This is a genomic window from Novosphingobium sp. ST904 (assembly GCF_001298105.1).
Taxonomy (GTDB): domain Bacteria; phylum Pseudomonadota; class Alphaproteobacteria; order Sphingomonadales; family Sphingomonadaceae; genus Novosphingobium.
The window spans coordinates 1-162,576 of sequence record NZ_LGJH01000160.1 but is presented as its reverse complement, the minus strand read 5'-3'; the positions used below and the strand labels follow the sequence as shown (position 1 = coordinate 162,576).

General features: G+C 64.8%; 136 protein-coding genes, 2 tRNA genes, 1 other RNA gene and 19 pseudogenes. 93 read left to right on the top strand and 65 right to left on the bottom strand.

Features of this window, described 5'->3' with window-relative positions:
* Positions 1-103 precede the first annotated feature (103 nt).
* Positions 104-1,342: pseudogene (locus ADT71_RS23055) on the bottom strand (dihydroorotase family protein).
* On the bottom strand, positions 1,339-2,319 hold the full coding sequence (locus ADT71_RS23050) for an aspartate carbamoyltransferase catalytic subunit (RefSeq protein WP_054440661.1): 981 nt from the start codon (positions 2,317-2,319) through the stop codon (positions 1,339-1,341). Before ADT71_RS23050 ends, ADT71_RS23055 begins: the two are co-directional and overlap by 4 nt.
* Here ADT71_RS23050 and ADT71_RS35970 point away from each other — a divergent pair.
* Both ADT71_RS35970 and sppA read left to right on the top strand, forming a co-directional pair.
* A pseudogene (locus ADT71_RS35970) lies at positions 2,233-3,210 on the top strand (S49 family peptidase); the annotation flags it as partial. The gene ADT71_RS23050 and the pseudogene ADT71_RS35970 overlap by 87 nt on opposite strands.
* Positions 3,211-3,383: 173 nt before the next feature.
* A complete protein-coding gene (sppA, locus tag ADT71_RS34335; RefSeq protein ID WP_231636126.1) occupies positions 3,384-4,412 on the top strand; it encodes a signal peptide peptidase SppA in 1,029 nt (342 codons plus the stop codon).
* A 3-nt stretch (positions 4,413-4,415) separates the two neighbouring features.
* Here sppA and ADT71_RS32390 read toward each other — a convergent pair whose 3' ends face one another.
* The gene (locus tag ADT71_RS32390; RefSeq protein WP_165913258.1) at positions 4,416-4,577 is read right to left on the bottom strand and encodes a hypothetical protein; all 162 of its coding nucleotides are present in this window, start codon (positions 4,575-4,577) and stop codon (positions 4,416-4,418) included.
* 202 nt (positions 4,578-4,779) lie between these two features.
* Between ADT71_RS32390 and ADT71_RS23040 the strand changes: the two genes are divergently transcribed.
* From ADT71_RS23040 to clpX, 4 genes are all read left to right on the top strand, one after another.
* A tRNA-Leu gene (locus ADT71_RS23040) sits at positions 4,780-4,863 on the top strand.
* Positions 4,864-4,939: 76 nt separating this feature from the next.
* A complete protein-coding gene (gene tig / locus ADT71_RS23035) occupies positions 4,940-6,496 on the top strand; it encodes a trigger factor (RefSeq protein WP_054440658.1) in 1,557 nt (518 codons plus the stop codon).
* Positions 6,497-6,698: 202 nt separating this feature from the next.
* Entirely contained in the window at positions 6,699-7,367 is a 669-nt protein-coding gene (gene clpP, locus ADT71_RS23030; protein ID WP_054440656.1) for an ATP-dependent Clp endopeptidase proteolytic subunit ClpP, read from the top strand.
* 147 nt (positions 7,368-7,514) lie between these two features.
* The gene (gene clpX / locus ADT71_RS23025; RefSeq protein ID WP_054440653.1) at positions 7,515-8,777 is read left to right on the top strand and encodes an ATP-dependent Clp protease ATP-binding subunit ClpX; all 1,263 of its coding nucleotides are present in this window, start codon (positions 7,515-7,517) and stop codon (positions 8,775-8,777) included.
* A gap of 131 nt (positions 8,778-8,908) precedes the next feature.
* On the opposite strand, the gene ADT71_RS23020 is transcribed toward clpX, so the two are convergent.
* Entirely contained in the window at positions 8,909-9,475 is a 567-nt protein-coding gene (locus ADT71_RS23020; RefSeq protein WP_054440651.1) for a nuclear transport factor 2 family protein, read from the bottom strand.
* A gap of 161 nt (positions 9,476-9,636) precedes the next feature.
* Between ADT71_RS23020 and ADT71_RS23015 the strand changes: the two genes are divergently transcribed.
* Positions 9,637-10,491 (top strand): VOC family protein, encoded by an 855-nt coding sequence (locus tag ADT71_RS23015; protein ID WP_054440706.1) that lies wholly within the window; start codon positions 9,637-9,639, stop codon positions 10,489-10,491.
* Here ADT71_RS23015 and ADT71_RS23010 read toward each other — a convergent pair.
* On the bottom strand, positions 10,488-11,471 hold the full coding sequence (locus ADT71_RS23010; protein ID WP_054440648.1) for a cation diffusion facilitator family transporter: 984 nt from the start codon (positions 11,469-11,471) through the stop codon (positions 10,488-10,490). The two genes, ADT71_RS23015 and ADT71_RS23010, sit on opposite strands and share 4 nt — an antisense overlap.
* Before the next feature lie 356 nt (positions 11,472-11,827).
* Here ADT71_RS23010 and ADT71_RS23005 point away from each other — a divergent pair, with 356 nt between their 5' ends.
* Positions 11,828-14,317: a TonB-dependent receptor gene (locus tag ADT71_RS23005; RefSeq protein ID WP_054440646.1), complete on the top strand. Its 2,490-nt coding sequence runs from the start codon at positions 11,828-11,830 to the stop codon at positions 14,315-14,317.
* A 350-nt stretch (positions 14,318-14,667) separates the two neighbouring features.
* Here ADT71_RS23005 and mtgA read toward each other — a convergent pair whose 3' ends face one another.
* The gene (gene mtgA, locus ADT71_RS23000) at positions 14,668-15,333 is read right to left on the bottom strand and encodes a monofunctional biosynthetic peptidoglycan transglycosylase (protein WP_054440704.1); all 666 of its coding nucleotides are present in this window, start codon (positions 15,331-15,333) and stop codon (positions 14,668-14,670) included.
* A 103-nt stretch (positions 15,334-15,436) separates the two neighbouring features.
* On the bottom strand, positions 15,437-15,817 hold the full coding sequence (locus tag ADT71_RS22995) for a helix-turn-helix domain-containing protein (protein ID WP_054440643.1): 381 nt from the start codon (positions 15,815-15,817) through the stop codon (positions 15,437-15,439).
* 102 nt (positions 15,818-15,919) lie between these two features.
* On the opposite strand from ADT71_RS22995, the gene ADT71_RS22990 reads away from it, so the two are divergent.
* Both ADT71_RS22990 and ADT71_RS30670 read left to right on the top strand, forming a co-directional pair.
* Entirely contained in the window at positions 15,920-16,669 is a 750-nt protein-coding gene (locus ADT71_RS22990; RefSeq protein WP_054440640.1) for an SDR family oxidoreductase, read from the top strand.
* Between the two features lie 110 nt (positions 16,670-16,779).
* Positions 16,780-17,814: a patatin-like phospholipase family protein gene (locus tag ADT71_RS30670; protein ID WP_082370512.1), complete on the top strand. Its 1,035-nt coding sequence runs from the start codon at positions 16,780-16,782 to the stop codon at positions 17,812-17,814.
* A 98-nt stretch (positions 17,815-17,912) separates the two neighbouring features.
* Here the strand turns inward: ADT71_RS30670 and rpoH are convergent.
* Together rpoH and ADT71_RS22975 are read right to left on the bottom strand one after the other, a co-directional pair.
* Positions 17,913-18,809, bottom strand: a pseudogene (gene rpoH, locus ADT71_RS22980) (RNA polymerase sigma factor RpoH); the annotation flags it as partial.
* A gap of 94 nt (positions 18,810-18,903) precedes the next feature.
* Entirely contained in the window at positions 18,904-19,848 is a 945-nt protein-coding gene (locus tag ADT71_RS22975) for an RluA family pseudouridine synthase (protein ID WP_054440636.1), read from the bottom strand.
* Positions 19,849-19,866: 18 nt separating this feature from the next.
* On the opposite strand from ADT71_RS22975, the gene ADT71_RS30665 reads away from it, so the two are divergent.
* From ADT71_RS30665 to rnpB, 4 genes are all read left to right on the top strand, one after another.
* Positions 19,867-20,259 carry a Mov34/MPN/PAD-1 family protein gene (locus ADT71_RS30665; RefSeq protein ID WP_082370511.1) on the top strand — a complete coding sequence of 131 codons (393 nt, stop codon included), beginning with the start codon at positions 19,867-19,869 and terminating at the stop codon, positions 20,257-20,259.
* A gap of 55 nt (positions 20,260-20,314) precedes the next feature.
* On the top strand, positions 20,315-20,956 hold the full coding sequence (locus ADT71_RS31640; RefSeq protein ID WP_054440630.1) for a histidine phosphotransferase family protein: 642 nt from the start codon (positions 20,315-20,317) through the stop codon (positions 20,954-20,956).
* Positions 20,957-20,974: 18 nt separating this feature from the next.
* Entirely contained in the window at positions 20,975-21,679 is a 705-nt protein-coding gene (locus ADT71_RS31635; RefSeq protein WP_054440627.1) for an N-acetylmuramoyl-L-alanine amidase, read from the top strand.
* 9 nt (positions 21,680-21,688) lie between these two features.
* Positions 21,689-22,147: RNase P RNA component class A (gene rnpB / locus ADT71_RS23060), an RNA gene on the top strand.
* Positions 22,148-22,168: 21 nt separating this feature from the next.
* Here rnpB and ADT71_RS22955 read toward each other — a convergent pair.
* Complete coding sequence (locus tag ADT71_RS22955; protein ID WP_347812940.1) at positions 22,169-22,879, bottom strand: metallophosphoesterase; 711 nt, start codon at positions 22,877-22,879, stop codon at positions 22,169-22,171.
* A gap of 378 nt (positions 22,880-23,257) precedes the next feature.
* On the opposite strand from ADT71_RS22955, the gene ADT71_RS22950 reads away from it, so the two are divergent.
* Positions 23,258-24,070 carry a TorF family putative porin gene (locus ADT71_RS22950; protein WP_054440702.1) on the top strand — a complete coding sequence of 271 codons (813 nt, stop codon included), beginning with the start codon at positions 23,258-23,260 and terminating at the stop codon, positions 24,068-24,070.
* An 84-nt stretch (positions 24,071-24,154) separates the two neighbouring features.
* Here ADT71_RS22950 and ADT71_RS22945 read toward each other — a convergent pair whose 3' ends face one another.
* Complete coding sequence (locus tag ADT71_RS22945) at positions 24,155-24,913, bottom strand: SIMPL domain-containing protein (RefSeq protein ID WP_054440623.1); 759 nt, start codon at positions 24,911-24,913, stop codon at positions 24,155-24,157.
* 94 nt (positions 24,914-25,007) lie between these two features.
* Here ADT71_RS22945 and ADT71_RS22940 point away from each other — a divergent pair, with 94 nt between their 5' ends.
* The gene (locus ADT71_RS22940; protein ID WP_054440621.1) at positions 25,008-25,436 is read left to right on the top strand and encodes a VOC family protein; all 429 of its coding nucleotides are present in this window, start codon (positions 25,008-25,010) and stop codon (positions 25,434-25,436) included.
* 39 nt (positions 25,437-25,475) lie between these two features.
* Here the strand turns inward: ADT71_RS22940 and nhaA are convergent.
* Positions 25,476-26,662: pseudogene (gene nhaA / locus ADT71_RS22935) on the bottom strand (Na+/H+ antiporter NhaA).
* A 92-nt stretch (positions 26,663-26,754) separates the two neighbouring features.
* Between nhaA and ADT71_RS35965 the strand changes: the two are divergent.
* From ADT71_RS35965 to ADT71_RS22910, 6 genes and pseudogenes are all read left to right on the top strand, one after another.
* Entirely contained in the window at positions 26,755-27,183 is a 429-nt protein-coding gene (locus tag ADT71_RS35965; protein ID WP_369818328.1) for a hypothetical protein, read from the top strand.
* Entirely contained in the window at positions 27,102-28,202 is a 1,101-nt protein-coding gene (locus tag ADT71_RS22930; RefSeq protein ID WP_369818327.1) for a glycosyl transferase family protein, read from the top strand. The genes ADT71_RS35965 and ADT71_RS22930 overlap by 82 nt, the downstream gene beginning before the upstream one ends.
* The gene (locus tag ADT71_RS22925; protein ID WP_082370510.1) at positions 28,199-29,458 is read left to right on the top strand and encodes a hypothetical protein; all 1,260 of its coding nucleotides are present in this window, start codon (positions 28,199-28,201) and stop codon (positions 29,456-29,458) included. Before ADT71_RS22930 ends, ADT71_RS22925 begins: the two co-directional genes overlap by 4 nt.
* A gap of 47 nt (positions 29,459-29,505) precedes the next feature.
* Positions 29,506-30,420, top strand: a complete 915-nt coding sequence (locus ADT71_RS22920) for a sulfite exporter TauE/SafE family protein (RefSeq protein WP_054440619.1) — start codon at positions 29,506-29,508, stop codon at positions 30,418-30,420.
* Between the two features lie 44 nt (positions 30,421-30,464).
* Positions 30,465-31,183 (top strand): annotated as a pseudogene (locus ADT71_RS22915) (TIGR02186 family protein).
* Between the two features lie 90 nt (positions 31,184-31,273).
* Positions 31,274-32,945, top strand: a pseudogene (locus ADT71_RS22910) (ATP-binding protein).
* A gap of 3 nt (positions 32,946-32,948) precedes the next feature.
* Here the strand turns inward: ADT71_RS22910 and ADT71_RS22905 are convergent.
* The 3 genes from ADT71_RS22905 to ADT71_RS22895 all read right to left on the bottom strand — a co-directional run bounded on the left by ADT71_RS22905 (position 32,949) and on the right by ADT71_RS22895 (position 38,205).
* Entirely contained in the window at positions 32,949-34,379 is a 1,431-nt protein-coding gene (locus ADT71_RS22905; protein ID WP_082370509.1) for an MATE family efflux transporter, read from the bottom strand.
* A gap of 7 nt (positions 34,380-34,386) precedes the next feature.
* Positions 34,387-35,133 (bottom strand): 7-carboxy-7-deazaguanine synthase QueE, encoded by a 747-nt coding sequence (locus ADT71_RS22900; RefSeq protein WP_054440617.1) that lies wholly within the window; start codon positions 35,131-35,133, stop codon positions 34,387-34,389.
* 390 nt (positions 35,134-35,523) lie between these two features.
* Positions 35,524-38,205 carry a valine--tRNA ligase gene (locus ADT71_RS22895; RefSeq protein ID WP_054440613.1) on the bottom strand — a complete coding sequence of 894 codons (2,682 nt, stop codon included), beginning with the start codon at positions 38,203-38,205 and terminating at the stop codon, positions 35,524-35,526.
* 173 nt (positions 38,206-38,378) lie between these two features.
* On the opposite strand from ADT71_RS22895, the pseudogene ADT71_RS22890 reads away from it, so the two are divergent.
* The 5 genes and pseudogenes from ADT71_RS22890 (at position 38,379) to ADT71_RS22870 (ending at position 42,964) form a co-directional block, all read left to right on the top strand.
* A pseudogene (locus ADT71_RS22890) lies at positions 38,379-39,493 on the top strand (MlaE family lipid ABC transporter permease subunit).
* Positions 39,490-40,404 (top strand): ABC transporter ATP-binding protein, encoded by a 915-nt coding sequence (locus ADT71_RS22885; protein WP_082370508.1) that lies wholly within the window; start codon positions 39,490-39,492, stop codon positions 40,402-40,404. Before ADT71_RS22890 ends, ADT71_RS22885 begins: the two are co-directional and overlap by 4 nt.
* 10 nt (positions 40,405-40,414) lie before the next feature.
* On the top strand, positions 40,415-41,353 hold the full coding sequence (locus ADT71_RS22880) for an MlaD family protein (protein ID WP_054440612.1): 939 nt from the start codon (positions 40,415-40,417) through the stop codon (positions 41,351-41,353).
* A 56-nt stretch (positions 41,354-41,409) separates the two neighbouring features.
* Positions 41,410-42,033 (top strand): ABC-type transport auxiliary lipoprotein family protein, encoded by a 624-nt coding sequence (locus ADT71_RS22875; RefSeq protein ID WP_054440694.1) that lies wholly within the window; start codon positions 41,410-41,412, stop codon positions 42,031-42,033.
* 373 nt (positions 42,034-42,406) lie between these two features.
* Positions 42,407-42,964 carry an outer membrane protein gene (locus ADT71_RS22870; RefSeq protein WP_054440609.1) on the top strand — a complete coding sequence of 186 codons (558 nt, stop codon included), beginning with the start codon at positions 42,407-42,409 and terminating at the stop codon, positions 42,962-42,964.
* A gap of 142 nt (positions 42,965-43,106) precedes the next feature.
* On the opposite strand, the gene ADT71_RS22865 is transcribed toward ADT71_RS22870, so the two are convergent.
* The 5 genes from ADT71_RS22865 to crcB are packed head-to-tail and all read right to left on the bottom strand — an operon-like array spanning position 43,107 to position 46,384.
* A complete protein-coding gene (locus tag ADT71_RS22865; RefSeq protein ID WP_054440692.1) occupies positions 43,107-43,805 on the bottom strand; it encodes an ATP12 family chaperone protein in 699 nt (232 codons plus the stop codon).
* Positions 43,802-44,011, bottom strand: coding sequence for a hypothetical protein (locus ADT71_RS22860; protein ID WP_054440606.1), 210 nt, complete (start codon positions 44,009-44,011; stop codon positions 43,802-43,804). The genes ADT71_RS22865 and ADT71_RS22860 overlap by 4 nt, the downstream gene beginning before the upstream one ends.
* Positions 44,008-44,670 (bottom strand): HAD-IA family hydrolase, encoded by a 663-nt coding sequence (locus ADT71_RS22855; RefSeq protein WP_054440602.1) that lies wholly within the window; start codon positions 44,668-44,670, stop codon positions 44,008-44,010. Before ADT71_RS22855 ends, ADT71_RS22860 begins: the two co-directional genes overlap by 4 nt.
* Entirely contained in the window at positions 44,667-45,977 is a 1,311-nt protein-coding gene (locus ADT71_RS22850; protein WP_054440599.1) for an RluA family pseudouridine synthase, read from the bottom strand. Before ADT71_RS22850 ends, ADT71_RS22855 begins: the two co-directional genes overlap by 4 nt.
* Complete coding sequence (crcB, locus tag ADT71_RS22845; RefSeq protein ID WP_054440596.1) at positions 45,974-46,384, bottom strand: fluoride efflux transporter CrcB; 411 nt, start codon at positions 46,382-46,384, stop codon at positions 45,974-45,976. The genes ADT71_RS22850 and crcB overlap by 4 nt, the downstream gene beginning before the upstream one ends.
* Positions 46,385-46,496: 112 nt before the next feature.
* Here crcB and ADT71_RS31630 point away from each other — a divergent pair, with 112 nt between their 5' ends.
* The 7 genes from ADT71_RS31630 (at position 46,497) to gatB (ending at position 52,339) form a co-directional block, all read left to right on the top strand.
* Positions 46,497-47,147 carry a hypothetical protein gene (locus tag ADT71_RS31630; protein ID WP_054440593.1) on the top strand — a complete coding sequence of 217 codons (651 nt, stop codon included), beginning with the start codon at positions 46,497-46,499 and terminating at the stop codon, positions 47,145-47,147.
* A gap of 234 nt (positions 47,148-47,381) precedes the next feature.
* Positions 47,382-47,588, top strand: coding sequence for a 30S ribosomal protein S21 (gene rpsU / locus ADT71_RS22835; protein WP_054440590.1), 207 nt, complete (start codon positions 47,382-47,384; stop codon positions 47,586-47,588).
* Between the two features lie 266 nt (positions 47,589-47,854).
* A complete protein-coding gene (locus ADT71_RS22830) occupies positions 47,855-48,427 on the top strand; it encodes an FKBP-type peptidyl-prolyl cis-trans isomerase (protein ID WP_054440587.1) in 573 nt (190 codons plus the stop codon).
* An 8-nt stretch (positions 48,428-48,435) separates the two neighbouring features.
* The gene (locus ADT71_RS22825; RefSeq protein ID WP_054440584.1) at positions 48,436-48,933 is read left to right on the top strand and encodes an FKBP-type peptidyl-prolyl cis-trans isomerase; all 498 of its coding nucleotides are present in this window, start codon (positions 48,436-48,438) and stop codon (positions 48,931-48,933) included.
* 118 nt (positions 48,934-49,051) lie between these two features.
* Entirely contained in the window at positions 49,052-49,354 is a 303-nt protein-coding gene (gene gatC, locus ADT71_RS22820; protein ID WP_054440581.1) for an Asp-tRNA(Asn)/Glu-tRNA(Gln) amidotransferase subunit GatC, read from the top strand.
* Positions 49,354-50,841 carry an Asp-tRNA(Asn)/Glu-tRNA(Gln) amidotransferase subunit GatA gene (gatA, locus tag ADT71_RS22815; protein ID WP_054440578.1) on the top strand — a complete coding sequence of 496 codons (1,488 nt, stop codon included), beginning with the start codon at positions 49,354-49,356 and terminating at the stop codon, positions 50,839-50,841. The genes gatC and gatA overlap by 1 nt, the downstream gene beginning before the upstream one ends.
* 1 nt (position 50,842) lies before the next feature.
* Positions 50,843-52,339 carry an Asp-tRNA(Asn)/Glu-tRNA(Gln) amidotransferase subunit GatB gene (gene gatB, locus ADT71_RS22810; RefSeq protein WP_054440574.1) on the top strand — a complete coding sequence of 499 codons (1,497 nt, stop codon included), beginning with the start codon at positions 50,843-50,845 and terminating at the stop codon, positions 52,337-52,339.
* A 72-nt stretch (positions 52,340-52,411) separates the two neighbouring features.
* On the opposite strand, the gene ADT71_RS22805 is transcribed toward gatB, so the two are convergent.
* The 5 genes and pseudogenes from ADT71_RS22805 to ADT71_RS30650 all read right to left on the bottom strand — a co-directional run.
* Positions 52,412-52,948 carry a hypothetical protein gene (locus ADT71_RS22805; RefSeq protein ID WP_054440571.1) on the bottom strand — a complete coding sequence of 179 codons (537 nt, stop codon included), beginning with the start codon at positions 52,946-52,948 and terminating at the stop codon, positions 52,412-52,414.
* Between the two features lie 192 nt (positions 52,949-53,140).
* Positions 53,141-53,755: a hypothetical protein gene (locus ADT71_RS22800; protein ID WP_156336766.1), complete on the bottom strand. Its 615-nt coding sequence runs from the start codon at positions 53,753-53,755 to the stop codon at positions 53,141-53,143.
* A gap of 278 nt (positions 53,756-54,033) precedes the next feature.
* Positions 54,034-54,336 (bottom strand): hypothetical protein, encoded by a 303-nt coding sequence (locus ADT71_RS22795; RefSeq protein WP_054440567.1) that lies wholly within the window; start codon positions 54,334-54,336, stop codon positions 54,034-54,036.
* A gap of 11 nt (positions 54,337-54,347) precedes the next feature.
* Positions 54,348-57,247 (bottom strand): annotated as a pseudogene (locus tag ADT71_RS22790) (M16 family metallopeptidase).
* A gap of 222 nt (positions 57,248-57,469) precedes the next feature.
* A pseudogene (locus ADT71_RS30650) lies at positions 57,470-57,796 on the bottom strand (hypothetical protein); the annotation flags it as partial.
* A gap of 331 nt (positions 57,797-58,127) precedes the next feature.
* On the opposite strand from ADT71_RS30650, the gene clpB reads away from it, so the two are divergent.
* Positions 58,128-60,707 carry an ATP-dependent chaperone ClpB gene (gene clpB, locus ADT71_RS22785; protein ID WP_054440566.1) on the top strand — a complete coding sequence of 860 codons (2,580 nt, stop codon included), beginning with the start codon at positions 58,128-58,130 and terminating at the stop codon, positions 60,705-60,707.
* A gap of 59 nt (positions 60,708-60,766) precedes the next feature.
* Here clpB and ADT71_RS31625 read toward each other — a convergent pair whose 3' ends face one another.
* From ADT71_RS31625 to ADT71_RS22775, 3 genes are all read right to left on the bottom strand, one after another.
* The gene (locus tag ADT71_RS31625; RefSeq protein WP_156336763.1) at positions 60,767-60,922 is read right to left on the bottom strand and encodes a hypothetical protein; all 156 of its coding nucleotides are present in this window, start codon (positions 60,920-60,922) and stop codon (positions 60,767-60,769) included.
* A gap of 512 nt (positions 60,923-61,434) precedes the next feature.
* Positions 61,435-61,734: a hypothetical protein gene (locus ADT71_RS22780; RefSeq protein ID WP_132469321.1), complete on the bottom strand. Its 300-nt coding sequence runs from the start codon at positions 61,732-61,734 to the stop codon at positions 61,435-61,437.
* Positions 61,735-61,819: 85 nt separating this feature from the next.
* A complete protein-coding gene (locus ADT71_RS22775) occupies positions 61,820-63,019 on the bottom strand; it encodes an aspartyl/asparaginyl beta-hydroxylase domain-containing protein (RefSeq protein WP_054440563.1) in 1,200 nt (399 codons plus the stop codon).
* 70 nt (positions 63,020-63,089) lie between these two features.
* Between ADT71_RS22775 and ADT71_RS22770 the strand changes: the two genes are divergently transcribed.
* Entirely contained in the window at positions 63,090-64,112 is a 1,023-nt protein-coding gene (locus tag ADT71_RS22770; protein WP_231636125.1) for a hypothetical protein, read from the top strand.
* Positions 64,113-64,266: 154 nt separating this feature from the next.
* On the opposite strand, the gene ADT71_RS22765 is transcribed toward ADT71_RS22770, so the two are convergent.
* The gene (locus tag ADT71_RS22765) at positions 64,267-66,570 is read right to left on the bottom strand and encodes a TonB-dependent receptor domain-containing protein (RefSeq protein ID WP_369818326.1); all 2,304 of its coding nucleotides are present in this window, start codon (positions 66,568-66,570) and stop codon (positions 64,267-64,269) included.
* Positions 66,571-66,765: 195 nt separating this feature from the next.
* Positions 66,766-66,858: pseudogene (locus ADT71_RS35960) on the bottom strand (hypothetical protein); the annotation flags it as partial.
* An 822-nt stretch (positions 66,859-67,680) separates the two neighbouring features.
* Between ADT71_RS35960 and ADT71_RS22760 the strand changes: the two are divergent.
* From ADT71_RS22760 to ADT71_RS22750, 3 genes are read left to right on the top strand one after another with little or no spacing between them, the layout of a single operon-like run.
* On the top strand, positions 67,681-68,466 hold the full coding sequence (locus tag ADT71_RS22760; protein WP_054440562.1) for an SDR family oxidoreductase: 786 nt from the start codon (positions 67,681-67,683) through the stop codon (positions 68,464-68,466).
* 23 nt (positions 68,467-68,489) lie between these two features.
* Entirely contained in the window at positions 68,490-69,131 is a 642-nt protein-coding gene (locus ADT71_RS22755; protein ID WP_054440557.1) for a TetR family transcriptional regulator, read from the top strand.
* Positions 69,121-70,011 carry a 5'-methylthioadenosine phosphorylase gene (locus ADT71_RS22750; RefSeq protein ID WP_082370506.1) on the top strand — a complete coding sequence of 297 codons (891 nt, stop codon included), beginning with the start codon at positions 69,121-69,123 and terminating at the stop codon, positions 70,009-70,011. Before ADT71_RS22755 ends, ADT71_RS22750 begins: the two co-directional genes overlap by 11 nt.
* An 18-nt stretch (positions 70,012-70,029) precedes the next feature.
* On the opposite strand, the gene ADT71_RS22745 is transcribed toward ADT71_RS22750, so the two are convergent.
* The 7 genes and pseudogenes from ADT71_RS22745 to ADT71_RS22715 all read right to left on the bottom strand — a co-directional run bounded on the left by ADT71_RS22745 (position 70,030) and on the right by ADT71_RS22715 (position 77,440).
* Positions 70,030-71,049: a type II secretion system F family protein gene (locus ADT71_RS22745; protein WP_054440556.1), complete on the bottom strand. Its 1,020-nt coding sequence runs from the start codon at positions 71,047-71,049 to the stop codon at positions 70,030-70,032.
* 19 nt (positions 71,050-71,068) lie between these two features.
* Positions 71,069-72,040 carry a type II secretion system F family protein gene (locus ADT71_RS22740; RefSeq protein ID WP_054440555.1) on the bottom strand — a complete coding sequence of 324 codons (972 nt, stop codon included), beginning with the start codon at positions 72,038-72,040 and terminating at the stop codon, positions 71,069-71,071.
* Between the two features lie 29 nt (positions 72,041-72,069).
* Positions 72,070-73,376 (bottom strand): annotated as a pseudogene (locus ADT71_RS22735) (CpaE family protein).
* Positions 73,377-73,379: 3 nt separating this feature from the next.
* Positions 73,380-74,048 (bottom strand): CpaD family pilus assembly protein, encoded by a 669-nt coding sequence (locus tag ADT71_RS22730; RefSeq protein WP_185996992.1) that lies wholly within the window; start codon positions 74,046-74,048, stop codon positions 73,380-73,382.
* A gap of 14 nt (positions 74,049-74,062) precedes the next feature.
* Entirely contained in the window at positions 74,063-75,583 is a 1,521-nt protein-coding gene (locus ADT71_RS22725; protein WP_132469318.1) for a type II and III secretion system protein family protein, read from the bottom strand.
* Between the two features lie 50 nt (positions 75,584-75,633).
* A complete protein-coding gene (gene cpaB, locus ADT71_RS22720) occupies positions 75,634-76,656 on the bottom strand; it encodes a Flp pilus assembly protein CpaB (RefSeq protein ID WP_054440549.1) in 1,023 nt (340 codons plus the stop codon).
* 85 nt (positions 76,657-76,741) lie between these two features.
* Positions 76,742-77,440, bottom strand: coding sequence for a prepilin peptidase (locus tag ADT71_RS22715; protein ID WP_054440548.1), 699 nt, complete (start codon positions 77,438-77,440; stop codon positions 76,742-76,744).
* A 91-nt stretch (positions 77,441-77,531) separates the two neighbouring features.
* Between ADT71_RS22715 and ADT71_RS22710 the strand changes: the two are divergent.
* The 3 genes and pseudogenes from ADT71_RS22710 (at position 77,532) to ADT71_RS22700 (ending at position 79,889) form a co-directional block, all read left to right on the top strand.
* Positions 77,532-78,523: pseudogene (locus ADT71_RS22710) on the top strand (alpha/beta fold hydrolase).
* Between the two features lie 7 nt (positions 78,524-78,530).
* Positions 78,531-79,623: pseudogene (locus ADT71_RS22705) on the top strand (NAD(P)/FAD-dependent oxidoreductase).
* An 83-nt stretch (positions 79,624-79,706) separates the two neighbouring features.
* The gene (locus tag ADT71_RS22700) at positions 79,707-79,889 is read left to right on the top strand and encodes a DUF1508 domain-containing protein (protein ID WP_054440545.1); all 183 of its coding nucleotides are present in this window, start codon (positions 79,707-79,709) and stop codon (positions 79,887-79,889) included.
* 3 nt (positions 79,890-79,892) lie between these two features.
* Here the strand turns inward: ADT71_RS22700 and ADT71_RS22695 are convergent, their stop codons facing one another.
* The 6 genes and pseudogenes from ADT71_RS22695 to ispH all read right to left on the bottom strand — a co-directional run bounded on the left by ADT71_RS22695 (position 79,893) and on the right by ispH (position 85,009).
* Positions 79,893-81,029, bottom strand: a complete 1,137-nt coding sequence (locus tag ADT71_RS22695; RefSeq protein ID WP_231636123.1) for an FUSC family protein — start codon at positions 81,027-81,029, stop codon at positions 79,893-79,895.
* A gap of 52 nt (positions 81,030-81,081) precedes the next feature.
* Positions 81,082-81,639: a hypothetical protein gene (locus ADT71_RS22690; protein ID WP_054440542.1), complete on the bottom strand. Its 558-nt coding sequence runs from the start codon at positions 81,637-81,639 to the stop codon at positions 81,082-81,084.
* A complete protein-coding gene (locus ADT71_RS22685) occupies positions 81,636-82,418 on the bottom strand; it encodes a hypothetical protein (RefSeq protein WP_054440541.1) in 783 nt (260 codons plus the stop codon). Before ADT71_RS22685 ends, ADT71_RS22690 begins: the two co-directional genes overlap by 4 nt.
* A 169-nt stretch (positions 82,419-82,587) precedes the next feature.
* Positions 82,588-83,025: a ribonuclease HI gene (gene rnhA / locus ADT71_RS22680; protein WP_054440540.1), complete on the bottom strand. Its 438-nt coding sequence runs from the start codon at positions 83,023-83,025 to the stop codon at positions 82,588-82,590.
* A complete protein-coding gene (gene thrB, locus ADT71_RS22675) occupies positions 83,022-84,011 on the bottom strand; it encodes a homoserine kinase (RefSeq protein ID WP_054440539.1) in 990 nt (329 codons plus the stop codon). Before thrB ends, rnhA begins: the two co-directional genes overlap by 4 nt.
* A 13-nt stretch (positions 84,012-84,024) precedes the next feature.
* Positions 84,025-85,009 (bottom strand): annotated as a pseudogene (gene ispH / locus ADT71_RS22670) (4-hydroxy-3-methylbut-2-enyl diphosphate reductase).
* 67 nt (positions 85,010-85,076) lie between these two features.
* Between ispH and ADT71_RS22665 the strand changes: the two are divergent.
* Positions 85,077-85,739, top strand: a complete 663-nt coding sequence (locus ADT71_RS22665; RefSeq protein WP_054440537.1) for a hypothetical protein — start codon at positions 85,077-85,079, stop codon at positions 85,737-85,739.
* 89 nt (positions 85,740-85,828) lie between these two features.
* Here the strand turns inward: ADT71_RS22665 and ADT71_RS22660 are convergent, their stop codons facing one another.
* The 6 genes from ADT71_RS22660 to ADT71_RS22635 all read right to left on the bottom strand — a co-directional run bounded on the left by ADT71_RS22660 (position 85,829) and on the right by ADT71_RS22635 (position 89,492).
* Positions 85,829-86,548 (bottom strand): 1-acyl-sn-glycerol-3-phosphate acyltransferase, encoded by a 720-nt coding sequence (locus ADT71_RS22660; protein ID WP_231636122.1) that lies wholly within the window; start codon positions 86,546-86,548, stop codon positions 85,829-85,831.
* Positions 86,549-86,609: 61 nt separating this feature from the next.
* Positions 86,610-87,047: a Fur family transcriptional regulator gene (locus ADT71_RS22655; protein ID WP_054440532.1), complete on the bottom strand. Its 438-nt coding sequence runs from the start codon at positions 87,045-87,047 to the stop codon at positions 86,610-86,612.
* A gap of 108 nt (positions 87,048-87,155) precedes the next feature.
* Positions 87,156-87,599, bottom strand: a complete 444-nt coding sequence (locus tag ADT71_RS22650) for a MucR family transcriptional regulator (protein WP_054440529.1) — start codon at positions 87,597-87,599, stop codon at positions 87,156-87,158.
* A 162-nt stretch (positions 87,600-87,761) separates the two neighbouring features.
* Entirely contained in the window at positions 87,762-88,220 is a 459-nt protein-coding gene (locus tag ADT71_RS22645) for a GNAT family N-acetyltransferase (RefSeq protein ID WP_054440526.1), read from the bottom strand.
* A 6-nt stretch (positions 88,221-88,226) separates the two neighbouring features.
* Positions 88,227-88,892, bottom strand: coding sequence for a tRNA (adenosine(37)-N6)-threonylcarbamoyltransferase complex dimerization subunit type 1 TsaB (tsaB, locus tag ADT71_RS22640; RefSeq protein ID WP_054440523.1), 666 nt, complete (start codon positions 88,890-88,892; stop codon positions 88,227-88,229).
* Positions 88,893-88,913: 21 nt separating this feature from the next.
* Positions 88,914-89,492: a NifU family protein gene (locus ADT71_RS22635; RefSeq protein WP_054440521.1), complete on the bottom strand. Its 579-nt coding sequence runs from the start codon at positions 89,490-89,492 to the stop codon at positions 88,914-88,916.
* A gap of 187 nt (positions 89,493-89,679) precedes the next feature.
* Between ADT71_RS22635 and ADT71_RS22630 the strand changes: the two are divergent.
* Both ADT71_RS22630 and ADT71_RS22625 read left to right on the top strand, forming a co-directional pair.
* Positions 89,680-92,609: pseudogene (locus ADT71_RS22630) on the top strand (M16 family metallopeptidase).
* A 232-nt stretch (positions 92,610-92,841) separates the two neighbouring features.
* The gene (locus ADT71_RS22625; protein WP_054440681.1) at positions 92,842-94,215 is read left to right on the top strand and encodes a class II 3-deoxy-7-phosphoheptulonate synthase; all 1,374 of its coding nucleotides are present in this window, start codon (positions 92,842-92,844) and stop codon (positions 94,213-94,215) included.
* A 74-nt stretch (positions 94,216-94,289) separates the two neighbouring features.
* Here the strand turns inward: ADT71_RS22625 and ADT71_RS22620 are convergent, their stop codons facing one another.
* A complete protein-coding gene (locus ADT71_RS22620) occupies positions 94,290-96,350 on the bottom strand; it encodes a DUF3857 domain-containing protein (RefSeq protein WP_231636119.1) in 2,061 nt (686 codons plus the stop codon).
* A gap of 261 nt (positions 96,351-96,611) precedes the next feature.
* On the opposite strand from ADT71_RS22620, the gene ADT71_RS22615 reads away from it, so the two are divergent.
* The gene (locus tag ADT71_RS22615; protein ID WP_054440518.1) at positions 96,612-98,531 is read left to right on the top strand and encodes a CocE/NonD family hydrolase; all 1,920 of its coding nucleotides are present in this window, start codon (positions 96,612-96,614) and stop codon (positions 98,529-98,531) included.
* Between the two features lie 48 nt (positions 98,532-98,579).
* On the opposite strand, the gene ADT71_RS22610 is transcribed toward ADT71_RS22615, so the two are convergent.
* The 3 genes from ADT71_RS22610 to ADT71_RS22600 all read right to left on the bottom strand — a co-directional run bounded on the left by ADT71_RS22610 (position 98,580) and on the right by ADT71_RS22600 (position 101,873).
* Positions 98,580-100,334 carry a chloride channel protein gene (locus ADT71_RS22610; protein ID WP_054440515.1) on the bottom strand — a complete coding sequence of 585 codons (1,755 nt, stop codon included), beginning with the start codon at positions 100,332-100,334 and terminating at the stop codon, positions 98,580-98,582.
* A gap of 94 nt (positions 100,335-100,428) precedes the next feature.
* Complete coding sequence (locus ADT71_RS22605; protein ID WP_054440512.1) at positions 100,429-101,007, bottom strand: HD family hydrolase; 579 nt, start codon at positions 101,005-101,007, stop codon at positions 100,429-100,431.
* Between the two features lie 71 nt (positions 101,008-101,078).
* Positions 101,079-101,873, bottom strand: coding sequence for an SDR family oxidoreductase (locus tag ADT71_RS22600; RefSeq protein ID WP_054440509.1), 795 nt, complete (start codon positions 101,871-101,873; stop codon positions 101,079-101,081).
* Positions 101,874-102,134: 261 nt separating this feature from the next.
* Here ADT71_RS22600 and ADT71_RS22595 point away from each other — a divergent pair, with 261 nt between their 5' ends.
* The 9 genes and pseudogenes from ADT71_RS22595 to ADT71_RS22555 all read left to right on the top strand — a co-directional run bounded on the left by ADT71_RS22595 (position 102,135) and on the right by ADT71_RS22555 (position 110,876).
* The gene (locus ADT71_RS22595; RefSeq protein WP_054440506.1) at positions 102,135-103,313 is read left to right on the top strand and encodes a MaoC family dehydratase N-terminal domain-containing protein; all 1,179 of its coding nucleotides are present in this window, start codon (positions 102,135-102,137) and stop codon (positions 103,311-103,313) included.
* Positions 103,314-103,327: 14 nt separating this feature from the next.
* Positions 103,328-103,828, top strand: coding sequence for a nuclear transport factor 2 family protein (locus ADT71_RS22590; RefSeq protein ID WP_054440502.1), 501 nt, complete (start codon positions 103,328-103,330; stop codon positions 103,826-103,828).
* A gap of 529 nt (positions 103,829-104,357) precedes the next feature.
* Positions 104,358-105,578: an MFS transporter gene (locus ADT71_RS22585; protein ID WP_054440500.1), complete on the top strand. Its 1,221-nt coding sequence runs from the start codon at positions 104,358-104,360 to the stop codon at positions 105,576-105,578.
* Positions 105,575-106,801: a CaiB/BaiF CoA-transferase family protein gene (locus ADT71_RS22580; RefSeq protein ID WP_132469312.1), complete on the top strand. Its 1,227-nt coding sequence runs from the start codon at positions 105,575-105,577 to the stop codon at positions 106,799-106,801. The genes ADT71_RS22585 and ADT71_RS22580 overlap by 4 nt, the downstream gene beginning before the upstream one ends.
* Before the next feature lie 38 nt (positions 106,802-106,839).
* Positions 106,840-107,880 (top strand): AraC family transcriptional regulator, encoded by a 1,041-nt coding sequence (locus tag ADT71_RS22575; RefSeq protein WP_054440495.1) that lies wholly within the window; start codon positions 106,840-106,842, stop codon positions 107,878-107,880.
* A gap of 243 nt (positions 107,881-108,123) precedes the next feature.
* Positions 108,124-108,927 carry a TonB-dependent siderophore receptor gene (locus ADT71_RS22570; protein ID WP_054440493.1) on the top strand — a complete coding sequence of 268 codons (804 nt, stop codon included), beginning with the start codon at positions 108,124-108,126 and terminating at the stop codon, positions 108,925-108,927.
* A gap of 18 nt (positions 108,928-108,945) precedes the next feature.
* Positions 108,946-109,458 carry a hypothetical protein gene (locus ADT71_RS32385; protein ID WP_054440490.1) on the top strand — a complete coding sequence of 171 codons (513 nt, stop codon included), beginning with the start codon at positions 108,946-108,948 and terminating at the stop codon, positions 109,456-109,458.
* Positions 109,352-110,325 (top strand): annotated as a pseudogene (locus ADT71_RS35955) (TonB-dependent receptor domain-containing protein); the annotation flags it as partial. The gene ADT71_RS32385 and the pseudogene ADT71_RS35955, both read left to right, overlap by 107 nt.
* A gap of 20 nt (positions 110,326-110,345) precedes the next feature.
* Entirely contained in the window at positions 110,346-110,876 is a 531-nt protein-coding gene (locus tag ADT71_RS22555; protein ID WP_054440486.1) for a TonB-dependent receptor, read from the top strand.
* Between the two features lie 66 nt (positions 110,877-110,942).
* Here the strand turns inward: ADT71_RS22555 and ADT71_RS22550 are convergent, their stop codons facing one another.
* Positions 110,943-111,989 (bottom strand): endonuclease/exonuclease/phosphatase family protein, encoded by a 1,047-nt coding sequence (locus tag ADT71_RS22550; protein ID WP_054440483.1) that lies wholly within the window; start codon positions 111,987-111,989, stop codon positions 110,943-110,945.
* 156 nt (positions 111,990-112,145) lie between these two features.
* Here ADT71_RS22550 and ADT71_RS22545 point away from each other — a divergent pair, with 156 nt between their 5' ends.
* From ADT71_RS22545 to ADT71_RS22500, 13 genes are all read left to right on the top strand, one after another.
* A complete protein-coding gene (locus ADT71_RS22545; protein WP_054440481.1) occupies positions 112,146-112,841 on the top strand; it encodes a hypothetical protein in 696 nt (231 codons plus the stop codon).
* An 85-nt stretch (positions 112,842-112,926) separates the two neighbouring features.
* Positions 112,927-113,511 (top strand): RNA polymerase sigma factor, encoded by a 585-nt coding sequence (locus tag ADT71_RS22540; RefSeq protein ID WP_082370505.1) that lies wholly within the window; start codon positions 112,927-112,929, stop codon positions 113,509-113,511.
* Positions 113,495-114,457 carry a FecR domain-containing protein gene (locus tag ADT71_RS22535; protein WP_054440672.1) on the top strand — a complete coding sequence of 321 codons (963 nt, stop codon included), beginning with the start codon at positions 113,495-113,497 and terminating at the stop codon, positions 114,455-114,457. Before ADT71_RS22540 ends, ADT71_RS22535 begins: the two co-directional genes overlap by 17 nt.
* A complete protein-coding gene (locus tag ADT71_RS22530) occupies positions 114,435-116,828 on the top strand; it encodes a TonB-dependent receptor (RefSeq protein ID WP_054440476.1) in 2,394 nt (797 codons plus the stop codon). Before ADT71_RS22535 ends, ADT71_RS22530 begins: the two co-directional genes overlap by 23 nt.
* On the top strand, positions 116,815-117,582 hold the full coding sequence (locus ADT71_RS22525) for a DUF2334 domain-containing protein (protein ID WP_054440475.1): 768 nt from the start codon (positions 116,815-116,817) through the stop codon (positions 117,580-117,582). Before ADT71_RS22530 ends, ADT71_RS22525 begins: the two co-directional genes overlap by 14 nt.
* A 54-nt stretch (positions 117,583-117,636) precedes the next feature.
* Complete coding sequence (locus tag ADT71_RS22520) at positions 117,637-118,800, top strand: glycosyltransferase (protein ID WP_054440471.1); 1,164 nt, start codon at positions 117,637-117,639, stop codon at positions 118,798-118,800.
* Positions 118,801-118,923: 123 nt separating this feature from the next.
* Positions 118,924-119,226: a hypothetical protein gene (locus ADT71_RS34320; RefSeq protein ID WP_231636118.1), complete on the top strand. Its 303-nt coding sequence runs from the start codon at positions 118,924-118,926 to the stop codon at positions 119,224-119,226.
* On the top strand, positions 119,202-119,795 hold the full coding sequence (locus ADT71_RS34315; RefSeq protein WP_231636117.1) for a hypothetical protein: 594 nt from the start codon (positions 119,202-119,204) through the stop codon (positions 119,793-119,795). The genes ADT71_RS34320 and ADT71_RS34315 overlap by 25 nt, the downstream gene beginning before the upstream one ends.
* Positions 119,796-119,847: 52 nt before the next feature.
* Complete coding sequence (locus ADT71_RS22510) at positions 119,848-121,041, top strand: hypothetical protein (RefSeq protein ID WP_054440469.1); 1,194 nt, start codon at positions 119,848-119,850, stop codon at positions 121,039-121,041.
* Positions 121,038-121,856, top strand: a complete 819-nt coding sequence (locus ADT71_RS34310; RefSeq protein WP_231636116.1) for a lipopolysaccharide biosynthesis protein — start codon at positions 121,038-121,040, stop codon at positions 121,854-121,856. Before ADT71_RS22510 ends, ADT71_RS34310 begins: the two co-directional genes overlap by 4 nt.
* Positions 121,853-122,071, top strand: a complete 219-nt coding sequence (locus tag ADT71_RS34305) for a hypothetical protein (protein ID WP_231636115.1) — start codon at positions 121,853-121,855, stop codon at positions 122,069-122,071. The genes ADT71_RS34310 and ADT71_RS34305 overlap by 4 nt, the downstream gene beginning before the upstream one ends.
* Entirely contained in the window at positions 122,068-122,430 is a 363-nt protein-coding gene (locus ADT71_RS34300) for a hypothetical protein (protein ID WP_231636114.1), read from the top strand. Before ADT71_RS34305 ends, ADT71_RS34300 begins: the two co-directional genes overlap by 4 nt.
* A 4-nt stretch (positions 122,431-122,434) precedes the next feature.
* Positions 122,435-123,523, top strand: a complete 1,089-nt coding sequence (locus ADT71_RS22500) for a glycosyltransferase family 4 protein (RefSeq protein ID WP_054440467.1) — start codon at positions 122,435-122,437, stop codon at positions 123,521-123,523.
* Here the strand turns inward: ADT71_RS22500 and ADT71_RS22495 are convergent.
* From ADT71_RS22495 to ADT71_RS22485, 3 genes and pseudogenes are all read right to left on the bottom strand, one after another.
* Positions 123,489-124,385, bottom strand: a complete 897-nt coding sequence (locus ADT71_RS22495; RefSeq protein WP_054440465.1) for a formyl transferase — start codon at positions 124,383-124,385, stop codon at positions 123,489-123,491. The genes ADT71_RS22500 and ADT71_RS22495 overlap by 35 nt on opposite strands.
* Positions 124,386-124,391: 6 nt before the next feature.
* The gene (locus ADT71_RS22490; RefSeq protein ID WP_054440463.1) at positions 124,392-125,825 is read right to left on the bottom strand and encodes an ATP-binding protein; all 1,434 of its coding nucleotides are present in this window, start codon (positions 125,823-125,825) and stop codon (positions 124,392-124,394) included.
* A pseudogene (locus ADT71_RS22485) lies at positions 125,818-126,490 on the bottom strand (winged helix-turn-helix domain-containing protein). Before ADT71_RS22485 ends, ADT71_RS22490 begins: the two are co-directional and overlap by 8 nt.
* 272 nt (positions 126,491-126,762) lie before the next feature.
* Between ADT71_RS22485 and ADT71_RS22480 the strand changes: the two are divergent.
* The 10 genes and pseudogenes from ADT71_RS22480 to ADT71_RS22445 all read left to right on the top strand — a co-directional run bounded on the left by ADT71_RS22480 (position 126,763) and on the right by ADT71_RS22445 (position 139,737).
* Complete coding sequence (locus ADT71_RS22480; protein ID WP_054440669.1) at positions 126,763-128,094, top strand: TolC family protein; 1,332 nt, start codon at positions 126,763-126,765, stop codon at positions 128,092-128,094.
* Between the two features lie 5 nt (positions 128,095-128,099).
* Positions 128,100-129,119, top strand: coding sequence for an efflux RND transporter periplasmic adaptor subunit (locus tag ADT71_RS22475; RefSeq protein WP_054440460.1), 1,020 nt, complete (start codon positions 128,100-128,102; stop codon positions 129,117-129,119).
* Positions 129,119-132,189 (top strand): annotated as a pseudogene (locus tag ADT71_RS22470) (efflux RND transporter permease subunit). The gene ADT71_RS22475 and the pseudogene ADT71_RS22470 overlap by 1 nt, the downstream one beginning before the upstream one ends.
* Positions 132,190-132,232: 43 nt before the next feature.
* Positions 132,233-133,213 (top strand): efflux RND transporter periplasmic adaptor subunit, encoded by a 981-nt coding sequence (locus ADT71_RS22465; RefSeq protein ID WP_054440458.1) that lies wholly within the window; start codon positions 132,233-132,235, stop codon positions 133,211-133,213.
* Positions 133,213-135,534: an efflux RND transporter permease subunit gene (locus ADT71_RS22460; protein ID WP_255351682.1), complete on the top strand. Its 2,322-nt coding sequence runs from the start codon at positions 133,213-133,215 to the stop codon at positions 135,532-135,534. The genes ADT71_RS22465 and ADT71_RS22460 overlap by 1 nt, the downstream gene beginning before the upstream one ends.
* On the top strand, positions 135,534-136,313 hold the full coding sequence (locus ADT71_RS35130; RefSeq protein ID WP_255351681.1) for an efflux RND transporter permease subunit: 780 nt from the start codon (positions 135,534-135,536) through the stop codon (positions 136,311-136,313). The genes ADT71_RS22460 and ADT71_RS35130 overlap by 1 nt, the downstream gene beginning before the upstream one ends.
* Positions 136,310-137,308 (top strand): TolC family protein, encoded by a 999-nt coding sequence (locus tag ADT71_RS22455; RefSeq protein ID WP_231636113.1) that lies wholly within the window; start codon positions 136,310-136,312, stop codon positions 137,306-137,308. Before ADT71_RS35130 ends, ADT71_RS22455 begins: the two co-directional genes overlap by 4 nt.
* Positions 137,218-137,694, top strand: a complete 477-nt coding sequence (locus ADT71_RS34295; RefSeq protein WP_231636112.1) for a TolC family protein — start codon at positions 137,218-137,220, stop codon at positions 137,692-137,694. Before ADT71_RS22455 ends, ADT71_RS34295 begins: the two co-directional genes overlap by 91 nt.
* 9 nt (positions 137,695-137,703) lie before the next feature.
* The gene (locus tag ADT71_RS22450) at positions 137,704-138,378 is read left to right on the top strand and encodes a response regulator transcription factor (protein ID WP_054440456.1); all 675 of its coding nucleotides are present in this window, start codon (positions 137,704-137,706) and stop codon (positions 138,376-138,378) included.
* Entirely contained in the window at positions 138,379-139,737 is a 1,359-nt protein-coding gene (locus ADT71_RS22445; RefSeq protein ID WP_054440453.1) for a HAMP domain-containing sensor histidine kinase, read from the top strand.
* Between the two features lie 81 nt (positions 139,738-139,818).
* On the opposite strand, the gene ADT71_RS22440 is transcribed toward ADT71_RS22445, so the two are convergent.
* The 3 genes and pseudogenes from ADT71_RS22440 to yghU form a co-directional block, all read right to left on the bottom strand.
* Positions 139,819-141,894, bottom strand: a complete 2,076-nt coding sequence (locus ADT71_RS22440) for a TonB-dependent siderophore receptor (protein WP_054440450.1) — start codon at positions 141,892-141,894, stop codon at positions 139,819-139,821.
* Positions 141,895-142,272: 378 nt separating this feature from the next.
* Positions 142,273-142,347, bottom strand: a tRNA-Gln gene (locus ADT71_RS22435).
* A gap of 84 nt (positions 142,348-142,431) precedes the next feature.
* Positions 142,432-143,279, bottom strand: a pseudogene (yghU, locus tag ADT71_RS22430) (glutathione-dependent disulfide-bond oxidoreductase).
* Between the two features lie 207 nt (positions 143,280-143,486).
* Between yghU and ADT71_RS22425 the strand changes: the two are divergent.
* The 3 genes from ADT71_RS22425 to ADT71_RS22415 are packed head-to-tail and all read left to right on the top strand — an operon-like array spanning position 143,487 to position 145,719.
* Positions 143,487-144,131 carry a TetR/AcrR family transcriptional regulator gene (locus ADT71_RS22425; RefSeq protein WP_054440443.1) on the top strand — a complete coding sequence of 215 codons (645 nt, stop codon included), beginning with the start codon at positions 143,487-143,489 and terminating at the stop codon, positions 144,129-144,131.
* A 53-nt stretch (positions 144,132-144,184) separates the two neighbouring features.
* Entirely contained in the window at positions 144,185-145,384 is a 1,200-nt protein-coding gene (locus tag ADT71_RS22420; RefSeq protein ID WP_054440441.1) for an aromatic ring-hydroxylating dioxygenase subunit alpha, read from the top strand.
* Positions 145,381-145,719 carry a hypothetical protein gene (locus tag ADT71_RS22415; RefSeq protein WP_054440439.1) on the top strand — a complete coding sequence of 113 codons (339 nt, stop codon included), beginning with the start codon at positions 145,381-145,383 and terminating at the stop codon, positions 145,717-145,719. Before ADT71_RS22420 ends, ADT71_RS22415 begins: the two co-directional genes overlap by 4 nt.
* Positions 145,720-145,833: 114 nt before the next feature.
* Here ADT71_RS22415 and ADT71_RS22410 read toward each other — a convergent pair whose 3' ends face one another.
* Positions 145,834-146,934, bottom strand: a complete 1,101-nt coding sequence (locus ADT71_RS22410) for a branched-chain amino acid aminotransferase (protein WP_054440437.1) — start codon at positions 146,932-146,934, stop codon at positions 145,834-145,836.
* 817 nt (positions 146,935-147,751) lie between these two features.
* Positions 147,752-148,321 (bottom strand): hypothetical protein, encoded by a 570-nt coding sequence (locus ADT71_RS22405; RefSeq protein ID WP_054440435.1) that lies wholly within the window; start codon positions 148,319-148,321, stop codon positions 147,752-147,754.
* 17 nt (positions 148,322-148,338) lie between these two features.
* Between ADT71_RS22405 and ADT71_RS22400 the strand changes: the two genes are divergently transcribed.
* The 7 genes from ADT71_RS22400 (at position 148,339) to ADT71_RS22370 (ending at position 153,732) form a co-directional block, all read left to right on the top strand.
* Complete coding sequence (locus ADT71_RS22400; RefSeq protein ID WP_054440433.1) at positions 148,339-149,133, top strand: TlyA family RNA methyltransferase; 795 nt, start codon at positions 148,339-148,341, stop codon at positions 149,131-149,133.
* A gap of 105 nt (positions 149,134-149,238) precedes the next feature.
* Positions 149,239-149,793, top strand: coding sequence for a TspO/MBR family protein (locus ADT71_RS22395; protein ID WP_054440431.1), 555 nt, complete (start codon positions 149,239-149,241; stop codon positions 149,791-149,793).
* Between the two features lie 47 nt (positions 149,794-149,840).
* Positions 149,841-150,089, top strand: coding sequence for an accessory factor UbiK family protein (locus ADT71_RS22390; protein ID WP_054440429.1), 249 nt, complete (start codon positions 149,841-149,843; stop codon positions 150,087-150,089).
* Between the two features lie 94 nt (positions 150,090-150,183).
* The gene (locus ADT71_RS22385) at positions 150,184-150,789 is read left to right on the top strand and encodes a DNA repair protein RecO (protein WP_054440427.1); all 606 of its coding nucleotides are present in this window, start codon (positions 150,184-150,186) and stop codon (positions 150,787-150,789) included.
* A gap of 18 nt (positions 150,790-150,807) precedes the next feature.
* A complete protein-coding gene (gene leuB, locus ADT71_RS22380) occupies positions 150,808-151,851 on the top strand; it encodes a 3-isopropylmalate dehydrogenase (RefSeq protein ID WP_054440425.1) in 1,044 nt (347 codons plus the stop codon).
* Between the two features lie 61 nt (positions 151,852-151,912).
* Positions 151,913-153,088, top strand: a complete 1,176-nt coding sequence (locus tag ADT71_RS22375) for a glycosyltransferase family 2 protein (protein ID WP_054440423.1) — start codon at positions 151,913-151,915, stop codon at positions 153,086-153,088.
* Positions 153,089-153,096: 8 nt separating this feature from the next.
* Entirely contained in the window at positions 153,097-153,732 is a 636-nt protein-coding gene (locus ADT71_RS22370) for a DUF2238 domain-containing protein (protein WP_054440421.1), read from the top strand.
* A 3-nt stretch (positions 153,733-153,735) separates the two neighbouring features.
* Here the strand turns inward: ADT71_RS22370 and ADT71_RS22365 are convergent, their stop codons facing one another.
* Complete coding sequence (locus tag ADT71_RS22365) at positions 153,736-155,019, bottom strand: phospholipid carrier-dependent glycosyltransferase (RefSeq protein ID WP_054440418.1); 1,284 nt, start codon at positions 155,017-155,019, stop codon at positions 153,736-153,738.
* A gap of 109 nt (positions 155,020-155,128) precedes the next feature.
* On the opposite strand from ADT71_RS22365, the gene ADT71_RS22360 reads away from it, so the two are divergent.
* The 3 genes from ADT71_RS22360 to ADT71_RS22350 all read left to right on the top strand — a co-directional run bounded on the left by ADT71_RS22360 (position 155,129) and on the right by ADT71_RS22350 (position 157,841).
* Complete coding sequence (locus tag ADT71_RS22360) at positions 155,129-156,337, top strand: PLP-dependent aspartate aminotransferase family protein (protein ID WP_054440416.1); 1,209 nt, start codon at positions 155,129-155,131, stop codon at positions 156,335-156,337.
* 168 nt (positions 156,338-156,505) lie between these two features.
* A complete protein-coding gene (apaG, locus tag ADT71_RS22355; RefSeq protein WP_054440414.1) occupies positions 156,506-156,904 on the top strand; it encodes a Co2+/Mg2+ efflux protein ApaG in 399 nt (132 codons plus the stop codon).
* Between the two features lie 121 nt (positions 156,905-157,025).
* The gene (locus tag ADT71_RS22350; RefSeq protein ID WP_054440412.1) at positions 157,026-157,841 is read left to right on the top strand and encodes a LysR family transcriptional regulator; all 816 of its coding nucleotides are present in this window, start codon (positions 157,026-157,028) and stop codon (positions 157,839-157,841) included.
* 103 nt (positions 157,842-157,944) lie between these two features.
* On the opposite strand, the gene ADT71_RS22345 is transcribed toward ADT71_RS22350, so the two are convergent.
* Both ADT71_RS22345 and htpX read right to left on the bottom strand, forming a co-directional pair.
* Complete coding sequence (locus ADT71_RS22345; RefSeq protein ID WP_231636111.1) at positions 157,945-159,360, bottom strand: SRPBCC family protein; 1,416 nt, start codon at positions 159,358-159,360, stop codon at positions 157,945-157,947.
* A 190-nt stretch (positions 159,361-159,550) separates the two neighbouring features.
* A complete protein-coding gene (gene htpX, locus ADT71_RS22340; protein WP_132469303.1) occupies positions 159,551-160,444 on the bottom strand; it encodes a zinc metalloprotease HtpX in 894 nt (297 codons plus the stop codon).
* 181 nt (positions 160,445-160,625) lie between these two features.
* On the opposite strand from htpX, the gene ADT71_RS22335 reads away from it, so the two are divergent.
* Entirely contained in the window at positions 160,626-161,606 is a 981-nt protein-coding gene (locus ADT71_RS22335) for a nitronate monooxygenase family protein (RefSeq protein WP_054440411.1), read from the top strand.
* Between the two features lie 21 nt (positions 161,607-161,627).
* Positions 161,628-162,419: an enoyl-CoA hydratase-related protein gene (locus ADT71_RS22330; RefSeq protein ID WP_231636110.1), complete on the top strand. Its 792-nt coding sequence runs from the start codon at positions 161,628-161,630 to the stop codon at positions 162,417-162,419.
* Positions 162,420-162,576 lie beyond the last annotated feature (157 nt).

Genomic DNA, 162,576 nt, shown 5'->3' with positions numbered 1-162,576 from the left:
ATGTGAACTAAACGCTCCTGTCTTCGGACAGGAGCCGTCTTTTTTTGGTTTCAGGGGAATTGGGGGCAGGGGCCAAAGCAGATACTTGGGGCCCGCCTATCCCTTACTTCGCCTTCACGGCAACGCCGCCCTTGAACAGCGCCAGTACGCGGCCCTGCACGGGTTGCTTGTCGAACGGGGTGTTTCCGGCAGCGGCCGCCATCTTGTCCGAATCGACGATCCACGGCCGGTCTGCATCGACGATCGCAATATCCGCTTCGGCCCCGATTTCCAGCTTGCCCGCATTGACGCCGAGGAGCCTTGCCGGATTGGTCGCGATCAGTTCGAAGGCGCGCGAGAGCGAGATCACACCGTCGCGCACGAGATTCATCGTCAGCGGCAGCAGGGTTTCGGCGCGGCCATGCCGGGGGCGGAATCCGCGAAGGGCAGGCGCTTGTCCTCGGGGCCGCGGGGGTCGTGGCCGGAGGCGATCACGTCGATCGTACCGTCGCCGATCGCGGCGATCACGGCCTTGCGGTCGTCTTCCGAGCGCAGCGGGGGCGAGAGGTGCGCGAAAGTCCGGAAGCCCGCCAGCGCGAGTCGGAGAGCATGAAGTAGGCGGGCGTGACACCCGCCGTGACCCTGAGCCCGCGATCCTTCGCACGGCGCACGAGGTCGAGGCCCCGGGCGGTCGTGACCTTGCGGAAGTGGATCGCGGCGCCCGCCAGTTCGGCAAGGGCGATATCGCGCGAAATGGCGATGGCTTCGGCTTCGGCAGGCGCGGAGGGCAGGCCGAGGCGGGTTGCCATCTCGCCCGAGGTGGCAACGGCTTTGCCCGTGATCCCGGCATCTTCCGGGTGCGAGAGCACGACCATGCCAAGCATGCCGGTGTACTGGAGCAGACGGAGCATCGTGCCCGAATCGCCGATCCATTGGCGGCCGGTGGTCACGGCCTTCGCACCGGCGTCACGCATCAGGGCGATTTCGGCAAGCGCCTTGCCTTCAAGATTCTGCGTCGCGGCGGCGAGCGGGTGGACCCAGAGGTCGGCTTGCCCGACTGGGCCGCGAAGCGAACACGCGCCGGCACGTCGAGCGGCGGGTTCTGGTCCGGCATCAGTGCGGCGCGGGTGATCCCGCCGAAATGGAAGGCGGGCTTGTCGATGGCAAAGACGCCGATATCGACGAGGCCGGGAGCGATCAACTTGCCGCGGGCGTCGTGAACTTCGTCGCCGGGTTGCGGGGCTACGTTGGCGCCGAGGGCGGTGATGAAGCCGCCTTCGCTGCGCAGCGCGCCGGCGGTTACGGTGCCATCGGGCAGGATCAGCTTGCCGCCGGTCACGGTCAGGGGCGCGTTGTTGCTCATGCCCAGCCCTCCACACCGCGTGCCCGTCTGGTCAGAACTTCCAGGCAGGCCATGCGCATGGCGACGCCCATTTCCACCTGGGTGGTGATCTGCGAGCGGCCGACGAGGTCGGCGACATTGCTGTCGATCTCGATGCCGCGGTTCATCGGGCCGGGGTGCATGACGAGGGCATTGCCTTCCGCTTTGGCAAGACGATCGAGCGAGAGGCCGTAGAGGTGGCGATATTCGCGGGGCGAGGGGATGAACTGGCCTTCCATGCGTTCGAGCTGGAGGCGCAGCATCATCACCACGTCGGCACCTTTCAGCGCCGCGTCGAAATCGTGGAAGACCTTGACGTTCATTCGCTCGATATCGGCGGGCAGCAGGGCGGGCGGCGCGCAGACGCGCACCTCGGCACCCAGTGAATTGAGCGAGAGGATGTTGGAACGGGCAACGCGGCTGTGCAGGATGTCGCCGCAGATCGTTACGCGCAGGCCGTTGAAGGCGCGCTTGGCCTGGCGGATCGTCAGCGCGTCGAGCAGGGCCTGGGTGGGATGCTCGTGCTGGCCGTCTCCAGCGTTGAGCACGGGGCAATCCATGAGATCCGAGATGAGATGCACCGCGCCCGAGCTGGCGTGGCGGATGACGATGGCATCGGCGCGCATGGAGTTGAGGGTCATCGCCGTGTCGATCAGGGTTTCGCCCTTCTTCACGCTGGACGTGGCGACCGCCATGTTTACGACATCGGCGCCCAGGCGCTTTCCGGCGATCTCGAAGCTCAGCAGCGTACGCGTCGAGTTTTCGAAGAAGGCGTTGATGATCGTCAGGCCGGAAAGCAGGTCACGGCGCTTCTGCGTGCCCCGATTGAGATCGACCCATTGCTGGGCCTCGTCCAGCAGGAACATGATCTCATGCGGGGCGAGCCCGCCGATGCCCACGAGGCTGCGATGCGGGAAGGCTGCGGAGCCTTCCGGGTAAATGAATTCTGGTGCTGTCATCGAAGACAAGGCCTTAGGCTCGGGTGGGGGTGGGCTCAAGGTGTATTTTGGGTCGGCGGCCTATCTCTTGGGTGCAAGGGCTTTGCTTGCGGGTTTCGCACGGACGGGAACTTGGGCGGTATCGGTTCCTTCCCTTTCGCTTGCTCTGGCCGCGCCGCCGTTCGGGCGTTATGGCATGGGGATCGAAAGGCTGGTGAATTCATGACGTTCGCGCGCAAGATCTGGAAACTGCTGGTGGGCGTGAAGGATGCCCTGGCGTTGATTTTCCTGCTGTTGTTCTTCGCGCTGCTCTATGCCGCGCTCACCGCACGGCCTTCGGCGGGCAAGATCGAGAACGGCGCGCTGCTCCTCGAACTCGACGGGAACATCGTCGAGGAGAAGAGCAACATCGATTCGCTCAAGCTGCTGATGAGCACCGAGGCACCTGCCGGAGAGTATCAGGCGCGCGATATCGAACGGGCGTTGGCGCTGGCGGCAACGGATTCGCGGATCAAGGTGGTCGTGCTCGATCTGTCGCGCTTCCTCGGGGGCGGCATGGTGCACATCGAGGAGATCGGAAAGTCGCTCGACGCGGTGCGAAAGGCCGGCAAGCCGGTGCTCGCATTCGCCAATGCCTATGCCGATGACGGCGTCCAGCTGGCGGCCCATGCCAGCGAGGTCTGGGTCGATCCGATGGGCGGTGCCTTCGTCGCCGGGCCGGGTGGGAACCACCTCTACTTCAAGGGCCTGATCGACCGCTTCAAGGTCAACGCCCATGTCTACCGCGCCGGCACCTACAAGAGCTTCGTCGAGCCCTATATCCGCAGCGACATGTCGCCCGCCGCGCGTGAGGCCTATCAGGATATCTACGGTGCGCTGTGGAGCGGCTACAAGGCCGACATCGCGCGCGCCCGCCCGCAGGCCCGGCTTGACCAGATGACCGGCGATCCGATCGCCTGGGCCAAGGCTCGGGCGGCGATTTCGCACAGGGCGCCAAGGCTTCGGGTCTGGTCGACCGTATCGGCGACCGTACCGAGTTCGAGAACCGCGTCGCCGAAATCGCGGGCAAGGACGAAAACGGCGACTTGCCTTACAAGGCAACCCGCCTTCAGCCGTGGCTCGCCGCGAATCCCGAGAAGGGAGAGGGCGCCAAAATCGGTGTCGTTACCATCGCGGGCGAGATCGTCGATGGCGATGCCGGACCGGGACAGGCCGGGGGTGACCGTATCGCCGACCTGCTGGACGACAATATCGACGAGGGCTTCAAGGCGCTCGTTGTCAGGGTCGATTCGCCGGGCGGCTCGGCCATGGCGGCTGAGCGGATTCGCCGCGCGATCGAGCGCTACAAGGCGCGCAAGATCCCGATCGTCGTATCGATGGGCAACATGGCGGCCAGCGGCGGCTACTGGGTCGCGACGCCCGGCCAGCAGATTTTCGCGCAGCCCGAAACGATCACGGGCTCCATTGGCGTCTTCGCGGTCGTGACCAGCTTCGAGAAGACGCTGGCGGACTACGGCGTGACGAGCGACGGGGTGACGACCACGCCGCTTTCCGGCCAGCCTGATGTTTTCGCGGGCTTCACGCCCGAGGTCGAAGGGATGTTGCAGGCCTCGATCGAGAGCACTTATCGCAAGTTCGTCGGCCTTTCCGCCGCCGCCCGCAAGACGACGCCGGAAAAACTTGACGCGATCGCGCAGGGGCGGGTCTGGCCGGGCGAGGAGGCGCGCCGCATCGGTCTGGTCGACAAGATCGGCAATCTCGATGCGGCCCTTGCAGAGGCAGCGCGCCTTGGCGGTGTCGGCAACGGCAAGTTCCAGGCCGTCTACCTCAAGGGCGAGGAGGATTCGATCACCCGCTTCGTCAATGGCCTGACCTCGAAGCCGCAGCAGGCGCGGCTGGGCGGAATGGGCGCCTACGATTTCGCCAGCCTGGTTTCCCTGCGCCGGGACCAGCAGGCGGACCGGGCCATGCAGCAACTGACCGCGATGCTCTCTACCCGGGGCGCGCAGGCCTATTGCCTGGAATGCCCGGTGGTGACGGGCTCGGCACAGCCGCGGGGCGCGAAAGCTATCTCCCTTCTGGAGACGTTCTCGCGCCTTGCCGGGCGCGACTGAGGTTCAGTCCGGAGGAGGCATTTCGATCGGCCCGGTTTCGGGCCGGTCGAAATCCGGACCGGTTTCGGGGATCTCGGTGGGTGCGTCCGGCTCGCCGGGGTCGGCCGGGGGCACAGGCGTTTCCGGCGGGGTGTCACCGGGATTGTCGGCTGGTTGCGTGGCCATCGATTACCTCTCATTTCTGCACTGTTCCATCCAAGGTGGGCAGCGTGCAGGGCAGGGGCAAGACGGCGGAAGACGGGGTGGCGGCAATCCATCCCGCAGCGGGAACGCCGCAACGGACTTGCACATAGCGCGACTCGCGGCGCTTGCCCTTTTCCGCGTGTCCTTATAAGGGCACGTCCCTTGAGTTTCAGGCTTGATCTTTGCGGGCGTGGCGGAATGGTAGACGCGCTGGTTTTAGGTACCAGTATCGAAAGATGTGGGGGTTCGAGTCCCTTCGCCCGCACCATTACGCCGCCCTTGGGGAGATAAGTCGCGAGAATTGGCCCGTAAGGCCCGTTGAATTGCACAGGAAGGCATTTGAAATGCAGATCGTCGAAACCACCAACGAAGGCCTGAAGCGCGCCTACACGGTGACCATTCCCGCCACGACCATCACGGCCCGTGTCGAAGGCGAAATCAAGAAGATCGCCCCGCAGGTGAAGATGCCCGGCTTCCGCGCCGGCAAGGTCCCCGCCAATCTCGTCAAGAAGATGCACGGCGAAGCGATCCACCAGGACGCGCTGAACGCGGCTATCCGCGAAGCCATGGACAAGCTGGTCGCCGATCACGCCCTGCGCCCCGCGATGAACCCCGACGTCGCCCTCGGCGAGGGTTACGAGCAGGGCAAGGACGCCGAGCTGACCGTCAGCCTCGAAATCCTCCCCACGATCGCAGCCCCCTCGCTTGACGGCCTCAAGCTCGAGAAGCTGGTCGTGCCCGTCGCTGAAGACGCCGTGACCGAAGCGGTCGAGCGCATTGCCTCGCAGCAGCAGCGTTTCGAAACCAAGGACGGCGCGGCTGAAGACGGCGATCAGGTCATCATCGACTTCACCGGCAAGCTCGACGGCGTCGAGTTCGAAGGCGGCAAGGCCGAGAAGGCTCCGCTGGTCATCGGCGCCGGTCGTTTCATCCCCGGCTTCGAAGAGCAGCTCGCAGGCATCAAGGCCGGCGAAGAGCGCGTCATCACCGTGACCTTCCCCGAGGACTACCAGGCTCCGAACCTTGCCGGCAAGGAAACCACCTTCGACATCGTGGCGCACGAAGTGAAGGCTCCTGCCGAAAGCAAGATCGACGACGATTTCGCCAAGGAACTGGGTCTTGAGAGCCTTGAGCAGCTCCAGGGCCTGCTCAAGGGCCAGCTCGAGCAGGAAACTGCCGGCCTGACCCGCACCGCGATGAAGCGCCAGCTTCTCGACCAGCTTGCCGCCGGCCACGACTTCGACGTGCCGCCGACCATGGTCGAAGCCGAATTCGCGCAGATCTGGCAGCAGCTCACGCACGAAGCCAGCCACGAGGAAGACCCGGAAGCCGCTCTCGCCGAGATCGAGGCCGAGAAGGACGACTACCGCAAGATCGCCGAGCGCCGCGTGCGTCTTGGCCTGCTCCTGTCGGAAATCGGCCAGTCCAACGGGGTTGAAGTGACCGCGCAGGAAATGCAGATGCTCGTCGGCCAGGCTGCCCAGCAGTATCGCCCGGAAGATCGTCAGCGCTTCTTCGAATATGTCCAGCAGGACCCGATGATGGCCGCCCAGCTGCGCGCGCCGCTTTACGAAGACAAGGTCGTCGATTTCCTGATCGAAAAGGCCGAAGTCACCGAGCGTGAAGTGACCCGCGACGAGCTCCAGGCCGCCATCGAGGCCGACACCGACGGCGAAAAGACGGTCGAAGCCAAGAAGCCGGCCAAGAAGGCTCCGGCGAAGAAGGCTGCTGCCAAGAAGGAAGAAGCCGCCGAGGAAGCTCCTGCTGCCGAGGAAAAGCCGAAGAAGGCTCCCGCCAAGAAGGCCGCTGCCAAGAAGGATGAGGCTGCCGAAGCCGATGCCGAGGCAAAGCCGGCCAAGAAGGCTCCGGCCAAGAAGAAGGCTGCCGCCAAGGAGGATTGATCTCCTTTCGGCTTGATTTCGTGAAGCGCCCGCGCAGGAGATGCGCCGGGCCGTTTTTCGTATGGCCGATGCCTTCCCATCCCGCCCGCCTGCCTGCCGCGTGAGGACGTTATCCCACATCCATCCGCGTTAGATCGTTAAAGCCCTTGAACATCGGCGATGGGCACGCGACATAGGCGGTCCAAACCAGAAGAGGACTCCCATGCTCGACCTGTTTGGCGCCACGGGCGCCCAAGGAAAGTTCACTACCGATCCCGTGACCGGCGCGCTGGTGCCGATGGTCGTCGAGCAGACCAGCCGCGGTGAGCGCAGCTTCGACATCTACTCGCGCCTCCTGCGCGAACGCATCGTCTTCATCACCGGCCAGGTCGAAGACCACATGGCGTCGCTGATCGTCGCGCAGCTCCTGTTCCTCGAGTCGGAAAATCCCTCGAAGGACATCTCGATGTACATCAACTCGCCGGGCGGCGTCGTTACGGCGGGCATGGCGATTCACGACACGATGCAGTACATCAAGCCGCGCGTGTCGACCGTGTGCATCGGCCAGGCCGCCTCGATGGGCAGCTTCCTGCTGGCCGCCGGCGAGCCCGGCATGCGTATCGCGCTGCCGAATGCCCGCATCATGGTGCACCAGCCCTCGGGCGGCGCGCAGGGCATGGCTTCGGATATCGAGATCCAGGCGCGCGAAATCCTGCGGATGCGCAAGCGCCTGAACGATCTCTACGTGAAGTACACCGGCAAGTCGCTCGACGAGATCGAGAAGGCGATGGACCGCGACACCTTCCTCGAAGCCGAGGAAGCGCTGGCGTTCGGCCTCGTCGACAAGGTCTTCGAAACGCGCCCTGATGGCGACAAGCCGGCCGACGCCTGAGCATGACCGGAAGGGTGGGGTCTTCGAACCCCGCCCTTCAGTCCTCTTGAAGGATTACGGGGGCAAGGGAATCGGCCTAGGATTGCAAAACCGGTCCGGAGCAGGGTAGACTGGACGAGTCGCCTCGAACGGGCCTAAAGACGGAAAATGACGAAATTGAGCGGATCTGACGCGAAAAGCACCCTCTACTGCAGCTTCTGCGGCAAGTCGCAGCACGAAGTGCGCAAGCTGATCGCGGGACCCACGGTCTTCATCTGCGACGAATGCGTCGAGCTTTGCAACGACATCATTCGCGAAGAGACCAAGGCCGGGATCGCGGGCAAGAAGGACGGCGGCGTGCCGTCTCCCCGCGAAATCTGCGAGACGCTGAACGACTACGTGATCGGGCAGGAACGTGCCAAGCGCGTTCTGTCGGTAGCGGTGCACAACCACTACAAGCGGCTGAAGCACAGCGGCAAGCAGGGCGACGTGGAACTTTCCAAGTCGAACATCCTGCTCGTCGGGCCGACCGGTTCGGGCAAGACGCTGCTCGCGCAGACGCTCGCCAAGACGTTCGACGTGCCCTTCACCATGGCCGACGCCACCACGCTGACCGAAGCCGGTTACGTGGGCGAGGACGTGGAGAACATCATCCTCAAGCTGCTCCAGGCTTCCGACTACAACGTCGAGAAGGCGCAGCACGGCATCGTCTACATCGACGAAATCGACAAGATCAGCCGCAAGGCCGAGAATCCGTCGATCACGCGCGACGTTTCGGGCGAAGGCGTGCAGCAGGCACTGCTCAAGCTGATGGAAGGCACCACCGCTTCGGTTCCGCCGCAGGGCGGCCGCAAGCACCCGCAGCAGGAATTCCTGCAGGTGGACACGACCAACATCCTGTTCATCTGCGGCGGCGCCTTTGCGGGTCTTGAAAAGATCATCGCCGACCGCCTCCAGAAGCGTTCGATCGGTTTCGGCGCGCATGTCGCCGATCCGGACAAGCGCCGCGTGGGCGAACTGCTCCAGAAGGCGGAGCCGGAAGATCTGCTCAAGTTCGGCCTGATTCCCGAGTTCGTCGGCCGTCTCCCGGTCATCGCGACCCTCAACGACCTCGACATCGAGGCGCTGGTCAAGATCCTGAAGGAACCGCGCAACGCTCTCATCAAGCAGTACGCGAAACTGTTCGACCTCGAAGAAGTCGAACTGACCTTCACGGACGAAGCGCTTGAAGCGATTGCCCAGAAGGCCATCGATCGCAAGACCGGCGCACGCGGCCTGCGCTCGATCGTGGAAGGGCTGCTGCTCGACACCATGTTCGACCTGCCGACCGAAGGCGACATCGCCGAAGTCGTTGTGGACAAGGACGTGGTCGAAGGCCGCAAGGAACCCGTTCGTGTGCTCAAGGGCGACAAGACCGAAGCGGCTGCCTGAGGCAGTCGCGATGGCCTGAACTCTTCAAGTTCAGCCCTCATGAAAAAAGCCCCGTCCGGTTATTCCGGGCGGGGCCTTTTCATTGGAAAAGAACCGCTGCCGTCCTTTCGGAGGGGCAGCGGGGCTGCAGATCAGCGGCTTCCCGGGGCTGGGGTCGGTGGGCCCATGCTGCCGCGGCGGCCCTGGGCCATCGCCTCGCCCTTGTTGATCGTGCGCATGACGGTACCGTCACGGGAAATCGTCATCGATTGGGTCTCTGTCGTCCGGAGCAGCCAACCCTTTTCGCTCTTCACCCAGGTATCGTGGGAGATCGAAGTCATCCCGAACGTATGCGTTTGCCCGTCGCGCCCTTCACGGGTGTCGCTGGCGACCTGCTGCTGATCGACTTCGGCAACATCGCCCTTGAGCGTGACCGACTGCACGGTAGTGGCTGATTTGCGGTCCGGGTCCACCGGAACCATCGTCAGCCCTTCGATCATCTGTTCGGCAGACATCTTGTTGCCGCCAAGATCGGTGCGGACGAAGTCGGCGGCGAGCAATGGCTTGATCTGCGCAGGCTCCCGGGAATCCATGGCGACGCGAAGTTGCTCATAGCGCGCCTCGATGTCGCCTTTGGTATCCGCCAGGGCGATGCCCGGCACGAGCGCACAGCCCAGCGCGGCGGCCAGCAGAATTCGGGAATTGGAAAGTCGGGTCATCCTGATCGTGTCCCATGTCGCGGAAGTCTATCGTCTGGAGGGACAACTCCTAATCGCCGGCCGCGTTGCCGCAATCACGATATTGTACCCGATTGTCGCGGCCCGGCTTGGCATGGGCGGCGCACCCGCGCACCCTGCCGCAAAACGAAGAGGAGGGGCCATTGACCGGGCGTATCGCCGTTTCGCGGATCATTCACACGATCCATGCGACCACCGACATCTATACATGCCGATTGCTCTACCAGGATGCACTGGGCGGGCTGGTCTTCGCGGAAAACTACTTCCCTGCCGAAGACCGCGATGCGGTGCTGCTTTACGTGACAGATCACATGGTGGAGCCGATGGCGCCGCGCAATCCGGAAGACCTGACCAAGCCCTATGCCCGGCAGGCCGCGCGGATCGGGCAGGCGTTCCATTCGTTCGAGATCAAGGTGGCGGACGGCAAGGCAGCCAGCACGGCCTTCCGCGAGGCCGGGTGCACCGTCGCCAGCGACTATGGCGTGTTCTTCTTCGTCCGTCCCGAATCGACCGGCGGCGTGCTTCTGGAAGTCTGCGAACTGCCGATGCCGAACGATCCGTGGGATCGCGGCAACTGGGACCCGCGCGTCGGGGCAGGGCACCACTGCACGGTGACCGGCCTCGACCACATCGCTTGCGTAACGAGAGACATGGCCTCGGCCCTGCATTTCTTCACCGAAATCGTCGACGGCGAAGTTCTGGAAGACATGCGGACCGCGATGCCGCAGCCGGCGCGGCGCGTGCTGCTGCGCGTCGGTGACACGAGGGTCGCGTTCATCGCGCCTGACGACACGGAGGCAGGGCCGCTCGGCGCGTTTCTGGCGAAGGAGCAGAACGGCATCTACGCGCTGGTCTGGAAGATCGCCGATGAAGCGCGGGCCCGGTCGCATTTCTCCGAAAAACTCAAGCTGCGCCTGACGCATTCCGGCTGCGTTTCATCCGGCTTCGCGATCGACCCAGACGATTTCCTCGGGGCGCGGCATGAATTCGTGAGCTAGACGACCGCCTCGCTCGCCAGTGCGCACGGGGAATCGAGGTCGGTTTCGATCTGGACGGTCGGGTGGCCGATGCCGAAGCGATGCTCAAGGTCGTGGCTGAGGGCATGGAGGAAGCCGTCGCCTCGCTCGGCCCCCGGCATGACGAGATGCGCGGTGAGTGCGGTTTCGGTTGTGCTCATCGGCCAGACGTGAAGATCGTGGACGCGCGTCACGCCGGGCTGGCTTTCCAGGAACGTGCGGACGGCGGCGATGTCGATGCTTTCGGGCACGCCCATCATTCCCATTCGCAGCGATTCGCGCAGGAGGCCCCAGCTCGACCAGGCAATGACGGCGGTGATGATGAGCGAGGCCAGCGGGTCGACGAGCTGCCAGCCGGTGAACATGATGACGATGCCGGCGATGACCACGCCAGCCGATACGGCGGCATCGGCCATCAGGTGGACGAATGCCGCGCGCAAGTTCAGGTCGGACTTGCTGCCCTTGGCGAAGAGGAGCGCCGACAGCGCATTTACCGCGATGCCGATCGCGGCAACCACGATCATCGTCGTGCCGCCAACAGGAGCCGGTTCCGCGAAGCGCCGCACCGTTTCGACCAGGATCGCACCGATCGCCACCCACAGCAGCGCGGCGTTGGCAATTGCCGCCAGTATGGATGAACTCTTGAGGCCGTAAGTGAACCGTTCCGATGGCGGACGGGCCGCCAGCACACTTGCCGCCCAGGCGAGCAGGAGCGAGAGGACGTCGGACAGGTTGTGCCCGGCGTCTGCAAGCAGTGCCATTGAGCCGCTGATGAGCCCGGCCGCACCTTCGGCGATCACGAAGCCGACGTTCAACGCTACCGCAATTGCGAAGGCCTTCCCGGCATCCCCCGGGGCCGGGGGGGCATGGTGGTGATGTCCATGCGAATGGCCGTGACCATGCGCATGGCCATGTCCGTGGCCATGATCGTCGTGAGCGTGGTGATTATGCGCGGTTCCCATGGCGATGGCTTCGCATGCTCAGGGCCTTATCAGCAAGCTATGACGTATCATTACACGGATCGCTCAACTCGTCCCGCTTTCGCAGCACGGACCGGGATCTGCTGTGACGTGACATTTATGCCGCACCGCAAATCGTCATATTGGCATTTAAGATATTGAATATATATGATAAAATGCTGTCTGTGACAAATTAACTCTCATCACGTCAGAAAATTGCGCGTTGCGGATCAGAAATGAATCCCGTGCGTCAGAAGATTGTCATATTGCCCTGCTCTTAGCAGCCGCAGCAATCCTGCGGCGGGGCAACCTCTCCGCATTTTCGCGCAAACCCATTCTGAAAAGCTCAGGGGGCTAAAATGAAGTTCCAATCGATTCTCTCCACCGCGACCAGCACGCTTGCCGTTGGCGTCGCATTCCTGGCGGCTCCCGCCTTCGCCCAGTCGACCGGTTCGCAGGACTTCGATAACGAGATCGTCGTTTCCGGCAGCACCGACCGTGGCGTCGCCGGTATCGAGATCCCCGATTCTCCGAAGGCGAAGCAGGTCCTGACGCAGGAACTGATCTCGCGTGGCACCCCCGGGCAGACGATCAACGAAACGATCAACCTGATCCCCGGCGTCAACTTCCAGAACTATGACGGTTTCGGCTCTTCGGGCGGTAACCTGATGATCCGCGGTTTCGACGACACGCGCATCTCGCAGACCTTCGACGGCCTGCCGCTGAACGATACGGGCGGCTACGCGCTCTATTCGAACCAGCAGCTTGACCCCGAACTGATCGAGCAGGTCAACGTCAACCTCGGCACCACCGACGTCGACTCGCCGACCGCAGCCGCTTCGGGTTCGACGGTGAACTACCGCTCGATCAACCCTTCGGAAGACTTCGGCGCCCGCATGGTCGGCACCGTGGGCGACCAGAACAAGATGCGCGTGTTCGGCCTGATCAACACCGGCAACCTGAACTCTTCGGGTACGCGCGCCTGGTTCTCGGCTTCGAAGGACACCTACGACGCGCTCTATGGTAACTTCGGCAAGATCGACAAGACGCAGTTCAACGCGAAGATCTACCAGCCGCTCGGCAGCAACGGCGATTTCATCTCGCTGGCCGGCCACTACAACTACAACCGCAACAACATGACGTCCGACTGGACCATGACCACGGCAACCCCCTTCTCGGCCGGCGGCATTCCGCTGAACAAGAAGCAGCGCGATGCCTATGAAGTCGCGCGTTGCACCATTCCTGCAGGCGTGGCCGGCGTTACCGATACGGCCTCCAGCTGCGGTTCGGCCTGGGAATACCGTTACAACCCCTCGAAGACCGCGAACGTTCGCCTGAACTCGCGCTTCACGTTGAGCGACAAGCTGACGCTGAGCGTCGACGGTTCCTACCAGTACACCTCGGCCAACGGTGGCGGCACCGTGATCGGCTATGAAGGCACCACCACTGCTGGCCTTTCGGGCTACATCGGCGGTTCGCCCTACTTCGGCGGCGTTGACCTCAACGGCGACGGCGACATCGGTGGCGGTGACGACGTGCGTGGCGACGCAGTGCGTCTTTCCGCTCCGAGCCAGACCGAAACCAACCGTATCGGTGCCGTCGCCTCGCTGCGCTACGACATCGACGACAACAACCGCGTTCGCGTAGCCTACACCTACGACCGTGGCCGCCATCAGCAGACCGGCGAAGTCGGCTTCCTGAAGGCCAACGGCGAGGCCGTGCACTACTTCAACTCGAAGGGTGGCCTGACCGACGTGGACGGCAACATCCTTCAGAAGCGTGACCGCCTTTCCTATGCGATCCTGCATCAGGTTTCGGGCGAATACTCGGGTGACTACGTGGACAACCGTCTGCATGTCGCCGTTGGCGTGCGCGTTCCGTTCTTCCGTCGTAACCTGACGCAGAACTGCCTCACCACCAGCGTGAGCGGCAACGTGAACTGCTTCACCACCAACACGACCGACCAGCAGGGGAATCTGGACGCAAACACCAGCTTCGCTGGCCCGGACAACCGCGTGTTCAACTACAACCGCGTGCTGCCGCAGGCAGGCTTCACCTTCGACGTCGCGCCGAACGCAAGCCTGTACTTCAACTACTCGAAGGGCCTTCAGGTCCCGGGTACGGACAACCTCTATAACTCCTTCTTCTTCGACGAAGGCGTTGTTAAGCCGAAGCCCGAAACCTCGGACAACTTCGACGGCGGCGTGCGTTATCGCAGCGGCATGATCCAGGCCTCGCTCGGCGGCTGGTACACGAAGTTCTCGAACCGCCTGTCGTCGGCTTATGATCCGTCGGTTGACCGCACGACCTACACCAACCTGGGCACCGTGGACCGCTACGGCATCGACGGCACCTTCGCCGTCGCTCCGAGCACCCACTTCAAGGCCTATGTCTTCGGTTCGTACCTCTGGTCGAACATTCGCGACGACGTGGCGACCGGTGCAACCTCGGTCGCCGAGACCGGCGGCAAGATGGAAGGCGGCGTGCCGTCCTACAGCTTCGGTGGCCGTCTCGAAGGCAACTATGGTCCGCTTTCGGTCGGTACCGAGCTGAAGCGTACCGGTTCGCGCTACTACAACAGCCTGAACACCGCCGTCGTGAACAGCGCCGGCGACCAGATCTGGACTGCAAAGATCCCCGGTTACACCATTGTGAACCTCGATGCGCGTCTGGACCTCGGCTTCCTGGGCATGGGCAAGGACACCTATCTCCAGGCGAACGTGACGAACCTGTTCGACAAGTACTACATCGGTTCGTTCGACGATGCTGGCGTCGTCGCAACCAACACGACCTTCGCATACCTCGGTGCGCCGCGCACCTTCTCGGCCTCGATCAACTTCCAGTTCTGATCGAAACCACCGGGTTTGAAAACGACGGGGGAGGAAGCGCAAGCTTCCTCCCCTTTCGTTTGTGCGGGTGCCGGGCCGCATGGTCCTGAAAAGCGCCGGTGATCGGCGCGGTGCGCGTACGCTTTCCTACATCCCTTCAGGGGCGCTATGCCTGAGCGGATGACAAAGCGCCCACTTGCTCAACTTTCGATGATGGTGGCTGGGAGAGGCTGGTGCCTTGCGTCGCATCAGCGCGCGGGAATGGCGCCTGAATCCGGCAGGCACGGGTCGTCAGGCTGCCTCACGGCGGCAGGAGAGTTTTTTATCCCAGGACTGTGTCAACCGTGTCAACCTGCGCCCTGGCCAAGGGCTTACTCGTAGACGCAGGAATCGAAGCCTTCGCGCTTCACGGTACCGATCCGTGCGGCGATGGTGTTGCCGTAGCGGCGGGTGAAGCCCGAGGGGCTTTTCACGCTGCGGGTCTTGGGGCTGGGCAGGGCGGCGGCCATGCGGCCGGCCTCGGTCGTCGTCAGGTTGGAGGCGGACTTGCCCCAATACCGCTGGGCGCCGGCCTCTACGCCGTAAGTGCCGATTCCGGTCTCCGCGACGTTAAGATAGACCTCCATGATCCGCCGCTTGTCCCAGAGGTTCTCGATCAGGAAGGTGAACCAGACCTCGAGGCCCTTGCGCAAGTAGCGCGTCCAGCCGTCACCCTGCCAGAGGAACACGTTCTTGGCGGTCTGCTGGCTGATGGTCGAGCCGCCGCGCAGGCGCCCGCCGGTGGCGTTGCGCTCGAAAGCCTTCTCGATCGCGGCGGTGTCGAACCCGTTGTGCGTGCAGAACTTGCCGTCCTCGGCAGCGATCGCGGCGGCGACCATGTTGCGGTCTATCCGGCTGAGCGGCTGCCAGTCCTTGGTGATGCCATTGCCATCGACCAGCATCGTCACCGTCACCGGAGGGGGCACGAAGCGATAGAGTACGGTCAGCCCCACGCTGATCGCGACGAACCAGAAGACGGTCTTGGCAAGAATGCGCAGCAAAGGAAGGAAGCCCCACGTTCCGATTGTCCGGCGCGCGGGAGTGCCGCCGTCCGGGCCCTGACTAGCGAGGTTGCGCGGTGCGGGAAAGATGCCTGCGCGTTCAATCCCTCGCGTCGAATGCGGCGCGCGCGGAAGAGACCGTTTCGAGGTTGGCCTCCGCCCAGAGCCAGACACCGCAGAACGCCTCGCCCAGACTGTGCCCCAAAGGCGTGAGGCGATAATCGACGCGGGGCGGAATGACGGGGTGAACCGTGCGGTGGACGAAGCCGTCGCGCTCCATCTGGCGAAGCGTTTGCGTGAGCATCTTCTGACTGATGCCCGGCACGATGCGGGCGAGGGCGGTAAAGCGCGATTCGCCTTGTTCCTCAAGCGCTTCAAGAACCAGCAGGGTCCACTTGTCGGCGACGCGCCCGATCAATTCGTTTACGAGTGCATCGACGCCTGGTGTCGAGGAATAGCTTGTGACAGGCGGATTTTCCATTTCTTACTTTCAGGTGAGTACGGCACATTCCGGTGCCTACTTTCCAAAAGAGAGTATTGGGCTACATCGCTTTTCGCAATCTCTCGTCACAGGAGCTTTCCCATGAAGATCAGCGGCAACACCATTCTTCTCAGCGGCGGCGGCACCGGCATCGGTCGTGAACTGGCCCAGCGCTGGCATGACGCGGGCAATGTCGTGATCGTGACCGGACGCACGCTGGCCAGCCTTGAGGAAACGGCAAAGGGGCGGGAGAATATCCATCCGGTGGTGCTGGATGTCGCCGATCCGGAAGCGATCAGGTCGTTTGCGGCAGGCTTGCTGGCGAAATTCCCGGCGCTCAACGTGCTCGTCAACAATGCGGGCGTCATGCCGCTGGAGGATACCTCGGTCCCCCGTGATCTTTCGCGCGCCGAAGCCTGTGTCGTGACCAATCTGCTGGGCCCGATCCGCATGACCGATGCCTTCATCGGCCATCTTCGCGAACAGGCGGATGCGGCGATCGTCAATGTGAGTTCGGGTCTGGCCTTCGTTCCACTGGCTAGCGCCGCAGTTTACTCTGCGACCAAGGCGGCCATCCATTCATGGACCGATTCGCTTCGCTTTGCGCTGTCCGGGAAGGTCGAGGTGATCGAACTCGCCCCGCCTGCAGTGCAGACGGAACTGACGCCGGGGCAGTCAGACCGTGAGGGTTACATGCCGCTGGGTGCATTCATTGATGAAGTGATGGGCCTTTTCGCAAAAGTGCCAACGCCGGAGTTGATCGGTGTCGAGCGTCTCGCGTTCTTGCGAAACGCCGAAGCGGAAGGGCGCTATGCCGATACGTTCGCCGCGCTCAATTCGTCGCCGGCGTAATAATGGCCCCGCCGCCCGACTCCATCCGGGCGGCGCTACTTTGCTGGCCAGCAACCCGGACCGATGCTATGAATGGCCATGTTGCGATGCAGCATGGGTGAGAACATCTAATGCCGGTTCACTCTCTCGACCTTGCGCTGCAAGGGGGCGGCGCCCACGGTGCCTTTACCTGGGGCGTCCTGGACGCACTGCTCCAGGATGAACGTCTTCAGTTCGGTGCGGTCAGCGGTGCCAGTGCCGGTGCCATGAATGCGGCAGTGCTCGTTTCGGGTCTCGTTTCCGGCGGGCCGGAAGGAGCACGCGAACGGCTGCGTTCTTTCTGGAAGGACCTTAACCGGACAGGCCGCGAGGCAGGGCCGCTGATCCCCATGATCGAGGCCTTTCCGCAGACTTCACGCGCGATGTCTTCATGGTGGAGTACGGTTTTCGGTGATCTCGGCATGGCGCATGCCTCGCCGGAACTGGGCCGTGAAATGCAGGAGATCCTCCGAAAGGTCATCGAGGATCATGTCGATTTCGCTGCGATATCGAAGGAAGAGGCTCCGCGGATCTTCGTTTCGGCAACCCATGCCGAGAGCGGCGCGGTGCGGATCTTCCGCAATGAGGAGCTGACGGCGGACGCCTTGCTCGCTTCCGCATGTCTGCCGCTGTATTTTCCGCCGGTGACGATCGAGGGCAAGGATTACTGGGACGGTGGCTACAGCGCCAACCCGCCGCTCGTCCCGCTCGTGCGGGAAAGCCCGAACGACGACCTCCTGCTGATTACCGTCAATCCCCAGCTTCGCGACCACACTCCGCGCAATGCCGCCGCGATCGTGGACCGCATAACCGAGATCGGCTTCAACCAGTCGATGCGCAAGGAGTTGCAGGGGCTGTTCCTGCTCAAGTCGTCGATCGGGCATTACCGGGCCGGCGAGGGACTCATCGCGCAAGTGGAGCGGTTGCGCCTACATGAAATTCATGACGAGCCGACACTGGCGGCGATGCCGGCGCAGACCAAACTGCTGCCGGTGCGGCATCTTCTGCTCAAGCTGCGCGATGCGGGGGAAGCGGCGGCCAAACGCTGGTGCGAGACGTCGATCAAGCATCTCGGCAAGCAGAGCACGGTCGATCTGGCGGGGCGTTTCCGTTTCGGTCTGACCTGATCTGACCTTGCATCCGGGATCGAGCGGCGCCGGCACAAGCAAAACCGGGCCGTCCTGCGGACGACCCGGTCATGCATTTCCGTCAAATGGCGATCAGCCGCGGGCAGCAGCTTCCGATCGCTGGCGATCCGGTTCATCGCCTTTTGCAGCTTTTCGAAAGCGCGCACTTCGATCTGGCGGACGCGCTCGCGGCTGACATGATAGACCTGGCTCAGCTCTTCGAGCGTCTTGGGGTCCTCGGTCAGGCGGCGTTCCATCAGAATGTCACGCTCACGCTCATTGAGGCCGTCCATCGCCTCGACCAGCATGGCGTGGCGAACGGTCGCTTCCTCGGCGTCGGCAACGGTTTCGTCCTGCAACGGGCGATCGTCCGCAAGGATATCCTGCCACTGGCCTTCGCCTTCCTCGCGCAGGGAGACGTTCAGCGAAGCATCGCCGCCCATCATCATGCGCCGGTTCATGTTGACCACTTCCTGCTCGGAGACGCCGAGCGTGGTTGCGATCTTGGCGACGTCGTCGGGATGAAGGTCGGAATCCTCGTAGGCGTCGAGATTCTTCTTCATCCGGCGCAAGTTGAAGAACAGCTTCTTCTGCGCGGCGGTGGTGCCCATCTTCACGAGAGACCACGAACGCAGGATGTACTCTTGAATCGAAGCCTTGATCCACCACATCGCATAAGTGGCGAGACGGAAGCCCCGATCAGGTTCGAACTTCTTCACGCCCTGCATCAGGCCGATGTTGCCTTCGGAAATGAGTTCCGAAACCGGCAGGCCATAGCCGCGGTAACCCATCGCGATCTTCGCGACGAGGCGAAGATGGCTGGTCACGAGCTGGCCCGCTGCGGCGGGGTCCTCATGCTCCTTGTAGCGCTTGGCGAGCATGTATTCCTGCTCGGGCGCGAGAAGCGGGAACTTGCGGATCTCGGACAGGTAACGGTTGAGGCTCTGCTCACCGCCCAGTGCCGGCACCGCCGGGAGATTTCGTTCCTTGCTCACAATATCCGTCCTTTCCGGTCGGCCCGCCGTCGAAGACCCTTGCGAGGCGTCTTAGCTTGGGGCCACCTTTTCAAGATAGCACATTTATCCGATTTCAGTGTCGCAGTTCATCGATCAGTGTCCGCATGTCGTCGGGAAGCGGGCTGACGAGATGAACGTTCTCTCCAGTAACGGGATGGACGAAGCCAAGTTCCGCGGCATGAAGTGCCTGACGGGAGAAACCGAGTCGCTGGAGAATCGGACGAATCGCTGGAGGTGTACGACCATATACAGGGTCCCCCACTAGCGAATGTCCGATTGACGACATGTGAACGCGGACCTGATGCGTGCGTCCTGTCTCCAGGCGGCATTCCACCAAACTCGCGGTCTTCAGCGATGCTATGGTTCTGTAATGCGTGACCGCATGCTTGCCGCGACCATCCTCCACCAGCGCCATCTTCTTGCGGTTGGAACTGGACCGGCCGATTGCGCCCGTTACCGTGCCCGCCAGCGGAATCGGCCTGCCGGACACGACGGCCCGATAGGCACGTGCGATCGAATGATCGGCGAATTGCGCGGCCAGCCCCTCATGCGCCTTGTCGGTCTTGGCGACGACGAGCAGGCCGGACGTGTCCTTGTCGATCCTATGGACGATTCCCGGACGGGCCACGCCGCCGATCCCGGAAAGCTGGCCCCGGCAGTGATGCAGCAGCGCATTCACCAGCGTGCCGTCGAGATTGCCTGCGGCAGGATGCACGACCAGCCCCGCCGGCTTGTCGACCACGATAAGGTATTCGTCCTCGAACACGACGCTCAGCGGAATGTCCTGCGCCACCGCCTCGGCGGCGGCGGCTTCCGGGACATCGATGGCGAAGGCTGTGCCTCCGGCCACCTTGAGCGAGCCCTGCGAAACCGGTTTACCGGCAAGCGAGACCCGGCCTTCGGCCATAAGCGCCTTGATGCGCTCGCGTGAAAGTCCGCTCGCCTCGGCCAGCGCCTTGTCCAGCCGGCCGCCATCGTTGCCGATCGAACCCTGGATGATGTTTTCGTAAGCCCCCATTGCCTGTAGGATTTGGGGATGAATGTCGAAGTGACAAGTGACGTGATCGCAAGACTGCGTGAAGAATCGTTACGTGCCCATCCGGAGGAGTGCTGCGGCCTGCTCCTGGGCGAGGGTGTGCGGGTCGACCGGGCGATTCCGGCGGCGAATGTCGCCGCTGAACCCACCCGTCATTTCGAGATTGATCCCTCGGTTCTGCTCGCCGCCCATCGCGGAGCAAGGCAGGGCGGTCCGCAGGTGCTGGGCTATTATCATTCCCATCCCGTCGGCCATCCCGTGCCATCGGCCACTGATTGCGAACATTCCACCGGGGATTCGCGCGTTTGGGCGATCATCGCGGGCGGGCAGGTTGCTTTCTGGCGCGATACCGGGAATGGATTTGCGTCGATACCATGCCGTATTGTCGGATGAACGTTCGGCAACGGCCTGAACTTGAATGATTACTGCAAAGGGAAGTCCTCGATCCATGACGACGAGCTCGCTCGAACTTGCCAGCCTGCTGTGTTCGCGACTGTGCCATGACATGCTCAGTCCGGTGGGCGCGCTGACCAACGGGTTGGAGCTGCTGGCGGATGAGAAGGACCCGGAGATGCGCCAGCGCTGCTTCGAGCTGCTCGACCAGAGCGCCCGGATTTCGGCGGACAAGCTGAAGTTTTTCCGCCTCGCCTTCGGCGCTGCAGGTGGCTTTGGCGACATGGTTCCCGTCAGTGAGGCCCGCGCGCTGATCGATGCGCTCGTTGCCAACAATGCCCGCATCGTGCTGAATTGGGCGCTCGCAAGCGAAATGCTGCCCAAGCCTGCGGTCAAGACGCTGCTGAATTTCGGCCTGATCGGCATCGAGGCGCTGCCGCGCGGCGGTACGCTGGAACTGGCCGCCGAATTTCGCGACGGCGTCAGCGAGATCGTGGTGCGCGCCGTCGGGCCGCGCATCGCTTTCGACCGCGATATCGGCCGCGCCCTTGAAGGGGCGCTGCCCGAGGGCGATCTTTCGAGCCGGACGGCGCCTGCCGCGATGATCCAGCAACTGGCGCACAGTCAGGGTGGTCGCCTGCAATATGCCCTGGCGGAAGATGCTCTCGTGCTTGGCGCCGTGTTGCCGGGGGCCTGATCGGAAGGAGGCAGGACGATGAACCGATGGTTGGTCAATCGCATCGTCAGGTCGCCGAACTGCAACGAGCGCAAGCTGCCGATCTCGATGGTCGTGCTGCACTATACCGGCATGAAGTCGGCCGAAGAAGCGCTTGAGCGGATGTGCGATCCCGAGGCCGAAGTCTCCGCGCATTACATGATCGACGAGGAGGGCACGGTCACTTCCCTCGTCCCGGAGGATCGCCGTGCATGGCATGCCGGGCGATCATACTGGCGCGGGGTGACTGATGTGAATTCCGCTTCGATCGGCATCGAACTGGTGAATCCGGGGCATGAATGGGGATATCGCCCATTTCCCGAGCCGCAGATGGACGCTCTCCTGCCGCTTCTGGCGGACATCATGGACCGTCACGACGTTCCTCGCGCCAATGTGGTCGGCCACTCCGATATCGCGCCTGCCCGCAAGCAGGACCCCGGCGAGTACTTCGACTGGGCGAGGCTGGGCGAACTCGGGCTCGCGCTGGAGATCCCGGCGGCGAAGATGAACCTCTTCTACGACAATCCCGGCGCTTTCTATCTCGCCCTCGAACGTTTCGGTTATGACATCACCGATGGCCGCGCGGCGGTTACGGCGTTTCAGCGGCGTTGGCGTCCGGAATTGATCGATGGCGAGATCGATGGAGAAATCGGCGCAATTCTGTTGGAACTCCTGTTGGAGCGTGACACCGGCCGTGCTAGGTGACCGCTCGCACCGGGGAGCCGGGCAGCCGCGGGCGTCTTCTTGACGCGCGAGGAAAGTCCGGGCTCCACGAAACAAGGGTGGCGGGTAATGCCCGCCGGGCGAGTCGGGTTTTCAGGCCCGGCGAAGCTTAGGGAAAGTGCCACAGAGAGCAGACCGCCTCGCCTCGCAGGGTTCGCCCCTGAATGGCAGGTAAGGGTGAAAGGGTGCGGTAAGAGCGCACCGCGCTTCCGGTAACGGAAAGCGGCATGGCAAACCCCACTCGGAGCAAGACCGAATAGGGGCTGCGCGCTGTCCGCGCTACGAAAGTAGAGCGGCGGCGGGTCTGTTTCGGACCCAGGCAGCCCGGGTTGGTCGCTTGAGCGGCGCAGCAATGCGTCGCCTAGAGGAATGGCTGCCGCCGCGGCGTAAGGTCCCTCCTTGGGGAGACCACGCCAGGAACAGAACCCGGCTTACAGGCTCCCCGGTGCGTTTCTCCCCTTGCAGGGCGGGTCAGGCCGCGACTTGGACGGAGATTCCGCTCTCGTTTTCGCACGCCTGGATGAACCAGCGCTCGCTGCCTTGAAGTCCGATAGCCGTGAGCCGCCCATGCACATAGGCGCCCGTGTCGATGCCCACGCGATTGGCCCGCATTTCCGGTTCCTCGGTGATGGTGTGGCCGTGGACGATGAAGGCCCCGAACTCGCCATTGTGGCTGAGGAAGGGCTCGCGAATCCAGCGGCAGTCGTGACCCAGCTGGTGCTCCAGCGGAGTATCCGGGCGAATCCCGGCATGGACGAACAGATAGTCGCCAAGCCGCACCATCTTCTGGAAGCTGTCGATGAAGTCGAAATCGTCCTGCGGGATGGCCTCGATCATGGCGCGTTGAAGATCTTCCAGTTCGGCCTCCATGACGAAGGCCGGGTCGAGGCCGTAGGAAAGGATCGTCTCGCGGCCGCCGAACTTCAGGAAACTGCGGAAGGCATCGAGCTTGCGCGCCGCCACCAGAAGCATTTCCTCGTGATTGCCCTGGATGAATTCGACGCGGCGCTTGCTGGCCCATTGCCGGGCTCGCGCAATGACGCCGGCGCTCGCCGGGCCACGGTCGATCAGGTCGCCCAGCAGAACCACGATGCTTTGTGAACTGTCGCGGCCGGCGTTGTCGCGCTCGATCGCGTCGATCAACTGTTCGAACAGGTCGAGTCGGCCGTGGATATCGCCCACGGCATAAGCACGTTGTCCCGGAGGGATGTGAGGAAGCCGCACTTCGGCGGGCCGGCTCAGGAGATTTCTGATTTTCGCAAGCATTAGATACCCGCTCTATTACGAAGACGAACATTAACAAACAAGGAACAGGCGGCAGGGAGGATTCCGCATGGGCCGGACCGTGCCTGATGCGGTCGCAATCATGACCGCCAAGCGGGCAGTGGCAAAAAGTCCACACAACATTGCCTGAATGTTGCTAATCTGAAATTTTTCTTGTGCCATTGGTTGGTGCGGTGCAGCAATATTGTGCTGCCGCAATCGGGCCCGGGAAGAGGATCGAGGCGGCGGAGCAGGCTGGGACGAGACACCAAAGAAGAATTTAGTGAGGGAATGACCATGCTTATGTCCGTCCGTGGCGCTATCGCCGCCTCTCTTCTTGCGGGTACTGCACTCGCAGCAACACCGGCTTTCGCAGACGAGGCGGACGCCCCCTCGGAAATCACCGTTACCGGCAACGTCGCGCTGACCAGCGACTATCGTTTCCGCGGCGTTTCGCTCTCGGGTGGCGATCTTGCGGTCCAGGGCGGCATTACGGTTTCGCATCAGAGCGGCTTCTATGCCGGTATCTGGTCGTCGTCGCTTCACAGCAGCGAAGTGGACGTCAACGGTGACGGCATCGGCGACGGTTCGGTCTATGGAGACCAGGAACTCGACCTCATGGCTGGCTGGACTGGCGAAGTGACCTCGGGCCTCACGCTCGATGCCGGCCTCCTTTACTACGTCTATCCGAGCGGCAAGATCGGCGATGCCAACTACTGGGAGCCCTACGTCTCGGTGAGCGGCCAGGCCGGACCGGCGAAGCTCAAGGTGGGCGTGGCCTATGACTGGAAGCAGAAGGGCCTGCTCGACAACAATGGCGACAAGTCGGACAACTTCTACGTTTACGGTAACGTCGACGTGGCCATTCCCAATACCCCGGTGACCGTTTCGGGCCATATCGGCTACACCGACGGCGTGCTGTCGCCCTGCTACTACTGCACCGGCACGGGCACGTTCAACGACAAAACCGGCATCGATTATTCAATCGGCGCCTCGATGACGCTGTTCGGCCCGCTTTCCGCCAGCCTCAGCTACGTCGGCGTGAGCGGCGCGGCGATTGACAGCTACACGGATGATACCGTCGTCGCGACGCTGACCGCGTCCTTCTGAACCATCGCATAGGTTAACGCGTTTCGCAGGAGGACCCGCCCGGAGCTTTCCGGGCGGGTTTTTCGTGCCTCTGTGAGAAGGCGGTCAGCGGAGATAGAAATCCACCGTCGTGACAACGCGGACTTTCTTGTAGGGCGTGTCCGAAACACCCCAGCCGCCGCCGGAATCGCCATCCCGCGCCTCTACGGTGAAGTATCCCTGAGTGGCGCCCTTGATGGAGCCGACTTCCGCCCCGCTGTCATTGGCAAACTGCTCCGCGGCGGACCGTGCGTCCTTGGTGGCAGCAGCGACCATGGGCGGCTTGATGTCGTTGAGCTTGGTGAATGTATAGGCCATCCCCGAACCTTCTTCGAGAATGACGCCGCGCCGAACGAGTTCGAACTGACGTCTTACCGCGTCCTGCGCACGTTTGATGTCCTGACTGCGCAAGGTCATCCGCTGACGGATGGTGAAGCTCGCGATGCCGTTGTTGTCCTTGGATTGCGAGACATTGGCGCCCGTCGGCTGGATGGCATCTGCGGGAAAGCCGAGTTCCTTGAAGAAGGCGCGGATTTGCGCCGTATCATTCTCGACGCTCGCCTGCGCTCCGGCAAGGTCGTTGGCGGTGGCGGAGTAGGCGATCGTCCAGGTGGCGAGGTCGGCGGTGACGTCCCGCTCCGCCAGGCCCCGCACGGTAACGGAGCGGTCTGCCCGGTGCGCGCGCTTCAGGCCGTCTCCCAGCAGATAGCCGCCAGCGACCAGGCCGATGGCCAGGATGGTCGAGGCGAGAAGCCATCGTCTGGTAGCGGATTCGGACAAGAAGGTGGTGGAGTGATGAGGGCTCTCTGGGCTATCGTCGGTCATCGCAGCTTCTCCCTGAAGTCCCTCGGAACTTGCCGTCAGACGGCTGTATCGTCCATGAACCGTTCTCTACATGCGATGAATTGAAGGAATACCCGTGACCAAATATCTCCACACCATGATCCGCGTAAGCGATCCGGAAGCCACGATCCGCTTCTTCGAACTGATCGGCCTTCAGGAAACCCGGCGTTTCTCAAGCGAGCAGGGGCGCTTCACGCTGATCTATCTTGCAGTTCCGGGCGAGGAATCCGAGGTCGAGCTGACGTATAACTGGCCGGCCGAGGATGGTTCCGCCGAGGAGTATTCGGGCGGGCGCAACTTCGGGCATCTCGCGTTCCAGGTCGACGATATCTACGCCACCTGCCAGACCTTGGCCGACGCAGGCGTGGTCATCAATCGTCCGCCTCGCGACGGTCACATGGCGTTCGTGCGCACGCCGGACGGCATTTCCGTCGAACTGTTGCAGGATGGCCGGCTGGATCCCGCCGAGCCATGGGCGTCGATGCCGAACGTCGGCGTCTGGTAATTGGGACGAATCCCTGCTCGTCAGGTGGGCGGGCAGGGTTCAGGCCGACGGCGCTTTCGCGAATCGCAGGATCACGAAGCCCAGAAGGGAAGAGGCCAGCGATCCTGCCAGCACACCCAGCTTGGCTTCTTCCACGAGCAGAGGCGTAGTCGGGAAGGCGAGGGCGCCGATGAACAGGCTCATGGTGAACCCGATGCCGCACAATACTGCCGTCCCCCAGAGTTGCAGCCAGCTTGCACCGGCGGGGCGCGGGGCGATGCCCAGGCGGTCCGCCAGATAGATCGCCGCGAATACGCCCGCTTGCTTGCCGATGAAAAGGCCCAGGCCAATGCCCAGGGGCACCGGGGCGAACAGTCCTGCCATGCCGATTCCGGCCAGTGCCACGCCGGCATTGGCAAACCCGAACACGGGCACCACGAGATAGCCGATCCATGGCGCCAGCGCGTGTTCGAGGCGCAGCAGCATGCTGTCTCCGTGCTGTGTTCGCAGCGGGATCGTGAAGGCGAAGAGAACCCCGGCGATCGTCGCGTGAATGCCGGAGTTGAGCACGCAGAACCACAGGCCCAGTCCGAGCGCCAGATAGAGGCTGATGAACTGGATGCGTGCGCGATTGACTGCGAGAAGCGCTGCGAACAGGCCGATCGCGGCCAGCGCCCAACCCAGTTCGATCTGCGCGGTATAGAACAGCGCAATGATGATGACTGCGCCCAGATCGTCGACGATCGCGACCGTCAGCAAGAACAGCCTCAGCGAGGATGGTACCCGCCGGCCAAGCAGTCCCAGTACTCCTACGGCAAAGGCGATGTCCGTGGCGGCAGGGATGGCCCAGCCCCTCTGTTCGGGTTGTTGGGTTCCGGCGGTAATGAGGTAGATCAGCGCGGGCATCGCCATGCCTGCCGCGCGGCGAGTACCGGCAGGCGGCGCTTTTCGGGGCTCGACAGTTCACCGCCGAGAACCTCGCGCTTTATTTCCAATCCGACCACAAAGAAGAACAAGGCCATCAGTGCGTCGTTGATCCATGCATGAACAGAAGTGAGCTTGGAGATTGGAGTCCAGGGAAGCTCATGATGGAAAAGGGCGTGATAGCCATCACTCAGAGGTGAGTTCGCGGCGGACATCGCCAGTACGGCCATGATGATCAGCAGGATGCCTGAACCTGCTTCACCGCCCATTAACTTTATGAAACGGCGCGCCAATTCATTGGCGTAATGTCTATCCATTCTCATAAACCATGTCGCGAGTGAGTTCCAGGCATCGCCGGGAGGCATGGACCTGCCTGAGAAGAGGTCCGGTAATTCTGATTCCAAGGAGGGGCACCGTGGAACCGGCGGGCATGTTTCAGCAAGGAATTTATTGCCTGCATCTGGTTGAGCAGGAGCTTTTGTTGTTCGCTGCCTTCTGGGTTCTGGTCGGTACGGTCGATGAAATGGCCGTGGATTGCTGCTGGGCCTGGTTCAGACTGTCCGGCCGGGCGAGTACGGGCCGGATTTCCCTCGAGGTCAGCCGGGCGCCGTTGAAGGGACATGCTGCGGTTCTTATCGCTTGCTGGCAGGAAGAACAGGTCATCGCCCATACTATCCGCCATGCCCTTTCCGCGTGGCGGCAAACCGGTTTCACGCTCTACATCGGTTGTTATGGCAACGATTCCGCGACAGTCGCGCCGCGATGTCGGGGGCGGGGGGTGACAACCGCGTCAGGGTCATCATTCATGACCGCGAAGGCCCGACTACCAAGGCGGATTGCCTGAACCGGCTCTATCATGCGCTGTGCGAGGATGAGCGACGTCGCGGATGCCGCTACCGCAGCGTGCTGCTCCACGATTCCGAGGACATGGTGCATCCCGCGGAGTTGGCCGTTGTCGACGGGGCGCTCGCCAAGGCTGATTTCATTCAATTGCCGGTCCGGCCCGAGCCGCAGGTCAGGTCGCGATGGGTCGGCGGCCATTATCTGGACGAATTCACCGAGGCTCATGCGAAATCACTGGTGGTCCGGGATGTGCTGGGCGCGGCGGTGCCGGCAGCCGGCGTCGGCTGCGGCTTTGCTCGGGATATCCTGGAGCGGATCACGCGTCGGCGCCGGGCTGAAGGCAGCGCCGGACCTTTCGCTGCCGAGTGCCTGACCGAGGATTATGAACTGGGTGTTCTCGTCTGGCGGGAAGGCGGCCGTGCCCGGTTCCTGCGTGTCCGGGATGAGAAGGGGCAACTCGTCGCCACGAGGGCTTATTTCCCCGCGACTTTCGAGGATTCGATCCGGCAGAAGATGCGCTGGGTCCACGGAATTGCCTTTCAGGGGTGGGATCGCCTTGGCTGGAGCCGTCTCGCATGGCGCCGTCCGGGGCGCGTGGGCAAGCTTGCCGATGCCTGGATGGCGATGCGTGATCGCCGCGGCCCGCTGACGGCAATCGTGCTCGCCAGCAGCTATGCGCTGCTCATTGTCGAACTGCTGCTCGGGATCGTGCGCGTGGCGGGATTGGCGGATGAGATACCCGTCCCGAAGTCGCTGAACCCGGTACTGACCATCTGCCTGGCCAGTTTCGTCTGGCGTTGCGGCGTGCGTGCAGGCTTTACCGCGCGCGAGTATGGTGCGTGGGAAGGTGTCTGCGCGATACTGCGCATTCCCGTGGCGAACCTGATCGCCATCTTCGCCGGGCAAAGGGCCCTGGCATCCTACATACGCACGCTGAATGGCGGAATGATCGTCTGGGACAAGACCCGGCACGATGCGCACCCGGCCGCGATGTCGGTAGCCGGAGGGCCGGTTCTGTGAGCACCTCGACGCGCGTTCGCGGGCAGCCGCTGGTGGCTCTGCTCGCGGTTCTTGCAGGGTGGGCCGGAGGCCGGATCTCGACATGGGAAGCGCCCTTGCACCTTGCATCGCCTGCGGCCCAGCAGGCAGAGGCCGCCGTACCAGGACCGCAGACGGAAGGGGGCTTCTTCCTCGACCAGAAAGCCGGACCGCAGAGCCCGCCACTGAGTGATCAGGAATACTATTCGGGCAATGGATACGGGCCGGACGCGTTCGGCTATATGCCTGCGGGCATGGTTCAGCCGAGTAACGGGTACTTTCAGGCATTATGGCCGGCTTCGCGCCGCCGACCGAGATCGTCAGCAATCGACCCTCGCGGTGCATGGTACGGTCCTAACGGGAACTCGGCCGAACCCGGCGGTTGGTATGGCATTGACCGCCTGACCGATCGTTACCCGGCGGGGCAGCAGTTCCCAGCGGATCATGGCGAGGGCGGACTGACGTTCGATCGGCGAGAAGGACTTCCTGCCGGATTTTCCTCGCTTTCGAGCTTCGCCGCCCAGCCCTATCCGTCCGGTTCGGTTGCGACAGGGCCGATCGCAAGCCAGCTCAAGCCCCGGCGCTGGTCGGCCGACAGTTGGGCGCTCATGCGCAAAGGGGGCTCGGGGCCGCTGGTGATCGGCGCCATGCCCGCGACTTACGGGGCAAGTCAGGCGGGCGCCGTGCTGCGCTACAGACTCGCCATGCGCGCACGCTACAATCCGGTCATCTATATGCGAACGACGTCAACGCTGGGACAGCAGATGCGGGAAACCGCTGCCGCAGTCGGATTTTCCGCGCGGCCTTTTCCGTCAATTCCTGTGATCGGCGCAGTCGAGGGAAGGCTGACGGAGCAGGCCGGGCGGCGGCGACTTCAGCCCGTGGTAATGGCGGTAACCGAATTTCCGACCTTCAGGATGCCTGCCGATTTTCGCGGAGAGGCCTACCTGCAGGCAGGCTATGTCGCGGGGAAGTTCGCCACGCCCTTTGCTGACGGGCAAGTCCGTGTGGATCGCCGTCTGCTGCAGCTCGGGCCGGTTGAGACGAGAGTCGGTGCCGGTCTGTGGGGCGGCGCGCAGAGAGGGGCCGGGCGGCTTGATGCAGGGCCATCGGCTGCGATTGCATTCCCGCTTGGCAGAGGGACTTTCGGCCGCCTGGCCGTCGATTGGCGGTTTCGTGTCATCGGAGATGCGCAGCCGGGTTCGGGGCCTGCGCTGACTCTATCCGCAGGTTTCTGATTCCCGGCTTTCCTCGGACTTGATGCTGCGGTAGCGAGAGGGGTGGAATGGATGTCTATCTCCCCATAGCCAATCTCTCGGTCAACGGGATCATCATCGTTGGACTAGGAGCGATCACTGGCCTGCTTTCGGGCATGTTCGGCGTGGGCGGCGGGTTTCTCACCACGCCGCTGATGATCTTCTACGGCATCCCGCCCACGGTGGCGGCCGCCTCGGCTGCCAGTCAGGTGACGGGGGCAAGCGTTTCGGGCGTCTTCGCCCATACCCGGCGCGGCGGGGTGGATTATCACATGGGCACGGTCATGGTTGCCGGGGGCATCATCGGCACCGGTATCGGCGCCCTGCTGTTCAGCCTGCTGCAGCGGCTCGGCCAGATCGATACGGTCATCAATATCCTCTACGTATTGATGCTCGGCTCCATCGGCGGGCTGATGGCCAAGGAGAGCATCCAGACCATCCGGGCCGAGCGTTCCGGCATTCCCATCGCGGCAAGAAAGCGGCGGCACCATCCGATGGTTGCAAGCTTGCCGATGCGTTGGCGGTTCTATCGCTCGGGTCTCTACATCTCGCCTTTGGCACCGCTCCTGCTGGGAATCGGCACAGGCATCCTGACAATGCTGATGGGGGTCGGCGGCGGCTTCATTCTCGTGCCGGCGATGCTCTATATCCTGGGCATGAGTGCCAACGTCGTCGTGGGCACTTCGCTGTTCCAGATCCTGTTCGTCACTATGGCCACCACGATGATGCATTCCATGACCACACATGCGGTGGACATCGTGCTGGCCTCCCTGTTGCTGCTGGGCTCGGTGACGGGCGCGCAACTTGGCGCGCAGTTCGCCCAGAAAGCCAGTCCGGTGAAGCTGCGCCTGGTGCTTGCCATCATCGTGCTGCTGGTTGCCGGGCGGATGGCCATCGGGCTGGGCTACCGGCCGGATGAGATCTACACGGTTGCCCCCCTGTGAAGGCCCGGCTTGTTTCGGCAGGTTTCGCACTGGCCGCATTGGTCATGCTGGGAGGCGCCCGGGACCCTATCCTCGTACCTGAAATATCGCAGCACGAAGTAGACCTGCAACAGGGGTTCACCGGAACAGAACTGCTGCTGTTCGGTGCGATCCTGACGCCGGAAGGGTCGCGCGCGGCGCAGGACTACGACATCGTCATAGTGCTGAAGGGGCCGACACAGTCGATCGTCCTGCGTGAGAAGCAGAAGGTCGCCGGCATCTGGATCAATGCCGACAGCACGGAGCTTCGCTCGGCACCTTCCTATTATGCGTTCGCTTCTACCCGGCCGATCAAGGATATCGTCGACGACAAGACGGCGGCGATTTACGAACTCGGCCTGAAGTGGCTGCAACTTTCGCCGATCGCGCCATCGATCCCGCTGAGCAGACCCGCTTTTCCGATGGGCTCGTCGATCTCAATCGCCGCAATGGCCTGTATCGCGAAGAGGAGGGCGGGGTGAAGGTGAGTGAGCAGGTGCTCTATCAGGCGCGCATCGGCCTCCCCTCGCGAGTACCGACCGGGACTTATACGGCCGAGACGTTCGCGATTTCAAAGGGGCGTGTCGTTGCTTCGGCCAGCAGCCAGGTGCAGGTCCGCAAGCAGGGTTTCGAACTGGCCATCGCCGACTTCTCCGAAAATTACGGCTTTGCCTATGGCTTGCTGGCGGTCCTGGTGTCCGTGGGCATGGGCTGGCTCGCCGGACGCCTGTTCGCCTTGCGTTGAGTTTGAGCGAAGCAAGGGCTTAGCCGGAAATTAACTGTGCCGGACTAGCCATGCCCGACGAATTTTCTGGTCGGGGGCTTGATGAATCAGATGCGAGTGGAAGGCTTCGATCCCGCGTGGACGTCGCAGGGAGAGCAGCTTGCGCCGAATGCGGCGCGAATCGATACCGGTCGGGAGCCGATCGGTGTGGTGCTCGAGATTTCCGCGCCGGACCGCATCGCCTTCGACCTCAACCGCCTGGCCGAAACGGCGCAGGATAACGATCCCTGCGTCGCGACTTCGGGGCAGGTGGGGAACCAGATCAAGATCCGCGTCGGTCGCGGCTGGTTGCTTGCCAGCGTGCGGAACCAGAAAAGCGACAACGCCATTCCCGGAGGTATCGTCGCCGAGGCGGACTTTCTGGGCGAGGGCCTGGAAGAGCGTCTGACCGGGCGGATCCATGGTTTCAGGCGCGGTGTCACCCGCTATCCCACTCCGGGAGCATTGGTCTATCCCGCGAGCACTGACGATTTGCGGCAGATCTACGCCAGTGACGGGCGCAAAGCGATCCAGATCGGCAATGTCTATCCGACCAACGACATTCGTGCCGGGCTCTATGTCGACGCTCTGCTGGGCAAGCACTTCGCGCTGTTGGGATCGACCGGTACGGGCAAGTCCACTGGTGCGTCGCTGATTCTGCACCGTATCTGCGAGCAGGCGCCGGAAGGCCATGTCATCATGATCGACCCGCATGGCGAATATGCGGCGGCCTTCCGCAATACCGGCGTGATCCTCGATGTATCGAACCTGCACATGCCCTACTGGCTGATGAACTTCGAGGAGCACTGCGAGATATTCGTCACCTCGCATGGTGATGACCGGCAACTCGATTGCGAAATTCTCGGCCGCTGCCTGATGGAAGCGCGTTTGCGAAACCGGCTGGCCGAGCAGGTAGGCAAGATCACCGTGGATTCGCCGATCCCCTATCTGCTTTCCGACCTGTCGGTCATTCTCGGCAATCACATGGGCAAGCTCGACAAAGGACATTCCAGTGCCCCTTACTTGCGGCTCAAGAACAAGCTCGACGAACTGAAGGGCGATCCGCGCTACCAGTTCATGTTCTCGGGCATGCTGGTGGGCGATACGATGGCGGAGTTCGTCTCCAAACTGTTCCGGCTGCCTTCGCGCGGCGCCGATCTCGATCATCGACGTTTCCGGCGTGCCTTCGGACATCACCAGCACCGTGGTCGCCGTGATAAGTCGCCTGGTGTTCGACTTTGCAGTCTGGGCGCGGGAGGAGAAGACGAGGCCGATCCTGCTCGTTTGCGAGGAAGCGCATCGCTACGTTCCCAGCGAAAAGAACGCCGACGGTTCATCTGTCGGCCGCATTCTCTCCCGCATTGCCAAGGAAGGCCGCAAGTACGGCATCTCGCTGGGCCTGATCACCCAGCGTCCGTCCGACCTTGCCGAGGGTGTGCTTTCGCAGTGCGGGACGATCATCTCGATGCGTCTCAATAACGAGCGTGACCAGGCCTTCGTCCGGGCGGCCATGCCGGAAGGCGCGCGCGGGTTCCTCGATTCGATTCCGGCACTGCGCAACCGCGAATGCATTATCTGCGGCGAGGGCGTGACGATCCCGATCCGCGCCTCGTTCGATGAACTCGAGGAATTCAAGCGCCCGGCCTCGGCCGATCCCTCCTTCACCGAGCTGTGGAGCAGTTCGGGTGGGGAGGAGGAGATGGTCCTGCGCACGGTACAGCGGTGGCGCGCGCAGGGGCGGTGACGGCTACACCGTGAAGTCGGCGCGCCACTTGCCCCAGCGGTAATAGCCGACGGTGAAGGCCACCGTCAGCACCGAACCGACCGGATAGGCCCACCACACCGCCTCGCTGCCGATGAATGGGCGGGCAAGGTAGTAGAAGCCGAGGCGGCCGGGATAGAGGCCCAGGAACATGATGACGAGCGGGGCCACCACCGCGCCATAGGCGCGCATGGTCCCGGTCAGGATCATCGTGATCGAGACGATCACGAAGCTGGCCGTGCAGACGAGCTGGATGTGCTCGGCAATGGGCATGGCCGGACTGTCGCCGCCAAGGAACAGGGCGAGCAGGGGCCGGTCGAACGCCACGATCAGTGCCGCCACCAGCGTGGAGAAGGCGAGATTCGCGACGAGGCCCACCTCTGTCACCTTGCCCACGCGCTTGTGGTCGCCCGCACCCAATGACTGTGCCACCATGGCGCTGACCGCTGAGCCGATAGCGAAGGCGGGCATCTGGAGGTAGTTCCACAATTGCAGCGAGGCGCCGTAGGCGGCCGCCGCATCCAGGCCTTCGCGATTGACGAGGCTGACCATGATGAGGCCGGCGGAAGAGACCAGCAGCATCTGCGCGCCCATCGGCAGGCCTTTGAGGATGACATAGGCCAGTTCAGCGCCGCGCGGGGCAAGGTAGCCCAGTTCCGGGCCGCGCAGGCGCATCGGCAGGTCCTGCCGGTAAATGCGCCAGAGCTGGTAGATGAGCCCGGCAAAGTTCGCGAAAGCCGTCGCCATGGCGGAGCCGGCGATGCCGAGCGCGGGGATCGGGCCGGGCCCGATGATGAGCAGCGGATTCAGCACGATATCGAGCGCAACTGTCAGGATCATCGCGTAGAGCGGGGTCTTGGAATCGCCCGCGCCGCGCATGCCCATCGAGACCATCATCGACATCGAGCCGAGCGGGATGGTCACGAAGATAACGCGCAGGTAGGCGAGCGCCTCGATCCGGCTGGCGTCCGGCGTGCCCAGCGAATGGAGCAGGGCGTCCGCGCCAAGCCAGCCGCCGAGGCCGCAGAGCCCCGACAGCAGGAAGCAGAAGCCCAGGCCCGATCCGAAAGTCTTGCGCGCCGCGTCGATATCGCGCGCGCCGAAGTGCTGGCCCACGCGTACCGTCGTGGCCATGCCGAAGCCGAAGACCAGTGCGAACAGCAGGAACATGATGACATTGGCATTGGCCGTTGCCGCCAGCGCCGCTTCGCCCAGCAGCCGACCCACCCAGATCGCGTTGACCGATCCGTTCAGGGTCTGGAGAACGTTGGAAATCAGCATGGGGATCGAGAAGAGCATCAGCGTCTTCAGGATCGGCCCTTGCGTGAGGTCGCCTTTCATCCGCGCCATTTGCGCCGGGGTAGGTGCTTCCTCGGGTTCTGTTTCCCCGGTCGGGATCGGCGATGCCTCGTTCATTTGCCCCTCAAGTTCCCCGCGTATCGCCCCAGATATGAATGTGCAGGCGGTCGGTGAAGCGATAGCCTTCCTGCGTGCAGATATCCGAGAGCCAGCCTGACCGCTGCCGGATAACATCGCTGGAGCGACCCTCGGGCATCAGGAATATCCGCTCTGCGGGAATGGCGTAGCGCTGCTGGAGCGCGCGGACCTCGTCCACGTCGGCAGGTTCGGCCACCACGAACTTGAACCATGCACGCGGTTCGGCCGCCCAGGCTGCCAGTCGTTCCGGCACCAGCGCGAGCTCGGCCGGATTGCCGCTGTGCGAAAGTTTCGGGCTGACGTTGTACTGCTGCACCCGCGCATCGAGCGCCGCATGCGGGGCCACAGATCCGTTGGTTTCGATTTCGACATGCATCCCCGGCCGCGCGTCGTCCAGCGCGACCAGCATCCGCGCCAGTTGCGGGCCCTGAAGCAGCGGCTCGCCCCCGGTTACGACAAGGCGATCTGGCGGCAGGTCGGCCACCATGCGCGCCACGTCGGCCTCTTCGGCCATGACCTGATTGGCCTTGCGTTCGAAAGCCAGATCGTCGCGGTGGAAGCGATTGTCGCCCGTGAAGCGCCATGTGTACGCGGTGTCGCACCACTGGCAGGCGAGATTGCAGCGCGACAGCCGGACGAAGGTGCTCGGCCGCCCCATGCTGGCGCCTTCGCCCTGAAGCGAAGCGAACACTTCGGGTTTGCCGGGAGTGGTGGTGGCAAGGGCAAGGGTCACGGGAAATCTCGAATGCAAGGTTACGGTTTTAAGGGTGAGGTTGACACAGTTTACACGGTCCAGAGGGAAAAGTGTCACCTTGCGTCGAGGGTGTCACCTTGTGGCTGGTTTCGTGGAGAAAGGGTAGGGCGTTCACGCGCGCGAAAGTGTCAGATGCGTGAGGTGTAGGAAAACGAAAAAGAGAGAAGTCCTGGGGGATGATCCCCCAGGCCCTCGTAATGTCTGCCGGAATGTCTGCGTCGTGACCGGCCTCGCCGTTGCGCGCTCATTGAGAGCCGGGAGACAAAATAGCCTGCGGCAGCAAGGGGCACACAATGAGGCTGCGCGCGTGCCCTGGACGGTATTGGGGGGGGCAGGGGGTCTAGACCCCCTGCCTTAACCCTTACTTCTTCAACCCAGTCGCGCCAGCGCCGCGGCCAGACGCTCGGCCTCTGCGGAGTGATGGGCATGGTCGGCGCGGGCCTTGTCGATCGCCTCGGGCTTGGCCTTCTCGACGAAGGCCGGGTTGCCCAGACGCTTGTCGAGCGAGTCCCGTTCCTTGACCGAAGCGGCCATGGCTTTTTCCAGACGGGCCTTCTCCGTGGCGATGTCGATCACGCCTTCCAGCGGGATCGCCAGCGTCGCATCGCCCGCGCCCACCTGCATGGCGGCACCGGCCGGAGCCGCTTCGAACACGATTGCATCCAGACGTGCCAGACGGTCGATAACCGTGCCGTTACGCCCGATCACCGCGCGGGTCGCGTCCGAGGGATTGGCGACATAGGCGGTAAGGCGCGCGCCCGGCGCGATGCCGAGTTCGGACTTGGCACCGCGCAGGTTGCCGATCAGCGCGATCAGCCATTCGACTTCGGCCTTGGCCTCGGCGTCCACCGAGGCTTCCGGCGCGGGCCATGCGGCGACGATCAGGTCCTGTTCGCGCGCGCCCATCTTGCTCCACAGCTCTTCGGTGACGAAGGGCATGAAGGGGTGGAGCATGACGAGGATCTGGTCGAGCACCCAGCCTGCGACGGCCTTGGTCTCTTCGTCGAAGTTGCCCTTGATCAGTTCGATGTACCAGTCGCAGAACTGGTTCCACACGAAGTGGTAGATCGCATTGGCAGCCGCGTCGAAGCGCAGGTCGGCCATGGCCTTGTCCAGCGCGGCAACGGTTTCGACGACTTCGCCGATGATCCACTTGTTGACGGCGGAAGTGGCTTCGGGCGCCTTGATCGAGGTGCTGGCGACGATGCCGTTGGACTGGCAGAAACGCGCGGCGTTCCAAAGCTTCGTGGCGAAGTTGCGGTAACCCTCCACGCGCTTTTCATCCATCTTCACGTCGCGGCCCTGGCTTTCCATGGCGGCCATGAAGAAGCGCAGCGCGTCGGCGCCGTACTTGTCGATCAGGCCCAGCGGATCGACCACGTTGCCCTTGGACTTCGACATCTTCTGGCCGTCGGCAGCACGCACCAGCCCATGGAGGTAGAGCCGCTTCCACGGCACTTCCTTCATGAAGTGAATGCCCTGCATGGCCATGCGCGCATCCCAGAAGAACAGGATGTCGAAGCCGGAAACCAGCAGGTCGTTCGGGTAATGCTTCTTCAGCAGCGGGGCGTCTTCATCGGGCCAGCCGAGCGTGGCGAAAGGCCAGAGCGCGGAGGAGAACCAGGTGTCGAGGACGTCCTCGTCGCGGGTCAGCTTCTTGTTGCCGGCCTGTGCCTGTGCTTCTTCTTCGGTTTCGGCGACGAAGATCTCGCCGTCCTCGCTGAACCACGCCGGAATGCGGTGGCCCCACCAGAGCTGACGCGAGACGCACCAGGGCTGGATGTTTTCCATCCAGTTGAAGAAGGTCTTTTCCCAGCTTTTCGGGACGATCTCGATCGCGCCGGAGCGGACGGCTTCCAGCGGCGGGCCGGCCAGCGTCTGCGCATCGACGTACCACTGATCGGTCAGCCAGGGTTCGATCACCACGCCGCTGCGGTCGCCGAACGGGGTCTGGATCACGCGGTCCTCGACCTTTTCGAGCAGGCCGTCGTCTTCGAGGAACTGGACGATCGCCTTGCGCGCCTCGAAGCGGTCCATGCCGATGAACTGCGAAGGCACGAGGCCGTCCTGCGTCTGGCAGACCTTGGCATCGGCATCGAGCATGTTGAGCATGTCACCGGCCTTGAAGCCCGCGCGCTTGCCCACCTCGAAGTCGTTGAAGTCATGACCCGGGGTGATCTTCACCGCGCCCGAGCCCAGTTCGGGATCGGCGTGCTCGTCCGCGACGATGGGAATCTCGCGGCCGGTGAGCGGCAGGGTGACGGTGGCGCCGCGCGCCAGCAGTTCCTTGTAGCGCTCGTCCTCGGGATTAACCGCCACGGCCATGTCGGCCAGCATCGTTTCCGGGCGGGTGGTGGCGACGTGGATGTGGCCCGAACCGTCCGAAAGCGGATACTTGATGTGCCAGAAGTGGCCGTTGGTCTCGCGCGTTTCGACCTCAAGGTCGGAAATGGCGGTGCGGAACTTCGGGTCCCAGTTCACCAGGCGCTTGTCGCGATAGATCAGGCCCTGCTTGTGCAGGTCCACGAAGACCTTGACCACGGCCTTGGTGAAGTGCGGATCCATCGTGAACTGCTCGCGGCTCCAGTCCATCGAGCAGCCGAGGCGGCGCAGCTGACCGGTGATGGTGCCGCCGGATTCGGCCTTCCACTCCCAGACCTTCTCGATGAACTGTTCACGCGTGTAATTCGCGCGCTTGTCCTGTTTCGCCTCCATCTGGCGCTCGACCACCATCTGGGTGGCGATGCCGGCATGGTCGGTGCCGACCACCCAGAGAGCGTCCTTGCCCTTCAGGCGCTCGTGACGGATCACGATGTCCTGCAGCGTATTGTCCAGCGCGTGGCCGATGTGGAGCGAGCCGGTAACGTTCGGCGGCGGGTTCACGATGGTGAACGGCTGCGCGTCGGCGCGCTCGGGGCGGAACAGCCCTTCGCTTTCCCAATGCTGGTACCACTTCGCCTCGATCTGGGCGGGGTCGAAGGTCTTGGCCAGCCCAGATTCGGGCCCAGCTTCGAGGGTGCCTTCGGGTGCGGTTTCTGGAGTGTCGGTCATGGCGCGGCGCTTTGCCAGTGCGGCGCTTCGCGCGCAAGTCTCCGTAAGTTCACCCGCGCAGATGCGCGCGCGAGGCAGATTGCTCCACTACGGTTGCAATTGCGAAATGAACAATCTGCCGCACCGGGGGAACCCCTTGCCGGTACAGGCATTTTCCCCCAATACGAGCGCACATGCGGGAATGGGCTGAATTCACTCTGTCGGAAAGCGACCAGGATGGCGTCCAGACCGTGGCGCTGAAGGGGCCCTTGCGCGTTCATTCGCTGGGTAACCTCGGGGCCAAGCTGGCCGCGCTGCACGGGCCGTTCGCCCGTGTGGACATGTCCGGCGTAACCGATATCGACACGACCGGCGCCTGGCTCGTCTGCCGCTATGCCAGCGAGCATGACCTCGAAGTGATCGGCCAGAGCGAGCAGGCGAAACGCCTGTTCGCCGCCATCGGCAAAGTGCCGGAGGAAGAGGCGGACATCGAACCGGAGCAGCCGCTGCTGCTGCGCACGGTGGGCGAACTCGGCGATCTCGTGGTCGGCTGGGGGCACGGGCTGATCCGCTCGGTGGGTTTCCTCGGCGAACTGATCTCGGCGCTGGGCACCGCCATCCGCCATCCCTCGCGGCTGCGCGGCACGGCGCTGGTGCATCACATGCAGCATGTGGGCATCAACTCGCTGTGGATCATCGGGTTGATGAGCTTCCTGATCGGCATCGTCATCGCCCAGCAGGGCGCGGTGCAGCTCGCGCAGTTCGGTGCGGAAATCTACACCATCAACCTCACCGGCCGCCTTGCGATGCGCGAACTGGGCATTCTGATGACCGCAATCATGGTCGCGGGGCGATCCGGGTCGGCCTTCGCCGCGCAGATCGGCACGATGAAGCTGACCGAGGAAGTGGACGCCATGCGCACCATCGGCGTTTCGCCGATGCAGGCGCTGGTTGTTCCGCGGGTGCTGGCGGCGATGCTGATGATGCCGCTGCTGGGATTCTATTCCACCGTTCTTGCGATCATCGGCGGCGCCTTCATCGCCAATTTCGCGCTCGACATTCCGTTCTGGACCTTCCTTCAGCGCACCCAGGAAGTGGTGCCGATCACCGATGTGTGGGTCGGGCTGATCAAGCGCCGGTCTTTGCGCTGATCGTCGCGCTCGCCGGTTGCTATCAGGGCATGCAGGTGACCTCCAACGCAGAGGAAGTCGGCGCGCGCACTACCCAGGCGGTGGTCACGGCGATCTTCACGGTGATCGTGCTCGACGCCTTCTTCGCCATCTTCTTCACCAAGATCGGCTGGCAATGAGCGAAACCGCAAGCCTCGAGGCCGAACGGCCCATGCCGGGCGACAATCCCGCCGACGAATTTCCCATCGTCGTCGAGGGGCTGCGCAACGTCTTTGGCGAGCATGTCATTCACGACGATCTCTCGCTCAAGGTCCGCAGGGGCGAAATTCTCGGCGTCGTCGGTGGTTCGGGCACCGGCAAATCGGTGCTGATGCGCTCGATCATCGGCCTGCAGCAGCCTGCCGAGGGCGAGATCACCGTGCTCGGCCACCGCATGGGCGATTCCACCGACGAGGAAGGGATCGACTTGCGCTCGCGCTGGGGCGTGCTGTTCCAGGGAGGGGCCCTGTTTTCGACCCTGACCGTGGGCGAGAACGTGGAAGTGCCGCTCAAGCAGTTCTATCCCGAGATCGACGATACCCTGCGCAGCGAGATCGCCCGTTTCAAGGTGCGCCTCGCCGGGTTGGCCGAGGAATCGGCCTTCAAGTATCCGAACGAGCTTTCGGGCGGCATGAAGAAGCGCGCCGGCCTCGCGCGGGCGCTGGCGCTCGACCCTGAACTGCTGTTCCTCGACGAGCCGACCGCGGGCCTGGATCCGATCGGTGCGGCCGCTTTCGACGGTCTGACGCGCGAACTGGCCGACACGCTCGGCCTGACGGTGTTCCTCATCACGCACGATCTCGACACGCTTCACGCCATCTGCGACCGCGTGGCGGTGCTGGCGGACAAGCAGGTGATCGCCGTGGGTACGATCCCCGAACTTCTCGCGCTCGATCACCCGTGGATACAGGAATACTTCAACGGCCCGCGCGGCCGTGCCGCGCTCGGCGCGAAGGACGAGATTTCGATGCAGCATGACGCGCCGGTCGCGCAGGACGGTCCCGCCCCCGAGGCGCCGACCCTGAATACTACCAACGAAAGCGGGGCATAGGGCACACAGCATGGAAACACGGGCCAATCACATATGGGTCGGAGCCGTCACGCTGGTGCTGCTGGCGACGCTGGCGGCGTTCATCATCTGGATCGCGCGGATCAACGACACCGCGCGAAACGAGTATGACATCTTCTTCAAGCAGTCGGTCGACGGGCTCGCCAAGGGTTCCGGCGTCGATTACGCGGGCGTGCCGGTCGGGCAGATCAAGGAGATCGAACTCTGGCCGCAGGACCCCAGCTTCATTCGCGTGCGCGTGAAGGTGGACAAGAAGGTGCCCGTCACCGTCGGCACCACTGCCACGATCCAGGGCAGCTTCACCGGCGTTGCCGACATCCAGCTCGAAGGCGCCGTGAAGGGCGCGCCGCTGCTGACCGAGCCCGGCCCGGAAGGCGTGCCCGTGATCCCGACCAAGCGCGGCGGCCTGGGTGAAATCCTCTCCAACGCGCCGCTGCTGCTCGAACGGCTGGCGACGCTGACAGAGAACCTCAACCTGCTGATGTCCGAAGAGAACCGCCGTTCCATCACCGGCATTCTCAAGAATACCGACAAGATGACGAAGGATCTCTCGGCCGCGACGCCGCAGATGAAGCAGACGCTGGCGGAACTTCAGGGAACGCTGAACCAGGCCACCAGAACGCTGGTCGCGTTCGAGGGCGTGGCAGGCAAGGCGGACAGCCTGCTGGGCGATCAGGGTAATTCGCTGGCGGCCCAGCTTCGCGAGACGCTGGGCGCTGCGCAGAAGTCGATGGAGACCCTCGACCAGACGCTCCAGCATGCGCAGCCTGCCTTCGACCAGGTATCGCAGCAGACGCTTCCTGCCGCCGAAGCCGCGATCCGCGATCTGCGCGCCACCAGCAAGGCGCTGCGCAGTGTGACCGAGAAGATCGACGAGCAGGGCGCGGGCGCCCTCATCAAGGGGCAGAAGCTGCCCACCTACAAGCCATGAGTGCGCCAGTCGTGAACGGGCGTGCTTCGGCCGGGAAGAAGAAAACGGGAAAGACGATGGGAACCGCGATGAAGCTCCGGCACAAGACCCCGATTTTCGGCGGCGCGCTAGCGGCCGTGGCGGCACTGGCGCTTTCCGGTTGCATCAGCCTCGCGCCCAAGCCGCCCGAGCTGCTGTTCCGTCTCACTCCGCAGGACAAGGCTCCCGCGGGGTCGCAGGCCACGGGGCGGATTACCGATGCCATCGTCGTGCTGGACCCTGAGGCGGATCGCAGCCTCGATGTGCTGCGGGTTCCGGTAAGGATAGATGCGTCGAGCATGTCCTATCTCAAGGATGCCTGGTGGATCGAGAAGCCGAGCCGCCAGTTCCGCTCGCTGTTGGCTGAAACGCTGCGTGCCGATACCGGGCAGCTCGTGGTCGAAGGCGGCGATTTCGAGGTCACCGGCAAGACCCTGATCGGCGGGCGCCTGCTCGACATGGGCTACGACGTCGCCACTTCCTCGGTCGTCGTGCGCTTCGATGCAATCCGTACCGAACGCAACGGGCCGATCGTGACCAAGCGGTTCGAATCGGTGGTGCCGGGCATCAAGCCGGAAGCCGCCCTCATCGGGCCGGCTATCAATCAGGCTGCCAACGTCGTGGCAAAGGACGTTGCTGCATGGGTGAAATCCGGCGCCTGAAGACGCCGGTTTCAAGGATTGCGCACGAAGAGTTCGTCCTGAAAACGCGGGACTCTGCGCGGAATCTTTCCGAAAATGACAATATCTGTAAGGTATTGTGCATCTTGGGATCGTCCGTGCGCGTTTTAAAGGGCTATTGAAGATTTAATTTTCTGTCGCGGTTTCCGATTTTACAATAGTGCGTGCAAAAGGCGGATTTCCGTTACTTTACCTTGTTTTTCGAGTTTCTGGTTGTGGCTGTCATGTCACAATGACAGTTTTATGACGATGCTGTGCAAGCATCTGTATTGAACCGGTTTCCCGGCCCTGTATTCGGCCCCCCGATCCCGCCGCCACGAATGCCGCGGGGCAAACAGAATGCAGGAGCATACGCATGAACAAGATCGCCCTTCTCGGCGCTGCCGCCGCCCTTTTCGCCGTTCCGGCCGCCGCCAATGCGCAGGCCTACGTTCAGGCACAGACCGGCCTCGACAGCGTTTCGATCGACGGCGGTTCGTCGGAAGGCCTCACTTACGGCGTTGCTGCCGGTTACGACTTCCCGGTTCGTGAAGCGCTGTTCTTCGGTATCCAGGCGAGCGTATCGGACAGCACGACCAAGGAATGCGCACGCGACGTCATCGCTCTGGGTGACAAGCTCTGCGTCCGCGCCGGGCGCGACCTTGCCGCTGTTGCCCGCATCGGCACCAACGTTGGCGAAACCAGCAAGCTCTACGTCCTCGGCGGCTACACCAATGCCCGCCTGCGCGTGATCTATACCGATGGCACCAACAAGGACAGCGACGGCACGAACCTTGACGGTTTCCGTCTCGGTGCCGGCTTCGAGCACAACTTCGGCGGCAACCTGTTCGGCAAGGTCGAGTACAACTATTCGAACTACGAACAGGGCTTCAGCCGTCATTACGGCCTCGCCGGTCTCGGCGTGAAGTTCTGATCTCAAGAAGAACGGGACCGCGCGGAGGCAACGCCGTGCACCGTTCGGAAGACCCGCTCCGGTTAGTCCGGGGCGGTCTTTTCTTTGGAATAGCAGCGAAGGGGGCGCCATGAAGCCCGGGGCAGGCCCCGGCGTCCTGTGCCTACCTCGAAAGTTCTGCCAGTCGCATGGCCAGCTTGAACGCCTCGAAGCGCGCGGCGCGGTGCTCGGCGGCTTCCCAGTCTTCGCCCCAGAGCTCGACTTGCCAGTCTTCTTCCAGGTTGGCGGCTTTCCACAGCGCTTCCGCATCGGCGCCCGGCCGGATCGCAGCCATGGCGATCACCAGCGAGGCGGCGAGGCTGGAGAGCATCTTGAGCGCGGCCAGCGAGAAGTCGCTCTCGGCGGCTAGGGCGAGTTCGATGCGGGCCAGCGTCTCGGCCGGCTGTGGCTTGGGAATGATTCCGGAGACCCGCGTGAAGTGCACGTCGTAGCGGGTTTCCGCTTCGGCGAGCAGGGGCTCCCACACGGCCAACTGGCGCTCGTGAAATGCCTCGCCCGGCTCGGCGCGGTAGCAGAGCGTGTCCGTCTCGGCATAAGGCAGGAGATCGCGGATCGTCTGCTCGCGGTCGTCCGAAACAGCATCCACGGCAAAGTCGGCCAGATCGCGCAAATGGAAGGTCCGCGCGTCGATCTGTTCGCCTTGCGCCGCCCACTCGGCGGCAAGCGCATCCGCGAGCGCCCTTGTCGGCACGACCTGGGGGCGGCCGCCGGCGGTCTTGATCGGTCGGCCATCCAGCAGCACGCGCCACGCCTGCCCACCTTCGGTCTCGCCGGTCGAGGCCTCCTTGTAGAAGCGCTTCATTTCGGGCTCCGCCACTTGCGCGCCAGCACCTTGGGGATGACGAACACGTCGATCAGTCCATTGGCGATCAGGAGGTATCCAAGCCAGAGCGGCGCGGCGAGCTTTTCGGCGCCGATCGCCATGCCCGCGATCACGCAGGCGACGCCGAAGATACGCACGAGCTGGATGGTGGCGAAGCGGGCCCTCGCCGGGTCTTGTTCGGTCATGCCAGGAGGTACTCCGCAAGTTCGCCCGGCGCTGCGACGACCTTCTCGGCGCCGGCCTCGGTCAGTTCGCGCGGGTGGTGATAGCCCCAGTCCACGCCGACGGCGCGGGTTCCGGCGGCTTTCGCCATCTTCATGTCATAGGCGGTGTCACCGATCATCACCGTTTCGCCGGGCAGGGCGCCCGCATCGAACAGTGCTTCCTCCAGCATCGCGGGATGCGGCTTGGAGGGGTGGCGATCTGCCGTCTGGAGCGTGACGAAGAGGTCGGAAATGCCGTTGGCCGCAAGGCAGTGGCCCAGGCCCCGGTCCGACATGCCGGTGGCCACGCCAAGCGTCCATCCGCGCGCGTGAAGAGTGCGCAGGCAGTCCTCGATGCCGGGAAACAGCGGTTGCGAGACGCGCCCTTCCTCTCGTGCCTGTCGGAATGCGACCTTGTAGGCTTCCGCCATCGCATTTTGCTGCTCTTCGCCGCTATCGGGCAGGAGCTGCCGGATCGCCTGCGGCAACGACAGGCCCACCGCGCGGCGGATCAGGCCGCGCGAGGGAGCGGGCAGGCCGAAGCGGGCGAAACTCGCTTCCATCGCCTCGCAGATCGGTGCCTGCCCGTCGACCAGGGTACCGTCGCAGTCGAAGACGGCGAACTTTACCGCCGCGGTCACCGCTTTCCTCGCGGACCGGAAGGCCGTCCGCCGGAAGGTGCCGAGCCGCCGGGTTTACGCGAGGCGGGGCGGGCAGGCGCCGATCGGGCTGCGCCGGGGCCAGTCTTGCTGCCGGGACCGGTCTTGCCGGGTTTTCCGCCGGGCTTGCCTGCGGACTTTGCGCCCGGGCGCGATGCGGTCTTGCCCGAGGGCTTGCCGCGTGAGGGACGGTCGGAGGGGGTGTCGCGGCGCGAGCGGCGCTCACCCCGGCGTTCCTTGCGATACTGCTTGGCGTGAGCCTTGGCGGCGCGCTTCTCGTCGTCCTTGGTGAACTCCGGCGCGGATTCGGGCAGTTCCGCGCCGTCCGCCTCGTCGAAACCGAGCGAGGCCAGCGAATTGGCGAAATGCTCGGGCAGGGGGGCGGTCACGTCCAGCGGGGTGCCGTCCGGGTGCTCGATGATGAGCCGGCGGGCGTGGAGGTGCATTTTGCGGCTGATCGTGCCCGAAAGAAACGCTTCCTGCCCGCCATATTTGCCGTCACCCACGATCGGGTGGCCGATTGCCGCCATATGGACGCGCAACTGGTGCGTACGGCCCGTCAGCGGGTGCAGTTCGACCCAGGCGGCGCGGTTGCCGGCACGGTCCAGCACACGGTAACGGGTGCGGGCGGACTGGCCGCCTTCCTCATCCACATGCATCTTCTCGCCGCCGGTGCCCGGCTGCTTGGCGAGCGGCAGCTCGATCATGCCGTCGTTGATGCTCGGCACGCCGACCACCAGCGCCCAGTAGATCTTCTTGGCGGTGCGCCCGGAAAAGCGCTTGGAGAAGAACGCCGCGCTTCCGGGCGTGCGGGCGATCAGCAGGACGCCGGAAGTGTCCTTGTCCAGCCGGTGGACGAGGCGAGGGCGCGGGCCCTTCTCCGCATAGGCGTCAAGCAGGCCGTCCACGTGCTCCTTCATGCCCGATCCGCCCTGCGTGGCGAGGCCCGGCGGCTTGTTGAGCACGATCGCCGAGCGGTCCTGCGTGAGGACCATCGAATCGGCGAGTTCGATCTCTGCTTCGGTCAGTTCGCGGCGCGGGCGCGAGCCACCGAGGCCGGGCTTGGCCTCGCCGCCCGGCGGCACGCGCAGGACCTGGCCCGCGACGAGCCGGGTGTCGACATCGGCGCGCTTGCCGTCGACACGGATCTGCCCGGTGCGCGCCCAGCGCGACACCATCGCGAAGCCGACTTCGGGCAGGTGGCGCTTGAACCAGCGGTCGAGACGGATGTCTTCGTCGTCGCGGCCGACGGTGAACTGGCGGACGGAATCTGAATTGTCGCGGCTCATGCGGCGACTCCCTTCGTGATGGAAAAGCCGGCAAACAGCGCGGCGAAGCCCGCGATCAGCGAGATCGCGACATAGAAAGCCGCAAGACCGAGCTGCCCGCGCATGGCAAGGGCAATGGTGTCGAGGCTGAACGAGGAAAAGGTGGTGAAGCCGCCCAGCACGCCGACACCGATGAGCAGGCGGGCAGTCTCGCCCTCTGCGGTGTGGCGCAGGAGCCAGCCTGCCAGCAGGCCCATGGCAAGGCTGCCAAGGACATTGACGGTAAGGGTGCCATAGGGAAACGCACCGGCTCTTGCCGGGCCGATCACGGTGCTCCAGCCGAGGCCGGTGAGAAAGCGCAGCCATGAGCCGACGCCGCCGCCCAGCGCCACAAAGAGCGAGGAGGCTAGAAAGGAAGGTTGGGACATTGGGCCGCCTTAGCCGTGAATGCGCGGATTTCCAATCGTTCCATCCGACCGGACGGCACGCGGCCCTTCTATAAGTGTCATTGGGTGCGACCCCACTCCGCAAGGAGACATAATGATGCAGATATCATCTTCCACAAGCGCGCTGAGCACGCTGTTCAATCCGAGTCAGGACATGGAGGACAAGCTGGCCTCCGCCGTGAGCAACGGTTCGGTCAGCGACAGCGATGCCGCGGCGCTCGAATCGGCGCTCGATTCGATCGACGACGCGCTCGGCACGGCGTCTTCGGGCAGCAAACTCGACCCTTCCCAGATGAAGGATCGGATCGATTCGCTGATTTCCGACCAGGTGGAAAACGGCACCCTGACCGAAGAGCAGGCCTCCACCCTGCAATCCCTGTTCGCGCAGGGCGCATCGCAGGATGGCGGTGAGGCCGGCGGAGCGGGCGGCCCCGGTGGACCCGGCGGCGCGGGTGGTCCCGGCGGTCCTCGCGGTGCCGGCGGTCCGCCGCCCGGCGGTTCGTCCGTCGAGGAAACCGACGAGACGGAAGAGACCGAGGAAACGGACGAAACCGATGAGACGGACGACACCGATTCCACCGATGACGCGGAAGAAACCGATGAGGCCGATGCCACGCTGGCCGCGGTCCAGGCCTTCATCGAGAACCTGAAGGCCCAGCAGGCCGAAGGCGCGACCTACACGGCCTCGGCGGCGACTTCCGCCACCGTTTCGGCAGCAGGTCTGATCGTCGATCAACTGGCCTGACGCGCGGGATTGGTGTATGAGTACCCTCCATCGGGGAGTCCCACCCTCGGTGGAGGGCGCATTTTGGCCGATCTTTCGCCAAGATTGCTTGCCTTCCGGCCCCGGCGATGCTAGCGGCCCCCAACTTCGAGCCGACCCCGACAGGGATTCGGTGCAATTACGTTTTTTCTTTCAAGGTGCCTTCCGCGTCGGAATGCGGAATTCGTGCCTTCGATTTGTGAGGTGTGTCGGTTTATGCAGATTCTCGTCCGCGACAATAACGTCGATCAGGCTCTTCGGGCTCTCAAGAAGAAGCTGCAGCGTGAAGGCGTCTACCGCGAGATGAAGCTGCGTCGTCACTTCGAGAAGCCCTCGGAAAAGCGCGCTCGCGAAAAGGCCGCTGCTGTGCGCCGCGCCCGTAAGCTGGAGCGCAAGCGCATGGAGCGTGACGGCGTCAAGTAAGATTGATGTCGGCCCCGTCTCCGGGCGGGGTTTGCGGCATCCGTTTTCTCGTTTCCGAGCGAGGAGCGGGGAAATGCCGCGCTACAGTCAGGATCGTATGATTACGATTGTGATTGGCACATCTTAAATTGCTCGGCTTGCGGCTTGAACCCCGCTCCGGCTTGAGCCATGAGGGCGCGGAAATTCCATCCGCGCCCTTTGTGCATCTGCCGTGCAGTTACCGCGCAGCTGTACCCGCCGGGCGAACCCGAACGAGGCCCTAGACCATGACTGAGATCACCCGCGTTCCGCTGCAGCCGATTGCCAAGGGCTCGCTGACCAAGATCTGGCTCGGCGTTGCCGCAGTCGCGCTGGCCGCCGGCGGCGTCGCCTATGCTGCCCTGCCGCCGCAGGTCCACGTCAAGACGCTGACCGCCGGTTCGGGCGAATCGCCGACGATCGCTGACGTCGTGCTCATCAACTACAAGGGCACGCTGCCGGACGGAAACGTCTTCGATCAGGCGCAGCAGGTTCCGATGGCCCTCAATGAGGTGATCCCCGGCTTCACCAAGGCGCTCGTCAAGATGCAGCGCGGCGGCAAGTACGAGGTCGAGATCCCGGCCAAGCTGGCTTACGGCGACAAGGCGGTCGGCAAGATTCCGGCCAATACCGACCTGAACTTCGAAATCGAGCTGCTCGACTTCAAGAGCCGCGCCGAGATCGAGCAGCAGCAGCGCCTGATGCAGCAGCTCCAGCAGATGCAGGGCGGCGCACCGGGCGGTGCCGTTCCCGGCGGTGCGATTCCGGGTGGCGCGATTCCCGACGGTGCCGTTCCGGGCGCCGAAGGTCCGGCACACTGATCGCCGCCATGATCCGCACGTTCCGTCCGGCGCTCCTGGCGCTGGCCGTCGTCCTGCCTGTTGCGGCTTCGGCCGCGGCACCGGGCCAGACTGCACCTTCTCCGGCTCCTGCGCCCGCAACCTCACCCGCGCGCCAGGTCGTGGTCACCACGCTGACAGCGGGGCAGGGCGCCAAGCCTACCCGCGAAGACTACGTGCTGGTGAACTACAAGGGAATGCTCAAGGACGGCACCGTGTTCGACCAGAACGAACAGATGCCGATGGCCTTGGGCGAAGTCGTTCCCGGCTTCGCCGACGGGCTCGTGCAGATGCAGCGCGGCGGCAGCTACCGCATCCTGATCCCGGCGGAACTGGCTTACGGCGCGGAAGGCGGCGGGCCGATCCCGCCCAATTCCGACCTCGTCTTCGAAGTGACCCTGCTCGACTTCAAGACCCGCGCGGAACTCGACGCGATGATCGCCGCGCAGCAAGGGCAGGCGCAACCGGCCCAACCCGGCTCGCAATGAGCCGGGCCGGACGCACTCCCGGAGGCGTCCATGCTTGAAGCAATTTCGGACGGGTGCTAGCTGCCCGATCCTGATCTCCCGGCGCGTGCAGAGCCGCGCGTCAAACTGAAGGAACGCCATGTCGGTCGATACCGCAACCGTTGCGAAGATCGCCAGCCTCGCCCGCATCAAGGTGAGCGAGGCCGAAATCGAGGCGATGGTCCCCGAACTCAACGGCATTCTCGCCTGGGTCGAGCAACTCGGCGAAGTCGATACTTCGAACGTCGAGCCGATGACCGCCGTCATCCCCAACACGCTGCGCCTGCGCGACGACGTGATCGACGCCGATCCGCTGACCGGCGGCGACAAGCGCGATGCCGTTCTGGCCAATGCTCCCGCCGCCGAACACGGCTTCTTCGGCGTGCCCAAGGTGATCGAATAATGACTGATCTTACGGAACTCGGCGTTGCGCAGATCCGCGACGGTGTGGCCGGCGGCGATTTCTCCGCCGTCGAAGTGGCGGAAGCTTTCAACGCCAATGTCGCCGCCGCGCAGGAAGCGCTGAACGCCTTCATCATCGCCACGCCTGAAAAGGCCATCGAAGCGGCAGCTGCCACCGACGCCAAGCGTGCGCGCGGCGAGGCTCTCGGCAAGATGGGCGGCGTGCCGATCGGCATGAAGGACCTGTTCGCCACCTTCGACGTGCAGACGACGGCCGCCAGCCACATGCTGGAAGGCTTCAAGCCGCAGTACGAATCGACCGTCTCGCAGAAGCTGTGGGATGCCGGCGCAGGCATGCTGGGCAAGCTGAACCTCGACCAGTTCGCCATGGGCTCGTCGAACGAGACCAGCTATTTCGGCAATGTGATCTCGCCGTGGAAGCGCAACGATGGCGGCAACGCCGCGTTGGCGCCGGGCGGTTCCTCGGGCGGTTCGTCGTCGGCTCTCGCCGCGCGCCTCTGCCCGGCGGCGACCGGCACCGACACCGGCGGCTCGATCCGCCAGCCCGCCGCATTCACCGGCACCACCGGCATCAAGCCGACTTACGGCCGCTGCTCGCGCTGGGGCGTGGTTGCTTTCGCCAGCTCGCTCGACCAGGCGGGCCCGATGGCCCGCTCGGTGCAGGACTGCGCGATCATGCTCGAAGCCATGGCCGGTTTCGACGCCAAGGATTCGACCAGCCTCGACATGCCGGTGCCGAACTGGGAAGCCGCGCTCTCGGGCGACATGAAAGGCAAGAAGGTCGGCATTCCGAAGGAATACCGCGTCGATGGCCTGGACGACGATGTCGCAAAGTCGTGGGACGACGGCATTGCCTGGCTGAAGGATGCGGGCGCTCAGATCGTCGAGATCTCGCTGCCGCACACCAAGTACGCGCTGCCGACTTACTACATCATCGCGCCTGCCGAAGCCTCGTCGAACCTCGCCCGCTATGACGGCGTGCGGTACGGCCTGCGCGATCTGCCGGACGGTGCCAACCTTCAGGACATGTACGCCGCGACCCGCGCCGCCGGTTTCGGCCCCGAGGTGAAGCGCCGCATCCTGATCGGCACTTACGTGCTCTCGGCCGGTTTCTACGACGCCTACTACACGCAGGCCCAGAAGGTCCGCGCGCTGATCGCGCAGGACTTCGCCAAGGCCTTCGAAGAGTGCGACGTGATCCTTGCGCCGACCGCGCCTTCGGCCGCCTTCGGCCTTGGCGAGAACGTCGACGATCCGCTGAAGATGTACCTGAACGACGTCTTCGCGGTGCCCGCCTCGCTCGCGGGTCTTCCGGCGATGTCGGTCCCGGCCGGCCTCAACCGCGAAGGTCTGCCGCTGGGCCTTCAGGTCATCGGCAAGGCTTTCGACGAACAGGGCGTGCTGAACGCCGGTCTCGCCATCGAGGCCCGCGCCCAGTTCGCGGCCAAGCCGGAAAAGTGGTGGTAATATGAGCACTTATCGCATCCAGGGCGCCACCGGTGACTGGGAGGTCGTGATCGGCCTCGAAGTCCACGCGCAGGTCACCTCGAACTCCAAGCTGTTCTCCGGATCGGCGACGGCATTCGGCGCAGAGCCTAACAGCCAGGTCTCGCTGATCGACGCGGCGATGCCGGGCATGCTGCCGGTTCCGAACCGCGAATGCATCCGTCAGGCCGTGCGTACCGGCATGGCGATCGACGCGCAGATCAACAAGTGGTCCCGCTTCGACCGCAAGAACTACTTCTACGCCGATCTTCCGCAGGGCTACCAGATCAGCCAGCTCTACCACCCGATCGTGGGCGAAGGCTCGCTGACCATCGAGGCGGACGAGAAGGCGGGCATCCCGGCCGACAAGGTGATCGGCATCGAGCGCATCCACGTCGAGCAGGACGCGGGCAAGCTGATGCACGACCAGCATCCGACGATGTCCTATGTCGACCTTAACCGCTCCGGCGTGGCGCTGATGGAAATCGTCAGCCGCCCGGACATGGCTTCGCCTGCGGAAGCAGGGGCTTACCTGTCGAAGCTGCGGACGATCCTGCGCTATGTCGGCTCGTGCGACGGTAACATGGACCAGGGCTCGATGCGCGCGGACGTCAACGTCTCGGTGCGCAAGCCCGGTGACGAACTCGGCACCCGTACCGAGACCAAGAACGTCAACTCCGTGCGCTTCGTCATGCAGGCGATCGAGCACGAGGCAAACCGTCAGGTGGACGTGCTGGAAGGCGGCGGCAAGATCGTGCAGGAAACGCGCCTGTTCGATCCCACCACCGGCTCGACGCGTTCGATGCGTTCGAAGGAAGACGCGCACGACTATCGCTACTTCCCCGATCCGGACCTGCTGCCGCTCGAACTCGACGATGCCTTCCTTGAGGCCTGCCGCGCGAGCCTGCCCGAACTGCCGGACGCCAAGCGCGCCCGCTACGAAGGCGAACTGGGCCTTTCGGCCTACAACGCTGCCGTGCTGACCGCCGATGTCGATACTTTCGCATGGTTCGAGGCGCTGCTGGCCGAAACCGCTTCGGCACAGGGCAAGCAGCCCGCCGAAGTCGCCAAGCAGGCCGCCAACTGGCTGATCTCCGAATTCTTCGGCGCGCTCAACAAGCAGGGCAAGAGCCTTGAAGACTCGCCGATCAGCCATGAGCAGGCGGCGGAGCTTCTGGCGCTGGTGGGCAAGGGCACGATCTCGGGCTCGATCGCAAAGCAGGTTCTCGAAACGATGTTCGAGACTGGTGACAATGCCGGCGTCATCGTCGAGCGTGAAGGGCTGAAGCAGGAATCGGACACCGGCGCCATCGAGGCCAAGGTGGACGAAATCCTCGCCGCCAATGCCGACAAGGTCGCCCAGTACCGCGAAGGCAAGGTTGCGCTGTTCGGCTTCTTCGTCGGCCAGACGATGAAGGCGATGGCCGGCAAGGGCAACCCGCAGGTGGTGAACGAGATCCTGAAGGCCAAGCTCGGCTGACGCAGGGTATCATAGACATAAAGAAGGGCCGGAAAGCGCTGTGCTTTCCGGCCCTTCTTCGTTTGAAGCGGCTTACTTCGCGGCTACCTTCTTGGGAGCGGCGGTAATGGCGTTGTGTGCATATTCGACGAAGTTCTTCTGGTAGACGGTACCCAGCTCGCCAAGTGCCGCAACGGCGTCCTCACCTTCTTTCGGCGGGAACAGCGACAGGCCATTACCGCCCCATGCCTTGTATTCCCAGGTGATCTTCTGGGCGGCATCGAACCGGCGATACATGAACAGCGTGCGCAGCGAGCGGCCATAGATTGCCGCCTTCATGTAGAACACATCGGCGACGATGAGTTCGGAGTAGCATGCGGCGGCCGAATCCGAGCGTCGTGTCTTGATCTTGTTCATCGTCTTGCGTTCGAGCGGCTGCTCGTGACGAATGATGGTGGTGCCCGGTGTCAGCGGCAACAGGGTGCGCAGATCCATCGCCACGAGTGCGTCGAGCTGCGAGGGACTGTCGAGTGCGCTTGCCATCAGCGACTGATTGCTCGAATCCCGGTCGGCATGCAGCGCTGCATCGAGCAGGCCGCCGCCAAGCAGGCCTGTGGTCTGGGATCGCATGCGTTCGGCCGGCCATAGATGCAGTTCGCAACCGTCCGCAGCTGCGGCAGGCTGCAGTCCGGGTACAGGAGCTGTTGCTGCCGCAGGGGCTGCTGCGTCCTGCGCGTGAGCGGCAGGCGCAAAGACCAGTGCCGCGAGCAGACATGCACGCGAGATCATTTTCATTACAGTCGCACTCCGTGGTTGAATGGGTCAGCGTTTCTTTTTCGGCGGCGCCGCCAGCGCCTTGCCGAAATCGTGGATGCTGATGGAATAGGCGGACGCCAGTTCGGACACGATCGCATCGGATGACCTGTCGATAGCCTTGTCGGCAATGCGAACCGGCACCTGGATATAGGTGCCGAAGCTGCGGCCGGACACGTCACCATCGAATTGGCGGAAGCGGTAAAGGATGTTGAGCGCTTGCGTGCCGGTGAAATTCTTCTGCAGGACGAGGTCGTCGATCATCAATTCGGCGTAGCAGCGCGGCGTATCCAGTGCGTGGCGGGCAAGGCCGGTGCGGATTTCGCGGCTGGACAGCGGCGTTTCGTGGATGACCGTGCGATATCCGGCGAGGCTGAGCGTGGCGGCAAGATCTGCCGAGCCGAGTATCTTGACCTGTTCTCCCGCCGAAAGCGGTTCATGCGGTACATTCTCGTATCCGTCGCGTCCCTTGGCTGCTCCGTCCACGGTGCCGCCGTGTGCCCAGCCGTAATAGACCGAATGGAAATCGTGGCCCGGCCAGACATGCAGTTCGCAAGCAGCAGAAGCGGCAGCAGGCGCGGCCAGCGTTTCAGGCATCTGGGCCTGCGCGCTCGCCGTCGCCACGAAAGGCTGCACGCAACAGGCGGCCGCGAAAATCGCGTGCCGAATAGTGGAACTCATCAAGTTTAAACCCCCGGCAAGGTAGCGGCCGATGTTCCCCAACGTCGGTCTTTCCTGCGCGATCAGCCAATATTGGGCCTGGTGCAAACTGGCAAGAGACTTGATGTTAAAGAATAGAATTCAGCTCTGCCGCGCGGGGCGATCATGTGAGAATGGCAGCGGCCATGAAAAAAGGGCGGCCATCGCTGGCCGCCCTTTTTCTTGTCTGCGGGTTCGCCGGTTCAGGCGATTTTGTTGCCTTCCAGCTTCATCGTACCGAAGAAGCCGGCCTTGATCGTGCCGGTGAGGTCGGTGCCGTCGACCGTGGCCTTGCAGTCGAGATCGATCGGCATCGGTGAGGTCATCTTCATCTTCCAGCTCAGCGTGTTGCCGCTGATCTTGCCGTCCCGCAATTCCATCGTGCCGAGGTCGCCGGTGATCTGGCCGGTGAAGGTGTCACCTGCCGGAACGATGGTAAGCGTGCCCTTCTGATGCCCCATCGGGGTCTTGGTCGAACATTCGTAAGTTCCGCCGAGCAGCGACATTCCTGGTCTCCTTATTCCTGGCCTTCAGGCGCTGCAGGTACCGCGCGCACTTCGACGGGCAGGCCGAGGCCCTTGAGTTGCGGTTCAACCACCTTGCGATCGCCCACGATCACGAATGTCAGGCCCTTGGGCTGGAGATATTGCGTGGCGGCAGCGCCGATCGCCTTGGCGTCTATCGTGCGATACCTGGCGGCAAGGCCGACGTAATAATCTTCCGGGCGGCCGAGACGGTCGTTCTTGCGGATCGCTGCCTGCACGGCGGCGTCGGTTTCGAACAGGTTGGGAAGCTGCCGGATCGCGCCTTCGGTAACGCGCTGGAGTTCCTCCGCGGTTACCGGCTTGCCTGTCGGAAGCGCGCCCATGTCGGCGATGATGGCCTTGATCGCCTCGCCGGTCTTGTCGGACTGGACCGGGGCCGCGACCTGGACCGAGCGTGGGCCGACGGGCTGAGCCACGCCGCTATGGACGCCGTAGCTCCAGCCCTTGTCCTCGCGCAGGTCCTTGTTGAGGCGCGAGAGGAAGCCGCCGCCGAGCACGTCGTTAGCCAGTTGCAGGGGTTCCGCGTCCGGGGTCTTGCCGGTCATCGGCAGGACGCGGCCCGCCACGATCACGGATTGCGGCGAATTCGGCCGGTCGATCAGGACGATCCGGCTGCCGGTGGCGGCGGGCACGGCGGTGTCGAGCGGCTTTACGGGTTTTGGCACGGCCGGGGCCTGCCACTGGCCGAAGGCGCGTTCCAACATCGGCTTCAGTTCGGCCATCGTCACATCTCCCACCACGGTGATCCGGGCGAGATCGGGGCGCAGCCACTTGTCATGCGCGGCCTTGAGCTGGGCAGGGGTGAGTGCGGCGAGCGAGGCGGCATTGCCGAGGCCGTCCGAGGGCTGGGCGTAAGGGTGGTTCCCGAAGAGTTCGCTGCCGAGCGAGCGGGCGGCGAGATCGTCCGGCGTTGACAGCGCCTGCGCCAGTTCGGCTTCCGACTGGGACTTCACGCGCTCCACTTCGGACGGGCTGAAGGCGGGATCGCGCACGATCTGGGCCATGAGGTCCAGCGATGGCGAGAGATTGGCCGAGAGCGCCGAGAGCGTCACGCTGCTGGTATCCAGCGAGCCGTCGATCGAAATGCTGGCGCCGAGGCGTTCCTGCGCCTCGGCGATGCGGGTTGCGTCGAGCTTCGAGGTGCCCTGGTCGAGCATGGCCAGCATCAGCCCCTGCGTGCCCGGCGTATCGAGCGCATCGGCGGCATAGCCGGCGTCGAAATCGAGCGAGAGCACCAGCTTGGGAACCGCGGTACGGCGCGCAAGCGCACCGGGATGCCGTTGGAAAGCGTCGTGCGCTCGATCGCCGGGAAAGTCAGTGCGCCGATCTGGCCGAGTTGCGGGAATTCGCGCTTGGGTCCGGCGGCGAGGGCAGGCGCCTTGGCCTTGGGATCCGGGCGGGGTGCGGGCTGTTTCGCCTCGTCGCCCCAGCCGCCCATGGCATCGCCGCTTTCGGTGCGGGCGCCGGGAACGACGTCGAGGGCATAGACCGGGCGCGAGAGCCATTTGTTCATTGCCGCCTTGACTTCCGCCGGGGTGAGCGCGGCCATGCGGGCAAGGTCCTGCTTGTACTTGGCGGGATCGTCCGAATAGACCTGACCCTCGGCCAGGGTGGCTCCCTTGCCGCTGAAGCCGCCGACGCGTTCAAGGCCGCCGATCTCGCCGGAAAGGGTGCTGACGACGGCACGGCGCACTTCATCCTCGGTCGGCCCGTCGCGCAAGTAGTCGGCGAGGACCTTGTCGAAGGCGGCGTTGGCCTTGGCGCGGTCCACGCCGGGCTTCACGTCCATGGCCATGGTGAGCATGCTGAGCTGCTGGAACACCTGCGAATAGGCGGTCACGGCCACCGCAAGCTGCTGTCCGCGTACCAGTTCATTGTCGAGCCGCGAACTGGCAAGGCCGCCGAGCACCCGCATGCCGATCTGGAGCGCGGGGGTATCGGCATCGTTCAGGCCGGGAGCGGTCCAGTTGCGGGTAAGGCGCAGGACCGGCACCTGGTCGACGATCTCGCGCTTCACCGGCGCCGAAAGCGTCACGGGTTCGGCAGTGACGGGCTTGATCTCGGGGCCGCGCGGAATGTCGCCGAACCATTTCTCCACCTTGGGGCGGGCGGTGGCGGCGTCGATGTCGCCCGAGAGCACGAGCACGACGTTGTTCGGGCCGTAGTGGTCGGTAAACCACTTGCGAACGTCCGTGAGGGTGGCGGCGTCGAGGTCGGCCATCGAGCCGATGGTGGAGTGGCGGTAGGGGTGGCCCACCGGCAGCAGGCCTTCGGCCTGGGCATATTCGAAGAGGCCGTAGGGCTGGTTGTCACCCTGGCGCTTCTCGTTCTGGACGACGCCCCGTTGCTTGTCGAGTTTGTCCTGGGTGACTGCGGGCAGCAGGTGGCCCATGCGGTCGCTTTCCATGAACAGCGCAAGGTCCAGCGCGCCCGTGGGCACGGTTTCCACGTAATTGGTGCGGTCGTACCAGGTGGAGCCGTTGGTGGGCGTGGAGCCGGCGCCTTCCAGCGGCACGTCGAAGTCCGGCACGTTGGCCGATCCGCCGAAGAACAGGTGCTCGTAAAGATGCGCGAAGCCGGTCTTTCCGCGCGGCTCGTTCTTGGAGCCGACCTTGTAGTACGCCGTCACCCCGACGATAGGGGCCTTGCGATCGGTGTGGATGATCGTGGTGAGCCCATTGGCGAGCACGAACTTCTCGTAAGGGATGTCCACCCTGGCGACGAGTTCGGCCGGGGAGGCCGGTGCCGGGGCGGCATTCTCCGACGGTGCCGGCGGTGGCGAGGCGACACTGGCCGTGGGGGCGCTGGCGCAGGCGGAGAGAGCGAGGGCGGCGGCGAGCGCAATGGCGCTGGAACGGGGAGCAAGTCGCATGGCCGAAGGTCTAGCACGTTGTTCGGCAAGGACCAGCGACAAAGGCGATGGGATGCAAGAGGGGCGGCGGGAAGAGAGAGGTCGTCCCGGATCGGGTGCGGAGACGGACAATTCCCCCCGCCGTTGATTACCCCCGCTTGAAGATCTGGCCGGAATCGAAGCGGTGATGCGCCATTCCCCGTCGCTGTCGCGGCGGCATTCCATCTTCACGTCGGCGACTGCCAGCGGATCGCAGTATTTCTCGAACGGCGCCTCGCCCACGGCGGCGAAGAACACCAGGAGATAGCCGACTTTCGCATGGTCGGCATCGTCGAAGGAAACCCGCAGCGAAGTGATGATATGGCGCATGGTCATCAGGCCCGCGCCTGCCCGCAGCGCTTCGGCGCGGCCTTTGTAGAAGGTCTCGACCGCGGCCAGCCCCTCGCGCCATTCGCCGCCGACGTTATAGGCCACATCCTCGGACAGAACGTCGGCGCTGCGCATTTCGAGGCCGTTGTGAATGTCCAGTTCGTCGCCCCATTCGTAGACGACCTGCTTGATGGCAAGCACATCCGCTGCCTGCTGGGGAGTGAATTTCGCCACGTCTGATGCCTCTTCCCATTGGTTTTCGGGTCTTGTCGGGAGAGGCTAGGCAAGGGCAACCTTCGCGCCAAGCGAATGCGCAACGGCAGGCACGTTCAACGCCACGGCGACGTTTTCGAGGGGGTGGCATTCCGCGCGGCGCTTCCCATCTTGTGACAAGCCGGTTCCGGCTCTTGAGAATCAACGCTTTCTTCCCATCTGCGCGCCATCAGAATGTGCCGCGCGAAAAATGTCATGGCACACCTTGTGTTGCAAATGTGCAACACTATATGGTCGAGATCAGGAGGCAATTCATACCATGAATCTCGAAAAGTTCACTGACCGGGCCAAGGGTTTCCTTCAGGCGGCGCAGACTGTTGCGATCCGCATGAATCATCAGCGCATCAGCTCCGACCACATCCTCAAGGCCCTTCTTGAGGATAGCGAGGGCATGGCTTCCGGCCTCATCCAGCGCGCGGGCGGCAATCCGGCCTTCGCGGTGCAGGAAATCGACAAGGCGCTCGGCAGGATTCCCACGGTTTCGGGCAGCGGTGCCCAGGGCGCTCCGGGGCTGGACAACGATGCCGTGCGCGTGCTCGACCAGGCCGAGCAACTCGCCGCCAAGTCGGGCGACAGCTTCGTCACCGTGGAGCGCATGCTGCTCGCGCTGGCGCTGGCCACCACGACTTCGGCGGGGCAGGCGCTCAAGGCCGCCAACCTCACGCCCCAGGCGCTGGAGGCGGCGATTTCCGAACTGCGCGGCGGCCGCAATGCCGACAGCGCTTCGGCCGAAAACGCCTATGACGCGATGAAGAAGTATGCCCGCGACCTCACGCAGGCCGCGCGCGACGGCAAGCTCGACCCGGTGATCGGCCGTGACGAGGAAATCCGCCGCACCGTCCAGATCCTCGCCCGCCGCACCAAGAACAACCCCGTGCTCATCGGCGACCCCGGCGTTGGCAAGACCGCCATCGCCGAGGGCCTGGCGCTGCGCATCGCCAATGGCGACGTGCCCGACAGCCTCAAGGACCGCAGCCTCATGGCGCTCGACATGGGCTCGCTGATCGCGGGCGCCAAGTATCGCGGCGAGTTCGAGGAACGCCTGAAGGCCGTGCTCGACGAAGTGAAGGGCGCGGACGGCCAGATCATCCTGTTCATCGACGAGATGCACACGCTGATCGGCGCGGGCGCTTCCGAAGGTTCGATGGATGCGGGCAACCTGCTGAAGCCCGCCCTCGCGCGCGGCGAACTGCACTGCATCGGCGCGACCACCCTCGATGAATACCAGAAGTACGTCGAGAAGGACGCGGCCTTGCAGCGCCGGTTCCAGCCGGTCTTCGTGGGCGAGCCGACGGTGGAGGACACGATCTCGATCCTGCGCGGGCTCAAGGAGAAGTACGAGCTGCATCACGGCGTGCGGATCACCGACGGCGCCATCGTGGCGGCGGCGACGCTCTCCAACCGCTACATCACCAACCGCTTCCTGCCGGACAAGGCGATCGACCTCATGGACGAGGCCGCCAGCCGCATCCGCATGGAAGTGGAGAGCAAGCCCGAGGAGATCGAGAAGCTCGACCGCCGTATCATCCAGCTCAAGATCGAGGAAATGGCCCTCGGCAAGGAGACCGACGAGGCATCGAAGGACCGCCTTGCCTCTCTGCGCGAGGAACTGGCCAATCTCGAACAGCAGTCGAGCGAACTGACCACGCGCTGGCAGAACGAGCGCGACAAGATCGCCGCGGAAGGCAGGATCAAGGAGCAGCTCGATGCCGCGCGCGTCGAGCTCGATCAGGCCCAGCGGACAGGCGACCTCGCCAAGGCGGGCGAGCTTGCCTATGGCACGATCCCCTCGCTGGAGCGCAAGCTGTCCGAGGCGCAGGCCCAGGCCGGAAACGCGCTCCTGCGTGAAGAGGTGACCGAGGACGACATCGCCGGCGTCGTCAGCCGCTGGACCGGGGTTCCGGTGGACAAGATGCTGGAAGGCGAGCGCGAGAAGCTCCTCAAGATGGAGGACGTGATCGGCGCGCGCGTGATCGGCCAGAAGGATGCGGTCTCGGCCGTTTCCAAGGCGGTGCGGCGCGCCCGCGCCGGGCTTCAGGATCCGAACCGGCCGCTGGGCTCGTTCCTGTTCCTCGGCCCGACGGGTGTCGGCAAGACCGAGCTGACCAAGGCGCTCGCGGGCTTCCTGTTCGACGACGACAGCGCGATGGTCCGCATCGACATGAGCGAGTTCATGGAGAAGCACGCGGTGTCCCGCCTGATCGGCGCGCCTCCGGGCTATGTCGGCTACGACGAGGGCGGCGTTCTGACAGAGGCGGTGCGGCGCCGGCCTTATCAGGTCGTGCTGTTCGACGAGGTCGAGAAGGCGCACCCGGACGTGTTCAACGTGCTGCTGCAAGTGCTCGACGATGGACGCCTGACCGATGGGCAGGGCAGGGTGGTGGACTTCACCAACACCCTGATCATCCTGACCAGCAACCTCGGCAGCCAGTACCTGACCCAGCTTGACGAAGGGCAGGACGTGGACACCGTCGAGCCGCAAGTGATGGAAGTGGTGCGCGGGCATTTCCGGCCCGAGTTCCTCAACCGTCTCGACGAGATCGTGCTGTTCCACCGGCTCGGCCAGGAGCACATGGGTCCGATCGTCGATATCCAGGTGGCGCGTGTCCAGAAGCTGCTCAAGGACCGCAAGATCGTGCTGGACCTGACCGACGCGGCCAAGCGCTGGCTCGGCCGGGTGGGCTACGATCCGGTCTACGGCGCCAGGCCCTTGAAGCGGGCGGTCCAGCGCTACGTCCAGGACCCGCTGGCAGAGAAGCTGCTGGCTGGCGAAGTGCCGGACGGTTCGCACGTCCACATCGACGACGGCGACGGCGCGCTGGCGATCAGCGTGGAGTGAAACGAAAAGAGGGTGCGAGATTGATCTCGCACCCTTTTCCTTACAATCGTTGCGGCAGGTCAGTTGACCCGATGTGCTTTCAGCGCTCGGCCGCCCTTGAAGCGGACCCAGTAGGACCCGAGAGCGGCGGCTTCCAGTTCAACGTCGTCGCCTACCTTGGGCATGCGAACCGTGCCCAGTGCTTCGTTGGTCTGCCACTGTGCTCCGTCTGCCAACGTGAAGAGCAGCTTTCCGCTGGCCGCTCCCCGGACCGAGGAAAGCGTGGTCTTGATGAGCTTGACCTCTTCCTCGCCGCTTCTTTCCCCGCCCCCGAAAAGATCGACGCGAGAAGGGTGAAGCCGAAGAGCGAGCGGCGGACTTCACGAATGCCTTCCTTGTCCACGACCTTCACACTGCCGGTTTCGATCGCTCCCAGCAATATTCCGCTTTCGCGATCGAAGCAGGCGAGGCGTTCGCCGGAATCGGCGATTGCTCGACACGCCGCAAGCTTGGCCACATCCGGAGGAAGCGCTCTGTCGGAATCCTTGGCCTGCGCTGGACATGCGGCGAAAGTCGCGAGAAGTCCCACCGCGCCAATGGCCGCGCTGGGCAGAAATCGGTGTGCCATGCTGGAAACAGTCCCCTCGGAATTCTTCACCCGACCCTAGCGGGCGACCGCCGGTTTGCAAGCGCGGCTCGGCCGGATGCGCTTGCCTGGGTCGGGCGACCAGGTGTTTCAGCGCTGGCCTTACTGGCCGCCGGGGCGACTGCGGCTGTAATCGACGATGTCCCTTGCCGCTTCGCTGCCGCGTTCGCGCAGGCGGCGCCATTCACCGACGGGCTTGCAGACACGTTCTCCGGCGAGGCGGCTGCCGGTAACCTTGATCATGCGGCACTTGATGACGTCATCGGGGTCGGTCAGCGCATTCGGTGCGGCTGCCACCGGTGTTGTTGTTGCGGCGGCTGGTTCGGCGGCCTGCGCAGCCGCGCTGACACCGAGGCAGCCGAGCAAGGGAAGTGTGGCAGTAGCTAGAACGATTCGGAACATGTGGAGATCCTGATTTTCATCTAAAGGCAAAGTACCGCGAGCAGCGTTGCGGCGCAAATGAACTGTCGCGGCGTTCCAGGCGGACTTAGCGGCCGATATCGTGTTCCTGGGGAGAAAGTCCCAGTGAGTCCGCTACATCGCAGAACTCGATGATCGCGTCCTGTTCAACCTGCGAAAGGTGAGGGTTCCAGGCATCGAAGATCAACAGGATTCTATCCTCTTCTCCGTGGTTCCATGCTTCGTGGTCGATCGTGTCGGAGAAAGCGAAAGGCTTTCCCTCGATCCATTCCCGTTCTTCGCCGCCCACGCGAAAGCCGCATTTCGGGGGTACTACGAGCGGCAGGTGGATGATCGCCCGGGTGTTGGTTACGCCTGTGTGTGGCGGGATGACTTTGCCGGGTTTCAGGACGGAGAAGAACGCGGTTGGCGCGCGATTGGGAATGCGGGCCATCGGAACCGCGTCAAGCGCCGCGAAGGTGGCAGGGCAATGCTCTGCAAGTGCCTCGTTGCGGGTGCCGTATTCCCAGAGGAAGCAGGCGCTCCAGTCAAGCTTCCCGTCGAGCACGGCCCATGGGCCAGCATGGCCGCCCTTGGGCATCTGGACATACGGCCTGAAGAGATGCCGGCAGTTCGCAAGCACATGAACCGCTTCTGCGCGAATCTTGTCAGCCTGGGCGGCGAGCTGGTCGAACCATGGGAACAGATCGTCATCGAAGAACTCGTCCGCTGGCAGAAATGGGTAATGCAGCCCCGAACAGCGATCGTTGAAGATCTGGCGCTTGCCGGTCGCTGCGTCGAGAAAGGCGCGGGCACGGCGCGCATCGCGGCCCTGAAGCATTTCCAGCCTGCTGGAGACGCGGGTTTCCATGCCCTGTGTCAGCTTCGCCTGAATGCCGGCGATTACCCGCTGGCCTTGCGCCACTTCCTCTGCGAGCAGGGGCGGCAGTTCTCCGATCGCCTGGCTCATTTGAATGACGGCGTGCCACGCGGAGAGGGCTTGCGATTCCTCACCGCGTCGTGTCCGCAATTGGGCGGTGCGCAGCCAGGCAATGAAATCGCGCGCGTCCAGCGCGATCGCGGCCTTCAGCGCCGCAATTTCGCCTTCGTCGTCTCCCGCCGCCCTGCAGGCCGTCGCCAGGTTCCGTTGCAGCGCGCCTGATTCCGGGTCGGCCTCTGCTGCGACCCGATGACAATCGATTGCGGTGGCAAAGTCGCCACTTCGTAACGCTGCAAGGCCTCGCGCGTTGGCGCTTGCCGCGAGTTCGTTGACTTGGGAATCCCCCATTGATGCCCCCTGAATTTACCCCTTGCCCTCGATCTTGCCATTGCCTCTCGGACGTAGCAAGAAGGCCGTCATGACGCTGTCAACAGATATGCAAGTTCCCGAGGCGGCCTGGCTCGCCCACCGTTACGATCCCGCTCAGGACAGCTACCAGTTCCGCCGGATCGAGCGGTCAGGGCGCCAGCAGGTCCCGTTCCTGACTGACGAACATCTGGGGGTGGAGACAAGCCCGGTCGTCATCCGCCGGCAGGCACTTGCCGACTGGGATCGGGCAGCGGGATGCCAGCCGCATTTCATCTTCCATTCGGCATTCTGCGCCTCGACCATGTTGGTCCAGGCGCTGGACCTGCCCGGCATCGCGGCGGGGCTTTCGGAGCCGGTTCTTCTCAACGACCTGATCGGATGGCGTCGCAGAGGCGCAGACCCGAGACAGATGGGGGAAGTGGCGGCGGATATGCTGGCGCTCATGGCCCGCCCGTTCGTGAAGGGAGAGCGGACGGTGATCAAGCCGTCCAACATCGTGAATCCGATCATTCCGGCGCTGATGAACCTTGCCCCTGATTCAAGGGCGGTTCTTCTCTATGCTCCGCTTGAGCCGTTCCTGCTTTCGGTCGTGAGAAAGGGATTGTGGTGCAGGATCTGGTGCCGGCAGCTTGCGAAGGGATATCTCGTAGATCGTTACCTGGATTTCGGTTTCAGTCCCGAGGAACTGTTCCTGCAAACCGACCTGCAGATCGCCGCATTGGGCTGGCTCGCGCAGCAGCGTCATTTCGCGCAAATCGCGGCTCAGATGCCTGACCGGGTCGCCACCCTGGATAGCGAGGCCTTGACGCGTCGCCCCGTGGATTCGGTGGCGGCGGTCTTGCGCCATTATCGCCTTCCGGTGCCTGACCGGGACGTGCTGGCCGGTCAGCCTGCCTTGCACCGCGACAGCAAGAGCGGGGACGCATTCTCGGCCGGGCAGCGCCAGCGCGATCAGGATACCGCGCGCATGGCTCACCGCGATGAAATCGGGACAGTCCTGGAATGGGCGTCCACGATTGCCGCGGCTCAGAATATTCCGCTGGAACTTCCAAACGCCCTGAATTTCGGCTGATTGCCGATGGCGCGGCGGCCGCCGCCTGCACGTCCAGGGCTATAGCCTTGGCGTAGGCCGCGGTGCGCACCTGAATTCTCGCGCTTTCATGTGCCGCAAAGAAAAAGGGGCGGACGTTGCCGTCCACCCCTCAATCTCAAATCGTCGGTAACGATTAGAAGCGCAGCTTTGCAGCCACGGCAAAGCGACGGCCCAGAGCGTCGTAGGTCGACGGGTAGGTGTTGCCGCTGTTGTATGCGGTCGAACCGATGTTCGAGCCGACGATCGGCGGCTTCTTGTCGAACAGGTTCTGGATCGTGACCGTGAACGTGACGTTGTCGGTCGCGTTGAAGCGGGTCGTCAGGTCGAAGTAATCGAACGCCTTGATCCGGTTGAAGTCGACGTTCTTGCCGGCAAGCGCGCCGACGTCGTCGCCAAGGGTGCCCTGGAACGCTTCGCCGAAGTCTTCGTACTTGAAGCTGTCGATGTGGCGCCACAGCAGCGAGACGTCGATGTTCTCGAATGCCAGGGTCGTACGGGTCGACCACTGCCACTTCGGCTGAAGCGAAGCGCAGTTTTCGGAGTAGAGGCCGACGCAGTCACGTGCAACGCCAGTCGGCGAGGACTGGAACACGCTCTTGTCGGTCCAGTTGCCGTTCAGCGCCAGGATCAGGTCCGCGAAACCGATGTTACGGCGATAGTTGGCCGTGAAATCGATACCGGCGGTCGACAGCTTGCCCTGGTTGCTGAGGTTGAGGGCAAGGCCCGGCGTGGTGGCCGGATCGCCGCTCAGGCCGCCGTCGAGCGGGTTACGCTGGATGGCAAGGCAGGCAGGGTTGGTGACGCTGAGGTTGTCGAAGCAGGCCGACATGGCGTCGCCCGGCGTCGGCGTGGTGATCGCGTCCTTGATCTTGATGTTGTAGTAGTCGACCGTGAGCGACAGACCGGGAACGACGCTGGGCTGGAAGACGACACCAAGGGTCCAGGAGTCCGACTTTTCGGGCTTCAGGTTGATGTTGCCGCCGCCCGTGTAGTTGGCCTGGCCGGCTGCCGGCTGGAAGATGTTTCCAACGTTGGCGGCAGTCGCACCCTGAGCGATACAGACGTCACGAAGAACGCCGGTCGGAGCCGAGCGGCCCGGGATCGCGCCGCCGGTGTCTGTGAAGGTGGCGCAGGGATCGTCCGACAGGTTGGTGAGGGCGGTGGTGACCGGGTAGAACAGCTCGTAGATGTTCGGGGCGCGAACGGCACGGCTGTAGTTACCGCGCAGCTTGATGTCCGAAACCGGACCCCAGACGCCGCCGACGGTCCAGGTCGTGGTATTGTACTTCGGGCTGCTTGCAGCGTCGACTTCGTAGTGCGACTGGCGGACGCCGGCGTTCAGCGAGAGTTCCTCGAAGAACGGCTTGTCCTGAACCAGCGGAACCTGAAGTTCGCCGAAGACTTCGTAGACCTTGTAGCCGCCCTTGATGTTCGGGGCCGCACCGCCGGCACCGCCGAGGTCGCCGGTCTGGGCAAGCGTGTCAGAAGCCTGGCTGGCGTTGTATTCGCGGAATTCGACACCGGCCGCGAATGAGATCGGGTCGGAGGCGAACGGCGAACTGACGCCGATGTTGCCGCTCAGTTCCGCAGTGGCCTGGGCCAGAGAGAAGCGGTTGATGACAGTCGATTCCTCGGTGAGGAAGTCGATCTGCTCAGCCGTGAGCGTGGTGGCATCCGGGGTGAACCAGTTGACCGGGATACAGCCATCGGTCGTGCCTTCGAGGCAGGTGGAGCTGTTGGTCGCCAGCAGCGAGTCGCGAATGCGGCTGTTGAGCGTGTAGCCCTTGATGGTCTGGATGTTTTCGGATTCGCCATAAGCGCCCGAAACGTCGAACTGGATGTTGCTGGTTACGTCACCGCGAATACCGGCACGATAGTCGAACATCGTGGTCTGGTAGTCGGAGATACGCGGACCGACTTCGACGGCACGACGGTACATCGAGGTCGTGGCGGTGCGGTAGTTCGGATCGTTGGGATCGGTTGCGGCGGCTGCGAGGGCGCAGGACGCAGCGTCGAGGCCGGCGATCGAGCAGAACGAGCTGCGCAGGCCGTCGTTCAGGAACGGGTTCGAGATCGGAATGTCGACCGAGATGCCGAATGCGCCCGAGGGGGCGATGACCGTCGAGACGGTCTGCTTCGAGAACATGCCGCGGCTGTAGATCTCGATGTTGTCGGCAACTTCATACTTCGCGGAGCTGAAGATGTTGAAGCGTTCGAACGGCGTGCTGAAGATGTTCGACGGGTTGAAGTTGTAGGGCTGGTAGTAGGGAACCAGGCTCTGGCCGTCAGGCGCGATCTGCTGGGCGCCGAAGCGGGTCGGAAGGGTCGTGCCCGAACCCGAGGCTTCGCCCGAGAAGCTGTCGACGTTGTAGACCGAGTAGCCGCGCTGGCCCTGGTAGACAGGGTCTGCCTGCTGATAGCCGATGCCCAGGATCACGTGACCGCGGCCATCGTCGAACGAGGCGCCGGTCGACAGGTCGGTACGGAAGGTGGCGCCGTCGCCCTGTTCGGTGATCTGGTAGCTGCTGTTCAGCTCCAGGCCTTCGAATTCGTTGTTGATGACGAAGTTGACGACGCCCGAGATGGCGTCGGCACCGTAGGTGGCCGATGCACCGCCGGTCAGGACGTCAACGCGCTCGACGAGGGCGAGCGGGATGTTGTTGAGGTCGACACGGCCGACCAGTTCGGCGGGGACGATGCGCTGGCCGTCCAGCAGGACGATGTTGCGGTTCGAACCGAGGCCGCGAAGGTCGACGTAGCTTGCGCCGCCGTTGCCGTTGTTGACGCGGAACCGATCGACGGGACGATGCCCGGAATTTCGCGCAGGACTTCTTCGGCAACGTTGTTCTGGGCCAGCTGGATCGTGTCTGCGGTCGTGACGTTGACCGGGGCAGCTTGCGTCAGGTTCGGGTTGTTGATGCGCGAACCGGTGACGACGATGGCTTCGCTCGCGGGTGCTTCTTCAGTCGCCGCGTCCTGCGCGTAGGCGCCGGTTGCGGTGAACGTGAAGGCGGCAACGCACGTTGCGCTCCGGAGAGCGGCCTTCTTCAGAGATGTTTTCACTTTTGTGTCCCTTGTTGCTTTCGTCCGCCTGTCAGGTGCGTGACCAATCCTGATGGGCGAGCCGGATGCCAGCAGTGGGTGTGTATGCACATGCCCCTGCCATGTCGGAGGTTGTCGCGGCAGGCGATCCGGCTTTCAATCCCCTTCGCCGCGTTGCGCAAATTGTCTCGGAGGCTGTGATCTTGCTGCAACAGTGCTACGGTATTGCACGCAGTTTGCAGTCTTGCCCGGAAGAATTCAGGTGTTTGCCGAAGGAAATGCAATGTTGCATTTCGGCATGTCGGGTGCCGCAAAATTGCTCTGCGTATCGCTGCGGTGAAATCGTGTTGCGTGCGGGTGCTGCGCCGCATCGAATGGATTGACCGCATGAGCACCGGCTTTTAACCGGGTGCTTAAATCGGCCGGATGGCCGCCGCCGGGCTATTGTGACGCGGAATTAAGCATTTGGTGCCTGGAAAGTAGGCACGGGCGAAAGGGATTGTGGATGAAACTGGATAGCAGCATGGCCGCGGTCGTTACCGGCGCGGCGTCCGGGCTGGGTGCCGCCACTGCGCGGGCGCTTGCGGCGCAGGGTGTCAAGGTTGCGGTGTTCGACCTCAACGTGGAGGCAGGGGAAGCTGTCGCCGCGGAGATCGGCGGCGTGTTCTGCGAGGTCAACGTCACGGACGATGCCAGCGTCGACGCAGGCTTCGCCAAGGCTCGCGCCGCGCATGGACAGGAACGTATCCTCGTCAACTGCGCGGGCATCGCGCCGGCCGCCAAGACGGTGGGCAAGAACCGCGAGACGGGCGAACCGCGCGCACATGACATGGCGCTGTTCGAGAAGGCCATCGCCATCAACCTCGTCGGTACGTTCCGTTGCATCAGCAAGTCGGCGGCGGGCATGGTGACACTCGATCCCCTGGACGAGGCCGGTTCGCGCGGAGCCATCGTCAACACCGCGTCGGTCGCGGCTCAGGACGGGCAGATCGGGCAGGCGGCCTATGCGGCATCCAAGGGCGGCGTCCTTGCCATGACCCTGCCGGTCGCGCGCGATCTCATGGGCGAGGGTATTCGCGTCAACACGATCCTGCCGGGCATCTTCGAGACGCCGATGATGGCGGGCATGCCGCAGCAGGTGCAGGATGCGCTCGCGGCGATGGTTCCCTTCCCCAAGCGACTGGGCAAGCCCGCCGAATATGCCAAGCTGGCGCTCTTCATGCTGGAGCACGACTATATGAACGGCGAATCCGTCCGCCTCGACGGCGCGATCCGACTGGGGCCGAGGTAAAGGCCGCAAGGGCGCGCGGGCCGATGGCGCAGGGCACTTCCTCCACCGAATCCGGCACGCCGCCTCCCGGCGCGCGGGCGCAGCTGCTGGAAACGGCCAGCGCGATCATGCGCGATGGCGACGTGATCGACATCTCGCTGTCCGAACTGTCGCTGCGCTCGGGGCTCAATTCCGCGCTGGTGAAATATTACTTCGGCAACAAGGCCGGGCTGCTCAAGGCGCTGCTCGACCGTGACTGGCAGGCCATCGTCACCAGCGTGGACGCGCTGCTGGCGAAGGACGGCTGGTCGCCCGAGGCCAAGTTGCGGCGCCATCTCTGGAAGGTCGTCGATACCTTCTACGAAGTGCCTTATCTCAACCGCCTGACGATGCGGATGGTGCGCGAAAGCGACGATGCCGAGGCGCGCCGCATCGCCGACTGCTATCTCTCGCCGATCTACCGCGCCTATGAACAGCTCATCGGCGACGGGGTGCGGGCGGGTGTCTTCCGTGAAATCGATCCGCAACTGTTCTACTTTACGGTGACCGGGGCGGTGGATCGGTTCTTCTCGGCGCGGCTGGTGCTGAAGCATTGCTTCGACCAGGACACATTGACCGAGGAACTGCGCGACCGCTACCGCGAGCACACGATCGACATCATCATGGCAGGTATCCTTGCGCGCTGAGAAAAGCAGCTTCTGGCACATCGGCATCATCGGCGGCTCCGGCCTGGCTGCCGGCATCGAACTGGAGGATGCGCAGGAGATCGCCGTCTCCAGCCCCTTCGGCCAGGCGTCCGGCCCGGTTACGATCGGGCGGCTGGGCGAGGTGCGCTTCACGTTCATCGCCCGCCACGGCGCCGGCCATGCGATACCGCCGTCGGCCGTGAACTACCGCGCGAATATCGACGTGCTCAAGCGTTGCGGCGTGACGGACGTTCTGGCGCTCTCGGCGATCGGTTCGCTGCGCGAGGAGATGGCGCCGGGCCATATCGTCATGGTGGACCAGTTCATCGACCGCACGGCGGGCCGTGCCGGCAGCTTTTTCGGCACCGGCCTTGTCGCGCATGTCAGCCTTGCAGATCCGACCTGTCCGCGGCTTTCGGCCATGGCCGGGGCGGCGGCGGAGCTGGCAGGCGCGCACGTGCATCCGGGCGGATGCTACCTTGCCATGGAAGGGCCGCAATTCTCGACCCGCGCGGAAAGCCGCATGTATCGCGGCTGGGGTGCGGACGTCATCGGCATGACCGCCATGCCCGAGGCGCGACTCGCCCGTGAGGCGGAACTGCCTTACGCCGTGCTGGGCATGGTTACCGACTACGATTCATGGCGCGAGGAAGAGGCCGGCGTCGAAGTGAGCCATGTCCTGGAGGTCATGCATGCCAATGCCCGCCTGGCGCGTCACGCGCTGAGGGCGCTGGCTGCCAGCCTGCCTGCGCGGCGGGAGCCGAGCCCGATCGACACCGCGCTCGAACATGCGCTCATAACCGCTCCGGAAGCCCGTGATCCGGCGCTCGTCGCCCGGCTGGACGCAGTGGCCTGCCGCCTGTTCGGCGAGCGGGACTGACGCCGCTCGGCACCGCCATCAGTGCGACGGCGGCGGGTGCGGGTCTCCGCCGGAGAATGCGTCCGCGATCGAGCAGGCCGCCGGGCCGAGGATGACCACGAAGAGCGTGGGCAGGATGAACAGGATCAGCGGAACGGTCATGATCGCGGGCAGGCGCGCGGCCTTCTCCTCGGCGCGCATCATGCGTTCGTTGCGGAATTCGGCGGAGAGCACGCGCAGCGCCGAGGCGAGCGGGGTGCCATAGCGCTCGGTCTGGATCATGGTGGTGACGACGCCGCGCATCGCGTCGAGATCGACGCGGTAAGCGAGGTTCTCGAACGCCTGCCGACGCTCGGTGAGGAACGAGAGCTCGATCGAGGCGAGCGAGAACTCCTCGCCCAGTTCGGGGTAGGCGCGGCCCAGTTCGCGGGCGACACGGTCGAAGGCGGCGTCGACGGTGAGGCCGGCCTCCGCGCAGATCACCAGCAGGTCGAGCGCGTCGGGCAGGCCCTTGCGGATCGCGTCGGTCCGCTTGGTGATCATGTTCTTGATGAAGACGTCCGGGCCCTTGTAGCCGGCGATCAGCATCGCGGCGAAGCCCATGAACTTCTTGAAGCTGCTCCATTCGGGAAAATAGTCGATCGCGTAGATGACCAGCGCGGCGGTGCCGCCCATCACGATCGGCGCGACGAGGCGGGCGAAGACGACCGCGACGGCCCATTCCTTGTTGCGGATGCCCGCTTGCGCCAGCTTCTGCTCGATGTCGCGAAGCTGGCTGTCCTGAAGCACCTTGAGCGAGCCAAGGAAGGCGCCCATGCGGTCGGTCGTATCGTTGCGGCGGACCACGCTCTGGCGCTTGCGCGGGGCGGTGGCGATCCCGGCCTTGAGCGCTTCGCGGCGCTGGTTCAGCGCTTTCACGCGCTTGGCCATGGGATCGCGCACGGTCACCGCGGCATAGATCGCCAGCAGCACCGAGGCGGCGGCAACGATGGCGAGCAGCGTGCCGACGAAGATCACGTCGAAGCCGAGGAGCGTCGGACCGGCGGGTTGGTTTGGCATCTTGCCTGCTATCCTTCGCTCAGATCTCGAAGCTGACCATCTTGGCCATGATGAAGGCGCCGATCCCCATCCACACCGCGCCGCCCATGCCGGCGACCATCAGGCGCTCGTCGATGAAGAACTTGCCGATGTAGCCGGGGTTGATCCACCATATCATGCCGAAGACGATGAAGGGCAGGGCGCCGACGATATAGGCCGAAGCCTTCGATTCCGAGCTCATCGCGCGGATCTTGAGCTTCATCTGGGCGCGCTTGCGCAGTACGTCGGCAAGGTTCGCAAGGGTTTCGGCGAGGTTGCCGCCGGTTTCCCGCTGGATCGCCAGCGTGATGCAGAAGAAGTTGAATTCTGGGATTTCGAGCCGATCGGCAGTTTCCTGGAGGGCGTCCTCCATGGTCTTGCCGATCTTGATGCGCTCGGTCACGAGCTTGAATTCCTGGCCCACCGGGCCGGGTATTTCCTTGGCGACCACGCCCAGCGTCTCGGTGACGGGCAGGCCGGAGCGCAGGCCGCGCACGAGCAGTTCGATGGCGTCCGCGAACTTGACGATGAAGCCGTTGGTGCGGCGCGCAATCAGCTTGTTCAGCACGAAGTGCGGCACGCCGCCGCCGATGAACAGGCCCACTGCCAGCGCCAGCAGCGGGGCGCCGGACTTCAGAAAGACGAGCGCGGCGACGACCAGGCCCACTCCGGCCGAAACCGAGATGTACTGCTTCAGCGTCCAGCTCCTGCCGGAGCGGTGCAGGCGCAGGGCCAGCGCGTCGATCCGAGAGCCCGAGCCCGCCGTGCGGTGGACCTTGGGCTTGCGGGCCGCCACGGCCTTGCGCATCTGCGCTTCCATCCGGTCCGTCGCGCTCTGCGAATGGCGATAGCGGACGGCCTTCAGCCGGCGTGACGATTCCTTGGCCGGAGACGGGCCGGAGAATGCCGCCAGGATGAGCCCGATCATGTTCAGCAGGCCAACCGCCACCAGCAGAAGCTGCATCATGTTCATCTACGCCCGCCTTCCGTGAACCGCGCGCCTCAGCGGGCGGCGGTTTCCTTCCGGGCGGCCTTGCCCATGAAGGACTTGAGATCGAACTTGCCGAGCAGCGACGTCTTGCCGGCGGTGCTCTTGCCGGGCTGCGCCTTTCCGGCAGAAGCCAGTTCCGCCGCCTCGCCGCCTACCTCGATGATGAGCGCGACAGGTCGCGCATCGCCGCACCCGCCCGGTTCGAGCGGTTGGCGTCGGCAAAAGTCTGGCCGAGCTTGGCTGCCATCGAGGCGGCCTTGAGGTCATAGGGGATCGAAAGCTGGATCGGCGCCTCGATCGAGGCTTCGAAATCGGCGCGGGTGATTTCCGCAAGGCTCGGCTGGACCTTGTTGGCCACCAGGATCACGCGGGCCTGCGGCGCATTCGCCTTGAGCCAGGACAGGATGCGGATCGTGTCGCGCGCCGAGGCGAGGCTGAGTTCGACCACCAGCACCACCACGTTCACATTGGCGACGAGCTGGGGGAAGTTGATCAGCATGTTGCGCGGCATGTCGATCACGGTCATCTCGAAGGCCTGCCGGAACTCTTCCTCAAGCTGGAGGAAGGCGGCGCCGTCGGTCATCAGCGGGGTGCTGATCGGCGCTTCGGCCGAAAGCAGCGCGAGATTGTCGTTGGCCCGGATCATGGCGCGTTCGATGAACAGGCCGTCGATGCGGCTGGGGTTCTCGATCGCGTCGGTCAGGCCGCGGCCCGGTTCGAGATCGAGGCAGAGCGCGCCGGTGCCGAAATGGATGTCGAGGTCGAGCAGGGCGGTCGGCAGCTTGTTGTCGGCGCTGAACAGCCATGCGATCGAAGTGGCCAGCGTGGATGCGCCGACACCGCCGCGCGTGCCGATCACGGCGGTGGAAACATGGCTTCCGGCGGACCCGGCCTCCGACGGGCGCGGTGCGGAGAACACGGCCTGCGCATGGGCCAGCGCATCGCGTACCTGCCCGGGCGAGAGGGGCTTGAGCAGGTAGTCGTGAATGCCGCTGGCGAGCAGGTCGCGGTAGAGGCGCACGTCGTTGACCTGGCCGATGGCGATCACCACCGTGCCCGGCTCGCAGACTTCGGCCAGCGCGTTGATGTCGTTCAGCGGATCGCCGCTTTCCGACAGGTCCACCATCAGGATGTTCGGGCTCGCCGTGATCGACAGGGACTGGACCGCGTTGCGCAGCCCCCCCTTGTTGCACTTCTCCGGCTGCCAGCCCATTTCGAGGGCAATCGGGCGCAGCACGTCGAGCGAGGCCTCGTCGCAGAGATAGGCGGCGAAGGGGTCGCGTCCGCTCGGGCCACCGGATTTCCAGGGTGCGTTCATGACTCAGTTGTCCTTGCTGGAAGTCGCCTTGACGGTGGCCCCGCCGGTGGGCGCCGCGTTACGATAGGCGTCGATCGCCTTGGATGCGCTCATCACCGTGGTCTGGCCGGTCGTCTGCGCGCCGTGGAGCAGGTCCTCCGGGTTGGCGATCATCGCGGCGAGATTGGAATTGGTGGCGCAGCCGTAATTGCTGGTCAGGCCGTTGTTCGGATTGAAGTCGCTCTTGGCAGACCAGTCGGGGCAGCCGGGCACCGACGCCCGGGTACGGGCCACCACGATGCGTGCGCTGCCGGCGGTGACATATCCCTCGGTAACGGGGGTGCCCTCGGCCAGGGTCAGGCCGTAGCGTCCGGCCACGGCTTCCACCGCGCTGCGCACGGCGGGATTGCCCGAGGGATCGTCGATGAAGACGCGGTCGCCGTACTTGAGTCCCATCGCGTCGAACCAGCCGGCAAGACGGCTCTGCTCGCCCTGCGCCAGCCCACTGTCGCCCGCTCCATTGCCGTTCGTGGCGAGGTCGAGCGTGTAGTTCACTTTCTCGACGACCGGCTGGTGCACGCTGTTCATCGAACGGTTGGTGGCCATGCCGCCGCAACCGGCTACGAGCAGGCCGAGCGAGAGGGCGATCGAGCCGGCAACGAGGCGCCCGGACCGCGCAATCTGGATGGACATCGGGTTCATCTTTCTCACTTCAGGCTGAAGCCGGGCTGGGGGGCGGTGCCAGTGGCGGCGGAGCGCTTCGACTTGCCCTGTGCGGGAGCGGACCCGTCGGCATCGCCGATCCCGGGCGCGGCGGCGGCGGGGGCGGGCTGGCCGCCCTTGCCCTTGCTCACCCCATCGCTCTCCATGTTGCCGAGGAGGCGTTGCAGGTCGTTCGGCGCGTTGAAGCCGTCTGTCGGCAGCACGATCTGCGAGGCGTCCACCGGGTTGACGAGGTAGGGCGTGACGATGATGACCAGTTCGGTCTCGCCGCGTTTGTAGCTGGTCGAGCGGAACAGCGAGCCGAGGATCGGCAGGTCGCCCGCGCCCGGCAGCTTCTGGATGGTGTTCTGCGAATTGTTGCTCAGCAGGCCCGCGATCATGAAGCTCTGGCCCGAGCCGAGTTCCACGGTCGTCTCGGTGCGGCGCACGGTGAGTGCCGGCACTTCGTACCCGTTGAAATTGACCGCGCCCTGGCTCGAAAGCTCGGAGACCTCTGGGCGCACGCGCATCGAGATACGGCCGTTGGCCAGCACCGTGGGCGAATAGCTTAGGCTGACACCGTACTTCTTGTATTCGATCGAGGTGGTGCCGAGGGCCTGGCTGATCGGGATCGGATATTCACCGCCCGCCAGGAACTCCGCCGTCTCGCCTGAAAGGGCGGTGAGGTTGGGCTGGGCGAGCGTGGTGACGAGGCCGATGGTCTCGCCCGCGTCGAGCGAACCGAGGATGTTGACCCCGAACAGCTTGCCCGCTGCGGCAAGAGTGGAACCGGTGGTGATCGGATTGACGCCGGAAGCGCCGTCGGGCGGAGTGGCCGTGCCGAGAGATCCGCCGGGGACATGCTGCTCGAACCATCCGCTGCGGCCCTGGCCGACGCCGAACTTGAACCCGCCCGTGCTGTCCACGGTGGTCAGGTTGGTCTGGAGCGACTTCACCAGCGAGCGGCTGACTTCGGCGATGCGGACCTGGAGGTTGACCTGAAGCGGGGTCGCCATGCGCAGGCGGCTGATGACGTTCGAATCCTTGCCCGCGTAGGCCTGGACGAGACGCTCGGCCTCGGCCGCGTCTTCCGGGGTCTTGATCGTTCCCGTAAGCAGGAAGGTGTTCGAGCCCATCGTGGAAACGCCGATCTTCGCCTCGGGCATGGCGAGCCGCAGCATGGCGTCCACGCTGTCGAGGTTGGAGCCGACCCGGACGGTTGCCGACCAGATCACCGCGCCCGCCGAATTGCTGGCGTAGACGGTGGTGGTGCCGCCCGCCTTGCCGAAGACGTAGAGCTGGCGGGCGGATTTGACCTGCACGTCGGCCACCGCGTCATTGGCGACGAAGACGTCGGCCATGGCGCCCGGCACGTTGACGAGTTGGCCGTTGCCGATCGAGAGCGTGAGATCCTGCGCGGGCTGGACGACGGACTGGGCGCTGGCGGGCGTTGCCGCGATCGGCGAGGCCAGCGGCGCAATCGCGCAGGCGGCGACCAGCATGGACTTGAGAAGGCGCGTCTGCATCGTGTGATCCTTCGTCGGATGGATGCGGCCAATGGCGGTGAGGACAGGCATCAGCGGCTGCTCACGGGGACTTCGACGGTTTCCTTGCCGCGCGTGACGCGGACGACGGGCCCCGTGCGGACCGGCGCAGCCGAGGACGGGCCCTGCGGCGCGCTGGCGACAGTGACCGTGCGCGCGGCTACTTCCGTGCTCGTCGCCGGGCGGCTGGAGCGCTGGAAGCGGGAAACGTCGCCGCCGGTCATGTAAGTGGAGATCCCTTCGAGCGGGCGCTCCATGGCCTGCTTCATGATCTTCTCTTCCTGCTCGCGGGTGGCGCCTTCGGGCACCTTGATGTCGCCGCTGGCGAGGATGCGCTCGAACTCTCCCTGGTTGTCGGCGATGGCGCGCAGCGAGAGGCTGAGCGTGCCGATCTCCTGCGCCACGGCGACTTTCTCGGCGATGCGCGGCGTGACTTCGAGCGTGACGGTGCTGAAGGCGTGAACCACGGTCTTGCCGTCCACCACTTCGTTGTCGGTGGCCTGGTCGGTGGCGAGCACGCGCAGGTTGCGCAGGATCGTTTCCGAGGCGCGCAGGGCGTCGCCGCCGTCGCTGCCGCGCACTTCCTGCGTCAGCACGAGGTCTACATGGTCGCCGGGGAAGACGAAACCGCCCACGCCGGTCTTGGCGGAAACGGGAATGGTCACGGCGCGCATGCCGGGGCCGAGCGCGGCGGCAAGGAAGCCGCGATCGCCCGGCGCCACCAGCGCGCCCTGCGTCACCGGCTGGCCGGCGGTGATCTGGAAGCGGACGACGGTGCCGAGCAGCTTCTGCATGTCGGATTCGCCGTCGATGAAATAGGCGTCCTTCACCAGTTCCTTCGGCCAGTCCTGATAGGACACGGCGTCGGCGGTGATGATCGTGCCCACCGGCAGGGCGCGCTGGGCGACGAGGACCTTGGGGCCGGTCGGCTGGGCCTGCTGGGCGGCCTCCGCCTGGGGCGCGGCTGCCCCGGCGAACATCGAGCGGGCTGCCATCGCGGTCACCACTGCAATCAGCAGCGCGGTGGCCAGCAGCACCAGCTTCTTCCTATCCATGCTTATGCGACCCCTTCAGAATACCCGAGTCCCGAAATCCTCGAGCAAGTCCCTGCATTTTCATCCGGATTGGTTAAAATCGGGTTCATCCAACAAGGCTGGTGGAAAGCGCCTGCTCTCCCATCACCCAGAGCGCGGCCGCCGAGATCGCGACTCCGTAGGGAATGGGGAGGCGGGACTTCTGGCGGCGCATGATGTGGCGGAAGCCCGACAGGAACAGCGCAGCCACCGCGAGCGCGGCAAGGGCGAGCATCCAGCCCTGCGGGACCGCCGCATGGATCGCGGAGAGTCGTTCCGGCGAAACCACCGGCCGGTGCACGGCAAGGGCATAGACGATGGCTCCCGCCGCCCAGACCCAGCCGAGCGCGGCGAGCCAGCCCAGTGCGTCCCGCAGCTTCTCGCCGGGAACGCGCTCCATGTTGAAGGCGGCCATGGCGATCGAGGCGCCGCCGCCGATCATCGCCATCAGCACGATGAGCTGCCCGAAACTGGCGGGCACGAACCACAGCGCCAGCGCGGCGAGCAGCTTGACGTCGCCGCCGCCCATCTGGCGCAGCGCGAACAGCACGCAGGCCAGCGCGAAAGTCACGGCGGCAAGGCCGATCTGCCATGCGATGTCGGCCCAGCCGAAACCGGCGGCCCACCACCACAGCGGGGCGGCAAGGGCAATGGCGAGATTGAGCCCGTTGCCGATCTCCCGCCGCCTGATATCGGTGAAGGCGGCGCGCAGCAGGGCGATTGCCAAGGCCAGCAGCAATGCATACGAAAAGGCTGTGCCCGGCATTCGTGAATTCCCCTTTGCCCGTGCCACGATCTAGCGGATACCGCTTACCAAACAGTAACCACTGTGCTGAGGCCGAATTCGCCACGTGACCATTGAAACCCTTGAGAACAAGCCCGTTTCCCCAGAGCCTGCAAGCGCCGCGCGCGCCCGCCGGGCGATCCCGGAAGATGCGGTGGAAAGCCGCTGGAACGGTCCGTCCGGGCCGGAACCGCTGCGCCGGATCGACTGGCCGGCGCCGTCCGCTCCCCGCGGCTCGCTGCTGTTCCTGCCCGGGCGGGCGACACTTACGAGAAATGGCTCGAATCGCTTGATCAGTGGCACCGGGAAGGCTGGGCGGTCAGTTCGATCGACTGGCGCGGACAGTCGCTGAGCGGGCGGTTGGGTTTCGATGCCACAACCGGGCACGTCGGCGATTTCGGCCTCTGGATAGACGACCTTGCCGCTTTCTGGAGCGCCTGGGCGGCGGAGCGGCCGGGGCCTCATGTTCTCGTCGGCCATTCGATGGGCGGTCATCTCGCCATGCGGGCGGTGGCGCAGGGCAAGGTCGCCCCGGACGCGCTCGTGCTGTCCGCGCCGATGCTGGGCATCCATCCTGCATGGCTGCCCGCGAACCTGCTCCATGTCGCCGCGCGCGGGCTTGCGGCGCTGGGCGATCCGCGCCGTCCGGCATGGAAGCATAACGAGAAACCGGGTCTGTTGCCGCAGGCCCGCTCACGCCTGCTCACTCATGATGACGACCGCTATGCCGACGAGGCATGGTGGCGCCGCGAACGGCCGGGAATCGCGATGGGCCCGGCAAGCTGGGGCTGGATCGAACGCGCGCTCGCCTCGATACGCCTGCTGGAGGGCAGGGGCGTGCTTGAGGCGGTGGAGGTGCCGGTGCTGCTGCTGGCGACACGGCATGACGGGCTGGTGTCATGGCCCGCCATTCGCCGTGCCGCGCGGCGTCTGCCGAGGGCCGAACTCGTCGTCTTCGGGGGCGAATCGCGCCACGAAATCCTGCGCGAAAGCGATGTCGTGCGAGACCGGGCGCTCTCTGCCATACGGGACTTCCTGAACCGGACTGCGCCCGCTAGGGGCTGAAACCCTTATGGATGCGAGGTTCGATATCGTCATAGTGGGCGCCGGCATGGCCGGTGCCTCGCTGGCCGCCCGCGTGGGCGCGCAGGCACGGGTGCTGGTGATCGAGGCCGAGGAAAGCCCCGGTTACCACGCCACCGGACGCTCCGCCGCGTTCTGGACCGAAAGCTACGGCGGCCCGCAGGTCAAGCCGCTGACCACCGCCTCCGGCCCGGAACTGCGGGCCCCTTGGCGTCCTCGCGCCGCGCGGCGCACTCACCATCGGGCGCGGGGGGCAAGAGCGCGAGATATCCGATTTCGCCGAGACATATGGCGCGGTCGGCATCGATGTCTCGGTGCTGGGGCGTGCGGAAATCGCGGCGCGCATACCCGATCTGCGGCCGGAATGGACTTGCGGCGTGCTGGAACCGAGCACGTGCGACATCGACGTTGCCCGCCTGCACCAGCACTATCTCGCCGCCGCACGCAGGGCCGGCGTGGACCTGTGGTGCCGCTCCGGCCTCGCCGCTGTCGAGCGCGTTTCCGGTGGCTGGGCGCTCTCACTGGCCGACGGCCGCCACGTGGGCTGCGACCTGCTGGTCGATGCCGCCGGTGCCTGGGCCGATCCGGTGGCGGAGAAGGCGGGGGTGCGCCCGCTCGGTATCGCGGCCTATCGCCGCACGATAGCGCAAGTCGCAATCGAACCTGCCGCGCCTGACAGCCTGCCGCTCGTTCTCGACGTTTCGGGCACGTTCTACTTCAAGCCCGAGAGCGGCCGCCTCTGGCTGAGCCCTCACGATGAGACGCCCAGCACCCCGTGTGACGCCGCGCCCGAGGAACTTGACGTGGCGCTCGCCGTCGACAGGTTCGAGCAGGTCGTGGATCGCCGGGTTCGCCGTGTCGAGCATCGCTGGGCGGGCCTGCGCTCCTTCGCGCCGGATCGCTTGCCGGTCTATGGCTTCGATCCCGATGACGATGCGTTCTTCTGGTTCGCCGGGCAGGGCGGCTTCGGGATACAGACCGCGCCCGCCGCTGCGCAGCTTGGCGCCGCCCTGCTGCTGGGCGCGGCCGGGGGCGCGATCGAGCCCGCTCTGTTCGCGCCGGGCCGGTTTCGGCGGCGATAGTCGGCAGGCCTGTTTTCCCTTTCCACTTCGCCGGGAAACTTGCACAAGTGCGCACAGGGTGTGTTCCTGCAAGGAGACCTGAGATGGCTCATCGCTTTGAAATCCGCCAGAACAAGGCGGGCGAATATGTTGCCTACTTCCTCTACAATTCCGAAACCATGTTCTGGACGGAAGGCTATTCGAGCAAGGCTTCCGCGAAGAACGCGATCGAATCGATCAAAAAGAACGGTCCCCCTGCCGACGTGGTCGATACGACCACAGGCTGATCCTCACTCGTTGTTTTCGGCCTCGGCGCCGCGCTCGGCGGGTTTCCTGCCGGGCGCGACGAAGTGCCATGCCAGCAGCACCGGCTCCAGCACGGCCATGCCGACGAAGATGCTCGCCAGCCGGTGGACGGCGGGCATGATCCGGGCATCGGCGTAGGAATCGGGCACGAGCACGACCAGCACGGCAAGCGTGAACTGCAGGCCCAGGTAAGTGACGTTCGGGAGGCCGTTCTCGATATGGCGGCCGATGACGATGCCAAGGCAGGTGCCCGCGATCAGGACGGGCGTGCTGCCCTGTGCCAGCAGCAGCACTGCAAGCGAAAGGCCGCCGCCCGCCAGGCAGCCGAGCGTGCGCTGGAACAGGCGCCGCGTCACCGGCACGAAGCCGCTCGCGCCGATGCCGGTCACGGGAACGATCATCACCGCCATCACGGTCACGGCGGCCTGCGCCATCTGCGGCATCTGGAACAGGGCGTGGAGCACCGGCAGCACGGCGATGGCGATACCGGCCTGCGCTGCGTGGCGCGCGGCGTGGGGGTGCCATTTCATCCGGTCCGGCGCGGGTTTGCGGCCCGCCAGCCACTTCCTGCCCGAAAGCGTTGCGGCGGAAAGGCTGACGATCACGCAGGCCACGGTGCCCGCGATCACCTCGAGCATCCGGGTCTGCGCGAAGTGGATGGTGTCGAGGTCGGGATGTTCGAGCTTGTCCAGCAGGATCATCTCGAACGTCAGTCCGAACAGCAGCCATGCATAGGCGCGCCGGGCGGTAATCATGCCGTAGAGGCCCACCGCGCCCACCAGCGCCGCGCTCGCCATGGCGAGCGGCAGGGAGTGGGCGGCATAGGGCACGATCGCCAGGGCCAATAGCGATCCGATCGCGGTTCCCGCAATGCGCAGCACGCCGCGCAGCAGGGTTTCCGCAGTCTCGCTCTTGAGCAGGACGAAGGCCGTGAAGGCGGCCCACGCAACCATCTGCGCACCTATCAGGTGCGCGATGAGGATAGCCAGCATGACCGAGGCCACGCAGGCCCATTCGTCCGCCATGCGCGGACCCGGCGTCACCAGCGCGCGGGCTTCCCGCTTGAGCGCGTCCGCAAAGCCGCGAGGCGCTGTAAGCCGGTGGTCGAAGGCATGTGGCACGCGCCGGGATTAGCCGCGCTTCACGGCGCTGACAACCATTCGACGGGGAGCGCTATCTTCGTTCAGCAGGGAACTGGGACTGGCAGGCATATGCCGGATTGTCGACGGCCTTGCGAACCTCGAAGACAAGGTTGGTGAAGGCGACCGGATCGGTAACCGGATTTCCGCCTTGCGGCACCGAGACGGAACCCCCGCTGCACGCCATCTGGAGCCGGAGCCGCTGTGCTTCGTCGCTTTGCTCCATGGTGATGATGGAGGCGAGGATGGAGGGAAGCTTCGAGGACTGCTTCAGCCCGTTCATGGTGAATTCGGCATAGTGGTCATTGTTCTGATCGAACAGGACCAGCTGCGCGGCTGTCGCCGTTGCCGCCTCCGGCGCCTTGCTCCTGGATGTGGCAGACCCCGTTCCCTCGGCGCTGATCGTGGCGAGATGCGATTTCGTGCGATAGTAGCCTTCGGCGACCAGCGATTGTGCGGCCGATGCTCCGCCGTCGCCCAGATTGAGCTTCACGTTGCCGTTGATCGCCTTCAATTCCGGCAGGCCCGACTTGTAGCTGATGCGGGCGTTGGGGCGTGGATTGAGACACGCTGCGGCGAGCATGTCGTTCATCTCCTTCGCTGCCGCGAGGATCGCGGGCGAAGGTCGATTTTGCCTTCCTTTACGGAGCGGTCGACCTTGCGAAAATTGATGACTTGCGGGCATATGGCGGGGGGCGTGACCGGTCTCTTGGCGAGGCTTCGGCGCCAGCGCTCGAACGCGGCCGACATGCGGCCCGAGGCCGTCTGATAGTAGGCCTGAGTGACAGTGGGTTGCATGTCCAGAGCGCAGAGCAGTGCGCTCTCGGGGTCGAGATCGTCGGTCTTGCAATTGGCCGGTCTTCCATTGGCATCTTTCAGACTGTCAGGTGCGATGCCGATGATGGATGCGGAGAATTGCGTGATCCCGGCCTGGCCGGCGGCGTTGGCGGGCAGGCCGAACAGTACGCCGTTGCCGTCGATCCGTGCGTCGCGCTGCTTGGCGAAGAGCACGTAACCGAAACCGATCTGATACTCGAGCTGGACACTGTCGACCTTGCGGATCACTTCGGTGTAGTGGAGTTCTTCGCCGGTTCCCCAGAACGTCAATCCGCTGCCGACGCCGAGGAATCCGGCGCTGGCCGACCGTTCCCGGTTGCTTCTCGCATAGCGCTCGAAATGATCGAGGCATGTCTGGCCGGAATTCGCGTAATCGCGCCTGATCGCGGCGATTTCCAACTGCCAGCCGTTTTCGGGACCTGCTTCCTCCAGCGTGGTGGGCGAGGCATCACGGGCCACTGCCGGAGCGGTTGCAAACGTCAGGCCCAGCGCGAAAACGCCGCGCGGCAGCCAGCGTACAGATTTACGATTCATGATTCGATCCCCCCTCAGAGACTGGGAGGATCATATGGAGAATAGAGACAAGCGCCAGTCATAAGCGCTTTGTCGATGCTGCCTAAGGGGGTTATTCAGTATTATCCGGCCATGCGTGCTTGTGCGCTACGGGACTATTCGCTTTTTTCGGACCTGCGCGAACATCGAGCTACTTGCCTGCGGCGACCGCCGCGTCACTGGCGAGCTTGTCCACGCGCTCGTTCTCGGCGTGGCCGGAGTGGCCGCGGACCCATTCCCACTGGACCTTGTGGCGGGCGACCGCCTCGATCAGGTCATGCCAGAGGTCGGCATTGCGGACCGGCTGCTTGCTGGCGTTCACCCAGCCCTTCTTCTTCCAGCCGTGGACCCACTTGGTGATACCGTCGATCACGTATTTGCTGTCGGTCTGCAGCGTGACTTCGCATGGCTCGGTCAGGGCGTTCAGGCCCTTGATGACGGCGGTCATCTCCATCCGGTTGTTGGTGGTGTCGGGTTCGCCGCCGGACATTTCCTTCTCGTGCTGGCCCATGCGCAGCAGCACGCCCCAGCCGCCGGGGCCGGGATTGCCCTTGCAGGCGCCATCCGTGAAAATCTGTACTTGCTTCATGCGCCGAATATCCCGGAATTGGCCGGATCTGCATAGAACTGAAGTCGCCGTGCGAAGGCCATCGGGTCCTTCGGGGTGACAAGGGCGTCTTCCGGCGTGTTCAGCCAGTCGTAGGCGCGGGTGGCGAGGAAGCGCACCGCCGCGCCGCGGGCCAGCACCGGCAGGCTTTCGCGCTCTGCCGGGGTGAGCGGCCGGACGGCCTCGTAACCCTCGATCAGCGCAACGGACAGGTCGGGGCGGAACTGCGTGCCGTCAGTGCTGAAGCACCAGGCCGCATGAGTAACGGCAACATCGTAGGCGAGCAGGTCGGTGCAGGCGAAGTAGAAGTCGATAAGGCCCGTCACCTTGTTGCCCAGCATCAGCACGTTGTCGGGGAACAGGTCGGCATGGATCACGCCGGCCGGAAGGTCCGCCGGCCATTCGCGCGCCAGCACGCCGAGTTCGCGTTCGACGAGGCGGCCGAGTTCGGGGTGGATCGATTCGAGCCCTTCGGCGCCGCAGTCTCCCAACAGCTGCTGCCAGGCCGGCAGGTCGAGCGAGTTGGCGCGGGTCTGGCCGAAGTCCGCCGAGGCGAGGTGGATCTGCGCCAGCGCCGCGCCGACCGCGCGGGCCTGTTCCGCCGTCGGTTCCGACACAGAGACGCCGGGCAGGAACTCGATCAGGGCCAGCGCCTTGCGGCCTTCGCCTTCGCCGATGAAGCGGTGGCTCGCGCCGTCGCGGTCATGCATGGTGCGGGGCACCGGGCAATCGCGGGCGGCCAGATGGTCGAGCAGGTCGAGGAAGAAGGGCAGGTCGGAAATGTCCGTCCGGCTTTCGTATACGGTGAGGATGAAGCGGCGGGCGCTTTCGCCGTGCTGAGTCTCGATCAGCCAGTTGCTGTTGGACACGCCCTCGGCAATGCCTTTTGCGGAGATCAGCGTGCCGACGTCAAAGGTCTCGACGATCGCGGACATTTCTTCCGCGCCGAGTCGGGTATAGACAGCCATTGATGTGGATCCTTCAGCGGGCGAGCTGGCGCGGCAGCTTGAACGTGATGGTTTCCTCTGCGGTCACCCGTTCCTCGGATTCGACCGTGCGCAGTTCCTTGATGCGCGCGATCACTTCGTTCACCAGCGCTTCCGGCGCCGAGGCCCCGGCGGTGAGGCCCAGCGTGGCTATGCCCGTCAGCCATTCCGGCGCGATGTCGCTCGCGCGCTGGATCATCTGGCCGCGCGAACCGGCCCGCTCCGCCACTTCGACGAGGCGCAGGGAGTTCGAGCTCTTGGGCGAGCCGATCACCAGCACCATCTCGCAGTCCGGCGCGATCTGTTTCACCGCGGTCTGGCGGTTGGACGTGGCGTAGCAGATGTCTTCCTGCTTGGGCGCAACGACATCCGGGAAGCGCGACTCGATGGCGGCGATGATCGCTGCGGTATCGTCCACCGAAAGCGTGGTCTGTGACAGATACGCGAGTTCGACGCCTTCCGGCACCCTGACCGTGGCGACATCTTCCACCGTCTCGATCAGCGACATGGTGCCTTCGGGAACCTGCCCGAAGGTGCCGATGACCTCGGGGTGGCCGGCATGGCCGATGAAGAGGATATGACGGCCGTCCGCGATCTGGCGTTCGGCCTGGCGTGCACCTTGCTGACCAGTGGGCAGGTCGCATCCAGCCATTCGAGGCCGCGCGCGGTGGCTTTGCCGGCACCGACTTGGGCACGCCGTGGGCCGAGAAGATCACCGGCACGCCGTCCGGCACCTGGTCCACGCTCTCGACGAAGACGGCGCCCTTGTCCTTGAGATTGTCCACCACGAACTTGTTGTGAACGATCTCGTGGCGCACGTAGACCGGCGCGCCGTAGATTTCGAGCGCACGCTCGACGATCTCGATGGCGCGATCGACCCCGGCGCAGAACCCGCGCGGGGCGGCGATTAGGAGGCGCAGGGGCTGCTCCGAACCGGACGGCACGGGCGCGGACGTAGGCGATGGAAAGGGCGCGTTCATGAATGGGCCTCTAGCGCTTTGCCGCTTGCGCCGCTAGGGCAAGCCGACGTCTTCGAGGAACCTCACGATGAATGCACGCCGCCTGACTGCCACTATCCTCTGCTCCGCCGTCGCGGTGACCGCGCTCAGCGGCTGCGCCAAGAAGGGCGAGATCGTGGTCGATTCGGGTGTGGGCATCACGGCGGTCCGCTCGACCTGCCCGGCGGTCGGCATTCCCGAATATACCGGCGATATCACGCTGTTCCGCGCTCCGAACGATCGCACCGCAGCCAATATCGACGTGGTTGCCGCGATGACCAACGTGCGCACCCAGTGCAACGAACAGAGCGGGGACAAGGTTTTCGCCAAGGTGGACTTCGACATTCTCGCCCGCCGCAACGACACGCAGGGCGCGCGTCAGGTGACGCTGCCCTATTTCGTCTCGGTGCTTCAGGGCGGCACTGCCGTCATTTCGAAGCGCGTCGGCCAGGTGACGGTGAACTTCGCTGACGGCCAGGACCGCGCGCAGGCGCACACCACCGCTTCAGCCTATATCGACCGTGCCGCAGCAACGCTGCCCGCCGATATCCGCGAGCGTATCACCCGCAAGCGCAAGGCCGGCGATACCGACGCGGCCGTCGATCCGCTGTCGGATCCCACCGTGAAGGCCGCCGTTGCGCGCTCCAGCTTCGAAGTCCTGGTGGGCTTCCAGCTTGACGAAAAGCAGCTCGCCTACAACGCCACCCGTTGATCCGGGGCTGATGACCGCCGGGGGCATTGTCTCCCGGCCGGCCATTCAAACTCTATGGAAAACGCCCTTCGCGGCGTTATTAGGCCGGCTCAGTCCGGATCGAGCCCCATGGCCCGTGCGATCGCCCGCCGTGCGCCGTGCGCCATGGTCTTGCGGTTCGTCCGTTCTTCCCCGGTCAGCGGCGGCAGGAAATGCAGGGTGAGCGGAATCGGCCGCCAGCGGGCGAGGATGTGCAGCGCATTGTCGATGCCGGGTTCGTCTCCCACCCAGGCGATCTCGCGCGCTTCCGGGCCATAGTCGAGCCAGACCGGCTGCACGGCGACGTGCCGGTCGTGGCCTTCTATCGCGGAGAGCAGCGAGGATTTGAAGGGCAGCAGTTCGACGCCGCCCGATGTCGTGCCTTCGGGGAACACAGCCAGCGCGCCGGTTTCGTGCATGGCGGCGCGAATTTGCTCGATCTGGATGGACACCGTTGCGCGCTGGTGGCGGGCGATGAACACGGTGTCGTTAAGTTCGCAGAGCCAGCGGAGCGGGCCGAACCCGGCGAGGCCGTCATGCGCGACGAATGCGGTGCCGGTAGCGCCTGCAAGCGCGGGAATATCCAGCCAGCTCACATGATTGGCGATGAAGAAGCTGCCGGGGACGGGCAGCGCGCCCAGTTTCCTGATGCGCAGCCCGCAGATCGTGCCGACCGTGCGCAGGAACAGGCGCGGCACCGGATTGTGTCGGGTGACAGGGGCAAGGGCGTAATAGGCGGGAATGCAGAGCGTGAGCAGCAGCAACAACGCAAAAAGGCGGACCGCGACCAAGGCCCAGCCCCGGGGTGCGATCCGCCTTTTTGAAAGCAGGTCCGGGGCCGGAGCTCGGCCGTCACTTGCGGGTTTCGCCGTCCTCGCGCTCGATACGGACGCCGAAGAGTTCCATGCGGTGGTCGACGAGGCGGAAGCCGAGCTTTTCGGCGATCTGGCGCTGGAGCGATTCCAGTTCCGGGTCGACGAATTCGATGACCTGGCCGGTTTCCACGTCGATCATGTGATCGTGGTGTGCTTCGGGCGCGGCTTCGTAGCGGGCGCGGCCGTCGCCGAAGTCGTGACGGTCAAGAATGCCGGCTTCCTCGAAGAGGCGCACGGTGCGGTAGACCGTGGCGATCGAGATGCCCGGGTCCAGCGCGGTTGCGCGTTCGTGGAGCTTCTCGACATCGGGGTGGTCGGTACTCTCGGAAAGAACCTTCGCGATGATGCGGCGTTGTTCGGTAATCCGAAGGCCGCGTTCAGCGCAGAGGGCTTCGATGTCGATTGGTTGATGCACGTTTGACCTGTATCAATGAAAAGGCACGGCCACCTAGATAGGCGGCCGTGCCCTTAATCACAACCTTCGAACGCCCGTTTGCCGGGCGTAAGTCGGCGCGGCCTGAAATCAGGCGGCAGCCTTGGGCTTGCGGCCGCGGCGCGCGTTGGGCTTGCGGCCCAGGCCGATCTTCTTGGCCAGTTCGCGACGCTTCTCGGCGTAGTTGGGGGCAACCATCGGATAGTCGGCGGGCAGGTTCCAGCGCGCGCGATATTCTTCCGGGGTCATGTTGTAATGGGTCATGAGGTGACGCTTGAGCATTTTCAGCTTCTTGCCGTCCTCAAGGCAGACGATGTAGTCGGGCTTCACCGAAGCGCGCACCGAAACGGCGGGCTCGGGCTTTTCTTCCTCGACGACGGGCGTACCGCCAAGTCCGGCGAGAGCGCCGTAGACATTGGTGATGAGCGTGGGCAGGTCTTCTACGTTGACGTTGTTGTTGCTGACATGAGCTGCAACGATGTCGGACGTGAGCGTGATCAACGTCTCGTTGGCATCAGCCTGAATGATTTCCATTTTACGACCTCTTTTTTTGCGACCATTACTGGATCGGGCGAGCCTTTTAGGCCTGCCGTTTCGCCTTGGACCATTTCAATCTGGAATACAAGATCAATTACAAGTCGTCCCTAATTGTGACAATTGTAACGAAATCAATCCGATTAATACTGTTAGATTCCGTCAGTCTATGTCGCAAGCAAAGGTCAGTGCATCGATTCTCTCGCCGTTCGGTGTACGGTAGTAATCTTTCCGTTCGCCGATGGCATAGAATCCGAAGGTTGCGTAAAGAGACTCTGCCGAGTTTCCTCTTCTCATTTCAAGTAGAAGTCGTTTAGCGCCCCGTGCTCCTGCGGCAAATCTAAGTGCGTCCAATATGGATCGCCCAAGTCCTTTCCGGCGGAACTGCGGATCTACTGCGAGAAGCAGCAACTCTTCTTCTTCGTAGCCCGTTCGCGACAGTGAAAATCCGGCCGCGATTTCCCCTTCCGTCAGGGGTTTTCCTTCGGGCGAAACGAGGAAATAGTGACAATTTCCCAAGGTGAGCGCGTCTTCGACTTGGCGCCTGTTCCATGCCTCGCCCCAGGCCGGGTCGAACGCCGTGGCCATCACGGCCATGATCTGGTCGAGATCGTCAAGCATCCGGGATTATCCTTGCGGTCCGGGAAGGCCGCCGGGCAGCTTGGCGTCGGGCGCGCGGCCATAGAGGGGGCGGGTGTCGGCGGTCAGGGCATGGGCGGGCAGGAGCGGGAAGGCGCGGGCATCCGGCCAGATGGCGAGGGCGGTTCCGTTTCCGCGCGCGGCGACAAGGGCCTGCGCCTGCGTGCCGGCAACCACTTCCTCGGTGACTGCGGCAGCCGCAGCGTCGGGACGCAGGGAGGTGAGGGGCCGGGTCACGCTGCCGTCTTTAGCGAAGCCTTCGATGAACCATTCGCCGTGGCCGCCGGTCATCGCCGTGGCCACCGGAACGGCCCCGGCCTGATCGCGCGCTATCGCCGAGACCATGGCGAGGGTCGAGTATCCGATCACCTCGGAGCCCCAGGCAAGCGCCAGCGCGCGGGCGGCGGCAAGGCCGACGCGCACGCCGGTGAAGCTGCCGGGGCCGAGCGCCACCACGATGCGGGCGGCGCGGCCGCGATCGGGAAGCTGTGCGATCATCGGCACGAGCGCTTCGGCATGGCCGCGCCCGAGCATCCGAAAGTCTCCCGCGAGAAGCGCGTCGTTCTCGAACAGCGCGACCGAACAGGCTTCGGTAGCGCTGTCGATCACCAGTGTGCGGCCGTGGAACGGCTCTGCGGTCGTCTCCGTCGTCACGCCTTCGTCATCCCTTTGGGGTCAGGCGGCGCGGACTTCGGTGACTTCGGGAACGTAGTGCTTGAGCAGGCTCTCGATCCCGTGCTTGAGCGTGGCGCTGGACGAAGGACAGCCCGAGCAGGCGCCCTGCATGGCGAGATAGACCACGCCGTCGCGGTAGCCGCGATAGACGATGTCGCCGCCGTCGTTGGCCACGGCCGGGCGCACGCGGGTCTCGATCAGTTCCTTGATCTGCTCGACGATATCGGCATCGGCGGGATCGTCGCCATAGTCAGCCTCGTCCTCGGCGGGGACCGAGAAGCCGCTGGCGTTGCCGCCTGCGAACAGCGGGGCTTCCGACACGAAATGATCGAGCAGGATCGAGACGACCTGCGGCTTGAGATCAGACCATTCCGAGCCCGGCGCTGCCGTGACCGAAACGAAGCCCTGGCCGAAGAATACGCCGGTCACGTCGCCAAGGTCGAACAGGGCCTGCGCCAGCGGCGAGACTTCTGCGTCCTCGGGCGAGGTGAACTCGCGGGTGCCTGCCGCCATGACCTGCCGGCCGGGCAGGAACTTGAGCGTGGCGGGATTGGGCGTGGCTTCGGTTTCGATATACATGATGCACGCGATTTAGGTGTTGCTGGCAGAGGGTCAAGTCCACAAGCAGCAATTGACTTTGAATGAGGCGGGAACAACGCTGCGACTTGGCGCTTTCTAGGCCGCTACTTTGCACCCCTGCGGGGCCGGGGAACAGTCTCGCGCTATTCACTGGCCCTTAATCGAACCGGAACCTATACCCCTCCCGATGACGAAATCTTCGCGCGCCGCCCGCTCGCTCGCCTGCCTGCTCCTGCTGGCTCCCCTCCCGGTTCAGTCCGTTCTTGCGCAAGTGCCCGGCGCAGCCGCGCCCGCGCCGGAAACCCTGCCGGGCGACAGCGATCCGTGGCTCTATCGCGGCAGCGACATTCCCCGCGATCCCGAATGGCATTTCGGCGAGCTTTCCAACGGCTTGAAGTATGCGGTGCGCCGCAACGGGGTGCCGCCGGGGCAGGTCTCGATCCGTATCCGCGTCGATGCCGGCTCGCTTTACGAGACCGATTCGGAGCGCGGTTACGCGCACTTGCTGGAGCACATGCTGTTCCGCCAGTCGAAGTACATTCCCGAGGGGACGGCGATTGCCGCCTTCCAGCGCCTCGGCGCGACTTTCGGCAGTGATACCAATGCGGTGACCTCCACCACGCAGACCGTGTTCAAGCTCGATCTGCCCAATGCCACGCCCACTTCGCTGGACGAGACCTTCAAGCTGATGAGCGGCATGGTGACCGCGCCCACGCTTTCGGCCTCCAACCTCAAGTCCGACCTGCCGATCGTGCTGGCCGAGATGCGCGAGCGCGGCGGCGCCGCCAAGCGCGTTCAGGACGCCATGCAGAAGACGCTCTACGCCGGGCAGCCGCTTTCGGCGCGTGAGCCGATCGGCACTGTCGAAACGCTGACTTCGGCAACCCCGGATTCGGTGCGTGCCTTCTATTCGCGCTGGTATCGACCGGACAACGTCGCGGTGATCGTTGCAGGCGATGCCGATCCGGCGACGCTGGAAGGCTATGTGAAGAAGTGGTTCGCCGACTGGAAGGCGACCGGCAAGCTGAGCGCCGCGCCCAGCTTCGGCGATCCGGCGGCGCCCGCAGGGGCCGATCCGAAGAACCCGGTGGGCGAGACCAAGGTCCTGATCGAGCCCGATCTGCCGCCTTCGCTGATGTATGCGATCCTGCGCCCCTGGCGGCAGGTGACGGACAACGTGGTCTACAACCAGGGCTTGATGGTCGATTCGATCGCGCAGGCCATCATCAACCGCCGCCTGGAATCCAAGGCCCGCGCGGGTGGCAGCTTCCTGTCGGCTTCGGTCAACCAGGATGACGTCTCGCGCTCGGCGGACGCCACGTTCGTTTCGGTCACGCCGCTGGGCGAGGATTGGCAGGCGGCGCTGCGCGATGTGCGCGGGGTGATCGCCGATGCGATGACCAAGCCGCCGACGCAGGCCGAGATCGACCGCGAGGTCGCCGAACTCGACGTTGCGTTCCAGGTCCCGGTCGAACAGCAGCGCATCCTGCCCGGTTCGAAGCTGGCGGACGACATGGTCAACGCGCTGGACATTCGCGAAACCGTGGCGGCGCCGAACGACGTGCTGCGCATCTTCCGCGAATCGAAGCCGCTGTTCACGCCGGCAGACGTGCTGAAGCACACGCAGCAGCTCTTCAGCGGCTCGGTGACGCGGGCGATCTTCACCACGCAGAAGCAGGGCGGCGCCACTGACGATGGGCTGCGCACCGCGCTGCTCCAGCCGATCCGGCCCGACGCCTCGATCCGCACCGCGGTAAACGAGAAGCCGGTGTCGTTCGAGAAGCTGCCCGCCATCGGCGCGCCCCACAAGGCGACCGCACTGGCGCCGACCGGCCTGCTCGACATCGAGCAGCTCACTTTCGCGAACGGCGTGAAGGCGCTGCTCTGGCCGGTTCAGGAAGAGCCGGGCCGTGCCACCGTGAAGGTCCGCTTCGGCGGCGGCAAGCGGTCGATCGCGCCGCAGGATGCCCCCTATATCGCGCTTGGCGAATTCGCGCTGGTCGGTTCGGGCCTTGCCACGCTGGGCCAGGAGGACCTCGACCGCATCTCGACCGGGCGCAAGCTGGGCTTCGATTTCGAGGTGCAGGACGCCAGCTTCCAGTTCCAGGCGGAAACCCGCCCGCAGGACCTGGCCGACCAGCTCTATCTTTTCGCCGCCAAGCTCGACCTGCCGCGCTGGGACCCGCAGCCGCTCGTTCGCGCCAAGGCCGCGGCGAAGATCCAGTATGCAACTTATTCCACTTCCCCGCAGGGCGTGCTGAACCGCGATCTGGAATTCTACCAGCGCGGCAAGGACGCCCGCTTCGCGACGCCCACGCCGGGCGAGATCGAGAAGACCACGGCGGCCGGCTTCAGGAAGGTCTGGAGCAAGGCGCTGGCGAGCGGCCCGGTCGAAGTGCAGATCTATGGCGACTTCGACAAGGCCTCCACCATCACCGCGCTGGAGAAGACGTTCGGCGCGCTCAAGGCCCGCACGCCCGCGCGTCGACGGCCAATCTCGCCGAAGTCTCGGTGCCCAAGCCTTCGGACGTACCGGTGGTGCTGCATCACCACGGCGACCCGGACCAGGCCGCGGCGGTGATCTCGTGGCCTACCGGCGGCGGCGCCATGGGCATTCGCGAATCGCGCCAGCTCGAAATCCTGACGCAGCTCTTCACCAACCGCCTGCTCGATGCCGTGCGCGAGAAGCTGGGCGTGGCCTATGCGCCTTACGTCTATTCGCAGTGGCCGGTGGACATGGCGGCGGGCGGTTCGATCACGGCCATGGCGCAGCTCGATCCCAAGTCGGCGACGGTGTTCTTCCAGACCGCGGACGAGATCGCCCAGGACCTCATCAACAATCCGCCCACCGCGCAGGAACTGGCGCTGGTCACCGAACCGATGCGCCAGCAGGTGACGCGCGCGGCTTCGAGCACCTCGTTCTTCATGGGCCAGCTCGAAGGTGCGACTTACGATCCCTCGCGGATCGGCACGGTCCGCACGATCCTCTACGACTATACCGCCACCACGCCGCAGCAGATGCAGGCGCTTGCCGCGCGCTACCTCGGCAAGAACAACTCGTGGCGGCTTGAGGTCATGCCGGAAGGCAAGAGCTCGGGAACGGTCGCGGTAAAGTAGGAAAAGCGGGGCGGGATTGTTCGCAAGTTACGCGGGCAATCCTGCCGCCTGTAACATTGTTCCGTTACGCCGGGGCGCTGTGGCGCAATCGATCACCGTGATCGCCTAAACCGGCTTTGCAAAAATTACCGGGGGAGGCTATGGCGCGCCTCTTGTTTGCGGTTCTTGCCGGTTTGGCCCCATGCATTCGGCGCGGGGAGAGAAGGCAAAGGAACCGCCAGGAGTACGTGACGTGGCTAGCAATTGGACCCCGGAAAGCTGGAAGGCTAAGGAAGCCCGCCATCTTCCGGTATATGGCGATGCGGAGAAGCTGGGCGAGGTAGAGGCCACGCTTGCGAAGTTTCCGCCGCTGGTCTTTGCGGGCGAGGCGCGCGAACTCAAGAAGGACCTGGCCGAAGTGGCTGCCGGTCGCGGTTTCCTGCTTCAGGGCGGAGACTGTGCGGAAAGCTTCGCCGAGTTCAGCGCCGACAATATCCGCGACACGTTCCGCGTGCTGCTCCAGATGGCGGTGGTGCTGACTTTCGCCAGCAAGCAGCCGGTGGTGAAGCTGGGCCGCATGGCGGGCCAGTTCGCCAAGCCGCGTTCGGCGCCGACCGAGACGATCGGCGGACTGGAACTGCCCAGCTACTTCGGCGACATCATCAACGGCATCGAGTTCGAGCCGGAGACCCGCCGCAACGATCCCGAACGGATGCTCAAGGCCTATGGCCAGTCGTCCGCCACGCTCAACCTGCTGCGCGCTTTCGCGCATGGCGGCTATGCGAACCTGCGTCAGGTCCACCAGTGGACCATGGAGCACATCGGCCGCAGCCCCTGGGGCGAGCGTTTCTCGCAGATGGCCGACCGCATCAGCGAAGCGCTGGACTTCATGGCCGCCTGCGGCGTGGACCCGACCTCGGTTCCGCAGCTTCAGGGCACCGATTTCTACACCAGCCACGAGGCGCTGCTGCTTCCTTACGAGGAAGCGCTGACCCGGCGCGATTCGCTGACCGGTGACTGGTACGACTGCTCGGCCCACATGCTGTGGATCGGCGACCGTACCCGCTTCGAAGGATCGGCCCATGTCGAATATCTGCGCGGCGTCGGCAATCCGATCGGCATGAAGTGTGGCCCCAGCCTCGAGCCCGACGCGCTGCTGCGCATGCTCGACACGCTGAACCCGGCGCGTGAACCCGGCCGCATGACCCTCATCAGCCGTTACGGCTATGACAAGGTCGAGGCCGGGCTGCCCAAGCTGGTGCGCGCGGTGAAGGCGGAAGGTCATCCGGTGGTGTGGTCGTGCGATCCGATGCACGGCAACGTCATCAAGGCCGACAGCGGCTTCAAGACCCGCCCGTTCGACCGCATCCTGGCCGAAGTGCGCGGCTTCTTCGCCGTTCACCGTGCCGAGGGCACCCATGCGGGCGGCATCCATATCGAGATGACCGGCCAGGACGTGACCGAATGCACCGGCGGCGCCATCGCCATCACCGACGAGGCGCTGAAGGACCGTTATCACACCCACTGCGACCCGCGCCTCAACGGTGCGCAGTCGATCGAACTCGCGTTCGAGCTGGCGGACCTGCTCAACCTCGAAGCGACCGAACGGCAGAAGCAGGCGGCGTAAGGCAGCCGCTCAGGACAAGATCGAAAGGGCAGGGGAGCCGGGGCTCTCCTGCCCTTTTGCTTGTCCGCAGGCCGTTACTTCGGGGCTGCGGCTGCCGCTTTCGCATCGGCGGATGCGTGGGCCAGGCAGGGAACGCTGTCAGCCGTCCAGTCTATCTCGTAAGTGGCGGGCACGTTCTTCGTGCCGCTTTCCACGGTTCGCGATGTTTCGGGGTTATAGAAGATCCACGCCATGCTGTTGTCGAAGGCGGCGATGCGCGCATTGTCCTTCTTCGCGGTCGCCGCGTCGATTTCCTTCTGCTCCACGCGCGAGCCGCGGATCATGCGAATGGCGCCGTCACGCTGTTCGAAGGCGCGGTAATAGGTCCGGCCGAACAGCTGCGTGTCATAGCCTTTCTTGAACGTCCATCCTGCCGGACGGGCCGTGGAGGGCAGCCGAACGGTCGTTACCCGGCAGTCGAATTCGGGCTTGTTGGCGTAAGGCAGTTCCTGATCCTGATCGGCCGAGCGCGTGCGCCGTTCGGGCGGGCTGAAGCCGCCTCCGGGCAGGGCGAGCGACCTTGATCCGTCCCCGTCGTCATCCCAGTCCACCGAACCGGTGCCGCTGATGGTCAGCACGCTGGCCTGCGCCTTCTGGTCGTAGCGCCACTGGACATCCTCGATCGCCTGCCAGGTGCTGCCGACCAGTTGCTGGCGGAAGCTGCCGAGCATCTGGTCGTGCGCGAGGCCGGAAAGCTGCATTTCCTGCTGCAGGCCCTCGATCCCGCGGGTGATCGTGGTGTTGGTGATCCGGGCGGGTTCATCGAAACCGGCCCTTGCGTCGATCTCGTAGAGAGTGATCTGGTCGGGCCTTTGGGCGGGCTGCCATGCGAGCTGCTCGATCGAGCTGCCCTGTTCCGTAAGCGGCAGCACCCACTGGTAAGGCATGATCGGCGTGGCGGAGGGCGGCACCACCGGCGGCAGCGTGCCGTCCAGCCAGTAGACCGCGCCGTCTATGTGCGCGCGCACGATGACGTGATCGAACAGGCGCGGGCTCGGCAGGCGCTGGTCGAACCCGTCGTCCCCGCCGCCGGTGTTGACCAGCACGGCTTCCGCCTGGATGCCCAGCTGGCCCAGGAGCGCCAGCAGCAGCGCCGTCTTGCCCTTGCAGTCGCCATAGCGGCGCTGCCAGGTCTCGTCCGCGGTGGCGGGCACGAGGTTCCCGTTGCCGAGGCCGACGTAGATATAGCGCACGTCCTGCTGCACCAGCTTCAGCGCCGCGCTCGCGCGGTCCAGCGGCTGTGCGTGGGCGGCGGCGATGCGGCTCGCCTCGCGCCGGAGCGGCGAAGCATCGGGCAGCTTCGCGGCCTTGGCATAGAACGGGGCGAAACGCCTTGAAATTCCTGCCCAATCGGCAAAGTCGCTATATTCGACCACACGCTGCCAGAGATAGCGGGCCGGCGCATCCTTGGGCGGGACGATGGTGGCCGGATTGTCCAGCCGGACTTCGAGCGCGTGTTCGCTCTTGCGGGCGAAGGCGTTCATGTCGGGCGTCATGCGCAGTTGCGGTTCTGCCCGGTCTTCCCAGCTGAGGCCCAGCAGGAAGCGGCCCGGCACCGGGCTGGGCGCGATCAGCAGCATTCCCGCGTCGCTGGCGCCCAGCGTGGGATCGGTCGTGCGGATGGTGAGGGCGACTTCCAGTTCATCGCCCACGCGCAAGTCGGCAATGCGCAGCACCGCGGTCAGGGTGCCGTCCAGCTTGGCCGCTTCGAGCTGGTCTTCCCGGCGCAGGATCTCGAACGCGGCGGTTTTCAGCACGTCGATGACTTCGCCATCGCGGTGGATCCGGATGGCGTGCACGGTGGGCGCGCCCGCCGCCGGGTTCCAGGCGATGGACAGGTTGCCGAGTTGCAGGGCGCTGGGGTGCAGGATCCTGATGCGATAGCCGGTGTATTGCGCCTGCCCCTGCTTATCGAGATGGATCAGGGTATCCTGATGGCGCACGAAGACGGCGCCGGTGGCGTTTTCGGGCACCGGCAGGTCTTCGGAGGGTGAAACCCAGCGAGGAACGGGGCCGCGCTGGACCTGATCGTCGCGAGCGAAAGCCGGGCCGCAGATAAGCGCGGACGCCAGAAATACCGAAATCGGAAAACGCACATCAACCCCCGTGATTACACCTCATAATGTCCGGTATTTTCGGCAAGGCAAGACTATTGCCGGATGAAAATTCGTTTTTTAATTCAATTGGATCGCCTTGTTTCATGGGCTGTTGCAGTTCTTGCCGAAAACGTCGCGCGCGCCTGCACCTCGCGGCCGGGCGCGCAGGGCGGGGGCAGGGCAGGCCCGGCGCTGCTGTTTCGCGCGGCCGCTCGTCTTCACGCTTGACCGCCGGAAATGCACGGGCCACCAATCGGGCCCATGACAAAAAGCCTTCGGATCGCCGCGTGCCTTGCAGCCGCGCCGCTTGCACTCGCCGCCGCCCAGCTTTCCGCACAGGACAGCGCCCGCGCGCCCACCGGCACCATGATGAACGAGCAGGTCGAATCGTACGACTGGGTACGCCCGCAGGCAGACTACATCCGCCGCGAGGTGATGATCCCCATGCGGGACGGCAAGAAGCTCTTCACCGTCATCGTCATGCGCAAGGGCACGAAGGACGGTCCGATCCTGCTCAGCCGCACGCCCTACAACGCCGGCGGCATGACCAGCCGCAACCGCAGCCAGAAGATCGAGGAAATCCTGCCCGTCATGGACGCGGATTTCGTCAACGACGGTTATATCCGGGTCTATCAGGACGTGCGCGGGCTTGACGGTTCCGAGGGCGACTACGTGATGAACCGGCCGCTGCGAGGCCCCCTCAACAAGACCAAGGTCGATCACGCCACCGACGCTTACGACACCATCGACTGGCTGGTGAAGAACGTGAAGGAGAGCAACGGCAAGGTCGGCATCACCGGCTCGTCCTATCTCGGCTTCACCTCGCTCATGGCGCTGATCGATCCGCACCCCGCGCTCAAGGCGGCCGTGCCGCAGAGCCCGATGGTGGACGGCTGGATGGGCGACGACTGGTTCCACAACGGCGCCTTCCGCATGTTCGGGTTCGACTACGACCTTGGCCAGACGGTCAAGAAGGGAGGCGGCGCGGTGCCCAAGGGCACGGGGGACGAGTACCAGGCCTATCTCGATGCCGGTTCGGCCATGGAATATGCCAAGGCATACGGCCTCATCGACCTGCCGGTGGTGCGCAAGGTGCTGGAGTATCCCGGCTACGATGCCTGGTGGCAGGGGCAGGCGGTGGACAAGCTGCTCGGCGCGCGCAAGCTGACGGTGCCGACCATGCTCGTGGTGGGACAGTGGGACCAGGAGGACAGCTACGGCGCCCCGGCGGTCTACCAGGCGCTCAAGGCGAACGGCACGCCGGACGACATGGTGAGCCTTGCCATCGGCCCCTGGCGCCACTCCCAGGTCAACTACGAAGCGCGTGAGCTTGGTCCGCTCAAGTGGGAAGGCGATACCGGCGGCCAGTTCCGCCAGCGCTACATGAAGCCCTTCCTCGACTGTCACCTGAAAACCGTGGCACCGGCCTGCAACACGCCGCCGGTGATCACCTATGCCACCGGCGCCAAGGGCGACAAGGGCGGCTGGGAAGTGTCGCAGAAGTGGCCGGCGGGCGATTACACGCCGCTCTACCTTGCGGGGAACTACGGCCTCTCGTGGAGCAAGCCGGTGGCGGGCAGCGACAGCTACGTCTCCGACCCCGCCAAGCCGGTGCCGATGCTGCCGCGCCCGGTGCACATGCAGGGCGAGGAGTGGAAGACCTGGCTCGTCCACGACCAGCGCTTCGTCGACGGCCGCCCGGACGTGCTGAGCTATACCACCGGTACGCTGGACAAGGCGGTCCACATCAAGGGTGCGCCCAAGGTGGAACTTCACGCCTCCACCAGCGGGCGGGACAGCGACTATGTGGTCAAGCTGATCGACGTCTATCCGCAGGAAAACTCGGCCAATCCGGAACTGGCTGGCTACCAGCTCGGCATCGGCATCGAGATATTCCGCGGCCGCTACGTCCACGGCTTCGACAAGCCGCAGCCGCTGGAGCCGGGCAAGGGCTATACCTTCCAGTGGTCGCTGCCGAACGTCGATCACGTGTTCCTGCCGGGCCACAGGATCATGGTGCAGGTGCAGTCCAGCCTGTTCCCGCTCTATGACCGCAATCCGCAGTCCTGGGTGCCCTCGATCATGGAGGCCAGGGCGAGCGACTATGTGAAGGCGACCGAGACGGTGACTTATGGCGGCGATGCGGCCAGCGCCGTGTGGCTGCCGGTGGCTAGGGACTAGGAGCAGGTTCCGGGGTGCGGGGGCGATGGCCCCTGCATTCCTCCTGCTTCAGCTTTCGCCGAACAGTTCCCGCTGCGAGGCCTCGATCTCCTCGAAGTAGCGGCGGCGCGCGTGGCGTTCGGTCACGACGCCGACGACATTGCCGATACCGTCCACCACCGCCAGTTCGTCGGCCACGGCCACGTCGAAGGCCTTGATCATCGCGCGGATGTCGGTGGTGGGGGAAAGCGTGGTGCCCTTCAGCGTCGCCAGCCCGCCCACCGCGCTGTCCTGCGCCAGTTCGGGGTTGTAGGCGGCGGAGGTGGTGACGATCCCGGCGTAGTGTTCCTCCTCGTCCAGCAGGATCGCCTTGCTGGCCGAGCCGAGCGGCACGCGGGCGCGGAAGTCGGCGATGGAAAGGGTTGCGGGCACCGAGATCCAGTCCTTGCGCATGATGCGCCCGGCGGTGAGGCTGAGCATCCAGCCGATATCGCGCGGGGAACGGATGATCGAGCCGCGAATGTGCAGGCGCCAGGTGGAGAACGAATAGCCGAACATCTCGCGCGTGAAGGCGCTGGATACGAGCGAGGCGGTCAGCACCACGCCCATCAGCGCGAAGTCGTGCGTGGTTTCCAGCATGAGCATCGCCAGCGTCATCGGGCCGCCGACGATGGAGACGGCCAGCGCGCTCATGCCGACGAGGGCGGCTTGGGTGGGGTCCAGCTCGATGCCCAGCGGCAGCATCTGCACGGCGGCGGCGAAGATCAGGCCGACCAGCGATCCCAGGAACAGCGAGGCGAAGAACAGGCCGCCGCGAAAGCCGAAGCTGAGCGAGATCACCGAGGCGGCGATCTTGAGCGCGAGAACCACGAGCAGGAACTGGATCGCCGGCTGCATCACGAGATTGAGATGCATCGCCCCGTGCCCCGCCGAAAGCGATTGCGGCGATACCCATGCGAGCGGCATCAGCAGCAGTCCGCCGACCAGCGGTTTCCAGCGCGTGAAGCGGGTGAAGCGCTGGACGTGAAGCTCGGTAAACGTCACCAGCCGCATCACGAGGATGCCCACCAGGGCGCAGACCAGCCCGAGCACGGCATAGATGAAATAGTCCCCGGTGGTCAGCTCGTGCGTGCTCGATGCGGCGATCAGGTAGGGTTCCACGCCGAGCTGGCGCGTGATGAACGCAGCGCCCAGGGCGGCGGCGATGACCGGGGCGATGGCGGCGGGGGTATAAGTGCCGATCACGATCTCGAAGGCATAGAAGGCGCCCGCCAGCGGTGCGCCGAAGGCGGCGCCCACCGCCGCGCCCGCGCCTGCGCCCACCAGCGTCCGCATGTCGGCGCGGCGCAGCTTGAACCACTGGCCCAGCACCGAGGCCACGCCGCCGCCCATCTGCGCATAGGCCGCCTCCAGCCCGACCGATGCCCCGGCGCCGTTCGAGATGATCGTCTGTGCCGAGATGATGAGATTGTCGATGAAGGGAATCCGGCCGCTGTGCAGGGCATTGGCCTCCACCACGTCGATCGGCGCGCGGCGGCGGCGGCGCAGCAGATAGCCGATGCCGATCAGCACGAGTCCGCCGAAGGGGAGTGCCAGCAGGCGCCAGGGATGGCGGATTTCGCCGATCGCGCTCAGCCGGTTGCCGGTGACGCCGTAGAAGAGCTGTTGGAGGGCGTGGGCGAGGAACCCTTGCAGGTTGGTCAGCCAGCCCGCCGCGATCCCGGCCAGAACGGCCAGCACGATGAATGCCAGTTCGCTTTCGCGCATGCGCTGCCGCTGGCGGATGACCAGGGCTTTCAGGGCGTTAACGGCGGGACGTCGCATCGATCGTCGATTGGGCCTGCGCGCGCGGCGCTGTCAAGGCGGGTATCGGGAGGGGAAGGAAGAAAACGCGAAGGTGGCGGGCAGCCGGGCGGCCTCACGCCTCGAAGTAGCCCCTGGCCCGCGCCGTCTCCAGTTCCGCTTCGAGATAGTCCCACAGCGCGGGCGCGCCGCGGCTGATCTGCGGCTTCAGGCGCTTCACCACCCGCTCGTGGCTGATCCCGTTCTCGCGCCAGCTCTGCCCCTCGTTGCGCAAGTTGAGCAGGGCGGGCATCGCGCGGTCGATGGCATGGGCGAAGCGGGCCTCGTCGGTCCGTTCTTCCTCGAACTCGGTCCAGAGGCCGCGCAGGTAATCCGCCTCGGCATCGGGCAGGATGCCGAAGATCCGGTCTATGGCCGCGCGCTCGGCCGCCTTGCGGTCCGCCAGGCCTTCCTCGAAGAACACCATGACATCGCCGGTCTCGATCTCGCCGATATCGTGGACCAGCAGCATCGCCATGACCCGCGAGATGTCCGGCGTTCCCGAGGCATGGGGTGCGAGCGCCACGGCAAAGAGCGCGATCTGCCAGCTATGCTCGGCCGAATTCTCGTAACGGTCTAGGCCGATGGGCTTCACCTTGCGGGTGACGGCCTTGAGCCGGTCCAGCTCCATCACGAAATCGATGACGTTCTGCATTGTCGCTGGCCTCCCTTGCCGACCGGATGGCCGCTCTGGAGGCTTGTCCGGCGATTCTCAAGCGGAAGCGGTCATTTCGGCGGCATGCGGATGCCGCCGTCAAGACGGATGCACTGGCCGTTGAAATAGGTGTTGCGGGCCAGTTCCATCACCAGCGAGGCGAATTCCTCGGGATTGCCGAGCCGCTTGGGGAAGGGCACGGCCTTGCCGAGGCCATCGTAGACCGCCTCGTTCATTTCCTTGACCCGCAGCATCGGCGGCGTGGCGAAAGTGCCGGGAAGGATGGCGTTCACCCGGATGCCGAGGTCCATGAGATCGCGGGCCATCGGCAGGACCATGGCGTTCACCGCGCCCTTGGCGCCGCCGTAGGCGACTTGCCCGACCTGTCCGTCCTGCGATGCGGCCGACGAGGTGAACACGATGCAGCCGCGTTCGCCGTCCTCATTGAGCGGGTCGGCGCCCGCCATGCCCAGCGCGGCGATCGAGGCGACGCGGTAGGACGCGGTGAACACGCCTTCGGCCGTCCTGGCGATCTGCTCGGTGGCGGCGCGCTTGTAGCCGCCGGTGGTCTTGTCGAACGAGACGGTCTTGCCGCCGCCGGCCACGACGGCGCAGTGGACGACGATCCGTTCCTGCCCGTGAGCGGCGCGGGCCCTTGCAAAGCCGGCTTCCACGCTTTCCTCGTCAAGGATGTTCACCTTGCAGAACACGCCGCCGATCTCGGCCGCGAAAGCTTCGCCCGCTTCCTCGCTGATGTCGAACACGGCCACTTTCACGCCGGCATCGGCAAGGGCCTGAGCGCTGGCGCGGCCGAGGCCCGAAGCGCCGCCGGTGACGACTGCGGCGAGGGTATTGTCGATCTTCATGAAGCAGGCTCTCCCGAGCGGGTTTGATTCGTGTTTGGCCCAAGGGCTAGCGCAATTCACGGCCGGAAAGGTGCGATCGAATGCGGTCGGCGCGCAAGTATCGCCCCTGCGCACTTGATGGGCGCGGCGCGGCGGCGCCTTGCGTCCACTGCCGATGCGGCTGCACCTACGGACAGGCGCCCGCCGCGTCGCGGGTGAAGATCGGACGGGACGGGTTCGGCACTGCCGCAAAGGGCAGGCCGCGAGAGATCGGAGAGAGAAATGGCCGAAGGCGATGTGTTCCTCGACACCAGCGATGTCGATCGGTGGGTCGGCAAGCCGGTGATCTTCGCCGAGTTCTGGGACCCGTGCAACGCCACGGACATCCGCCGCTGGGCACAGGCGATGGATTACGCCAATCCCCTGCACTGGGACGAGAATTTCGCGCGGGCCAGCCGCTTCGGCGGTATCGTCGCCCCGCAGAGCTTCACCGTCGCCATGGACTACGGCCACGGCTGCCATCCTTCCTGCGTCGGCCGGATTCCGGGATCGCACCTGATCTTCGCGGGGGAGGAATGGTGGTTCTACGGCAATCCCGTCCGCCCCGGCGACAAGCTCGTGCAGGAGCGCAGTTTCGCGGGCTATCGCATTGCCGAGACAGGCTTTGCCGGGCCGACGATGTTCGCCGATGGCGATACGGTCCACCGTAACCAGCACGGCGCGCTCGTCGCCAAGGAGCGGGCGACCTCGATCCGCTACCTCGTGGAGGAGGCGAACAAGCGGAAAGTCTACGACAAGGAGAATCGCGCGCCCAGGTCCTGGACAAGGGAGGAACTGGACGAAGTGGCGAAAGTGCGGCTGGACTGGATCAGGTCGGGCCGCGAAGGCATCTCGCCGCGCTGGAGCACGGTCAAGGTGGGCGATACTTTGCCGCGCCGGGTGATCGGGCCGCACAGCCGCGTCACTTTCGCGCTCGAATGCCGTGCGCACCGGCAGAACATCTGGGGCACCTGGCGCTGGAACGCACCTGAAGGCGTGCACGATCCCGCCCAGGAAGACGCAGGCTTCGGCGGCGACATGAGCTACGACTTCGAAGCCCGCAAGATCGATCCGCGCCAGGGTGACGGCCTGTTTCACGGGCCCAGCTCCGGGCACATCAATCCCGAGAAGGCCGAGAAGGTCGGCATGGGCGGTGCTTATGGCTACGGCTCGTCGATGAATGCCTGGCACCTCGATACGGTGGCCTACTGGGCCGGGCACGAAGGCTATATCTGGCACTCGAAGACCCAGTTCCGCAGCCCCGCTTTCGAAGGGGACGTGACTTACGTGGACGCCGCCGTGATCGACAGGCAGGAGACTTCCGAATTCGGGATGCCGGTGGTCACGGTCGAGACGCGGATGACCACGCAGGACGGCGCCACCATCCTCAAGGGCACCGCGACGGTATCGTTGCCGCTCTGACCGGGAGGACGACCATGGCGGACCGTGAGGACATCGTCGAAGTGCTCAATCTCTACGGTCTCGCCATGGACACCCGGCGCTGGGATCTGTTCGGGCGGGTGTTCACGGCGGACTGTGCGGTCGATTACGGGCCCGGTTCGTGCTGGAACGACCTAGGTGCCTTTCAGCATGCTTTCGGTGCCTTTCACGAAATGTTCGATGCAACCCAGCATGTGATGAGCAATCACCTCGTTCGAGTGGAGGAAGATAGAGCTTTTACAGTAACATATGGCCAGTGGCGGCTCATCCGTCATGCCGCTGGACAGCCGCCGGTGTGGGACGGCAGCGGCTACTACGACGATGAACTGGTCCGCACCGAAAACGGCTGGCGCATCGCCCGGCGGAGCTGCCGGGTGCTCTACTGGACGGGCAATCCCCGCGTCCAGATGCCCGAGGGCGACATCGCCTTCGAACTGGACCTCGCCGCGCTCCACGAGGAGGAACGGGCAGGCCGGATCGGCTATCTGCCGACCTGACAAGGGGGGCGGGCGGAGCCCCTCGCGTATCGCCGGGCCGGATTCGACCTCCGCAAATTGGCGTCCTGCCGGCGATCGGGCTATCCAGCGCAGACAAGAGAAATGTGAGAGGAACGCTGCCCGCAGGGGCGCGTAAGCTGGGATGTGGGCTAGATCGCACGATGCTCAAAACAGCGGGTACAGCCCCCTGAAGGCGCAGTCCGTGCAGGCTGACGGCCGGATCATGCCTCACCAATTCCGGCGCATTTTCGACCGCCTTTCGAAAAGCCATGGGCGAAAGCCCGCGGCGGTTTCGAACGCGCAAGACGCTTTCGTGGCATGGGGGCCTGGGCCTTCGAACGCAGGGATGCCGGGTGCGGAATATGTTCGCAAAGGTGCCGGTTCTTTGCGGATGTGACGTGAACCACGCCTGGCATGTCCCGAACCGGCAGCAGCGATGGACAGGCGATGTCGTCTGCGCGAACTGCCGGTCGGGGACTGCCCGGGAACCAGAACAATTGCCATCAGGCACGAACGGGAAGGAGCCACGGTGACGTATCTTGCGGAGTTGAGATCGAATTGGCGACCGTTGCTTGCCGCAACGGTCGGCGTGGGCACGGGTATGTCGCTGGCGGGAACCGTCACCAGTGCGATCGCGCCCAGCATGATCGCCGCCAACGGGTGGAGCAAGGCGGACTTCGCGATGGTGGGAAGCCTCGGGATCGTCAGTTCCCTGGCATTTCCGTTCATAGGCCGGATCGCCGACGTTCTCGGTGTCCGGTGGACGGCGCTTATCGGGCAGGTGACGCTGCCGCTGATGTATCTGGCATACAGCCTGATGGGCGGCTCTCTACAGACCTATATCGTGATCTTCCTGATCCACAGCGTGGTGTGCCTTACCACGACCTCGACCGTGTATACCCGGTTGCCGGTCCAGTGCATTTCCGCTGCGAGAGGGGCTGCCCTTGCCATCGTGGCATCCGGTCCCGCGCTCGTGAGTGCGATCGGCGGCCCCCTGCTCAACGCTTACGTCGAGGCGAACGGGTGGCGCGCCGCTTATCAGTTGCTGGCGATCTTCGCCGTGGTGGCGGGCACGATCACATTCCTCCTCATTCCCGCGGAAGCGGACCGGCAGGCAGGTGCGCGCGCGCCCCGGCGGCCTGCGCGCGAGGATTATCCGGCGATCTTTCGTGCACCCGCATTCTGGATCCTGCTGGCGGCCATGCTTCTTTGCAACATTCCCCAGGTCATCATGCTGACGCAGCTCAAGCTCGTGCTGCTCGACAACGGCGTGACAGGTCGCGGGGCGTCGGTGATGATCAGCGCGCTGTCCATCGGGATGCTTGCGGGCCGCCTGATCACGGGTGTTGCGCTGGACCGGTTCAATCCGTTCGCGATCTCGTTCTTTACCCTTGCCCTGCCGAGCCTTGGACTGTTCATCATCGCCTCAAGCCTTGATGCCCCCGCGGTGTTGACGGGGGCGGTCTTCTTCCTGGGCTTCGCCTTCGGTGCCGAGGGCGACATCATCGCCTTCCTCGTAGCGCTGTGCTTCCCGATTCGGATCTATGGTTCCGTCATGGGGCTGATGACCGCGACCATGTCGGCTTCCGCTGCGATCGGCGCCGTGGGGCTGAGCATCATCCTGGCACGGACCGGTGGCTACAGCACCTTCCTGGTGGTTGCCGGTACTGCCGTGCTGGTGGGCGCGTTTCTGCTTTTGACCCTGGCGCGGGCTCCGCGACCGCTAGATCTGGAAGGATGCCCGGCATGACGAAAGTGATGGAGGGCGTTCGCGTTCTCGAAGTTGCCCAGCACACGTTCGTGCCGGCAGGCGGGGCCATTCTCGCCGACTGGGGCGCGGATGTCATCAAGATCGAACATCCCACGCGCGGGGATGCGATGCGCGGCTTTATCAACATGGGGGGGATGAAGATCAACCCGCTGCGCCATACGATGATGGAGCATCCCAATCGGGGCAAGCGTTCGGTCGGCGTCGACATCTCGACGCCCGAAGGGCAGGAGGTCATCTACGAACTGGCCCGAAGCTGCGACGTCTTCCTGACCAATTATCTGCCCTATCTGCGGCAGAAGCTGAAAATCGATATCGAGCACATTCGCGCGGCCAATCCCGATATCATCTACGCCCGTGGCAGCGCCTATGGCGACAAGGGCCCGGAGCGCGACGTCGGCGGTTTTGACGGCACCGCGTTCTGGACCCGAAGCGGGGTGGGCTGGTCGATGAGCCCGGGAGAGCTTGAGGGGCCGCTGTCCCAGGGCATTCCGGCCTTTGGCGATTCCACGGGCGGCATGAATCTCGCCGGCGGGATCGCCGGTGCGCTGTTCCATCGGGAACGAACCGGCAAGCCCAGCGAAATCGACGTCTCGCTGCTGTCCACCGCCTGGTGGTCGGCGGGCAGCGCGCTCGATATCCAGCTTGAGAACAAGCGGGCGATGCGTGTCGGAATGCCGCGTTCGGGTTCCAATCCGGGCAATCCCTTCATGGGTAACTTCGCCACGTCCGACGGCGGGACCATCAATTTGTGCACGCTCATTCCGGGGCCGCATATCCGCAGCCTGTTCGAACATGTCGGCGTGCCGGAAGCCGCGGACGATCCCCGCTTCTCGACGGCGGAAAAGCTGCTTGAAAACTGGGAGGCCGCCGGCGAGATCATCAACGCCCGGTTCAATGCCATGCCGTTCGCCTACTGGCGCGAGCATCTGAAGACCTACACGGGCCAATGGGCGCCCTACCAGAGCCTGCTGGACCTCGCGCATGACGAGCAGGCGCTGGCCAACGACATGCTCTTCGAGGTCGAGGCCATGGACGGCGGCGATCCCATCAAGCTCGTTCGAGGGCCGGTGCAGTTCGATCATGCTCCCGTCGACACGACCCGGGCTCCGCAGGCTTCCGAACATACCGAACTGGTGCTGATGGAGATCGGACTGCCGTGGGACCGGATAGAGGAGCTCAAGGCATGCGGCACCATCGCATGACGGCCGGTGCAGCCGTGCTTTCAAGCTGAACGGCTGCCGTGAGCGAAGCGGACTTCGAGAGGCTGTACACCCCGCTGTTGCGGCACTTCACGGCGCTTTTCGGCGAACTGGGAGGCGATCTCCCCGCGCTACTCGAGGAAGTGGAGATTGCGCCTCGGGATTTTTCGGAAGGTTCCGGAAGGCTGACTTATCGGCAGGCGATCCGCTTGCTCGACACGGCGGCGAGGAGGCTGGATTGCCCGGATCTGGGCATGCGACTTGCGCTTCGCCAGCGCGGCGGAGCGGTTTTCGGCCCTCTCGGCAACGTAATGCGCACTTCCAGAACGTTCGGCGATGCAGTGCGGTCCGCCTGCGAGCACAGCGGGGCGCACAGCCGGGCCGTGCGGGTCTGGCTCAGCACCCATGCGGAGCCCTCGGCCACCTTCGCGGGCCATGAACTGTTGCTTGGCGACACGGCAAATCGCGCGCAGGCCATCGAGCAGGTCCTGCTGATCGGGCATCTCGAAGCGATGGAAATGACGGGCGGCCTATCGCGGGCGCGGCGCGTTTGCTTCCGCCACGAACCGGTATCCACGCGCTCCGCCTATCGCCGGAATTTCGGCTGCGACGTGCTGTTCGGGGAGCCGGCCGACGGTCTTGTGTTCTTCGACGAAGACCTGACACGCCCCATCCTCAGCCAGGATGAATATGTCTATCGGGACATGCTGCGCTACCTTGAGGAGCATTTCCCCAAGCGCCAGCTTCCCGTCGATGCGGAAGTTCGCGGACTGGTGCTGCGATCGCTCGCCCTGGGAGACAGTTCGACGGACAGCGTGGCCCATGCGCTCAATCTTCACGCCCGCACGCTCCGCCGCCGGCTTCGCGAGGAAGGCCTTGGTTTCCAGCAAGTAAAGGACAGCGTCCGGCGCGAATTGACCTGCTACTACCTGGAGCGGACGGACCTCGATTTTCGGGGCATTTCGGAAAAGCTGGGTTTTGCGGAACAGTCCATCTTCTCGCGAAGCTGCCGGCGCTGGTTCGGCAAATCGCCCACCGGATTGAAGGACGAGTTGTGCCGGCGCGAGAGGCTGTCCGGATAGGTCAAGCCAAACGCCGCCAAGTTGGCGCATGAACCGTTACACAAAAAGACGGGACACGCTGCCGGCCTTCACGGGCATGGCGGCGAATGGAAGGGGGGAAGCCGGGGGCTGCCTGAGAAGCAGCCGATATCCCGACCATCCCGAAATGCGGAGGCGCAACCGCAAGTCTCGATCAAGACGTTTCGTTGCCTCGATCGGCCGCAAAGGCCGACGGGTTTGATTGTACCAGGGGAGGATGAGGAATTGGCAATCAATTACAAGTGTTCGGTCGGTCGTCTCGCGCTCTGCGCGGCTTCGGTCGCTGTCATGCCGGCAGCGGCAATGGCCCAGGCCGACGCGCCGCCGCCTGCGCAGGACCAGTCGGCTGCCGACCAGGTGACCAGCGAACCGATCGTCGTGATCGGTACTCTCATCCGCGGCATCGCCCCGGCCGGCAACAATGTCATCGACATGAGCGCGGAACAAATCGCGGCCACCGGCGCTGCCACGACGAGCCAGGTTCTCAGCTCCATTCCGCAAGTCGGCAATTTCTTCAACGGACTGCCGGCCGGCGTTTCGCAGCAGCCGGGCGCCAATGGAAGCAACCCGATCAATCGCCCCAACCTTCGTAGCCTTCCCGGCGCGAACACCAGCGGCGGCGCCCAGACGCTCGTGCTGTTCGACGGCCAGCGCGTTGTTGGCGCGGGCATCCAGCAGGTTGCCGTCGATCCCGACATCATCGCGCCGGGCGTGATCCAGCGCGTGGAGGCGATGACGGACGGCGGTTCTGCCGTCTATGGCTCGGACGCGCTCGGCGGCGTGATAAACTTCGTGTCGCGCGATCGTTTCGACGGCGTCCAGATGGATGCGCGATACGGGATCGGTGACGATTTCCAGTCGGTCGAGGCGAGCGGGATGGCCGGCAAGGACTGGGGCTCGGGCGGCTTCTATGTGGCCTACGGCTATTCCCACCATGACAGCGTCTTTGGCGCCGACCGGGACTGGGTGAAGCAGGTCGACTGGAACACCGGTGTACCCACCGGCCGCAACTGTGCGCGCCCAACGTGACCATCGGAACGACCTCCTATGTGGCCTTCGGGAGGCGGGATCACCGCCGGCGGTCCCAATTCCTGCGATTTCTCCGACCCTGTCGCCATCTATCCGACCACGACTTTGCACACCGTGTTCGCCCGTCTCAACCAGCGCCTCTCGGGCGGGGTGCGCTTCGATGTGACCGCGCTTTACGCCAATCGTTCGATCGAGCAGATCGGCGGGACGCTGGGAACGGGAGCGCTGGGCACCGGCGCTGCGGGTCAGGCCACGCTCGCGGCAAGCTCTCCCTTCTACCGTCCGACCGGCGACGCCAATGACGGGCTGCCTCAGGTTGTCCGGTATGACTACAGCCCGCTGTTCGGAACCGCTTCGTCCACGCAGAATACCGACCTCGAAACATGGCGGGTTGCTCCTCGATCTCGGTCGAGCTGGGCTCCGATTGGGAATTCAGCGGGCTGTTCAGCTATGGCCTTGCCACGACGTCGTTCTCGAATGCGCAGATCAGCGCGGCGGCACAGTCTGCCGCTCTGGCCGGGGGGACGCTGAATCCCTACGATGTGGCTGCAACAGCGCCCAGCGTGGCTTCGGGCCTGCTTCGCTACAACAAAGGCACGGCCGGAACGAACTGTTCGATTATAGGGCCATCGTCAACGGGCCGCTGTTCGAGCTTCCTGGCGGCACGCTGCGCGCGGCGGCCGGCTACGAGCACATGCAGGACAACTTCAACAGGCGGTCGACGAATGCATCGACGTATCTGTTGCAGGACCCGACGAGCTACACCCAGAAGGTGGATTCGGTCTTCGGCGAGCTTTCGATCCCGATCGTCGGCGATGAAAACGCCATGTCGTTCATCAACGAACTGACGCTTTCTGCCTCGGCACGTTACGACAAGTACAACGACTTCGGCGACACCTTCAATCCGAAGTTCGCCGCAACCCTGCGCCCGGTCGAATGGATCGCGATCGGGGGAACTGGGGCAAGTCCTTCACGGCTCCGTCGCCGGTGGACCAGCTTGGCGTCATGGCCTCGGCCGTGGCCACGGTGCCCGCGGCATTCCTGCGCACGCCGCCCGGCGTAACCGCCGCTCCCGGCGAAATCGGGCTCTTCGTGTCGGGTACCGCTCCCGGAATTCAGCCGCAGAAGGCGACGAACTGGTCTGTCGGCGCGGAGATCGAGCCGCCGTTCCTGCCGGGGCTGACGCTGAACGCGAGCTATTACAACATTGACCTCACGGGAACGATCGGGAGGCCGGTAACCGGAGCGGACCTCAGCGACTACTATGCGAACTTCCCGCAGCTCTATTCGGTTCGCCCGAGCGGCCAGGAACTGGCGGCCTACCTGACGCAGTTCGATCCGGCCAACTTCAACTTCACGGTGGCGAACCGACCTCGACCGGTCAGGCGATCATCACTTCGGGCGGTACGAATTCGCCTGTGCTGGTCTCGCTGGACACCCGCGCAAGGAACCTGGGCACCGCGAAGCTCGACGGCCTGGATTTCTCGGCCAACTACGTGCTCGATACCCGCTTCGCTTCCTTCGATGCGAGCGTCACGGGGAACTACCGACTTTCGCAGAAATCGCGCGCCTTGCCTTCGCTGCCTGTCGCCGACGATCTGGCCTTCAACACCCCGGTGTTCCGCATCCAGGGTACGCTGGGAACGCGGGTCGGCGGGCTGCGCGCGCAGGTCATCTGGAACCACACCTCGGGATACAAGCGGGGCACGGTCGAATTCGGCCAGACCCGGGTTTCGGCCTTCGATGCGATCAACCTGTTCTTCAAATATGACGTGAAGTCCAAGTCCGCCTGGGGGAGCGACCTGTCGTTCACCCTGAACGTGCAGAACCTGTTCGATGTGTCGCCGCCCGAATTCCGTTCGGCAGCCGGTCTGGGCTTCGATACCACGCAGGGAAGCGCCTTCAGCATCGGGCGTATCGTCCAGTTCGGCGTCAGCAAGAAGTTCTGACCCTCACAGGGCCGCTCGGGCACTTTGCCCGGGCGGCCCGAAGGTCGATGCCCCGACCTTGCGGGTTCATCGCTGTTTGCAGTCGTTGCTGTGGAAGCAATAAGTGACGACGTAGCCGATGTGATCCGAAAGCGCATCGGCCCCGGGATGGGCGCCGAACGGTACGTCCATGGCCCCGAAGGCGAGCTTCGTGGCAGTGCCGGAACGGTAATATTGCTTGTCCTTGCCGCGCTTCACGATTGCCGCAAGTTCCGGCCGCAAGGTCGTTTCCGCGCCGGGCAGCCGGGACGAGGCTTCAGCGGTGCCCAGTGCATCGCCGATCAGGCTTTTCGCTCCGGAGATGCGGTCCGGGTCGTGGCCGACATTGAAATCCCCGGCGAAAACCAATGCCTGGCTCGCAGGAACCTGGGCGTGGATAAATGAGAAGGCAGCGGCCAGTTGCAGCTTGTAGGCCTGGTTGGCCCGATCGACCGAGACACCTGAGGCGCGGCGGGAGTTGAGGTGGGTATTCGCAACCGCGACGGGTTGCGCCTGCCCCGGAACCCTGACCCAGGCCACCAGCAGTCCCTTGGAGGCGAGACAGTCGAAACCCGCGCAGAGGGACGCGGGAAAGGCCATCCGTCTTGCAGCGATAATCGGGTAGTCCGACATGATGACGAGGCCGCTGTCCACCCATTTGCCCTCGGTCTCGCCCCTGGTCCACGACGCGCCGTTCGCAAGATTGGCGGAGGCGAGCCTCTCGGAGCGATCCGATGGCGTGCCGAGGGCTTCCGAGGGCTGCGGTCCGATCGCGATCCACTTGTAACCGGCGCGAGCGGCGATCGCCTTGGCTTCGGGGACGAATGCTTCCTGCAAGGCCACGACATCCGGCTGGCGGCCGCTTAGCCTGAGGCTTCCAAGCTGCTCCGCGATCTTTTCCAGCGCGGCCGGGCGGCCCAGCGCGGCGGGGAAGGGCAGGCCCTTCACATTGTAGGTCATGACGGAAAGTGTGCCCGGCGTTCCCGAAGCAGCTTTGGCTCGCGGCTGGTAGACAGCGGCCGGAAGGGGGCGGGCGATGTTGGAAGCGGAAAGACCGGCAACCATGGCAAGGGTGATGAAACCAAGTCGGTACACGCAGGAGAACTCCAGCTTCGATCTCGCCTAGACGCCGGGAACCCGCATTTCCCGCATCACGCATTTTCAGGTGCGGGTTCGGGCTCGCACCGGAGTCTCTCCCAGGTCCCGCCGCTCGGGACGGGGAACGGAGCTCCAGCCATGAGGCGATCCAGGATGACCGGCGTTGCATGCGCATTGCTTGCGATGGGGCCGAACATTGCCGAGGCGCGGACCGAGAAGGTCTGGGGCATGAGCGGCGCGCGCTATCTGCCGCAACTCGTCGAGTGGTCGCTGTCCGATATGTCCATGCCGGATCAGGTGAAGGTCATGCGCCTTGAAAACGATTCCGGCGATGCGGGCTGGCGTTTCGACCTGCTGGCGATCCGTTCGCTCGATCCGGTAGAGCTTCCCGGCGATCCGGACGGGGCGCGGTTCCGGGGCCGGCACATGAGCTTCAGCGCCTGGCATTCGCTGGGAGACAGCAGTATTCTGCGGCTGAACGGCGTTGCCGGCCGTGTAAGCCGGCGAAGCGGTTCCGGCATTCTGCTTCCCGCCAAGACCCGCGCCGGATATGCGGCGGCGGAACTTTCGCTGGATCATGGGCGCGACTGGTGGGTTTCGGCCGGCGTCTACCGGCAGGGCGGCTGGGGCGGGCGTTCGCTCGAAAACGACCTCCTTCGCATGACCAACGGCGAGCCCGCGGCAGCCATGGGTGTTCACGCTGCCGCCCGCGTCGCCGTTTTCAACGGCTCGGGCGAGCCGCGGACCTGGCTCGGGCTCGACGTGCATTCCGGTAGAAGGGCGGCGGGCCTCGGGCAGGCACTGCGAGCCGGCAGCGATGTCAGCCTCGTGCTGACGTCCAGCTTCTGAGGGTGCCATGACGGTCGCTGGAAGATCACCGGAACATCTGCTTTACCTGAGAGAGGAAAGAGCGCTTGCGCAGGAAGGACGGGCTATGACGTCGCTCGGGCAGGAGGTGCCTGCCGATGGAGGACTACGGCAGGTATGCCTCGCCATGCGGGGCGAACTGCGGCGCTTCCTGCTGGCCCGCCGGGTAAGCGAGGCGGATGTCGAGGACTTGTTGCAGGATCTGTTCCTTCGCCTTGAAACCACGGTGACGGGGCCGGTCCGCGCACCGCGCGCCTATCTCTACCAGATGGTCAACAACATGGCTCACACCCGGCGGCGCACGGAAACCCGCCGTCAGTCCCGCGATGCGGGCTGGATCGACGCGCGGGACGGCGAGGAACAGGCCGATGCCGCGCCCGACGCCGAAGCCACGCTCGTGGCCCGTGACCAGCTGGCCCGCGTGGAAGCCCGGCTTGCCCAGTTGCCGGAGCGGACCGCCTACGTCTTCCGCCAGTTCAGGATCGAAGGCGCGTCGCAGAAGGAAATCGCGGGGCATCTCGGGATAAGCCTGAGCGCGGTGGAAAAGCATTTGCAGCGCGCCTATCGCGCGGTGCTCGAAATTCGCGCCCGGCTGGACGATGCAGCCGGCGGGGCCGGAAGAACAGGAGGGTTCGATGATTCGTCCCGATGACGAGGGCATTCATGGGCAGGCAATCGCCTGGCATGTGCGGCTCGCCGATGCGAGCGAGGAGGACTGGGGCGAGTTCGCCGCCTGGCTCGAGGCGGATGCGCGCCACAACGATGCCTACGAGGCCGTCTGCGACGAGGATCTGGCGCTCTCTCCCGCCGTGGCTTTGGCGAGGCAGGAGAATTTCCGGACAGAGGCGGAAGCCGGGCATCGGGATGCTGCCGTCTCGCCGATCGGCGCGCGGCGGCCCGGACGCTGGATGTGGCCGGCCATGGCGGCGACCGTGGCGCTTGTCGCCGCCGGGTCATGGATGGCCGTGGGAGGATGGGACCGGTCCTACACCGTGACGACGGCGCCCGGTGAAGCGCGGACGATCGCGCTATCCGACGGCAGCAGGATCATGCTGAACGGCGGCACCGAACTGGTGCTGCGCCAGTCCGACCCGCGCGTTGCCGAACTCAAGGCCGGGGAGGCGCAGTTCTCCGTCCGTCACAATGCGGAAAAGCCCTTCACCCTGACCGTCGGTTCGCAGCGCGTGGTCGATGTGGGGACCGTGTTCAACGTTCGCTCCGGCAGCGGCGCGGTGCAGGTGGAAGTGTCCGAAGGGGCGGTCCGGTTCGAGGACGGCATTACGCGCCTTCGCCTCAATGCCGGCGATACCCTGAAGGCGAGCGGCGACAGGCTGGTGGAAGGAAGCAAGGCGGCTGCCGACATCGGCGCATGGACGCGGGGCAAGCTGGTCTACCGCGATGCGCCGCTCGTGGAAGTCGCGGGCGACATTACCCGGGCGCGGGGGATTGCCATCGAACTGGGGCCCGATCTATCGAAGACAAGTTTCACGGGCGTGATACAGCTGGACGGGGACAATGCGGCGCTGCAACGGCGTGTCGAGGTCCTGATTGGTGCGAAGGTGACCGAAACTGCCGATGGTTGGTCGATCACACGTTAACCGGTTCCTTCCCGCTCTATTGGCGGTCGCCGTCAACACGATGCAGGCCGCTCCGGCGCTGGCAGCGGAGACGCATGTCTTCGCGGTGCCGGCGGGGCGGCTTTCGGACGCCTTGCTGGCCCTTGCGCAGCAGGCGGGAATCTCGATCGCGCTCGGCGATCCCAGACTGGATACCTTGCGTTCGCGCGGGATTTCGGGTCGCCACGATGTAGCCGAGGCGTTGCGGCGAATTCTCGCCGGAAGCGGGTACGACTTCGTCTTCGTCGATTCCCGTACCGTGCGGCTGGTGAAGCGCGCCGCTGCGCCCGCCATCGCTCCCAGGGCGCCGCGCATGGGGGCGGCTCCTGCTATCCGGCCAGTGCCTGTCCCGGAGGTGGCGGGGCCGGACATTCTCGTCACGGCAACCAAGCAGCGCCTCGGCCTTGCCGACTATCCCGCCAGCCTGGCGGTGGTGGAGCCTGACCGCGAGGAACTGGCACGGGCAGGCGGGCGCGGAACCGGCTATATCCTGGGCAAGCTGCCGGAGCTGTCCTCTACCAATCTGGGGCCGGGCCGGAACAAGATATTCATCCGCGGCATCGCCGACAGCAGCTTCAACGGCACCAGCCAGTCTACGATCAGCCAGTATCTGGGCGAGATGCGGCTGATCTACTCCGCGCCTGACCCCGATCTTGCCTTGCATGACATCGCCCGCGTCGAAGTGCTGGAAGGGCCGCAGGGCACGCTTTACGGGGCGGGAACCCTTGGCGGCATCATCCGCCTTGTCCCGACGCCGCCCGATCCGGGAAAGACTTCGCTGGAAGGGGCGTTCGGCGTCCGCCTCACGCAGGACGGCGCGCCGGGCGGCGATGGGGCGCTCGTGGCGAACCTGCCGCTGGCAAGGGATCGACTGGCCCTGCGCGCCGTGGTCTACCGCACCGTCGACGGCGGCTATATCGACGATGCCGCGCGCGGCCTGAGGGACATCAACCGCAACGTCATGACGGGGTTTCGCGCGGCGCTTCGCTGGCAGCCGGATGCGGCATGGACGGTGGACGTCACTCTGGCCGGACAGGACCTCAATTCCCGCGACGGGCAATATACCCTGCGCGGAGAGCCCGATCTGGTTCGTTCGTCCGCGATCGCGCAGCCATTCGACAACGACTATCGCCTGGCCGGCGTGACCCTGTCCCGCGACTGGGGCGAAACCCGGCTGACTTCTGCCACCGGCTATGCCCGGCAGAGCATCGACACCGTGTTCGATGCCACCACCTCCGCATCGCCGCAGATCCGGCAGTACGAGGAGGATGTCGCGGTAAAGCTGCTCTCGCACGAGACGCGGCTGAGCGGGAACTGGGGCAACGGCGGAACATGGCTCGTGGGTCTGGGGCTGGTCAACAATATCGACCGTGCGGTGCGCAGGCTTGGCGCGCCCGGTGCGCTGGACACGCTCTCCAATCTCGCCAACACGACACTGGATGCGGCAGCTTTCGGCGAGTTCGGCATTCCGCTGCGGCGCAATGTCCAGCTCACGCTCGGGGGGCGGTTCAGCTACGTGCGCCAGACCAGCGAATTCATGGGGCAGGGTGGCCTCGATTTCGAGCCGGTGCGCCGCCAGCAGCGTTTTCTGCCCTCCGTTGCGCTGTCATGGAAGCCGGGAGCAGGGGTGCTGGCCTATGGCCGATATCAGCAGGGCTATCGCCCCGGGGGTCTTCAGGTAACCGGCTCCGCGGCCGATCCCAGCGCGGATCGCTTCGTGTCCGACCGCATCCAGACGGTTGAGCTGGGCCTGCGCTTCGGCATGGAGAAGGGCGCCCGCCTGTCCGGCAGCCTGGCCGCTTCGCTGGCACGCTGGCGGAATATCCAGGCCGATCTCGTTGCCATAGACGGGCTGCCCTATGTGGCGAACATCGGTTCGGGCCGGGTAGGAAATCTGGCCTTTTCGCTGGCCTGGCGCCCGGTGGACGCCCTGTCGCTGGAGGCGGCGGGTTTCCTCAATTCCAGCAGCCTGTCCGATCCCGCCCCGGGCTTCGACAACATCAGCGACCGCGACTTGCCCAACGTCGCCGACCAGGGATGGCGCACGGCGGCCAAGTTCGTCCATTCGCTTGGCTGGGCGGACCTCACGCTCGATACGGCGATACGCCATGTCGGGCGTTCGAAACTGGCGATCCTTTCCCCCTTCGCGCTGACACAGGGGCGTTACTACGACCTCTCGGCGGGCGGCCGGCTGTCATTCGGCCGCTGGAGGCTGTCGCTCGACCTTGCGAACATTCTCAACGACCGGGGCAACACTTTTGCCTTCGGCAATCCCTTCACGGTGGCTCAGGGTCTGCAGCAGACACCGATGCGCCCGCGTTCCCTGAGGATCGGTGTCGATGCCCAGTTCTGAACTCCGCATTAGCGCTGAGACCCGGCGCCTGCTTGTCTCGATCCACGATGTCGCCCCTTGCTTCGAAAGCGAGGTGGACCGGCTTGTCGAGATTCTGGAGGCCCGGCTGGGCGCGGCGCGTTTCGCCATGCTGGTCGTGCCCGACCACTGGGGGCGGGCGTCGCTTGCGCAAGCGCCGCGTTTCCAGGCACGGCTAAGGGGCTGGGCCGAGGCCGGGGTCGAGATGTTCGTTCACGGCTGGTACCATCGCGACGATGCCGTCCACGGCGGCGGGGCCGGTTTCAAGGCGCGCCACATGACGGCGGGAGAGGGCGAATTCCTTGGCCTTTCCCAAGCCGAAGTCTTGCGGCGAATGCGCGACGGCAAGGCCTTGCTGGAAGACATCGTGGGCATGCCTGCAGCCGGTTTCATCGCTCCGGCCTGGCTTTACGGGCCGGGCGCGATGGCGGCGCTGGAAGAATGCGGTTTCGCGCTGGCGGAAGACCATTTCCGCGTCTGGCAGCCGGGCAACGCGGACCGGCCGCTCGCACGTGGCCCGGTCATCACCTGGGCAAGCCGCAGCACCATGCGCACGGCCTCTTCGCTGTTCTTTGCCGCGCTCGCCCGGCGGGCCATGCAGCGCCAGCGCGTGGTGCGCATCGCCGTCCATCCCGGAGACGTGACGAAGGCGTCATTGGTGCGCAGTATCGATCGTACCCTTGCCGCATTCTCCGCCGGGCACGTTCCGGGCCGCTACGCCGAACTGCTCGCCTGAAAAAATCCTCCGGGGCGCAGTGTGGGTCCGGAGGAATGCCGGAGTCATACCGGCATGACCGAACCTCTCAGGATCGTCCTTCCCATTCACAGCTTCGAGCCGGGCGGGGTTGAGCGCGTCGCGCTGAACCTGGCGCGGCACTGGCAGGACGCCGGGCACGACGTGGTCGTCGTACTGGGGCGAAACGAGGGCCCGGACCGCGCCTGCGCGCCGCCCGGCCTGCGGTACTGGAGCTGTCGAAGCTTCATCCCCACCGCGCCTTTCGAAACGATCTGGATGATGTGGTGCCTGTGCCTCTATCTGGCGCGGGGCCGGGCCGATGTGCTGTTCTGCCCCGGCAACACCTACACCGTGGTCTGCGTGGTGATGAAGCTGCTGCTGGGCGATCGCTGCCCGCCGGTTGTGGTGAAAGTGAGCAACGACCTTGTTCGCGCTGACAAGCCGCTGCTCCGCCGGCTGTGGTACCGGCTCTGGCTGCGCCTGAACGGACTGTTCCTCGATCGCTTCGTGGCGCTGGCCGAGCCGATGTTCGACGAAGTCGTCAAGGGCATGGGCGTCGCCGCGCATCGGGTGACGACGATCCACGATCCGGCGCTGGACCGGCGCCGCTTCGAACGGTTGCAGGCGATGCCGCGAGAACGCGCGGCGGGCCGGGCGCTGCGCTACCTCGCGGTAGGGCGGCTGGCGGCGCAGAAGAATGTCGAGATGCTGCTGATGGCTTTCGCCTCGGGGTTCAGGCCGGGTGACCGGCTCACCATCGTCGGCGCGGGGCCGGAGCTTGGTGCGTTACGGCGGGTCGTGCGGACCATGGCGCTGCGGGGTATCGTGACGTTCACCGGCCACCTTCCGTCTCCAGACGAGCATTTCCGGACCTCGGACTGCCTGCTGCTCTCCTCGAACTACGAAGGGGTGCCCGCCGTCGTGATCGAGGCCATCGCCGCGGGCCTGCCGGTCATCGCCACCGATTGCTGCGCCAGCATGAAGAGCTTGCTGGGGGGCGGCACGCGGGGGGTGCTGGTGCCTGTCGGCGACGTGCACGCCATGGCGCAGGCCATTGCCCGCCCGGAACGGCTGCCGCAGCCGGGCCCCGGCGAACGGGCATATGCCGCACGGTTCTCGCTCGAACTGGCCGCAACTTCGTATCTTGCGGTCATGCGCGAGGCCGTTGCCGTGTCCGATCAGGTGCGCACCGCGCTCCTCCCGGAGCTGCTGCGTTAGGTCGCGGCCCCACTCCCTTCACAAGACCCGAGGACTATCCGTTTGCTCCCATCTGCCATGCCTGCTGCGCCGTCGCCGCGCTTTCCCCCGCTCCAGGCCCAGGACAGGGCTTCGCGGTTTCGCATGGCGGCCTTGTTGCCGCTGCTGTTCTCGGTGCTCGTGGCGCTGGCCGTGGTGCTGGCGATGAGAGGCATGGACCCGGCGCGGATTTACGCCATGGTCCCGCGCGCGCCGTCCTTCTGGATCGTGTTCGCCGTGTTCTACCTTGCCGGACCGCTCAGCGAATGGGCGATCTTCCACCGGCTCTGGAACCTGCCCGCAGGCGGACTGGTGCCGCTGCTGCGCAAGCTCGTGTGCAACGAACTGCTCTTCGGCTATCTGGGAGAGGCCTATTTCTACACGTGGGCGCGCGCCGCCGCGCGATGACCGCGGCGCCGTTCGGCGCGATCAAGGACGTGGCGATTCTTTCCGCCATGGCCGGCAACGGGGTGACGCTGTTCCTGCTTCTGGCGGTGGTGCCGTTCGTTTCCGCCGGCGATCTCGGGCTGGAGAACGATTCCGTCCTCGTCTCGCTGGGCGTGGTGCTCGTCACCTCGATCGCGGCGATGTTCCTGCGCCGACGCATCTTTTCCCTGCCGCGAGAGGAACTGGGCGCGATCCTGGGCATCCATCTGCTGCGCATCGCCGCAACCACGATCCTGTCCGCGGTGCTCTGGCACATGGTGCTGCCGCATGTGCCGGTGGCCTCATGGCTCCTGCTTTCGACCCTGCGCCTGCTGGTTTCCCGGCTGCCCTTCGTGCCCAACAAGGACGTGGCTTTTGCGGGGCTCGCGGTCTTCACGCTCGGGCATGAGACCAGCATCGCCGCCCTGATGACGATGATGGCCTCAGTGATCCTGCTGGTCCACGTGCTGCTCGGCCTCGCGTTGGTGGCCCTGGATGTCCTGCGCCATGTCTCGGGCCCCGCCGGAGCGGAGGAAGCAGGGCGGGCATAAAAAATCGAGGGGGCGGGATGCGGGTGTGCTGGCGGCGCGGAGTCCATGCACCATGCGCATAGGATTCCTGTTCAACCACGACCAGATTCACCAGGTCGCCCACAGCCTGCCGATTGCCATGGCCATGGCCGATCAGGGTTTCCCGGGCGAATTGATCGTTGCGACCACGAACGCGGCCCTCGCCGCCGAAGTGCGCCGCCTGGCCGGTGACTATCTCGGCAGCACGATCCGGCATGTCGAACTGGGCCCTTCCACGCTGTCGCGCAGCATGGATGCCTTGCTGGGGCGCGTCGTGCCTGCCGCCAAACTGCTCATCTACCGCGACAATCTCCCGTTTTTCCGCAGTCTCGACGTACTTGTCGTGGCGGAGAAGACCTCGCTCATCCTCAAGAAGCGCTATGGCCTGCACGATCTCGCGATCGTTCATACAAGACACGGCGCCGGAGACCGGGCGATCGGCTTCGACAAGGCCAGTGCCTGTTTCGATCATGTGCTCTGTTCGGGCACGAAAGTCCGCGACCGCCTGGTGTCCGAAGCCCGGGTCGATCCCGCGCGGATCAGCATCGTCGGCTATCCCAAGTTCGACGTCCTGCCCAGCCGGATCGCCAGGCGCTTCCTGCCGGCGGGGGAGCGGGTGGTGCTCTACAACCCGCATTGCTCGCCGCATCTGTCCTCGTGGTATCGGCACGGGCACTCCGTTTTCGAGCATTTCCTGAACGACGAGGGCAGCGGGCTGGTCTTTGCGCCGCACGTCATGCTGTTCCAGCGGCAGTTCGTCGTGGCCATCGACAAGCTCAGCATCGAAAAGGCGGGGGCCATTCCGCAGCGCTTCCTGCGGGGCGAGAATATCAAGATCGACCTCGGCAGCCGCGCCTCGACCGACATGACCTATACGCTGTCCTCCGATATCTACCTCGGCGATGCCAGCAGCCAGGTCTACGAATTCATGCTGCGCCCGAGGCCCTGCATCTTCCTCAACAGCCACGGCCACGAATGGCGCGGCGATCCCAATTTCCTCCACTGGACAGCGGGCGAGGTCATCCGCAAACCGGACGAGCTGCCGGCCGCGATCGACCGTGCCGAGCAACTGCACGAGGAGCACTATCGCGCGGTGCAGGAGCAACTTTTCGCCAGCAGTTTCGATCTGCAGGACACGCCGTCCTCGGTTCGCGCCGCCATCGCCATCGCGACTTTCGCAGAGCATCGGTCGCCGTCCTTCCGCCCCATGAACCGTCTTTCGGCATGAAGCCGCTCGACGCATTCTTCTGGCGCCGCGCGGCCGGTGAAGGGCCGATCCGCAGGCAGGACAGCCCGGTTCGGCCGGAGGCGTTGCCCGGCGGCATAGTGGGCCGCATCTTCGCCTCGCTCGGCATGGTCCTGGGCGGGAAGGCCGGCGCGGGGCTGGTCAGCCTGGCCTATCTGCTGCTGGCGACGCGTTTCCTGGGGCCGACCGAATATGGCGTGCTCGTGCTGGTCCATGCCTATATCACCACGGTTTGCGGCATCGTCGAGTTTCCTTCGTGGCAGGCCGTCGTGCGGTATGGAGCCGAGGCCCAGCGGCAGGAAGATCCGCATCGCCTCGTCCGCCTGCTGCGCTTCGGGGCGAAGGTTGAGCTGGTCGGCGGCGTGCTGGCAATACTTTCCGCGGCTCTGCTGGTGCCGCTGGTGGGCGGGCATCTCGGCTGGCCGCCGAAAGCCATGGCCTTCGCACCGTTCTATGCCCTGGCCGTGCTGGGATCGGTGCGCTCTACTCCGGCGGGATATCTCCAGCTCTGCGGGCGTTTCGACCTGCTGGGACTGCACAATCTGGTGCAGCCGCTCTTCCGACTTGGCGGCGCGCTGATCGTCATTGCCTGCGGCTGGGGTATCCGCTCCTTCCTGTTCGCATGGCTGGTCGCCGCGCTGGCCGAGTTCGCGGTCATGTGGGGCATGGGGATATGGCTCGCCGCCCGCAATCTCGGCGCGGCCTTGCGGCATCCTGCGGGTACGCCGCGCCCGGCGGCGCGGCGCAGGAGAACCCGAGAATCTGGCGCTTTCTCATCGCCAGCAATGCCGACGTGACTCTAAGCGAACTGGCGGGAAGAGTGGCGCCGCTGGTGGTGGGCTGGGTGCTGGGACCGGCGATGGCGGGGCTCTATTCGGTCGCGCAGCGCGCAACCGTCATCATCGCGCAGCCCGCCCAGATACTGGGCAATACCGCATATGCAGAACTGGCCCATGTGGTTGCCGATGGCCGGGGCGCGAAGCGCTGCGCCGGATATTGCGAAAGATCGTGACGGTCGGTTTGGTCGCGGCAACGCCGGTGGTGCTGGTCGTGGCGGTGTTCCCGCAGCAAATCCTCCAGCTCCTTGCGGGCCGGGCCTTCACCGAGGCTGCCGGCGTGATGATCGTGCTGGTACTGGCCCGGGCGATAGCGCTGATCGGACCGCCGTGCAGTTCGGCCATTTCCGCGCTGGGCCATCCTTCGCGGTCGATGGCCGCGAACCTTTTCGCAAGCCTCGTATTCCTCTCGGCCATGCCCTGGCTGCTCCAGCGCTACGGGCTGATGGGGGCAGGTATCCAGGCACTGGGACAGGCCATTCTTGCCAGTGGGCTGCTCGTGCTGCTCGTCTGGCGCAGCAGCATGGGCCGCTAGGACGATGCGGATCGCCTATATCATCAATTCGGTGGAAGGCGGCGGCGCGGCGCTGCCGGTGCCGTCGATCGCGCGGGTGCTGGCAGAGGCCGGGGCCACGGTTCGCGTCTTCGCGCTGACCCGGCGGGACGGCAGGGCGCTTGCCGCGATGGAAGCCGCCGGGCTCGCCCCCTGCGTGCGTGACGGCGGCGACAAGGACCACGCACAGGCGCTGCGCTGGCTCCTGCGCGAGTTGCGGGCATGGCACGCCACGCACTTGTGGACCTCGCTGAGCCGGGCGACGGCGCTGGGCCTGCTGGCCGGCCCGAGGCTGGGCCTGCCGGTCGTCTGCTGGCAGCACGCAGCCTTCCTCAAGCCGTGGAACCTCCGCCTGCTGCGCGCGCTGCAACCGCGGGCGAGGCTGTGGGTCGCGGATTCGCAGACCGTTGCCGGGTTCATGAAGGACCGGCTCGGGATAAGGCCGGAACGGATCGCGACCTGGCCGATCTACGCCGTCGATCCGCGAATGCCGGTCGCCCGCGCCTGGCAGCCGGGGCAGGTGCTGCGGATCGGCAGCCTCGGCCGGCTTCATCCGGTAAAGGGCTACGATGTCCTGATCGAGGCGCTGGCGCGGTTGCGGCAGAACGGCTTTACGGCGCCGGTGCCCTGGACGCTGGACATCGCCGGCGAGGGAAGCGAGCGCGGCGCGCTGGAGGCACAGGCGAAGGCGGCGAGGATCGGCGACATTCGCTTGCCGGGCTATGCCGAGGATCCGAAGCGATTTCTGGCAACGCGGCACCTCTACGTGCAGCCTTCACGCTCGGAAGGGTTCTGCATCGCGGCGCATGAGGGGCTTACCGCTGGCCTTCCCGTCATCGCCTCCAGCGTGGGCGAACTGGTCCATTCGGTAAGGCCTTTCGAGACAGGCTGGCTCTGTCCGCCGGAAAGCCCTGCCGCGCTAGCCGAGAACCTGCGTCAGGCGCTGAGCTATCCCAGCAGGCTGGCCGACATGGGGCAGGCAAGCCGCCGGGATATGCTCGCCCGCTTTTCTCCGGCGAACTTCGCGCGCGCGGGGACTGCTATCTGCGAGCGTATCGCCCCGCCGCCCGTTTGAGATCGAGCGCCATGCCCGCCAGCGAGCGGTCGATGGTCTTCACATCGATGAGGGTGACGGCGCCGCATGCGCTCAGGGTGTGCATGCCTTCGTACCGGCCCGAAGGACCGGAGGGGATCGCCATCGCATCGCCTGCTTCGGACGAGAATCCGGTCTCGTCGAGGCGATCGATCCAGAGCGGACGGATCGCGCCGCCGTAAGTCCGCATGCAGTCCTGCGTCGGGAGCATGATGCGCCCCTCCACGACCAGCGGGGTTCCGCCGGGGCGCGAGGATTGCCGCCCGCGTCGCACCGGATTGCCGGGGTGCGGCGTCCACCGGCCCGTGAGTGTATCCGCCCAGGCGACGTGAAGCGTGCCCAGCTTGGTGTCGCGACTTTCGGCTGACGAATAGAACAGCCACCAGCGGCCGCCATGTCGCAGGATCGATGCGTCGACCGGCAGGCAGTCCACCTCGATCGTGCATTCCGGGCTCCAGCGGTCCAGCGCGTCATCGCCGCGATAGAGCGTCAACTTGCCCGAGCGATGCGCCTCCGGCAGCATCCAGACCGCGCCTTCGCCCTGAAAGACTTGCGGATAGGACAAGTGCCAGGGCTCCTCCAGCACCAGTCGGCGATCGATCAGCGTGAAGCTCCGGTCGAACGTCAGCCGTTCGATCACCCCGTGACGTGTGCGGTAATCGTATTGCTCGGCAAAGACGTGAAGCCGGTTGCCGTCGTCGAAGCCGAAAGGGTCGGCCAGGAAGGTGAACGCGGGTTCCTGCGGGAACCACACGATGTCCGCTGCGGCATAGTCCGCCGCGAGCACCCGGCTTGCCGGGTGCGGCAGCAATCCGCACTGCCAGATGTCCTTGCGTCTAGGCATGGGCCCTCATAGCTCGCTGCCCGGCTTCGGCAACCGTGCATGTTCCATCAGAATTTCACCGGAACCGCCGGAAAGCTGGAACCTCACGCTTATTCGCAGGCCGGGCCGATTGTCCTCCAGCAGAAGCGGGGCGTCATGCAGGGCCGCGATGGCGCGCACCAGCGACAGGCCGAGGCCGGAACCCGGTGTGCTGCGGCTCGCGTCCAGGCGGTAGAACCGGACCAGCACCTTGTCGCGCTCCTCGGGCGGGATGCCGGGGCCGTCGTCCGCCACTTCGGCAAGCACCGATCCGCCGCGATGCGCGACGCGCAGGGTCAGCCGCGTTCCCGGCGGTGTGTGGATCAGCGCGTTTTCCACCAGGTTGGTGAACATCTGGGCCAGCAACTCGCCGTCGCCCAGCACCGCAAGTCCCGGCTCGATGCAGGTCTCCAGACGCTTGCCGGCATCTTCCGCGACCGGCTCGTAAGCCAGCCCCACCCGTTCCACGATCTCGCTGATGTCCACGGGGGCGAGCCTGCCGCGTCCGGCGCCGCCCTCCAGCGTGCCGATGCGCAGCAAGGCCCTGAAGATGGCGAGGATTTCGTCGGTCTGCTCCAGCGAAACGTCGATGCCGGCATCGTAGGCATCGATCGTCTGCTGGCCGCGCAGGGCCTCCAGCTGCTGGCGGAGACGGGTGAGAGGGGTTCTCAGGTCGTGCGCGATGTCGGTCGAAACCTGGCGCAGGCCCTCCATCAGGCCCTGGATGCGGTCGAGCATGAGATTGAGGTTGCTGGACAATTCGTCGAACTCGGGCCCCATGCCGATGGCCGGAAGCCGCTCGTCCATGGCCCCGGCCATGATCCTGCTCACCGAAGTGTTGACCCCGTGCAGACGGCGCACGAACAGACTGCCGACGAAGTAGCCTCCGACCAGCGCGAACAGGGTAATGCCGACCCCGCAGGCCAGCGTGAACGCCCGCAGCCGCGCCATCAGCGCGCGGACATCGAACGTGTCCGTGGCAACCACAAGATGGAGCCCGTCCGGCAAGGCTGTGCCGAGGGTCTGGAAGGTTTCCATCGCCTCGCCCCGCACGGCCACGTTGACTTCCCTGACGCTGAGCGTGCCGCGCCCGTCGAGCCGGACGCCGGAGGGCAGGTCGCCCGCGATCCGGATGCCGTCGCCGCGCACCAGGCGGAACCGGAACTGGGGATCCTTGCCGGTGTGGGAATGGCGGCGGATGGCGTCGGTGAGGCCGGAGAGGCCGAGTGCCCGATATTCCGATGCCAGCACCTTGGCCTCATTGCTGAGAGTCCCGTCCGTTGCCGCGACGGCATAGCCTTCGATCTGGCGCTGCACCGCCACGAGCACGAGCAGCGAGCCCACCGCGAAGACGGCGGCAAACAGCACGGCGAAGCGGAACGCCCCGCTGCGCAGGACATTGCGGCTAAGCGGCTCAGCCACCGTCGATCCGATATCCCGCCCCCCGGACCGTCTGGATCAATTCGCGATCGAAGCCGCGATCCACCTTGGTGCGCAGCCGGCTCATGTGGCTCTCTATGATGTTGCTGCGCGGATCGAAGTGGAACGACCAGACGTTCTCCAGCAACATCGTGCGCGTCACCAGTTCGCCGGCGTGGCGCATGAGGTATTCGAGCAGCTTGAACTCCTGCGCCTGCAGTTCGATCTTTCCGCCCGCGCGCATCACGGTGCGGCGGATCAGGTCCACTTCCAGATCGGCGACTTTCAGGACCGCTACGGCGTCGGGAATCGGAGGGCGCCGCAGCAGCGCATTGAGGCGCGCCACCAGTTCGGAGACGGCAAACGGCTTCACGAGATAGTCGTCGGCGCCCGCTTCGAGGCCCTGGACCCGTCGTCCACGCCATCCATCGCCGTCAGCAGCAGGACCGGCGTGCGAATGCCGGCGGCACGCACGCCTTCATCACGCTGAGGCCGTCAACGCCCGGGACCATGCGATCGAGCACCAGCACATCGTACTGGCCGCTCGTCGCCATGAACAGCGCGTCGGCGCCAGAGCTGCAGCCGTCGATCACATGGCCCGCGGATTCGAGCGATCGTCCGACGTGCCTTTGCAGCTCTTCATCATCCTCAAGCAAGAGGATTTTCATCTCGGCCCGTTCTCCGCGGCAGGTACTTGTATCGCCTCCATTATGGCGCACACTCGGCATCGCCATGCAAGTTGGGAATTCCTAACATTCGGCTCACCTTGGGCGAATGTACCTGCTCTTATTACGCGTCCGAAGGTCTTGCCGGAGGTGATTGGCGATAATGGCATGCAGCGCATCGAAGATCGTCCTTGCGGAACAGGCATAGCGCCGTGGCACGCTCTTTCGCCGCCATGCGTCCGCATCCCCTTGGTCCCGTCCTGATCCGGCCCGCGATGAAGGCTCTGATCGGCATCGCCGTGGCCACGGTCAGCGGCTGCGCGCATTACACGCCTCTTCCGCTGCCGACTTCGGCGCCGCTGGCAAGCGATGTGCATGGCCTGTCCGGCGAGGCGCCGTCCGCGCCGCTTTCGGTGAACGAGGTGGCGTTGCTGGCGCTGGCGAACAATCCCGATCTCCAGGCCGTCCGGGCGGGCAGGGCGGTCGCCTTGGGGCAGACGAGGCAGGCGGGCCTGCTGCCCAATCCGTCGTTGTCTGCCGCCTTTCTTCCGCTTCTGTCCGGTTCGGGCACGGTGCCGGGCTGGAACATCGGCATCGCGCAGGACATCAAGGCGCTGATCACCTACAAGTCGCGGCGCCGCGCCGCATCGGACAGCGAGCGGCAGGTCGCCGCAGACGTGGTCTGGCAGGAGTGGCAGGTCGCCGGAAAGGCCCGCCAACTCGCGGCGAGCCTGATAATGGGCGCGCGCGGCCGCCCGGTCTACGTCGAGGCCTATGAACTGCTCCGCAGCAGGAACGCCCGGCTGGAGACCGCGCTGGCCGCGCGGACCGTGACCTTGAGCACCGTCGCTCCCGATCGCGTGGCGCTGCAATCGGCCCGCGCCGCGCTCGATGCGCTCGATCAGAACCAGCTTGCCCTGCGCCATCAGCTCAATGCCCTGCTCGGGCTCCGGCCCGATGCGGTGATCGCGCTGGCGGACAAGGCCGAACTACCGCCTTTCGATCCTGCGCAAATCAGGGCGACCCTTGCCGACCTGCCAGGCCGGCGCCCCGATCTGCTCGCCCTGCGCATGGGCTATGCTTCTGCTGACGAGTCCGTCCGGCAAGCCATCCTGTCGCAGTTCCCGGACTTCGTGCTGGGCGGCAGCGCGGCGAGCGACAATTCCAAAGTGGTCAGCGGCGGCCCCAACGTCACCCTCGGCCTGCCGATCTTCGACCGTGGGCAGGGCAACATCGCCATCGCCAATGCGACGCGGGCCAGGCTTCATGCCGAGTATGCCGCGCGTCTGTCGGCAACTGTCGGCGAAGTCGGCGCTTTGCTGGCGGAAACCGAACAACTCGCGGCCCAGCTCGAAAATGTGCGCCGCGACCTTCCTGCCGCCCGCATGGCTGCGGAACGGGCAAGGACCGCTTTCTCCGCATCGAACCTCGATGAGCGCGCCTACCTCGATCTCGCCGCGAACCGCTTCGCCAAGGAACAGGAAGCGATGACGCTGGAAGCTGCCCTGCTGGACCGCAAGATCGCGATCCTGACGCTTACGGGGGCCGGGCTGCCCACTGCCGACCTTCCCTCGGAGCCCGCCCCGGAACCCGGAGTGAACCCTTGAAAATCATGCATTTCCCGATTGCCGCTACCCTGCTGGCCCTCAGCGCCTGCGGAAGCGGCCCTTCGGAGCCCGACAGGACGCCAAGCGTCCTCGTCACGGTCGTGCGGCCGGTGCGCGGGGCGCTTCCAGCCACGATCACCGCCTATGGCTCCGCCTCGCCGTCCGAGGCGGGTACATCCTCCATCAGCATGGCGCAGCCCGGACAGCTCACTTCACTGGCGGTGACGCAGGGCACTGCGGTGCGGGCGGGGCAGGTGCTGGGCACCTTCGCCGTCGCGCCTTCCGCACGGAGCGCCTACCTGCAAGCCGCCGATGCGCTTGCGGCGGCAGAGAAGCAGCGCCGCTCGGCCGCGCAGCTCCTGTCCCAGCAACTTGCGACGTCCGACCAGCTCGTCCAGGTAGACAAGGCAGTTGCCGATGCGCGCACCGCGCTGGCCGCGCTTGCGGCTGAAGGCGCTGGCAGGTCGGTTCAGACGCTCACGGCGCCGTTCGCCGGTATCGTCACTTCGGTTACGGCCGCGAGCGGCGATCGCTTGCAGCCCGGCGCCGCGATCATGACCCTTGCCCGTCAGGGCGGAATAGTCGTGACCGTCGGCATCGATCCCGCGGAGCGGGGCGGCGTGGCTCCCGGACAGGCGGCCAGCATGAAACGCCTTTCGGGCGGCGGCGGCATCGCCGGAAAGGTGGTGCGGGTGGACGGCATGCTCAACCCGAAGACACGGATGGTCGATGTAGACCTCAGCTTCCCGGCCGGTGCGCTGCTGCCGGGAGAGGGCATGGAAGTTGCCATCCGCACCGGCGACGTGGCGGGATGGGTCGTGCCTCATGCGGCGGTCGTCACGGCAGGAGGCCCCGCGCGCATCTTCCAGGAGGCCGGTGGCAAGGCCAAGGCCGTGCCGGTGCAGGTCCGGCTTTCCTCCCCCGAGGGCGATGTGGTGGACGGGCCGGTAGATCCCCGTCGGCCGATCATCGTCGAGGGGGCCTATCAGGTGAACGACGGCGATGCCGTGCGGTGGGGGCGTTGATGCTCGAACGTCTGCTGCGCTCGCAATCGCGCGCCTTCGTGCTGGTTGCGCTGGCGATGGCGCTGGCCGGGCTGATCGCGGCGTTCTCGCTGCCGATCGGGTTGTTTCCGCAAGTCTCGTTTCCCCGCGTCGTCGTCGATCTCGATGCAGGCAGCCGTCCCGCCGACCAGACCGCGCTGACGGTGACCCGTCCGGTGGAGGAAGCCATTCGCGCGGTGCCCGGTGTGCAGGACGTGCGCTCGGAAACCAGTCGCGGTTCGGCGCAGATCTCCATCGACTTCGGCTGGGGCCGCGACATGGTGTCGAGCACGCTGATGGTCGATTCCGCCATCGCCCGCATCCTGCCGACCTTGCCCGCCGGAACGCAGTACGACGTGCGGCGGATGGACCCGACGGTGTTCCCGATCATCTCCTATGCGCTGGTTTCCGACGCCGCCGATCCGGTCGCCCTGCAGGACTTCGCGCGCTATCAGGTCACGCCGCTGCTGTCCTCCATCCCCGGCCTTGCCCGCGTGGGCGTGCAGGGCGGCGAGACTGCCGAAGTCCAGGTTCTGGCCGATCCGCAGCGCCTTGCCGATCACAACCTCGCCATGGCGACCTTGCAGCCGCGATCCGGGGCGGCAACGTGCTCAGCGCGGTGGGCCAGGTGCAGGATCGCGGCCGCCTGTCACTGGTGATCGCCGACCGCAGCGTGCCGGGCGCGGATCAGGTCGGCAATATCGTCGTCCAGTCGGACCCCGCCGGAATCGTCCGCGTGCGCGACGTGGCGACCGTCCAGAACGGCACCGTGCCGCAATGGCAGCGCATCGTCGAGGATGGACGGCCGGCGGTGCTCTTCAACATCTATGAGCAGCCGGACGGCAATGCCGTGCAGATCGCGCGGGAAGTGCAGGCCAAGCTGGCGACTCTGAAGCTGCCTGCAGGCGTCAGGCTGGTGAACTGGTACGACCAGAGCGAACTGGTCACGCAATCCGTGGCGAGCGTTCGCGACGCGGTGCTGATCGGCCTGGTCCTTGCCGGGCTGGTGCTGCTCTGGTTCCTGCGCAGCTGGCGCGTGACGCTGGTGGCCGCGATCGTGGTTCCCGCCACGCTGGCGGCCACGGTGCTGGTGCTCAGTGCGCTCGGAATGTCGTTCAACATCATGACGCTGGGCGGCATCGCGGCGGCTGTCGGCCTGCTGATCGACGACGTGATCGTCATGGTCGAGCACATCGCCCGGCGCGCCGGTGCCAGCGGCAAGGACGGCGCGGTGGCGGGCAAGGATGCAGTGTTCCCCGCCGCGCGCGAATTCATGGCGCCGCTCACCGGATCGAGCCTGGCAACGCTGATCGTGTTCCTGCCACTCTCGTTCCTGACGGGCGTGACCGGGGCCTTCTCCAAGGCGCTTTCGGTGACCATGGCCGCCGCGCTTGCAATCTCATGGGCGATGACGGCCTTTGTCGTGCCGGTGCTGGTCCACCGGCTGGTGGACTTCGGCAAGTGGCGCGATCCGGGCGAGGCGGGAGAGGGGCGCCTGGGACGCGCGCACGACCGGACGCTCGATGCGCTGGGGCGCAGGCCGTGGCTGCTGGCCGCTATCCTCGTGCCGCTGCTGATCGTGGGATATCTCGGCTACAGCAATGTGCCCACCGGCTTCATGCCCCGGGTCGACGAGGGCGGTTTCGTCATGGATTACTACACCGCGCCGGGAACCTCGCTTGATGAAAGCACGCGGCAGATCGCGCAAGTCGACCGTATCCTGAGCGGCAATCCGCAAGTGCTCACGTTTTCCCGCCGCCTCGGCACCGGGCTGGGCGGGGACCTTGGCCAGAGCTACCACGGAGACTATTTCGTCCGCCTGAAGCCCGGCCATGCCACGCCGACCGAGGAACTGGCCGCCGCCGTCGCGGACGAAGTTTCCATGAAAGTCCCCGGTGTCGAGGTCGAAGTGGCGCAGCTCATGGAAGACCTCATCGGCGACCTGACCGCCGTGCCGCAGCCCATCGAGGTGAAGCTGTTCTCGTCCGATCCGTCGGTGCTCGACGATCAGGCGAAGAAGGTGGCCAAAGTCGTCTCCGGGATTTCCGGCGTGGTCGAGGTCAAGGACGGCGTACAGCTTGCGGGCGATGCCATCGATGTGGCCGTCGATCCGGTCCGTGCCGGAATGGAAGGCGTCTTGCCCGCCGACGTCGAGACCCAGCTAGCAGACGCGCTCAGCGGTACCGTCGCCACAACGCTGCCCCAGGCGAGCAAGACGGTCGACGTGCGGGTGCGCCTGCCGAATGCCACGACCATGAGCGAAACCGAACTCGCCCGCCTGCCGATCCGGGCGAGCGATGGACACCTGTTTCCGCTGTCGCGCGTGGCCAGCTTGACATCGGTCGCCGGCCAGCCACAGATCGCGCGTGAGAATCTGGAACCGATGGTGGCGGTGACGGGCCGCATCCAGGGACGCGGCATCGGCGCGGCGGTTGCCGACGTTACCGCCGCGCTCGACAGGCCCGGTGCTCTCGCGCCCGGCGTGCGCTACGAGATGGGCGGGCTCTATCAGCAACAGCAGATCGCTTTCTCCGGGCTTCTGCATGTCTTCGGTGCCGCTCTGGTCGCCGAATTCATCCTTCTGCTCGTGCTTTACCGGCGCATTTGGCTGCCGGTCATCATCATCGGCTGCTCGCTGCTCTCGACGACAGCGGTCTTCACCGGGCTGTGGCTTGCCGGGGTGGATCTCAACATCACCGCGCTGATGGGCATGACCATGATCATCGGTATCGGCACGGAAATGGCGATCTTCTACGTTTCCGAGTTCGAGGAGATGTCCCGCCACATGCCGCCCGCAGAAGCCGCGCGCGAGGCGAGCCGCAACCGCGTGCGCCCGATCACGATGACGACGCTGGCCGCCATTCTCACGCTGCTGCCGCTTGCGCTGGCGATCGGTCAGGGCTCCGGCATCCAGCAGCCGCTTGCCATCGCGATCGTCTCCGGCCTGCTGCTGCAATATCCGCTGGTCCTGCTGGCCATGCCGCTCCTCGTGCGGCTGACCTTGCCGAAGGCAGGAAACGGGCCGGGACGCAAACATTGGGAATTTGTATAGGGACGTCCAGCGCCGCCCAATGCGCGCCGGGTAAGCGCCGGCCATGCGCCAGCTTGCCTATCTGACCCTGCCGATCGCCCTTGCGGCCTGTAGCAAAACGGATTCGCGGAGCTCCGCGCCGCCATCCCATGCCGAACTGATCGCTCATGAAAGCGAATTGCTGAAGTTGACGTTGACGCCGGAGGCGCAGCGCCGGCTCGGCATTGTCACGGCGCGGCCGGGAGGCGGCGCGGCCGGGCAAGTCCGGCAGGTAACCGGCGAGATCGTGGTTCCTCCCACCACGGCCAACGGGGTGCCGACCAACTCACTCACCAACCTCCAGCAGGTCGGCGCGCAGCAGGCGGCGGCCGATGGCGAAGTGGCGCGAACCGAGGCTCAGGCGCGACTGGCGCGGATCGCCCTGACCCGCGCCGAAAACCTCGTGCGGGAGGAAGCAGGAAGCATCCGGGCACGTGACGAAGCGGCGGCGGCCTTCGCGGCAGCGCAGGCCGCGCTTGGCGCCGCAAGGCAGCAGAGAGCGCTGCTGGGGCCGGCGATAGGATCGCTCGGCAATCAGTCCGTTCTCTGGGTGAGGGCCTCGGTCTTCGCTAGCGATGTCGGCGCGATCCAGCGGGGTGGCTCCGCCACGGTTCGGGCGCTCGGCGCGGATGCGGTGTCGCACAGCGCACGCCCCGTACAGGCCCCGCCCTCCGCCGACGGAACGGCCGGCACCGTGGATATCTATTACGCGCTCGGCAACGACGGGCGCAGCTTCCGTGTCGGGCAGCGCGTGGCGGTGGACCTGCCGCTTTCCGGCAGAACCCAGGGTCTTTCGGTTGCCTCCTCTGCTATCGTGCGGGACATCTACGGCGGGGAATGGCTCTATCGGCGGACAGGCAAGGACACTTTCGTCCGGCAGCGCGTCGAAGTGGCAAGTGAAACCGGCGGCACCGCATTGCTCGCGCGGGGGCTGGAGTCGGGCGCCGAAGTCGTGACGGTAGGCGCGGCAGAGCTGTTCGGCACCGAATTCGGGGCGGCTCACTGATGCTGGCCGGTCTTGTCCGTTTCGCGCTGGTCCAGCGCGTGCTCGTGCTTGCCCTGGGCGCATTGCTTGTCGTGCTGGGCGTAAGGGCGGGCCGCGATGTCCCGCTTGACGTCTTTCCAGAATTTGCGCCGCCCATGGTCGAAATCCAGACCGAGGCGCCCGGCCTGTCCACTGAAGAAGTGGAAAGCCTTGTCACCGTACCTATCGAAACCGCGGTCAATGGCGTGCCCGACCTGATGACGCTGCGCTCGAAGTCCGTGCTTGGGTTGTCCTCGGTGCAGATCCTTTTCGCGCGCGGGACCGATGTGATGCGCGCGCGCCAGATGGTGGGGGAACGCATCGCGCAGGTCCAGCCCCGCCTGCCGGTGGCTGCGCGCCAACCGGTGCTCATGCCGCCGCTCTCTTCCACCAGTCGCGCGATGAAGATCGGGATCACCTCGGCCAGGCTGGATCAGATGAAGCTTTCGGAACTGGTTCGCTGGACCATCCGCCCCCGGCTGATGGCGGTCCCCGGCGTTGCCAATGTCGCCGTCTGGGGCCAGCGCGACCGCCAGCTTCAGGTCCTCGTCGATCCGGACCGGCTTCGCGCCGCGGGCGTCACCCTTGCCGAAGTGCGGGCTGCAGCAGGAGACGCGGTTCTGGTGGGCGGCGGCGGCTTCATCGACACGCCGAACCAGCGTCTTGCCGTTCAGCAGGGCGGCATGGTGCAGGACGCCGCGCAACTGGGGCAGGCCATCGTGCGCCAGTCTGGCAATGCACCGGTGAGGATTGCCGATGTCGCCCGCGTGGTGGACGGTCACGCACCGCCCATCGGCAACGCCATCATAGACGACGTTCCCGGCATCATGCTGATTGTCGAGAAGCAGCCGACCGCCAATACACTGGAACTGACCCACGCGGTCGAAGCCGCTCTTGATGAACTGAAGCCGGGTCTGACGGACGTGAAGGTCGACACGACCATCTTCCGTCCCGCCACGTTCATCGAGCGTTCGATCGACAACCTGACACGGGCGCTGCTGATCGGCTGCGCACTGGTGGCGGCGGTCCTGTTCCTTTTCACCAGGGACTGGCGGCAGGCGGTGATCAGCCTCACGGCGATTCCGCTTTCGCTGCTTGGCGCGGGGCTGGTGCTGCTGTGGAGCGGGGCGACGATCAACGTCATGGTGATCGCCGGGCTGGTCATCGCGCTGGGCGAAGTGGTGGATGATGCGATCATCGACGTGGAGAACATCGCCCGGCGGCTACGGCTCAACCGCGAGGCGGAAGATGTCAGGCCCGCCTTTGCGGTGGTGCTCGCCGCCTCGCTGGAAGTGCGCTCGGCGGTCGTTTTCGCCTCGCTGATAGTGATGCTCGTGTTCCTGCCGATCTTCTTCCTCGGCGGCGTGGCGGGCACCTTCTTCCAGCCCCTGGCGGTCGCCTATGTACTTGCGATCGCGGCCTCCCTGCTCGTTGCGCTGACGGTGACACCGGCGCTCTGCCTTTTGATCCTTCCCAACGCTCCGGTGACGCAGGAACGCGATACCCGCTTCGTACGCTGGCTGAAGCGCGGCTATTCCGGCGCCTTGCCCCGGGTCTTGATGCGCTCGCGCATGGCAGGGGGTGTCGTTGCAGGAGGACTGGTGCTCGCGGGGCTGGGCTATGCGGGGTTCAAGGACCAGTTCCTTCCCGATTTTCGCGAGACAGACTTCCTCATGCATTTCGTGGAGAAGCCGGGCACTTCGATCGAGGCGATGGACCGCATCACCATGCGTGCCTCGAAGGAACTGCGCGCGATACCCGGTGTGCGCAATTTCGGAGCGCATATCGGCCGTGCCGAACAGGCTGACGAGGTCGTCGGGCCGAACTTCACCGAATTGTGGATCAGCCTTGACGAACAGGCCGACTATGATGCGTCCGTTGCCCGCATCAAGCGCGTGATCGACGGCTACCCCGGCCTGTTCCGCGACGTGCTCACCTATCTGCGCGAGCGTATCAAGGAAGTGCTCACAGGCGCGGGTGCCACTGTGGTCGTGCGGATATACGGGCCCGATCAGGCGGAACTGCGCGCCGCAGGTGAGCGCGTTCGCGATGCCGTGGCGGGGGTGGGCGGTGTTTCCGATCTCAAATTGGAAAGCCAGGTGCTCGTGCCTCAATTGCGCATCCGACCGCGCCCGGAGGAGCTGGCCCGTCTGGGGCTGACCGCCGGCGAGGTGCGCCGTCAGGCCCAGACGCTTGTGGCGCAGCAGAAAGTGGGCGAGATCTACCGCGACCAGAAATCGTTCGACGTCACGCTCTGGGGCGAGCCCGGATTCGTGGCACTATCCACGCCTTGCGTGACCTGATGATCCAGTCGCCCGCCGGAGCACCCGTGCGCCTTTCGGACGTCGCCGAGGTGGAAGTGGTTCCCGCGCCTAACGAGGTGAAGCGTGAAAACGGCCAGCGCCGCCTCGACGTGACCATGAACGTTGCCGGAGCGGACCTTGGAACGGTGGCGCGCGGGGTGGAGGCTGCCGTTGCCAAAGTGCCCTTCGCCGCGGGTTATCATCCCGAAGTGCTGGGCGAATACGCTGCCTTGAAGGAATCGCGCCAGCGGCTCTGGACGACCGGCGCGCTCTGCCTTCTCGGCGTGCTGCTGCTGGTCTGGATCGAGTTCCGCTCGCGCCGGATCACGGCGCTGGTCGGCGTCAGCCTGCCTTTCGCGCTTGTCGGGGGCGTCGTCGCGGTCGCGCTCACTGGCGGGGTGCTGTCGCTGGGCTCGCTCGTGGGCTTCGTAACGGTGATCGGCATAGCGGCGCGCAACGGCATCATGCTGCTTTCGCATTACCGGCATCTTGAACGTGAGGAGGGCATGGCATTCGGCCGCGAACTCGTGCTGCGCGGCGCCGAGGAAAGGCTGGTGCCGATCCTGATGACCGCCGCCTGCGCCGGTCTGGCGCTGGTTCCACTGATTGCGGCGGGCAATGCCCCGGGCCACGAGATCGAACATCCCATGGCCATCGTCATTCTTGGCGGGCTGGTATCGTCGACCTTGCTCAATCTCTTCCTGATGCCCGCGCTCTACGCAAGGTACGGCCAGGAACGCGCAGAAGGACCGGTCCGGGGCGCGGAGGTATCGGCATGATCTTGCGCCTTCCACTATGGGCCGGTCCGCTCGCCGCGCTGGCCGTGACCGGATGCATGGCCCCTCCCGCGCCGATCAAGCCGGAAATTCCGCCAGCGGCTGCCGGCCGCTTCGCCGATCTTCCGGTCGCGACGCTCGACCCGGTGCCCGAAGACTGGTGGCGCCTCTACGAGGATCCCGCACTGGATTCCCTCGTCGAAGCCAGTCTCCTGGCCAATGCCGATCTGCGCGTCGCTTATGCCAATCTCGAAGGTGCGCGCGCGGCGTCGAGATTGGCGCGGGCGGCGCGGCTTCCCACCACGACGATCGAAAGCGCGCTCACCGTCGACGATCCCGGCAACCAGCCCGGTGCGGTGTCCGTTCCGGCGAGCGACTGGGATATCGCGGCGACCGCAAGCTGGGATATCGACCTGTTCGGTCGGCTCCGGTCCGGCGCGCTCGCCGCCAGCGCCGATGCCGAAGCGCAGGCGGCGGCGCTTGATGGAGTCAGGGTTGCGGTCGTGGCCGATACGGTTCAGGCCTATCTCGAATCCTGCGCCGCCTCGCAGGCGATCGCAGAGGCTCGGGCGGTGGCAGCAGCGCAGGAGCGCTCGCTTGCGCTGGTTCGCGAACAGTTGCTGGCCGGGGAAGTCTCGCCGCTGGAAGTTTCGCAGGCCGCGACCCTGGCGGCCTCGACCAGAGCGGGTATCGCGCCGTTCGAGGCGGCGCGCGCGAATGCGCTCTATCGGCTCACCACGCTGAGAGGCCGTCCCCCCGCCGAGGTGCGCGTCGATGGGCCGGGCTGCACGATGATCCCCGCGCCTGAAGGTGCGGGCGCGGCCGGCGACGGCACTGCACTGCTGCTCCGCCGGCCCGATGTGCGCGAGGCCGAACGCAGGCTGCAGCCTCTGCCGCCCGGATCGGCGTGGCGCGCGCCGACCTCTATCCCCGCGTCAATCTGGGCGGGGCGCTGGGCCTGCTCTCGGGCGGTTTCGACGCGGCCGTATCGCCGCTGATAACCTGGGCCTTTCCCAATCAAGGGCCGGCACGGGCGAAGCTTGCTCAAGCCCGGGCTGCGGAGCAGGCCGCCCTTGCCGGCTGGGATGTAGCGGTCCTGAAGGCGCTCCGGGAGGTCGAGACCGCGCTTGCCGCCTACGATGCCGAACTGCGACGCAATCGCGATCTCGGGGCTGCGGCAGATGAGGCACGCGCTTATGCCCGCCGGTCCGCGGCGCGCGTCCGGCTGGGCGATGCGGCAAGCCTGCTCCAGATCGATGCCGAGCGCACCCTGGCTGCCGCGCGCCTTGCGAAAATCCAGAGCGATCTTGCGGTCGCCCAGGCGGAAGTCGCGCTCTTTCGCGCGCTCGGTGGCGGCTGGCGTAGCGGGTCGCAGGCGCGCTAGGCTGCGTCCATGCGAATCCTGATAGTGGAAGATGACGAAGAAACCGCCTGCTTCATCGCGAAGGGACTTGAGGAAGCCGGGCAAGCCGTCGTCCTGAGCCGCGATGGGCGCGATGGGCTGTTTCAGGCGACCGGTGGCGGATTCGATGTCATTGTGCTCGATCGCATGCTGCCGGGGCTCGACGGGCTTTCGTTGCTCAAGGCGCTGCGCGCGGCGGCGGACGCAACGCCGGTCCTGATGTTGACCGCGATCGGCGGAATTGCCGACAGGGTGGACGGGCTGGAGGCCGGGGCTGACGATTATCTGGTGAAGCCCTTTGCCTTTTCCGAACTCGCCGCGCGGATCAATGCTCTGGGCAGGCGGCCGCAGGCCCGGATGGAGGGGCACTTGCTCGCTGTGGGCGACATCCTGCTCGACCTCCATCGCCGCACGGTCGAACGGCGGGGAAGCCGCATTGCCTTGCAGCCGCGCGAGTTCGCGCTGCTGGCCGAATTGATGCGCAATCCCCGGCGAGTGATGACGCGCACGATGCTGCTTGAACGGGTGTGGGATTTCGATTTTGATCCCAAGACGAACATTGTCGAGACCCACCTCAGCCGCTTGCGATCCAAGCTCAACGCCGGGTTCGAAGAGGATGCCATCGAGACGATACGCGGGGCCGGCTACATGATCCGGGGCGGATAGATGCTGCGGAACCTCTGGCGAACCACTTCGGGGCTGGTCGGGATCGTCGCCGTCGCGTTTGCGCTGGCCACGCTTGCGATCGGCCTCGCTGCTTACGAAGTCACTCACGAGGCGCTGGAGCAGCAGCTCGACCATCGTATCGCCACTGAAACCGCCGGGTTGCTGGCGGAAGCACATTCCAGCGGACTCCCGGCGCTCGCCGCTGCCATCGGTCGCCGAGAAGCCGCGCGGTCGACCTCCAGCCTAGAGTACCTGCTGGTCGACGAAGCTGGTGAAAGACTGGCGGGCTCTCTCGATGCCCCGGTTCCCGGAAAACAGGGCTTCGAGGAGTTTCTCCACTATCGGCGGCAAGGGCAGGGCTACCTTAGCGAGGATGCCATCGCACAGGCCCTGACAACCGCGGTTCCGGGCGGCACGCTCGTGATTGCAGCAGATCGCTCCGACCTCGACGAGATCGACCGGACGCTTGCCGCGTTGTTTGTAAGCTCGCTCGCGGCCATGCTCATCCTCGGGTTGGCGGCGGCGGTCCTGATCGGTTGGATTACCCGGAGACGCCTGAGCCGGATCGATGCGACGGCACAGGCGATCATCGGCGGCGATCTGGCCCGGCGCATTCCGCGAGATAATTCCGGAAGCGAGTTCGATCGGCTGGCCGGCACGCTCAACCGGATGCTCGACAGGATAGAGAGCCTGATGGAAAACCTGCGACAGGTATCGAGCGATGTCGCTCACGATCTGCGGACGCCGCTTACGAGGCTCTGCAACAAGCTCGATGAAGCGGCGCGCGAACCGGAAGCGCGAACGCGCGCAGATATCCTCGATACAGCGCGTGCGCAGGCGGGCGAATTGCTCGAACTGTTTTCAGCCTTGCTGCGGCTGGCGGAAATCGAGGGCTTGTCCGACCGGCTTCCGCACCGCCGCGTGGATATGTCGGCGCTGCTCGACCAGATGGCAGAGAGCTACCGCCCCGACATCGAGGACAGCGGCCGCACTCTCCAGGTTGATTTCCCCGCCGGACTGGAAATCGAAGGCGACCGCCGCCTTGTGAGCCAGGCAATCGCCAACCTTCTCGACAATGCCTTGCGTCACACGCCGGGCGGCACCGCAATCTGCATGACGGCCAGTTCCGGCGACGAGGGCGTAAGCGTCGAGGTTGCGGATAACGGTCCCGGTGTGGACGAGGTCGAAGGACAGCGCCTGTTCGAGCGGTTCGCCCGCAGCGAGCAGGCGCGGTCCAGTCCGGGGCATGGGCTGGGTCTGAGCATCGTTCGCGCCATCGCGCAGGCACATGGCGGGCGGGCCGAGTTGAGGAACGGCGCTCCCGGTCTTGCCGTGATCCTCCATTTCCCGCCGATATGAACGATCTTAGCCTGTTTTCGGGGCAGGAATTTCCGGCGAAGCATTCATGCCCCGCCGGAGAAAACCGGGTGAGGGTCGGCCCTAGAAGCGGGTCGAAAGGCTTAGCTTGACGCTCGGCGGGAGCCCCTGGGCAAGAAGGCTCGAGCCGGTCGACGCCCAGTAGCGCTTGCCTGTCACGTTATCCGCATAGACGCGGATCGTCGTCGGGCTTCCGGCAAGGTCGAAGTTGTAGCTCGCTCCGAGGTCGAAGGTCACGTAGCCCGGCACGAAAGCCTGGTTGAGCGCATTGACCGCGCGGCGGCCGACATGGAACATACCGGCCGAGACCCGCAGGCCCTCGATCACGGGGACGCGGTATTCGGCGAAGATCGAACCCGAATACTTCGAGACATTCTCGATCAGCTTCCCGACAACAGTAGCGTTCCCGGACTTCTGCTGGGCGTCGAGATAGAGGGCGCTGGCGGAGATCGACAGGCGCGGAAGCACTTCACCGACTGCGCTTACCTCGATGCCCTCGTACACGGCCTCGGCATCCTGGACGAAGTAGTTCGCGCTGTTGAGGTAGGCCGAGGGACGCTTGATGTGGAAATAGGCGGCCGTCATCAACATGCCCCGGATCGGCTCGACCTTGAGGCCCACTTCCTTCTGCTTGCTGACCGCCGCCGGGAGGATTTCACCCGCATTGTTGGCGATCTGCTGCGCGATCGGTCCGGGTTCGAGGCCTTCGATATAGTTGGCATAGACATTCGCCCAGGCCACCGGCTTTACCATCAGCCCGTAGGACCAGGTTCCCGGCTTGATCTTGTAGTCCGAGGTGCGGCTGATATCGCTGTAGTCGGTCTTGCGATAGCCGATGGTCGCCTGAAGCCAGTCGCCGAGCGAGGCCCTGTCGAAGATGTAGACGCCAAGGTCCTCGACCCGCGACGGGTTGGGAATGATACGTGGCGGCTTCGGCTGCTGCGGAATGGCAACTGGGTCGTATAGGTTCTGGGCAAAGCTGTATCGCACCGCCGTCGGCACGTTGCTGTCGCGCGTGTAGTACGATACGCCGACCATGACATTGTGCGTGATCGGTCCGGTCTGGAACGAGCCGGAAATATCGCTGCGATAGATATTGTTCTTGTAGTCGTTGCCGCTGGTCATCGCCACCGATACGGTTCCGTCCCCGGTGTCGAGATTGTAGCCGCCGAAGGAGGAATAATAACGGCTTCGCGTCAGGTAGGATTGGCCGACGGCGAAGGCGATGCGCCAGTTCTGCGCAAAATCGTAATTCACGCGCGCAAGCAGGTTCGTCGAATGCCCGCGACCCTGCATCCATGACGCGCCCAGGTTTTTCGAAGGGGACTGGAGGGGCGGAAGCGCGATGGTTCCGTTCACGGCGGCGGGCAGGCTGAACTCCGTCGGCTCGGTCACGGACTTGTAGTTGTATTCGGCGTCGAGCAGGATTTCGAGGCCATCGAGGGGGCGCCAGTCGAACGCTCCCGAAATGAAGCGTCTGGCGCCGGAACTGCGCTTGATCCCGGTTTCGATCGAGGATGTCCCGGCATTTACCCGCAGGCCCGCCGATCCGAAGCTGCGGCTGACATCGAAGTTCGCGCCGACGGATCCGTTGGAATCGCCCATGAAGTCGATACGGTTGATCGGTGCATCCTCAGGGCGTTCGGTCACAAGATTGACGATGCCGGAAGGGGTTGCGAAGCCGTAGTAGAGCCCCGCCGCACCCTTGAGGACTTCGATGCGGTCCTTGCTCTCGATCGGTTGCTCGATCAGGTTGACGATCGGCAGGACGCCGTTCCAGCGCACGTTCGTGAAGTTGTTGAGAGTGATGCCGCGGATCGCCAGGTTGCTGTAGATGGCACTGTTGATCTGGGCCTGCGTGACGCCGGGGGTGTTCCGCACGGCGTCGATCAGGGACCGGGCCTGCTGTGCTTCCAGCAAGTCCTTGGTCATGACTGCAATCGTCAGCGGCGTATCGCGCAGGCGTGCGTCGCGGAAGGTGCCGGCCTGCACGAAATCCGCGCTGAAGCTGTCTCTGCGGTCTGCCGTGACGACGATATCCTGGGCGGGAGCGCTAGTTTCCTCACTGCCTTGAGCCGCTGCGACACCGGGCATCGCAGCGAGGGCAATCGCCGGAATCGATGCGCCGACAAGGGCCATGCAGATCCCGGGCCGAGCACGCGTGACTGATGACAAAACTAATCTCCCTGAACATCAAACTTATGGTCGCGCAAATACGCAAATGCGAAACATTTGCAATAGTGCCGTCGCGAAACGTCTCGGCATTTCGCGGTCGGCGGTGTTCGGGAAGGTGGTTGCGCCGGTCGGCAGTCCGAGGGTGCGCGGATATGAGCCCGGCCTTGTCTGGCCGGTGCAGGGCAGCAGTTTGCTGTGGGCGCCGCTCGCATTCTGAAACGCGATCAGGTGATGGGGCGCGAGGGTTTGATTTGGGGAGACGGAACTTAAAGCTCAACGCCGCTAATGCCGAATGGAGGACATGCCGCATGATTGGCATATCATAACTTCAGCAGAACTACCTGGCTGGGGCGGCAGGATTCGAACCTGCGAATGCCGGTACCAAAAACCGGTGCCTTACCACTTGGCGACGCCCCAGCAGGGAATGCGCGCTTAGCGGCTAATGCAGGGCGCTGAAAAGCCCTTTGAAGAGAGTTTTCCAGCGCCGGCATTTCAGCAGGCTCAAGCCTTGAGAACAATGTCGATATCGGCGGCGGAATGCCGTTCGCGGACCATGCCTTCACCGTTGCGGTTTACGATCCGGCCGCGTTGAACCGGCGTGCGGGCGCGACTTCCTCGCCCCAGCGCATCAGGTGTTCGTAGCTGGCAACGTCAAGGAAAGTCGCCGCATCGCCATAGGCGTCGCCGCGCACGAAGCCGCCGAACCAGCCATAGGCGGCTATGTCAGCGATAGAATATTCGCTTCCCGCCAGATAGCGCGACTCGCCGAGGCGCTTGTCCGCCACGTCGAGGATGCGCTTCGTTTCCATGGCATAGCGATTGATCGGATATTCGAACTTCTCGGGTGCATAGGCGTAGAAATGTCCGAAACCGCCGCCGATCAGCGGAGCCGTCGACATCTGCCACATCAGCCAGGACAGGCACTCCGCGCGCTCGGGATAGTTGGCCGGCACGAACTTACCGAACTTTTCCGCAAGATAGAGCAGGATAGCGCCCGATTCGAAAATCCGCACCGGCTTGTCTGCGGAATAGTCCAGCAGGGCGGGGATCTTCGAGTTCGGATTCACCGAAACGAAGCCCGAACCGAACTGGTCGCCTTCGCCGATATTAATGAGCCAGGCGTCGTATTCCGCCTCCGCTACCCCTGCGGCAATCAGTTCTTCCAGCAGGATCGTGACCTTTTGCCCATTGGGAGTACCTAGCGAGTAGAGTTGCAGGGGGTGCTCTCCGCGTGGCAGTTCCTTGTCGTGCGTCGCCCCGGAAACCGGACGATTGATGCTCGCCCATTCGCCGCCGTTCCCCTTGTCCCAGGTCCAGACTTTCGGCGGCGTGTAAGTGGGATCGGACATGAGCAACTCCTTGATGTCGTGGGGGCTGATCTAGGAATGGCCTTCTCGGGCGGCAACCCCGATGCGGCTGATTGCGACCTTTGTGCTGTGGGCGACACAATAGTCCGAAGAGATACTCGACTGTCGGTGATTTCGATTGTAAATCAATCAGCTAGTGGTTTTATACGGCACTCGGCAAAACGGCGCCGGCAAACTGGCAGGAGGCGAATGACTAAACCGATCGACGCACCGGGAACTCCGGCGGGCCGGCGGCAGCCTTCGCGCCGCCGCAACAAGGGCTTCGAGGAAACCCATGGGGTACTGATCGACACGGCTGTGCGGCTGATGTCGGAAAAAGGGACCGAAGCGCTTTCGCTGTCCGAAGTTGCGCGCGAAGCGGGTGTTAACCGCACCACCGTCTATTACCATTTCGACAGCCGCGATGCCTTGTTGGTGGCGGTTCGGGAATGGTCGGCAAACCAGTTGGCGGCCGCATTCGCACCGTCCGACACGGCAGAGAACCGCACCCGCTTCATCACCCGCTTCGTGCTCGAAAATCCCGAGGTGATCGCGCTCTGGACCGAGGAATTCCTCGCGCCGGGCCGTATCGGCAATCGCTACCCCCATTGGGATGCCCTTGTGGACGGGTTGCGCGAGCAGTTCGCGGAGATGGGAGAAACGGACATCGACGCGGAATCGTTCAGCACATTGCTGCTGACATGGGCGATGATCGGGCCGCGCGTCTATCGCAACAGCGTCCGGCCTGACCTGCCGCTGGACGATGTCGTCGAACGGCTGGCGAAGAGCCAACTCGCCATGCTGCGCCTGATAGGCGTTACGCCAGGCCGCGATATTACGACAGATGTGTTGTAAGAATCGATAGGCCACCATATCCTGCTCCCGACAAAAGCAAGGGAGAGGATGCAATGAACGGGCAGGACGCGGCCTTCGAGCCGGTGGGCAAGGACGAACTGGCGTGGCTTGGCACAGGGCCTGTGCCCGCCGCACCCTACCACGATCCGGACTGGTTCGAACTGGAGCGAGAGGCGGTGTTTCGCCGTAATTGGCTCCAGATCGGCCATGTCTGCGAGGTTCCCGATCGTGGCAGCTTCATCCGCCGCGAGGTCGAGGTGCTCACGGCGTCCATCCTCGTCACGCACGGCAAGGACGGGGTGATCCGGGCTTTCCACAATGTCTGCACGCATCGCGGCACCCAGTTGGTCGATGCCTGCGAGGGAAAGCAGAGCACCTTCAGTTGCCCCTATCACATGTGGACTTTCGGGCTGGACGGCGGTCTGATCTCCGCGCCGGATTTCGAATCCTTCCACGTTTCCAAGTCGGATTGCGCTTTGCCCGGTCTGGCCTGCGAGGTGATCGGCGGCCTCATCTTCGTTCACTTCGGAACGCCCGCGATGAGCCTGCGTGAGGAACTGGGACCGCTTGCGGAAAAGCTGGAGCAGATGCCGGTGGGCCGCGCCACCACCTTCTCGGAATATGTCTACGAGATCGACGCGAACTGGAAGCTGACGTTCGATAATTTCCAGGAAAACTATCATCTGCGCTTCATTCACCCTGCTGCCGCGCAACCGGTTTGCAGCGCGGACAATCCGTTCGGTTATCCGGTCTCCTACGATTTTCATGGGGCCCACCGAGCGCAACGGATCTGGACGAACCCGAATATGCCTCCCCCGGCGCCGATACAGGGCGAGGCTTTCAGGCGCGGCGGGGCATCCGCCATGGCGGATGGTTTGTTCGGCGCCGAAACCGTGAAGGACTATCTGGCGCTGTTCCCGAACTTCTTCCTGTTCGGCTCACCGGTGCAGCATTTCTCGCACATGGTCATGCCGCTCGCCCATGACCGTTCTCGTGGGGTTATCCGGCTTTACTGGGTGGGGGAAGACGAGAGCGCCAGCGAGCGGTTCGCCCGCGAATATGTCATGGCGACGGCCCGTGATGTTCATGCCGAGGATAGATCGGTGATCGAACGCGGGCACAAGGGGCTCGCCAGCGGGGCCTTGCGGCATATCCATTTCCAGTCTCAGGAATCGCTTTGCCGGCACATGTTCAACGAGGTCGAGCGTATGGTGCAGGCCTTTCGCGCCGAGCGGCTGGAGGTGGTGCGATGAGCGTATCGCTTCCGGCGAGATTCGCGGTGCTGGAACCCTTCGTTTCGCAATGGGCCATCGGTGGATCAGCCGCGCGTGCCGAGCAACGTGGCCGTTCTTCGAAAGAGCAGCGTGAAGCGTTCTACGTGGCGGCCAGCGAGCATCTTGGCGCCGCTCTCGATCATCTCGATGCGCGCGGGCTGCACGAGTTCGATCAGGCGGATGACAGGCTGATGAACCTCATGCTGAGCCTTGCGCACGTTGCGCTGGCGGAAGAGCTTCAGAAGGACGCCGAGGCGACACACGCCACTTTTCGCAAGTTCATGGAGATCATGCGGACACCGGCAGGGGCTTGAACGCCGAGGCCGACGATGCCCGATGCAATCGGCGCGCCAACCGCGAGAGCGGGGCGCGCCGGAAAGGTAGAAGTAAAGCATCAGGGAGAATGCTCCCCGATGCTTGCTTCATGTTCAGGAGACCTTGCGGATCCAGCCGTGCGTATCGGCAGCTTCGCCGCGCTGGATCGAGACCAGGCGGTTCTTGAGCTTGGCGGTAAGCTGGCCGGGGCCGCCCGAACCGATGGTGAATTCACCGTCGCGGCCCGAAACCTTGCCGACCGAGGTGACCACGGCGGCGGTGCCGCAGGCAAAGGTTTCGATCAGCTTGCCTGAATTCGCATCGTCGCGCCACTGATCGAGGCTGTACTTGCCTTCCTCGACCTTGAGGCCTTCCTCGCGGGCGAGCTGCAGCAGGCTGTCGCGGGTGATGCCGGGCAGGATCGTGCCGGTCAGCGCAGGCGTGAGCAGGGTGCCATCCTCAAACACGAAGTAGAGGTTCATGCCGCCCAGTTCCTCGATCCACTTGTGCTCGGCAGCATCAAGGAAGACGACCTGGTCGTGCCCGCGAGCGATGGCTTCGGCCTGGGGGACGAGGCTGGCAGCGTAGTTGCCGCCGCACTTGGCCGCGCCGGTGCCGCCGGGGGCGGCGCGCGTGTAGTCGGAAACCCAGATCGAGACGGCAGGCGCGCCCGACTTGAAGTAATTGCCCGCCGGGCTGGCAATGACGATGAACTTGTACTGCTTGGCCGGGCGCACGCCGAGGAACGCCTCGGTGGCAATCATGAAGGGGCGCAGGTAGAGCGAGGCGCCTTCGCCGTCCGGAATCCAGCTGCGATCGATCTTCACGAGGCGTTCGATGGCTTCGACGAAAAGGGCCTCGGGTAGCTCGGGCATGGCGAGGCGCTGGGCCGACTGGTTGAAGCGTGCGGCGTTCGCCTCGGGGCGGAACAGCGCCACCGAACCGTCGGTCTGGACATAGGCCTTGAGGCCTTCGAAGATTTCCTGCGCGTAGTGCAACACTGCTGCCGCGGGATCGAGCGCAATCGGCTGGCGCGGGCCGATGACCGCGTCATGCCAGCCCTGGCCTTCGGTCCATTCGATGACCACCATGTGATCGGAGAAGTTCGTGCCGAAACCGGGGTTGGCAAGTACGGCCTCACGCTGTTCCGCGCTGGCGGGCGAAGGGTGGGGCAGGGTGGTGAAGGTCAGGCCGGCATCGGCGAGAGTCGCCATCGAACGAAATCCTCTTGTAGACGTCCCGGCTCCGTTGAATGAAAATTACACTCAAAGCAACCGAAAAGTAATTTTGATACTCAATTTTATAGTATTACCACGCTGCAGCGGGCGGAGCCATGGCATGGGCCGTCCGCAGATCTGTGGGAAAACTGTCGCGGAACGGCCTTAGCCCCGGAAAACCCGCAAGTGCCAGTGCGAAATTCGCTTGCCGCGATGCGGGGAGGATAAGCCGGAGGCGTGACCTTGCGAGGCGACAGCCCGAGAAACCCTGCCCGGAGACGGCGTTCGACCTGCGGAAATCAATTCGCGCCATGCAAATGAGAAGGGCCGCCCCGGTTGCCCGGTGCGGCCCTTCGCATGGTCAGCGGCCGGGAAGTGCCGCCAGCGAAAGCCTTTATCGCTTCATCAAAATTTAGCGATAATGCCTCGCGACGGAAATTGCCGACCTCTCTGCTGAACCATGAGACATCGGATCACCTCCTTTCGCGCTGTTGAGCCAAGGTTGCCGCACTGAAGCGGCCGGACTTCGGTAACTCTCGGGCGCGTTTCCCGGGGCCCGTCGTCCTGAGAAAATTTGTGTCCGATTCCGCACCGCACAACAAGTCTTGAATTCATATTTTTTGCGGTCATTATCGACGCTTCGGGTGAGTTTTCCCCAGCCTTCGCGCCGCTTTGACGGCTCGATTTCGGGGACTGGAAAGTGCGGCCCGAATGCCCTTGAAATGACGTGAAAACATTCCGGAAGGGCGAGAAGTTACGGACTGTTTGTTCGCCTTCTCGCCTCGATTCCTGTTCAATTTTGCACGTTGCGCTCTCAGCGACAGTCCTCGATGACGCGCGAGATTTCGGTCCAGCTCGGGATGTAGAGCGGCGCCATGCCCTGGACTTCGGCGGCAAAGCGACCGCGGCTGAAGGCCATGGCGTCAAGCAGGCGGTCCCGTGCCGGCAGGTCCACCTGAACGCCGCCGTTCACGGGCGATGCCGTGAGCACGCGGCTGGTGTCCGAGGTGGAGATGGAAAGCGCTACCGGGCCGTTCGCCGCGCCGCTGCGGAACAGTGATACCGTGGCCGATCCTCGATTGCAGCGTATTCCGAAAGTGCCATTGGCGAAGCTGGCGATACCTGGCGAGGCGATGCTCCAGTCGCCCGGTGTCTGCGGGGCGTCTCGCCAGTCTGCGGCAGGCGGGGCTGTCGGAGCGGGAGGCGCGACGGGGGCAGGCGCCGGGCGCGGTGCGGGCGGCGGGCTGCTCGGCGCTACGCAGCCGGCGACCATCGCCAGCGCGGCGAGCGGGGCGAAAGCGAGTTTCTGGGGGAACGCGGAGAGAGCCGGGCGTCGGCGCGGATTTGCCTTCATGAGCCCGGTATGGAATGAGGCGCGCTTCATCTCAAGTATGCAAAGCCATGACTGACCCGTCCGAACCCCGCTCCGTCGAAAAGAAAGCACCGCATTCCAAGGGGGCATCCGCAAAATTGCGTGTCGATCAGGCGTTGGTGGACCGCGGGCTTGCCGAAAGCCGCACGCGTGCGCAGGCGCTGGTGCTGGCAGGGCTGGTGTTTTCCGGCGAGACCAAGATCGCCAAGCCCGGGCAGAGCCTGAAGGCCGACGAGCCGCTTGAAGTGCGCGGGCGCGATCACCCCTGGGTTTCGCGTGGGGGCATCAAGCTGGCTCATGCGATCGAGCATTTCGGCCTCGACCCGGCGGGGGCTGTCGCCATGGACATCGGCAGTTCCACGGGCGGGTTCACCGACGTGCTGCTCAGCAATGGCGCTGAGCGCGTGTTTGCGGTGGATTCGGGCACCAATCAGCTCGCCTGGAAGCTGCGTCAGGACCCGCGCGTAACCGTGCTGGAACAGACCAGCGCCCGCGTGCTCACGGCGCAGCAGATCGATGCATCGTGCAACTGGGTCGTCTGCGATGCGAGCTTCATCGGGCTCGCAAAGGTTCTCGAAGTACCGCTCCGCCTTGCCGCACCCGAATGCAGGCTGGTTGCGCTTATCAAGCCGCAGTTCGAAGTCGGACGGGGCGAGGTGGGGAAGGGCGGAGTCGTGCGAGACCCCCTGTTGCACGAGCGGGTCTGCAGCGAGGTGCGGGACTGGCTCGAAGGCGATGGCTGGGCGATCCAGGGGATCGTCGAAAGTCCGATCAAGGGCCCGGAAGGTAACGTCGAGTTTCTCGTTTCGGCGCAACGTGGATGAATTTCGGGATATCAGGTGATTGCGCGCCGGGCAGGCTCGTTACACAACTTGCCGGAATCCACCGCCTGATGTCGCGGTTTTCCTGATTCGGGAGTTGCTAGGGGAATGAACCTGATCGCTTCGTCGGGCCAGTTGCGCGCCAGCCTGCTGCGCTGGTCGCTTGTGCTCGTCCCGCTGGTCGTGCTGCTGGGCTTCATCTCGGGCAAGGTTTCGCAGAGCGGGCCCGGCAATGCCTGGTTCGATGCATTGGCAAAGCCTGCCACTTATCCGCCGCCCATCGCCTTCCCGATCGTCTGGACGCTACTCTATGTGTTGATGGGCGTGGCGCTGGCGATGGTCTGTTCGGCGCGCGGCGCGCGCGGACGCGGGCTGGCGGTGGCTGCGTTCGTCCTGCAGTTCGCGCTCAACCTGGCGTGGAGCCCGGTGTTCTTCGGCGCCCATCAGATGACCATCGGACTCGCGGTGATCGCGGCGATGGATTTCGCGGTGCTTCTGACGATAGCGCTGTTCTGGCGGATTCGCCCCGTCGCGGCGCTGCTGCTCGTGCCCTATCTCGTGTGGATCTGCTTCGCGACATACCTGAACTACGCGTTTCTTGAGGCGAATCCCTCTCTCGATGGTGCTGAAGGGCCGCGGGCGGTGGAACGCTTCGAGATTTGAGCAAAGGGCTCTTGCGCGGCTTCGCGCAACATACCAAATAGGCTCCCATGCAAAGCGAAAACCCTTTCGTCGCCGATTTCGTCAAGATGATGAACAGTGCCGCCGGCACGCTCGCCGGCGTGGGCCGGGAAGCCCGCGACAATGCGCGTGAGCGCTTCAAGGAATTCATGGGCGACATGGACTATGTCACCCGTGAGGAATTCGAAGCGGTAAAGGAACTTGCCGCCACCTCGCGTGCCGAAGTGGAAACGCTCAAGGACCGGATCGCCGCACTCGAAGCCAAGTCCGGTTCGTAGTTCCGGCCCCGCGAAGGCCGGGTCTTCCCACGCCTTCTCGCGTTTCGTTTCCTTGATCGTGCGTCGCTGTAGCTGAGGCCCTGCAAGCCGCATCATGCAGCTTCGCGCTTCCGCCATCGTTTGTGCCTCCCGGCCTCACGGCGAAACAGCCGCCATCGTTCGCCTGTTGACGGCGGAAGCGGGTCTCGTCGCTGCCTATGTCGCCGGGGGAAGGGGGCGTGAACTGCGGCCGGTGCTGATTCCCGGCAACGGTGTCGAGGCGGAAATCCGCTCGAAAAGCGATAGTCAGCTTCCCTTCGCCCGCATCGAACTGGTTTCCAGTCGAGGCCCATGGCTGGGTGAACCGCTCCCTGCCGCCGCTATCGCCTGGGTCACGGCGCTTACCGCCACCTGCCTGCCCGAGCGCCATCCCTATCCCGCGCTTTACCAGGCGCTTGGCGCGCTGCTGGAGGCGATCTGCGTTGCCCCCTCCGCCCGGGGCTGGGCGCTGCCGCTCCTGTCCTACGAAGTCCTCCTGCTGCGCGAGCTTGGCTACGGCGTGCCGGTTGCGCGTCCCGAGGATGACGACTGGGGGGCGATACTCACTACTTTCGACCTGCTCGGCCGCGAACTGGCGCGCTATCCGCTTGCCGATCGGCGTGGAGACGCTATGGGGGCGCGCGTCCTGCTGCGTGAGCGGCTGGGGCGGATTCACGGTTGACGCCAAGCGGAGAACGACATGCGCATTGCGGTATTTGCAGGAGACGGGATCGGTCCCGAGGTCACCGAGCAGGCAGTGCGCGTGCTTCAGAAGCTCGATCTTCCAGGCCTCGAACTCGTCGAAGGCGATGTCGGCGGCGTCGCCTATCGCAAGCATGGCCATCCGCTTCCGGCCGAAACCCTGGAAATCGCGCGTTCGTCGCAGGCGATCCTGTTCGGCGCGGTGGGCGATTTCTCGTGCGATCATCTGGAGCGTCACTTGCGCCCGGAGCAGGCCATTCTTGGCCTGCGCAAGGAGCTCGGCCTCTTCGCCAACTTGCGCCCGGCGCAGGTTTTCGCGGGCCTCGAGGATCTGACCACGCTTCGTCCCGAAGTCGCCAGCAAGATCGACCTGCTGATCGTGCGCGAACTCAACGGCGATGTGTACTTCGGCGAGAAGGGCATGCGCACGCTGGAAGACGGCCGCCGCCAGGGCTGGGACATGATGTCCTACGCCGAGGATGAAGTGCGCCGCATCGCGCATGTCGGCTTCACGGCGGCAATGGGGCGTTCGAAGAAGCTTTGCTCGGTCGACAAGGCGAACGTCCTCGAGACCTCGCAGCTCTGGCGCGATGTCGTGATCGAGGTCGCCAAGGAATATCCCGAGGTCGAACTCAGCCACATGTACGTCGACAATGCGGCGATGCAGCTGGTGAAGAACCCCGGCCAGTTCGACGTGATCGTCACCGGCAATCTGTTCGGTGACATTCTTTCCGACCAGGCCTCGATGTGCGTGGGCTCGATCGGGCTGCTGGCTTCGGCCAGCCTTGCCGAGGGTACTTACGGCCTTTATGAGCCGATCCACGGTTCGGCGCCGGACATCGCGGGCAAGGGCCTTGCCAATCCGATGGCAACGATCCTCTCGGCGGCGATGCTGCTGCGCCATTCGCTTGGCCTCGAAGCCGAAGCAGCCCGTATCGAGGCGGCCGTGGCGAAGACCCTGGCGGACGGCATCAAGGGCGGCGATCTGGGCGGTTCCGCGGGAACGCGGGAAATCGGTGACGCGGTCGTCGAACGCCTGTAAGGTCCCGCGACCTTAACTGACGATAGATTTTTATTCAGGTTTTCCACCTAGTACGGGGCGCATGAACATTACTCGTTCGGATCTCGCAGAGGCGCTCGACGTCGCAGCCAAGCCGCTTGAGCTGGCCATCGTCCTGCCCACCTACAACGAGCGCAAGAACATCGCGACGATGATCGAGCGGCTCGACGCCGCGCTCAAGGGCGTGGTGTGGGAGGCTGTCTTCGTCGATGACAACAGCCCCGACGGCACCTCGGACGAGGCGCGCCGCCTGTCGCTGGAAGATCCGCGTGTACGCTGCATCCAGCGCATCGGTCGGCGCGGTCTTGCCAGCGCCGCCATCGAGGGCATGTGCTCCACCGCCGCGCCAATCGTCGCGGTGATGGATGCCGACCACCAGCATGATCCCGAATTGCTGCCGCAGATGCTGAAGGCCGTAACTTCGGGCGAGTACGACCTTGCCTATGCCTCGCGCTTCGCAGAAGGCGCCAGCACCGAGGCATGGGGTCGTCCCGATCGCGTCAAGGCGTCGGGCCTTGCCAACCGGATCGCCAACAAGGTGACCGGCGTCGAGCTGACCGACCCGATGAGCGGCTTCTTCATGCTGCGCACCGAGACGCTGCGTGCGGATGCCCACCGCCTGTCGGGGGTGGGCTTCAAGATTCTTCTCGATATCCTCGCAACTGTCGATCGTCCGCTTCGCGTCAAGGAGTTTCCGCTCCATTTCGCGGCGCGAGCCGAAGGCGAAAGCAAACTGGACCAGACCGTCGTGTTCGAATTCCTCGTGGGCCTTTACGACAAATGGCTGGGCCGGATCATTCCGACCCGTTTCGCGCTGTTCGGCACCGTTGGCGCCTTGGGCGTGCTGGTGCAACTGAGCGCGCTGTGGATCATGCTCCACCTCGTGTTCGCCGAGCGCTTCGTCTACGGAAACTGGTCGGAGAGCGCGACATTCAACATCGCGAACACCATTGCTGCGGTCGTGGCGATGACGTTCAACTTCGTGTTGAACAACGAACTGACTTATTCTGACAAGCGCCTGCGCGGCTTCGGCCCGCTGATGCGCGGTTGGGCGCAGTTCGCGGTGACCTGCTCGCTGGGCCTGTTGACCAACATCGGTTCGGCGGCTGTGCTCAAGACCATCGGCATCCATGCCGTGGTGGCAGTCATCACCGGCATCGTGCTGGGTTCGGTGTGGAACTTCGCACTGTCCTCCAAGTTCGTCTGGGGCAAGTACTGAGCGTGAATATGCCGCGGCACGCGGTGCCGCGCATTCAGGTTCTGTGGCTCGTGCTCACGGGCGTAGCGGCGTTGTTCAGCTTGCTGGACACGCCGTTTCCGCGTCTGGCGCCGATGCAGAATCTTCCCACTCTGGCGATTCTCGGCGCGATCTTCTGGTCGTTGCGGCGATGGCCTCTACCGACCAGCGCCGTCGCCTTCATCTGCCTGTTTCTTGTGCTGCACACGATCGGTGGGCGTTACGTCTACTCCCATGTCCCCTACGAGGATTGGGCGCGGGCGCTCGGTCTGCCGTCGCCGGCGGCGACGCTGGGCCTGGAGCGCAACGCCTGGGACCGGCTCGTCCATTTCAGTTTCGGTGCGCTGTGGGTCCATCCGATCTCGGTATGGCTTGTCCGGCACAAGGGGCTGTCGCTGTCCCTTGCCACTTATATCTCAGTCGAGTTCGTGCTGGCGGGCAGCGCTCTCTACGAAATATTCGAATGGCTGCTGACGGTGTTCATGGCCGGCCCCGATGCGCTGGCCTACAATGGTCAGCAGGGCGATCCCTGGGACCCGCAGAAGGACATGGCCATGGCAGGGCTCGGGGCGGTGGTCAGCGCTTCGGCCCAAGCCATCCGGTTGCGGCTGCGGGCCGATCTCTGAGGATCAGCGCCAGTTCGGCAGCCACATCCAGAAATTGTAGAATTCCTTGGTGGGCAGCGGGGCGCCTGAAATGATCGGGTAGAACAGGACGAACATGCCGACGGAGCCCCACATGGCTATCGTTCCGGCACGGCGCCACTTGTCGGGGCGATCCCACAGGGCATCCAGAGCGAATGCCAGAATGGCCATGAGGAAAGCGCCAGGCAGCAGATAGTGATAGTAGAACTGGATGGGCTTGCCGTTGATGATCCACATGCCCAGCGTCCCGGCATAGAGCGCGATGAGCACCGTGAGCTCCGATCGGCGGCGGAACATCGCGGCCCAGATGCTCCAGATCAGGGCGAAAAGTCCCGCGATCATGGAGAACGGGTTGCCGAGCATGACGATGCCATGCTGACGCCCGTCGATACTCTCGAACTGGTACCAGATCGGCCGCCAGTCGACCATCCACTGGTACCACTGGCTGCGATAGGGGTGGAGCTTCTTCACGCTGTCCTGCAGCGCTATCATGTGGCGGTGCTGTTCGATGAAGCCCCAGGGTGAGACGGGACGAACGCTATAGAACATCGCGGGCAGGTAGGTCGCCCAATAGACCGCCAGGGGTAGCAGGCCGAGCCAGAACCCCGCCTCGATCAGCGATATCCCGGGAATCGGGCCTGCTTTCCTGCGGCCGACGATCTTCCAGCCGTTCTCCCGGATGCGCAGGGTCAGGAACCAGAGCCCGGGAATGGCGAGCGCCGGTGCGCTGCTCCACTTGGCGCCCAGAGACAGCCCCAGCGCGATCCCCGTCATCGCCAGCCGCGCCCTTGCGGCTCCTGCCGAACCCGATCGAAGCGCGGCGGCGAACTGCCAGAGGCCGACCATGCAGAGCGACGCCTCCACCATGTCGAGCATCGCGATCCGGCTTTGCACGAACCATGTGAAATTGGTCGCGAGAAGCACCGTGGCGGTGATCGCGGCGCGGCGGCGGCCGGAAATGAGCCAGATGAAGCGCGAAAAGGCCAGCAGGCCGAACGTTCCGAAGAGCACCGGGCCGATGCGCCATGCAAAGGGCCGGTCGCCGATGAGGGCGATGAACCCGGCGATCACTTCCTTGGCGAACATCGGATGCTCGCGATTGGCGGGAGCCATGTCCAGCAGCTTGAGCGCTGCGGGAACGTAATGGATCTCGTCGAAGTAGTACCGTCCCGGCTCGGAAATGCGGAACAGGGTGAGGGCCAGGAACAGGCCCGTCACGATCAGGCTCCAGCCGATCGGGTCTCGGTCATTACGGGAAACGGTCGGCATCGGCTCGGCGGAATAGGGAGGAAAGCGAGCGACTGCAAGGCCGGCTGAGATGGGGTTGAACGGCACCTAGACTTGCACTGCGTCGCTCACGATCCTAGAGGCATGGCCCATGAAACGCACCACCGGACAGGACCGCACCAAGACCCGCAACTGGCGCCCTGCCACCCGCGCGATCCGCGGGGGCACCTGGCGCTCCGAAATGGGGGAGACCAGCGAAGCGCTGTTCCTCACTTCGGGCTACAGCTACGACGACGCAGCCACGGTCGCCGCCCGCTTCATGGGCGAGGACGACGGCATGACGTACTCGCGGTTGCAGAACCCGACGGTGCAGATGCTGGAAGAGCGCATCGCGCTGCTTGAGGGTGCCGATGCCTGCCGCACGCAGGCTTCCGGCATGGCCGCGATGACGGCGGCGCTGCTGTGCCAGCTTTCGGCCGGCGACCACATGGTTTCCGCGCGCGCCGCTTTCGGTTCGTGCCGCTGGCTGGGCGATAGCCTGCTGCCGCGTTTCGGCATCGACGTCACCGTGATCGACGCGACCGATACGGCTGCATGGGAAGCGGCGATCCGGCCTAACACCAAGGTGTTCTTCTTCGAATCGCCCGCCAATCCGACGATGGACATTGCCGACATCGAAGGCATCTGCGCGATCGCCAAGGCGCACGGCATCACCACCGTGGTCGACAATGCGTTCTGTTCGCCGGTTCTCCAGCGTCCGATGGAGTTCGGCGTGGATGTCGTTGCCTATTCGGCCACCAAGCTGATGGACGGGCAGGGCCGCGTTCTGGCGGGCGCCGTTTGCGGCACCGAGGAATTCATCAACGACAAGCTCCTGCCGTTCCAGCGCAACACCGGCCCCAATCTTTCGCCGTTCAATGCCTGGGTCGTGCTCAAGGGTCTCGAAACGCTTGACCTGCGGGCGAAGAAGCAGAGCGAGAACGCGCTGAAGGTCGGTGAGTTCGTTGCTGGCCGGGTGCCGCGGATCCTGCATCCCTGGCTCGACAGCCATCCGCAGCAGGCGCTGGCCCGCAAGCAGATGGATGCCTGCGGCCCGATCTTCAGCTTCATCGTCGATGGCGGACGCGAGCAGGCCCATGCCTTGCTCGACGCGCTGGAACTGGTCGACATCTCGAACAACATCGGCGACTCGCGCTCGCTGATGTGCCACCCGGCATCCACCACGCACCACAACATGGGGCCGGAAGGCCGCGAGGCCATGGGCATCTCCGAGGGGATGCTGCGCATCAACGTGGGCCTGGAAGATGCCGACGACATCATCGAGGATCTCGACCAGGCACTGACCAGGGCGGGGCTCTGAGGCCTGCAATACCTTGCTTTTCGGGCGGTGAATCGGCCGGATATGGATGTTGTTTCCTGTCCGGCCGGCGCTTCGCCGGAATGTGGCCAAAGGTGATCGCATCCGGGACAGGCGTGGCCGCCTAGCCTGTTGTAGGCATCCCGATTCGTCGTTAGGCTGGCGGGTGTTATGAAGGAACTGTTCCAGCATACCGCACTGACCGACGGCGTGACTGTCAGGGTCGCCGTGAATTTCCTGCCCGAGCAATCTCGGATTGAGGCGGGCAAGTGGTTCTGGGTCTATCACATCCGCATCGAGAATGATTCGGACGATACGCTCCAGCTTCTCACCCGGCACTGGCGCATCACGGACGGAAAAGGCGATGTCAGCATCGTCGAGGGTGAAGGCATCGTCGGCGAACAGCCGGTCATTCGCCCCGGCGCCAGCCACGATTACGTGTCGGGCTGCCCGCTTTCGACCCCGCAGGGCTCGATGGAGGGGTACTATACCTTCACGCGAAGCGACGGCGAGCAGGTGGAGGCGGCAATTCCCTTCTTCCCGCTGGCCGCTCCCGCAACGGCGGGTTGAGGCATCGCCTTCGCCGGGATTGCGGCATCGCACTCGCCGGGGTTGCGGCAGAACCTTCCCGACGGCCAATACATTCCAGATGCCCATTGCCCGCTATGGCGACTGCGCATAGGGAACTTCCATGAAGCGCACGCACCTGCCCCTCAATGCCCTGCGCGTTTTCGATGCAGCGGCACGCCACCTTTCCTTCACCCGCGCGGCCGACGAACTGGCGGTGACTCCCGCCGCCGTCGGTCAGCAGATTCGCGCCCTTGAGGATCTCCTCGGCGTGGTCCTGTTCCGCCGCACCAGCAAGGGTCTGGAACTGACCGAGGAAGCGGGGGCGGGGCTGGCCGCGCTGAGGACCGGTTTCCTGCATTTCGAGGATGCCGTGCAGGCCATGCAAGCCGGGCAATCCAGCCATGTCTATACCATCGCCGCGCCGCGCGAATTCTTCGCCGCATGGCTGGCGCCGCGCCTTGCGCAGTTCCGTGCCGACAATCCGCAGGTGCGCTACGTGATCGTCGATGGCGAACTGACCGATTTCACCGAGGCCAACCTCGATCTCGCCGTCCGCTGGACCGATGGGCCCGGCGAACTGGAAGGCGCTGCACTGGGCGCGGCCGAATGGGTCGAAGTCGGTGTGGGAGACTGGATCGGCTGGCCGGGCGATCCCACGCCCGGCGGCGAACTGGGCCAGGAGAACGAGGAGGCCAAGCCCGCGATCGCCGTCAGCGATGCCGGTCAGGCGATTGCGGCGGCGCGTTCCGGGCTGGGCCGCGCGCGCGTTCCGGGGCTGCTGGCGCGGGGCTTGATGGGGGCGGACGAACGCGCCGCCATTCAGGCCACCGTTCCGTCCCGGCGCGGATACTGGCTGGTGGCGCCGCTGCCGCAATGGCGGCAGAAGAAGGTCAAGGCGCTGGTCGCGGCGCTGACCGGCGAAGCCGGGGCCGACTGAGCAGGCCGATCCGCATTCCGGTGATGGCGGTCAGGGCCATCCTGCCGGAACGCGGGATCAAGGGGAGGGAGCCCCGCCCGGACGGGCAGGGCTCCGGCCGCTATCAGAAGCCGAGATCCTCGATCTTCCCGTCGAAGTTGCCGCCGAGCTTGTGGATGGCTTTGGCGAGCTTGTCCTGCGGCACGCCTTTCAGATAGCCGTCCACGATCCGCTGGTAATTGCTGATCATGCCTTCGACGTCCTTGGACAGGCGCATGAATTCGAACCCGGTGGCGTGCAGCCCCTTCTGCTGGATGGGGATGTTGCCATAGTCCTGCCGCGGGATCGGCGGGAATTCGGGGCTGTTGTAAGGCAGGTCGACCGGCTCCATGATGGGTTCCGGCTCTTTGCCTTCCGGGCAGTAAGTGAGCGACCAGATTTCGAAGTAGCAGCTTTCCGGGCCCAGCGGGCGAATGCGGTAGGCCGACATCGAGGTGAAGTACGGCAGCAGGAAGTAGTGCGGGAAGAGGAATTCCACCGCATTGACGGGGTGCGTCTGCGACAGCGTGCAAAGATCGGGCACCGGCTCGCCGCGTGCTTTGAGCTGCTCCGTGATCTGGTGCATGACGATGCCGAGCCAGTGGAACATCGCCATGTTCTGGTCTTCGGGCAGGCCTTCCTCGATGCCGATGAGGCCGCGGGCGATTTCCACTTCCTTTTCGTGGACCATGCCCGCCATGCCTTCGCTGAGGAGCGCCATCGAGTTGACCTGCAACTCCTGGTTCTCGCGATAGGAGAGGTGGGCTTCGGCCATGATCGGAACCGGGCCGCGCGGGGTCTTGTACATGGAATCGTACATCATCGGCGCGGCGTGCTGTAGCTGCGGATGCGTCTGCATCACGTGGTAGCCTTCCATGAAGGCTTCCATCGCGATCTTCCAGTTGGCCGGCAGCACGGCGCCGTAGCACCATTCGGCCCGCATCTTGTCGAGCCCGCGCGCTTCGAGGTTTTCGGCGATCGGGCCGAGCGATTCCCGCACGGAAGGTGCGTCATGGTCATGATTGATCCATACGCAGCCGATGAAAGTCTCGGCGCGGCAGGGGATCAGGTTGATGTCGTCTTCCTGGAGCTGACGCTCCGAGAACATGTGCTTGCCGTAGACCTGCGTGGATTCGCCGTCCATGTTCCAGCGCCAGCCGTGGAACGGGCAGACGAAGCCTGACTTCGAGCAGTTGCCATGGGCATTGCCGGTGCCGCCCGCGAACGGCACGCCGCGATGGCGGCAGGCGTTATGGAACGCCTTCACGCCGCTGGCGGTGCGCACGATGATGACGGACTTGCCGACGTTCTCGTACTCGATCCAGTCGCCTACTTCGGGGATCTGTTCCTCGCGGCAGGCCATCTGCCAGACGTGAGGCCACAGATGATCAAGCTCCGCCTGGTAGAACTCGGCGTCGTAGTAGCGCTTGACCGGGATCCGTTCGGGATCATCGATCGGAAACGGGACGGACCGCAGCCCGCCGTCGACAGATTTAAGCACTCCGACACCTCTCAGATGGTTCTTCATTCGTGTTGAACGAATGTACAACCGTGGGCGAGGCAGGCAATGGCCGGGCGCGTCCCGAGCATCGTGGACGCGCTTTTTGAAACGAGGGATCGGGGGCGGTCGGGAGGAAGGGGCGGGCGCTCCTTGCTGGCGGCGCCTGCCCCGGTTTCGCTGGCCTCTTGCGCTAGCTCCGGTTCGGATCGAGCGCAGAGGCGGAGCGCCGTGACGGCGAAGCCGCGCCGCGGTTCTCCATCGCCATGAGCGCGGCGATGCGCTTCTCGGTTGCCGGGTGGGTCGAGAACAGGTCCGATACCGAAGTCGGCACGATATAGAGCTGGGCGGCCGCCGGGTTGCGCTCGGACGCGGCGTTCGGGACGGCTTGTGCAGGGCCTGCGATCCTGGCCAACGCCGAGGCGAGGGCGCGCGGGTTGCCGCTGATTTCGGCGCCGGCCTTGTCCGCTCCGAATTCGCGGGTGCGGCTGATCGCCATCTGCACGATCATCGCCGCGAAAGGCGCCATGAACACCGCTGCCATGGCGGCGAGCGGATTGGGCCGATTCTCGCCGCTGCCTCCACCAAGGTGGCCGCCGAAGAACAGGCCGAAGTTGGCGATCATCGAGATGGCGCCGGCAATCGTCGCCACCATGGTCATGATGAGGGTGTCGCGGTTCTTCACATGGCCAAGCTCGTGAGCCATGACCGCGGCCACTTCCTCGCGGTCCAGCATGTCGAGCAGGCCGGTCGTCGCGGCTACGGCGGCGTTCCGGGGATTGCGGCCGGTGGCGAAGGCGTTCGGGTTGGGGCTCTCGACCAGATAGACGCGCGGCATCGGCAACTGCGCGCGGCGGGCCAGCCCGGCGACGAGGTTGTAGAACTCCGGCGCGGTGCGTTCGTCCACTTCGCGCGCGTTGTGCATCCTGAGCACGATGCTGTCGGCGTTCCAGAAGGTGAACAGGTTCATCCCCGCCGCCACGACCAGCGCGATCGCCGCGCCGCCGCTGCCGCCGAAGATATAGCCCAGCCCCATGAACAGCGCCGTGAGCGCCGCCAGCAGCATGGCCGTCTTGAAACCGTTCACTTCGTCAAACTCCCTGAAATCGTGGAATGCGGGATCTGGGTATCAGATGCCGGCTTTCAATATCCGGAACGCGTCCTGCATCGCCCGCGCGAATTGCTTCGTCCTTTACGCCTTGGGTGTCCCCAACGCGGCAATCCCCCCTAGGACTGCCGGAAAGAGGCTTTTTGGGAGTTCACAGGCAATGGCGTTCAAGACCCGCGTCACCGAGATGCTCGGTATCGAGCATCCGATCGTGCAGGGCGGCATGCAGGGGGTGGGTCTGGCCGAACTTGCCAGCGCCGTGTCCAATGCAGGCGGCCTCGGCACGCTGACCGCGCTCACCCAGCCCAGCCCGCATGCCCTGCGCGAGGAGATCGAGCGTTGCCGGTCGATGACCGACAAGCCGTTCGCCGTGAACATCACCGTGTTCCCGACCATCCTTCCGCCCGATTACAAGGCCTATGCCCAGGCCGCGATCGACGGCGGCGTGAAAATCATCGAGACCGCCGGCACGCAGCAGGTTCGCGAAATCTGGGAGATGGTGAAGCCGCACGGGATCACCGTGCTTCACAAGTGCACCGCCGTGCGCCACGCGCTTTCGGCCGAGAAGCACGGCTGCGACATCATCTCGATTGATGGTTTCGAATGCGCCGGCCATCCGGGCGAGGATGACATTCCCGGCCTGATCCTGATCCCCTCGGCGGCGGACAAGGTGAAGATCCCGATGCTGGCCAGCGGCGGTTTCGGCGATGGGCGCGGTCTCGTCGCGGCGCTGGCACTGGGGGCGGAGGGCATCAACATGGGCACCCGCTTCTGCGCCACGCGGGAAGCGCCGATCCATGACAACGTGAAGGCCAAGTACGTCGAGAACGACGAGCGGGGCACCAACCTCATCTTCCGCAAGTTCAAGAACACCGCGCGCGTCGGCAAGAACGACGTATCCGACGAGGTCGTCGAGATTTCGGCGCGGCCCGATGCGGTCTTCGACGATATCCGCCACCTCGTGGCAGGCGCGGTCGGGCGCGAACTGCTCCAGAGCGGCGATCTCACGAAGGGCATCTTCTGGGCCGGAATGGTGCAGGGCCTGATCCACGATGTTCCCACCTGCAAGGAACTGATCGACAGGATCGTTGCCGAGGCCGAGGAAATCGTGAATGGCCGTCTCGGAAAGATGCTGGCCTGAGCCGGTACGGATTACGGAGCGATGCCTGAAATGACCTACGAGAAAGTCCTCTACAGCCTCGAAAACGGTGTCGCGCGGGTTTCGATGAACGATCCCGCCACCCGCAATGCCGGCTCCGCGCAGATGGGCGAGGAATTGTTCGACGCCATGACCCGCGCCTCGTTCGAGGCACGGGCGGTGGTGCTGACGGGCGAGGGCAAGGCGTTCTGCTCGGGCGCGAATCTCGGCGATGCGTCCGACATGCTGGCCGATCCGCGCCGCGACGTGGGCACGCTGCTGGATCGTCACTTCAATCCGGTCATCATCGCCATGCGCAACATGGAGCAACCGGTCGTCACCGCCGTTCGCGGCGCGGCAGCGGGCGTGGGCGCGGGCCTCGCCATGGCGGGCGACCTGATCCTCTGCGCCGAAAGCGGCTTCTTCCTTCAGGCCTTCCGCCACGTCGGCCTTGTGCCCGATGGCGGTTCCTCGTGGCTGCTGACCCGCGCGGTGGGCCGCGTGCGCGCCATGGAAATGATGCTGCTGGGCGAGCGTCTCCCCGCCGCCAGGGCGCTGGAATGGGGCCTCGTCAACCGCGTGGTGCCTGACGAAGACCTCGATGCCGCTGCCCTCGCGCTGGCGGGCGAACTGGCGCAAGGCCCATGGTCGCTGCGCCGGATCAAGCAGGTCGCCTGGGCGGCGACCGACTGCACGTTGGAACAGGCGCTCACCAACGAACGCCTCGGCCAGCGCGACGCCTCCCGCACGGAGGATTTCGTGGAGGGCGTCACGGCCTTTGCCGAAAAGCGCAGTCCGGTGTTCAAGGGGCGCTGAACGCGGGCATCGTTTATTGGCCGTTGTTTCAGCTTGCGCTGGGATGGCGGCTTACGCCGGTGGGTTCAACGGGTGGTGGCAACACTTTAATCTTTTGAGGAAGATGGAGTGTCGCGATGAAGCAGCGTCGTCGGATATATTACACGGCCAGCCAGCG

Coding starts and splice junctions, on each gene's coding strand:
- ADT71_RS23050 (WP_054440661.1), bottom strand. CDS start 2,319: ATGACAGCACCAGAATTCATTTACCCGGAAGGCTCCGCAGCCTTCCCG.
- ADT71_RS32390 (WP_165913258.1), bottom strand. CDS start 4,577: ATGGCCACGCAACCAGCCGACAATCCCGGTGACACCCCGCCGGAAACG.
- tig (WP_054440658.1), top strand. CDS start 4,940: ATGCAGATCGTCGAAACCACCAACGAAGGCCTGAAGCGCGCCTACACG.
- clpP (WP_054440656.1), top strand. CDS start 6,699: ATGCTCGACCTGTTTGGCGCCACGGGCGCCCAAGGAAAGTTCACTACC.
- clpX (WP_054440653.1), top strand. CDS start 7,515: ATGACGAAATTGAGCGGATCTGACGCGAAAAGCACCCTCTACTGCAGC.
- ADT71_RS23020 (WP_054440651.1), bottom strand. CDS start 9,475: ATGACCCGACTTTCCAATTCCCGAATTCTGCTGGCCGCCGCGCTGGGC.
- ADT71_RS23010 (WP_054440648.1), bottom strand. CDS start 11,471: ATGGGAACCGCGCATAATCACCACGCTCACGACGATCATGGCCACGGA.
- ADT71_RS23005 (WP_054440646.1), top strand. CDS start 11,828: ATGAAGTTCCAATCGATTCTCTCCACCGCGACCAGCACGCTTGCCGTT.
- ADT71_RS22995 (WP_054440643.1), bottom strand. CDS start 15,817: ATGGAAAATCCGCCTGTCACAAGCTATTCCTCGACACCAGGCGTCGAT.
- ADT71_RS22990 (WP_054440640.1), top strand. CDS start 15,920: ATGAAGATCAGCGGCAACACCATTCTTCTCAGCGGCGGCGGCACCGGC.
- ADT71_RS30670 (WP_082370512.1), top strand. CDS start 16,780: ATGCCGGTTCACTCTCTCGACCTTGCGCTGCAAGGGGGCGGCGCCCAC.
- ADT71_RS22975 (WP_054440636.1), bottom strand. CDS start 19,848: ATGGGGGCTTACGAAAACATCATCCAGGGTTCGATCGGCAACGATGGC.
- ADT71_RS30665 (WP_082370511.1), top strand. CDS start 19,867: ATGAATGTCGAAGTGACAAGTGACGTGATCGCAAGACTGCGTGAAGAA.
- ADT71_RS31640 (WP_054440630.1), top strand. CDS start 20,315: ATGACGACGAGCTCGCTCGAACTTGCCAGCCTGCTGTGTTCGCGACTG.
- ADT71_RS31635 (WP_054440627.1), top strand. CDS start 20,975: ATGAACCGATGGTTGGTCAATCGCATCGTCAGGTCGCCGAACTGCAAC.
- ADT71_RS22950 (WP_054440702.1), top strand. CDS start 23,258: ATGCTTATGTCCGTCCGTGGCGCTATCGCCGCCTCTCTTCTTGCGGGT.
- ADT71_RS22945 (WP_054440623.1), bottom strand. CDS start 24,913: ATGACCGACGATAGCCCAGAGAGCCCTCATCACTCCACCACCTTCTTG.
- ADT71_RS22930 (WP_369818327.1), top strand. CDS start 27,102: ATGTCGGGGGCGGGGGGTGACAACCGCGTCAGGGTCATCATTCATGAC.
- ADT71_RS22920 (WP_054440619.1), top strand. CDS start 29,506: ATGGATGTCTATCTCCCCATAGCCAATCTCTCGGTCAACGGGATCATC.
- ADT71_RS22905 (WP_082370509.1), bottom strand. CDS start 34,379: ATGAACGAGGCATCGCCGATCCCGACCGGGGAAACAGAACCCGAGGAA.
- ADT71_RS22895 (WP_054440613.1), bottom strand. CDS start 38,205: ATGACCGACACTCCAGAAACCGCACCCGAAGGCACCCTCGAAGCTGGG.
- ADT71_RS22885 (WP_082370508.1), top strand. CDS start 39,490: ATGAGCGAAACCGCAAGCCTCGAGGCCGAACGGCCCATGCCGGGCGAC.
- ADT71_RS22880 (WP_054440612.1), top strand. CDS start 40,415: ATGGAAACACGGGCCAATCACATATGGGTCGGAGCCGTCACGCTGGTG.
- ADT71_RS22875 (WP_054440694.1), top strand. CDS start 41,410: ATGGGAACCGCGATGAAGCTCCGGCACAAGACCCCGATTTTCGGCGGC.
- ADT71_RS22870 (WP_054440609.1), top strand. CDS start 42,407: ATGAACAAGATCGCCCTTCTCGGCGCTGCCGCCGCCCTTTTCGCCGTT.
- ADT71_RS22865 (WP_054440692.1), bottom strand. CDS start 43,805: ATGAAGCGCTTCTACAAGGAGGCCTCGACCGGCGAGACCGAAGGTGGG.
- ADT71_RS22860 (WP_054440606.1), bottom strand. CDS start 44,011: ATGACCGAACAAGACCCGGCGAGGGCCCGCTTCGCCACCATCCAGCTC.
- ADT71_RS22850 (WP_054440599.1), bottom strand. CDS start 45,977: ATGAGCCGCGACAATTCAGATTCCGTCCGCCAGTTCACCGTCGGCCGC.
- crcB (WP_054440596.1), bottom strand. CDS start 46,384: ATGTCCCAACCTTCCTTTCTAGCCTCCTCGCTCTTTGTGGCGCTGGGC.
- ADT71_RS31630 (WP_054440593.1), top strand. CDS start 46,497: ATGATGCAGATATCATCTTCCACAAGCGCGCTGAGCACGCTGTTCAAT.
- rpsU (WP_054440590.1), top strand. CDS start 47,382: ATGCAGATTCTCGTCCGCGACAATAACGTCGATCAGGCTCTTCGGGCT.
- ADT71_RS22830 (WP_054440587.1), top strand. CDS start 47,855: ATGACTGAGATCACCCGCGTTCCGCTGCAGCCGATTGCCAAGGGCTCG.
- ADT71_RS22825 (WP_054440584.1), top strand. CDS start 48,436: ATGATCCGCACGTTCCGTCCGGCGCTCCTGGCGCTGGCCGTCGTCCTG.
- gatC (WP_054440581.1), top strand. CDS start 49,052: ATGTCGGTCGATACCGCAACCGTTGCGAAGATCGCCAGCCTCGCCCGC.
- gatA (WP_054440578.1), top strand. CDS start 49,354: ATGACTGATCTTACGGAACTCGGCGTTGCGCAGATCCGCGACGGTGTG.
- gatB (WP_054440574.1), top strand. CDS start 50,843: ATGAGCACTTATCGCATCCAGGGCGCCACCGGTGACTGGGAGGTCGTG.
- ADT71_RS22805 (WP_054440571.1), bottom strand. CDS start 52,948: ATGCGATCCCAGACCACAGGCCTGCTTGGCGGCGGCCTGCTCGATGCA.
- ADT71_RS22795 (WP_054440567.1), bottom strand. CDS start 54,336: ATGTCGCTGCTCGGCGGAACTTACGAATGTTCGACCAAGACCCCGATG.
- clpB (WP_054440566.1), top strand. CDS start 58,128: ATGAATCTCGAAAAGTTCACTGACCGGGCCAAGGGTTTCCTTCAGGCG.
- ADT71_RS22780 (WP_132469321.1), bottom strand. CDS start 61,734: ATGTTCCGAATCGTTCTAGCTACTGCCACACTTCCCTTGCTCGGCTGC.
- ADT71_RS22775 (WP_054440563.1), bottom strand. CDS start 63,019: ATGGGGGATTCCCAAGTCAACGAACTCGCGGCAAGCGCCAACGCGCGA.
- ADT71_RS22770 (WP_231636125.1), top strand. CDS start 63,090: ATGACGCTGTCAACAGATATGCAAGTTCCCGAGGCGGCCTGGCTCGCC.
- ADT71_RS22760 (WP_054440562.1), top strand. CDS start 67,681: ATGAAACTGGATAGCAGCATGGCCGCGGTCGTTACCGGCGCGGCGTCC.
- ADT71_RS22755 (WP_054440557.1), top strand. CDS start 68,490: ATGGCGCAGGGCACTTCCTCCACCGAATCCGGCACGCCGCCTCCCGGC.
- ADT71_RS22745 (WP_054440556.1), bottom strand. CDS start 71,049: ATGCCAAACCAACCCGCCGGTCCGACGCTCCTCGGCTTCGACGTGATC.
- ADT71_RS22740 (WP_054440555.1), bottom strand. CDS start 72,040: ATGAACATGATGCAGCTTCTGCTGGTGGCGGTTGGCCTGCTGAACATG.
- ADT71_RS22730 (WP_185996992.1), bottom strand. CDS start 74,048: ATGTCCATCCAGATTGCGCGGTCCGGGCGCCTCGTTGCCGGCTCGATC.
- ADT71_RS22725 (WP_132469318.1), bottom strand. CDS start 75,583: ATGCAGACGCGCCTTCTCAAGTCCATGCTGGTCGCCGCCTGCGCGATT.
- cpaB (WP_054440549.1), bottom strand. CDS start 76,656: ATGGATAGGAAGAAGCTGGTGCTGCTGGCCACCGCGCTGCTGATTGCA.
- ADT71_RS22715 (WP_054440548.1), bottom strand. CDS start 77,440: ATGCCGGGCACAGCCTTTTCGTATGCATTGCTGCTGGCCTTGGCAATC.
- ADT71_RS22700 (WP_054440545.1), top strand. CDS start 79,707: ATGGCTCATCGCTTTGAAATCCGCCAGAACAAGGCGGGCGAATATGTT.
- ADT71_RS22690 (WP_054440542.1), bottom strand. CDS start 81,639: ATGAACGACATGCTCGCCGCAGCGTGTCTCAATCCACGCCCCAACGCC.
- ADT71_RS22685 (WP_054440541.1), bottom strand. CDS start 82,418: ATGAATCGTAAATCTGTACGCTGGCTGCCGCGCGGCGTTTTCGCGCTG.
- rnhA (WP_054440540.1), bottom strand. CDS start 83,025: ATGAAGCAAGTACAGATTTTCACGGATGGCGCCTGCAAGGGCAATCCC.
- thrB (WP_054440539.1), bottom strand. CDS start 84,011: ATGGCTGTCTATACCCGACTCGGCGCGGAAGAAATGTCCGCGATCGTC.
- ADT71_RS22665 (WP_054440537.1), top strand. CDS start 85,077: ATGAATGCACGCCGCCTGACTGCCACTATCCTCTGCTCCGCCGTCGCG.
- ADT71_RS22650 (WP_054440529.1), bottom strand. CDS start 87,599: ATGGAAATCATTCAGGCTGATGCCAACGAGACGTTGATCACGCTCACG.
- ADT71_RS22645 (WP_054440526.1), bottom strand. CDS start 88,220: ATGCTTGACGATCTCGACCAGATCATGGCCGTGATGGCCACGGCGTTC.
- ADT71_RS22635 (WP_054440521.1), bottom strand. CDS start 89,492: ATGTATATCGAAACCGAAGCCACGCCCAATCCCGCCACGCTCAAGTTC.
- ADT71_RS22615 (WP_054440518.1), top strand. CDS start 96,612: ATGACAAAAAGCCTTCGGATCGCCGCGTGCCTTGCAGCCGCGCCGCTT.
- ADT71_RS22610 (WP_054440515.1), bottom strand. CDS start 100,334: ATGCGACGTCCCGCCGTTAACGCCCTGAAAGCCCTGGTCATCCGCCAG.
- ADT71_RS22605 (WP_054440512.1), bottom strand. CDS start 101,007: ATGCAGAACGTCATCGATTTCGTGATGGAGCTGGACCGGCTCAAGGCC.
- ADT71_RS22600 (WP_054440509.1), bottom strand. CDS start 101,873: ATGAAGATCGACAATACCCTCGCCGCAGTCGTCACCGGCGGCGCTTCG.
- ADT71_RS22595 (WP_054440506.1), top strand. CDS start 102,135: ATGGCCGAAGGCGATGTGTTCCTCGACACCAGCGATGTCGATCGGTGG.
- ADT71_RS22590 (WP_054440502.1), top strand. CDS start 103,328: ATGGCGGACCGTGAGGACATCGTCGAAGTGCTCAATCTCTACGGTCTC.
- ADT71_RS22580 (WP_132469312.1), top strand. CDS start 105,575: ATGACGAAAGTGATGGAGGGCGTTCGCGTTCTCGAAGTTGCCCAGCAC.
- ADT71_RS32385 (WP_054440490.1), top strand. CDS start 108,946: ATGTGGCCTTCGGGAGGCGGGATCACCGCCGGCGGTCCCAATTCCTGC.
- ADT71_RS22545 (WP_054440481.1), top strand. CDS start 112,146: ATGACCGGCGTTGCATGCGCATTGCTTGCGATGGGGCCGAACATTGCC.
- ADT71_RS22540 (WP_082370505.1), top strand. CDS start 112,927: ATGACGTCGCTCGGGCAGGAGGTGCCTGCCGATGGAGGACTACGGCAG.
- ADT71_RS22535 (WP_054440672.1), top strand. CDS start 113,495: ATGATTCGTCCCGATGACGAGGGCATTCATGGGCAGGCAATCGCCTGG.
- ADT71_RS22530 (WP_054440476.1), top strand. CDS start 114,435: ATGGTTGGTCGATCACACGTTAACCGGTTCCTTCCCGCTCTATTGGCG.
- ADT71_RS22525 (WP_054440475.1), top strand. CDS start 116,815: ATGCCCAGTTCTGAACTCCGCATTAGCGCTGAGACCCGGCGCCTGCTT.
- ADT71_RS22520 (WP_054440471.1), top strand. CDS start 117,637: ATGACCGAACCTCTCAGGATCGTCCTTCCCATTCACAGCTTCGAGCCG.
- ADT71_RS34320 (WP_231636118.1), top strand. CDS start 118,924: ATGGCGGCCTTGTTGCCGCTGCTGTTCTCGGTGCTCGTGGCGCTGGCC.
- ADT71_RS22510 (WP_054440469.1), top strand. CDS start 119,848: ATGCGCATAGGATTCCTGTTCAACCACGACCAGATTCACCAGGTCGCC.
- ADT71_RS34310 (WP_231636116.1), top strand. CDS start 121,038: ATGAAGCCGCTCGACGCATTCTTCTGGCGCCGCGCGGCCGGTGAAGGG.
- ADT71_RS22500 (WP_054440467.1), top strand. CDS start 122,435: ATGCGGATCGCCTATATCATCAATTCGGTGGAAGGCGGCGGCGCGGCG.
- ADT71_RS22495 (WP_054440465.1), bottom strand. CDS start 124,385: ATGCCTAGACGCAAGGACATCTGGCAGTGCGGATTGCTGCCGCACCCG.
- ADT71_RS22480 (WP_054440669.1), top strand. CDS start 126,763: ATGAAGGCTCTGATCGGCATCGCCGTGGCCACGGTCAGCGGCTGCGCG.
- ADT71_RS22475 (WP_054440460.1), top strand. CDS start 128,100: ATGCATTTCCCGATTGCCGCTACCCTGCTGGCCCTCAGCGCCTGCGGA.
- ADT71_RS22465 (WP_054440458.1), top strand. CDS start 132,233: ATGCGCCAGCTTGCCTATCTGACCCTGCCGATCGCCCTTGCGGCCTGT.
- ADT71_RS22460 (WP_255351682.1), top strand. CDS start 133,213: ATGCTGGCCGGTCTTGTCCGTTTCGCGCTGGTCCAGCGCGTGCTCGTG.
- ADT71_RS35130 (WP_255351681.1), top strand. CDS start 135,534: ATGATCCAGTCGCCCGCCGGAGCACCCGTGCGCCTTTCGGACGTCGCC.
- ADT71_RS22455 (WP_231636113.1), top strand. CDS start 136,310: ATGATCTTGCGCCTTCCACTATGGGCCGGTCCGCTCGCCGCGCTGGCC.
- ADT71_RS22450 (WP_054440456.1), top strand. CDS start 137,704: ATGCGAATCCTGATAGTGGAAGATGACGAAGAAACCGCCTGCTTCATC.
- ADT71_RS22445 (WP_054440453.1), top strand. CDS start 138,379: ATGCTGCGGAACCTCTGGCGAACCACTTCGGGGCTGGTCGGGATCGTC.
- ADT71_RS22440 (WP_054440450.1), bottom strand. CDS start 141,894: ATGGCCCTTGTCGGCGCATCGATTCCGGCGATTGCCCTCGCTGCGATG.
- ADT71_RS22425 (WP_054440443.1), top strand. CDS start 143,487: ATGACTAAACCGATCGACGCACCGGGAACTCCGGCGGGCCGGCGGCAG.
- ADT71_RS22420 (WP_054440441.1), top strand. CDS start 144,185: ATGAACGGGCAGGACGCGGCCTTCGAGCCGGTGGGCAAGGACGAACTG.
- ADT71_RS22415 (WP_054440439.1), top strand. CDS start 145,381: ATGAGCGTATCGCTTCCGGCGAGATTCGCGGTGCTGGAACCCTTCGTT.
- ADT71_RS22410 (WP_054440437.1), bottom strand. CDS start 146,934: ATGGCGACTCTCGCCGATGCCGGCCTGACCTTCACCACCCTGCCCCAC.
- ADT71_RS22405 (WP_054440435.1), bottom strand. CDS start 148,321: ATGAAGCGCGCCTCATTCCATACCGGGCTCATGAAGGCAAATCCGCGC.
- ADT71_RS22400 (WP_054440433.1), top strand. CDS start 148,339: ATGACTGACCCGTCCGAACCCCGCTCCGTCGAAAAGAAAGCACCGCAT.
- ADT71_RS22395 (WP_054440431.1), top strand. CDS start 149,239: ATGAACCTGATCGCTTCGTCGGGCCAGTTGCGCGCCAGCCTGCTGCGC.
- ADT71_RS22390 (WP_054440429.1), top strand. CDS start 149,841: ATGCAAAGCGAAAACCCTTTCGTCGCCGATTTCGTCAAGATGATGAAC.
- ADT71_RS22385 (WP_054440427.1), top strand. CDS start 150,184: ATGCAGCTTCGCGCTTCCGCCATCGTTTGTGCCTCCCGGCCTCACGGC.
- leuB (WP_054440425.1), top strand. CDS start 150,808: ATGCGCATTGCGGTATTTGCAGGAGACGGGATCGGTCCCGAGGTCACC.
- ADT71_RS22375 (WP_054440423.1), top strand. CDS start 151,913: ATGAACATTACTCGTTCGGATCTCGCAGAGGCGCTCGACGTCGCAGCC.
- ADT71_RS22370 (WP_054440421.1), top strand. CDS start 153,097: ATGCCGCGGCACGCGGTGCCGCGCATTCAGGTTCTGTGGCTCGTGCTC.
- ADT71_RS22365 (WP_054440418.1), bottom strand. CDS start 155,019: ATGCCGACCGTTTCCCGTAATGACCGAGACCCGATCGGCTGGAGCCTG.
- ADT71_RS22360 (WP_054440416.1), top strand. CDS start 155,129: ATGAAACGCACCACCGGACAGGACCGCACCAAGACCCGCAACTGGCGC.
- apaG (WP_054440414.1), top strand. CDS start 156,506: ATGAAGGAACTGTTCCAGCATACCGCACTGACCGACGGCGTGACTGTC.
- ADT71_RS22350 (WP_054440412.1), top strand. CDS start 157,026: ATGAAGCGCACGCACCTGCCCCTCAATGCCCTGCGCGTTTTCGATGCA.
- ADT71_RS22335 (WP_054440411.1), top strand. CDS start 160,626: ATGGCGTTCAAGACCCGCGTCACCGAGATGCTCGGTATCGAGCATCCG.
- ADT71_RS22330 (WP_231636110.1), top strand. CDS start 161,628: ATGCCTGAAATGACCTACGAGAAAGTCCTCTACAGCCTCGAAAACGGT.